The organism is Paenibacillus sp. J22P90 (genome assembly GCF_059692195.1).
On the sequence record NZ_JCAUAY010000001.1, the window covers coordinates 1,211,102 to 1,380,198 of the forward strand.

Genomic DNA, 169,097 nt, shown 5'->3' on the forward strand with positions numbered 1-169,097 from the left:
ATGAAGACGAAGACGATGATGACGATGACGACAATGAAAGTGAAGAAGAAGCGACTGTCGTTTCTACAGATGCTGAAGAAGAATCAGACGATGATGACGAAGAAGATGAAGAAGACGACGATGACGACAACGATGGCGACAACGATGAAGAAGACGACGATGATAACGATGATGAGGAAGCTTAAGGTTTAGTTAGGCTTGATTCATTTTTAGGGAAAACCTCTTACTCTTGTTAGGGCTTCTGCTAGTTTCGCAGAGGCACCATACTTGCAGAAAGAGGTTTTTCCTGCAGATCAGGAGTTAGAGGTTAACCATCTTTGTTATTCTCCTTTCTACATGGAAAATAGGCTGCCCCCAAGTAGAAATAGCTACTTGTGGGACAGCCATTTAGTCTAATTAGCAAGCTCTATGCTTTTATCGTTGTTCCCAGACGGCAAGAATTTCCTGAGCAACGCGTTCCCATGCAAAATTTTGTTCAGCCAATCGGCGCCCATTAATTCCCATTTGACGTGAATGATTCACATCAGATAACAACGAATTTAGCTTCTGTGCATACTCTCTCGGGTCTTCTGGATTATTAATGAGGACGCCGTTATTATTCTTGACGATCTCCGGATTGCCACCTCTAGCTGTTGTGAGGAATGGCAAACCAGCAGCCATAGCTTCATAGTGAACACGCGCCAAAGGCTCCTGCCAAATCGACGTACAGACAAACACATCTCCAGCACAGAACCAGCGATGCACATCTTGCGCAGGCACATAGCCAGTCGTAATGACAGGGAGCGGCGAGCGTACGGCTAAAGCTCTAACGTAGGCCACATAGTCGCTTACTGAGTTATCACTGAACCAAGCACCGCCAACAACAACGAGTACAGCGTCGGAATGGTTGATTTCAGACATAGCGCGCACTAAGACATGGGGACCTTTATTGCGAGTTAACCGACCGACAAACAGAATGACTTTTTTGTTAGAAAGATTGTGTTCAGCCCTGATGCTGTCCCTAGCGTTTCTTGCATGTTCCGACTCCATCCAAGGCGCAAAGCGGTTCAAATCAACGCCGGAGTAAACCGGTTTTATTTTAGGAGCTGCTTGCGGATAGTAATCACAGATGGCAGTTCCAATATACTGGCTGATTGTAATAATACGTTCAGTTTGTTCAACAACGGCAGTTCCCTGTATATGATCAATCTTATAGGGATTAAACATATCGTTATGCATACTTAAAATAATGCGTGAAGAAGGCGCAACCTCCCGAACTGGAAGAACCAGCAGGGGCCGATTAAATATTTGAATAATATCAAAATGTTCGGAACTGCTTTTTAGGAAATGGATGACTCCCGCCATGTAGGCTTCAAGTAAACCGTCTGAATTAACACGTACATATCGGATACCATTTACTACTTCATCGTTTGGCAGCTCAGGGTCGGTTCTTCCAAGAATCGTAATTCTGTGATGTTTACTTAGCAGCGAGGACACACCGTCAATATAGGTTTGGATAGCTCCCCCTCTAATGTTGGGGACAGGCAGCTTTTCCGTACAAATCATCAGAATGTTCACAGGTTAACAGCTTCCTTTCTCAGGCAGTCCTTTTTCTGTTTGGATTTCGCCTTTTTTTCCACGGTGGCGGTAACTTCTTATTGGCTACTGGTTGAAGTCGTTTTTTCATAGCTGGCTTCACTACACGTTTAACAGGCTTCTTCAGTCCTAGTTTGCGTTTCATTTGTTTCTTCCGAGGACGGACTAATGGCTTCACTTTTTTCTTGGAGTGCCATTTTTTGTAACCCCAAATGACTTTATAACGGGATACACGCTTCCATTTTGTGAGTCTTTTTAATTTTCTGCGTCTTAGATAACGGGTTTTCTTGATGATTCTCGTTCTTCTCAATGCGCGACGCTTCCTTGGAACTCGCAGTTTAAATCTTCTCTGACCAGGAGCTGGGAATTGAATGAGTTCAGGTATTGGAGGCACGGTAATAGCACCTGGATCTCCTACAAGAACAGGCTCTAAAACTGGTGTAGAAGGTACAGTGATGACTTCCTCCTTGGCTGCAGGCAATTCAGCAAATACAGGCGCTGTTTCAAGAGGAACTTCAACAGTAGGCATAACCGGTATAACTGGTGTAAATGGCACTTCGGTGTAAATCGGCGTAGACAATTCTCCTGGAAGTACAACAGAAGGACGCCCGGCAACTGGTTTGACGTAGTCCGACGAGTAGTCTCCCGCTGGGTAATTGGCTTTATCCTTTTCAAGCTCGGTTAAGGCTTGCCATTTACTTGTTTCTGTTGTCATGACTCTTTGAAGGACAGCTGAAAGCTCAGTATCCATAAATACTATTGGATTAAACACGATTTCTTTGACATGCTTGTAAAATTCATTCGGGAAAGCCATATCGATCCACAATATTTCGAAAGTTTCTTGATCAAGCGGATTAGCTCGATGGTAAGCTTCAATCATGCCGCGAATCCAGGTCAAGTCCCATACACCCATATCATCCATGGTGCTTGTGATCAATTTACGTAGATCGCGGATAGGCAGATCATAGGAAACGCCGTCTAAGTCGATAACCCAAATTCCGCCGGGACCCATTTGGCCGTTCGACCAACCGAAGTCCTGATGGGCAAGTCCCCAGTGGGGTTCACCTTTGGCTACCATGGCGCTGTAGGGGGAATTTTGGAAGCGAGTATACATATCGTTGGCTTGGCGCTTGAATTCATCAATGACGGCAAGTAAGCTTGCGCTTGCTGCAGTATCCGAATAGGCGAGCGCGATGTCTTGAAACCAGCCGATTTTGGCCATAATTTTTTCATAATATTTGCCCCAGCCGTAGATGCGTGAGGATTTCTCCGAACCGCTTGGAGGGACATAGCCTTTGGAGTTTTTGTGAAACTCACCTAAGCCATAGCAGAGCTGTGAAGCGCCTTCTAAGTCGACTTTCGATACGGGCACCAGAGGCTCGATCCAGTCGGTAACAATCCATAGTTTACCGCCTGCTTCAACGTAGAAATTACCTTCTTTGGTCGGAATAAATGACGGAACCCGATGACCTAAACCAGACATGTAAGCTTGAGCGCCAACACTGAAAAGACTTCTTCTAGGCCGTCTGTGCAAACATTTAATACTGAGATTGCCCTTGCTTGTGCCGATCTTCCAAATTGCTCCGCCTTTATCGGGCTTAGAGGTAATCAAGATCATATCATTGACCTGCATGTCGTAGTGTCCCATGACTTCTCGCGCCAGATTTTCTAGCGCAGGAGGTACATACATGTTAGCTACAACTCCTGGATCCAAAACATCGTTAATCCAGGGAACGATTTGATAATTTTCCACCACCATCACTCCATCACGTATTTTAAAGTGAATTGTACGTTCTAAGCACTTACGACTGCTGGGAATAACTATTGTGATCCTAATTCTATGCATATGTCATTAGGTGAGAGCTTGATATGTACAAGAGTGGAACTTCATGAAAAACGATTAGACTTTTGCATACTTTTGACAGAAAGTCGGAATTGACATGCAACCAAATGGTTGTATATAATGAAAAACGAAACCAAAAGGTTTCGTAAAATTAGATAGGCGAGAAGAGGAGATTAGACATGTTATTCGATTCAATTAACTACTGGGCCGTGTTGGTTACTGGCGTTTTATCCTTGGTTTTAGGCTTTCTATGGATGGCCGTCATATGGGCAAAGCCTTATCAGAGGGACATGTACGGCAAAAGGGACGGCGTGCAGCTTAACGTAAGTAAAGCAGATAAGATTCAATCTTTTGTCATTTATATTCTCGTATCCTTCGTTACTTCTATTGCCTTTGCGATATGTTTAGAGCTTTGGAAGGCTGGCGGGCAAGCATTTGCATATGATGGAGAACGTCTATCCAATGCCTTCTGGTTTACGATGCTGCTCGCCGCAGGTTATACACTCCCATTCACAATTGGCAAAAAGGTATGGCAGTTCAAAAGCTGGCTTGTAGTGGCAGTTGATACCTCCTATGAGATCGTTCGTTTTACAATGCTGCTGCTTGTATTCTGGTTCTGGACATAAATCATCTGAAGATACGCTAACTTCTTCTAAGCTTATGATAAGCCTTCGAAACCTACTCCGAGGTATAGTAAATGTGTAGCAAGGAATACACTTCCAGGAGGGGTCAAGATGAGTAAATTAACTAGTAAGTTAACACAAGAAGATGTGGCATTTTATAAGAAGAATGGGTACTTTCTATACGATAAGCAGTTATTCTCCGCTGAGAAGCTGGCTGAGCTAACAGAGATTTTTGAGGATCAGCTGAAGCAAAAAGGAAGCAAGCTGTCTGACGAGCTAGACACACCGCATTTTCGTGAGGATCGCTTGCTGCAATTCCTACTCTCGGATGAAGTGTTGGATCTGGTTGAGCCAATAATCGGCCCTAATATCGGACTTTGGTCCTCACACTTTATTTGCAAGGATCCGTTTGTTGGCCGAGCAACGCCGTGGCATGAGGATTCTGCTTATTGGAAAGGCCGCGTCAGCAATTTCGATAACATCATTACCGTATGGCTCGCGATCGACAACAGCACGAAGGAAAATGGCTGTATGCAAGTCATTCCAGGCACGCACAGCAACGGATTTTCTGAATACGAGAGTGTAGACGGTGCGAAGAATCTTTTCAACACGCAAATCAAAAACATCGACACCTCTACTGCCGTTCATTTTGAACTGCAAAGAGGGCAATGCTCCCTGCATGATTCGCGCATTATTCATGGTGCGGATCCGAACAAAAGCGAGTTCCGTCGCTGCGGCTATACAATGCGTTATTTCTCAACGGATACCAAAGTTTTTGCAGAGAAAAATCCAAACTTCAAAGTATGGTTGGCTCGCGGCAAAGATTTAGCTGGAAATAAATATGCAAATGTAGAGTAGCAGGAATTCAGCTTCGTTCGTGGAAATCTTAGGATAAACGAAATAAGCGGAGAGAAGGAACGCGGATGAAAAAACAGCCAGTGAGACTAACGAATGAACAATTTATTCATCCTGCTTCCTCCTTTCAAATTTACTTCCAACATATTGATACGCATCATGCGCTGCATTGGCATGAGTTCTATGAGCTTTGCTTTGTGATTCGAGGCAGGGGCATGAATATTGTGAATGGCGCTCCGCATGAGCTGAGCAAGGGAAGCTTGTTTCTGTTGACTCCTGCGGATTTTCATGAAATCTATTCGTATCCTGATGAGCAAATGGACTTGTACAATCTAGTATTTGATGAAGAACTGCTTGATCAGGAAATGCGAGAGTTCATGTTTGGGCAAGTTGCGGAATATATGGTTGATCTGAAAGAGGCTCATTATGAGGTTATTGAGTCAGAGTTTCAATTAATACGTGATGAGGTTCAATCGAAGAGGCCAGGTCATCATCTTTTGATCAAAGGGGCATTCGAGCGAATCCTGCTGATCTTATTTCGTACCTATCATGAAGATCAGCCTCAGCCGGAGTCGCATGAAGCGGCAGCACATCCCCTATCTTTGCAGAGAGCGCTCGTGTATATTCATCATCATTTCCGTGAGACGCTGCGGTTGGAGGATGCGGCCAAGCAGGCTGGGCTGGCGCCTAATTATTTTAGTCTTGTTTTCCATAAAATGACGGGCATATCGTTCCAAATCTATTTGCAAGGATTGCGTCTTCAATTTGCCAAGTCACTCCTGCAGGCTTCGGATATTCCAATTACTGAAATCTGCTTCGCTTCGGGCTTCAATACCTTAACCCATTTCGAGAGAGCGTTCAAACAGAAATTCGGCAGCTCTCCGAGAACGTTCCGTTCCTAGTTGAGGTGTGGGATTATATTTAAATGTGTATAATAGAGTTATCTGATTTACAAAAAGGGGACGACTTCTCATGATTACTTGCCAATCTTGTTCCAAACGAACAGAGCTCCAGAAGCAGCGTTGTACGCACTGCGGGGCTACGTTATCCTATACGGTAGCAGAGAAATTTGATATGATGGCCGAATTGGTGGAACAAGCGCTGAAGCAGGAGCTTGAAGCGAGAAGAAGGTTGAAGCATTAGAGGTTCGGGACAGCTCCATTCGTTCGCATGCCAGCTCAAGTTAAGGTGATCACGTCATCTTAGCTTGAGCTTTTTCTTGTTCAGAGGGGAAAAAAATTTACCGTAGATTCCAGTTTAAAGTCAAGTTTTTGATACTCAGTCCAATTCAATCGCTGAACGAAAGTCGTATACTTAGTTTGTAGGCGCTTACAGCGCTTCCAAAATAAGATGACTGGGGTGATAGTGATGTACGCAGATCGAATGAACAACAGGAGTAGGTTGACCATCATGTCTTGGATTTTACCTTTGCTGCTGCTATGGGGAACCCTCTACATGCCGCCAGCGGCAGAAGCTGCTGTGACTGGCTATGTGACACGATCAGGCAATCAGCTGCAATTAGACGGCCAGCCCTTTCGATTCAGCTCAGCGAATATTTATTGGCTAGGCTTGGATGAAAATGTGCCAACGAATGGGACGATCGACTTTCCAACGAGTTTCCGTGTGGATAATGCGTTGGCTACAGCGAAAGAAATGGGAGCAACTGTTGTTCGATCGCATTTAGTGAACTCGTTTGGCTGCACGAAATGTATTATGCCGACGCTTGGCAATTATAATGAGGAAGCTTGGCAGAAGGTGGATTATGCCATTAAAGCCGCAGGTGATCAAGGCATTCGACTGATCCTGCCGGTCATCGATATGTATAATTACTACCATGGCGGCAAGAAAACATGGACCAAATGGTACGGATACCCGGATGACGGTGTTATCTATACGGGCTATGAATTTTTTAGCGATGCCAATATTATTACGGCGTTTAAGCAGCATTTAAATGTCATGTTAAATCGCGTAAATACGTATACTGGCGTAGCCTATAAGAATGACCCGACCATTCTTGCATGGGAGACGGGGAATGAGTTGGGCTGGTACGACAATCCGACACAATTGAAAAATTGGACGCAACAAATTGCTGACTATCTGAAGCAGCAGGATACGCATCACTTGGTAGCAGATGGTAATTATGGAATTGCAGATGCTCATTTAACCATTTCGAGTATTGATATGTATTCGGACCACTTCTATACGTGGGGAAATAAAGGTTTGTCCGTTTCGGTCCTGCAGACGCAAGCCAATAAAGTGAGAAATGCTGGCAAGGTGATGTTCGTCGGCGAGTATGATTGGAAGAGCGAGCAGTTTGGTACACTGGCAGCTTTCCATACGGCCATCGAGAACGATAGTGTCATCGCAGGCGACATGTACTGGGCGTTATTTGGCCATAACGATAACTATGGGTATGTCCAGCATCCGGATGGCTACACGGTCCACTATCCCGGTGATACGACTTTCATGCGCACACAAGCACAACAAATGCGGAATCATGCTTACAAAATGAGAGGCATTACCACGCCTCCTGCGCATGGGATTCCAGGTGCGCCGTTAATTACTTCCTCCACGACATCCGGTGGTAAATATGTGCTGAGCTGGCGCGGTTCCGTGCCTTCGGATAAATACACCGTGGAACGTTCAACAGCAGGTGCTAGCGGTCCTTGGACAGTTGCATGTAATCAATGTGTGACCGATAATCAAACACCTTGGACCGATTCAGGTTCAACGGCAGGTGCTGCAACTTGGTACAGAATCAAAGGTCACAATTTGTCTGGCACAGCGGGAGCCTATTCAACGGTGTACGCGATTTCTGGCACGCAGCTGCAAGCGCCCGGCAGCTTTACCCAATCTGCTCCTGCGAGCGGAGCAACGAGTGTGAATGTGACGCCGACGTTTACTTGGGGCGCAGCCGCTAACGCAGCTTCCTACTCAATTGTCGTTGCAGACAATACGTCATTTACAAGTCCTGTCATCAATGTGAGCGGACTGACCGGCACTAGCTACACGTCTTCCAGTGTGTTAGCGAACAATAAAACGTACTATTGGCGGGTAACAGCTGTTAACAGCACGGGCTCTACGAATGCAACCAATGGAGGCATTTCTTTCACGACGGTGGCACTTGCTGCACCGACCACAACGGTTGATAATTTCGATAGCTATGCTTCGGATGCTGCTCTTCAATCCGCCTATGTGAGAAATGCTAGCGGGAACACGTTCACCATGACGCGGGAAGCGACGACGAAGGATGCTGGTGCATATGGTGCCAAAATCGTTTACTCGATTTCGTCAGCCACTACGTATGCAGGTGCGGTTCATACGCTAGGGAATGCGAATTGGACCGGCAATACAAGCCTGAATCTATGGGTGAAGCCAGATGGTTCGAATCGCACGCTAACCATTCAATTTAAAGAAACGAATGGCGAGTTATGGGAAACGTACTACACGTTGGCAGGGACTACCGCAACAACACTGTCCATTCCATTCACAAGCTTCCAGCACCCAGGTTGGTATAGTGGCGGCAACGGCGTAGTCGACTTAGGTTCAATTGCTGAGAGTAACTTGTATATTAACAAAGGTTCAGGCGCAGATGGCAGCAGCACGATCTATGTGGATTCCATCAGTCTAGGCAATGGCACGACGCCTCCGCCGCCAACAACGGTTGTTATCGATAATTTTGAAGGCTATGGCGGTTCCAACCCGAGTGTGCTTGCGGCTTATGTGCGGAACACAGACGGAAATGCGATTACACCAACACTAGACGGGACGAATAAATCACAAGGTTCGTATGGTTTGAAGCTTGCTTATACGATGGGAACGCCTACTTTTGCTGGGGTTGTGCATGCGATCAGTCAGAACTGGTCAGGTAAAACTGGCATTCAGTTGTGGCTCAAGCCAGATGGATCGAACCGCACATTAACGGTTCAGTTCAAAGAGCCAAACGGCGAACCATGGGAAGCTACCTATACGCTTTCTAGCACAACAAGCGGAACGATTCAATTGCCGTTCACTGCCTTCCAACATCCTCCATGGTACTCAGGGGGGAATGGCACGAAGGATTTGGGCTCAATCTCCGAATTTAACCTCTATGTAAATCAAGGTTCAGGCGGAACAGGCAGCAGCACGATCTATGTGGACGATATCCAAGCTTATTAAGCCTCAGCGTGTGATCACAACCGAAGCCGTCATGCGGAAAATCCGTATGATGGCTTTTACCTATATGATAGAATGAATGGGACCAGAGTTAAATTCTGGAATGCTTCTAAGGGTGGGATGACCATGATCCGCATCATTATTGTTGAAGATGAGAAGCCGATTCGAATGGGCATGGTAAGTATGATCGAAAGTATGGAACTGAATGTCAGCGTTCTTGGATCGTTCGGTAATGGGTTAGAGGCGTTGCAGTTCCTGACCAAACAAGCTGTAGATGTTATCATTACAGATATTTCCATGCCAAAAATGGATGGCTTGGAGCTTTCCGAGCATGTCCGAGCGCATTATCCGGAAACGAATATCGTCATTTTGAGCGGATACAATCAGTTTGATTACGTACGAAATGCACTGCGGTCTGGTGTTAGTGATTATTTAGTCAAACCCGTTAATAAGAAAGAGCTTCATCAGGTTATCAAGAAACTGACGGATCAAACGTTACAGGAGAGATTACGGAGGGGACAAACGACCGATCTTTTGTTGAAAAGCTATCTAGCAGGCGATCTAAAAATGGATCAGCTGGAACTGCTTTGGGACACCTTCTCCACGTATAGCGGCCGGGCAATTCCTTGTGTATTTATTGTGTGTAAAACAAGGACTATCGCTGCTGTAACAAGTTTTCCAGATAGCATAGCATGCAAACTTACACCTCATCTTGAGCTGCTGATAATTTTTGGTGTTACGAATATGAAAAGAATTGAGCAAGTTTTAGGAGGAGGCGAAGCTGCGCTGCTTGGCGTCTCCTCCGTTGTTTCTTCTATCGAGGATTGGCCGAGGGGGTTCTCTGAAGCGATTTCCGCGCTTTGTATGCATTGGCATCGTGAGGGCAAGATGGGCTTGATCACCTATGAGGAGCCCAGTTACCATCGTTCAGAAATCGCAGTCATGGTATCTCTGATTGATGCCCTGTTACAGAATTCTGCCAAGTGGATGGACCAAGCTGAGCTTTCCAAATTAAAAAGTCAGTTATACCGGCGAGCGAAGCGAATCCAGATTCACTGGGCGGATTTGTGTCGTGTGCTTGGCTATCTCTTATATCAACTGCGCATGCGTATTTCCGATGCAACCAATCGGTCACAGGGCTCTGATGCGGATTCGAACGATTTTGAGCTACAGTTATGCGAGCATGCTGCCTTGCAAGACGTGTTAGATGATATTTTTAACAGAATGGAAAGGATGCTAGCTGACATGGAGATGGAGCCCGGCGCCTACGAACGCAAGGTTGTAGGTACGGTCAAAAAGATCATCGATCAAGCTTACAGTCGCGAGATTGAATTATCAAAGTTGGCTAATCAAGTGTATTTGACAGCTAATTATGTTAGCTTTCTTTTCCGCAAGGAAACAGGGATGACCATTACCGACTACATTATTGATCTTCGTGTATCGAAAGCCAAGGAACTTCTCCTTAACCAATTAGAACTGAAAACGTATGAGGTTGGGCAAGCGGTAGGCTATCCCGATGCAGCTTACTTCAATCGCCTATTTAAAAAGGTTGTCGGCACCACGCCTCGCATGTACAGAGAACAAACGCAAATAACAATATAGCCCAATAAAATGCCAAGCCAGTACATTTCATCCGCCATTCATCCCTCCTATAATTAAAAATGATACAAAATGTAGATTACGAGGGGGCGAACGTATGCGTTTGAAAAGCATGTGTGCAAAGCTTGTAGTTGCCATGCTTGTGGTGTCATTGCTCATGGGTGGGTTTGTAAGCACGCCAAAAATGAAAGCGGAACCAATTTCGGCACTGACTTCATTTATTACCCGATCCGGTGATCAATTGATGGATGGCTCCAACGAATTTCGTTTTATTGGCGCCAATGTGCCGACACTCACCATGGTGGAAGACGGCTATTGGCAGGTTCCCACACAATGGGAGCAGCGCGATGCATTTAAAGCTTTGCAGCAAATGGGAGCAACAGCAACGAGAACCTATGTCCTTTCGGTTAAAAAGGATACCGACTACCCAGGCATGATTCGCCATGTCATGGGGCCTAATCAGTTCAATGAGCAAGCGTTTGTTGCGCTGGACCGTGCGCTGGCCCTTGCGAATGAGTACGGAATTCGTCTCATTATCCCCTTCGTGGATCAATATGAATGGTGGGGCGGCATTGGCGAGTATGCTAAGTTCCATGGAAAGAGCAAAGATGCTTTCTGGACAGACACGGAAATCAAGAATGACTTCAAAGCAACGATTAACTATGTATTGAATCGTACCAACACCATCACAAATGTGAAATACAAGGACGATCCTGCCATTCTCGCTTGGGAAACAGGGAATGAACTAACACCTCCAACCTCCGCATGGACAACAGAAATGGGTACTTATATCAAAAGCATTGATTCTAAACATCTGCTTATTGATGGCAAATACGGTATTGATGCCAGCTCGCTGGAGGCAAGTTCACCGATTGATATCGTCAGCAATCATTATTATCCCAATCATTATGCGAGTTTTGCTTCTCAAGTGAACATTGATAAGAACACAGCAAGAGGAAAGAAGCCTTTTTATGTAGGGGAATTTGGCTTTATTCCAATGACGGAATTAACACCTTTTTTAAACAATGTTGTTGAAAACGGTACCAGCGGTGCTTTGATCTGGAGCCTGCGGTATCACAGTGAGGACGGCGGCTTTTTCCGCCATACGGAAGGCACGTACGGTGGCACCTTCTACGAAGCGTACAAATGGCCAGGCTTCCCAGCCGGTGAACAAGGCTTCCAGGAATCAACGGTGCTTAGTCTCCTTCGGGATAAAGCATACGCCATTCGCGGCATTTCAAAGCCGCCATTACCTGTGCCTGAAGCGCCTGTCATGCTGCCGATTAACACCGTTTCACGCATTGGCTGGCTGGGTTCAACAGGTGCAACGTCCTATACAGTCGAACGCTCCGTGTATGCGAACGGTCCTTGGAATACGGTCGGCGCTCAAGTCTATGACGCGTACAAAACAGATTTATTCGACGATATGACCTCGGTTACGGGGGCAACGTATTTCTATCGAACGAAGGCGAGAAATACGGTCGGCGAATCGACCTATTCTCCTGTGCTAGGTCCTGTCATCGCGAAGCATGCCATTCAGGATGAGCTTATTGATTACAGCAAAATGTATCAATTCTCAACGGATTTGAAATTCACGACAGATGACTTGGATCCTGCTTTATTTGGCGGAGATCATTATCGACTTAAATTGCAGCCGAATGCAGCCAATCAATTCGTAGCTTATGCGCTCCCTTCGACGGCGACGCAACCTACTGCGCTGCGAGCATTGTCCTTACAGGTGTCTGCATTCCGTAACACGGCTCAACCCGCAAATGAATTTAAGTTCTGGATTTCTGCGGATGGGACAAATTACACGGAGCTTCAGGTGGATAAATCGTCTGCAGGCGGCGGTGAGTGGCGTAAAGTTGTGTACCATACGAGTACATTGCCTACGGATGCGAAGTACTTTAAAGTAACCTTCCCTGAAGGGGATGGCGATGCGCAATTAGGCGATATTGAGATCGAATACAATCATACAAGCGGAGAAGAGCTGATCTATAAGGAAGCTATTTCAAGCGTTGCGATCACCAATGGTGTGCTGACAGATGAAATGAATAATATGTTGAAAATGGCAGACCACACGCCTAATCTGGGATTTGAATCCGGCGGAACTTATTTTGGTGGCGATTTGAAACGGTTAGTCAGAACGGCAAACAACGCGGAATCGTTTGTATACCACACAGCGGGGGATATGAATTATTTCATCATGACGAGCTTTGCAAGGCAAGAACCTAGTAAGTACCGGCTGCCGAACTTCACTTTTTTAACATCATCTGATGGTGAACATTATACGAATGTTAGTAATAGTGAGATAAGTGAGGTGCCTGGCGAGGGGTGGTGGAGCCGGATGGTTTACACAGCCTATACCTTACCAGCTGGAACAAAATATTTAAAAATAGTTTACCCGGTTATTCCGGCGAACTACGCTTCTGAATATTGGAGTCCGCAAGTAGGGCGCATTCAAATTGGCGTAGGCTCAGAAAAGCTAGAAAAGCCTATCAACGTAAAAAGCGATGTCATTGAAAACTTCGAGAGCTATACGGGCTCAGACAGCATGTTGAAAAGTGCTTATACCGTTAATCCGGGGGGATCACCGCTTGGTTTGAATTTGGATAATGTTCATAAATCCGAAGGGAATTATAGCCTGAAATTAACCTCCTCGCTGAGTGCAGGCTGGGGCGGGATGGAAAAGCAGATTACGAATACGAATTGGTCTGGCAGCAGCGGTATTTCCTTCTGGGTTCAGCCTGCCGAAGCGTACACAGGTATTTCGATTCAATTCAATGAAGGCAGTGCAACGAAAGGTGAAGTTTGGAAAAAGGATATCCGGGTATCAGGCATTGAACCACAGTTGATACAGTTGCCTTTTAACCAGTTCTATGTGCCTGATTGGTGGAAAAACTCACATCAAGGCGTGGGCAACAATGTGGTTGATCTTTCGTCCATTACAACATTTAGCATCAATATTGATGGAGCAAGCAATGTCACTCGTTCTATTTACCTGGATGATTTTCGATTGTACAAATCACCTGTTGTAGATAATTATGAAGGCTATGGTTCGGATAATACGAAGCTGAGAGCCCAATATAAGCGCAACAGTGATGGCGATCCGATGACAGTGACATTGGATGCCGAGAATAAACAATCGGGTGCATATGGGGCTAAGCTTGACTTTGAAATGACCGCAGCCAAAGGATATGCGGGTATAACCAAATCCATCGGCGGTGCGGATTGGTCAGCCAACAATGGTATCCAGCTATGGATGAAGTCAGGGCAAGCAGGACGCGGCGTTACGGTTCAATTGAAGGACGCAACAGGCGAGTATTGGGAAACCGATGTGTTTATCAATCATACGGATGGAACCCTTATGAACATCCCTTTTGGTGCTTTCCATTTGGCGGGATGGCAATCGGTGACTGTTGATGGGAAACTCGATCTAACGTCCATTTCAGAGTTTTCGATCTATGTGAATAGAGGGTCTATTGGAAATGGTGCGGGCACGCTGTATGTCGATGATATTCAAGCGGCAGCGCTTCGTGAAATCGACAATTTCGACTTCTATTCAAATGATGCCAGGGTGCGAGCCGATTATGTGAAAGCAGCAGACGGCGATGAGATAACCGCTTTTATGGAAAATAGCATCAAGCAGGCGGGGAATCATGCGCTTAAACTGAGCTATAGCTTGACCGCAGCGAAGGGCTATGCCGGCGTCAAACGGACGCTTGGCAAGCTAAATATCGCCAAAGGCGGCAATGCCATTTCCTTCTGGCTGAAGTCGGATAGCGTCGGACACGGACTTACATTCCAATTGACAGAAAGTGACGGCGATATTTGGGAAGCGCAGACAACGATGACTTCAACAGAGGCTGAAGTTATTCAGATTCCTTTCGGTGGATTCGCACGCAATCAAACTTGGTCGAAAGGTGATGGCAAGCTGAATCGAGCTGAAATAGCATCCTATGCGATTTTCGTAAACAAAGGGAATGGGCAGGCGGGGTCGAATACCATTTATTTGGATTCTATTGCCATTGATCAAGTGCCGACCATTGATAATTTTGACTATTATGGCGGTGGCGAACTTGTAGCTGGCGGCGCGTATTCAACGAATAAAGACGGTGGCTCGGTGACATTAACACCTATGGGGGATCAGAAAGAAGCGGGACCGTTCGGAGGCAAGTATGTTTATGAGCTGCCAACGGCGTCTAAAAATTTTGCTGGTGTGAATAAAAAGCTAGATGAGTTGGACTGGAGTGACTATGAAGGCATTCGCTTCTGGCTGAAAAAGGATGCATCGAACCGTAAATTGACGATTCAGTTCCTGGAGTCGGATGGTTCGGCATGGGAAACCTATATTGAGTTAAATAATAATAAATCAGGTGTCGTCAAGCTGCCATTCACTGGGTTTACGAAGGCGCCTTGGAGTTCAGCCGGTGATCGTATCATCGATTTGGATGCCATCAAAGAGTTTTCGATTTATGTGAATCAAGGCGCAAGTGGTACGCTCGGCCAAGGAACGCTGTATTTTGATACGATTAAGGTTTATAAAGCTGGGGAGGAGCCAGATCCGGTAGTTCCAGTAGATCCTGGCACTTCTTCAACTACTATAATTCCTGCACCAACCGTAGTTGAAAAAGACAAACAAATCGAACTCACGAATGACGCGTTTAAATTTAAAACCATTACGGATGGCGATGGGAAAACTGTGCAGCAAGCCACCATCCAAGAGGACGATTTGAAGAAGGCATTGGAGCTTCTGGTGAAGAAAGAACAAGGGACGCCGATTGTATTGAGCTACAACTCATCCGACGTTGATGAAATCGTCATTCCAAGCGGTGTGCTGTCGGCAGCGCTGCAATCGAACCCTGACCTATTCGCTAAAACACTCATCACACTGAACAACGATGTAGGTTCCTACTCAATTCCGCTCAGCATCCTTAGCAACCCTACGGTGCTTAAATCGATTGGCACATTCACCGAGGACGCTTCCTTGCATATTGCCATTACGCCTATATTAATAGAGCAAGAGGAACAGATTCGCAAAGCTGCTGAAAAGCAAAGAGTGACATTACTCGGTAATCCCGTATCTTTCCGCCTGCTTGTGACAAGTGGTGGTAAGCAAACGGAGATTGACAATTTTGGCTCGCAGTTCATCACGAGAAGTATCTTCGTGAATGGTGTCAACGATCTGTCCACAGCCACAGTTGTCGTAATTGATGAAAAAACAGGCGCAATGACGTTCGTCCCTGCGACATTCATGCAGCATGAAAATGGCGTAGAAGCGGTGCTAAGCCGGAACGGGAATAGTGTGTATGCGATCGTCTCCCATCGTGCCAGATTCGATGATGTTCCATTGACACATTGGGCTGCATCTTCGATTGAAGCATTAGCTTCCAAGCTGCTGCTGAATGGCATGACGGACACGACGTTCGCACCGGATCGCGCGGTTACACGAGCAGAATTCATCACGATGCTGGTCAAAGCGCTGGGGATCGTTCCGTCAAAAAGCTCGCAAGCGATCTTCGCTGATGTAGGCTCGCAAGATTGGTATGCATCTTCCATTCATGCTGCGCATGAGCTGGGCTTGGTAGACGGCTTCGAGGACCACAGCTTCCAGCCGAATGCGACCATTACGCGGGAGCAAATGGCGGTGATGCTCAGCCGAGCCTTAGCATTCACGAAGCTGTCTCAAACCGTGAAGCCAGCTGCTGCACTCACCTTCACAGACGCTGCTCGTGTCTCATCTTGGGCAGAGGCATCGATCCGTCTAGCGACAGCCGCAGGCTTGTTAAGCGGCAATCCCGACGGATCGTATCGCCCTCAAGCCCAGGCAACACGTGCTGAAGCTGCCGTTGTCTTTTATAACCTGCTGCATAAGCTGGGCAATGTAAAGTAAGTAATTGGGGGCTTCGGCCCCCAATATATGTCCGTATTTCCACCGAAAAGTGGAAATACAGTACAAGGAAAAACAAATGCGTGCCATTTTACTGGACTCTTAGGCGTTTTATAATGAAAATGTAAGCGCTACACAAACTAGTTCATTGGGGGAAATAGGATGAAGAAGACATTAGTAGCCACAACGTCGATTTGCTTGTTAGCAACGTTACTTGCAGCGTGCGGATCGGAATCAACAAAAACAACCGCTAGCCCATCACCAGAAGCGAAGGCAACAGCAGCAGCAACTGCTGCGGCAGCGACGGAAGCTCCAAAAGCAGCGAATCCGAACGATGATATTAAAGGCAAAATCGTGTTCGCAACGAATCGTACAGACTTGATTGATACGAAGTTGAAAGAATATAAAGAAGCGTTCAAGAAAAAATACCCGAACGCTGACGTGGAATTTGAAGCGCTGAAGGATTATGAAGCCGCTATCAAATTACGATTGGCAACGGCAGAAGTGCCGGACGTTGTTTTGATTCCGAACATTCCGAATACACAGCTCCCTGATTATTTTGCTCCGCTGGATGATCTCGGTCTGAACGATAAAATCCGCTTCAAGGACTACAAAACAGCGAACGGTGGCACGTATGGTCTCGTAACAGGCGGTTCCACAACTGGTATTGTGTATAACAAGAAGGCGTTTGCAGATGCAGGCATCACAGCGCTTCCGAAAACGTTGGATGAATTCTACGCAGCATCCGAGAAGCTGAAAGCAAAGGGAATTGTGCCACTTGCAACCAACTACAAGGACAAATGGCCGCTTTATACATGGCAGCACGTAGCCGTCGCGATGTCGGGTAATCCGAACTTCTGGAATGATCGCATCAAGCAAGAGAATGCTTTTGACCCTAATGGTGCATTCGCTAAATCCCTGGGCATCCTCAAAACGATGATTAGCAAAGGCTATGCGGAGAAAGACATTAACTCCACGAACTGGGAGCAATCGAAGAAAGATGTAGCGTCTGGGAAAATGGCGATGTATCTATTGCCGAACTGGGTGATTCCACAAGTTATTGAAAATGGTACAGTAAGCGCAAACGTTGGCTTCTTCCCAATGCCTTTCGATAACTCCGGTAAGTTAACTACGCTAATGACACCTGACTATTTCTATGCGGTAAGCAAGAACAGCAAAAACCTCAAAACGGCGAAAGCTTTTGTTAAATGGCTGATTGAGGATTCCGGGTATGATGATTTCGCTGGTTTCATTCCATCCTTGAAGGATAAGAAGTCCTCCGTTACACAATTGTCTGATTTCCTAGCTACAAAAGACCTGAACTTCGTTGAAATCGCAGCTGATAACAGTGACGCAATGGCGATTCAAAACAAAGCGCAAATCGATTTGAACGATATCGCTCAAGAAGTTGCAGTGACCGACGTTGCTAAAGTATTCGATAAATATAACAAGAAATGGGTAGAAGCGAAAAAAGCGCTCGGCAAATAATAACGTACCGTAAGAGGGCTGAATGAGACCTTGAGAGCATTCAGCCTCTCTTTTCAAATTAAAGAGCAATGAGGTATGGAGATGAGCTACCAACAACAAAAAATCACTTTGATCGTATCCTTCCTAATCGTCCCCCTTGTACTGCTGCTGACGTTCACCTACTATCCGGCTATGAGGCTTATTTATTTAAGCTTCACGTCATGGGATGGACTAACACCGGTTAAAACATGGGTTGGATTTCATAATTACCGAGAAATCATGGGAAATCTAGAAGTATTCTATATCTTCCTTCATAACGTTGCCTACTTTGTAGGCGGCATTTTGCAAAATGTGGTTGCCTTTTTCTTTGCTGTCCTGTTGAACAGTAAGCTCAAGGGGCGCAACGTGTTTCGAACAGTGCTATTCTTGCCTTACATTATGAATGGGGTCGCCGTAGCGTTCATGTTTGGTTATGTTTTTGATACGAATATGGGTTCATTGAATTATTTCTTAAGTCTGTTAGGAGTAGAGCCAGTTTCGTGGTTAGGTAAGCCCGGTCTCGTTAACATCTCATTAGCTTCAATTAGCGCGTGGAAGTTTATGGGTTTCAACATGGTCGTCTACTTGGGGGCACTGCAGTCGCTGCCGGAAGATCTCTATGAAGCAGCCAAAATCGATGGAGCACGAAGATTACAAGTGCTTCGCTACATTACATTACCTGGTATGAGGAAAATTATCGAGCTTAATCTGTTTCTGACGGTAATTGGGGCTTTAGAGGTATTTGATCTCCCCTTCGTTCTAACCAAGGGTGGCCCTTTGTCGGCAAGTAAAACGTATGTTCAGCAAACAGTGGAGACCGCGTTTCAATATAATAATTTCGGACTCGCGTCAGCGATGAGCGTTCTACTCATGATCGTTGTCATTGCCGTAGTATCCGCACAACGTAGAATTGTCGGAGGAAAGGAGGAGTAACACCATGAAACCAAGACCGATCACATCGACAGTGAAATATGCGCTTTTGTCCTTCGCCAGCTTGATCATCTTCTTTCCTTTGTACATTTTATGTGTAAATGCATTTAAGGGAAGTAAGGAATACGGCACATCCAGCGCGTTTTCACTGCCGAACTCCTTTCTTAATTTTGATAACTTCCAGCTTGTATTTGAGCGTGGGAATCTGGGGCAGGCTTTTCTCAACACAACAATTGTGATTGGTTTATCCTTGCTTGGTAACATCGTCATGGGAACCATGGTGGCCTATGTACTCGGGCGGTTTAAATTCCCAGGTCGCTTCCTCATTCTCGGTCTATACACGGGTGCAGCAATCATTCCAGTGATTACGACGCAGGTGGCGATTTTCTCGATTATCAAATGGTTGGGATTGTTCAACACCCATTTCGCTCCAGTGCTCTTGTACATTGGTGCCGATGTGGTCCAGATCTACATATTGCTCCAGTTTATTCGGAACATTCCTTATGAGCTTGATGAAAATGCGATGATTGAGGGGTTATCCTTGTATGGCATTTTCTATCGCATCATTATACCGCTGCTTACACCAGCCATCTCGACAGTCATTATTTTAAAAACGATTTCCATTTATAACGATATGTACACGCCATATTTGTATATGCCTTCGCAGAAGCTAGGTGTCGTTTCGACCACATTAATGAAATTTACGGGCACAAATAGTGCCGAATGGCAGTTGATCTGTGCAGCCATTCTTATTATTTTACTGCCAACCGTCGTGCTGTACTTGTTCCTACAGCGGTATATTTTCTCCGGAATTACGAATGGTTCGGTGAAATAACATGCTAGCAGGACACCTCTAGGCTAGAGTCGAAATAGTAACCCAAGGCCCTTGTTAGGAGCCATGGGTTTTCTTGGCTTTTTTAAAAAGAAAGGGCTTACATTCCTGTGAAAGAGCTGGGGGGAACTTCTTGTGCTAAGCGATATATGGCATTGGATTGTGAGGTTGTCACTAACTAAAAAGTTGATAACGGTTTTTGTTATTTTAATCACGGTGCCGATTGTAACGATTTCAATGATTTCCTATTCGAGTTATTCCAAGTCAATAGAAAAGAACACGGCCCTCTATGTGAACCAGATTTCGCAGAAAATTTTGGAGCGGGTAGATCAGTACGTTTCGGATATTAAGCGTGTGACGGGCAGTCAAATTTATATGCAGGATATTCAGGAGTCCCTAGCTAATCCGGCGAAAACGGTGGAAGAAAATAACCGTCTCCAGAACTTTGTTAAAGGTTTGAACAGTCTGAAGAATGATACGGAGTCTGTGTACATTTTCGATAATTATGGCAATATGTACGACAGTACGAAAAATGATACGATTCGGGAGAACATCCGGCAGCAGGCCGTGGATTTACGCCAACAAGTGCGCAATGCGCAAGGTTCCTCTATTGTGATCTCCACGCAGAAAATAAGGGTAGGTCAAACGGACAAATATTACTTTTCCATTGCCCGTGAGCTGAAAAACACGAATTCGTTGGAAGGCATCGGGATGATTATATTTGATTCTCGCATTCAGGTTATCGCTGACGCAGTGCGCGAGCTTGATGAGGTAACCAAAGGCCGAACGATGGTGATCGACGATCAGAATACAGTCATTTATGATAGCGAGCAGAGATGGATTTCGACGAATGTAGCGAATAATGAGCTCGTTCAGAAAGCGGTTGGCGCGCAGGGCAGCTTTAAGGTGACGCTGGAAGGCAAATCGTATTTAACCTCTTATACGACCTCAGAAGTGACGGGCTGGAAGCAAATCGTTCTCATCCCGGTGGATCATTTAACAGAGGAAACGAGGGTGACACGGGATTTCACGATGATTCTCGTTTTACTATCGATAACAGCAGCTTTAGTCACATCCGCCATTATTGCAATTGCTCTGACAAGGCCGTTAAGGACTCTAATGAGGACGATGAAGCAGGTCAATAAGGAGAATTTGAACGTCCAAATACCGGTGAAATACTCGGACGAGTTTGGTATATTGGCGAAGCATTTTAATAATATGATTAGAAGAATTAACGAGCTGGTGGAAGAAGTCTATCAGACGCAAAATCGCAAACGAGAGGCTGAGCTCAGGTCGCTGCAGCATCAAATTAACCCTCATTTCATCTATAACACGTTGGAAGTGATTCGTATGACGGCGGAGGTCAAACGCGATTATGAGATTTCGGAAATGACCTATAATTTGGGCGAGTTGCTGAGGTATGGCATTTTGCGGGGGACGGATCAGGTGACGATTCATAAGGAATTCGATCATTTGGAGAAATATGTAGCGCTGCAAAACTTTCGATTCTCTAAAGATATTCAGCTAGTATTGAACATCAATGAGGCGCATCTGAGCTACCCTGTTATTAAACTATTATTTCAACCGATTGTGGAAAATGCGATACTGCATGGTTTTGAAATGAGAGAAGAGAATTGCCTCATCACCATCACTTCTTATGAAGAAAAGCAGGCGATCTATTTTACGGTTCAGGATAATGGGTGCGGAATGGATGAGGCGCAGTTGAAAATTATTCGAAATGCATTGCTAGGCGTACAGCAAGAGAATCGATCCAACATCGGTATTGCTAATGTGAATGAGCGCATTATTTTGCAATATGGTGCCCCATTTGGCTTGCAAGTCAGCAGTGAAGTCGAGGTCGGCACAACCGTTACGATTGTACTACCTGTTCTGGAAGCTTGGAAGGAGAGTGCCTAAGTTGCAAATGAAAATGTTAATCGTCGACGATGAACAGCGCATTCGGCTTGGTCTTCAGGCCATGGTTGAAGGGATGGATTTGCCCATTGAGATTATAGGCTTGTGTGCGAACGGCATTCAAGCGATGGATAAAATGAGCGGATGGGAAGCGGACGATTGCAAGGTGCTTCTAACCGATATCAAAATGCCAATGATGGACGGCATGAAGCTTATAGAACGAACAAGAGCGGATTATCCGGATGCTCATATTATTCTACTAAGCGGATTTAATGAATTTGAGTATGCACGTCAAGCGATTCGGTTTGGGGTAGAAGAGTATTTGTCGAAGCCAGTGAACAAGAAGGAGCTGTTCCAAGTTTTAAAGCGAGTGGCGGAGAGTTTACCGTTGTCCGATTCCTCTGAGAAGGATGCTAGTGATCCCTTGCCTATCGAGCCTAAGGAGCATAAGAGACAGATCATTGCCGACGTCATTCGCATACTGGAAGCGGATCTTAATCAGGCCTTCGATTTGAATGAGCTGTCAGCGAAAGCAGGCTTGAATCCAAGTTATTTATGTAAGTTGTTTAAAAAGGAAACGAACAAAACCATCACGGACTATGTAACGGATTTGCGGATTGAGAAGGCGAAGCATATTTTGGAAGATCATCCCGATGTGAAAATGTATGAGGTGGGCTCATTAGTAGGCTATTCGGATCCCGTTTATTTTACCAAACTATTTAAAAAGTCAGTCGGCAAGACGCCGAAGGAATATCAGGCTGGTCAGTGTGCTTTTGGCAACCATAATACCTGTTTAGACTAAAGATTTTCTCAGCATGTTGCAGTAAAGTTAAGGTATGAAACAGATCTGAGGGGGTTATCGTATGAGCCAACAAGAGATTCAAATACCTGAAGCTAATGCTTTGCTGCAAGATGTGATTACAGATGAGCAAGCGCAATTTTTCTTGGACAATGGCTTTCTCGTCATTCGAAATGTAGTCATTGGGGAGGAGCTTCGCCTTCTGCAGGAGCAAACGATGAAAGACGTAGAAATTGGAATGGCTGGAAGCGAGGATGAAGATTATAAGTATCGTGTGAGGAAGAACGGCGAACGCAAATACTGGCGGACGGAGTATATTATCGACAAGCAAGAAGCGAATAAAGTTCTGCTTGCTCATCCGTTCATCCTGCGATCTGTCGAGAAGATTCAAGGGGTTAACTTCATTCCGACGTGGGATTCCTTAGTTGTCAAAATCCCGAACCAAGCAGCCAGCGTGCCTTGGCATCGTGACGCCTTAGTGCCTGAGGGCTGTACAGATCCGCGGCCGATCTTTAATGTTGATTTTTATTTGGATGAGGCGGATCTGAAGTCATGCTTATGGGTGATTCCTGGAAGCAACCATTGGGCTGCTGAGGATGCGGAGGAGCGCTGTGCGCGACCTGGCTTCGATGTCAGCGATGCTGTGCCTGTGCCGATGAATCCCGGCGATGTGATTTTCCACAACATCCAGCTGCTTCACGGGTCTCCTGAAGGAGATGGTAATGCGCTTCGCCGTACCGTGTATTACGAGTTCCGTCCAGGTGAGATCGAAGCCGAGTTTGGCCCGCATACGTTGGAGTATCTGGCATTGAAGCAGCATATGCTTGTGGATTGTATTGAAAAACGCAGCGAAGCCGCTTATATATCTGGTGAGACGCCTTATGCGTATCAGCCGCAGGGGGCATTTGCACTTGGCCGCAAGCAGGTGCCAAAGACGTATCGTTACTCGCATGGTGAGTATTGGCGGGGTTAGGAATAGATTAAATTCGCACAAAACTGGGTTAAACTTTGCCCAGTTTTTTTCTTGAACATACGTCCGAATGTATGGACATCGGAGTAGCCCACGCGATCCGCAATTTCACTGAAGGAGAGCGAGCTGTGGATGGCCAGCTCTTTTGCTTTGTTGATGCGGATCCACGTCAAATACTGCATCGGCGACATGCCAACGTGTTGGCGGAACAGGGCCAAGATGTAGTTCTTGCTGAGGCCGGAAACGTCCTCCAGCTCTTTAATTTGAATCTCCCGGCTGTAGTGCTCGGTGAGATAGTTTTTAATGAGGACAAGCTTCGGCATGGTGAGCGCATCGGTTTTGGTGCGGGTTGTGCCGGAGTCGAGCGCTTCGGCGGCTTCCGCCAGAATGCGCATGAGCAGGCTTTGGCAATGCATCTGGTGGACAAGTCCAGGCTGGCGATAATGGGAAACCAGCTGCGAAAGCATCGTTTCGACTGGATGATCCGCAAAGTTGCCAAGGATATGCTTATGTTTAAAGATCTCCTCATACGGAAAAGAAGATGTACCAAAGTGAAAGACCAACGAAATACACACATACGGGCTGTGGTCTGCCTTAATGATCGAGTGTCGCTCGTTGGGACGATGAAACAAGAGATCACCGCGGTGCGTCTCGTACGGATTATCGCCAACGGGGTAGTGGGCAAAACCATCCACCACATATTGCAGGATATACTGTGTCATTACCCGATCGCGGATAGCCCAGCCCTGTGGAGCGTGAAACATATGCGCTAACGTAATATATGGCGGGAAATAGTAGTCCGGCAGCATGCCAATCGTTTCCGCAGGCTGCATCGTGTCCAGGTTGGGCGACATGGGATCAGCACCTTTCTATAGCTCTATTGTAGCATGAAGGTGTGAAATGTGTGGAGTGCCTTTGGCAACTGGTGAGGCTTATTGAAGTGCAAAAAAACTTCAGCCCTCACAGGGCTGAAGCTCTATCAAAATCTATTCCGTCACCTTCTGCATCTTACCTGGATTGTTGATCTTATAAGGCACCGGATGCTTGCTCAGCTTCTTGGCAACGATTTTGCACTCGAACGTGACGGTGTCGCCAACGGCGAGATCAAGTTTTTTGAGCGTGGCGCTGTGGCTCGACCACGCGGTGCCGACTTCGATGGCTGGCTCCAGAATCGAAACGGCTTCATAGATGATGACTTCATCATCTGTGTCTGAGAAGTTGTTCGGCACGGTCGTAAACTCGGTAACCGTTGCCTTCATTTTCACTTTTTCTTCAGGAAGCTCCAGCTTAGGAGCTTTCTCTTTTTTCGTTTTCTCCTTCGCGGGAGCTTTCTCTTTAGCAGGTGCTTTCTCAGCGGAAGCGACTTTTGCTTCTTTGGCCGGCTTCTCTTCTGGTTCAGCAGTCTCAGCTTCGTCTACGTTAGCAGCATCTTCAGCCAAAGCAGCGCCACGCGGGCTATAGTTCGCGGCCTGCATTTCCTTCAAATAGGAAGGATGAATGCAGTGCAGCTGCTTCGTATCCAATTCTATTACAGCCGTCATAGGATCGACTAACCCAACAATATTGCAAGCAACATTGAGGTTGTTTCCCTTATAATAGAAGGCTTTCGCTTTTACCGCTTTTTCAGAAACTAAACCCCATTCCTTACATTGCTCGATCAGCTCGGACTCTTCATCAAAACGAGTAAACGCAGCTGGTTGAATAGCGAACGCATAGTCCATATATGATCAACCTTTCTATTCGTTTTCATCCTCTTCCAAATCTTCCTTGTCCACGAGACGGAAATCATCGGTTTTTTCGCCATCTTCCCAAATTTCCACGAAGAGTGCATCACAATTTTCAAAATCAGCCGGCTTGAACGCCAACGCTTTTTCCTCGTCGGGACCGACATACACATTCTCAAGTGTTTCCCCATCAAAAGAGAGGATGACATAAATTTTCATAGTTAAAGATGCCTCCATTAAGGTGATAAGCATTATTATACCATACCGAGTGAATTGTTCGCATGAAGAGCGATTGAACTTTCATATACATCTATATAGCCTGTATGACCGGATCAAATAAGGGTTCGTCAGGATCCGCTGACAGCGGGATGTGAAGGAGGGTTCAAAAGATGGCGCTTCTAATCATATGTGTTCTCGGGTGTGTGTCTGGTTTCATCATTTTTAGGAAAAATGTGGTACCACGCAGCACGGATCAAGCTCTGACTGATGTTAAGCTGTCGATTATTATTCCGGCTAGGAATGAAGCGGACAATCTCCCTAACCTGCTGCATACGTTAAAAATTCAAACCTTAAAGCCCTATGAAATTATTGTCGTTGATGATTTTTCAGATGACCATACGCGGGAAATCGCTGAAAGCTATGGGGTAACAGTAATTTCAAATCCGAAGCTGCCGGACGGGTGGACGGGCAAAAACTGGGCCGTCTGGAATGGCTATTCCCAAGCGACAGGGGACCTCATTGCATTATTGGATGCAGATATTCGCTTTGCGCCTCGAGCATTAGAATGTTTAGTAAACGCACGGAATAAATTAGGAGGGGTGCTATCTGTTGTACCCTACCATTATACGGAGAACTTGAGAGAGAGACTGGCGCTCATCTTCAACGTGCTCGGCGTATATGCGTTTACTTCTCCTTTTGAAAATAAGAATGACCAAAAAGGACTCTACGGGTCCTGTATTTTAACGACTAGGGCAGATTACGAATCGATTAAAGGCCATGAAGGCATCAAATCGGAAATGTTGGATGACCTGAATCTCGGTGCCACATATGCAAAAGCAGGCATCCCCGTGAACAATTTTATCGGCTATGGACTGGTCTCTTTTCGAATGTATCCGGAAGGTTGGAAGAGCCAAATCCAAGGCTTCGGCAAAGGCGCCGTCCTAGGAACGTCTAAGCTCAAAGCAGGTACACTCACGCTTACCGCGATGTGGGCCATCGGGTTGATCCTCTCGTCAGCTTTCCCATTCCTCCTATATACTTCATGGGGTGTTCCTCTGCTAGTTGGCTATCTCATCTACATGGCGCAGCTCTTTTATTTTGTAAAATACGTTGGTATTTTTGGCATAGTCACGCCTGTGTTGCACATTGTGTCAACGTTATTTTTCATCATGGTCATGCTGTACTCGATGTATCAGGTCGTATTTCTAGGACATGTAGCCTGGAAAGGGCGGCAAGTCAAAGTAGGAAGCAGGCGAGAGCAATGATCATCGTTTGGACAATTTGTGCATTTGTATCGGGTGCGCTTATGTTTAGTTACTGGCTTGGCCAGCTAGCTCGGAAAAACCTGAGAAGCGTCGGTGACGGCAACCCTGGTGCCCTCAATTTGTGGAAAGCAGCGGGGTATCGGCTGGGTATTGTCGGGGTTTTGCTCGATTTTTTGAAGGGATATCTGATCATTCGGTTGGCTGCGGAGGCAGGCGGGATGTCCGGGTATGGGATGATTTCGATTGCATTGGCCCCGATATTCGGGCATGCGTTTTCGCCTTTTTTGCGTGGAAAAGGGGGCAAAGCCATCGCCGTGACCTTCGGCGTCTGGAGCGGATTGACACAGTTTGAAGTGTCACTTGCGCTGGCAGTCATTCTAGCCGTTATGCTTGGTGGCATGAAGTTGATCAACAAATGGAAGCCGATCTCGTCGGAGGCAGATGGTCAGCAGGTCGTGATCGGCATGCTGCTTTTAGGCGTTTATCTGTATGCGAGGGATGTAGCTGCCATGCTGTTCTGGGTGTGGCTGGGGAACACGCTTTTGATTATGTGGAAGCATCGAAAAGAGTTGTCTGCGTTGCTGCGTAGAAGGGATAAGCGGCAGGGGGAGTCATAGCGCTGATGATACAAGAATGAGAAGTAAGTTTATTTTGCTAGGTATCATGGAGTTTGCTATTGTAAATATATGGTTTATTTTTGCGTGAAACACACGCCGCTAGTTCCTTTTCATAGGAGCTGGCGGCGTTTTGTTTTTTTTAGGAGGCGGTAGTGGGATGTCGAGCAGGAGTATGATAGCTTTTGGAAATAGCAAGTTAAAGGACGCGAGTGGTCAGAGGTTGGAGATGCTGCGAAGGGATTTGACAGGAACGAAGAAACTGTTGGAAGTGCTGCTTCCGGTAGTTGGGTCGTTTGAGGGTTTGGTGCTTGAATTTGAGATGTTAAGTTTGTCTGGTGTAAAGATATATGGAGATGTATTTCATCCTAAGCTGCGTATTGTGTTCGAGGAGGACAGCTTTGTCACGCATGCCGAGAAGATTACGAGAGACCGATTCTCCTTCGAAAGAGCGCGTGCGCGCTCAGTTGCCATACTCGGATACACGTACTTTCCATATAGCCGGGACGAGTTGGAGAAAAAGCCGAGTTTCTGCCAAAGAAACCTGTATGAATTGATCGGCCGCATTGGGACCGTGGAGGGTGCCGGTTTGTATCAGCTGCCAGTGTTGGAGCGGGAGGTTTTGAGGTGTGCTTTGTTACGGTATGAATCTTTTCAAGTGAGTGACGTGTGCAATTGGCTTCAGCTTGGAAGGGAAAGAACTGCTTCGTCCCATTGGCGGTAGTTTAGACAGAGGTTATAAGTTCATGATTACTGAAAAGGCCGTAGCTCTTTTGCATGGTAAAAAAGTGAGCTAAGCAGGTTGGTTAGTCGGTGAAACCGACTAACTCAGGTTCTTCAGTAGCGAAAGGAGGAGAGATAGTCGTCGAAACCGACTAACTCGGGTGTGCCAGTGGCGAAATGAGAGCAGATAGTCGTCGAAACCGACTAACTAGGGCGTACCTGCGGCAAAAGGAGAGCAGATAGTCGTCGAAACCGACTAACTCGGGTGCGCCAGTGGCAAAAGGAGAGCAGATAGTCGTTGAAACCGACTAACTCGGGTGCGCCAGTGGCAAAAGGAGAGTAGATAGTCGTCGAAACTGACTAACTGGGGCGCGCCGGCGGCAAAATGAGCGTAGATAGTCGGTGAAACCGACTAACTCGGGTGTTCAAGGGCAATCCCCCCATACATATGCATCACTTCCTTGGGAAAAACTAGGATACACACGAAAGGAGTGCCTGCCCAATGGAGGATCAACTTGCACGCAAAGAAGAACGCTTAAATACCGTCAGCCATGGGATCGGCGTGTGTTTAAGCGTTTATGGGCTCGTGCTGCTGGTGCAGAGGTCAGCGCTTTTTGATGATTGGTTATACACGGTGAGCAACGTTATTTTCGGGGCTTCATTTTGCCTGCTGTATGTGTCCTCGACACTGCTGCATGGCGTGCGTTCACCGAAGTGGGCAACGCGCTTCGAAAAACTAGACCACGCTGCGATATTCATCGCGATGGCAGGCTCTTATACGCCGTTTTTACTTATAACGATTCAAAGCCGACTTGCCATCGAGCTGCTCATCCTCATTTGGGCGCTAGCCTTCGGCGGTGTGCGATATGTGCATTTTATCATTGGGCGATTTATGCCATGGGGGCTGCTGTTTTATTTGGGCATGGGCGCATTCATGATGCTCTTCATCATGCCCTTGTATGTGCGGCTTCCCCACATGGCGTTTGCTTGGCTGGGGCTCGGATTGCTGAGCTATCTCGTGGGTGTCCCTTTTTTCCTCTGGCGAAAATTACACTATCATCATACAATCTGGCATCTGTTTGTGCTGGCTGGAAGTGCCTGCCACTTTATCTCCGTGTATAGCTATGTAATGCCCGCACTTTTATAAGCTAGGTCAGATCCGATTAATACGAGAGTCCTAATGCTCATCTCTAGCAAACGAATGTGGATAATAATACCTTAATTTTGTGCTAATACGAATTAAGATTGTTTATTTAATGTCTCGAGCTTCGTTCATATAATAAAGGCATGGATCACTCATTCCTTTCATGCCAAGGAGGCAGAGACAATGCAAAGCAACGCACCTTTATTATTGAATGATGAGCAAATGAGAACGTTTATTACGAATGGCTGCCTGATTCTTAAAACAGATTTTCCACGTGAATTCCATGAAAGTTTAGTAGAGCAGTTGAATACGGTGTATACCGAAGAGGGGAACCCGGGGAACAATCTTTTACCTCGCATTCGCGAGCTGCGCAAAGTATTCGACCATCCGGTTGTGACAGGTGCGCTCACGAGTGTGCTCGGACCTAACTATATGATGCATGCGCATCGACATGGTCATTTCAATGCCTCAAGCGTAGCTGGTGGTTGGCACAAAGATAGCTACTGGGGTTATGAAAGAATGCGCAATCATCATCCACAATGGGCCATGATTATGTATTTCCCGCAGGATACGCCTGTGGAATTAGGGCCGACGGGCATTCTACCAGGAACGCAAAACTATGATACACGTACCTTTGAAGGAAATGAGCCTGCAGGCGAGGTTCTGGCGAGTGGGAGAGCGGGAACTTTCGCGTTGATTCATTACGATATTTGGCATCGTTCTACGCCGAATGTGCTTGGGCAGCCTCGTTTTATGTTGAAGTTTGAATTCATGCGTACGGAAATGCCGGAATCACCAAGCTGGAACAATCAAGAGCGGGAATGGCGCAAACCTGAAGGCCTGCAGCTGCCGATTGGTGAACATGATCGGATGTGGGAAGAGACGTGGAATTGGCTGTTTGGACAAGTGGGGAGCATCGCAAATACTGCCAAAACCGTTGCATCGAATCCGGATCGGATCAAGGAGTTGGCAGCGGAGCTCCGCAGCAGTAACGAGCCGAATGCCATTAACGCGGCTTATGAGCTTGCCGCAAGCGGGCTAGCCGGCGTAGAGGCATTATTCGAAGCACTTCGTGGAGAAAACAAAAATGTATCGCGCACGGCTACGTATGGTTTGTCTGTAGCGGGAAGGGACGCAGTCAATGGCTTGCTTGCCACTATCACAAATGAAGAGGCAGAACCGAATGCGGAAATCATTGCGCGCGCAGTGTTCGCGTTAGGTGAACTACGAGGGCTTGCCAGCGAGGCGATACCTGCGCTTGTGAATCTGATGCAGCATCCGTCGGACACGGTTCGCTGCGCTGTCGTTGATGCTCTTGGTCTGACGGAAGCCGACCAGGACCAAGTCGTCGCCTGCTTGGCAGAGGCGCTGCAGGACAAAAGCGCACAAGTACGTTTTATGTCCAGCTTGTCCTTGTCCCGATTAGGGGCAAAGGCCGAGGCAGCGATTCCGCAATTGGAAATCGCGTTGGATGATGAGAACCGCTACGTACGTGCGCATGCAGCGGAATGCTTGCACTACATCGGAACGGAGCGTGCGAAGGATACGCTGATTAAGTTCCTGCTGAACGCGCGTTGGTGTCCAACGACGACAGCGAAAAATGCGTTTTATCCGTAAATGTATTCAAGAACGAAAGAGAAAACGATCAATCCCTATGATAATGGGGATTGATCGTTTTTTGATGAATGTGAGCCAGTTTAAGTGATAGGCTAGGAACGCAAGCTACTCGCAAATTTAATAGATGCTAACCTAATCTTTTGATAAGAACAGAAGCATTTGCATTTATTTGTGTGCCACCGGCTAATGTCTGAAGAGTGATAGCAGCAGCTGAACTATGATTTCGCAGAGTTATAAAATCGCCAGCCACTAAAGCGACTATTACCTGACCATTGTTTTGCTGAGTGCCTGCTCCTGAACCATAAACGGAACCCAAAACCAAGGAGTTATTTAAAAATAGTGCGAATTGATTGGGTTCTACACCTGAGATGGAATAGTTAACCTCATAGTTACCAGGAATGGGGTTGGTAATAAAGATCTGAGTTGATCCGGAAGCATGTGTAATACCTGATGAAATAATACCATTTGTATCAAAACTTACATCAGCCTCTAGTGCAACCACTTGAGCACCCAGATTATAAATGTACCCGAACTCGGATACCGCCGCAGCTCCTGTGGCTCCTGTTGGACCGGTAGCTCCAGTAGCTCCCGTAGCGCCGGTAGCTCCTGTTTCACCTGTTGCCCCAGTCGGCCCTGTAGCGCCAGTCGGTCCCGTTGCGCCGGTAGCTCCTGTTTCACCTGTAGCGCCAGTCGGCCCTGTAGAGCCAGTAGCTCCTGTTTCACCTGTAGCGCCAGTCGGCCCTGTAGAGCCAGTAGCTCCAGTAGCTCCAGTTGGACCCGTAGCCCCAGTCTGCCCCGTCGCGCCAGTAGCGCCTGTTTCACCAGTAGCGCCAGTTGAACCTGTCGCGCCTGTAGCTCCCGTGGCCCCGGTAGCGCCAGTCGGTCCTGTAGAGCCTGTAGCTCCTGTAGCGCCTGTAGCGCCAGTTGGACCCGTAGCCCCAGTAGCTCCTATTTCACCTGTAGCCCCAGTCGAACCCGTCGCGCCTGTAGCCCCAGTCGAACCCGTCGCGCCTGTAGCTCCAGTTGGACCCGAAGCGCCAGTCGGTCCAGTAGAGCCGGTAGCTCCTGTTGCACCTGTAGCCCCAGTCGGCCCTGTAGAGCCAGTAGCTCCAGTAGCTCCAGTTGGACCCGTAGCCCCAGTCTGCCCCGTCGCGCCAGTAGCGCCTGTTTCACCAGTAGCGCCAGTTGAACCTGTCGCGCCAGTAGCTCCCGTGGCCCCGGTAGCGCCAGTCGGTCCTGTAGAGCCGGTAGCTCCTGTTGCACCTGTAGCCCCAGTCGACCCTGTAGATCCAGTAGCCCCAGTCTGCCCCGTCGCGCCAGTAGCGCCAGTTGAACCTGTCGCGCCAGTAGCTCCCGTGGCTCCGGTAGCGCCAGTCGGTCCTGTAGAGCCGGTAGCGCCTGCTTCACCAGTAGCGCCAGTTGAACCTGTCGCGCCTGTAGTTCCCGTGGCCCCGGTAGCGCCAGTCGCTCCTGTAGAGCCGGTAGCTCCTGTTGCACCTGTAGCCCCAGTCGACCCTGTAGATCCAGTAGCTCCAGTTGGACCCGTGGCCCCAGTCTGCCCCGTCGCGCCAGTAGCGCCAGTTGAACCTGTCGCGCCAGTAGCTCCCGTGGCTCCGGTAGCGCCAGTCGGTCCTGTAGAGCCGGTAGCGCCTGCTTCACCAGTAGCGCCAGTTGAACCTGTCGCGCCAGTAGCTCCCGTGGCCCCGGTAGCGCCAGTCGGTCCTGTAGAGCCGGTAGCTCCTGTTGCACCGGTAGCCCCAGTCGAACCCGTCGTGCCGGTAGCCCCTGTTGGACCCGTATCCCCAGTTTCACCAGTGGCCCCAGTCGAACCAGTAGCGCCTGTTTCACCAGTAGCGCCAGTTGAACCTGTCGCGCCTGTAACTCCCGTAGAGCCGGTAGCTCCTGTTGGACCTGTAGCCCCAGTCGCACCCGTAAAACCGGTAGCCCCTGTTACACCAGTAGCCCCAGTAGCACCGGTTTCACCTGTGGCGCCTGCCGCGCCCGCGACGCCTGTCGCGCCTGTGGCGCCCGCGACGCCTGTCGCGCCCGTCGCGCCCGCCGCGCCCGCGACGCCTGTCGCACCCGTGGCGCCTGCCGCGCCCGTAGCGCCTGCGTTGCCCGTCGCGCCTGCGCTGCCCGTTGCGCCCGCGACGCCTGTCGCACCCGTGGCGCCCGCCGCGCCCGCGACGCCCGTGGCGCCCGTTGCGCCTGCCGCGCCCGCGACGCCTGTCGCGCCCGTTGCGCCTGCCGCGCCCGCGACGCCCGTCGCACCTGTCGCGCCCGCGACGCCCGTCGCACCCGCCGCGCCCGCGCTGCCAGTAGCGCCCGTTGCACCCGTTGCGCCCGCGACGCCCGTCGCACCTGTCGCGCCCGCGACGCCAGTAGCGCCTGTGGCGCCCGTCGCACCAGTGACGCCCGTCGCACCAGTGACGCCCGTCGCACCCGTGGCGCCCGCTGCGCCCGCGACGCCTGTCGCACCCGTGGCGCCCGCCGCGCCCGCGACGCCCGTGGCGCCCGCCGCGCCTGTAGCGCCTGCCGCGCCCGTGGCACCTGTCGCGCCTGCTGCACCCGCCGCGCCCGCGACGCCCGCTGCGCCCGTAGCGCCCGCGACGCCTGTAGCGCCCGTAGCACCCGTAGCACCCGTGGCGCCCACTGCGCCTGCCGCGCCCTCTACGCCTGTCGCGCCCCTACTGCCCATCGCACCAGTAGCACCGGTAGCACCTGTTGCCCCCGTCGCACCTGTGTAGCCCGTAGCCCCAGTGTCACCAGTCGCCCCTTTGGGTACGTTAATAATAATTTCAGGGGTAGGGCACTGTAGGTGAACTTTTTTCTTTTTAATGACTACTTTACCAGTGCATTTCTTTCTTTTCTTGAGAGGGCAAACGACCAATGATTTTCTTTTGCATTTATTGCATTTGTTATTTGGCCTACATTTTGAGCAACTCAAAATAGGCACCTCCACATTTTTATTCGTATAGCTTCATACTATGTGGGTTGTCTCATATCGGTATGGACAAATAGTAACAAATACGCAAGGTATTACTAGCTTATGGTCTTTTATTTTATGGTTAGTGTATTGGTTTGCATCCATTTTTTGACTGAGCGAGCTCCTCGCATAAAAAAAGCCCTCCAGCATCCCAATAGGGAAGGCCAGAGGACCAACTCACCGCGGTCGCAACTCGCGAAAGGCCGTCGGCTTGAACCCCGTTTGTTCCTTGAACATACGGGAGAAGTAGGACAATTCCATGCCGAACGAGTCGGCAATTTGGGAAACATTCAGCTCCGTGGTCAGGAGCAAATCTTTTGCCTTTTCCGATCGGAGATGGTTCATATATTGAATCGGGGAGTAGCCCGTAAACTGTTTGAACGCATTGATAAAATAATTCGGATGATAATGAGCGAGCTGTGCCAACGTTTCAATCGAAACTTGCTCCGCCATATGCTGCTCCATGTAACGCAGAACACCGTTCATTTTCTCATGTGTCGGCGTTGTTGCTAGATTCAGTTTCACGGATGAATTGCCATCAATAAATTCGGCGATAAGTTCATGAACGATGCCAGTAACTCGGAGTTCGGCCGAGAGGGCATCACTTTTGCGATATTCGATCAATTTTTCAAACGTTCGTTGCAGTGCTGCTGGATCTTTAACGACAATCGAAGGGTTCGTATGCAAAATCTGAAAAAGATCCAAATCCCCGATTTTCGCTGTGAAATGGGACCAATACTTGCCGAAGGTATGATCACTAATCGTGCCATAAGCTTGATCGCTGCCAGCAGGAAGCAGGTAGAGCTCGCCAGGCTTGGGATAGTAGGTTTGATCACCGATTTTTACAAAGCCTTCGCCTTCCATTATAAAATACAGCCGATTTACCGGACATGCCGGGTTCTCGTCATTCCAGGCTCGCGACACTTTCGTGTACATCGCAAACTCGACATCAATTTGCGCTCTTGCAATATATTTTTTCCAGAACGTACGCTGACTATCATTCATATCAGATTTCATCGCGTGAGATACCCTTTACAAATAACCGACATATGCCTTCCGTAAATTGCTGTTTGGTGTAGCCGAGCACTTCTTTATGGTATAAATACGGCTCTGGAAAAAGTGAAATCAGAATCGTATTGACCGTTAAGGTGACATCAAATTCTTTGATCTCGCCTTGCTGGATGGACTTTTGAATCAGCGGAGCTAGAATGTTGTGGAGCCTGACAAAGAAAGGCTTTTTGTGAATACTGTAGCTGCGTTTATCCGCATGCATGGAAGATATAACGGACAAGAGCGCGACATTTTCATCAACGAAATCGATAATATCATGAATGCAGGCGGAAAGCTGCTCCAGCCCTGTACCAGTGGCATTAGCCGTTGCGTATTTCTCCTCAAGCGACTCAATAAAGCAAGTGGTCGTGGACTTGATTAAATCGCTGCACACCTCGCCAATATGCGTATAACGACGATACAAGGTGCCTTGGCCGACACCGGATTCCTTGGCAATTTGATGCATCGTAACAGATTCGATCTCATTCGTTTCCAGTAACGTGCGAGCTGCATTGAGGATGCGTCGGCGATATTCTGAATCCCGTTCACCTCTGCGGCTGTTAGGGGGAGTAGCCTCCTTCGCAGGCTCACAAAAAATAAAATTATGATCATCTGGGTGTATCATCTATTCGTCCTCCTGGTAGAGAGATCATCACAAAAAATTTATTTGACTTTGCGGACAATTGTCCGTAATATGAACTAGCGGACAATTGTCCTGTATATATTGTAACATGATGAGAGAGTGATTGTCTAAGGAGGAGTTTGCAATGAGTCAAACAGTTGTATCCGGCGGAGCAGAGCCGGAATTTAAGTTTACGAGCATTCTGGTGCCGCTAATCGCCATTATTTCAGGTATCTTCATGGTTATCCTCGACACGACAGCAATGAATGTTGCATTGTCCAAGTTGGTGGTTGACTTCAAAACAGATCTACCAACGATTCAATGGGCGGTAACTGGCTATATGCTGGCATCTGCTGCGGTAATTCCATTAGCGGGATGGTTATCTGACAGGTTTGGAGCGAAGAATGTCTTTTTAACCTCCGTATTTCTCTTTACGATTGCATCCCTTTTATGCGCGACACCGAACAGTGCTGAGATGCTGATCGTTTTCCGTGTCCTGCAAGGATTAGGCGGGGGCTTTGTGATGCCAGTCGCGATGGCTTATGTATATAGACTTAGTCCGCCAAGCAAAATCGGGCAAGTCATGGGTATGCTAGGCGTACCTATTTTGTTAGCGCCAGCTATTGGACCGATTCTATCCGGTTGGTTAGTTGAATACCATTCTTGGCATTGGATTTTTCTAATTAATTTGCCTGTCGGTATTTTTAGTTTGATTTTTGGCATTTGGAAATTACCTGTTGTCGCTCGTAAAAAAGTAGCGGGCTTTGACCTGCCAGGCATGATTCTGGGTCCAATTGCTTTCGCTTCGCTCTCCTATGGGATTTCGCAGGGGGCATCGGGTTGGACTTCGGATAAAGCGCTTGGTGGCATTATTATTGGTGCTGTTGCGCTCATTGCATTTATCATCGTTGAATTGAAAGCGAAAATTCCTTTGCTGGAGCTTCGCGTTTTCAAATCATTTGATTTTTCATTTAGTATATTCATTCAATGGGTGATCCAATTCTGTATGTTCAGCGCGATCTTCCTACTTCCACAGTTCTTGCAGCAGGCGCGTGGTTTTGGCGCTTTCGAGTCAGGGTTAACCACGTTCCCACAAGCCATTGCTTCCGGACTTATGATGCCGATCGGCGGTTATTTATTTGATAAAATCGGCGTGCGTTGGCTCGTTGTCATCGGACTTTCGCTAGTGTCAGGTGCCATTTTCCAATATTCCCACATGGATCTGGCTACACAAAGAACAGATCTTATTTTGCCGCTTGCGATGGCAGGTGCGGGTATGGGCCTCATGATGATGCCTATTAACTCCCATTTGATTCAAAAAGCTCCGCAAGATCTGGTCAGTCGCGTAACTTCGCTGACGAGTGCGATGCAACAAGTCATCTCCTCTTTCGGCGTTGCGATTGTGGTAACGATTCTTACGTCTCGTGTGACGACGTTGGTAACCGAACAGAAACTGCCAATGGGTACACCGGCAGATATGCAAAAATCCATGATATCCGTTGCACCTGATGCCTTCGGATACACTTTCAAATGCATGATGGTTATCGCGATGTGCGGTATCGTTCTCGGGTTGTTCCTGCGACGCGGCAAGCAAGCAGTGAACACGGAATCGCGTGCCGATGTAGCGTTAGAAGGAATGCATTAAGTTAAAAAGCTGCTCCCAAGATTTCTACTTGGGGCAGCTTTTTTTAGTTTAAGGTAATTTCACCGATGCACGATACAGCTTGCTGTTCCATGATACGGTGCTTTTGAGCGACTCGGCAACAAGGCGTAGCGGGACATACATCCGGCTGTCTGGCATGATTTGCAGTGGGACAGGTACAGATACAGATTTTCCATTTACTGAAGCAGTGGAGCTGCCATCTTGCAATTTCAACGTAATGCCAGCATTCGTAATTGTGGCAGTTCTTGAGGCAGCATCCCAAGAAAACTTGGCATTCATCGCGGTAATGAACGGACGAATCGGCACAACCGTCGTTTCCTTATCGATGAAGCCGCTAAAGTCCGAAATGTATTGTCCATTAATATCAATTTGCACTTTAGGCTTGTCCAGCTTGCGAACGACGAGCGCATTGCTGAGCTTACGACCTGGGTAAGTCATCATAGTGCCGTTCGCATACAGCCCTGAGCTGGAACCGCCATCCATATTCATGGCTTCTTTCAACCCCAGCGCATTCGAAATCGCAGCCAGCTCTGACAACGTTGCACTTGGCACGGTGCCCATCACAAGACGGTCAGAACTGTCGATCCCAACGAAGCTTCTAGCAGCGGAAGAATTGGTAACTTTAGGGTCCGTAAAACCATCGCGTTTCACATTGATATCCGAGGCGCCGTTTGTAACCAGCTTCGGACCTACGCCGATTGCGGAGAGCCATGTTTTGGCATCCAGATTACTGCCGCCTTCACCTTTGGCAATAATCTCCTTTGTGATTCTGTCTCCCACATCCAGGTTGGTTAATACGTTCGTCTTATTGTTAGCACTATTACCCACAAAAAGCACATATCCGCCATCCGGAACTTGCACGGAATCTTGTGTGATACGCGTGACAAGCCCATCGCTGATTACTACTTTGGTGCCATTCGGAAACCCAATCCAGCGTCCAAAATCCGGCGTATACCAGACAATCTGGTCGGTGCTCGCTGCTCCGTAATATTTGTTAATTCCCCATGGGGTGATCGTATAAGTCCCGCTGCCTTCACTCGTACGAATGGTAATGTCGAGATTGACGAACTGAATGTCCGGCACCTTATCTTTGTTCAGAAATAACGTCTGATTTTCCCCGGAATGCATAGGCTCACCCGACTTTAGCAGCGTCCCGTTCGGATAGCGAATGTAAGGATCAGACTCGTAAGCATTGAAAAAAGTTCCGTTTATCGCAGCGACGCCGTTCTCTCGCTCGACGATTGATTGCATGGCATCATCATGCCCGATTCCGCCATCGGCCAATGCAGGAACGAGCTCCAGTGTTGGGTCGGTGAGGTCAACAGACACAACGTTTACTGTGAAGTTTTTGCCTGCAGCATAAACTAATTTGGTAGAAGCATTAACGGATGATGAGTATGCAGCAGATGCTGGCGTTGGTGTACTACCTGCGAAAATAGCTGCGCTAAGAAGAAGGGAAGTCGCTGGAATTATGAGTTTCCTATGAAACATAAGTAGGGTCTCCTTTAGTAATTGGATGTCGAAAAATGATGAAATATATACAGTCTAGTATATCATTCGGAGGATATGTGATGTTTAAGACGCATGTCTTTGGTCAACATAGCAAAAAGGGCAGCCCCCACGTAGAATCCTCTACATGGAGACTGCCCTAATATTTACCAAGACTTCCGCAGCGTAAACAAATCCTGCAGCTCATCATTCGAAAGCTCCGTAATCCAGCCTTCGGAGGAGGAAATGACGTTGTCACTGAGGCTCATCTTACTCTCGAGCATCTCGTCGATCTTTTCTTCGAGCGTGCCGAGCGAAATGAACTTATGGACCTGCACGTTCCGCGTTTGGCCCATCCGATAAGCGCGGTCCGTCGCCTGGTTCTCGACCGCCGGGTTCCACCAGCGGTCGAAGTGGAACACATGGTTCGCCGCGGTCAAGTTCAATCCAACGCCGCCGGCTTTCAGCGACAGCACGAAAATATTCGGTCCATCGCCATCGGCGGCTTGGAACCGTTCAATCATGCGGTCGCGCTCTTGCTTCGGCGTGCTCCCGTTGAGGTAGAACACCGGCTCTCCGCGCTGCTTTGAGAGCACATCCGCCAGCATGCGGCCCATGCCCACATACTGCGTGAAGATCAAACACGAATCGCCCTCGTCGCGGAGCTCATCGACCATCGCAACAAGCCGCTCCAGCTTCGCGGAGCGCATCACTAAGGCTTCGCGGCCATCCTCGCTTTGCAGCATGTTCTCAGCCAGCTCCGCTTCCTTCGAGAGCAGCATCGGATGATCACACAGCTGCTTTAACTGTGTGAGAGCGCCGAGGATCGCGCCTTTGCGCTCCATGCCCTCGAGCTTCTTCATGCGCTCCATGAGATCCTTCACGGTCTGCTCATACATCGCACCTTGCTCGGCCGTCAAGTTGATATAGACCTTCATTTCCAGCTTATCTGGCAAATCGAGCTGGATGGCGGGATCTTTCTTTTTGCGGCGCAGCATGAAAGGTTTAACTAACTGCTGAAGCTGCGCTGTCCGTTCCGTATCCTGATGCTTCTCGATCGGATTTGCGAAACGAACTTGGAAGCCGCGCTGGTTTCCGAGGTAGCCGGGATTAAGGAAGTCATAGATCGACCACAGCTCTGATAAACGATTCTCAATCGGCGTACCCGTAAGGGCTATGCGATGAACAGCGTTTAACGAGCGAATCGCGGCGGATTGCTTGTTTTGGGCGTTTTTTATATTTTGCGCTTCATCCAGACAGAGGGAGCTCCACATGTACGGCTGGAGTGTTTCCTGATCCATCAGTGCTGTCGTGTAAGAAGTGAGGACAATATCCATACCTTGTAAAGCATCATCCAACGCACCGCCGCTCAAGCGACCTTTCCCATAATGCAGCATGACATTAAGCTCGGGAGCGAAGCGTGCAAGCTCCTTCTGCCAGTTGCCAAGCACGGAAGTAGGGCAAATTAATAATGCAGGCTGCTCAGAAAAGGGCTTGTGATGAAGTAAATACGTTATGAATTGGACCGTTTTTCCTAGGCCCATATCATCGGCTAAGCAAGCGCCAAGCCCGAACTTCCGTAAGTAACTCAGCCAAGTAAAGCCTTGATGCTGGTAGCTGCGAAGCTCGGCACGCAATCCTTGCGGCACGGGGATGAGTTCAAGATCGGTAGGCTGGCCCAGCTTCCGAATCATAGCCATCAGATGCTCATTCAGCTCAACTTCTAGCTGCAAGCGAGCTTCTTCTTCCGGATCGATCTCTTCCTGAGATTCGCCATCCCAGGAAGATTTGACCTTATCTCTTTCTAGCTCACTTAATAAATGAAGCTGGAAAATATCCTGCAGAGACAAGCCCTCGGCCGGATCAATGCTATCCATCAATCTCCGGATTTGATCTAAGAAAGCGGGGTCCAAATAGATCCATTGCCCACGGAAGCGAATAAGCCGTTCATTGCGGCTGAGCAGGCTGTTGAACTCTGCTTCGCTTAATTCAGAATCTCCGATAGCAATCCGCCAATCGAACCCCACGAGGGAGTTCATCCCGAATAAAGACTCGCTTTTACCACCGCCGCCAGCGCCTCCGCCAGCTTCCGCACTGACCTTGGCGCTCAGTCGAGGCTTACGTTTGGCGGCTGCTTCCCACCAGGCAGGGAGCATGACGTTCCAGCCATCCTCCAGCAAGATGCGACTGTCCTTGGTCAAGAACGTCCACGCTGAATCATCGCTCATCGGATGAGCAAGCAGCTCACCATCATCCGCCATGCGAGGTAGTGCTTCCAACAACCGCGTTACCCAACCGGGCGCGCGCTCCATGACAAAAGGGCTCCATTCTGATGCCCATGCACCCGAAGCCGTACCATCTACATGCAGGCGAATCGGCGTAAGCAGGGTGCTGTCCTGTTTATCCTGCAGAACAAGCCGCAGACGCCAATCGTCTTCGAGTTCATCAGGTTCAAGCAGCTGCAAGGCAGGGCGGAATGGGGCAAGGTCTGGGCGCCATCCCATGGCAGAGAGCCATTCATTTTCGGTAAAAGCTGCGGGAGAATCGTCCGCTGTATTCGACTTCCGAGCAGCGCTAAACAAGGCAGGGTAGTCTCGGCGCAAATCTGCCATGGCAGCCTCATCGGCATAATGGGCTTCTACAACCGCAGCTGAGAACGCAGCGCGTAATCCCTTCAAACCCTCGCCAAAAGCTTCCAAACTCTCAAGCTGGCCCCAATCTATTTCTGACAGTTCATCTGAATGACGATCCCAAGTCCAAACTAACTGACCTTGGCGGAAATCCTCGTAGCTCGGAATATACTGCCCTTTCTGCGCGGCTGCATAGAGGATCGGTGCTGTTTGGAGCATTTGTTGTGCGGATTCAGTGCCCATTTCCCAACTTACAATATCCATGAAGTTCGGTTCCGCAAAAAAGGGAAGCACTTGCTCGGCAGGGAGAATCGTTACGCCCAGTTCCCCGGCTTGTTGCGTCTCCAGCAGCGTGCCGTAGAGGGAAGGGGCATGCCAAGTGAAAAGCAGCTTACGGAAGTGGTCGCCGGAAACTTCTCTTCCATCTTTGAAGCCCCATAGCAAGGCATCCCCGTTATCTGTTAGGGACATACATAAGGATATTTCATGTAATTTCGTAGTCATTCTAACAGCTTTCCTTTCTTCAATTCTTCCTGCAAGGCGCGCAATCGGCTAAATCGACTGACGAATTGGGTGAAGAATGCTTCCCAGCGTTCGGGCTGCTTCATTTTTTTATATACTTTCTCCAAGCGTTTCAGCAGACGAACTGCTGATTTGTAGTCGTGACGGTTTTTGAGTCGCGTATAGTGTTCCACAGCCTGATGATAATAGGGGAGCAGCAGTTCTGGCGAGTCCTTCTCGATCGGCTGAAGCACGTTTACGCGGTGTGTGAAAGGGTCGTAGCCTTGGGCAATTTGCATTTCAATCCACAGCTTCCATTCGCGCCGCTCATAATACATCCCTTCGATGATGCGATAGGAAGCAGGTAGTAGTTCTTCTAAGGACGCCCACATGTGGACATCCGCGTCAGGTACATGAGCAATAGCGGCTTTCCAATAGGCAGCGTATGCTTCTAGTTCATAATGTCTTTTTCGGGTATAAAAAGATGTTAATCTTCGCAGCCAATGCACAATTTCACGCCAATCCTGCACATGTTCCAGATAGGCAAGGAGTGGAATGAACAGCAGCGATGGGGCTTCCTTGAAGGAAGCGTGTGAGGCAATCGCTTCCCAAGCTTCGCTCGACTTCGTTTGTTGAAGATAAAGATAAGCTCGTCCCGCACATAGGGAAAGAGATAATTCTGCAGCATCCATCGCTTCGAAAGCAGCTACCTCAGAAGCGATTAGACTTGCTTCTCGCGCAACCCCGAAAGCCCAAAACGTCGTAAACACCCGATAATGGTGCAAATTTTTGGGCGACTCAATCGCCATTTGGACACGAAGATAAGTCATAGTCTGTGAGAAGCGTTCCACATTCTGCTTACTATTCAACGATCCAGCCTCATCCTTCAGCCAATCATCGAGTTCATCACTCAGATTGAACACAGTTGCGGCGGTGTAGAACGTAACGCCAGCTTGTGCGTTCTGCTCAATAATTTTGCGGAGGATGAATAATCTCTGATGAAAATCGAAATAAGCTTGATCCGAGTCACTGAACGGAATTGGCGTTCGCTTGAGATTGGCGAGTTGTGTGCGCAGCAATTCTACATAGTTCCCTTGATCGTAGGATGGTTTGAGGTGATACGTATAATGCTCCATAAATTTGTGCCAGCCATCAACCGTCATCCCAGGTAACTGTTCCATGGTTGACACGTTAGAGGCCCCCGCGGCAACACGTTTCAATGCCATCTTGGCATTCATGATTTGTGATGCGGGATAGCCTTGTCGATCTGCAAGCTCCATTAAGGCTGCTGCAACATGTTTACAGCTCGTCTTAACTGGGCAGCTGCATGTGCTGGCTTTTAACTGATTAAGGTCGATTGCGACCATACATTTCTCGCCAAACTCTTCGACAACGGCGTTCACCTTCTTAATTTCGGTTGAAATGTTAAGTGACGTCACCATCTGTTGTTTATAAAAATGAAAGCCTCGGCTTAATGTAACCTCGTTATAATTTTCGGCCACATATTCGAGTAGTTTCGGCCATTGGTTATCATTCAGAACAGGTGTAGAAGACATGAGTGGACTCCTTTGGTTACGTACGATAGGAACATATGTCTCTATTATAAAATGTCGAGATCAACTTGTAAATTTTACTGGGCAATTTATATTTAAGCGAAGTGATCATCACTTGACATTAGATACTGTAATATTTATAATTACAGTATAAACATAGTGAAGGTGGCGAGGCGTATGTTGAACGTAGCAATTAGTGATTGGGTTGTCGCAACAACAAGTGAAGATGAATTGGTTCATGGGTATGTGGAAGCGATCGCTTGGCAGCACGGTATCGCCTTCGTTCATGTCATCGCTTCTGATCAAGATGAAATTATCGGACATCAGATTGAAGTGAAACTCTCTACGGTGAAACCTTTATCCATCAGCGGCTTGGACACAGAAGCTAGCATTCGGAGTTTGATCGACATCGCGTTATCGGTCAGAGACGAGAAGTGGTTCTTGGAACTTTCCACGAAATTGCTCAGCTTACAGTCGAATGGCGCTAAATCAGCCCAAGATCAAGTGATCCCTAGTATTTATCATAACCGACTAGGCGTGGATCAACTGTAATAAAAAAAGCCAATCTACACGATATCTTGCTTAGCAAGCATATTCGGTAGATTGGCTTTTCGTTTTTAGGGATACACTACTGCTACTGCGGAGTAGCCGTATTCCCTTTCGGTTTTGCCGGAGAAACACCCTTGGCCACTTCCGCGGCGAATAAGGTTTGCATTTCGGCGACTTTCTTGGCATCTGCGGTCTCGATCTTATCAGCGAAATATTTTTCCACAAACAGCTCCCAGGTTGGCACAATCTTTTGGGTCGTAATGGTTTTCACTGCTGTCTTGATCAGCCTGCGCTCTTTGGCATTCGTGTACATATCCACGTATTGCTGCTTGCGCTCGAAGTCTAGATCAGTGAAGATCGCGCGGAATACCTCGGCGGTCATTCGAGCATCGTCAAGGGCTCTATGCGCAGAGCCTTCAGCCACGATATTGAGATCTGCAAGTGCGGCTTCTACGCTGACGTCATTGGTTACCTTTTTGTAGCGAGTGAACCCCTTCAGTAAATCGAAATAGCTCACAGCCATCCAATAAGCGTCATCCAGCTTGTGCATGCGCGTATCGAATACGATGCGTTTCAAGTCTTCACCGCCCCAAGTGAGCAACAGAAGCTCATCACTTGCGCTTAACCATGCTAAGAAATCGGTAATGACCTTGCGGAAGCCCTCGGCTTCGTCGATATCTTCTTGGGGAATGCCTGTTTTTTTCTTAATAAAAGCGTTGAGCTTGGAGAAATAGACTGGCTTAATCAAAGCTGAAAATTCATCTATTTGCTTTAGAGATGCGTCTAATCGCACAGCGCCGATCTCGATAACCTCCATCGGTAAATCACTGGCAAACTTTCGGCCGTTAAATTCGATGTCTAAAATAATGTAATCCATGTTGCAGGGCCCCCGTTTCATCGCTATCCTATCATATTAGCAGAAAATGCTTAGCTTGCCAGCTTTTGTTTCCGATAACCGGCAAGCAGCACGAGGCTAAATGCAAATCCAGAGAACGACATAACCGACACCCCAAAGTAGAGTTGCTGTCCGCCAAATGTTTGATAGAACCATCCTCCCAGATAGGAAGCGACAATTCCGGATATTCCGAAGAAAATAATTGCTAGCACGGTTTGTCCCGTTGCCCGCCATTCTTCAGGGACAATTTGATATAAATATTGAATCGCTGCTGAATAGAAAATAGGGAAAGTAAAGGTTTGAAGCAGCTGGATGGCGACAAGCATATGTGGGTCCGTCACCCAAGCGGTAATAAAGAATCGAAAGAAATAGAACAAGGCAGCGATTGAAATTAGCACTAATTCCTTGCCTTTGCGCAGCCACCAGAAGCTAAGTGCAAAGACTAGAATCTCACTACCCGCAGCCAAAAACCAAGCGATGCCGACGAGATGGTTGCTGCCGCCCATTTCACGAATGTATACCCCAAGGAACGTGTCATTGATCCGTTGCGGAACCGCACAAAGAAAGATCAGCACCATAAACCAAATGGTTTTACGATTTTCTAAGAAATTTCGAAGACTCCGTAGTGAAATCGGCTTTCCGGTCACAGGCGCATCAGGCAGCGCGAGACAAATGAGTAGAGAGACGATACCGAATCCTACGAAGAGGTACGCTAAGCTATGAATCCCGAAGTATTGTGCGGAATAGCCAACCACCAAGGACATCACCGCATACCCAACTGCACCAAAGGTACGAATAGAACCATAACTAGTACCTACAGCTTCCGCAGTTTGGAAATTAAGACTCTCAGTTAATGGATCTAGCGGCATTAAGAAAAAGTAGAGCAGCATCGTAAATAGGAGGAGAACGATAAAGCTTTTGGAGTCATATAGTAAAAATCCGATGATCGTCGAGAAGAACAGCAGGACGAGCATGACTTTTTTGATCGTTTTCGTTCGATCGCTAATCATCCCCCATAAGGGTTGAGAAAAAATAGCGATAAATCCTCCGGTTCCGATAATAAGACCGATTCGGGATGTGGACAACCCTTGTGCGTCTAAATAGACGGGCAGGAATGAAACGAATAGTGCGAGTAAAGCAAAATACATAAAGTTAAATGATCGTAACAAGTTGGATGAATTCATACTGACCTAACCTTCCGTGATGAACTAGCGCGATGCTGTCGTAAATGTACATTCTATCTCATGTTGTGTAAAAGATGCAAAAAAAATTATCGAGTTCACACCTCGGACGGATTCGTTCCTGTCACTTTTTTGAACTGACGGCTAAAGAAATATATGCTGCGATAGCCCAGCGCTTCCGCAACTTCACTTACATTCATACCGAGCTTCAGCAAATAAGTGGCGCGTTCAATTCTTTTTTGAATGAGATAGGACTCAATCGTTTGTCCCATAATTTCTTTGAATTTTAAGGAGAAATAGCGTGGGGACAGATGGGCTTCCTTCGCTAAATCCTGTATACGATGCTGACGGCCTGGATCCTGACGAATGTAGGCTGCGATATCCATCATCACCCGGTTCATCGAGCGTCTGGACGGGTCGCCAAGTGATTGGTGGACGGGTGCTTGACGTTCATATAGCAAGAGAATCAGTTTCAGCAGCGCGGCTGCTTCTTCCTCATGTCCATATGCTTCTGTTAGACGCACGTGAACGAATCGATCCAGGTAGCTTTCATGAAATTCTGCGGGATCAAAGTGAACGAAGGAGGGCAGTGACATGGGAACAGTAGAATCCCCTGCTTCGCTGAAATGAATGAAAGTAACGGTGAGCGGTCGCTCGGGATTATGCTTAGCACTCGACAGATCTCCTGGACGGAATAGGAAACAATCGCCTGAGCGCACAGGGTAAACCTTGCTATTTAAGGTGACCTCACCTTCGCCATCCCATACATACCAGAGATCGTAGTCTTGGAAGGGCTCGTTCTCGCGGCTCCATTTCCAATTCACTTCGCAATGTACCTTGCCATAATAGGGGTTGAGCAGCAGCTCTTGAGTTGCGAAAGCGGACATTTAGGTTCACTACTCCTTTATGTAAAATAGTGCAAATTATACTGCGTATTAATGCATTTATTTTAAGCTTTTTCGTTTCTATAATAAAGCTATAAATAGTCAAATTATTTAAACGGAGGGGTACCGTTATGGCAAAAACAGAACCAAGCTCTCAAACGCCAGAAGAAATATCAGCACAGCTTTATCGTTACGATCGTATCGCTGACAAAATAGCGGGATTTGCGAATTGGAACGAACAGCATCTTGCAAATTATGCGCAGGACGGTTACGCAGCGGTCGAGCATATATTAAATGAAGAAGAAATTCACACTGCCATTGAAGCGCTGAACGATCTTATTTTTAAAGATCATAAAGGGGCACAAATTCAATTCACGAAACCGAAGGGTGAGTTGAAATCCAATGAAGAGATCGAGAATGCGATACGTAAGCTAAACGATTTCGTTCAAGTAGATGAGCGACTGCGGGAGATTGCGGAGCATCCAGCGATTCTAGCTATGGTGCAAGATATTTTAGGAGAGACACCGCGGCTCGTTCAGAACATGGCCTTACTCAAGCCTCCGCATGGTGGAGGGGAGAAGCCGTGGCATCAAGATATGGCTTATGGGAACTTGGCGTATGAAAAAGCCGTTGTAGGAGTATGGATCGCGTTAGATGAAGCTGCGCTGGATAATGGTTGTATGCATGTTATCCCTGGTTCTCATGCTGATGGGGCGACGCCTCACTATGCGATACGAGATTGGCAGCTCTGTGATGCGCATGTACAAGTGGAAAGGGATGTTGCGGTTCCGTTAATGCCTGGCGGTATTCTATTGTTCCACGGGTTACTCAAGCACGGCACACCGTATAATTTATCGACGAAGAAACGTCGCGCGCTGCAGTTCCATTATGTCGGAGAATCTGCAGTTAAATTGACGCCGAAAGAGTATAAACGATTTTTTACCAATGAGATGAGCGGTGCTGAATGCTAGTCGAAAGTCCTCTTTCCGAAGTTCGGGAAGGGGACTTTTTTTGCACCATATCAAATTAAAATGAATACTTATATTATGGTCATTTTAGAAGATAAAGGGGCGAGTTGAAAGGGGGAAATGGGATGTCTTCGCTTATTTCAATAGTCATGCTTTCATGGAACGGATTGAAATTTACAAAAGAGTGTGTAGAAAGCATTTTACGCCATGCGGATGATAGTATTCAGATTCAGTTTGTGTTTGTAGATAATGGCTCAACGGATGGTACCCTGGAGTATTTACGGACAGTCCCTTCCTCTAAGCTCATATGCAATCAAGAAAATAAGGGGTTTGCTGCTGGGAATAACCAAGGAATCGTAGAAGCTGATGGGGATTACATTTGCTTGCTGAACAACGATACGGTCGTTACCGAGGGTTGGTTGGTTCGTTTGTTGGGCTGCCTTCAGAGGAACCCCAACATCGCAATTGTTGGTCCTCGTTCTAATAATGTCGCGTGGTCGCAGCTCGTCTACAATGTTCCATATAAGACATCTGCGGAGATGGAGGTTTTCGCCGCACATTGGTCGCTCCAGCATAAAGATACAGGCTTCTTCCCACATAAATTAATCGGGCATTGTATGCTTTTTCATAAAGATCTCATTGCCAAAATCGGCGGGTTGGACGAAAGGTTTTTTCCAGGTAATTATGAAGATGATGATTTCTGTTTGCGAGCCCGTGTCAGCGGTCAAATTCTGTGGGTAGCGAATGACGTTTATGTTCATCATTATGGAGGAAGTACGTTCCAAACGAACAAAACCAATTATTCAGCAAGCGCTTATTCGAATGCCGATCGGTTTTCTAAGAAATGGTCGTTAGGGATATCCGGGCTCGAGCTTGATCAGTTTGGATACAACCCCTCAGAGCTTGTAGAACGGGAAAAGCCATTTCGAATCGAACGACATTATATCCCTATTAAAAAATAGTTCTCATTGGATAATTTGTAGGAGGGAAAAGGAATGAGGATTGCTCTGATAAGTCCAGATTATCTTCCCGTTCCACCCGTAAAATACGGCGGTATCGAGCGAGTTGTTCATACGTTGGCCGAGGAGCTTGTGGATCGCGGGCATGAAGTTATTTTATATGCTCCGTTTGGAAGCCAAGTGCGAGGAAAGTTGATGCCTTATTTGCATGAGGGGCATGACATGTGGAAAATTCCTGGTTTTGTTAAGCTAACTTTACCCTCAGGGGTAGATATCATCCATGACCATACGCAGCTTTCCGTCGTGGGCCAGAAGAAACTCGCAGTGCCAACCGTCTGTACGATCCATAATCCATTGACCAATCCGGTGAAACATCCCGTCTATTTGAGCAAACGACATCGAGACTTGTTTGGCAGCCCTCAGGACCGCGTTGTGTATAACGGATTAAACCCCGATGAATTTCAATTCTCTGATCAAAAGGGTGACTATCTGCTATTCATTGGAGCGATTATTCCTTACAAAGGCGTACATCATGCGATTGAAGCGGCAGAGCGTGCCAACCAAAAGTTAATTATAGCCGGACCTGTCTACGATCATAATTATTTCCATAAAGACATTCTCCCTAAGACGTTGTCGAATCCATCTATTCAATATGTCGGCGAGGTTGGGGGGCAAGCACGACAAGATTTGTTGAAGCATGCTAGGTGCATGCTATTTCCAACGCTGGTCGAGGAGCCATTCGGACTCGTCATGACGGAGGCTATGGCATGTGGAACACCTGTGTTAGCACTGCCAAATGGATCTGTTCCTGAGGTGATGAGCGGGTTTCCTCAATTGATATGCCGATCTGTTGACGAGATGACGAATAAATTGATTAACCTGACGTTGCCCGATCCTTATGAGCTTCGCGAGTACGTGTTGGAGCATTTTACGACAAGCGGGATGACAGACAAATATTTGGACATTTATCAAGCGATTTTAGATGAAGAAAGTTAATATTTACGAAAAGCAGCGGCTGCGCCTCGTATTAGGCGCAGCCGCTGTCTGCTTATTCAGTGGAATTCGTGCTAGATATTTGGAGAACGGACTCCAGGTACTTTTTATTATGGTTTATACTCTTGTCTTGAGGTCTGTAGCTGCGGGCGATTTCATTGTGCTTGTAAGCATTGGCGTGCTGACCCAGATGGTCATAACAGACACAAAGCTGTAGATGTGGCAGCCAGGTTGAAAATTTAGGGTTTGAAAATCCCCAATTGTGTGTAGCCGGTGGTAATTCTGTAGCTAATTTGTACCAAAACACGGAAGCTTCGTATTGCTTGCGGGTCATAAAATAATAGCCTAGACGACAGCAGAACTCGGCGCGTGGACGATCATATTGAAAAGCACGGAATACAGACTGTAGTTCCATTTCAGCGTTGCCTAGTTGATTATGACAGTCCGCGAGCTTACTGCATGCGGAGATTTCATCCTCTACCCAGCCATTTCCGGTGGCTAGAAACTTGTTATAGTAAATAATTGCTTTAGCGTACTTTTGATGATCGACTAATTCATTCGCGAAGTAATATAAGTCCCTAGGCGTGAACGTCTCTCCGCGCATCAGTCTGTTTTGGAAAATTTTCAGATTCCTATCGCTTCTCGTATGGATTCTGCAATGCGTGACAGTAATGTCCGAATCAAAAATATTGCCATTAACCTCCAAATACTCGTGGATTGCTCCAATCCATTTAAACTGATTCTCCCGTTTTACTAGCCGATTACGCTTAAATCTGAATGTCGGCGTGCCGAATTCATCAAAAGCATAATTATAAAACATCGTGACGGAATCAACAGATGACGCTAGATCTTCTTTTAAAGCGATGAGCTTGTTGCAATCTTCTTCCTTTAAAATGTCATCCGCATCCAACCATAAAATATACTCCTTCGTGGCTTGGCGGAAAGCATAGTTACGTGCTGCCGAGAAGTCATCTATCCATTTAAAATCGTAGATGCGATCCGTGAAGGAACTTGCTATCGATTTCGTTTGATCGGTTGATCCAGTATCTACAATAATGATCTCGTCAACCGCATTGGCAACGGAAGCTAAGCAAGCCCGAAGCGTTTTCTCCTCATTTTTAACGATCATGCAAAGACTTATCGTAATCAACTTATTCACTCGCTCTCTATATAAGGATAAAAATCCAACATGGTATTCTAGACTATTCATATTTTCAATAAGAGGGCACGGCATGTGAATGAGGTTATAGGGAACCAAAATTCCTTTGGCGGAATATGGTGATCAAAAAGGAGTTGCGACATGGAACGGTTTTTCGAAAAAATAATTAAACCCATTCTCATTAAATATGAGCCATCTCACATTGTTGAAATTGGCGTCTACTTAGCAGGTCGCACAACCATTAAATTACTTGAGTACTGTAAAATGATGAACAGCAAGCTTACTGTCATTGATCCTGCACCAAGATTTAATACTTTTGCCTATCAAGCTGTTTTTTCAGAGGAACTGGTTATTCATAACAAACATAGTTTAGAGGTATTATCGGAAATCGAAACAGCTGATGTGGTTCTCGTAGACGGAGATCATAATTGGTACACGGTGTATCATGAATTAATGGCCATTGAGCAAATAGCAGCAAAAACAGGGAAGTTTCCAATTGTCATTTTGCATGATACAGAGTGGCCATATGGAAGACGTGATTCTTATTACTTTCCGGAAACGGTTCCGACCGAATATCAAAACCCGCATGCTCAAAAAGGGATAAAAGCTGGCTCCAGTGAGCTTGTAGAATCAGGAGGCATTAATGAAGATCAGTTCAATGCGATGCATGAATATGGGGAAGGTAACGGTGTGTTGACGGCAATTGAAGATTTCTTGAAAATAACGGCGTTTTCTCTTAGCTTCCATCGCGTTTATACGAATAATGGGTTAGGTATTCTTGTACCGAGTGATAGCAGGGCAGATACGGTGATGCAATATATTATGGATACTTCTGGTTTATAAAAGAAGCGGCTGATCCCACAGATCTCTATTGGGCGCAGCCGTATTTTTGCAATTAGAATCTAGTATTCTCTTAATCTTTTGTAATTCATAACAAAAATAGACGCGAGAAGTCAGGCTCCTGTCCCGAAATTCCGAACCTAATTTCATCAATTTTTACAGAATATGTTTTTTTAAACATATGCCCTCGCCATTCGTCCATGCAATGAAAGTTTGTACACATATAATGTACGAGGAAACTAGAGTAGTTTCATTTTATAGAAAGGGAGGTTGAAGTTATTAAAAAATTGATCTCGCTTGTGTGTTAATAGGTTTACAAAATAATAGGAGGTGTATGGATTGACTAAACTCGCCCAATTAATGGAAATGATTACCATGGTAGGGATAATGAATATCAAAAAAATTGAAATTGAGTACTTTAATGATGCCGAATTCAAATTGAAATTTGATAAAGGCGATGGCCCCATTGATAGAATGTCTGAGCTTGAGGATTTTTTAGACGACATAGAGTGGTATGAGGTCGAGAAAATTGAAATCGAAATGTACAATGGCGGAGAAATGGAACTTGAATTTCCGTATGTAGGTGGACCGACGGGCGCAACAGGAGCAACAGGAGCAACAGGAGCAACAGGTGCAACAGGAGCAACAGGAGCAACAGGAGCAACAGGAGCAACAGGTGCAACAGGAGCAACAGGTGTGACAGGTGCGACAGGAGCAAATGGTGCGGCAGGTGCAACGGGTGCAACAGGTGCAACGGGAGCGACAGGTGCAACAGGAGTGGCAGGTGCAACAGGTGTGACAGGAGCAACAGGTGCAACGGGAGCGACAGGTGCAACAGGAGTGGCAGGTGCAACAGGTGCGACAGGTGCGACAGGTGCAACAGGTGCGACAGGAGCAACTGGTCCAGCCGGTGGGCCAACAGGTGAAACTGGTGCGACAGGAGCAACAGGAGCAGCAGGTGCAACAGGAGAAACAGGTGCAACAGGAGCAACAGGTGCAACAGGTGCAACAGGACCACAAGGACCACAAGGACCACAAGGACCACAAGGTGTACAAGGGGTACAAGGAGTACAAGGGGTACAAGGAGTACAAGGAGTACAAGGAGCAACAGGAGCAACAGGAGCACAAGGAGCAGCCGGAGCAGCAGGTGCAACAGGAGCAACAGGAGCAACTGGTGCAACTGGTGTAGCTGGCGCAGCAGGTGAAACAGGAGCAGCAGGTGCGACAGGAGCAACAGGAGCAACAGGAGCAGCAGGAGCAGCAGGAGCAGCAGGAGCAGCAGGGGCAACAGGAGCAACAGGAGCAGCAGGTGCAACAGGAGCAACAGGAGCAGCAGGAGCAGCAGGAGCAGCAGGAGCAACAGGAGCAACAGGAGCAGCAGGAGCAGCAGGAGCAGCAGGAGCAACAGGAGCAACAGGAGCAACAGGAGTAGCAGGAGCAGCAGGAGCAGCAGGAGCAACAGGAGCAACAGGAGCAACAGGAGTAGCAGGAGCAGCAGGAGCAGCAGGAGCAACAGGAGCAACAGGAGTAGCAGGAGCAGCTGGAGCGACAGGAGCAACTGGGGCAACGGGTGAAACAGGAGCAGCAGGAGCAGCAGGAGCAACAGGAGCAACAGGAGCAACAGGAGTAGCAGGAGCAGCAGGAGCAACAGGAGCAACAGGAGCAACAGGAGTAGCAGGAGCAGCAGGAGCAACTGGAGCGACAGGAGTAGCAGGAGCAGCTGGAGCGACAGGAGCAACAGGTGAAACAGGAGCAGCAGGAGCAGCGGGAGCAACAGGAGCAACAGGTGTAGCAGGAGCAGCAGGAGCAACCGGGGCAACAGGAGCAACAGGAGTAGCAGGAGCAACTGGAGCTACAGGTATTCCAGGAACAGGTGCATTGGTTCCATTTGCATCTGGTGGGCCAATTATTATGACTACTATTGCTGGAGGATTAGTTGGAACAGCTGGTCTTGTAGGTTTTGGAAGCTCAGCTCCAAACGTTACCGTATTACCTGGTCCAGTGATCGATTTAACGGGTACGGTTTTAGGTCCTATTCTTGACTTTGCATTCTCTGTTGCAAGACCGTCAACGATCACAGATATTTCAGCATTCTTCAGTAATACTGTAGCATTAGCACTCGTAGGAACTACAGTTACCGTAACTGCACAACTTTATAGCGCAACTTCACTTAGTAACACATTTTCACCAGTGCCAGGCGCAAGCGTAACATTAGCACCTGCAATTACAGGTGTTGTAGCTTTAGGGGCTACTTCGGCTGGTCTTACAACTGGTTTATCGATTCCAGTTTTAGCACAAACACGTCTCATGATGGTGTATACTGCGACTGCTGCAGGTGTAACGCTTCTTAATACGGTTACTGGATATGCAAGTGCAGGTGTAACACTAGTCTAATATTTTGAATCCTATTGGCGTTGATAGGAATGGAATCTAGTAAATAGAACGGGAGCTGACCTTATACAGGTTAGCTCTTTTTTTAATTTTTTACAAAAAATGTTTTTTTCCAGCTTGTGCCCTCTCTCATTCGTCCATGCACTGAACGTTTGTACACATATACTATACGAGGGACTAGAGTAGTTTCATTATATGGAAGGGGGCTGTGGCTAGTAAAATAAAACTATTTTGTTTGGTAGTTGCTTTTCAAATTATAAGGAGGTGTAAGGCTTTTGAGTAAACTTGCTCAATTGATGGAATTAATTGCAATGGTAGGCATTATGAATATCTATAAAATTGAACTTGAATATTATAATGAAGCTGAATACAAATTGAAATACCAAGTAGGTGATGGTGAAGTTCAAAGAATGTCTGAACTTGAGGCTTTTCTAGCAACCATTAATTGGAATCAAGTCGCAGAGACTAAGATTGAAATGTACAACGGTGGTGAAATGAAACTCGAATATCCTGATTATATAGGTCCAATTGGTCCGACAGGAGCAACAGGAGAAACAGGAGCAACAGGAGAAACAGGAGCAACAGGAGCAACAGGTGAGACAGGAGCTACAGGAGCGACAGGAGTAGCAGGAGCGACAGGTGAAACAGGAGCGACAGGAGTAGCAGGAGCGACAGGTGAAACAGGAGCGACAGGTGAAACAGGGGCGACAGGTGAAACAGGAGCTACAGGAGCAACAGGAGCAACTGGAGTAGCAGGAGCAACAGGAGCAACAGGAGCGACAGGAGCGACAGGAGTAGCAGGAGCGACAGGTGAAACAGGAGCAACTGGTGAAACAGGAGCAACAGGAGCGACAGGTGAAACAGGGGCAACAGGAGCAACAGGTCCAGCAGGTGGGCCAACAGGTGAAACAGGAGCAACAGGAGCAACGGGTGTGGCAGGAGCAACAGGGGAGACTGGAGCAACAGGTGAAACAGGGGCAACAGGAGAAACAGGTGCGACAGGAGCTACAGGTGAACCAGGGGCAACTGGAGCGACAGGAGTAGCAGGAGCAACAGGAGAGACGGGTGCGACAGGAGCAACAGGTGAAACGGGAGCTACAGGTGCCACAGGAGCAACTGGTCCAGCCGGTGGACCAACAGGTGAAACAGGGGCGACCGGGGCAACTGGTGCAATAGGTGAAACAGGAGCGACCGGGGCTACTGGAGCGACAGGTGAAACAGGAGCGACAGGAGCAACTGGTGTCGCAGGTGAAGCAGGAGCAGTAGGAGCAACAGGTGAAACTGGTGCAACAGGAGCAACTGGAGTAGCAGGAGCAGTAGGAGCAACTGGTGAAACTGGAGCAACGGGAGCGACAGGAGCAGCAGGAGCAGTAGGAGCAACAGGCGAAACTGGTGCCACAGGAGCGACAGGTGTTGCAGGTGAAGCAGGAGCAACAGGTGAAACTGGTGCAACGGGAGCGACAGGAGTAGCAGGAGCAGTAGGAGCCACAGGCGAAACTGGTGCCACAGGAGCGACAGGTGTTGCAGGTGAAGCAGGAGCCGTAGGAGCGACAGGTGAAACAGGAGCTTCAGGAGTAGCTGGAGAAGCAGGCGTAGCCGGAGCAACTGGTCCGACAGGTGAAACAGGAGCGACTGGAGCGACAGGAGTAGCAGGAGCAGTAGGAGCCACAGGTGAAACAGGGGCAACTGGTGCGACAGGAGTAGCAGGAGCAGTAGGGGCAACAGGTGAAACAGGGGCAACAGGCGAAACAGGAGCAACTGGTGCGACAGGAGTAGCAGGAGCAGTTGGAGCGACAGGTGAAACAGGAGCAACTGGTGCGACAGGAGTAGCAGGAGCAGTAGGGGCAACAGGTGAAACAGGGGCAACTGGTGCGACAGGAGTAGCAGGAGCAGTAGGTGCAACCGGAGCGACAGGTGTAGCCGGAGTAGCAGGACCAACAGGTGCAACCGGAGCAACTGGTGAAACAGGAGCAGTAGGAGCAACTGGTGCAACAGGTGTAGCTGGAGTAGTAGGACCAACCGGAGCAACAGGTGAAACAGGAGCAGTAGGAGCAACTGGTGCAACAGGTGTAGCCGGAGTAGTAGGACCAACCGGAGCAACAGGTGAAACAGGAGCAGTAGGAGCAACTGGTGCAACAGGTGTAGCAGGAGCAGTAGGAGCAACCGGTGCAACAGGTGAAACAGGAGCAGTAGGAGCAACCGGAGCAACAGGTGAAACAGGAGCAGTAGGAGCAACTGGTGCAACAGGTGTAGCAGGAGCAGTAGGAGCAACCGGTGCAACAGGTGTAGCAGGAGCAGTAGGACCAACCGGAGCAACTGGGATACCAGGACAAGGCGCTTTGATTCCATTTGCATCGGGTACTCCGACTGTGTTGACTACTGTTCTAGGGGGCTTATTGAATACGTCTACGCTGGTCGGATTTGGTAATAATGCTGCTGGAGTATCTGTCGCTGGCGGAACCATTGATCTCACTGGGGCTGCAGGCCTGCTCCTTAATATGTCCTTCTCCGTCGCACAGAGCAGAACGCTCACTTCATTAACGGCGTACTATAGCACGACAGCGGCTGTGTCCCTCATAGGATCAACAGTCACAATATCAGCTCAGTTATACCAATCAACAACGCCTAATAATTTATTTACTCCGATTCCTGGAGCTACGGTGACGCTAGCTCCAGCTCTAACAGGGCTAATTTCACTAGGAACGATCAGTATTGGAACGACAACAGGTTTATCAATACCTGTGAACACGGGTACGCGACTTCTGCTGGTATTTTCTGCAAGTGTAACAGCCGGTCTTGATGTCGCAACCACAGTTGCAGGTTACGCGAGTGCTGGTGTTGATTTAGTTTAATAATTCCTGACATTATAGTTAAAATTAACTCTATTTTCTCAGTTTTCATTACCCTATGATTTTGAGGGGAATGACGTCTAGGAAATAGAGTTTTTTTTGCTGCTTTAATATGATTTTCAAACATATAGTCATGTGCATATTTTGGAATGGACAACCATCTATTGCCAAAAAGTACAGACAAACCCTTGGGATAACTCGTATGATGAAGCATCACAGGAGGTGTTGTAATTGAGTCTCTTAGTTGGAAAAAAGAAAAGTATGACAACGGTGAAAAAACGTTTGATTGTTAAAACTAGTGGGGCAAAGCTTCACAAAGTAAGTGGATGCGGATGTCACAAACGTAAGAAAAAAATCAGAAAACACTGCCACAAAATTATTATCGTAAAACGGAGATGCTGTAAAAAAGGTCCAAAAGGAGATCGCGGTCCTCGTGGTTTCAGAGGCTTCAGAGGGTTTACAGGAGCAGCAGGAGCGACTGGAGCAACAGGAGCAACAGGGTTAAATGGAGCTACTGGCGCCATGGGAGCCACAGGTGCAACTGGTGCTACAGGCGCAAAAGGTGCGACTGGAGCAACAGGAGCGACAGGGCCAAAAGGTAAAAAAGGCGACGATGGTGAAAGAGGGCCAAGAGGTCACAGAGGACCAGAAGGTCCAGAAGGACCAGCAGGTCAGATGGGTCCAATGGGGCCACAGGGTAATGCAGGAGCAGATGGTCAGATGGGACCAATCGGACCAACGGGTGCTGGTTTAATGGGGCCAATGGGTCCGACAGGCCAGATGGGTCCAATGGGCCCAATGGGGCCGACGGGTGCTGGGTTCATGGGGCCAATGGGTCCAACAGGTCAGATGGGTCCAATGGGACCAACCGGACCTGGCGCAGGGGCGACAGGAGCAACGGGAGCAGCAGGAGCAGCAGGAGCAACGGGAGCAACGGGAGCAGCAGGAGCAACGGGGGCAGCAGGAGCAGCCGGAATAGCAGGAGCTACAGGAGCAACTGGATCAGCTGGTGCAGCCGGTGCAGCAGGAGCCACAGGTGCAACTGGCGCAACGGGATCAGCCGGAACTGCAGGAGCAACCGGGGCAACTGGGGCGACAGGGATACCTGGAGCAGCAGCTATCGTTCCTTTTGCATCTGGCCTGCCAGTACCATTGGTATCAGCTTTATTTGGAACTGCTGGAACACAAGGGTTAATTGGATTTGGTGACAATGGCGTAGTAGTAACAGTTCTAGGCGGACCAATCAATATCGCTGGTGGACCAGGATTGTTACAGAACTTAGCATTATCAGTTCCAAGGGCTGGTACTTTAACTTCGATTTCAGCTTACTTTAGTACTACGGTAGCTTTATCTTTATTTGGTGCAATAACAATCACGGCTAGAATTTACACTTCTCCAACACCAAATAATGTTTTCAATCAGGTAGCAAGTGTAGCCTTAACACCAAATTTAACAGGAGTTTTATCAATAGGATCGATGAGCTCTGTAACAGCAGCATTGCCGAATATTCCTGTAACTGCTGGAACGCGCGTATTAATGGTCTTTACTGCAGATTCTCCTGGACTAGACCTTGCAACAGTAGTTGCTGGTTATGCTAGCGCTGGATTATCCATTAACTAATTAACCAACTGGCTCTTCTTTACTTATCATCGTATAAGTAGGAAGAGTCTTTGCTATGTTTTGCTATGTATAGTGTTATTAAATAATGAAAAAAGACGCATCCCGGAAGGCGCGCCAATTGAAATACACTTCAGTTTGATATTATTTAAATTGCACCTGCACGAATCGAACGAATCACTTGCAGCGCTTGCTCAAAGTAAGGTTCATTCTTGTAATATTGCATATATAAGTCCTCAAATCCGTCAGTGTTCGTTTTCTTTTGGTTTCTGATGATGTCATGAAACCAAGGAAGGATCTTGTTATATAGCACTAGGTGTTTATCGATGCGAATATCTTGCTCGGTTAGCCCTTCCCCTAAAAAATGACCTAAAATCGATTGATAGCTCCGGAAGACTACATTTCCGAAATTGTATCCGCTCGGATCATTGGGTGCGAATCGATACATGCTGCGGTTCATAATGCAAAAGCGCGAGTTTTTTTGCAAGATGGCATATTGGATATACATCTGGTTAAATGATGAGTCTATGAAACGATCGGGCGTATCGACCGTCAACAAATCTTCTCTGCGTAAAACGGTGCCAGTTATAAATGTTGACATGATGGACGTTGCTGCTAGAAAGGCAGGGAGTCCTTCTCTTACATAGACTTGGCCATCATTATTGTGCACATTCACATGTACGATGCCGCAGTCACCGTTCTGCCCAAGAACGTTAAGAAGCGGAAGCAGTGTTCCTTCGACTTGAAAATCATCGTCACCTTGAAGTTTAATAAATTTCCCTGTCCCCTTGAACATGACTTTAAAAATGTTTCGATCGGCTCCGATGTTCTCCTCATTGCGGAAATACTTCAAATTCCGGTATTGCTCACGATATTTTGCAACAACTTGCGGGGTCGCATCGGTAGAAGCGTTATCTGACACAATAACCTCGACCATTTCGTTATTTCCTACCTGTGTCAAGATGCAATAAAGGCAATGGTCCAAGTTTGCTGCACGGTTGAAGGTTGGAAGACAAATTGACATAAGCGGTTGAAATTGGCGAACAGACATGATGTTCTCTGCTTCTTCTTCATCTTTTACATCTACCCAGTTCCCGCTTCCCGGTTCATAAACTTGAACGATACGTGCTGGGTTTCCAGCCACAACACAGTAATCAGGAATATCCCGATCGACATGACTGTGCGGACGGACAACGCTTCCTTTTCCGATACGAAGATTGCCCATAATCACTGCACCTGAACCTATGTGTGCTCCTTCTCCAATATAGACACGGTTGGTGTCCATTGCGTTTTGTTGGGACATTGCCGGATTGCTTACATGACGATAAAAATGGCCGGTATCCGAGATGAATACGTTCGAATCTATTTCGACATGGGCATCCAGTTCAACTAGATTTACTGCTGAAATAATTAAACCTGGATTAGCCTTACAGCCGTCTCTAATGATGATTTTAGGAGATGTCTCCTCATCTTGCTTGAAGATATTGAATAAGTAATGAGCATGAATGAATACATTACTACCTATATATATGCCTTCCGGGCAATAGATTTGTCCGCCGTCTTGGATGGTGGAGTTGTCTCCAAAAAAGTGAAACCTTGCGATAAAATCCGGATGCAGATTCGGTATTGTCATGCCTTTCTCTCCTCCTATTACGAGATTTGATCTTTTGTTTGTCCACTAGTACTCACTATATTCATGTATTAACAAAGGGTTTCATGATCCGACTCTTATAGCTCTAAGAAATCAGGCCTATTTTATTCAAAAATCTGGATATATCTAGGAGGAATTGTTAAACCCTATCAGCTTTTGCCCCATACCAACCCAACCTGAAGCTCATAGGATAGTATTAGTTGAATTTAATTGAAACGGAGGCAATTTCCGTATGCAGCATTCCAGCAGTGAGCTTCGCCAACAAATTATTGCTTTGACGAAAAGCTACTATGAAGCGAATTGGCCTATCCAGGTGTTTGAGCCGGGAGTTACCCCTGTTCCAGTAAGCGGCAAATCGTTTGACGGCGAAGAAGTGAGCCACCTTATCGACGCATCGCTAGATTTCTGGCTGACGACCGGCCGTTATGCGAGTGAATTTGAGAAAAAATTCGCTTCTTTCATCGGAACGCGTTACGCACTACTCACGAATTCAGGTTCTAGCGCGAATCTTCTCGCTTTATCCGCCTTGACCTCTCCGCTGTTGAAGGATCGTCGTTTGCAGCCAGGTGACGAAGTCATTACCGTAGCCGCAGGCTTTCCGACAACGGTCAATCCGATCATTCAGAACGGACTTATTCCGGTTTTTCTTGACGTAAAACTGCCTACTTACAATATCGATACAACGTTATTAGAATCAGCAGTCAGCCCGCGTACGAAAGCAATTATGATTGCACATACGCTAGGCAATTTGTTTGATCTGGATGAAGTGAAGCGAGTGGCTGACAAATACGGATTGTGGTTAATTGAGGATTGCTGTGACGCGGTCGGTTCTGAGTATAAGGGGTGTAAAGCCGGGACTTTCGGGGATTTGGCAACCGTCAGCTTCTACCCAGCGCACCACATTACGATGGGTGAAGGTGGCGCTGTCCTTATGAATTCTCCTTTGCTCAAAAAAATAGTCGAGTCATTCCGTGATTGGGGACGGGATTGCTGGTGCGAGCCTGGCAAAGACAATACATGCAGCCGAAGGTTCGGTTGGCAGCTGGGTGATCTGCCGTTTGGTTACGATCATAAATACACATATAGCCATATCGGCTACAATCTGAAGGTTACGGATATGCAGGCAGCAGTAGGTGTGGCACAGCTGCAGAAGCTGCCAGATTTTATCGCAAAGCGAAAGGCCAACTTCACCATGTTGAAGGAAGCCTTACAACCGCTTGAAGAGGAGCTTCTGTTGCCAGAGGCAACGCCGCACAGTGTTCCGAGCTGGTTCGGTTTCCCAATCACTGTTCGAGACGAATCGCCTGTATCGCGCGAACAACTGACAGCTGCACTTGAGCGGAATCGCATTGGAACGAGGCTGCTGTTTGCAGGTAATTTGCTGCGTCAGCCTGCCTATAAGCATATTACACACCGAGTCGTCGGGGATCTGACGAATACGGATGTCATTATGAATCGGACATTCTGGATCGGTGTCCACCCAGGACTTACACGTGAGATGCTCGATTTCACCGTGCAAACGCTAAGTGATACCTTGAAGAAAAGGGGTTAGCACATGAAAGTCGTAATACTTGCCGGTGGATTCGGCACTCGCATCAGTGAAGAAACACATGTCAAGCCGAAGCCGATGATTGAGATCGGCGACAAGCCGATTTTATGGCATATTATGAAGACTTATTCGTCTTGCGGTTTTAACGATTTTATTATTTGTTTGGGTTACAAAGGATTTCTGATTAAAGAATATTTCGCTCACTATTATTTGCATGAAGCAGATATTACGTTCGATTTTGGCAATCAGAATGAAACGATTGTACACCAACATCATGCGCCTCCTTGGAAAGTCACATTGGTGGATACAGGTAAGGATACGATGACTGGCGGCCGTGTTAAACGGATCCGGAGCTATGTGGGGAATGAGACATTTCTGCTGACGTATGGGGATGGGTTATCGGATATTGATGTAGGGAAGCTCGTTGATTTTCACAAAGCGCATGGCAAGCTAGCTACGGTGACTGCGGTTCAGCCTTCTGGGCGTTTTGGCTCTCTCCGATTGACGAATCAAGATCAAGTGCTTGGTTTTCAGGAAAAACCAGCGGGAGATGGCGGTTGGATTAATGCCGGATTTTTCGTCATGGAGCCGGAGGTTTTCGATCAGATAGACGGCGATAGTACCGTATTGGAAAAGGAGCCATTGGAACAATTATCTCAAGAAGGACAATTAATGGCGTTTAAGCACGGAGGGTTCTGGCATCCCATGGATACCTTGCGAGATAAAAATTATTTGGAAGATTTGTGGAAAACGGAAAAAGCCCCTTGGCGAAAATAAACGATGGGAGAAGGGGAGGCGTATGGTCGATTTAGCATTTTGGCGCGGGAAAAGGGTGTTCATTACTGGACATTCAGGGTTCAAAGGAGCTTGGCTATGCATGTGGCTGCAATCGCTTGGCGCCGAAGTCATCGGGTATGCACTGCAACCTCCGACGGAGCCTAATTTATTTCAGTTGAGCGGACTTGAAAAGGATATGAGGTCCATCTTTGCAGACATTCGTGATCGCGAACGATTACGGCAAGCGGTCGCTGACGCGGACCCGACGATTATTTTTCATATGGCGGCACAGCCGCTTGTGAGGCATTCCTACAAGAACCCGGTTGACACCTACGAAGTGAATGTGATGGGAACTGCAAACCTGCTGGAAGCGGTTCGTTCTGCTGCAGCGGGTGGCAATAGCGCCATTCAGGCCGTAATCAATGTAACAACGGACAAATGCTACGAAAACCGCGAATGGCCATGGGGATACCGAGAGAATGATCGGCTTGGCGGATTCGATCCTTATTCCAACAGTAAGGCTTGCTCAGAGCTCGTCACATCGGCTTATCGCAGTTCTTTTTTTCATCCGGATAAGGGGATAAGCTTGGCTACCGCGCGAGCAGGCAATGTGATTGGCGGCGGAGATTGGGCGGAAGATCGCTTAATTCCAGATAGTATTCGTGCCTATCTCTCCAAGACGGTGATGAAAATTCGCAATCCCGCCGCAATCAGACCGTGGCAGCATGTCTTGGAGCCGCTAGGCGGATATTTACTTTTAGCTGAACACATGGTGAAGGATCCGGGGAAATATGCGGATGGTTGGAATTTCGGTCCTCGTGACACGGATGTAAAGAGTGTGGAGTGGGTCGTACAGCGGCTAGGCAGCAAATGGGGTAACCACGACTTTTATGAGTTGGAAGGATCCGAGCAGAGCAAGCATCCACATGAAGCAAATTTGCTTAAGCTGGATTGTTCCAAAGCGGGCATGGCCTTGAATTGGCATCCGAAATGGTCGCTCGATACGGCACTGGATCACATTGCGGAATGGGTAAATGCTTATCAGGAACAGTTGGATACCCGCGGCATCTGTTTGAAACAGATTAAGGCGTATATGGCTTAAAGGAGGTCGTTTGGGATGCGGATTTTGGTGACGGGAGCTACCGGCTTCGTTGGGTCATGTCTGGCACGGCGGATGGTCCAAGATGGATTTGACGTCCACCTCTTTACCCGATCGACCTCCGATAAATGGCGAATTCGCGATCTTCTTCCGCATGTCGCTGAGCATGAAGTGGATTTGCGAGATGCCAACCGAATTCAGGAGCGCATATCAGCCATTCGACCAGACATCATTTTTCATGCAGCCGTGTATGGCGGGTTTTCATTTCAAAATGAGGCTGGCTCCATCTATGCCATGAATTTTCAAGGAACGGCTCAACTACTTACAGCATGTGAACGAGAGGGGTTCGAAGCTTTTATTAACTTGAGCAGCTCATCGGAATATGGAATAAAGTCAGCTCCGATGCAAGAAACCGATCTGCTTGAACCCATCGGTGATTACGCCGTCTCGAAGGCGGCCTCGACGTTATATTGCCGTTCGCGGGCGGCACAACATCAGCTTCCGATTGTCACGCTGCGGTTATTTTCTCCTTATGGACCGTGGGATGATCCCAATCGGTATATTCCTTATGTTATTCAATCGCTTCTTAGCGGGCAGCGTCCACAGTTGACGGTTCCTAGCTCTGTACGGGATTACATCTACATCGATGATGTGGTTGAAGCGTGCGTTTGCGCTATGCGTCTAACCCCGCGCACGGGAGAGATCGTCAACGTCGGTTCTGGCGGTCAAGTATCGATCGGTGACGTCGCAGGGATGCTGACGGAAATGATAGGCATGGATATCGAGCCACTCTGGGGAAGCTTCGTTCCTAAGAAGCAGGAGCCAGCTGTTTGGCGCGCTCATATTGGTAAAGCGAAACAGTTATGGAACTGGGAACCACATACACCATTGAGAGAAGGGCTGCTTCGAACGGTGGTATGGCATAAGGAACATTTGCGAGGGTATGCCGGTAATTGAGAGGGGGAAACAACGATGAAATGTTCGGATTATGTGATTGATTTTATCCAAAAGCAAGGAGCTTCGCATGTCTTTGAAATGATCGGTGGCGCGATTGCGCATTTGCTCGATTCGATTCATATGCGCGATGATGTGCACTGCGTCTCCATGCATCATGAGCAGGCGGCGGCTTTTGCCGCTGAAGGCTATGCGCGGATCAATGGCAAGATTGGCGTATCTATGGCGACGAGCGGCCCTGGCGCTTTGAACATGCTGACAGGCATCGGCAGCTGCTACTTCGATTCGGTCCCTTGCTTGTTCATCACAGGTCAAGTCAACACGTATGAATATAAATTTGATAAACCGGTCAGGCAGATCGGATTTCAGGAAACGGACATCGTCAGTGTCGTCAAGCCGCTTGTTAAATATGCGGAATTGGTGACTTCGGCAGACAAGATGCGGTATTGCCTTGAGAAAGCCGTGTATATGGCGCAATCAGGCAGACCAGGACCTGTCTTGCTAGACATTCCGATGAATATTCAAAGAGCGGATATTGATCCTGAACAGCTGGCGAGTTTTTGGGACAGCGAGGAATTTCGCAACTTGCAGGCGAAGGTAGGAACAACTAGCGAGCTAACGAAGTTGGACGAGGTGATGGAGCTGATGGCGCAGTCCACACGTCCGCTTATTCTTGCAGGCGGCGGCGTACGCGCGGGTGGTGCTGCTGAGGAATTGCTCACCTTTGTTGAGAAAACGGGCATCCCCGTCGTCCACTCTTTAATGGGACTCGATGCGCTTCCTGCTGTACATCCAGCTAGTTTTGGCCTGATTGGCTCCTATGGCAATCGTTACAGCAACCTGGCTTTGGCCAATTGCGATTTCGTGTTGATTCTTGGCTCCCGACTCGATACCCGGCAAACAGGAACTCGCCCGGATACATTCGCACGTGGCGCACGCAAGGTGCATGTGGACATCGAGGAAGTGGAGTTGAATCATAAGGTCCATGCAGATATCGCGTTATCGTGCGGAGTGAAGCCATTTTTAATAGACATGAACAAACGTTTGGAAGGCTGGGTTAAGCAAGATATCTCAGATTGGGTACACATGTTGGAGTCGTATCAGGAAAAGTACCCTACACTAAGTCCTCCTATTGAAGAAGGAGGCATTGATCCTAATTTGTTCATGGAGAGCGTGTCTGCTTTAAGCAGTGAAGGAGATATTATTTGTCTCGATGTTGGACAGCACCAAATGTGGGCGAGCCAATCGTTCCGTTTGAAAAAGGGGCAAAGGTTGCTGAACGCAGGCGGGATGGGCGCAATGGGCTTTGGCCTTCCTGTTGCGATCGGCGCAGCGATGGCTGAACCGGACAAAAGGGTGGTCGTCATTGCGGGGGACGGCGGGTTTCAAGTGAATATTCAAGAACTGGAAACCGTAGCTCATTTGAAGCTGCCGATCAAAATCATTGTAATGAACAACAACGCCCTTGGCATGGTCCGACAGTTTCAAGACGTATATTTCAATGGGCGTAGACAATCTACGGTAACGGGGTATAGCTGTCCGAACTTTGTTCGTATAGCCGAGGCATACGGTATTCCTGCTTACGTAATTGATCAAGCTGCTGGCGCGGACGAGGTCATGGCACCTATTTTGGCACAGGAAGGTCCAGTGCTTATTGAGGTGAAGCTGCATCAAGGTACGGTGGTGAACCCCAAACTAGTCGTTAACCGTCCGATTGAGGATATGTCGCCATTACTGAATCGGGAAGAACTGAAACAGATGATGGTGATCGAGTTGTTGGAAGAGAGTGAGGATGGGTTGGAGTAAGGAATGCAAAAAGGCTACCTTAACAGGTAGCCTTTTCTTTGGCGATATGTGATTTTACTCCAACTCGAGCTCTTTTATCTTATTGTAAAGCGTTCCGCGGGAGATCCCAAGCAGCTTCGCCGCTGCACTTTTGTTGCCTGCTGTTTTAGCTAAAGCTTCTTCGATTAACCTGATTTCATCCGCTTCTGTCGCTTTTTCCTTCAGTTGAAAACTAGTTGACTCGGCATCCTGAATCAGACTTGGCTGTTGCACCTGTAGTGCTGGCGGCAAATGCTCTAACGTAATCGTTTCATCTTCATTTAAAATAACGCATCGCTCGATGACATTTTTCAATTCCTGTATGTTGCCAGGCCAAGGATAGTGGGTCAGCGCCAAGATAACCTCAGGCGACAGGCTAGGTGCTGGTTTCTGGAAGTGCATTGAAAATTGCTTCAGGTACATATGAACCATCGCTGGAATATCTTCGTTCCGTTCGCGCAAAGGCGGAATTCGAATTGAAACAACGTTCAGCGCATAGTAAAGGTCAGTTCGGAATTCGTGAGAAGCAACCTTGCTAGCCAAATCCTGCGTAGTCGCAATGATAATCCGCGTGCGCACATTGATAGCTTGATTGCCGCCTGAGCGGACAAGCGTTTGCTGCGTGATGTATCGATAGAGCTTGGCTTGCAGCTCCAGAGACATTTTCTCAATTTCGTTAATAAATAGTGTACCCTCTTTGGCTAATTCTAATTTACCAGGTTGACCACTTTCACTTCCGCTAAATGCCCCGCCTTGATACCCGAATAATTCGCTCTCCAAAATGCCTGCAGGCACAATGCCGCAATGCACCGTATAAAAAGGCTGCACCCTTCGCGAGCTGGATTGATGGATAATTTGCGCGAGCTGCTCCTTCCCGACGCCCGATTCTCCGATGAGTAAGACGGGGGTGTCGGTAGCTGCGACTTTTTTGGCCCATTGGATGACCTTGCCGATAGCGGGTCCTTTTCCTTTTATGAGTGCAAAAGGGTCCTCTTGGGTCGCTTCGTTAGGAAGCCCCACGGACTCGACAGTCGTTAATTGTTCGTTCAATCGCACCAGATGGGTAATATCTTGTTCGGTCGCGATACCGCCGATGATCGTGCCTGCAGCATCTTTGATCGGTGATGCATTGATGAGAACATGCGTGTCGGGTCTTGGGCGATGATACGTATTGCGAATGAGCCGGCCTTCATCTAACATTTTCAAAACCATCAAGGTTTCCACGTCAAAATGTTCACCAATACGCTTGCCTACAATATCTGCACGCGGCAGTCCGTAGAGCTCTTCCGCGACGGGGTTCCAGCAGATTACCGCACCTTCCCGATCGACGACAGTTACGGCATCAGTCACGGTGTCCGCGAGGGAGGTAAAGTAGGCGTACCACTTCTGTCCCTCATTCATCATGTAGGCGGCATACGCACCAAGCGTGACATAGCCTAGAATGTTGTCTTGTTTATTGGTACATAGAAAGGAGCGGCTATTTACTTTCATAAGTGCTTGCATGTGCTCTTTGTCTTGAAGTTCCCTCATTGTACAAATGGGGACGTTAAAATAGTCACTGTTCACAAGGTGTACAAGCGATGTCGTCGATGCGTCAAAAGCCTGCAACAATGCTGCTTCCTCAGGTGTAAATAAAGCTGCCGCATGTTCATGACGTACGAAAACGGCTGTTCCTTTTTGAATAATTGACATGAGCTCCGTTATTGTCGTCTCTATCGGAAGTGATAGCAGGCTTGTGTTCAATGGAAAGTGTTCAGGAATGAACATGTTAACCCTCTTTTATCGGTCTTATTTGGTTTTAATTTACCATGAAAAGGGAAGACGATTCAACACATGTTGTCTCTCAGCTGAATATCGTACAGATATGGAGGAGTTATAGAGGTTTTGTACAAATCCAAAATTTATTATGAACAAATAGTGTTCAAAATTAAAATTATAGTGTACAATTAATTTATAAATTAAACACAAGTGTACAATTTCTTCTTGGAGGCAACCACAGATGGAACTCATGATGCGAAATATGTTTCAATCCCTAGGTAAAAGTCGCGCTGCTAATCGCCTAGCTAAAAAATATGGTTTACGTTTTGGTGCTGCTCGTTTTGTTGCAGGAGAGACGATCGCGCAATCAATTGCAGCGGTTCGTGGTTTGAATCAGGATGGCCGCGTAGCGACGTTGGATCATCTTGGCGAGTTTGTTTTTAGCGTGGAAGAAGCGATGGAATCGGCCGCGATGTGTATCCAAACGCTAGATGCCATCGCGGAATCAGGTGTAAAGTCCAATCTTTCCCTGAAGATGACTTCACTGGGGCTTGATATCAGCAGAGAGCTTTGCGTGAGCAGCATGAAAAGGATTCTGGATCGAGCTCGTCAGCATGGAAATTTTGTCCGCATCGATATGGAGGATTATGCCCACTGTCAGGTTTCACTTGATATTTATCGTGAGCTTCGACAAGAATACGACAATGTAGGCATCGTGATTCAGGCGTATCTGTTCCGTACGTTGAAGGATATGGATGATTTGCATGAGCTAGGCGCGAATTTGCGATTGGTGAAGGGCGCTTATAAGGAGTCTCCAGAGGTTGCTTTCCCTGAGAAAAGTGCAGTCGATGAGAATTACAAAGTGATCATTCAAAAACATTTAATGAACGGACATTATACCGCGGTTGCGAGCCATGATGAGGCGATTATCAATTTTACGAAGCAATTTGTGAATGACAATAACATCGGGAAAGATCAGTTCGAGTTTCAAATGCTGTACGGCATCTGTGAAGACTTGCAAAAGCAGCTGGTGAAAGAAGGATACCGGGTCCGTATTTATGTGCCTTATGGCGTGGATTGGTTCGGTTATTTCATGAGAAGGTTAGCTGAGCGTCCTGCAAATGTCTGGTTTGTGCTTAAGAATATGTTCAAATAAATAAGCTTTTTATTCGGAGAGGAGCCATTATACATGACTACATTAACAACGAAGGTAACACCATACGCGAATGAACCGTTTACGAATTTTGCACTAGAAGACAATGTGAAGGCGATGCAAGAGGCGATTGCGAAGGTGAAGAGTGAGCTTGGTCGTGAGTACCCGCTTTACATCGGTTCCGAAAAAGTAGTAACAGATGCGAAAATTACTTCTATCAATCCAGGGAATGTGGATGAAGTGATCGGGTACGTGAGTAAAGCGGATCAGGCTTTGGCTGAAAAAGCAATGAACGTTGCCCTCGAAACTTTCGAGTCCTGGAAAAGGGTTCCCGCTAGAGAGCGCGCGGAATATTTGTTCAAGGCGGCTAAGCTTATGCGTGAGAGAAAGCATGAGTTCTCAGCGCTGATGATTCTTGAATCCGGCAAAAACTACGTTGAAGCCGATGTCGATACGGCGGAAGCGATTGATTTCATCGAGTTTTATGCGCGTGAGATGATCCGTTTGAGTGAAATTAATGAAACACAGCCATTGGTGAGAATTCCTGGTGAGAACAATCAGATTTCATACATTCCGCTAGGTGTTGGTGTAGTGATTCCACCGTGGAACTTCCCTCTTGCAATTTGTGTGGGAATGACGGTTTCCGCTGTTGTTTCGGGGAATACTGTATTACTGAAGCCAGCATCGACAACACCTGTGATTGCTCATAAATTCGTGGCATTAATGGAGGAAGTTGGCTTGCCAGCTGGTGTGATCAACTTCATTCCAGGCAGCGGCGCTGAAGTTGGCGACTACTTGACGACGCATCCGAAAACGCGTTTTATCTCCTTCACAGGTTCGAAAGAGATCGGCTTGCGCATCAACAGACTTGCTGCTGATGTGGCCCCAGGACAAATTTGGATCAAGCGTGTTATTGCTGAAATGGGTGGAAAAGACGGAATCGTCGTCGATGAGACGGCAGATCTGGACGCAGCAGCTGCAGCGATCGTGGCTTCTGCTTTTGGCTTCCAAGGTCAGAAGTGCTCCGCTGGCTCCCGCGCGATTATCGTAGAATCCGTCTACGACGAAGTGGTGGAGAAGGTCGTTGCTTACACGAACAAATTGCAAAGCGGTTTGCCGGAATTGAACTTCGCGGCAGGTCCGGTGATTGATAAAGCATCGTATGAGCGGATTTTGGACTATATCGAAGTTGGTAAAGGCGAAGGTACGCTGCTTGCTGGGGGCGGGAAAGCAGACGGTAATGGCTACTACATTCAGCCAACAGTGTTTGGTGATGTAAGCGGCAAAGCGCGCTTGATGCAGGAGGAGATCTTTGGACCTGTACTTGCGATTGCGAAAGCGAAGGATTGGCAAGAGGCAATTGCAATGTACAACGATACGGAGTTCGGTTTGACAGGTTCTTATTTCTCCACCGACGAAGATCGTATCGCAGAAGCGTTGGAAACCGTGCATTGCGGCAACTTGTACATCAACCGCAAATGTACAGGAGCACTAGTTGGCGTGCACCCGTTCGGCGGCTTCAACATGTCGGGTACCGACTCCAAAGCAGGTGGCTACGACTACTTGATGCTGTTGACACAAGCGAAGTTGACTTCGCGTAAGGTGTAAAGATTTTGAATGAAGGCCCCACCTCGGTAGAGGTGGGGTTTTTGGTGTGGTTCGTGTATCCACCATGTCTGCTAACCCCGACGATCTCCGCTCGACCACCATTCTGAGCTAACTACAAGTCACTTGAATAAGCTAATTAGTTGGTTTCCGTCACTGCTACGTCACCGCTTCGCTAGCGCTTTGCCAACATTCCGCCGCGCTCGCTGAGATACGGAACGTGGTTCCGCTATTGGTTCATATTGTCCTATTCTAGAGAAGTTGCGGAACGAGAGGACGCTAATTAGCGGGAAATGCGGTGTTTTGGCCTGTTATTGCGGAAATAGAGGAACTACGTTCCGCAACTTTCTACTTTTGCGGTTTTGAAGCCGAATAAGGGAACCACGTTCCGTATCATTATAAATTGAGTTGATAGCTGCGCAATCTCACATTACCGCTAGCTACTTTTAAAAGTTGTTGATCCGTCAATTGGTGCAGGAGTGTTCGTGTGTGCTTGGTGCTAATTCTTATCATTGAAGTTTCCGATGGCTGGATACCAGATGGATCGAAGCAATTCCGTCTCTGCATGTCCCAATCTTCGTTCTAATCGTTCTCGTCTTCGTTTGTTGGTTTCCCCCTCAATTTGTTGTGCCAAAAACGCATCGAATGCTTGCTCAAATTTCATCTTACGAAACCTCCTTATTCATGTTCAAAAACCAAACGCCGCTCTCACCACGATTTCGATAAGGAAGAACTCCTTAGAAATCACGATGATAGCGGCGTGTGCTTCACGACCTGTTTTATTTACATTAGTATATTTGAATGCAGCAGATCGTGCCACAATCAAAAATGTTCGTCATCCGTCTGCATCTGAAACTTGGCAAGAGAAACCGTTTGATTATCCGAAACGTGAACACCCTCAGACTCCAGCAAAAACCGCTGCAGCTGCGCACCCTCATCATCTTGGATCGCGATTTCTCCACGGATGTTGAGCACTCTGTGCCAGGGGAGGCGGTGTTTTTTGCTCATTGCGTGCAAGACGCGAACGACTTGCCGCGCCGCTCGTGGACTTCCAGCCTGCTTCGCAACCTGTCCATACGTCATCACTTTTCCTTCGGGAATGGACTTGATGACATGGAGAACCCTCTCCGTAAAAGGTGTCATTGTACCTGTAGGAACTTGATGCACACGGGTTGCGAAATCTCTAGCACGCTGCCTGTTGGGACAAGCTTCCCAGTTGCTTCGTCACGAGCAAAGCTAACGATGTTGTCGGAGTCTTTGTTGGCAACAAGCACAAAACGCCCATCCGGCGACATGCCGAAATTACGTGGGTGCTTCCCAAGTGTTGGCGCATGTTCCACCACGGAGAGTTTGCCTGTTTGCTCATCAATGGCATAAACCACAATGCTATCATGACCACGATTGGAACCATAAAGGTAGCGTCCGTCAGGTGAGACATGGATGTCAGCGCAAGCATTTTCGCCTTCGTAGGAGGAAGGTAGAGTTGGAATGGATTGGATTTCTGTCAGTTGACCTTTTTCTTCATCATAGCTGAAAGCAGTTACTGTGGATCCAAGCTCATTAATTACATAACCGTATTTGTAAGATGGGTGGAAGGTAAAATGGCGCGGTCCCGAACCTGGTGCAATAGCTACTTCCCCATGGGGAACCAGGCGATTAGTAGCAAGATCAAGTTTGTATAAAATAATCTTATCAAGGCCTAAATCACAGGCACCAATATAGCGATTGTTACGATCGACGAAAACAGAATGCGCACGCGGACGATCCTGAACCGGAAGTAGACTCGAACCGTGATGTTGTTGCAAATCCGCAGATGTCCCCACATGACCATTATCGAGAATTGGGGATAACCCAACCATACCACCATGATAGCTCGTAACCATAACAACTTGGTTCGTGTTGTCTAGCTGGATATGGCATGTCGTCGCAGGTAGTGTGTTCTCTTGATTCAGCAACGTCAATTCACCTGTTTCAGGTTGGATTGTGTAAGCAAATGCTGCTCCACATTTCTGTCCCTCGGAACCGACACCTTCTCCTAAAGCGTACAGTCTGGAATTTCCTGCATCAACAGCAAGGAAGGTTGGATTTGGTAGTCCAGATACATGATGAGTAAGCGCTAGGCTTCCCGTTTGTGCATCATATTGAGCGGTATACACCCCAGGATTTTTTGCATCAGCGTAAGATCCAATAAAAGCTAAAGTTTTCGTTTGTTGCTGCTTGTCCACGGATGTCACTCCTATTCATCTAATTTCACTATGAGCATTATCTCAAATCCACCTCGAAGGGGCAACTGTTGGGTAAATGGGAGGGGGAAATGATTTAACGAGGAAATTTCTGGATGCCACCCATAATCGTTTGCGATACAATATGTGTTGGAGGTGCTTGTTCATGAAAACAATGCTGTACAAGCTCACGTTGAAGAAGCGAATGTGGGTGTCGTTCGTACTATTGATCGCTTTCTCGATCGCGGCAACGGGTGGGCTTTCTTACAATATTTCAGCGCGTGTTATCGAGCGGAATACGTTTCAGCTGAGCCAAGATAACCTGAATACATCAGCACGCGTGCTGGATGAGAAAGCGAAGCAAATTCTCGTTACAGTGCTAAACATCATGATCTCACAACCTTTTGTTCAAATGTCGAAGGATTCGGCCGCAGGCAAGAAGGATGGCTACTATGGCCACATGACGGCGATGAACTCGGCGTTCACGCAAGCGAAGCTGGCGGAGCCGTCTATCGAGTCTATTTTTATTGCGACGCCGATCGGTGAATTTTATTCAGCCAGCTACTATAGAAACCAAGGTTACTCCTTCTATGATTCACCGATGTACGAGAAGGCTTCAACAAGCAAAGATCCCTTCTGGGTCGAAGGGCATGAGGATCTTCTTTTCCAAGGCAAAGACCGAGTCATTTCATTAGTCATGAAATCGATCAGTGATATTCCGAACATGTATTTCGTTGTAAATTTGAACGAGAAAGCGATCCGAGGGATCCTATCTGACAGACTCGCCGAGCAAGAAGAACAGAATTTATTCCTTGTTAACCGGAATGCTGAAAGCGTTTTAATGAACCAGCCTGCGCTGCCAAAGAGCTACAACAAAGCTTTCCTGGAGGAGCACATTGGATCGAGTTTAAGGGGCCATTTTGAGGTGGGCATTACGGCACATCATGATTTGATCAATTACGCAACGCTGCAATTCAATCCAGATTGGTTGTTGCTCAGCGTGCAATCTCGGGCTGACCTGCTCAAGGATTTAGGCTGGATTCAGTGGGCCACTGTACTCATTATGCTGGTGTGTATCATCATGGCGGTGCTGGTGTCGAATCTACTTTCAGCCATATTGCTGAAACCGCTCAATCATCTGCAGATGCTGATGAGCAAAGTTGGGCGCAATGATCTTTCTGTCCGTTTCAAAAGCCCTTATCAAGATGAGGTCAGCATGGTTGGGCACAAATTCAACAGTATGCTGATTGAAATTACGGAGCTCATTGACGAAGTGAAGGACGCCGAACAGGAGAAACGAAAATCTGAAGCCAAGGCGCTGCAGGCGCAGATTTCCCCTCATTTTTTATATAACACGTTAAACACGATTATTTGGAAAATGGAAACCGGCGAGCTGGATAACTCCAAATCGATGGTCATCGCCCTCTCCCAGCTCTTTCAATTAGGCCTCAATCACGGGGAAGAACTGACGACAGTGGAGAAAGAAATCCTGCATGTGAGACAGTATTTGACGATTCAGCAGCTGTGTTATGAGGAGCTTTTCGATTTTGAGATTGAGTTGACCGATGACGTGATACGAACGCTGCCAATTATGAAAATCATGCTGCAGCCGCTCGTCGAAAATAGTTTGCTTCACGGGTTTAAAGACATGGAATCTGGCGGCAAGATTCGAATCAGTCTGATACTGGCCGATCGAATACTCACCATTCTCGTTGAAGATAACGGAGCGGGTATGGATGCCGATCAGCTGCAAGCTAGTCTTCACAATACAAGCGCTGGGAAAAAAGGCTATGCCTTACGAAACGTCTATAACAGGCTGCAGCTGTATTATAGCGGCGAAGCGAAAATGGCTTTATATAGTAAGCCTTTTGAGTCCACACAGGTGATCATAACGATTCCAATATAGGGGGAAATCAACATGAAGGAAGCTGATATTACGCTTGTTGTGATTGATGATATTAAAAGTGTCGTCCGAGGTATTGCCGATTTGATCCAAATCGACACACACGGGGTGAAAGTGGTGGGGACGGCGAGCAATGGAGAGGAGGGCTTGCAAATGGTGCTGGAGCTGCGACCGGATATCGTATTGACAGATATTCGGATGCCTCGCATGGACGGACTCGAGATGACCAAAGCCATCATGCCCGTTCTGCCCAACTGCAAGGTGATTATGCTGAGCGGATATACGGATTTTGAATATGCCCAGCAGGCGCTGCGATTAGGCGCGTTCGATTTTATTGCCAAGCCGTTCCTAAAAACGGCGATTGAGGCCGTAGTTGAGAAAGCGAGAGAGCAAATTGAGCAGGATCGAATTCTATTTGCCAAACAAAGCGAAATGGAGCGCCAAATCAAAGAAAGCATGCCGCTGCTGCGTCAAGAATATTTGCATCTATTGCTGCGGTACAACGCCAATGAAGCCAGGCTTAAAGAGCGTTGGGACTATTTGAAGCTCGATCTGGATCGCGAGCGTCTCATCATTATGTGTATCGAGATTGATGGCTTTGCGAAGCAAATCGATACCCATGGGATTCACGATGTGGAGCTTGCTCGTTTTGCCGTCAAAAACATTCTCGAAGAAACACTCGCTTCCGTAACGAAATCGATCGTTTTCCGGGAGCAATTGAGTGGTTATATTTGTTTGCTGAATATCCCCCAGCAGCTCGATATCGTTGCGCTTGCCGAGCGTTGTCGGGAGCACATGCAGAATTATTCTCGGTATACGATTTCCATCGGCATAGGTCTGGAGGCTAAAACGATTCATGAGCTGCCGCTTTCGTATCAGCAGGCAACTGAGGCCTTGTCCTACAACTTTTATACGGGCGGGAATAGTGTTTTCTATTTTGAGGATATCGGACATCATGCGGCAACACGTCCAAGGCATGGCGCTGAACAAGAAAAGGAGCTTTTCAACTGTCTGCGGATGGGCAATAAGGAGAAGGCACTTCCTCATCTGCAAAGCATTGTGCAGGGATATTCAGGAGTTCAGCCGAGCGATGTCATGCATGTGTGCTATGAACTGGGCCTGTTAATGTTTCGTGTTTTTGCTGAGAAAATTACGGAGCCTACTGCGATGGGCGAGCTTACCGTCAAGTTGGATGGGTTGAAAAAAGGGGAACGCTTGACACTGCGTGAGCTCAATGAGCTTCTCTATGACTTGGTCTCGGCAGGGTGCGATTTGATCCAAAAGCAACGCGAGGCGGAAGCGGATTCGGTGATTGCCCAAGCGATTCAATATATGAAGGACCATTTGGACCAGAACGTAACGGTCAATGATTTGGCCAAGCATGTGTATTTAAGCGGCAGTTATTTTGCGAATTTATTTAAAAAAGTGACGGGCACAACCCTCATCCACTATATGACGGGATTGCGTATGGAGCGGGCGAAAGAGATGCTGCTGGATGAAAAGCAGGTACAGGAAGTGGCGATTCTACTCGGTTATGAGGATCGTTCCTATTTTACGGACGTGTTTAAAAAGCATACCGGAATGACACCGACGGAGTTTAAGCAAGGCTATAAACCATAATATTTTCCTAGTTGAAAGTGGTTTTACCCTCCTCACAGCTAGCGTGAATTCGCTTACACTTTAGAAGTAAACACATGGGAAAAGAAAAGGGAGGCCAACCATTTATGCGTAAGAAACCGTTTCACCTCGCAGTATCTGCAGCTCTGTTAGTGACCTTGTCCGCTTGCGGAAGCAGCACAACGAATACCACAGCTAGCCCTGCAGCTTCAGCCGCAGCAACAGCCGCAGCGGCAAGTACGACAGCGCCAGCAGCCAACGCCGGTCCCAAAACAAAGCTTACCTACTGGACGAACGACCGTGGCGCTTCGGATCATATTAAAGCGGAAATCGCGAAGTATAACGCAGAGAACAAGGATAATATCGAAGTGGAAGTTACGATTATGGCTGACAACTATGAGCAATCCTTGGATGTTGCCTTCGCGAGCAACCAAGCGCCAGATATTATTAAAACATCAGGAAGCAACTTCGCTCCGTTCATCAAAAAAGGCTACTTGGAACCATTAGATACTTATATGTCACCTGATTTTAAAAACCGTTTCAAAAATCTCATCATCGACGACGGGAATCGTGTGGATAATAAAATCTATTCGTTGCCGAATTACGGGATCACATGGCGCCTCATTTATAACGTTGATCTCTTCCAGAAGGCAGGCATAGCGGCACCGCCGAAGACGCTGAATGAAATGGTTGAAACGGCGAAAAAGCTAACCACAGCAGGCAAGGACATTGGCGCCTATGGCTTCGCCGGGAACTTCAAAAACAATGGAGGATTTAGCCGGACGGCCAATCCTACAGTAGCCTTGAGTACCGGGATGCTAGACGGTTTTAACTTCAAGACAGGCAAGTTCGACTTCTCCAGCCAGATCCCGATGCTTGAAGCACTGCGCAAAATGAAGCAAGACGGCAGTTTAATTCCAGGTTTTGAATTGCTCGATATTGATCCGCTCCGTGCCCAATTCGCAGAAGGTAAAATCGGCATGTACATCAACCATGCGAGTGAGCCAGGCGTATTCAAGAACCAATTCCCTGCGAAAATTAAGTGGAGCGCTGCACCGATCCCAACGGTCGATGGCACGGTCAATGGCGCATCACCGTTCTCCAATGCGACGGTTTGGCTGGCAATGAGCGCAAAATCGGCGAACAAAGCGAAAGCATGGAAATTCCTTGAGAACATGTACGGTCCTGAAGTGTTGAAAACGTATCAAGAAGATAGTGTAGGGATCTCCGCTGTTCCGGATGTTCTTGCTGTAGCTAAAAAACCAGGCTTCGCGAATATGGACTTATTTTTGCCTAATAGAAATGATGCGATGTTCCCAATTGTGCCAGCCGTAACCCCAGAAGGTAAAAACCTAGGCGATGAAGCCCTGAGATATATTCTTGAGGGCGGCGATGTGAATAAAATCACGACAGATCTGTCGACACGCTATAATGCTGCGTTGGATAAAGCTAGAAAAGAAGGAACGACGAAGAATCAACCGATGCCAGACTTTGATGCGAAAAACTTGCAAGGCAGCTTAGTTAAATAAGATCACGCTAGAGAAGAGGCTATCCGCCGAAGACGGAATGTTGATGGTGGGTAGCCTTTGTTTCTAATGCAGAAAGGAGCCTTGCAATGAACAAACGAAAGCATGCGCTTGCCCCTTATATTCTCACGTTTCCAAGCTTATTTCTGACCTTGGCGCTCAGTATTTACCCGTTAGGGTGGGCCATGCGCTATATGTTCTACAGCTACCCAGGTTACGGTGCCAAAAAATTCATCGGCTTTGATAATTTCAAACGATTATTCCATGACGACGTCTATTGGCAATCGGTGCTCAACACCTTGGTGTATGCTGGAGGCAAAATCGTTCTGACACTGCCAATCGCCTTGGCGCTTGCCGTCATCTTAAACCAGGCTATACGCGGACGCCATCTTTTGCGTGCCGTCTACTTTCTGCCAACGGTCATCAGTACGGCTGTTATGTCCGTCGTTTTCTACGTCATTTTCAATTCGTACAATGGCATTCTCAATCAATTTCTAGTGAAATACGGCATTATCCATTCGAATATTGATTGGCTGGGAACGAAGTTTGCCATGCTCACGATGATCATCATCGCCGTTTGGGGTGCCATCGGGAATTACATGCTGCTATTCCTCGCCGGATTGCAAAATATACCGCAGGATGTCTACGAAAGCGCCGCCATTGATGGGGCTAATGGATGGAAAAAATTTATTTACGTAACGGTTCCCATGCTTGGGCCCGTCTTGCAAATGATTGTGCTGCTCGCCATTACGGCTGCCTTAAAAGGCTATGAAAGCATTATGGTGTTAACGGAAGGCGGTCCAATCGGTAAAACAGAGGTTATGTATCTGTATGTGTATAAGCTTTTCTTTCCAATATCTTCAGCAGGTGGCGCAGTCACACAGCAAATTGGATACGGTAGTGCGGTTGGTTTCGTATCAGCGCTCATTGTTGGGGTCGTGACGCTGGGTTATTTCTACTTATCCAAACGCTTGAATCAGATTCATGAGTAGGAGGGGCTTATATGCAGACAGCTCCATCGCAATTAACCACGAATAAAACATCATCCACACCATCCTACGTCTCACTGTTTATTGCGAAGTTGGTAGGAAGGCTTGTCCTATGGGTGTTTCTGCTTTTGATCATAGTATTCACGTTGTTTCCCGTCATCATGGCCGTTCTGGGCTCCTTCAAAACGAATGCCGAAGTCACGACAGGGGCCACGTTCTGGCCATCGGTTTGGCAGTTTTCCAATTATGTAAAGGCATGGAAGGGTGCGAATTTCGCGCATTTTACGATGAATAGCTTGTTTGTTAGTATGGCAACGACCATCGGCAGCCTTCTCGTAGCTTCCCTTGCTGCTTATGCGGTAGATCGGCGAGAGTTTGCAGGTAAAAAAGTCTACGTAGGGCTGCTCGCCTCCACGATGTTCATCTCCATCGGCGCCGTCGTGCTGCGCCCGCAATTCGAATTGATGGTGCATTTGAACCTGCACAAATCCCTATGGGGCGTCGTGATCATCCTCATCAGCGGTCATGCGGCAACGTTCTTTACGTTGATTGGCTTTTTCAAAGGGATTCCACGCGATCTAGATGAAGCCGCCATGATTGACGGTTGTAATGTGTACAGCATTTACTGGCGAATTATTTTGCCGTTACTGGCGCCAGGGCTTGGCGTGGCGGGACTCTTTGTATTCCGCAATGCATGGAACGAATACATTTTGCCGTTGGTGTTCACGATGACGAAGCCAGCGCTTCAAACGTTGACCGTTGGTCTTGCCAGCTTGCGCTATGGCACCTCGGCTGCAGCGGAAACCCACATCATGTTGGCAGGCGCATGTATGTCCATTATGCCGATACTCGTCGTCTACATGCTGGCGAATAAATCATTTATCAGCGTCACAGCAGGCTCTGTTAAAGGATAGTTCCTGAGAAAAGGAGAACAGGATGCGATTTTATTTAACCAACACGGAGCTGCTTGAGGCAGTTAAGGTGTTTAAAACTCATTTTCCAGATCGGGTAAATCAGGTCTTGGAGATTGCGAATCACTGCAGTGAGGGGAGATTTAAGCTTCCCTATACGATGGCAGTAGACGAGTGGATCGATCATGGCAGCAGGCCAGATTGGTTGTTCAATCCAACGGATGACTTGGAATACACGTGGATATTGAACCGGCATTGGCATCTGCGTGATTTGGGGATTGCTTACCTCCTGACAGGAGAGGAACGGTTTGTTGCTGCGTATCAGAGACATATCGAGAGTTGGATTGAGCAAAATCCAGCGCCAACATCGCTCAGTTATGAGCAAATGGTATATTTTCAACGTCCGGGTCCATGGCGTTTGCTCGAAGTGGGGCTGCGTGTGCAATCGTGGATTTGGGGCTATATGCTAATGAGCCATAGTGCGTCAATCGATGCTGCTTTTGATAAAAAGTGGCGGGACTGCTTGGCTGAGCAGGCCACGTTCTTGTCGAGGTTTCTCGGTGAAACCTCGATCAATCATGCCACCATGCACATGCAGGGGCTGTTTATGGTGGGGACCTTTCTTGCGGAGCATGCTGATGCGCCTTATTGGCGCCAGCTTGCGCAAGAGAGACTAACCCTGTGCATGCACGATCAAATTCGTGCCGATGGGATCCAGAATGAGCTGACACCGCATTATCATACGGGCAGCTTAGATATGTTTGGAACACCGTATTTACTGGCGATGCAGACTGGCCGTCCTTTTCCTGACAGCTATCGGGCTAAGCTGACATCGATGGTTGCTTTTAGCTTGGCAACGATTCGGCCAGATGGCAAGTCGATTGCGCTTTCCGATTCAGATAGCTCCAGTCATGTGCGAGCAAAAGTCGGCTTCATTGGCGCAATCTGCGAAGATGAGGCGATTAGCAGGCAGGGTGTAGTTAGCGAGGAGCTTCTCTGGATGCTTGGCGGAGAGAAGTTCGAGTATTGGTTGGAGCGGATGGTGGCGGCGGAGATAGAAACTCCGTCGACCGTAACCTTCCCAGATTCAGGCTACTATGTGATGCGGGATGCGAAGCAGTACGTGTTTTTCGATGCGGCGACCATGGGCGGGGCGCATGGTCATGCGGATGCGCTTCATTTTGAGTGGATGTTTGGGAAGCGATTGATGTTTGGAGATGTGGGCCGATACACATACCAAGAGGGTGACTGGCGGCGCTATTTCAAGGGAACGTCGGCGCACAACACGATCACAATTGATGGTTTTGATCAGACACCGTACGTGTCAACCCAGCATTGGGGAGAGCCTGAAGCGGCAGTTAATCTGCATCGTTGGGAGAGCGGCGAGGCGTATGATTTCATCGATGCTTCGCATAACGGATATACGCGCTTAGCGAACCCCGTTACGCATCGGAGATGGCTGCTGATGGGGAAAAAGCACCCTTTCCTCCTCATCGTTGATTGGCTAGATAGCGTGGGGATGCATCACATTGAGCAGACGTTTCATTTGTCGAGTGAAGCTAGTGTGGATATTCGGCCTGGCCGGGCGTTGGCGGAAGGGCTCATAGAGGCGGCGTGTACTTTCGAGTATGAGCTTGGCAAGGCGCTGGGAATGCGAATGATCTGGGGCGGAATGGAGCAAGAAGCAAGTCAGCTTTCGCTCAAAGAAGGCTGGAGATCGGACGATTACGGCAGGAAGGAAGAGATACCTGTTTTATCGTATCGTCAATCTTTTACGAAACGAGCAGCTATTGCAACACTTTGCTTACCTTATTCAGATGAGAAAGATTGTGAGGTGTGGCAGGTGGATCTAATAAACGTTAGCGAGCAAGATAGAAGTGTGGAAGTTCAAGTAACAAAATCTGTAAATTGTCAGCTTCTGTTGCGAGTGAACGAGTTTGGTGTTTCGATTGATGAACTTGACTAACTCGGACTTTCCGCGTCAATAAATCGTATTTAGTTGACTTGAAGGCCACATCACTACCACCGATAAGGTGCGGGTGAATGGCTTTTTCTCGTTTTCGCCCAAAAATCTGAAAATAGCGCTCAAAGAGTTACAAAGTCGAAAAGCTGAGAATAGACTAGTGTAATACAAGGCCATACGGACAGGAGGCATGTTATGAGTGACAGAACTCTTTATCTATTCGATGGCATCAATAAGACGTCAGTGAAAATGATTGTCGAGCAGATTATGAAAATTAATCAATGGGATGATGACAAAGATAAGAAGGAAAAGGACTTTAAACGCGTGCCCATCGACCTGATCATTAATAGTAACGGCGGCAGCGTGTATGATGGCTTTGGTCTTATCAATGTGATCGAGAACAGCAAAACGCCCGTTCACACCTATGTGTACGGACTTGCGGCAAGTATGAGCTTATTGATTGCGGTTAGCGGTCATAAACGGTACGCTGGTCGATTGAGCACCTTTATGTATCACTCTGTGTCTACGCATATTGATGGACATTTGGAGCATCTGAAGAATCGTGTGGATGAAACGCAGCGATTGCAAAATATATATGATGAATGCATTTTGTCCAAAACGAGTTTGCAAGCCGCTGAGCTGGATCATGTGAAGGAGCATCAACGGAACTGGTATATGAGCCCAGAAGAAGCTTTAACCTACGGTATCATTGATAGCATCGTATAGGCAAGGCGGGAGAGAAGCCATAGGGATTCTCTTTTTCTTTGTTTTTTCTTTGTTTTTTCTCAGCATTTGGTGTTTAATTGAGAGAAAGAGAGAAGGAGCGGCAGGTGCTGCCCCGAAAGAAAAGGAGAACCCTACTGTGTACAAAATTGTGTTTTTTGATATTGATGGTACATTAATTAATGAAGACAAGCAGGTGCCGGAAAGCACGATTAAGGCCGTTCACCAATTGAAAAAGAGTGGCATCGAGCCTGTAATTGCAACTGGACGAGCTCCATATTTTATTAAGCCGCTAGCTGAGCTGCTAGGCATTGATTCTTACGTCTGTTTAAATGGCGGATATGCCGTCTACAAAGGCGAGCCGCTATACCACCGCGTAATCGCAAAGAGTGCGATTGAAGCATTAGTAGAGCTGGCTGCAACACATCAGCATTCGCTTGTATTCGAAGGCGAGCACGCGTATGCGACAGATGCTGAGGATCATCCTTTTGTGAACAGCTCCGTATCCTCGTTGAAGGTTGATTTGCCTAGCTATGATCCGCATTTCTGGAAATCCAACGATATTTATCAAATTTTCCTCCACTGTGAAGCGAAGGATGAGCATTTGTATGAGGGGCTGCACGCTGACTTTAAACTCATTCGTTGGCACGAACATGCCATGGATGTGCTGCCTGCTGGCGGGTCCAAGGCTCAAGGCATCGCAGCGATGCTGGAATTGGTAGGCTTGAAGCCGGAAGTAGCGGTTGCTTTCGGGGATGGTTTGAACGATATGGAGATGCTTTCCTATGTCGGCTTCGGAATTGCGATGGGCAATTCTCACAAAGATTTATTGCCTTATGCCGATCATGTGACAACACATGTGGATGAAGAAGGCGTACGCAACGGACTGGTCACGGCAGGTCTTCTATAATACAGAACGATACTAAACAGGGTGAATAGGATGAAAATTGCATTTTTTGATTCAGGTCTAGGTGGAATCACGGTTCTGAACGAAGCCATGACGAGAATGCCTCATGAGGATTATATTTATTTTGCAGATACAGCGCATGTGCCCTATGGTGTTAAATCGAAAGATGAGGTGCTCACCTTCGTCAAACAATCGGTTGACACCATTATTCAAGATGAAATTAAGGCGCTTGTCATCGCCTGTAATACAGCAACGAGTATCGCGATTGCAGAGCTGCGCAAAACCTACAAGCTGCCCATCATTGGGATGGAGCCAGCAGTGAAGCCAGCCTTGGAGATGAATCGGTCATCAGGCAAAAGAGTACTTGTCTTCGCAACGCCGCTCACGTTGAAGCAGTCCAAATACCGGGAGCTAGTATCCCGAATCGATGATATGGGCATGGTAGATTCGGTTCCCTTACCAGAACTAGTAGAGTTTTGCGAAAATCTCGTTCTGGATGGGCCGACTGTGATCGACTATTTTAAGGCGAAATTAGCTCCTTTTGATCTGAGCGCCTACGGAACCGTCGTGCTGGGCTGCACGCATTACCCTTTTTATCAAGGGATATTAAGCGAGATACTGCCTAGCCACATTCAAATTGTGGATGGAAGTAAAGGGACCGTGAATCGCTTAATGCAGGTGCTGCAGGACGGCGACCAGCTGCTTGAGAAGGGGAATGCGCATGTGAAATGGATGTGCTCCAGCTCGGATTCTGCCTACATAGCGAAAATGGAAAAGGCGTTAGCCTTCCTCCAAGCTAGCCAATAAAAAAAGCAGTCAATAACTAGATGAACTAGTTACTGACTGCTTTTTATGTTGTATTATAACCGAATTTCGAGCAATTCGTAGCTAATTACACCCATTGGCGCGTTTACACTGATCACATCGCCAACTGATTTATTCATAAGGGAAATCCCAAGCGGGCTTTCATACGAAATTTTATTTTCGTTGACATTCGCTTCTTGCGTACCAACAATTTTGTATTCGATTTTCTCAGCAAATTCGATATCATTCAACACGACCGTAGAACCAACCTGTACTTTGGATGTGCTGGTATTCGTTACGACCTTTGCCTTCTTAAGCATCCGTTCAATCGTGAGAATACGCGTTTCCATGAAAGATTGGTCATTCTTTGCAGAATGGTATTCGCTGTTTTCTTTCAGATCGCCGTAGGAGATCGCCAATTTGATACGTTCTGCTAATTCCTTACGTTTCACTGTTTTCAAATCTTCAAGCTCTTCCTCTAAAATGCGCAAACCCTCAGGGGTTAAAATAATCTCATCATTGGACAAAAGTAAAGCACCTCGTTTCATTTCGATACTAGCTATACTACTAAAGTCCGTGAGACAAGTAAAGCAATCGGACTAAGGAATGATTGAAATTCGATAAAAGTCTTTCGTTTCACGATCTTTACCTGATCTTACCAAATCCAAGAGAATTTGAATAATAATGATAGACAACACTTTACTCAACTACTATACTAACATATCGTGAGAGCATTTAATTTGTGTTACATTTTACATATATCGAAAAAATTTTACGTTCAATTGTAATGTTCAGCATACAACAAAAGGGAAAGTGTGAAAACACGATGCGTATTAATTCTAGAGTTATTTATATCACTTTTACTATTGTTATTCTGTTATTAGTGACAAACAATACGTCGTATTATTGGTATACGAAATCACTATTAACTCAAGCACTCTCAGATCGCATGACTTCGACGGCGAACCAAATTCGAACGTCCATCGAGCAGTCGGAAACAGGCGCATTCTTCGTGGAGGATATGATTGGGGAACAATTACGTTCCGCCGCGATCATTGCCAAGAGTGCTTTGAATCCTGATATTGACAAGGTATCGAATGAACAACTCGTTTCACTTGCCGAATTAGCGGGAGTTGACGGGATATCGCTTATGAAACGAAGTGGCGTCGGCGAGGATATCATGGTTGGCAAGTCGTCGGAGCCGAATGAGCTTTTAATAACAAGCACCATTTCATTTGGGTATTGGTTTACAGCCTTTGATCAACTGCTCAAATATCAGAAAGTCACAATCCCTGAGGGGCAAAAGCTCCGCAATTTCTGGACTGGAATTTACGAAGTACCTGCAAATGGCTCCAGTAATGTTAGTAAATTTGGTTATTACTACGATGGAACGACGAACTATTTGATCTGTGTGTTTGTCAATGCTGATAAGATCAAGAAATTTAAGGATATTGTTGGTGCGGATACGATAGTGAAAAAAATAGTCGCGGCCAATCCTGATATTATGGAGATTTCAGGGCTTAACGGGAATACCTTTGGCACACAGCCCAAGGAATTTAAGGGAGCGAATGGTGAAACCTTCGTCTCCATCTATGATCGTCCGCTGCTATTTGGCACCTATACCATCATCAATGAGAACGATTTGAGTCATTACAAACAGGCTATTGAGGAGAATACACCTGTAAGTGTGGTTGAAAGCTACACTGGACATCCGATTCTAAAGACATTCGTATCCGTCCCTGTTAAAGAAAAATTGACCGAAGTTCAACGAGAAGTTCCCTATGTGATTTCAATTGTTACGGACTATCAAGCTATTGAAAATACATTAAATGGCCAACTCCTTCGTGTCCTGATTATTCTCATTCTCTTTACAGTGTTTAGTTGCATTCTTGTGTTTTTGGTATTCGGATTTATTACGAAATCAAGGGAAACGGCCGTCCAGAGCACGCAAGAGATGTATATTCAAAATGTGGATCTCATGTTTGCCACAATTCGAAGCCAGCGCCATGATTTCTTAAATCATGTGCAAACGATGTATGCCCTTCTATCCAAAGGTGACAAAGAGGAGCAAACGCGATACATGGAGGAATTGATTGAGGAAATTAATGAACTCAATGATATTATTCGTATCGGACAGCCTGCCATTGCCGCCTTGATTCAATCGAAAATCACACTTGCTATGCGAACGAAAATTGCTTTTACATATGAATTCTCGGGGCTAGATGGTTTGTCGATGGGGGTTAAATCGGTGGATCTGGTGAAGATTATCGGGAATCTGCTTGATAATGCCTTTGATGAAGCGAATAAATTTCCGATTGAAGAACGTGATGTTTCCGTTAGGGGATGGCGGGATGGGAACGATGTCAAGATTTCTGTGAAGAATCGGGTCATTCCTGAGTTTGTACTCGTGGATGATAAGACATTGTTCAGCATAGGTTATAGCACCAAGGGTGATGGTGAGCATCAAGGGCTTGGTCTACCTGTAGTCAAAGAACGTGTGGAGTACTATCGTGGAACAATTGAAGTAAAAGTGGAAGAAGGATTCATTTGCTTCCTGTTGTCGATCCCTATGCAATAAAGACAAAAATCGCGATTTGGCCAGCCAAATCAGCGATTTTTTTAGTTTGCGCAGCTTATTAAGTAAACAGATAAGGCCATACATATTTCCAGAACGGCAATGCCAGACAGACAATTAATAGAATCCAACGAAACACCGTTTCACTCGCAGAACCAGTGTCGATAGCAATCCATTTGGGGAGCAGACGGATTTTGAGCGGGATTGGCCAGAACAGCTGGACGCCGCGATCATTCAACAGATCGATGATGGGATGTGAGGCGTAGGCTAGCATGAATACCCAGAAATACAAGGGATTCAAATGTGACGAGATCACAGCGAGTAACGCCATAAACAAGAGAGAGTGCGTTAATGTTCGATGTTTGATTTTCAACACATGCAAGAGAGCAGATAAAGGGAATAGTACTTTCGCCATGGTGGAACCAGGCTTATCGACATCGGCTAAAGTGCCTGCCAAGCAGCCGAGTAAGAGAGAACCTGCGGCTTCCCACGTGAAAAAGCTGATGTCGCTTTGAATGATCACGAGCTCAGCAGCAATCATTCCAGCAACACTATGTGTTTTTTGCAGCATATGTAACGCCTTCCTATCTATGAGTTCGATATAACTTTATACTATTCGATTTAATCATGGAAATTAAGGGTATCCCAAAATAAAATGAGAAAATGTCGTATCAGCCCATACTGATTGTCACCATACACCGTAAAACGAACGCTCAGGATACTCTACAATAGGACGTAATGATGTAAAAAAGCTGCATGCACATCAACACGAAGTCCCATGTATCTAGGAGGAGAAGTCCATGAGTATCTTTCAAATTTCCGCTATGTATTGTGAATATCAAGTGAATCCAGTCGGGTTGGACAGCCGCAAGCCGCGATTTACATGGCAGCTCGAAGCTGACGCGAATGGGACGTTGCAAGCCGCGTATCAAATTCAGGTGAGCTCGCTATCCGATGACTTCGAATCTGTGAACTTGATTTGGGATACAGCCCGTATCGCTTCAGATCAATCTGTACTTATTGCATACGAGGGACCTGAGCTGCTGCCGCGAACTCGTTATTTTTATCGTGTAAAAGTATGGAGTCAGTCTGGCCTTGAATCACCTTGGAGTGAAATCGCTTACTGGGAGATGGGACAGCTTGAGGCCTCGGATTGGCAAGCAGAATGGATCACGCCTGATCCTGCGAGCATTGACCCCGATGCGGAAGAAGCCTACTATCTTCGCAAAACATTCCATGTCAGCGGCCAAGTTCGCAAAGCAACGATTTATGCGACAAGTCATGGCGTCTACGAGTTAGAGCTCAACGGATCGCGTGTGGGTGATTGGGAGCTTACACCAGGCTGGACTAGCTATAAGCATCGTTTGCAGGTGCAGAGCTACGATGTGACGGATAGGCTGAATACAGGAAGTCAGCACGCAATTGGGGCTGCACTAGCGAATGGATGGTACAAAGGTAACCTTGCTTGGAAACATCAACGGAATGTTTTCGGAGACGTAAGAGCGCTGCTCCTGCAGATGCATATCGTCTACGAGGATGGATCGGAAGAGATTGTTATCAGTGATTCCACTTGGCGAGCTTCTCTCGGACCTGTCCGGATGTCAGAGCTGTATCATGGGGAAGTCTATGACGCTGGACTTGAGCTTGCGGGTTGGAGCCTTCCGGATTATGAAGAGCTGGCATGGCTACCTGTTACGGTGTTGAATAATGGCAAGGAAACGTTGGTCATGCAGGAAAATGAGCCATCTCGCGTGACAGAGCAGTTGAAGCCTATCGCTGTTATCGAGACACCGTCAGGCGAAACTGTGCTTGATTTTGGGCAAAATATGGTAGGGAAAGTGCAGCTGAATGTCAGTCTCCCCACAGGTACACGCATTGAATTGCTGCATGCGGAAGTGCTTGACGCACAAGGTAATTTCTACATTGGGAACCTACGATCGGCCAAGCAATCGGTTACTTATGTGTGCAAGGGTCAGGGCGAAGAGTCTTATGCGCCGCATTTTTCCTTCCAAGGCTTTCGCTATGTGAAAGTACTAGGTTGGCCGCAGGATATCGCCTTTGACGCGGCATGCTTCACAGGGCTGGTTATCCATACGGATATGGTGGCGAAAGGGACGTTTGAATGTTCCCATACTCTGCTGAATCAGCTGCAAAGCAATATCGTTTGGGGGCAGCGAGGAAATTTCCTCGATGTGCCGACGGATTGCCCGCAGCGTGACGAGAGACTTGGCTGGACCGGGGATGCGCAGGTGTTTATACGCACGGCTGCTTTTAATTATGATGTTGCCCTCTTTTTCAGCAAATGGCTGCGCGATCTGAAAGCGGACCAACGCGCAGATGGCGGTGTTCCATTCGTAATCCCGAATGTGTTGTATGAGAAAGATCATTCCTCGGCAGCATGGGGAGATGCGGCGGTTATTTGCCCATGGACACTCTATCAAGTTTATGGGGATAAGCGAGTGCTGGAAGAGCAGTACGACAGCATGAAAGGCTGGGTTAACCACATCCGTCAGCAAGGTGAGAATGAGTTCTTGTGGCAAACGGGCTTCCATTTCGGTGACTGGCTGGGCTTGGATGCGAAGGAAGGCAGTTATGTCGGGGCTACGCCAAAAGACTTAATTGCCACTTGCTTCTATGCGTATTCGACGGCTTTATTTGTTAAAACAGCGGAAGTGCTGGGACGCGAAGCGGATGTAGCTGAGTACTCAGCACTGTATGAGCGCATTGTTGAAGCTTTTACAGCTGAGTTTGTGACGCCAAGCGGCAGACTTGCTGGTCACACGCAGACAGCCCATGTGCTGCCGTTGATGTTTGGTCTTGTAACGGGAAGCACACGCGAGCGCTTAGCAGCGACACTGGTGGAGTATGTGAAAGAGCAAAAATATCACCTCACGACAGGCTTCGTCGGCACACCTTATCTATGCCACGTATTAACGGAGAACGGCTATCATGATGTGGCTGTCAAGCTTGTTCAGCAGGAAGATTATCCGTCCTGGCTGTACTCCATTCATCAAGGAGCTACGACGATTTGGGAGCATTGGGATGGCATCAAACCGGACGGTTCGTTCTGGAGCGATGATATGAATTCGTATAATCATTATGCTTATGGTTCGATTGGCGATTGGCTGTATCGGAAAGTGGCAGGCTTGGATTCTGATGATCGCCAGCCAGGTTACAAACGGGTGATCTTCCGACCGCGACCAGACTCAGGACTCACTTACGCCAAAGTGTCACTCACGACGAATTATGGAGAGGTGCGCAGCGAGTGGTCGATCGACGAGGATGGCGCCGTCAGCTACACGTTCCAGCTCCCGCCGAATACTAGCGGCGAAGCGATTTTACGTGGAACGAAACTATCAGAAGTGAGCTGTAATGGTCAAAAGCTAGAAGCCATATCAGGTGTTGACGCCGTTCGCGAGTCAGACAGCCAAGTTGTGATCGAGCTTGGTTCAGGACTCTATCAAATTCGAGTCACTAGTAGTACTTCCTACGCTTTGTCATTCTAGGTTTATCGAGTATAATAGACCTAATGAATGTTCTTAGAGGGAGAGTTACAAGATGGCGGTCATCAACGCAATGGAATCCGTGGTTACACATCTGTTTGAAGAGTTTCGGAGAAACTATACATTGAAATGCAATTGTACAACGTGCCAAGAAGATATTTTGGCCATCGTACTGAATCGAGTTCCGCCACGGTATACCTCCAGTGAGAAGGGGCAGCTATTTGTAAAAGGTGAATTTACAAATCAACAGTTGCGTTCCGACGTCATGCGAGAATTGATGGAAGCATCTAGCTTTGTGGAGTGTCATAAGCATCACCGCGAATAACGCATAGGGAAACCAGCAGCCTCGATGAGGTTGCTGGTTTTTTTGTATCTTGACGCAACTCCTTTTGCCTTGTTCTGCAAGCGTAACTCGATTTTATCGACTTACGGTACTCCTATTGCCTTTCTTGTCACGCGTAACTCGATTATTTCGACTTACGGTACTCCAATTGCCATTGTCTGCATGCGTAACTCGATTTTATCGACTTACGGTACTCCTATTACCTTTCTTGTCACGCGTAACTCGATTTTATCGACTTACGGTACTCCTATTACCTTTCTTGTCACGCGTAACTCGATTATTTCGACTTACGGTATTCCAATTGCCATTGTCTGCACGCGTAACTCGATTTTATTAGACAAAACCGACTATCTCTCCATCAATAGCACCCCTGCGTCTGGAGATAGTCGATATAACCGACTAACTCTCCATCAAAAGCGGCCCTGCGTCTCGAGATAGTCGACGAAACCGACTAACTCGCCATCATAAGTGGCCCTGCGGCAGGAGATAGTCGGAAAAACCGACTATCTCTCCATCAATAGCACCCCTGCTTCAGGAGATAGTCGACAAAACCGACTACCTCCCCATCAAACGCTTCCCCTGCGTAATTCCCTCCCTTTTTTCCTTGAATGCAAATAAAATTACATAATATAGAAAAAAAACCGGTAATAGATGCAAAAATAATTGCGCTGTTTTCTTACACGCTTCAAGCTAAAATAGAAAGAGAATTTCCAAATAAATGAAAATTAGGAGGGGTTCATATGAAATCAGAGCAATTTAATGGCATTTTTGATTCCGTGTTAACAGATGTTGTACAACAATCTTATGGAAATATATGCTTGCCCTCCGACGAGCAAATCCAACAATCGATGAAAAAAATGATGATGATGCTTGAAGAGAACCCGAATTGGTTGATGTACAATGAATGATCGCGATAATTTGAAAGCTATCTCCAACGACACACTTGTTGATGCGTATATAAATGCAAGCAGGATGAAGCTGAGCAAGGAGTTTCTCATGTTTTTACTTGTGGAAATTCAAGCGAGACAGATTAGTTTATTCCATGAAAACGGCTTCGATCAATCCAGTTAACCGCCACCACGCATGCGGTGAGTTTTAAAAATGGTATGAATCCTTTACAATGTAACGGACAGGGAACTCCTGACGGTGCACGGTAGGGGATTTTTTGTTTTCAGAAAAGGGAGGCTAGGATGAAGATACTTCAGAAATTGATACCTACGCATTGGTTTCGCAATCAACGCATTCGATATAAAATTATTCTCATTTATTTTCCACTCATTTTCGTGCCCTTGTTTGTATTAGGCTTTGTCTCGAACCAAGTGTATACGAACGCCATCGTTAAGAAAACGATCAAGAACGTGTCGGACAACTCCTCCTTAATTATAACTCGCATCACAGGGATGTTAACGAACGTCGAGAGCTGCGCGAATATGCTAACGATCAATCTCAATAAGGTCATCGTAGAGGATCCGCAGTCACTAAACGAAACGAACCTACAGATGTACACCCAGATCACGAATCAGCTCAGCTTTGCTTTGCTCGTTTTTCCTGATGTGCAGTCAGCGGCATTTATTGATACGAATAATCGGATTTATGGCTCGAATCTGCTTATGGAACGAAATCGCGATTCGATCACGAGCAGCCACATGTTGAAGCAGATTGATACATCAAGCGGGAATAACATTTGGTTCCCCATGCAGCGCAGAGATTATTTAACCAATGGCTCACAAGAAACGGTGATGACGCTGGGCAAGCGAATCGTGAACATTTACACCGGGCAGAAGCTAGGTTTGCTTGTACTCAATATAAAAGAAAGCTCCTTATCGGCGATTTATCAAAAAATCGGTTCAATCCAAGATGGCAGCTACTTCATCGTAGATGATGCAGGGGTTGTTACCTCTTCCCAGCACCCAGAGGACGTGCTCCAAGAAGTGGCGATTCCCGAAGTGAAGAACTGGATCACATCCAGCAAGCATGCTTCCGCACCGGCACCGACGTCCTTCGAATACGAGAAAACGCTCGTGGTTAGCTCAGATGTGCCTAGCTTCGGTTGGAAATTAATCTCCATGGCACCGCTGGCATCGTTAACAGCAGATACGCGCAAAATTACATTGCTTATTGTCCTAATAGGCATTGTCTGTTTGTTTTTTGCCTTGCTCGGAGCGGGCATGCTGTCCCAGTTGATTGCCAAGCCCATTATGGGGCTGACGAAATATATGAAAAAGGTCAAGGAAGGCAGCTTGGATATCGAATTTCAAGTTAATTCCGAAGACGAGATCGGGATGCTATCCTCGGGCTTTAACGCCATGATTCGGCGAATTCAAGAGCTGCTCTCTAACATTAATTGGGAGCAAAAGAAGAAGCGGGAATACGAGCTGGCACTCATTCAAGCGCAGATTAAGCCGCATTTTTTATATAACACACTGGATGTCATTTATACCTTGTCGGAAATGGGGCGAACTCGCGATGTCCAGCGGACAACGAAAGCATTGGCCGATTTCTATCGCGCAGCGCTCAGTAAAGGGCGCGAAACCATTACAATCGAAGAGGAAATTCGCAATGTCAAAGACTATTTATCGATCCAACGCATTCGATATTCCGATGTATTTACGTATGAATTTGATATTCATAACGATGTGCTGAGCGGTCTAATTCCGAAACTGACCATTCAGCCGCTTGTCGAAAACGCTATCTATCACGGCCTCAAAACCAAAGGAAGCCTCGGACTTCTTAAGGTAACAGGCGAAATAGTTGATGCGAAAATAAAAATCGTTGTCGCAGATGACGGTGTGGGAATGGATGCAACGCGGTTGGAAGCGATTGTGAAAAAGACGGAATCTCCACAGGAGGCCGTAGGCTATGGCTTCAAGAATGTGAATGACCGCATCCAGCTGTATTACGGAGACGAATATGGCTTACAAATGACAAGTGAACAGGGACAAGGCACGGAAGTTACACTTTGGCTGCCTTTTAGACGGAAAGAGGAGTAATACATGCAGAAAATTTTAATCGTCGATGATGAATCGATTTTTCGGGAATATTTGCGTACGGCGCTAGATTGGGAGGCTTATGGCTTTGAATTGTGTGCAGAAGCGAAAAATGGCATCGAAGCCCTGGAGCAGGTTGAATTGCATCGCCCGGATATAGCGCTTGTCGATATTACGATGCCTTTTATGGACGGCTTGACACTGACTGAGCAATTAAAAGAACGTTACCCCGCAACAAGTGTTGTACTTATCACAGGTCATAACGAGTTCGATTATGCGCGAAAAGCGCTCAAGCTTGGCGTAGAAGATTATATCCTGAAGCCGTTCTCGAAGGATGAGTTGGTCCTTACTCTGCTTAAGCTGCAAAAGGAACATGAGAAAGCGCGTGAAGAACGCTCTACCCTCAAGGAAAATCAGCAAATGATGAAGGAAAGTTACTTGAACTATTTGCTGAGCAGCGAATATCATCAGTCCCCTGAGGAAACGACCCTGAAATTGCAGCAACTTGGGGAGTCATTTATCTCCTCATTATTCGTCATTGCGTGCATTGAAATTGATCATATGGACGTCAAATGGAACCAAGTGAGCGAACGCTTACTGTGGAAATATGCCGTGACGAACATTCTGAACGAAGCGCTGGAGGAAACAGGGCATCACCTCATTTTCAATGGGCCGGAGGGGCGAATTATATGTCTAGTCGAGCACCAAGGGGGGAAGGAGCTGGAGGTTCCGGCGTTAGAGGGGTATGAGAAGCTCATTTTCCTCATCAAAAAATATTTGAAATTCACGATCACCATTGGTGTTGGTCGCAGTCAAGCGGGGTATTCAGGCATTCGCACTTCCTATCTAGAAGCGTTAGAAGCTTTGCAGAACAAGTTCGTCTTAGGAAACGATCGCGTGATCGCCTATGGTTCAAGTGCGCTGGATTCCGGCAAGCAGGCACTCTATCCGACAGAAGTCAACGAGGAACTGCTCGTGTTGCTGCGCATGCATAATGCGGAGAAGGTAGAAGATAAGCTGGAAGAAGTTTTCCAGTCCATTCGAGAGCAAAGACTTTCGTTGGAGTATACCTATGTCATTTCCATGGGTCTCATTTCTGTGTGTCTGTCCTATGTGACCGAGATGGGGCATCCGATTGAGGACTGCTTTGGCGAAGCCTTTTACCCTTATAGTGAGATTAAGCGGCTTGGTTCTATCGAGAGTACATCGGCGTGGATTAAAGAGCTATTTACGAAAGCCATGCAGTATACCCAAAAGCATAAGAAGACGCGTTCGTCCAAAATAGCTCAGTCAGCGAAAGAGTATATCGAGGGGCACTACGGGGATTCCGAGCTCCAACTTGATCAGATCGCGCAGCAGGTGTTTATTAATTCAAGCTATTTGCGGGCTGTGTTTAAAAAGGAAATCGGCATGACGGTCACGGATTATGTGACCCATGTTCGTATGCATAAAGCGAAGGAACTACTCGGTAAGGGTAACATTCGGTTAGCAGATATCGCGGAGCAAATTGGCGTGAATGATCCTAGTTATTTTAGCAAAAGCTTTAAGAAATTTTTCGGTTATTCCCCGAGTGAGTATGAGAATAATCGCATATAACGACTGCACGAGAATGTGCGGATTTTACAAGAAGCCCTCAGTTATTCCATTATCACTGGGGTTTTTTCCTTCTATACTGAGGATGTAAAGAGGAGAAACGCACAAGAATTTCTGGGAGGTCTTCACATGAAAAAGATGGCAGTAACTCTCGTAAGCTTACTCGCGGCAACTAGCCTAGCAGCTTGCGGTTCCACAGACACACCGAAAGAAACGAGCAGCGCGGCGCCAGCGGCAACAGCTGCAGCAACGACAGCGCCTGCAAAGACGGATGCAAAACCAGTTAAACTAAGAATTTACGCACAGTACGCAGATGAAGATACGAAAACACCTTATGACTACGCAGTAGCTGAATTGAAAAAGGAAATGCCAAACGTCGAGCTGGAATTGGATATTCAAGCCCAAGATGACGGTCAAAAATTGAAAACGTATGCGGCGACAGGGAATCTTCCAGATATTTTCCAAGCAGGACTGGATATCATTGATACTTTCAAAAAGTCTAATAACATCCTCATGTTGGATGAGTATGTCACGAAATTTGGCTTCAAGGACAAAATGCAGCCAAGTGCCATGAACACGCTAGTGACGGAAGATGGCCACACGTATGCGTTCCCTTATGCAGGTAATGAAGTAGCACTCTTGTACTATAACAAAGATTTGTTCCAACAAAATGGCGTGAAAGTGCCAACAACGTATGATGAAATGATGACAGCTGTTAAAGCTTTCAACGCAAAGGGGATTACTCCGCTTTCCATTTTTGCCAAAGAGAAATGGCCTTGCGTAGCGCTGTATGACATGTTCGTTACACGTGCAGAACCAGGCGGTATCAACAAGCTGGATAAAGGCACAGCGAAAGCAGAAGATGCGGCTTACAAAACAGCAGCTGATAAGATTATTGAGCTCGTTAAAGCAGGCATGCTGCCAAAAGGTGCAACGAACTTGAACTATGACCAAGCAGCAGCGCTCTACCACGAAGGTAAAGCAGCGATGTTTATCAACGGTCAATGGGAGATTGAAGCAGCAACGAAAGCGCTAGGCGACAAAGCAGGCTACATGTACTTGCCAGCAGCGGATGCAGCAGCTTACGAAAAAGGTAAAACAGCGTTCAGCGGCAGCGGTGGTCCTGGTGGATATGCCGTATCCGCTAACACGAAAGATAAAGAGCTGGCTGCAAAAGTAGCATCTTTCATCTCCTTGAAATATGCGGAGTACAAATTCACTAACCGCAGCAATCCGATCGTAGCAACGAAAGTTGATAAGCCTGTGGTGAAGCAGTTCCCTCCGATGATGGATCAGCTTTCCAAGGATATTCCAAAAATCACAAGCACAACTGCGTTCTCATGGGGCTTGTCCAATCCGAAGTTCAAAGCAGCACTTGAAGATGCTACACAAAACCTAATGACAGGTAACTACACATCTGATCAATTCGTGAAAGATCTGAATAAGGCAGCAGTTACAGCGAAATAAATGTGATTTTATGACATGGGAGACTCACCCTGGAAAGCTCCACCCCAGAGTGAGTCTTCTACTCTACAAGGGAAGTGATGACATGCGCAAATTCATGGGAAATAAGGTCGCGATTATGCTGTTCACGCTACCGGCACTCCTTTTGTATACAGTGATCGTGTTTTATCCGATTTTGCAAACCTTTTACCGCAGTACCTTCGAATGGGATGGCTTGAGTGAAGGTACGTTTATTTTTCTAGATAACTACATCCGGTTGTTTCAAGATAGCATTTTCTATACTTCCCTCTATAACGGTCTTGTGTTTGCAGGCATTCTAGCTTTTGTGCAAATTGGGATCGGAACTGTGCTCGCTTTCGCCGTAGCAGAGGGTTTTAAAGGAAGTAAGATTCTACGCATCTCCTACTTCATTCCAGTCGTGCTTTCAATCACCGTCGTCTGTCAGCTGTGGCTGGCGATGTATAACAGTGAGTATGGCTTAATCAACAAGGTGTTTGAAGCGCTTGGCATTTCGTATCGTCAGGATTGGCTGACGAATAGTAAAACCGCTATTTTCGCCATTGCATTCGTGAATGCGTGGCAGTACATGGGCTATCAATTCGCTTTGCTTCTAGCGGCTGTGAAGTCTGTTCCTGAACAGTATTTAGAAGCTGCACGAATCGACGGCGCTTCGAAATTCAAAGCACATATGAAAATTACTATCCCGATGCTAGCTGAGACTTATAAATTTTGCCTCGTCCTCGCGATCACAGGTGGTCTGAATGCCTTCGCTAACATGTTTATCATGACTGGCGGCGGGCCAGGTAACTCCACGTACACGTTAACTTATCTCATGTACCGTTCGGCTTTCCGTGTGGGTGAGTTTGGTTATGGCAGCGCAGCAGCAGCGTTCCTCGTGATTGAATGTTTGATCGTGACGTTAGCCATTAATAAGCTGATCGCAAGGGAACGTATTACATTTTAAAGGAGGATGACCATGAACGGCCTACTCAAATTACGCAAAAAAAATCCGCTCCTTGGCATCCTTTTATGGGTGTATGCGGGGTTGTCGGTATATCCCTTATTGTGGATGATTTTCTACTCACTGAAAAATAACAATGAAATTTTCGTTACGAATCCTTTCGGTATTCCTACGCATTTTCGCTTTGAAAATTATGTGGATGCTTGGTCCAAATTTAATGTCCCGCAGTACTTTAGCAACAGTTTGCTGGTGGCCGCATGTACGGTCGTTGGCACGATTGTCCTTTCTGTGACGTTTTCCTATGCGGTTGCACGGATGCAATGGCGCTTCAAAGAAGTGGCGCGCATCTATGTGGTCATCGGAATGTTTATCCCTGTTCAAGTGATCATGATACCGCTCGCGATTCTGGTTCGTGATTTTCATTTAGCTAACACGTACGGTGCACTCATTGTTCCTTATATTGCGTTTAATATTTCGTTCTCCAGCATGGTGTTCTACGGCTTCTTTCGTTCGATCCCTGTGGAGCTTGAAGAATCGGCCTGCATGGACGGCGCGAGTATTTACCGCACATTTTATACCATTATTTTACCAATTATTAAGCCGGCAATGGCGACCATGGTCATTTTCGTATTCTTGTCCTCTTGGAATGAATTCACGATGGCACTTATTCTTATTACCAAAGAATCATTGAAAACACTTCCGCTCGGATTGCTGTTCTTCCAAGGTCAGTTTACTACGAACTGGGGCGCAATGGGGGCAGCGATGACGATTGCCAGCTTGCCAACGGTGTTGGTGTATGTCCTCTTTAGTGAACAAGTGGAGAAGGCGATGACCGTCGGTTCAGCTGTGAAAGGTTAAATATGTCAGAGATTGTTGAAATGACCCCATTTTGGGGTCATTTTTTGCATGAAAAGTGCGCAATTAACCATATATCAATTCCCCTTATAAGTCTTATAAGATGATTCTAATTGACCTATGGTGCGCACTATGATAGTTTTCAATGGAGAAGTAAAAATAGTGCGAAAAATAGCAAAGCTTATCAATACATGCTGATGAGGTGGATTTTGTTGGAACTTCAAGTCTTAAACAGTCCTTTTAACCAAGAGCAAGTTGAATTACTCAATCGCGTCCTACCAACGTTAACAGATACTCAACGTATTTGGCTGAGTGGCTATCTAACAGCGCAACAAGGCTCGTCAACTTCTGCAACAGCTCCTGTTGCTTCCGTACCAACGGCTGTGGTTAGTCAACCTGCCATCTCTAAAGAAGTGACATTGCTCTTCGGATCACAAACAGGTAATTCCCATGGATTAGCTAAAAAGTTTGCTAAAAAACTGGAAGAGCAGTCGTTCCAAGTAACGCTCTCCTCCATGAGCGACTTTAAACCGAATAATCTGAAAAAGGTTCAAAACCTGCTTATTATCGTAAGTACACATGGAGAAGGCGATGCGCCTGATAATGCGATCTCATTCTACGAATTCCTTCATAGCAAAAGAGCGCCGCAATTAGAAGAGCTTCGTTATGCGGTTCTTTCGTTGGGCGATACGTCTTATGAATTCTTCTGCCAAACGGGTAAAGATTTTGATAAGCGTTTGCAAGAGCTTGGCGCGAAGTCATTAACGGATCGTGTGGATTGCGATGTTGATTTTGATGAGCCAGCTGCGGCTTGGGTTTCCAGTGTGCTGGGTGCTCTGAACGCTTCATCAGCTAGTGCTGTTGGTGGTAGTTCAGCTGCTGCTGCGGGTACTGTGGCTTCCGCTGAGTCTGAATACTCCAGAACGAATCCGTTCCAAGCGGAAGTGTTGGAGAACTTGAATTTGAATGGCCGTGGTTCTGATCGTGAAACTCGCCATGTGGAGATCTCTTTAGAGGGCTCCAATCTGCAATATGAGCCAGGTGATAGCCTTGGCGTTTATCCAGAAAATCATCCGCGTCTTGTGAATGAATTGATTCAAGCGATGGATTGGAACGCAAGCACGCCGGTTGCTGTAAACAAAAATGGCGAAGAGCGTCCTTTGCAAGAAGCACTTCTTCGTAATTATGAAATCACTACATTGACAAAACCTTTGTTAGAACAAGTTGCAAAGCTTGCTGCTAACGATAAATTACATGCTTTAGTTGCTGCAGGAAATGAATCCGAGCTGAAATCATACATTGCAGGTCGTGACTTACTTGATTTGGTGCAAGACTTCTCCTTACAAGGTGTGTCTGCAAAAGAATTCGTAGCAGTGCTTCGCAAATTGCCTGCTCGTCTATACTCGATCGCAAGCTCCTCCAAGGCTTCACCGGATGAGGTGCATATCACAGTGCGTGCCGTTCGCTATGAGGCTAATGGACGCAACCGTTATGGTGTTTGCTCCGTTCACCTGGCTGAGCGCGCACAAACGGGCGCAGCGCTGCCTGTGTACATTCAAAGTAATCCAAACTTTAAGCTGCCTGAGAATCCAGAAACACCAATTATCATGATTGGACCTGGTACTGGTGTAGCGCCATTCCGTTCTTTCCTCGCAGAAAGAGAAGAGACCGGTGCAGATGGCAAAACATGGTTATTCTATGGAGATCAGCACTTCGCTACAGACTTCTTGTATCAAGTAGAATGGCAGCGTTGGTTGAAAGATGGCGTACTTACGAAATTAGACGTAGCTTTCTCCCGTGATACGGATCAAAAAGTATACGTACAGAACCGCATGCTAGAGAAGAGCCGCGAGGTTTATCAATGGCTGCAAGAAGGCGCTGTTGTATATATTTGCGGTGATGAGAAGAGAATGGCCCACGATGTGAACGCTGCGTTGCTCACGATTCTGGAGCAAGAAGGCGGATTAAGCAACGAAGAAGCCGTACAATATTTGGCTAACATGCAACAGCAAAAACGTTATCAACGGGATGTTTATTAAACCGGGATCCCCGCGATCGCGAGAGGAGAAAGCTCAAGATGTCAGAAAATAACTTACTATCGAAGAATAGTGCACCCCATAGCGATGTTGAACAAATTAAAATTCGCAGTAACTATCTGCGCGGCAGTCTGGAAGAAACGCTAGAAAACCGCATCACAGGTTCCATCCCTGAGGACGACAACCGTTTGATGAAATTCCATGGCAGCTACATGCAGGATGACCGTGATTTGCGTAATGAGCGTGCAAAGCAAAAGCTTGAGCCTGCCTATCAGTTCATGCTGCGCGTACGTGCTGCAGGCGGGATCGTTACACCGGAACAGTGGTTGATGATGGATCGCGTTGCACAGAAGTATGCAAATGGTACAATTCGTCTCACAACGCGTCAATCGTTCCAATTGCATGGTGTTATCAAATGGAACATGAAGAAAACGATTCAAGAAGTGAACGCATCCATGCTGAGTACGCTTGCTGCTTGTGGTGACGTGAACCGTAACGTGATGTGTAACCCGAATCCATACCAATCCGAGGTTCATGGTGAAGTGTATGAGTGGGCGAACCGCATCTCCAATCACTTGGATCCGCGTACGAGAGCGTATCACGAAATTTGGCTTGACGGTGAGAAAGTCGTGGATAGCCGTGACGGCGAAGAGCAAGAGCCGATCTACGGACCTGTGTACTTGCCGCGGAAGTTCAAAATCGGTATCGCGATTCCACCATCCAACGATGTAGACGTCTACTCGCAGGATTTGGGTTATATCGCAGTTGTTGAAAATGGTAAGTTGGTTGGCTTTAACGTATCTGTTGGCGGCGGTATGGGGATGTCCCATGGAGATGTCAAAACATATCCGCAAGTTGGTCAAGTGATCGGATTCATCAAACCAGAACAAGCTGTTGATCTAGCTGAAAAAACGGTCATGATCCAACGCGATTATGGTGACCGTTCGGTTCGTAAACATGCTCGTTTCAAATACACCATCGATGATCGCGGAATCGAGTGGTTCGTGAATGAGCTTCAAACGCGTCTTGGCTGGAACCTTGAGCCAACACGTGCGTTCCATTTCGAGTCCAATGGGGACCGTTATGGTTGGGTAAAAGGAAGTAATGGCAAATGGCATTTCACGATGTTCATTCAAAACGGTCGCGTTATGGATGACGGGGACTACCGCTTGATGACGGGTCTTCGTGAAATCGCTAAGACGCACAATGGTGATTTCCGTCTTACGTCGAATCAGAACTTGATCATCGGTAACGTGAGTGCTCAGAAGAAGAAGAAAATCGAAGAACTGATCAAGGAGCACGGCATTACGGATGGTCTTCACTACTCCGCGCTTCGCAGAAACTCTATGGCGTGTGTTGCGTTCCCGACTTGCGGACTCGCAATGGCCGAATCGGAACGTTACCTGCCTTCCTTGATTACGAAAGTCGAGGCTATCCTTGAAAGTTCAGGTCTTCGCGAGCAGGAGATTACGATTCGTATGACAGGTTGCCCAAATGGTTGCGCACGTCCTATGCTGGCTGAGCTTGCTTTTATCGGTAAAGCAGCTGGCAAGTACAACATGTACCTTGGCGGCGGATTCGCTGGAAACCGCTTGAATAAGCTGTACAAAGAAAACATTGGTGAATCCGAAATTTTGGATTCCCTGCAATCGATCATTCCGCACTATGCGAGAGAGCGTCAAGGTGAAGAGCACTTCGGTGACTTCGTCATTCGCGCTGGCTATGTGAAAGAAGTGCGTTCGGGTCAAGATTTCCACGCATAATACGGAAAAAGCAGTTAAAGTAGATGGCTACTTTAACTGCTTTTTTGTCATTTCAGGGGTGTGACTCGAATAGATGGAAAAAGTCCATTTATTTCCTCCAATTCCCCCTCGAAAAGTAAAGTAACTGGAAAAACTCCAGCTATTCTCGGAGATTTTCAGCAAAAGCAGCAGAAACCCGAAAATTAACTGGAGTTTTTCCATCTAATCCTAATTTTTAACTGAAAATCAATAAAATAACTGTATGTTTTCCAGATAAAGGTGAGCTGGGGCGGGAGCAGGGCCTTAGGCAGGTTCTTGGGCGTTCCACATAGCCAGAGTCGGAGCCTCGGTTTGTTCTGAACTTGAACCTGAACCTGAACCTGAACCCAGCCGGTACCTCCTACTGCGCGCCCTTACTCACCCAGAACGTCACGTTGTCCCCCTCGATGCCGTTCGTGCCGGCCTTCGGTTCTTGTCTGGTGACGGTTCCTTTCGGCAGCGTGCTCGTCTCGATGAAAAAGTTATAGTGAAGTCCGGCAGCTAGAGCCAGCTGCTCGGCATCCGCTTGTGTTTGGCCAACCAGATTAGGTACGACAGTTTTCTCTGTGGCTTCCTTCGTGCTCGTTAGCTTGGCTTCGGCAGAAGCGGTTGGACTAACGGTTGCGATCGGTGTGCTCGATGGCGTAGGTGAGATGATGATGACGGTCTCGACGATCTTCGGCTCAGGCCAATAATACCATACACCGACGATGCCAATTACGAGTGCCGACACAGCGCCTAGCGCAGTCAGCTTCGCTGAGCGCGTCGAGCGGGTAAAGTTTTCATCAACAGCGGGCGCTCGGTTGAACACAGGTTGGGTCTCATAGGCTGGTTCAACCGTTCCTGCTTCCACCTGCGTTGCAATCTTCGTGTTTTTGTTACCCGGAACGGAAGGCGGTAAGCTCCGCAACCCGAATACGAGTGAGGATAGCGAGGATTGCCCATGACTAATAAATTTGATGAGGCGAATGAGGGCTAGCTTTTGCTCGGTGGTCGCGCTTGGAATCAAAGCTCGCTCCAGACTCGTGTGCATAACCTCGAACGTATCGGAAATCGTCTGGTTCCCTGTAAGCAGTTGAATCATTAATCGGCAAAGCCCAACGGCTATTTGTTCCTCGGATTCGTCTTTTTCCCAGTAGTTGATGACGGAGAGCTTATTCTGCTCGGTTAACCATAAATTATCAGGGCGAACGGAAAAGCCTGTAATATTTTCCTCCAAAGCATCAAGCAAGGAAACGCCTAAATCACTGATCATCGTCACGACGGCCTGGTATGACCATTGACGCTTGTTAATGTGATTGATCAATAGCGAACCTGGCTTCGCTTGCAAAATGATGGTGACGGCATCCTCTGCGATGGACGTATCCAACATATGATGGAAGCCGTCGTGAATAAATGCCGCTTTATCCTGAAGAGTGCTTATGTATTGGGCACCTAATTGGTTACCACGAAGCGTTTTGCGATACAACATCACTTTGCGAGATAGAAATACATCATCACCATAATGGAGAGTTCCATGAGGGAAAGAGACGATTTGTGTACTTGGCACGTATCGTGTACCTATTCGATCGGGCATGGAATACCATCCTCTCTGGCGTGTAGGAGATCATTACACTTTATTATATATGATTCGAACGCGGTTAGGAATTTTGGAGTAGGTTTGTTGCAGTTGAAGTCCCCCTGCAAGGTAGAATGCCTATAAGCTTAACTGTACATCTTTTTACTGCATTTTGGAATCATCTAAAGCAAATTGAGCGAAAAGTGGGCATAGCTGCTATTTTACGACTAGATTTCTGGGACTCTATCAACCTTAATAGGAATTTCCTATGATTCAAATGTCCTAAATGATATGATAGAGGAACCAAATATTTTTACATAAAACGCCAAAACAAGGGGGTATTGTGTTGAAAAAGGTCGCAATTTTGGGCGGTGGAGTGGCAGGTTTGAGTGCTGCTCATGAATTAATTGTAAGAGGCTATGAGGTGTCTGTTTACGAGTTTAAGCATATACCTGGTGGGAAAGCCCGAAGTATGCCTTTTGTGGGCAGCGGAACTGGCGGACGGAAGGATTTGCCGGGTGAGCATGGTTTTCGGCTATTTCCGCGATTCTATCGCCATGTCATTGATACTCTGAAACGGATTCCCTATGAGAATGGCACAGTGTATGATAATTTAACGGAAGTCACGCGACTCGACATTGCGACCTATACCGCACCGATTCTACCTTTGTTAGCCAAGATTGAATTCAGTTTGGATAATTTACAAGTGCTCCTGAAAGATTTATTTGATAATCGATTAGGGCTTACGATGGATGATATGGAGCAATATGGACGGAAGCTGTGGCAAGTGATGACGAGCTGCGAGGAACGGATACGCGAGGAATATAATGAAATCGATTGGTGGGAATTTATTGAGGCGGATCAGCAATCTGCTGCTTTTCAGAAGATTTTTGCGGGATTCACGAAAACATTAGTTGCCTGCCAGTCCAAAATCGCGAATACACAAACAGTAGGGCCTGTGGCTGTTCAGATGACACTAGATATTACTACGCCAGGTACAAGTTTTGTCAGATTATTGAATGGCCCGACGAATGACAAATGGATTTACCCTTGGTTGACCTTTCTTCAGGATCAAGGTGTAAACTATCATCTAGATACGAAAGTAGAGCGTATTCATTGTGCCAACGGGGAAATAACCAGTGCGACCATTTCTCGAAATGGCGAAACATTTGAGATAGAAGCAGATTACTATATAGCCGCTTTTCCAGTCGAGGTCATGGGCAAAATGATTACGGAACCTATGCTGGAAGCAGACCCTTCCCTGCATGGTGTTCAAAAGCTCGTAGACTCCGTTGCATGGATGAACGGTATTCAGTATTACTTGAAGGAGGATGTCCCGATTACACATGGCCATGTGATCTATTTAGACGCCCCTTGGTCACTTACTTCGGTTTCGCAGAAGCAATTTTGGCCGGACGTGAATTTGAGTGAATATGGCGATGGAACGGTGAAAGGCATCTTGTCCGTGGATATTTCGGATTGGAATTCACCTGGCATCCTATTTGGTAAAACAGCAACTCATTGTACCGCTGAAGAAATTAAAGCGGAGGTCTGGGCGCAAATGAAGCTTAGCCTTAACGTTGATGGAGCCGTTATACTTGAAGATTCTGTTCTCCATTCTTGGTTCTTGGATACGGATATTCAATTCGAAAATCCTGAGCATGCCTGCACGAATATGGAGCCGTTGCTCATTAACCGTGTTGGGACCTGGGATGACCGTCCGGAAGCGTATACGGGTATCCCGAATTTATACCTGGCTTCCGACTATGTTCGTACCAATACAAACTTAGCCACTATGGAAGGTGCGAATGAGGCGGCGCGTCGAGCTGTGAATGCCATTTTAGAACGTGATGGTTCTGAAGAGGAGCCTTGTAAGATTTGGGAGATGTATACGTTTGAACTGGGGCATATCGATATATTGAAATTGTATCATATGCATGATAGGAAACGGTTGGAGAAAGGGTTACCATGGGATGGTAAGCTGCTTTAATTTGAATGACTTGCAGCAAGAATTACTAGGAGGATACGATGTTAATTTTGCCAGACTATGAAATGATCAGACAAATCTATCAGGGTGAGCGAACGGTATTGTATCGGGCCATTGATAAGCAATCCGGCGAGAAAGTGATCATTAAGACACTGCGCTCCGATTTCCCGCTTGCAGTGGATATTGCTAGATTAAAGCGTGAATATGAAATTGGTAAAATGCTGGATATACCCGGCATCGTTAAGCCGCTTACTTTGCCCAAATATCAAAACAGCGTGGCTATGGTCATGGAGGATTTTGAAGGTGAAACACTTTCCACGTATTTTCCATTATTTCGCCAATCACTAGAAGCGTTTCTCCAAGCAGCGATCCAATTAGCCAAAATCGTAGGCGAGGTGCATCAACGCTACGTCATACATAAGGATATCAAGCCAAGCAATATTATTATGAATCGGAATAAGCAGATTATGAAGCTGGGAGATTTCAGCATCTCGTCGTTTACGAAAGAGCGCCAAGAGATGCTGGATCCTTCCTTATTAGAAGGAACGCTCAGTTACATGTCTCCCGAACAGACCGGTCGTATGAACCGGATTATTGATTATCGAACGGATTACTACTCCTTAGGAGTCACTTTCTATGAAATGATTACGGGGCAGCTGCCGTTTCAAACGGAAGATCCCTTGGAGCTGTTGCATTGCCATTTTGCCGTAACGCCGAAATCGCCGCAGAGCTTGCGAATGGGTATTCCGAAGCCGCTATCCGATCTAATTATGAAGCTGCTTTCTAAGGATGCCGAGGATCGTTACCAAAGTGCCTATGGGATCATTCAAGATCTGGAGCAAGTGAAGCTGCACATGAATTCTGGAGAAGAGATGCAGGATTTTGTTGTAGGCAGTTATGATATGACCGATATGTTTCAGATTCCGCAGGGCTTATTCGGACGTACGCAAGAAATTTATCGGCTATTGAACGTGTATAACTATGCGGTGCTTGGCTCTTTGGAAGCGGTGTGGGTCACAGGGGAATCGGGATTTGGAAAGTCTTTCCTTATTGCGGAAACGATGAAGACCATCATGAAGGACAACGGCTGGTTCCTATCAGGTCGATTCGAGCCGAATCAACAGCATGTTTCCTATAATGCCATCGCGAAAGCTTTGCGAGAGTTGGTTCGACAGCTTTTAACCGAGAGGGATCAGCAGTTGGAGGAGTATCGTACCCGTTTACTTCGGATGTTGGGATCGAACGGACAGGTATTGATTGATCTCGTGCCTGAGCTAAAATTATTGATTGGTGAACAGCCAGCAGCGAAGCCGCTTCCTCCGCAAGAAACACAAAACCGTCTCCATTTCTTGCTGCAGCAATTTTTACTGCTGTTCTGTGCTAAGAATCGGCCGATCGTGCTGTTTTTGGACGATTTACAATGGGCGGATGCGGCGTCCTTGCAGATGTTGGATCTGCTTTTAAATGACTCGCAATTGAAATATTTCTTGTTTATTGGTTCCTATCGCAGTGAATATGAGAGCAATTGGCTGTCTTCAATGCATATTCAATTTTTGGATAAGCTGCCTCCACGACTTGTGAAGGAACGAATCATGCTGAAGGCGCTTGAAATTCATGATGTTAAACAGCTGATCGCGGAATCATTGAAGTCAGAACAGGATGAAGTGACGGATCTGGCTGAACTCGTCGTTCAAAAAACGGGAGGCAATCCTTTTTTCGTCAAACAATTTCTAACAGCCCTGCACGAGCAAGAGCTACTCCTATTCAATTATGATCGCAATCGTTGGTTCTGGGACATGAACGAGATTCAGAAGCTTCGGATCACAGATAACTTAATGTTCCTTCTCGCGGAAAAGCTGGAGCGCATGCCTGCGAGATCACAACGTATTATGCGATTGGCAGCCTGTTTAGGCGCTTCCTTTGACTTGGAGGCACTCGGTATCGTTATGAAATCCTCATTCACTGAGGTGCTTCAGGAGTTAGAGACGACGATACAGAGCGGTTTGATTATCCCTGTCGGTATGGATTACAAATTTTTTCATGAACTAGACACGGAGTGGGCGGCAAGAGAGATTCGATTTATGTTTGTCCACGACTCGATTCAAGAAGCAATCTATGGCTCTGTTGAAGAGTTTAAGCGCGTTGAGATGCATGCCAGTATTGCGCAACTATTGCTAGCTGCGTTGTCTGAGGCAGAGATTGAACGGCGGCTATTCGAGATTGTTTTTCATTTGAATATGGGGTCCGATTTATCGACTGACCATCCAGCGCTGATTCAGCTTCTGGAGTTTAATAGGAGTGCGGCACGCAAGGCGAAGTCATCCAATGCTTACCGATCTGCGCTTCAATATTACAACAAAGGCTTACTCGCTCTGAAAGAAATCAAAGGAATGGAATTGGATGAATTAGCTTACACCATGCGGTTGGAAAAGGCGGAGACGCTTTATCTGAACGGCCAGGCGGAGGAAGCGGAGAATGCGTATGAGCAGCTGCTTCAAGAGGCGAAATCAGATGAACAAAAGCTGGAGCTTATTAACTTACAAGTGGTTCTGTACACCAATGTAGGAAAACAGCATCAGAGCGTCAAGCTAGGTTTGAAAGCATTGGCAGAGCATGGAATTCGTATGCCGGCAGAGCCGAACAGCGCGAATATTTTACTCGCCTATTTGGATGTGAAGCGAAGAATTGGGCGAAGGGATACGGACAAGCTCTACGAGCTGCCGATCATGGAGGATGCGTATCGTTCCCAGATCATGAATCTTATGATGAGTGTTGCGATATCGGCGTATTTTGTGAATCCAAACCTTTACGTATTGTTTATGCTTAACATGACGAAGCTCGCATTGAAATATGGGAATTCACCAGCAATGGCGTATGTGTATGGGTCTTATGGCCTCATTCTAGGCTCTGGTTTCGGGGATTACCAAAGCGGCTATCGCTATGGTCAACTAAGCAGCCGAATGAATGAGCGTTTTCAATCCCATCAATATCGCAGCAAAAGTTATTTCTCCTTCGGTGTGTTTGTCACCCCTTGGGTGAAGCCGCTTCCTGAAAGTCTCGAGCTAATTAAGGAGTCGTTCCGAACCGGAATTGAAGACGGAGATTTGGTTTTTGCGGGTTATGCACTAACTTATCAGGTGTTGGTTAAGGATTTTCAAGGGATTGCGCTTGAAGAAATGAACGATGATTTAGCGATGAATTATCGGATTCTTGAACAGACCAATCATCACGACACACTTCTCATGTTGGAAATGCTTCGCATGGTCATCATGAATGTGGAAGGGAAGACGTCGAATCCTGTGCTGATCGGTGATGATGAAGCGGAAGAGGAGCAATTTGTTCGGAAGCTAGAGGCTCACTCAAATCAAGTCATTATTCACGTGTATACCGTAAAGAAAATGATGCTGCACTATTTGTTTGGACAATTCGAAGAAGCCGTGAAATTTGGAAAAGCGGCAGAAGCGCGCCAAACTGCATCCTTTGGATTGTTTCACATCCCAGAGAATTATTTCTACTTTGTTTTGTCACTTACAGCTCATTTCCAAGCTGCCTCACCCAGCGAGCAGAAATGGTACGCGAAGCAAGTGAAAAAGATGCTGGGGAAAATGGCGAAGTGGGCTGCCAATTGTCCGGAGAATTACTTGCACCTAAGTTTGTTGATGCAAGCCGAGTGGGATCGGATAGCAGGTCATACACAGAAGGCAGAGCAGGGGTATGATCATGCGATTCGGCAAGCGCGGGAGCAGGGCTTCATCCACCACGAAGCGATCGCTACGGAAATAGCTGGGAAATATTATAAATCAGCTGGCCGCGACAAAATTGCTAAGGCTTATTTCATGGATGCTTATTATGGATACGTAAGCTGGGGCGCGAAAGCCAAGGCAGATGATCTCATCTTGCGGTACCCAGGCTATTTATCCAGCCTGCATGAGACGACAGATTGGGCGACGACCAAAATTAGTGACTACTCGTTACAAGCCATCGACTTCAAAACCATTATGAATACGTCCCGATCACTATCAAGTGAAGTGAATTTGGAGCAGCTGATCAAACGGCTGATGGAAATCGTTACGTATTCATCGGGTGCGGAGAGAAGTATTCTCGTGCTCAAGGACAAGGAAAGATTGTACGTGGAAGCAGAGATGATTGCTAGCGAAGGGAAGGATTCCTGTACAGTCAGCTCGGTTTTATTGGAATCAAGGGACAATCTTCCGCAAACGGTCATCCAGTATGTGGCGCGCATGAAGGAAGGCATCATGCTCGATGATGCAGAGAAATCGGGTTTCTTCACCCATGATCCTTATATTAGACAAGCTGAAGGAAAATCCATCTTTTGTGAGCCGATTCTACATCAAGGAAATTTAGTCGGTGTGTTTTATTTGGAAAATAATTTAATTCGTAACGCCTTTACATCGGATCGCTTAGATGTGATCAAGTTGTTATCGGCACAAGCCGCGATTTCTCTTGAAAATGCGAGGCTGTATAATGATCTTGAATCCAAGGTGAAGGAAAGAACAAACGAACTAATCTTGATGGAGACTTCGCGGCGAGACCTCTTGTCGAACATTTCCCACGATCTCGGGACGCCGCTTACGTCGATCCAAGGCTACGTAGAAGCGATACTGGATGGCGTGATTCAGGGGCCAGAGGAGCAAAAGAAATATTTATCCGTCGTTCACATGCGCATTGTCGGTATCCAGCGGTTGATCACGGATTTATATCAATTGAGCCGACTTGAAACAAAGCAATTCCATTTCCAGCTTGCACCAACTTCATGTGTGGCTATGGTACGTCAGCTTTTTGCCAAGTATGAATTAGATGCTTCAAATGCAGGAATTGCGTATACCCTCCACATGGGACAGATCGATGGATCCGACATGTTAACGGTAGATACGGATCGGATTGAACAGGTGTATGCCAATCTCATCTACAACGCCATTAAGTTTTCTACAAGCGGATGCTCCATTGATGTTCGAGTTGAAATCAGAGATGAACCTTATGAGCTCGTGATTCGCGTGTCCGATACAGGTGTCGGGATCAGCGAAGAGGATCTTCCGCATATTTTCGAACGATTCTATAAAGTGTCCAAATCACGCAGCAACTCCGGTGGAAGCGGTCTGGGGCTTGCGATAGCGAAGGAAATTGTGCAATATCATGGCGGTCAAATCTGGGCGGAAAGCCGTCTGGGACATGGCTGCAGCATTTCATTCTCGCTGCCCCTTCACCGCATATAAGCGCAGCAAACCGTACATCTTACTAATAGATGTGCGGTTTTTTCTGCTATCCAAATGTTGTGTCCATACGGAGGTGTTACCAATGCTATTGAATTGGAGTTGTGATATACTACTCTTTTGTAGATATTAGTCATCGAAGGAGTTTTCACACAAATGCAATCATTTATTCAGTATAATCCAACAAAATTATGGTTTGGTGAAGGTCAGATCAAGCAATTGCAGCAAGAGCTAGGTACTACCGGAAAACGCGTGTTACTTGTTTACGGTGGGGGAAGCATACAGAGAAATGGTGTTTACGATGCTGTCATGAAGCAGCTTCAAGATATGGAAGCAACGGTTGTTGAAATGCCTGGGGTAGAGCCTAATCCAAGACTGACTACCGTCAAGAGAGGCATTGAGCTGTGTCGCAAGGAATCAATTGATCTTATCCTCGCTGTTGGCGGCGGGAGCGTGATTGACTGTGCCAAAGCCATTTCCGTCGGTGTATTTTATGAAGGCGATGTTTGGGACATCATCACGAGAAAAGCTGAGCCACAGAAGGCGCTACCGTTGGGGACGGTATTAACACTCGCCGCGACGGGTTCGGAGATGAATAACATTTCGGTTATTACGAATTGGGAAAGCAATGAGAAGCGCGGCTGGAGCAGTCCATTGGCTTACCCGGCTTTTTCTATTTTGGACCCTGCCTATACAACTTCTGTACCTTTGGATCAGACGGTATACGGAATTGTGGATATGATGTCACATGTACTCGAACAATACTTCCATCGTACCGAGCATGCCCCGATGATGGATCGTTTCATGGAGGCCGTTCTGCTGACGGTTATCGATGCGGCTCCTAAGCTATTGTCGAATCTGCAAGATGTTGAGCATCGGGCGACGATTATGTATGCAGGTACGACTGCGTTTAACGGCTTGCTCTCTTGCGGGACAGACGGCGGAGATTGGGCGTCTCATCAAATTGAGCATGGCTTATCTGCTGTGTATGATATCCCTCACGGGGGCGGACTTGCCATCGTTTTCCCGAATTGGATGGCGCATTGTGCAGAGGAAGATCCGTCGCGGATGAAGAAGTTGGCTGTGGCCGTTTTCGGGATCGAGGAAGCGGGTAAAACCGATTACGAGGTTGCCTTGGAAGGGATTCAGGCGTTGCGTCAATTCTGGGATTCACTTGGTGCACCAAGTCGACTAGGATACTATGGCATTGATGATCAGCGAATCGAGTTGCTTGTCCATAAATCATTCATGAAGCCCAGCATCGGGCAATACAAAGTGATGACAAGGGACACGGTCAGAGATATTCTGACGAGGTCTTTGGCATGAAGTATTACGTCTACGTGCTAGCTGGCGCGTGCAGCTTCGGCTTACTTTCAACCTTCGTGAAGAAAGCCTATGAGTCTGGCTTTAATGTGGGCGAAGTGGTTGGTGGTCAGATCTTTTTTGGTCTAATTATGCTCTGGATCATGGCGTTAGTGACTGCGAAATCAGCTAGACATGGTTCAGCAGAGGCTAAAACCTTCCGAGTGTCCCCTCGCCAAGCGCTCCTGCTTATGTTAGTTGGAACAAGCTCAGGCTTGACCGGAATATTTTATTATGCGGCGTTGCAATATGTTTCAGCTTCCTTTGCTATCCTTTTATTATTTCAATTTACTTGGATTGGTATCGTTCTAGAGGCAATCATCGATCGCAAGCGTCCGAGCAAGGATAAACTTATCGCACTTATTTTCTTATTTATCGGAATTATTATGGCAAGTGGTTATTTACAAGGAAGTCTTGAATCGCCGTCGTGGCTAGGAATAAGCTTAGGCTTGCTGTCGGCGTTAACGTATGCCTTATTCATTGCGGTGAGCGGAAAAGTCGCCAAGCAAGTTGCACCTATTACACGAGGTGCTGTCATGCAAACAGGCTCGTTCATCATCGTTATGGCGATATTCCCGCCGGAATTCCTTTGGAATGGTGCTTTACATGAATCTTTATTGCCGTGGGCTTTACTGCTAGCCCTGTTTGGAGTCGTCATTCCTCCGTTGTTCTTTGCAATTGGTGTGCCGCGAATCGGTGGCGGCATGGCAACCATCATGAGTGCAGCTGAGTTGCCGACGGCTGTGATCATGTCCTTTATCGTTCTGCATGAGTCCGTGAGCGGGCTGCAGTGGTTGGGTGTGTTGGTGACGATGCTAGGCATTGTGTTGCCTGAGCTATTGAACAGAAGGCAGCGCGTTCAGCGGCTCCAGACGGATTGAAATAAATAAGGTGGTTCCCCTTACGTAGGGGAGTTGCCTTATTTTTTTGCGTGTTTGTTCAATATGAAAAAGTGGGAAATTCAGCGAAATGTTGTAAATGTTCATAGTTAGTATGAATTATTCAGTGGTAAAGCTAGGGGGAGAACGATTATGTTGAATGAAGAGGAGGTGATGGCTGGAAAGAAAAATGAAAGCGTTTCATATTTCCGGTCTTGCTTGAAGTATTGGATCCAAAACACAAATCATGAGAGGAAGGGATTCATTTTATGAGAAAATCAGTAACGCGCATGTTAAGTTTCTTGCTCGCAGCTGTGTGTGGATTTGGTGTGTTCAGCGGAAGTTTAGTTAATCATGTCGCACAAGCGGCTGCTGTCACGATTCAAAACGGCATTCAATTCAAGGATACAAGCGGCAATGTGATTCATGCTCATGGCGGCGGGGTTATTAAAGTGGGCAGCTACTATTATTGGTTTGGTGAAAATCGCAATGCGGATGGTACGTTCAAAGCGGTGTCCTGTTATCGGTCCACAGATCTGAAAACATGGGAATTCCGCAACGATGTGTTAACGCTCAATTCGGCGACAGAGCTGAACGTTTCTAATATTGAAAGACCGAAAGTGATTTATAACAGCTCAACAGGCCAGTTCGTGCTTTGGATGCATTGGGAAAATGGGGTTGATTACGGGCAAGCCCGCACAGCTGTAGCTTACTCAAGTACGGTTGATGGCAACTACACGTATCAGGGAAGCTTCCGTCCGTTAGGGTATGACTCGAGAGATATGACCGTTTACAATGACAATGGCACGGCTTATTTGATCAGTGCAACGCGTGTGAATGCTGATTTGAATATTTATAAACTCTCGGCGGATTTCCGTAGCGTGGATTCGTTGGTGACTACCTTGTGGGTAGGTCAATATCGGGAGGCACCGGCCATGTTCAAAAGGAATGGCGTGTACTTCCTAGTTACATCCGGAGCGACAGGTTGGGATCCGAACCAAGGTAAATATGCAACGGCGACAAGCATTACGGGAACGTGGAGTGGCCTAACAAATTTCGGGGATGGCACGACATTTGATTCCCAAAGCGCTTATGTGTTGCCAGTGGAGGGATCTAGCTCAACGAGTTATCTGTATATGGGGGATCGCTGGGCAGGCGCATGGAGCGGCAAAGTAATGGAATCACGCTACGTGTGGCTTCCGATGACATTCCCGTCGAATACATCGTTGTCCATGAGCTGGGGCAGTAATGTGAGCATTGATGCGAGCACAGGCAGCTTGTCTGCATCTTCGCCAGCCATCGATACGAATGCGTATTATTTACTTGAGAATCGGAATGGCGGTAAAGATTTGAATGTGGTAGGCCAAGGCGTCGCGAATGGCGATAATTTGGAGCAATACATTGACAGTGGTTGGGATAGTCAACAGTGGAAATTTGTGAGCGCAGGCAGCGGCTATTACAAAATTCAGAATAAGGCAAGCGGCAAGATTATCGGGGTTGAAAGTGGCGGTACTGCTGACGGTGCGATTATTGAGCAGTGGACCGATGGCGGCTGGACGAGTCAACATTGGCAAATTATCGACAACGGAGCGGGTAATTTCAAATTGAAAAATCGCGCAACGGGCAAGCTGATCGATATATCTGGTGCTTCCAAAGCAAATGGCGGAGCGGCGATCCAATGGACTGACAATGGCGGCAAAAATCAACACTGGCGTCTATTGAAGGTTCAATAAGCACGAAAAAAAGCTGCCCGGACATGGAGTCCATGTTCGGGCAGCTTTTCTACGCAATCGCTATACGATCGCGAGCTGCTTTAATTCGAGCTTCACTGTTGTTAAGTGAGTAAGCTCTGGGAGAGAGAAGTATTGCGCTAGTCGGCGAAGTCTCATATAAATCGTGCGCAGGATAACGGAATCTAATTCTGTAATCATTGCATGGTTGGCGATGTAATCGGACATGCTCATTTTTATCAAGAAAGGGCTGTTTCTTAAATCTGTCAATTTCCTTGGTTGGAGCGGGTCGCCCGTCATCGTCACATATTTGGTTTGCTTCACTGCAGCTTGGAAACGTTCAACACAGGTTTTGGAGATTGGGATGTACCTTTTGCCCCCCTTGGCATCAGACACGGTAAGTATTTGTTTTTTTTCATCTAAGGAATTACTTTTTAAATAGACAATTTCGTGCGGAGCGATACCTTCAACAAGTAAACGAATAATGATGGCATCTTGTGGATTGATACATTGTGTCTCGATTGATTGGATTTTCTCTAGAGTAAGAATACGAAATCAACATCCCTTCAAGTTTGAACTTTGTTTTCTGCAAAAATTACATTTGGTTTTCAGAAACAAGCAACTATACATGATATGAGATGGTCGGCGTAAATATACCTGAAAATTTGGTATGAGGTAACTATAGCTGATAGCGGAAGGTGGGACAATGAGGGAAAAGCCCTAAATAATGTTAGTCGAATTTCGACAAATTCGTCGGAGTATAAGATACATTTTGTCTCAATGAAAGGAACGATTGCTAGATTTGGCTGGTTACGTAGAATATTTTTGTGGGAGGTGGAAAAGGGAGTCCTGCTTTTCGGAGAATTGAAAGGAATCAAAGGCAGGAACTGCCTTTAATTCCTAATGGGATTACTGACATTACATGGCTGCAATGATGGTTTTGAGTTCTTTGGTAAATTCTTTAGAAGATAAAGATAAGTGGCGGCCTTTCAGACGTATGGCATGGAAGGACACTCCGAAATCTACACCAGTGACTTCTAGTGCAACAATCTTCCCCGTTTCTAAATAAGGATCGAATCGCATTCCTGTCTCGGTGTAGAAACCAATCGCGATGCTTTCAGCAATGATTCGTTTTGCTGACTCTGAATTCCCTAGTTTTAATAAGATGTTAGGCTCCCCATGTTTTTTGAAAATGTTGAGTAGATAATCAGAGGAAATCAAAAGAGGTTCTGGAAGAAGCTCTTGGATGGAGATGCTTGTTCGTTGCGCTAACGGGGATTTATTACCCACATAGGCCATTATTCGGCAATCCATCAAATGTTCCGTGATCAACTGTGTATGGGGGCTTTGATAATTTCTAGAGACAGCAATGAGCCCCATATCGACTTGTCCACTTAGCACTTCTTCGATAATCTTGGGATAATTCATTTCCATCATGATAAGTTCTACATCAGCGTGCTTTTGTTTGAAGTTGGCTAACGTCGAAGGCAATACCCCTAAACATAAACTGGGGACAGCGGCGATGGAGAGTGAGCCTGACAGTTGGTTGAATTGGAAACCGGCCGTTTCGCGAAGCTCCTCAACTTTGTTCATGATCTCTTTGGCTTTGCTGATAATCAATTTGCCGTCTTCCGTAGGAACGGCTCCAGTCCGTGAACGTGAAAAAAGCTTCACGCCAAGCTCTTCCTCTAAGCTGACAATCGCTTGAGAGATGTTCGGCTGGGAGACGTGAAGCTTTTCTGCTGCTAAGGAAATGGAACCCGTTTGATTAATTTCAATAATATACATGAGTTGTTCAATTCGCATAGTTCACCTTTTCTGAATGCCAGTTATGAAGTAACTATATCTGAATTGTGAAAGATGAACAATATGTGAGTAGTACTATTTTAAGAGACTCCGTATTCGACTTGGTTAAGACTGTCTTCACGCAATTGTTCGTTATGTACGAAGCGAGATAATAAAATGCTGATTTCATAGAGAGCAAATAAAGGGATGGCTACCATCAGATGTGAGATTAAATCAGGCGGAGAGATTAAGCTAGCTGTAATAATGAGAATCAAATAAGCGTATCTGCGAACTTTGTTAAGCAATTTAGGATTAAGCAGCTTTAGCTTCGTTAGAAACATAACGACAATTGGGAGTTCGAAGGCTAAGGACAGCGGAATGATAATATTGAGCATAAAGCTAAAATATTGCGCAACCCCGTAGGTTTGTGTTAACCCAAGGTTTTCGGTAACACCCAATGTAAATTTGATACACATCGGGAACACGACGAAGTAACCGAAAGCAAGGCCGATCAAGAAACATAAGAACGTATATGGGATGTACCGCAGTGTGGCGACTTGCTCTTCTTTGGTGAGTCCTTTTTTGACGAAAGCCCATATTTGATAAAGGATAAAGGGCAGTGTGAGTGTGAGTGAAACAGCGAATGCGATGAGCATATAGATGCGAATGCCATCCATAGGTGAGAAGACATGCCATGCAATGCCCGATGCTGTTGAGCTTTGTTTGAGGTAGAGTAAGATCTGCTGAGCGAAGATGAAGCCAATGATTAGGGTGAGGATGACGGCTATGAGAACGCGAATAATGCGCGTACGTAGTTCGGATAGATGATCGACAAGTGACATCATTTCTTTGATTTGCATAGTAGCCCTCCAGTCTAATTGGTAAATGGTGCTAGGAACCGGCAAGCATTCGTCGTAATTCTACCGTATGAAAGCCATCTGTTAACTTCGAGTGAATATCTATAATGGTTTGAATATCCTCGAATGAATATTTGCGAACGCCTCCCTTGCTTCTGTCTGGAAAAATAAGCTTGCGATCCTCGTAGTATCGAATTTGCCTTTCTGTTAACCCTGTCAATTCACTTACGATGCCAATTTGAATTACTTTCTTTTTTGTCATCATCAGCCTATCCCTCCAGTTTTATGTAAGGTAATTTAACTTGAACGTGACACTTATTAATGAAACTCTACCATAATTTTGGAAAAACGATCAAATAAACGTTAGTTATCTTAGTATAACTAAAATTTATGTCACGTTGTCTTACACGAAGTGATGACTGTACATTCCCTCGCTGTTAAGTTTAAGTAGCGGATAGCTAAACTTAAACACGAGGAGATGGAAGTATGGAGAAGACACCGATCCAAGAAGATCAAATTACACGTAGACAATTTTTGACAACAGTCGGCAAATTAGGAGGGTCAGCCGCAATATTCAGTGTGATGGGTACTTTAGGACTACTCTCCCCGGAAACGATGAAAGCCGCAGATTATACACCGCCATCAGGCAGGGATCTTACATCGACGAATCGTAATGGAAAGAAAGTGATTATCTTAGGTGGTGGGATTGCCGGATTAACGGCTGCCTACGAACTTGGAAATGCGGGCTATCAATGCACCATTTTAGAAGCGAGAGCACGTTCAGGCGGACGAGCATGGACTGTGCGCAGAGGGACGACGGTTACTGAGATTGGTGGCGTGAAGCAGGTGGCTCGCTTTGATAATGGCATGTATTTCAATGCAGGGCCGATGCGGATTCCGCAATTTCATGTGACACTGGACTATGCGCGCAAATTCGGAGTTGCCATTGAGCCTTTCAATAATGTGAACGAAAGCGGCTATTACTACAATGAAAACGTAGGTGAGTTGTCAGGAAAGAAAATTCCTAAACGGCAGGCGAAAGCTGATGTTCGCGGTTATGTATCAGAAATGCTGGCGAAGGCGGTGAATCAGAATGCGTTAGATCTACCTTTGACGACCGAAGAGAAGACGAAGCTTGTTGCCTTTTTGAAAAGTGAAGGAGATTTAAATGCAGATCTGTTCTATAAAGGCTCAAGTCGAGCCGGTTATGTGGAGGAGCCAGGCGGTAAATTTGACGCAGGTGTTAAGAAGGATCCTTTTAGCTTAAAAGCGATTATTAATTCTGGTTTTGGGCAATTTCTCAGCAGTGAGTATGGCTACGACCAGCAAATGATGATGTTCCACCCTGTAGGCGGGATGGACATGATCGCAAAGGCGTTCGAAAAGCGCGTAGGGGACAAAATTCAATTCAACTCGGAAGTTCATGAGATTAAGCAGTCTTCCGATGGTGTTAAGATTTTGTATAAGGATTTGCTTAGCGGAGCCAATAAAGAGATTTCAGGTGATTTCTGTATTTGTACCATCCCGCTTCCTGTTCTCAAGAACATCAAAGCAGACTTTTCACCGGAAATGTCAACGGCTATCGCGAAGATCAGCTATGCGGCTGCAGGCAAAATCGGACTTCAATTCAAGCGTCGCTTCTGGGAAGAAGATGAGATGATTTATGGTGGAAGCTCGTTAACGAACATGGATATTGCCAATATCTATTACCCGCCAAACGATTATTTTTCCAAAAAAGGAATTTTACTAGGTTATTACTCGTTCGGAGGAAACGCGGATAAACTTGGTAATATGTCACTTGCTGCCCGTGAGGAGTATGCGTTAAGCCAAGGGGCGAAGATTCATCCGCAATACCACAAGGAGTTCGAGACCTCATTCTCCGTGGATTGGAAGAAGGTTAAATATAATCAAGGTGGCTGGGCTTCCTATACAGCTGATGATCGTAAGAATTACTATCCAACCCTATGCAAACCGGATGGCCGGATTTATTTGGCAGGGGAGCACATCAGCTATATCACCGCTTGGCAAGCCGGAGCAATTGAATCCGCTCGGAAAGTTGTTACCGAAATCCATGAGCGCGTAATGAAAGAATAGAATAGAAGAGAAGGAGTGAATCAAGATGATGATAACAAAAAAGTTGAAGACGATCGTAGCAGCTACCGTTGGTTCATGTCTGATTTGTGTGAGTGCTTATGCGGCTGGGGCTGATAAATCAAGCAAATACAATGCTGAACCGATTAATGAAGTCGAATTTTATGGCAATCCTGCTTCTTCCATTGCTGCAGGTGTGTCAGTCCCATCGGGATCCTCCTATTTGTTCACAAGCGGGACAGTACCGCCGGTTATAAACAAAGAAGGCAAAACTGTCTATGAACGCTATGGGGATACGAAAACACAGGGTATTGGCATTCTAAAAGCAATTGAAACGCAATTAAAGGAGAAGGGTCTTACTCTTGCAGATGTCGCTTATCTCCGTGTTTATGTGACACCTGATGCAGCTAAAGAAGGCAAATTCGATTATCAAGGCTGGTTTGACGCCTATGCACAATTTTTTGGTACAGAAGCGAATCCTGTGAAGCCAGCACGTTCTACGGTTGGAATAGCAAGCCTTGTTAGCTCTGATTGGCTGATTGAAATTGAAGCAGTAGCAGTGTATCCGAAGCGCCATAACCAAGACTAATGAAACGGAGATGATGTACGTATGCTGCAAAATATTGGACTCCCAGGACTCATGTTAATTTTATTAGTTGTTTTAGTTTTGTTCGGACCGTCTAAGCTGCCTGAACTCGGTCGTGCTGTAGGTCGTACGCTGCATGAATTCAAAAATTCAGCCAGGGAGCTCGTCGGTGAGGGGAAAGAAGCACCAGAGCATCTGGAAGCCCCTGAAAAACGTCCCGAGAAGGTTAACGCATAAGATGACCTGATAAACAGATCTTGTCGATTTTCTCTCAGGAGAAAATGACAGGGTCTGTTTTTGTTTTTCATTTACTGACAATACTAGCAAGTATAAAGATTAGATGGATGAGTGGTGAACCATGAAAAACATTACGTTTAAGGCATTGGCGATTACCAATGAAATTGATCTGAATAAAATTGCGATTCACTGTGGTATTCCTAAAAAATACACATGGGAACAGCCGTTAATCCTCAGGCATAAAGTGCTCCAAAAAATTTATCAAAAGGAATTAGATGAGTTGCAGCAAGTGCTGGTCTTTTCCTTTGGCAGTGTTGTCTTCGTCAATCTGACACATCAAGATGAAATCACTGCTTTATTGAAGTTTATTCAATCGTTTGAGCCCGATATTGCACTCGAAAGAGCCGATAAATTCACAGATGATTATCGACTGCATATCGAAGAAAACGAGAGTATGACATTGACGGATGAGTATGTGGTCGTGGCGGAATATGAGTTCTTTTTACCTGAAATGATTGCAACCGTTCTTGCCAAATCAGTGGCGCTCGAGAGGAGTGAGGAGCAGCTCGGGAACATTCAGGATAACCTCGAAGTCATCATCGACAGGCTGGAAAAAGGGAAGCTTCGCGTTGGCAACAAAGAATTGGCGAGAACGACCGCCAAAATTGTTCGCCACGAGTATAATACGTTAGCTTATATCATGATTTTGGATAAGCCCGAGTTGACTTGGACGCATAGCTCAGCAAGTCAATTTTACGATGAGATGATCGGTTTCTTTGAATTAAACGATCGCTATACCATTTTGAAAAGTAAAACAGATATTCTCTATCATATCTTGGAAGGGTTCTCGACGATTAGTCATTCGATTCGAGGACTTTTCGTGGAATGGATTGTCGTGATTCTGATCGTCATCGAGGTCGTGTTAACGTTATTGCAAATTATCGGTTGGCTACCCTCCTCCCATTAAGTAGACGGCACCTAAACAAAACACAGAAGTCCCTAAACTTTGTACAATTATTTGGTGTGAAATTATGATACAGTGTGCTCACGCTCGCTCAAAGTGTCCAACTATTTCCAAATTCGGGAGGGATAGCTGTTGAAACTTAGCACAAGTGTTGATGTCACCAAAGAACCCTTTCATTTGAATCACGAGAAATCAAGTCGCAAGCAGAATTGGGAGATTTATCATGCCCATTCTTGTATGGAATTCCTTTACGTCTATGAGGGGATTGGCCGTGTTGAAGTAAATAAAAGATGGTACCCCATTGAGCCAGGCAGTCTTCTCATTTTCCAACCGTTTCAATTACATCGCATACAAATCCAAGGTCCCTTTGTTCGATCTGTTCTTATGTTTGATCCTTACAGATTGGATACAGGGATTCGTGCGTTTAGCGGGATTCGAACCTGGTTTAACACCCTTTGGAAGCAATCCTTAACGACGCATGTGATACCTAGGCAACAGCATCTAGCTAAGAGTATTGAGCATTTACATAGCAAGCTTAGCCGTGTCCCAATACATAAACAGCAAGAAGAATATGTTTTATGTCTATTATCTATCCTTCAGCAGCTCGAGCCGCTTGAGAGTAACATTTGCCAGCCTCAGAAGGAGAAGCTGAAGTTGAACAGTAATCATACGGCCGGGCAGATCACGGAATGGATCGAACGCCACTATAAAGATAAATTTGATTTGCAACGAATGTCGGAGGACTTACATCTCTCTACGTTTTATTTATCGCATGTTTTCAGGCAGTCAACGGGGCGTACGATAACGGAATTTATTATTTCCCGAAGATTAAAGGAAGCGTGTCTCTTGCTTGAAACGACATCGAAATCTGCTAGCTTTATCGCGCAGGAAGTCGGCTTTCAGAATGGTTCCTACTTTTCACGTGTGTTTAAGACTGTTCTAGGAACGACACCAAAGTCATATCGCATGCAGTTATAAAAGACAGCAATACAGTGCAAGTTCTGAACAATAGCGGAAAACATGCGCACGCGTTGATCTCTTATAATTCTATTTGTAAGCGCTATCTCATAGAGGCAGAGGAGGAGAATTAATGAGTGTGATTTTCAACAAAATAAAAGGTAAAGCTGGGTGGGTAACGCTATTCTCGGCGGTTATGCTGCTTGCAATTCCAGTAACGGCAGGTGCTGCGACATCTACACTAAGTCCTTCTGATGATGCCTATGTGCATGAAGGAAATCCTACCAGCAATTATGGTGCAGCCACTTCGTTGTATGTCAAAAATGATCCAGGCGCATCTCGATATACGTATCTCAAGTACAGTGTCTCTGGCCTTTCAGGCGTAACGAGTGCCAAGCTCCGTGTATATGGCAGTGCGTCGGCGTCGACGGTGTTATCGGCGTATCAAACAACAGATAGCTGGACGCAATCGGCCATTACGTGGAACACGAAACCAACGGTTGGCAGTTCGGCAGGAAGTGTAGCCATCAACACGACAACGACGTATAACGAGATTGATGTGACAGCTTATGTAACTGCCCAAGCAGCGGGAGATGGTGTTGTTTCGTTTGTGCTGCAAGAAAGTGTGGGGAAGTATACCACTCTGAATAGTAATGAGAATGCCTCGAATAAGCCGCAGCTTGTTGTCGTTAGCGGCGGTGGAACAGGAGGAGATACGCAGGCTCCGACAGCACCTAGTGGATTGAACGGCACAGCGGCATCAAGCAGTCAAATCAATTTAAGTTGGAGTGCCTCGACAGATAACGTAGGTGTAACGGGGTATGATCTGTATCGGAATGGCTCCTTCCTCAAGACGGTAACGGGTACTTCTACGAGCGATACAGGTTTGACGGCGTCTACCTCGTATAGCTACTATGTTAAAGCGAAAGACGCGGCTGGGAATGCTTCGAGTCAAAGCAGTACGATCAATGTTACGACCTCTGCGGGCACTCCGCCTACGGGCTGTACGAATGCATTAAACACAACGGCGGCTATTCAAAATGCGATGAAAACTGCTGCGGCCGGCTCAGTCATTCTGCTTGCTCCTGGCAATTATGTGGGTGATCGGTTGACGAGCGGCGATCCAGGCGGGCAGGGATTGTTTTACTCGGATCAAAGCGGAACGGCTTCCAATCCCATTGTGTTAAAAAGCTGTGATGCGGCTAACCCAGCCGTGCTCAAGGGTGTGAATGTGAACGATGGCTCCTACGGCATTCACTTGACGGGCAACTATTGGCAAATTCGTGATATCGAGATCACGAATGCGCAAAAAGGGATTATCATCGATAACGGTAATAATAATCTGCTGAACAATGTGGAAGTTCATTATGTTGGCGATGAGGGGGTCCATTTCCGTGACGGCAGTTCCTACAATACCTTGTCGTACTCGCTAATTTACGATACGGGCTTATATCAAGCAGGGTATGGGGAGGGCGCGTATGTGGGTTCCGATTCCAGCTCGCCGTATGAGCATGTTGTAACAGGGAATGTGATTAGTCATACGAATTTCGATGGGGGTATTACGGCAGAGCACATTGATGTGAAGGAAGGCGCGAGCGGCACGATTATTGAGTACTGCACATTTAATGGTACGGGGATTAGTGGGGCGAATAGCGCAGACAGCTTCATTGACGTAAAAGGCGTGAATACCATCGTCCGCTATAATCAAGGGTACCGGAATGGCAACTCGAATGTAGTCGATGCCTTCCAAGTTCGTACGCATGGTTCGGACTATGCGACTGGCGTGAATAATTCTTTTAACAATAATACTGTGAATTTGGATAATTCAACGGGCTATGTCGTTTACGCAACAAGTGCGGCAACAGGAACTACAGCTGTGAATGACGTCCGGACAGGTGGAGGAAATCTGTATAATTCAAATGTGAACGAATAAGGTAGAAGAGGGAGCCTGTGAGGGCTCCTTTTGCCTGTGTAACCAAGCAAAATATCGACATTCGGCCGCAATTATGGGATGATGTGAAGAGATGTATGGTAACTATTACGCAGGGAGTGAAAGGCATGTCTCGCAAGTGGGAAAGAATGGTAAGTAAAAATACGAAAAAGGCAAACCTAACCCGTACCAAGCAAGGGAAAGCGCCGATTTCAACGGATCCCGATCGTCCGGTCGTATTTAAGGGGAGAAGCATCCTGTTGGCTGCGTTTTTCGTCGTGGTTTCGATCTTCTTGTTGTTTACGTTAACAAAAACCGATGGGGACAAAATGTACTGGTATACAACACTTAGTTATTTGGTCGTTGGCTTTATGATTTATTTTGTGCGGAGACCGTACTTGCGCGTGTCGAAAACGAATCTTTCGAAGAGGGGTCTAGCCAGAGAATTAGTGCTAGGTGCGGAAAATATTAAAGAGATTGTTCACGCGCCAGGTCAAATCATCATTGAGCTAACTGGGAAATCTCCTCGTTGGGTGTATAACAAGACGTTGAACCGTTTTGATATCGAAGCGATGGCGAGCAAGCTGAAGAAATTTGCTGAAAACAATAAAGTTTCCTTTGTAGATAAAACGGTATAGAGAGATAGCCTTCGATTCCACTTGTGGTGGGATCGGAGGCTTTTTTAAAACAATCCCGAGCTCTTGATAGCTGCATAAAATTGATTGAACTCCTCAATCGTGAGCTGCTGTTGGGCATCCGAGAGAGCCGTGGCAGGATTCGGGTGGACTTCGACCATAATGCCGTCGGCTCCAGCGGCCAAGGCTGCCTTAGCACACGGTGCGAAAATATCCTTCCGTCCCGTGGAATGGGTAACATCGACTAGCACCGGTAAGTGGCTCTCTTGCTTCAAAATCGGAACAGCCGAGATGTCGAGTGTATTTCGTGTCGCCCGCTCATAGGTACGGATGCCGCGTTCGATTAACATCACTTGCGTGTTGCCGCGAGATAGGATGTATTCGGCTGCATGCAAGAATTCATCGATCGTTGCGGAAAGGCCGCGCTTTAAAAGGATGGGAATACGGACCTCGCCAGCCGCCTTCAGTAACTCAAAATTGTGCATGTTTCTCGCTCCAATTTGGATCACATCAATGTACTGACCCGCGATATCAATATGTGCGGGATCCACAATTTCACTGATCGTCTGGAGTCCGAATTCATCGGCGACTGTTTTTAGGATTTTCAAGCCTTCCAAGCCTAATCCTTGAAAATCATAAGGAGAAGTCCGAGGCTTGAAGGCGCCTCCGCGCAGCACGGTTACGCCAGCGTTTTTTAACGCGGCAGCAACCGTGCGTACTTGCTCGTAGCTCTCCACGGAGCAGGGACCTGCGATCATGATCGGTGTATCCCCGCCGATGGAGGCAGGGCCAAGCTGGATGATCGTATCTTCATGCTGCCGCTTACGACTAACAAGCAGCTGCTTCTTGTGAACCGTCTGCTGTAAAGTCAGCGAAGCTTGGAATATTTGTTTGAAAAGGTGACGAATGGTATCGTCATCGAATGGGCCTGTATTTCGTGCAACCAAGGCGTCTAGCATTTTCTTCTCGCGAAGCGGGTCGAATTTCGGCACGCCTTGCTTTTCCTTTTCCAGCCCGATCTCTTGGGTAATGCGTGCTCTTTCGGAGAGCAGCTCCCGCAGACTCTCATTTATTTCATCAATTCGTTCTCTTAAGTCATCTAACCTCGTGTTCTCCATCTATATTCACCCTTTGGCTTTAACGCATATCGGCTTTACAGCTTTGACATATATCGCTTTAACCAATTTATGTTGCAAAGTAGATAATGGACAGTAGCTTTCAGTAAAAAAGTGATATAAGGCGGGGAGTAGCGTAATTCGAAAAAATCGAGTTCGGTCTCCCATTCATTTGCATCCTACACCTTATACCCAATAAGAGGGTCAAAGCGCCTGATATACCGGGCATCAGATAAGGAAGCCAGCAGCTTGTTACGGCAGTAGATCAGCAAAGGGTTCTCGAGTTGTACCATTCGTCCCATCGATCGAGACATCCGCACGATTTGGTTGGTTCGTGCCATTCGCGCTTTCTCATAGGCTGCAAGTGCTGCTGGAATATCAGGATTTTGGAGGCATCTTGCTAGGACGATAGCATCTTCAATCGCTTGCGCACCGCCCTGTCCCAAGTTGGGCAGCATCGGATGTGCGGCGTCGCCGAGGAGCGTCATCCTACCTGAGTTCCACCTTGGTAATGGTGGACGATCAACGATGTCATGAGCTAGAATGGTTGATGCCTCCGTTGCTTCAATCGCAGACACGACCGGATTGTACCAACCGTGAAATTGCCGGAGCAGCTCCGATTTTCTCTCTTCTAGCGGAGGTAGTTTTCCTTGTGGCGCATTAATTGCGGCGAACCAGAAAACACGACCATTGCCGAGACTTGAGAGGCCAAAACGTTTTCCCGGTCCAAGCGCCTCGAAGCCCCCGCCATGATTTGCGTTGCGCGTCTCCTCGTAGGAACTTACACCTCTTAAAGCGATATAGCCCGAATAACGGACAGGGCTTTTACCGAAAAGTCGCTCGCGTACGGCAGAGTAAAACCCATCGGCACCGATAATAACATCCGCATCTTCCTGCGTACCATCTTTGAAAATAGCGATAACGTCTCGATCACTTTGTTTTCCGTCAATCCATTGTTTATTCGTCTGAACAGGTGTTGTCGCCGAGACTGCTTGTATAAGAATTGCTTGCAAGTCAGCTCTATGAATGACATAGCTTTGTGTACCGTATAGTGCCGCTTGTTTGGCGGCTGGAAGACTTGTAATGATTTTGCCATCCCAGTTTCGAATGTCAGCTTGAACAACAGGCGCCCCCACGCTCCGAACTGTTTCACCAATGCCAAGCAGATCTAGTGCTTTCATCGCATTGGCTGCGAGTACGATTCCAGCGCCAGCTTCCCTCAGTGAGTTTGCCTTTTCGTATACCGAGACTAGCCATCCCTGCTGCTGAAGCGCCAATGCCGTACATAATCCACCGATTCCCGCTCCAATGACGATCGCCTTCCGTTTCGTTACAGTGCCCATGTGTGTATTCAACTTCCCTTCGTTCGATCAACGCTATACTACTTAGTCTCATCATAAACAATGAGGGCACGGATGACCACCGAAAAAGTATAATCACCAGCCCTATTAGTTGTAGTCATTTTTCTACTAGTTTCGGAATAATAGTTTAGGAGGGAGAAGAAGGGGGAGTATACTAATGCTCACATTAAAAGCATGGACAGGCTTGTTTGGGCGGGGAGCAGCGGATACGGATATTTACCAGACGATCAAAGTGAGGGCGCCTCGTGATTATTTTAACCGAGCAGATGCTTTCTTGGAGGATATTGTCTATACGTCTCAAGAGGAGTTAACCGGAATCAACAAAACGTTCCTAGTCAAACTATTATTTGATAATTTTATGGATCATGTGCGTAAGGGCAAGGATCTATATACATACATTTTGCAGCTAAGAAGTAAATTTGGAGGCGTTGTTGCCCGTGCGAACACGAATGAGCGACCAAATGGCGGAACTGTACCCGGCTTTCAATGGGGACTTTCCTTTCAGGAGGGGCAATCGGATAATGCTGCTTATTTGACCCTCAACGTCAGGTTGCACCCAGCCGAAGTCAATCGGATGCGTGTTTTTTTCGACGATATGAATTGGAAGCATCATCAACCGCTTAATATGGAGATGAATGAGCTTTTATCCCTGCTATTTATTGAGTTCATTACTGAGCTTCGGAATGGGTTGACGGAGGAGACAAAAGAAGAGATTATAGCGGCTATTGTCCATAAATGGGAAGAACAATAGCCTGCTGTGTCTACGAGCTGTGCAGCGAGACGGGTTGGGTCGACGATCGAACGATGAGTTCAGAGGGCAGCATAATTCTGCGAGATTCATCGCTAGATTCACCTTCCATGCGTTCGATGAGGAGCTGCATCCCGAGCTGGCCGAATTGATATGCTGGCTGAGCGGCGACTGTGAGGAAAGGGTTGATCTCGCCAGCAGGACCGAAATCGTCGAAACAAACGACCGAAATGTCACCCGGAACCTGTAAGCCACGCTGACGCAACGATTGAATAACGCCGACGGCCAACATATTGTTGGCTGCAAAAATAGCCGTAGGCGGCTCATCAAGCTGAAAAAGTCCGTCAAGCGCGGAGTCATCGTGGAAATCACGATACCCGAGATGGACAACAAGCTGCTCATCGAGAGCAAGGCCGTTGAGGCGATGTGCCTCGTTATAACCCGTATACCGAAGGCGGGCCGTGGACACGTCCTGTGTACCATTCACTAACGCAATGCGGTGATGACCAAGCGCGATTAAATGCTCAACGAGATTGCGGGCACCTTGCTTGCTATCTCCAAGGACAACATCCGCATTGATCCCCGGGATTTCACGGTCCAAGACGACGAAAGGAATTTGGTGCTTCTGCAGCTGTTGCAAATTGTCGTGGGAATGATCCCCGGCCGGGGCGAACAATACGCCATCCACGCGCGTGGAGAGAATCATATCGACGTAGTCCTTTTCTTTCGCATAATCCTCATCACTATTGGCAAAAAGCAGGCGATAGCCCGCCTTTTTCGCTGCATCCTCAGCGCCTCGGGCTAATGTTGTATAGAACGGATTCATAATATCCGTAATGAGCAAGGAAATGAGATTTGTCTTCTGGGAGACTAAACTGCGTGCAAGTGCATTTGGAATGTAGTGGAGCTCTTCCATCACTTTCCTTACCCGCTTACGCGTCTCTTCGCTGATGCGGCCCGTGTTATTGATCACGCGGGAAACCGTCATAGCGGACACACCGGCCTTTTCGGCGATGTCATAGATCGTTATCACGTGTTAATCTCCTTTATTAGGCGGTTTATTAACATATTGTATAGAAATAAATCATTGACAGCAAGAGATAAAATTGTTAATTTTGAGTTATCGGTAACACACATTGAAGTAGGAGATGTTAATGATGTTAAAAGGGATACCTTCAATCCTCTCGCCAGAGCTTCTGAAAGTTCTGATGGAGATGGGGCACGGGGATGAAATCATCTTGGCTGATGGGAATTTTCCTGCAGCAAGTCATGCAAACCGACTATTACGTTGTGATGGTCATGGCGTGCCGGAATTGTTGAAAGCGGTATTATCGTTGTATCCACTGGATACTTACAGTGATCAGCCTGTTGCACTTATGGCCGTCGTACCTGGTGATACGGTTGCTACTCCGATCTGGGGCGAATACGAGGAGATCATCAGTGAGCACGCAACACCAGCGATTGAGTATGTGGAACGGTTCGCTTTTTATGAGCGGGCGAAGAAAGCTTATGCCATCGTGGCGACGAGTGAAAAGGCGCTTTATGCCAATATTATTTTAAGAAAAGGTGTAGTTGTTGAGTAAAATGAATTACCGATAACTCTATTTTAAGCATACAAGTAAGAGGATAGATGAGCTTTTTACATAACGAGGAGGATGAATGTAGATGACAAACAGCGATTTCAGATGGAAGCAAGAGTTCCCGAAAATTGGTATCCGTCCAACGATTGATGGTAGAAGAAAAGGGATTCGTGAATCACTTGAAGAGCAAACGATGAACATGGCGAAGGGCGTTGCTGCTTTGCTGAGCGAAACGTTGAAATACCCGAATGGACAGCCAGTTGAATGCGTTATCGCGGACACATGTATCGGTGGCGTAGCAGAAGCTGCTGCTTGTGCAGATAAATTCACGAAATCAGGTGTTGGCGTCTCCATCACAGTGACTCCTTGTTGGTGTTATGGCACGGAAACGATGGATATGGATCCTTCAACACCGAAAGCCGTCTGGGGCTTTAATGGAACTGAGCGTCCAGGCGCTGTGTATTTGGCTGCTGTTTTATCCGGTCATGCACAAAAAGGCATCCCAGCCTTCGGTATTTACGGCAAAGACGTGCAAGATTCGGGAACGACAACGATTCCACAGGATGTTCATGAGAAGCTGATTCGTTTTGCTAAGGCAGGACTTGCAGCGGCGTATATGAAAGGGAAATCTTACCTCTCTATCGGTTCCGTTTCAATGGGAATTGCAGGTTCGATTGTGAACGAGGAGCTATTCCAAAACTACTTGGGCATGCGCAATGAGTATGTCGATATGTCCGAATTAGTGCGTCGGATTAATGAAGAAATTTTTGATCCAGAAGAATATCAGTTGGCGTTGAACTGGGTAAAAGAAAACTGCACAGAAGGTCCCGACAAGAATCCAGCCGCGATTCAAACGAGTCGTGAGAAAAAAGATCAGGATTGGGAAACCGTTGTCAAAATGACCATGATCGTTCGTGACCTGATGGTCGGCAATCCGCGATTAGCTGATATTGAGTTTGGCGAAGAGGCGTTAGGCCACAATGCAATCCTATCTGGTTTCCAAGGCCAACGTCATTGGACGGATCATTTCCCAAATGGCGACTTCATGGAAGCTATTCTGAATACTTCTTTTGACTGGAACGGTAAGCGCGCTCCTTATCTTGTTGCTACTGAGAACGATAGCTTGAATGGCGTAGTTATGTTGTTCGGTAACCTGTTGACGAATACAGCTCAAATTTTCGCTGATGTGAGAACGTACTGGAGCCCAGACTCGGTGAAACGCGTAACAGGCCACACCCTGACAGGTGCAGCTAAAGACGGTATCCTCCATTTGATTAACTCAGGACCGGCCGCTTTGGATGGAACAGGTCAGCAGTCTCGTGATGGTAAGCCGGTTATGAAGCCTTTCTGGGAAATTACAGATCGAGAAGTGACAGATTGCTTAGCAGCGACGTCTTGGCGTCCAGCATCTGTTGAATATTTCCGCGGAGGCGGCTATTCCACAGACTTCCTAACAAAAGGCGGAATGCCAGTCACGATGTCACGGATTAATTTGGTCAAAGGCTTAGGACCAGTTCTGCAAATAGCAGAAGGCTACTCCGTCGACCTGCCTGAAAATGTGCATCAGACCTTAGACGATCGTACGGATTCAACTTGGCCGACAACTTGGTTTGCGCCTATTTTGACTGGAGAAGGTTCGTTTACGGATGTGTACTCTGTAATGGATAACTGGGGATCCAACCACGGCTCGATTTCCTACGGACATATTGGGGCAGATTTGATCACGCTTGCGGCGATTTTGCGTATTCCAGTTTCCATGCATAACGTGGCAAAAGAGGATGTTTTCCGTCCGCGTGTTTGGAGCAATTTCGGTACATCAGATCCTGAGGGTGCAGACTTCAGAGCGTGCAGCAGCTTCGGTCCTCTATATAAGTAAGCAGTTGCGGAGGTGAACCCGCGTGGGTGACAACCAATTAAACATGCTGGCCGTCGATTTCGGTGCTAGTAGTGGAAGAACGATTCTTGGGCGTTGGAACGGCTCTACGCTGACGACCCAAGAAATTCATCGCTTTTCAAATGATCCGGTTGAGCTGAATGGCAGCTTGTATTGGGACTTTCTAAGGCTCTTCCATGAACTGAAAGAAGGCGTTCTGGCTTACAAGCAGTTCGCCTCCGACTCACCTGCTTCGCTTGCCGTGGATACGTGGGGTGTGGATTACGGTTTTGTAACGGGAAAAGGGAAGCTGCTTGGCAATCCTTATCACTATCGGGAAGCTCGGAATGAGCGGGCCATGACGGAGTTATTGCTTAAAATGCCAGAGCAGGAACTATACGCGCATACTGGTATCCAGCCCTTATCTTTTAATACGATTTTTCAGCTGTACGCCGAGAGCTTGGAAGATGGCTTGAATGTGCCTGAGGACGTGCGCTTACTGTTGATGCCGGACTTATTTCGCTATTATTTATCGGGTACGCGTTCAACGGAATATACGATTGCAAGCACGACGGGGCTGCTGAACCCTACAACTCGAGCATGGGACACTTCGCTTATTCAAAAATTGGGCATACCCGCTACACTGTTCACGGACATCGTCATGCCGGGCACGATAGGCGGATTGCTGCGCAAAGAAATCGCGAATGAGCTGCAGGTCGGGGCTTTCCCGATTGTTGCGACGTCTTCACATGATACAGCTTCTGCTGTGGTGTCGATCCCATCTTTAGCTGGTGATTATGCCTTCATTTCCTGCGGAACGTGGTCACTCATGGGGGTTGAACTCGAGCAACCGATTATGAACGCGGACAGCTTGCGTTTTGGGTTTACGAATGAAGGCGGGGCGGAGCAGAAGATTCGGATGCTTAAAAACATTATGGGTCTCTGGCTCCTGCAAGCCTGCAAGCGTCAATGGGAGCTGGAGGGAGAGCCTCTCAGCTTCGCTAGAATGCAAGAGATGGCCCGTAATGAGCCAGGTTTGGGAAGCTATATTGATTCCCAGGATCCTGTTTTCCTAGCACCGGGAAATATGCCAGAGCGAATCCGGCACTACTGCGTGCAGACCGGGCAAGCGGTGCCGCAAACGAAGGCGGAGCTAATCCGCTGCGTTGTCGACAGTTTAGCCATGAAATTCAAGCAAACGCTGGATGAAATCGAGGGGCTTACTGGGCGTAAGTTAACGACGGTTCACATGGTAGGCGGGGGCATTCAGAATCAATTGCTATGCCAGCTGACCGCCAATGCAACAGGAAGATCTGTCATCGCAGGTCCTATTGAAGCGACCGCGATCGGGAACATCATGATGCAGGCGAAAGCGCATGGCGAGGTGGGGTCACTCGAAGAGATACGCGAAGTCGTGATGAACAGCTTTCCGCCAGAATGCTATGAGCCGGAAGCCGCAGAGCAGTGGGCTGAGGCTTTTCACACCTACATGACAGTTATAGAGAAGAAATCAGAAAGGAGCTGAGGACAGCATGTCTGAGCAGCAAACCAGAGAAGAATTAACGAAATATGCGCGCAAAAGTGTAGCGAAGGGCCTCGTTGTAGGACCTGGAGGAAATATAAGCGCAAGATTCGAAGATACAATGTATCTGTCTCCGAGCGGCTTCGCTTTGGAAGACATCGAGCCTGAGCAATGGGTGCCCGTAGATATTCCATCGGGCAATATTTTGGATAAAACATATCGCCCATCCTCTGAGGTATTAATGCACTTGTTCTGCTACCGGGTGAATCCCGCAATGAAGGCAATCGTGCATACACACCCTGCGTATTGCATCGCATTGACGCTCGTTGACAATGAGCTGCCGATGCTGTTCCCAGACCAAGCCGCGTTGGTTGGCGACGTTGCTTTCGTTCCGTATGTCGTACCGACGACAGATAAATTAGCCAATCTCGTGGCTGAAAAAGCGGATCGCTACAGCTCGATTTTGCTCAACAATCACGGGCTTGTCACCACAGGCAAAAACTTGCGCGAAGCCTACTACCGCACGGAAGTCATGGAAGAGAGCGCGAAAATTTATTTGATCGCGAAAGCGGTCGGAACGCCACGCAGATTGACCGAGGAAGAGTACAAAGAAATTCAAGGCTTGGAAAGCGAAGCGTATCGCGTGAATTTATTGCAGCAGATGAAATAGAAGCTGCTTCATTTGGAGCACCCATTCTCAAGTGTTTACTTGAGGATGGGTGTTTGTTTTTGAACAAGATTAACTATCCAAGCTAGACTCCTCAATCCAATTGATCCGTTTCGTAACCAGTCCAGTTAACGTCGCATCTGCTGCCGAATATTCTTTCTGCAGCTGTGCAACGACAGTACGAATTTTGTTCAACGCGGAAAGCGTTTGACTTTGAGAGTTCTCGATTCGACCTTGTACAATCCAGTCGGCAATGAGTCCATCAAACCAATAGTCGGCCATTTTTAAAGTGTCGCTGATATCGATCTCAATGTGAAAACTCCGATTTAAGTCCTTTAGTTCGTCGCGAAAATTCAAAATTTGGTGATTCGCCCGATGAATGAACTGTTTGGCATCGTCAACATGACTATGCTTTGCATGCGTGCTGATCATGCCGCCGCCGCCCCATAAGTCCCATTTCCCCCAATTTTCTGCTTTCTCCAAGCTATTGGAGGCATCTGTTAAGGAGGCTAGTACACGCTTGCCAGCGTTCAATGCTTCTTGCAGCTCCTTGACCAGCAGCTTCTGATCATCGATTTCATCGTCCATCTTTTCTAACTCGCTTGAAAGTGAAGGGGAGTTTAAAAGTGCGGCTTCCTTTGTTGCCATGAGCTTTTTATAATCGTCGTCTGCACGTTGATAGTTGGCGAGATCATCACCTACTTGGATCAATGCTTGCTTCGTGACTTGCAGTTCCTGCTTAGCAGCTTCTAGTTGCAGCGCAGCCGTTAGGGCTTGTTGGCGCTCCAACTCCAGTTGCTCGGACTTACTGCGGAGAATCGTATGAAAAAGATTCGTAAGAGACAATCGCGTCAATCGCTCGACATCTGCCTGTTCGGATTCAAGTTGTAATTCGAGCTTAGGAATGAGGCGTTCCTGCTCGAACACTCTGTCCTGTAGATCTTTTCTTTTGCGTTCTGCTTTGTGGAGCTGAAACATCCGCTCTTTAGCTTCTCTCAACTGAAGGTTCAAGTTATCTGTCATCGAAATCCCTCGTTTCCCAATATTTGTTAGAGTGAATACTTTTTCAATACGATAATTTTGGGTGGAGGTTTCGGAAGTTTTTCCAGATACAAAATATGACTTCCCTATGGTATAATGCTTACTTTGTTAGTCTAGAGAGAAATAGGAGAAATCATATGCTTACAAAAACACTATCACCACTTGTTCAAACCTTGGATTTAAAGCCTCACCCTGAGGGCGGATGGTACAAGGAGCTCTGGAAAGCTTCCTTCGAAATTCCGAAAGAAGTCCTACATGAAGCGTACTCTGGTTCGCGATATGCAGCAACTTCGATCTATTTCTTACTTCATCCAGATGAATTCTCAGAATGGCACACCGTGTTGTCTGATGAATTATGGTTGTGGCATTCTGGCAGTCCTATCTTGCTTACATTAGGAGGAACGAGTGAGCAACCAAAAGCTACACAGGATATTATTCTTGGGCCTGATGTGCTAAAAGGTCAGCATCCGCAAGCTCTTGTCCCAGCTCATGTATGGCAAATGGCGCGTCCTTTAGGGGATGAACCCGTTCTGGTTTCCTGTGTAGTTGCACCGGGCTTCCATTATGATGATTTTAAATTAATTAAAAGATAATGAGCATGAAATTTGCTTTGCTAAAAGTTAAGTGATTTGGTATCTTGATGATAAAGATAAGTATTTCAATACGCGTGAAGCACACGCCGTTAGCTCCTTTTGGAGCTGGCGGCGTTTTTATTTTATAAGGAGGTAATCGCAATGTTCGAAAAGGAGTTTGAACTATTTTTGGAAGAACAAATTAGGAGTGCAAGCGGTCAGAGGCTGGAAATGCTGCAAAGGGACCTGGCAGGAACGAAGAAACTTTTGGAAGGAGTGCTGCTGCCTGTTTTGGGGACTTTAGAGGGTTTGGTGCTAGAGTATGAAATGATGAGCTTATCGGGTATGAAAATTTACGGTGATGTATTTCACCCCATGTTACGGATCGTGTTTGAGGAGGATAGCTTTGTCACTCATGCTGAGTTGATCACGAGGGACCGTTTCTCCTTCGAGAGGGCGCGTGCACGTTCAGTTGCGATACTAGGTTACACTTATTTTCCGTATAGCCGAGATGAGTTGGAGAAAAAGCCAAGTTTCTGCCAAAGGAATTTGTATGAATTAATTGGTCGAGTCGGCAGTATATCGAGTGCGGGGATACATCAGCTTCCTGTGTATGAGCGGGAGATATTGAGGTGCGCATTGCTATGGAATAAACCTTTTGAATTAAGTGACGTGTGTAATTGGATTCAACTTAAAAGAGAGGCATGTGGAAAAATTGTACGTAAGCTGGAAAGAAATGAGCTGCTTAAACCTGTAGGCGGTAGTTTAACTAGATGCTATAAATTCATGATTACTGATAAGGCTATTTCGCTTTTGCATGGTAAAAAGTGAGGATAGTAGTTTGAAACCGACTAACTCGAGCACATTAGTGGCAAAAGGAGCATAGATAGTCGACGAAACCGGTTAACTCAGGTGAACCAGCTTGAAAAGTAGCATAGATAGTCGGCGAAACCGACTAACTCGGGTGAACTAGCGGGAAAAGGAGCATAGATAGTCGTCGAAACCGACTAACTCGGGTGAACCAGCGGTAAAAGTAGCATAGATAGTCGATGAAACCGACTAACTCGGGTGAACCAGTGGCAAAAGGAGCATAGATAGTCGTCTAAACCGACTTACACTTCCCGCCCGCCGCCGCATTAGCTCCGTAACTCGAAAAAATCGAGTTACGCGTCCCACCCTCATCCACACATCCCACACAATAAACGTAATAAAACACATATTCACACTGATTGTTGTACAATAAAATGGAGTTAGGGCAAGTAAATGAACGAGGTGGCAGGATGGTCAATATTTTAGTTGTCGATGACGAGCCGATGATTTGCAAGGGTGTTGCGACGATTTTGAAGCAGTCGAAATTGGACATTAACGAGGTCTTCATCGCGTATAACGGGTTTGAGGCGCTTGATTTTATACATTTAGAGAAAATAGATCTAGTTTTCACGGACATTCAGATGGAGAAAATGAATGGCATCGAGTTGATCGAGAACATTTTCCTCGAGGACCCGTCGATACCGATTGTGATTTTGTCGGCGCATGGCGAGTTTGAGTATGCGCAGAAGGCGATCCGTTTTGGAGCGAAGGAGTACTTGGTAAAACCGATTACGCCGCCGCATCTTATTTCAGTAGTGACCAAGCTGCTGAAGGAAAAAGAAGAGAAAGGCCAACGCTTCGCAAATTGGGAAGGTTCTCGCACACTGCCGGGGCACATGTCACATGAAACAAATTATTATTTGAATGAATTGGTCACAGGGACAATCCATGAGTCCGAGGTGCCTTCCATCATAGAGAAGCTGGATCATCGCATGAATGGCACGTATTTTAGCATGCTGACCATCAAATTGGCACTTGATCGTGGCGGGATTCATGATCAGGAAATTTCGACGTTAAAAGATCGCAGTTTGTTGAAATACGCAGCTTTAAACATCATGGAGGAAACCGCGAGTCAGTGGAGCCATCTTGTTTTTAATAATCACAATTCTACTTTCACCTTGCTGCTACAAATCACGGAGGAGGAGAGCAGGGGCTCGATGCGGGTGAATCAGCTGTTGATGGTGGCGCAAATGATTCATACGAATCTTCAGAAATATTTGAATGTGAAAAGTCAGATCGGCATCAGTCGCATACGTGAAGGCATTACGCAGTGGCCGGTGATGTATAAGGAAGCCCTTGAAAGTTTAACCTGCTGTGAAACGAATAAGGGTCATTATATGTTCTACATTGAAGATAAGGACAGCCTCGCAACCAATCCGTCCCTTACCGTTAACGGGGTAGATGAGGCCAATAACCGCATCGTGTATGATACGAAAGTGTATATTGAGGGACATTTTTGCAACAAAGGGTTGAAGCTGCAGGATATTGCGGATGCGGTGCATTTGAGTCCGAATTATTTAAGTTTTTTGTTTAAAAAGGTGATGGGAACGAACATCTGGGACTACGTCACGAAGCTTCGAATGGAGGAAGGGAAGCGTCTAATTCTGACGACCGATAAGCGACGCTATGAGATTTCGGAAGAAATCGGATATGAATCTCCGGAGCATTTTAGCAAAATATTCAAAAAGCATTTCGGAATTAACATCTCCGAAGTGAAGCAATCAGGTACGTAACATACGACATACTAAGCGTAATACGACACATCGCCCTTGGAATCATCCCCACTTATAATCAAAATTGTAGCAACCACAAGTGAAGCGATTCGAAAGGGGAACCAAACATGAAAGCGAAGAAAGCGTCTACAATGAGTGCGATTGCCTTAACCGTATTAATAGCGGGCTGTAGTTCAAACGGTACAACGAGCACGTCCAGTCCTGCCCCAGCGGCCAAAGAGTCCACACCAGCTGCTGCAACGGCAACACCTGCCGCTAAGAAAGTAACGATTACGGCTCAAAGCTTTAAAGCGGATCAAAAAGAAAAGAATGATCAATTGGATCAACGTATTACTCGTTTTAAAACGAAATTTCCAACAGTTGATTTTAAAAAGGATGACTGGCAGTACAACCCGCTTGAGATCGGGATCAAAATGGCTTCAAACAGTGCGCCAACCGAATATACAACGTATGCTACGGAAGGCAAAGTGCTTGTTGATAAGAAATGGGTTGCCGATATTACCGATTCCATGAGTTCCTGGGCGCATGCTAAGGATATGAATGATCTGCTCTCCAAGCCATTTGTTGTGAACGGCAAAACCTACGGTGTCCCAATTGATGGTTACGTCATGACGATTACATTGAATAAAAAGTTGTTCAAAGATAAAGGTGTAGAGCTTCCTCCGATGGATTGGACATGGGAAGATCTGCTAGCCGCAGCTCGTAAAATCAATGATCCAGCGAAAGGGATCGTAGGCTTCATTCCGATGGGGAAAGGGCCAGAAGCAGGCTGGAACTGGACGAATTTCTTATATGCAGCCGGTGGCGATGTTCAAAAGCTGGAAAACGGCAAAGTAGTCGGCGTATTCAATTCAGAAGCTGGCTTGCAAGCGCTTGAATTTTACAAAAAGCTGAAGGATGAGAACTTGATCCCGCAAAACTGGGCGCTTGGCTATGGCGATGCGTTGAATGCCTTTGCTCAAGGACGCGGTGCGATGGTCATGTGCGGAAGCGGCAATGCAGCGGATACAGCGATCAACGAAGGCGGCATCAGTAAGGAAGATCTCGTCGTATATCCAATGCCTTCCTTTACTAAAGGCGGTAAACATACAGGCGTACTTGGCGGAAACTATCGTGTTATCAATCCGAAGAGCGATAAAGATCAACAAGAAATGGCGTTCAAATGGATTACAGATGAGTACTTCACTGACGATTTCTTGAACTCCACGAAGAAAGAAATCGAAGATCGTAAAGGCAAAAACCGCGTGTACATCCCGCAACCGATCAACTACTGGAAAGATTCCTCTGATTTCGGTAAAAAGTATACGGATCTCTTAGCGAAGTATGATAACGTGTTCAAATATGACCCGCAATTGCTAGCTCTATGGGATGGTAAGCCAGAAGCTCAGTACGAAGCTCAAAAATACTATACAGAAATGGCCAATGTCATTCAAAAAGTGTTTACGACGAAAGATGTGGATTTGAAAAAAGCGCTGTCCGAAGCCGCGACCAAGGTGCAAACGGAAACGTTTGACAAAGTGAAGGTCGAATAGGCAAGCCTAATCCCCGGATCTAAACCGCTCATGGTTTAGATCCGATTTTCTCACAAGGAGTGTTTAGGATGGATGCAGAGCTGAATGCACAACCTGTTGTCGCAAGCAGGGTATCGAAGAAACGAATGAACTGGTATTTGTGGGGAACGCTGTTTATTTTACCGGAAGTCGTGTTATTTATTATCTTTCTGTGGGTGCCGATTTTCAAAGGCATTTTCTATAGCTTCTATAATGTTGATTTTGTAGATGGCAATCATTTCACTGGCTTAGCAAATTATGTGAGTATTCTGAAGGATGATCTGCTTTGGATTTCAATTAAGAATACATTGATCTATATGGCGTTAGGTGTCATTCTTGGCTTCTGGATCCCGCCATTGGTGGCAATAGCCGTGTCAGAGCTTCGGTGGTTTCAAGGTGCAGCCCGCATTATCAGCTATTTGCCAAGTGCGGTACCAGCTATCGTTTTGTATGGCATGTGGATGTGGTTTTTTGATGCAGTAGGACCGATTAACAGTTTTTTGCAGAAGTTAGGGATGGAGCAAGTTTCTTTTTTTAGTCCAAAATTAGCAATGGCTTCCATTGTTATTTTAGAGACTTGGCAAAGCTTTGGAGCGGCTACGTTAATCTATATTGCAGCGATTGTAGGGATACCCAAGGATTTATACGAAGCCGCCGAAATCGATGGTGCCAGTGTGTGGCAGCGTGTTCGCTATATCATTTTGCCAAGTATCAAAACCCTGATGCTCCTATTGCTTGTACTCCAACTGATCACAACTTCTCAGGGGTTCCAAGCGCAGCTGTCGATGACAGACGGTGGTCCAAACAATGCTACGCTGACGTATTTGCTTTGGCTCAACCATACCGCGTTCCGCGATTTGGATTTTGGGAAAGCAAGCGCCATGGGCAGCTTGATGTTCTTCGTACTCATAGGGATGACCTTCCTATACAACGTCATGCAGCGTAAGGGGGAGAAAGCATGAAGCAAGGCGAACGCGGGTTAATCTCCCAGCATGATTTTAAAAAAGGTTCCGTCAAATTCGGTTACACCCTTATGGTGCTGCTCGTGCTGGCGATTGCAGTAACGACGATTTATCCGTTTCTGAATACGTTTTTTGGCTCACTGAAAACACGGGAAGAGTTTTTTACCTTTCCTCCAACCTTTTTCCCGAAGCATTGGATTTGGAAAAATTATGACGATGCTTTCAATAGCTTCGACCTTCCTTTATTGACTTTTTTGAAAAATACATTGGTGATTTACGTCGGAAATGTGGTCTGTTCACTTTTGTTTATCGGGCTTGCCGCCTATGCGTTATCCCATTTGAAAGTCCCGTTCAAGCGTTGGCTGACGCTTTTCTTTTTCTCGACGCTGTTGATTCCACCGGCAACGTACATCGTACCTAACTTTTTGAATTTGAAAAGCTTAGGAATGATCAACACATACTGGGCGTTCTGGCTGCCCGCGGCTGCAAATGCTTATTTTATGCTGCTACTTAAAAATTTCTTTGATGGCATTCACAAGGAAGTACTGGAAGCTGCGCGAATCGACGGGGCGAGTGAATTTGCGTCTTTTCTGCGCATTGCTGTTCCGCTTTCGACACCGATCATCGGCACTTTGCTCATGCTGTCGTTCTCGACAACGTGGAATGATTTTTACTGGCCGAACATCGTGATGAGGGATAAAAGCATGTACCCACTGGCCACAGGTATTTATCGCTACGTGGTGTATTCGAACTCAGTTATCCCATGGAGTGTACGCTTTGCGGTGTTGACCATGGCCATGCTGCCTCCAGTGCTTTTCTTCTTGATTTTCCAAAAGTTCATGATTCGTGGATTATCGGTGTCCAGCGTAAAAGGTTAGGTGGAAACGCCCGTCAGAATGCGAATTCTGAAGGCGTTTTCTTGCTGTTATAAAGGAGATTCCTGCAGGCATAGCGAACCTACTGGTAGCTATTGCGCAAAGGCGCTGTCCATGACGGCTATGGCGAAAGCTTTGGAAAGGATGATAAGCAGATATGCGCAAAATGCTGCAAAATATGAAGTTGATGAAAAAGCTGATTCTCCTTCTGATCGTTTTCGTTGTGATTCCAACGCTCGTCTTGGATTTGGTCGTTGCCAAGAAGCTGGAATCCATTACAGAGGAACAAGTAGGGACGGCGCTGCTCCAGTTAGTTCGCGGAAGCCATCTGACACTCGATCGGGAAAGCAGCGATTTTGAGGAAAAAACAGAAAAAATTATGATTTCGCAGGAAATCCAACAGTTGGTCAGCGTCCCGTCATCCTCGGAATATGAACGCTTTGAGATTTTCAAAACGTTAGATAAATATTTGAACAATTACTCCACTAATGCCGTAAGGTATTCTCTCTTTTTCTCAGATAAAGATAAACTGTACTCCTTCGTGCCCAATTCAGACCTGTTGAATAATGGCGTGTTTTATTCGACGGATATGACCGATCTTTCGTGGTATAAAGCGGTCAGCAATGCGAAGGGAAAAGGCATTATTCGCGTCATCGATAAATTCGGCTACAACCCGAATAACATGCAAACTGTCGCTTATTTGAGGCAATTAAACAGCATTTATAATGGCGAGACCGTCATCGGCTACTTGGTTGTATCGGGGATTGAGAACCCGCTGCAGTTGGATTTTGTGCCTTTTGATAAGTATAAAGATGCACAGATCCTGCTCCTTGATCCCGATAATACCGTTCTAGCAACGAATACGGAAGCCTTCGATATTGGCGCAAAGATAGGAGTACCTGAGGGGAAAGAAGAAGGGGTTTATAAACAAATCGAAAACGGAAATGAAATTATGTCCGTCATTCATACGAGTGAATATACGGGGACCAAGCTGCTTATGCGCGTTCCGGTTCAGTCGATTATTATCGATCATATTAGCGTTCAGCGCCTCGTGGATTGGATTATGGTGATCTATTTCTTGATTCTGATCTTGGCGAGCATGTATTTTATTCAGTCGATCTTGAAGCCGATCTCTCGATTAGCGCGTATTACGAATTCATATCACCCAGGCAAACCTTTAGCCATTACCATGCATGCCGAGAGTAAAAATGAGATTGTGCTGCTTAGCAACCATTTCATCCGCATGACCAATCGATTGAATCAGACGATTTATGATCAATTTGAGCTAGAGTTAAAGCACAAGGAAGTTGAATTGTCGATATTGCATACACAAATTAATCCGCATTTACTATATAACACGTTGGAGTCCGTCTATTGGCATACTTTAATGGAAGGGGCAGCGGAATCAGCGGAAATGATTAAGGATTTGTCGCTCATTATGCGAATTGGCCTTAGTAAAGGGAAGCTGCTGATTCCCGTCATGGAAGAAATCAATCATGCCGAAGCGTATGTGCGGCTCCAATTGTTCCGCTATGAGTACGCGTTTAAAGCACATTGGGACATTGAAGAAGAAGCTAAGCGCTTCCTTATGCCGAAGGTGCTCCTGCAGCCGATTATTGAGAATGCCATTCTACATGGTATCAAAAACATGAGCCATGACGGGGAATTATGGATCAAGGTGAAGCACAACGATGGAAAAGTTATCATCAGCGTGGAGGACAACGGTTATCGCCCGGCGGATATAGCGATGCTGAATGCGATTTTGCAGGGGAAAGAGAGCAACAAAGGGTTTGGGATCATAAACGTACAGAAGCGGATTCAGCTGCATTTTGGCGAAGGATATGGCTTGCAGTACGCCTTGCGGGAGGAGCAGGGGGTGCGGGCTTGGATTGAGATCCCCGCGGTGCTGGATGAGACGGATTGGAAGTAGGGGGTGGCGGCTAGGGAGCAGGGATTGAGACCCCACAACCTTGCCCCCCTAGCGGGGGCGCTGCCATTTCTTTCGGTAAACAAGCGGCGTATCGCCGGTGCGGTCCTTGAACAGATTGATGAAGTGGCTGACGTTGTCAATGCCAATTGCGGCAGCGATTTCGGAGATAGGCATATCGGAATACTTCAGGCGTTCCTTCGCATGGGTCATGCGGATGCCAATCAAGTATTCATGCGGCGAGAAGCCTGTGTATTGCTTAAAACGTTTGGCCATATGATACTTGCTGACGGCGTGATCACGCGCAAGCTGATCTAGGGAAATAGCTTCCGTGAATCTGGACTCCAACGTTTGGCAAATAGGATCGATGTAATCAGGCTTGTCCGACGGGGACGAGCCTATTTCTTGTGCGGAAAGGACGACCTCCGTTAGCAGCTCGACAAGCAGCTTTGATGTGAGCAGTTCGGTTGCAGCGCTTCTTTGTTGCTGGATGTGCAAGGCTTGACGAAGAATGGATGACGCGGAGGAATCGGTCGTTAGCTGGATGACGGGCTCGTGAGACGCTGCATACTGCTCATAGTAAGCCGCAGTAGCACTGCCGTGTAAATGGACCCAGTGCAGCTCGAGCGGCTCCTGAGGAGCGGTTGCATAGTGATGGTAGCTATCACAATGGATAAAAAATACTTGATGGGCACCTAACGGATAGCTCCGATTTTGATATATCAACTGCCCACTCCCTGCTAGAACGTAGACAATCAAATAGGAATCAAGTCCTTCACGCTCTGTGAAATAGCCAGGGAGGGTATGGAAATGACCAATTTCCTGGACGTAAAACAGATTCGTCTTGGCAAACGCAGATGGGCTCGAAATGAACCGGATAGAGGCCTCCGTCCATGCGGTTGTATAATTTTCTTTCATTTTAGAGGCGCCTCCAATGCGAGAACAAGATTCTATTATTTTTAACCAAGATACTTGGATGATATCTCAATTGTAAGCCATTACAATAGGTTTATAAAGCTATTATTTTATGAATAGGAGATGCATCTATGTCTATATATCCAGCCATTAAAGCAAGCCTTAAGCCGCGAATCGGGTTGTACTCGGTTGGTCTTCGGGCTTACTGGGAGCAGTTCCCCGGTTTAAAAGAGCGGTTAGAAGAGTACGGACGTTTTATCGAAAAACGCATGTCATCTTGGGCAGATGTGTTTTACTATGGACTTGTCGATACGGAAGGAGAGGGACGTAAGGCAGGGGAGTGGTTGAGCGAACGCAATGTTGATCTCGTATTTTGCCATGCTGCCACCTATTCAACGAGTTCGACGGTGCTGCCGGTTCATCAGATTTGTAAAGCCCCTGTTGTGTTTCTTAACTTGCAGCCAACAGCGAGATTGAATTATGAGCAATCGACGACGGGGGAATGGTTAGCGCATTGCGGCGCTTGTCCTGTGCCGGAGTTTGCCAATGTGTTCAACCGAGCGGGTATTCCCTTCCGCGTTGTGAACGGCATGCTGGGTCTGGATTATACACCCGCCATCTCCTTAACGGATGAAGTGACGCATGAGCGCCGTGAAGCGCTTCGTGCGTGGAAGGAAATCGAGGAGTGGGTTCGCGCAGCGGGTGTGCCAAGAACGCTACAGCGCAGCCGTTTCGGCTTCTTGGGCAATACATACAGCGGGATGCTTGATATGTATAGCGATTTTACGATGATTTCCTCTCAGACAGGTCTTCATGTTGAAGTGTTGGAAATGTGTGATCTGGACCGCATGCTGCGCGAAGTAACGCCGCAGGATGTGAAGCAGAAGCTGGATGAGCTGCACGACATGTTCCAAATCAGCGGCGACTCACCTTCGGATCCGATTGCGAAGAAGCCGACTGAGGAGCAACTGGAGTGGTGCTGCCGCGTAGCTGCTGCTCAGGAAAAGCTTGTGCGAGCTTATGATTTAGATGCCTTATCGTACTACTACCACGGCGCGCCAGGCGGCGAGTATGAGAAGCTGCAAGGCGGCTTCATTGTGGGCCACTCGCTGCTCACAGCGCGAGGTATTCCTTGCTCTGGCGAAGGAGACCTGAAGACGGCTGTCGCGATGAAAATCAGCGATATACTCGGTGTCGGCGGCTCCTTCTCGGAAATCGTCGTCGTGGATTACATCGACGAGACGATTTTGCTGGGCCATGACGGACCGTTCCACATCGCGATTTCCGAAGGAAAGCCGATATTGCGCGGCATGGGGCTGTATCACGGCAAGCAGGGCACAGGCGTGTCCGTCGAAGCGAAGGTGAAAACCGGAGCGATCACGACCTTGAACGTGACGCAGACCGGCGACGGCAGGCTGAAGCTCATCTCCAGCGAAGGCGAGTCCACGAATGGGCCGATCATGAAAATCGGTAACACACAGACGCCGGTGAAGTTCCGTGACCACCCAGACGCGTACATGTCGCGCTGGTTCGCCGAGGCGCCTACGCATCACTGTGCGATGTCGATTGGGCATAATGCGTCTCAGTTCCAGAAAGTCGCGGAGCTGATGAAGTTGAATCATGTGATTTTATAGTTAGGATATACTAAAAAAGCAACCGTCCATATAGGATAGTTGCTTTTTTAACATGCTATTTAGTTTTGAGGCATGGATGACGACTCTTCAGCCGTATTAAAGTTTTCGGTCACATCGATGTAATGATCGATGGAATCAAGCACCTGACTAAGCGGTGATTGTGCAAAAATAATACGATCCGCATGAATCGCGTTATAAGTGTCATCGGATTTGCTTATTTTGAAACCTCTATAATTCTCGTAAATAGTTTTCATAGTAATCGCTCCCTCGCTAGGATGTATATAATAAAATACCACCTTATGGATAAGTTTGGTAGAGGTGTAAAATAAGAGATTCTGTCAAATTATGAGTGATGAAGTAATTTTCTCATTAATTTGTATGGGATGAAGAGATAGGTGGAAAGTGAGTCGTAATTTTTGCTATTCTGTGTTTATTTATGTTACAGTTAAATAGAGGTGATGACAAGTGTTAAAATTAAGTATTTTGGATCAATCGCAAATTGGAGAAGGTCGTAATGCGGCGCAAACGTTGGCTGAGACGACCGAGCTTGCTCAAGAAGCAGATCGCATAGGTTACAGCCGCTTTTGGGTGTCGGAGCATCATGCTTCACAAGCCTTGGCGCATTCGAGTCCTGAGGTGTTGATCGCACATTTGGCTGCCAAAACAGAGCGTATTCGACTTGGCTCTGGGGGCATCATGATGCCTCATTATAGTGCATACAAAGTTGCAGAAAACTTCCGCTTGCTGGAGGCGCTGCATCCAGGACGTATAGACGTAGGCTTGGGCCGAGCACCAGGCGGCATGCCCATATCCACGCGAGCGTTACAAGAGGGAAAATACACAAGCGTTGACTCCTACCCGCAGCAAATCGCTGATTTGACGGGGTATTTATATGATTCTTTGCCGGCTAACCATCGGTTTGCCGCGTTGCATGCGTCGCCGATTATTCCGACGGCACCGGAGATTTGGCTGCTTGGATCGTCCTATGACAGTGCGCGACTTGCTGCGGAGCAAGGGACTGCATTTGGCTTCGCGCAGTTTTTTGGAAACGCGGATTGCGAGCAGGCGCTGCGCATTTACCGCGAGCATTTCACGCCGTCCAAATTGAATGAGAAGCCGCATTCGCTTGCTGCGGTGTTAGTCATCTGCGCGGACACGGAAGAAGAAGCGAATCAACTGGCGTTGAGCACGGACTTATTCTTCTTGTCATTAAGCAAGGGGATGCTGCTGCCTTCGTTCCCATCGGTGCGTACAGCGCAGAATTATCCGTATACCGAGAATGACTATGCGATGATTCGGAGCCGCCGCCATCAACGAATTGTCGGCACGCCGAATCAAGTGAAGGAACAGATCTTGAAGCTGAATGAGGCGTATCACGCCGATGAAATCATGGTGGTTTCGCCGATTCATAACATCGAGGCGCGTTTGCACTCGTATCGTTTGCTGGCGAAAGCGTTTGAGTTGTAGAATGCATTTGCGTTTTTTGGTAACTGCCATTACACTTAAACAAAAAACGGTGGAGTGGTCGTATGAGCAAGAATCGCGTATGGAACAAGGGTAAACGGAATGGTGGAGGCGGGCCTGCACCTGGCACAGGGTACAAAGAAAAGCTTGCCGCAGAGCAGGGATTGAAGCCGGAGGTTGTTGATCTCTCGAATCCGATTAATCAGGTGAAGCGCATGAGCCGTGAGAACTGGGTGGAACGCCCGACTCGAATCGTTCGTGGGCAGCAGTCGAATCAATAAGTATGTTCAAAAGCCTACTTGGTCTCCTTCATGGGGGATATGTAGGCTTTTTTTACGACTTTTTTCGCCCTCAGCCCCATATAAATGGAAAATGTGCAGTGGGCAGGAAGTTTCGACAAAGGAGGCCATTCATCATGAGATCCGTATGGAAGCTAGAAATCGAGGAAGCGAAGGTGATGATTGCTGCGGGTATTCAAGCTGCGTTGGAAGCGAAAGCGGCAGAAACAATCTGCATAGTCGACGAAGGCGGATACCTATTAGCGTTAGAGCGCATGAATGGCGCGCGCAATACGAGTCCGGAGCTGGCAATGGCGAAGGCTTTTACAGCGAGTGGACATCGACGTTCGACGCATCTGTTTAATCAGCCTGGCGGGCCGGCGACAGTCCATGGCGAAGCCTTTGGAATTCACGCGATGATGCCGGGGAAGTTTGCGATTTTCGTAGGCGGATTTCCGATTGTGGTAAATGGTCAAGTCATTGGCGGAGTAGGTGTCAGCGGTGGGGCTGGCGACGAAGATATTGCTGTTGGCGTGGCGGCACTGAAGGCGCTGCAGCAGCATCTCGGGGAGCACTACGAGGTTCTTACTGATGCGGATATTAAAAGGTGAAAAAACCCCCGACACCTCTCCATAGAGAGAAGTCGGGGTTCTTCTTTAAAGTAAGCCTCTAACGTAGGCAAACGTTTCTTCAATCGTATGATTTTCCAAACGCTCCAGGGAAATATCGACGCCTGGCTTATGCGCGTGAAGCTTCGCTAAGAAAGAGGCTGTCTCGAATATGCCTTGACCGGACGGAATTTCATTCTTTTGACCATTGTTCACGACATAATCTTTCAGATGCGTCAGCACAATGCGGCTGCCAAAAGTTGCAAAGGCATGATCCAAGAAAGCTTCTTGGTCACGCGGCTCAACCACAGTTGGCGGAATCAAATTTACCGGATCAAAAACGACACCCAGCGTGCTGGAAGGCACTTCTGAAAGAATTCGCGCCATTTTCTCTGTACTGGACAACGTATGCGTGAAAACAGGCTCTAAACCGATATGAACGCCCCAACGCTCGGCTTCTTCGGCTAATTCCTCAACCGTTTGCCTCAGGATGGACCAACCTTTGGCCTCATACCCGTTAGGGTCCTCCGCAAGATAAGTCGTCAGATCACCAGTCTCAGTAGCCACGATGGACGTACCGAAATCACGAGCATAACGCAAATGCTCTTTGAATCGATCGATTTCATAACGACGCTGCGTCGGATCAGGATGAACCGGGTTGATGTAACAACCGAGGACACCAATTCGAATGCCTGCGCGCTGAAATTGCTCGCCAATATGATTGGCAAGTGCCGGGCTTAATTTCCCTAGACTTAAATCATAATCGCTAATTGCTTTACTGAGCGCTAACTGAACGAAATCAATGCCGCGACCGCTTAGCTTCGCAGTCAGTTCCTTCAAGGGCAGGTGACCGACGGTATGAGCGAGTGTCCCGATTCCCATCTATCTAGCCATCCATCCGCCGTCCACGCAAAGCACGTGACCGTTCATGTAATCGGAAGCATTAGAGGACAAGAAGACAACAGGGCCTTTCAAATCCTCAGGTGAACCCCAACGACCTGCTGGGATACGCTCTGTGATCGAAGCTGTGCGTTTCTCATCTTTAAGAATAGGCGCCGTGTTATTTGTCGTCATATAGCCTGGAGCAATGGCGTTGATTTGGATGCCTTTTCCAGCCCACTCGTTCGCTAATGCTTTCGTCACACCTGCAATGGCGTGCTTACTAGCTGTGTAGCCAGGAACGTTAATTCCGCCTTGGTACGTTAGCATGGAAGCAATGTTTACGATTTTACCGCTGCCGCGTTCAATCATATGACGACCAACCAACTGGCAAAGGAAGAAAGCAGAGTTCAAGTTCAAGTCAATCACATCGTGCCAATCTTGACGTGCGTGATCAACGGCTGGTGTACGGCGAATAATGCCCGCATTGTTAACCAGAATATCGATGCCGCCGTAAATACCAATCGCTCTAGCAACGACATCCTCAAGAATATCTTCGTTGCTAAGGTCTGCTGCGATAAGCTCAGCTTTTCCACCTAAAGCGCGGATCGCTTCTACGGTTTGTACGCTTTCAGAGGAAGATACCGCGATCACGTTCGCGCCAGCTTCTGCAAGTCCGATTGCCATGGCTTGACCAAGGCCGCCTGAAGCACCTGTAACGAATGCTGTTTTTCCGGATAGATTAAAAAGTGTCATGACGTACTCCTTTTCAAAAAAGAAATTATATTTGCAACTTTTACTTACGGTGTTTCAATTTGAACGCCAGTTTCGCGGAACTGCGAAGCCGTTTCTTCGGACAAGCCGCTGTCGGTTAAAATCATGGCCACCTCGGACAGGGTTGCGAAGGTTCGCAACGCACATTGCCCGAATTTGAAATGATCGATAACCCCATACACGGTGGCGCTTGAACCGATCAAAGCGCGCTTATATTCAACAAGATCATTCGTATAAATCGTAAAGCCATGCTGCAAATGCACGCCAGTGGCGGAAATAAACGATTTCTGAATGTTCAAGTCTTGGACATACTTAACGGCTTCCGGGCCAGCAAGCATGTTGCGCAACCGATAGCCGCCAGGCACGACAAGCCGAATTTCATCTTTTTGGACAAGCTCGGAGATGATGTAGAGATCGTTAGTTACAACCGTAAGCGGCTGATTATCCAGCCGCCTAGCGATTTCAAGCGTCGTAGAGCCGCCATCCAGTGCGATAATATCGCGGGGCTGGATGTATCGGAGTGCGAGGGACGCAATCTCCGATTTTTTGTCTGTATGCTTGATATTCGGTTCTTTCGCAGAGAGAATGCCTAGTTGATCACTTTGAGCTAGCATCGCACCGCCATGGATGCGGATGAGCAGCCCTTTTTCCTCCAGCTTGGCTAAATCCTCGCGAATAGTTTTTCCGGTTACTTCAAGTCGTTCGCTCAGCTCATTGACGGTTACTTCTTTCTGAGCAAGAAGAACTTCCATTATAGTTTCATATCTACGTAAAGGATTCATCGGGTTTCATCCGTTCTATATAGGGGATTACCGATTATTTTAGATCTTGCATTGCTACAGCGTCCATGTCGTTGAACATTTGGTTTTCGCCAGCCATACCCCAAATGAAGGTGTAGTTGTTCGTGCCAACACCGCTGTGAATGGACCAGCTTGGTGAAATGACCGCTTGCTCATTGCGCATAACAATGTGACGCGTTTGTTGCGGCTCACCCATCATGTGGAAGACAACAGCATCTTCTGGCATGTCAAAATAGAAATAAACTTCAGCACGACGGTTGTGCGTATGTGTTGGCATTGTGTTCCACATGTTGCCTGGCTTCAATAGTGTCATCCCCATAACGAGTTGACAACTTTGAACACCATCCAAGTGGATGTATTTATAGATCGTACGCTCATTGGACGTGTTGATGCTGCCTAGGTGTGCAGGCGTTGCTTCGCTAATCGCAACTTTAACGGTTGGATACGTTTTGTGAGCTGGTGTGGAGTTGAAATAGAATTTAGCTGGGTTAGCAGCATCATCACTTGCGAAAGTGATTTCTTTGGAACCTAAACCGATGTAGATACAATCTTTGGAATCCATTGTGTAGGCTGTACCATCAACTGTGATTGTCCCTCTTGCGCCTACGTTGATGATGCCGATTTCACGACGCTCTAGGAAGTAGTCTGCTGCCATCTCTTTGCGATCAGCTTCTAATTGAAGCGTTTCTGTCGTTGGCAGTACGCCACCGATAATGAAACGGTCAACGTGTGAGTAAACTAATGTCACTTGATTTTCAGAGAATAAGGACTGTACTTGAAACTCAGCTTGCAAGCGTTCAGTGTCAAATTGTTTAACTTCGTTCGGGTGTGAGGCATAACGGATTTCCATCGTGTAATCTCTCCTTAGAGTTGGTTTATTTGTGTTGATATACGTTCATATAGGTTTAATTTACTTCATATCATCCATTTAGGCAAGGAGATCTTCGAAGCTTTTTTAGGAAATTTGGCAAGTTGTGAATAAAGTGAGTGGATTATGTACAAAACAAACAAACGAGTGCGGTTTTTGAATAAAGATGTGAAATGAGGAGGTGTATGCGCATGGATAAAAGTCACTATTTTGATCATGTATGTAATGATACAATCCCTACCCAACCGGAAGAGGAAGATACAACACCGACAGATATGCTAAGTGATGCTGTTGCAGAAATCATGGATAATTTGAGCCATCCATTTTCAGAAGATGATTATACGGATCGAGACTAAAAGATTTGCATGGCTAGTCTTACATAACACCTAATCCCGTCCACTAGGATGGGATTTTCTTTTTTAGATCATGGGAGTACAATATCCATTAAGATTGGATGGGAAGGAGCACCCGATGCCTCAAGCGACACGTCTGTTTCCTGAAATGATGATGGATTCCCCCTGCTATCCGCAGGTGGTTGCTTATTATTTTAAACAATGGCAAGGCTTTCATATGCCCTTTCACCGCCATGATGCTGCAGAGATTATGTATACGATACAAGGTTTTTGTGAGGTTGAGATCCAGCTGTCTCCTGCCCGAACCGAAAAGGTGAGATTGAAAAAAGGAGAGTTCATCCTGCTCAATGCGAATATCGCCCATCGACTCATTGTGGAGGAAGATGAGCCCTGCCGCATGCTTAATGTGGAATTCCGCTTTACTGCACATAAGGGGGCAATGCCCTCCATTCAGCAATTAGCCGCGGATGAGAAGCAATTATCATCCCTGTTGGACGTCCAGACGGGTTATTTAGTACTGCGTGATCCAGACGAAGTCTATCATGTGATGAAGAGCTTGGTGTTAGAGCTAGATAAGCCGGCTGATAAAAGTGAGACGATGATTCAATTGTTGATTGCCCAGCTGCTGATCCGAATTGCTCGTTTGCGTCGTGAAAGCGGTAGCAGCAGTTTGGTGCAAAGCGAATGGTATGTGAAACAGAGCATGGACTACATGCATCAAAATTATGATCGTGAGATCCAAGTCAAGGATATAGCTGGAGCTGTGAATTTACATCCTGGCTATTTACAGCGGATATTCAAAACGGTGACAGGGCAAACCATGATGGCCTATTTAACTGGCATAAGGATGGAGAAGGCGCAAATGTTGCTGCTCGAAACAGACATTCCGATTGCAGATATTTCGGATTATATCGGGGTTGGCAGCAGGCAGTATTTTCACATGTTATTTAAAGCTCATACGGATCTAACACCAACGGATTATCGAAAATCGATGAACACACACAAGCATATGTATCCAGAGGAAGTTAGGATTTTTGACAATTAACCAGGAATGTGGTTAGAAATTTGATAACGTTTTCTCTCATCACCTTGATACAATGTGAAGCATAGACGAAGTGATAGAGAGGGCGATAAATATGGCATTTAAGGTAGCCTTTATTGGTGCAGGAAGTATCGGATTCACACGTGGACTTCTACGAGATTTACTAGCTGTTCCTGAATTTCATAACATTCAAGTGGCTTTTACAGACATAAATCCGCACAATTTAGAAATGGTGACAGAGCTCTGCCAACGGGATATTCATGAGAATGGGTTATCGATTCAGATTCAAGCGACGACGAATCGCAGGGAAGCGCTAGCAGGTGCGAAATACGTACTTTGTACAATACGTGTTGGTGGTCTCGAAGCTTTTGCAACAGATGTGGACATTCCATTGAAATACGGCGTGGATCAATGCGTAGGCGATACCTTGTGCGCAGGCGGCATCATGTACGGACAGCGTGGCATCTCCGAAATGCTGCGCATTTGTCAGGATATTCGCGAGGTTGCTGCACCTGATGTCACGCTGTTGAATTATGCGAACCCTATGGCGATGTTGACTTGGGCTTGCAATAAGTACGGCGGCGTTCGCACGGTTGGTCTCTGTCACGGGGTTCAGCATGGCCATCATCAAATCGCAAATGTGTACGGATTGGATAAGAAAGACGTGGACATTATTTGCGCAGGCATTAATCATCAAACGTGGTATATCCAAGCTTCTCATCAGGGGAAGGATTTGACCGCAGGGCTGCTAGACGCATTTGAAAATCATGCTGAGTATGCACGAACGGAAAAGGTTCGTATTGATATGCTGCGCCGCTTTGGCTACTATAGCACGGAGTCGAATGGACATTTGAGCGAATATGTTCCGTGGTATCGGAAGCGGGCAAGTGAAATTCAGGATTGGATTGATATGGGATCCTGGATTAATGGTGAAACAGGTGGCTACCTGCGTGTATGCACGGAGGGACGTCGCTGGTTTGAAACGGATTTCCCGAACTGGATGAAGGATCCGGCTTTCGTGTATGCGAGCGAGAAACGCAGTGATGAGCATGGCTCCTACATCATTGAAAGCCTGGAAACAGGGCGCGTTTATCGTGGGCATTTTAACATGGTCAATAAAGGGGTTATATCGAATTTACCGGATGATGCTATTATCGAAGCGCCAGGCTATGTCGATCGCAACGGCATTTCGATGCCGAGAGTTGGTGATCTGCCAATTGGCCCAGCCGCGGTGTGTAATGTCAGTATTTCGGTTCAACGCTTAGCGGTAGAAGCGGCTGTACATGGGGATGACAAGCTGCTGCGTCAAGCATTTATGATGGATCCTCTCGTTGGTGCTGTCTGCAATCCGAAGGAAATTTGGCAAATGGTTGATGAAATGTTGGTTGCCCAAGAGGCTTGGCTGCCGCAATATAGTGCGGCGATTACTGAGGCCAAACAGCGTCTTGCTGCTGGAGACCTCATTCCGACGCGTAATTATGAAGGGGCTGCCCGCCTAAAAGTGAAAACGGTCGAAGATATGCAGCGGGATCGTGAATCCGCGAATAAGAATGCTGGGGAAGCTGACAAAGGCAAAGATCGCGCCTCAACTACCGTTTAAGGTTCATTTCATTTCAAGTATGTTCATTTGGGTGCTTTTCAGATATAATTACGGGGTAAGTGAAGGGCCGCTTGCGGTCCTTCTTTTTAATTCTCATGGAAGCGTTTGAATGACGAAAGGGGAAAGTCAGATGTCTAATATTGGCGTATGGGAAGGCGCGGAGCCAGGCGTGAAGCGCTGCATTTTGAAAGCTGAGGTAGGGTTGATGATGATGGAGGTTCACTTTGAACCAGGTGCCGTTGGTTATCAGCACAGCCATGTGCATGAACAAATGTCTTACTGCTTGAAGGGGAAAATCGAATTTACAATCGATGGCGTCGTTACAGTAATTGAACAAGGCCAAACGGTTTACATACCAAGTGGAGCTAAACATGGGGTAACTGCTCTGGAAGCATCCGCACTATTAGATGTATTTACGCCAATTCGTGAAGACTTGGTGAAAAGATAGCCAGTTGCTCATGCAACTGGTTTTCCTTTTCCCGAAATGAATGCGATTACATAAGCAAAGTGAGGGGGATTGATTGTGCGGAAAAGGGGCCGAAAAGCTTGGACTTGGTTTTACCGAAGTTTATTTTTACGCGATCGACCTCTAACAGTAAAACTGCTCGTGTATTCAGCCATGCTGGTTGTGATTCCGCTGTGTGTAGTTGGATTTATCTCTTATCAGAAATCGTCCGAGGTGCTGAGAGAAGAAGCAAATTTAAGCAATGAACAAATTATTGAACAGGTAAAGCTCCATATCGAATATTACATTCGCGATTTTGAAATTGACTCGATTCGGATGCAGAACCATCCAGCGATGGGGCAGTTTCTGAGAATGACGAGTGAGCAAGAAGTGAACGAATCCCGTATCCGCGAACCGTTGATGCAGTTATTTCACGATACCGCGTATTCACGCTCGGATATTTCCCGCATTATGCTTGTCATGGAGAATAAGGCTGTTTTAGATACAAGCTTTAACAAAAACGTAACACCAGCCATCGAATTAATGCAAGAGCCTTGGTTTTCCAATGTTCCTTCTAATAGTGATATTCGACTCATCATCCGTCCGCCTTCGCCTCGTTACGAGCTCGAATACGTACCTGTACTCTCCATTGTGAAAAGGTTAGTTAGTCCGAATACGTTGGAGCCTGTAGCAACCTTAATCATGGAAGTGAATTTCAAACGCATTCAAGAAATTGCTGATCGGGTTACGATTGGTCGTACTGGCTACCTCTCCATTATCGATTCAACAGGGCACTATATGTTTTCCCCAGCCTACGAGGAGATTGGGCAACTAGCTGAGCTTGAACAATTACCGATCATTCTCACACAAGAAAGCGGTTCATATCAGGCGGCGACAGGAGATAAACCGTTCTTTACGTGGAGCAAATCTTCATATCTAAATTGGCGATTGGTTACGATGATTCCTGAATCCGAATTAACCCATGGCACACAATATATCAGGCAAACCATTTGGTGGACGGTTGTCGTAACGCTTCTCATTGCTTATTTAATTGGTATTGGATTTGCGACAAGTATTGTTCGACCGATCAGATCACTTCAATATTTCATGAAGAAGGTAAAAGAAGGGGACTTCGGGTCTCGTGTAGATATTGAATCCAAGGATGAAATCGGGCAATTAACGAATGATTTTAATAAAATGGTCGAAAAGCTGCAAGTCCTCATGGATGAAATTTACTATTCGGAGCTCCGTGAGAAAGATCTACAGCTTCGACAGAAAGAAACTGAGCTGAAAGTATTGCAATCACAAGTGAATCCTCATTTTTTGATGAATGCGTTAGAGACGGTGAGAGGTATGGCGTTGGAGCGGGATATGACGGATATTTCCGTGTTGGTTGCTTCACTCGCTCGACTTTTACGCTACAATTTGAATCATGCTGGGGCTACCATTTCAGTGCAACAAGAAATTCATATTTGTGATATGTACTTACGCATCCAGCGGTATCGGTTTCCGGATAAACTCACCTACTCATTTCAAACACCAGCATGGGCGGAGACTCAGTTGATTGCCAAGTTTGCTCTCCAGCCTTTAGTTGAGAATTGTGTCATTCATGGCATGGAAACAAGTGATAAACCTGTACATATTGAGATTTCTACCAACCGTTATGATGATCATCATTTTGTTATAGAAATAAAAGATAGTGGAACAGGAATACCCGTAGATAGACTTAGATCGTTACAGCTCGATTTACGCCAAAAGGATATGGTTACTGCGGTGTCACAGATCGGCATTGTGAATGTACATCGACGCATTTCTTATTTATTTGGGGATGAGGCTGGCCTTGAACTGGAAAGCAGCGTCGGCGTTGGAACTACAGTTAGGATTAAGCTGCCGCTGAAGCTACAAGGAAGGGGAGGAGACAGTGATGTATAAAATCATTCTTGTCGATGATGAGAAATGGGTCCGCGTCGTGCTTCGCAAAGCCGTTGAACAAACGAAGCTACCCGTGGCTATTATGCAGGAATGCGGAAATGGTTTAGAAGCGTTAGATGCGCTTCAACAGCATCAAGCTGATCTAGTCATCTCGGATATCAAGATGCCGATTATGGATGGAATTGGTTTGGCGGAGCAATTGGCACTCAAGTCGGTTAACTTGATTCTGGTTAGCGGGTATGATGATTTTCAATTTGCCCAGAAAGCGATCCGGTATGGGGTAAAGGATTTTTTACTGAAGCCTGTGGAAACGGAAGCGATGGAAGATTGTTTGCGGCGATGGATTCAAGCAAAAGAGACACAGGAAGAAGCAATTCGAGCTGATGCTCCTATCATAGAAGCCGATGAACTATCTGCTATAGCACGAGTCCAGCAATTCGTCATTGCCAATGTTCACAAAGAGATTTCGTTGACCGATGCGGCGACACTGGTTCATCTCAATCCCAGTTATTTAAGTCAGCTGTTTAAGCAGCAAACCGGAGGCAAGTTCGTTGATTTTGTGATTGAGATGCGAATGGAAGAGGCAAAGAGGCTGCTTATGAAAACGTCTTTGCGTGTCTCTGAAATTGCGGAAAGACTGGGGTATACGGATATTTCTTACTTCAGTACCACGTTTAAGAAGCTAACCTCGTTTTCACCCTTAGAATATCGTAAAAGTGGCGGAACGCTAAAAGAAAAAGGACACATCTGAGGGAGAATTTCACCTCTCATGTGTCCTTTTCTGGTTACTTCTTCGCTTTCTCGATTGCTTCAAGTGTTTCTTTATATTCACTGCGATATTTCTCAATAACAGGCTTTACAGCATCCTGCCATGGCTTCAGGTCGGAAACATCCGTAATCGTAACACCCGCTGCTTTCACTTTGGCTTCAGAATCCTTCTCGAACTTCTCCCATTCTGCTTTTTGCGTTTTTACTGATTCCTGCGCAGCTTTCTTAATTAAATCTTTATCTTCTTTAGAAAGCTTATCCCACGCTACTTTGGAGATAAGTAAAACCTCTGGTACACGTTGATGCTGGTCTAGAATGAGATTTTTCGCTTGTTGAAAATGATTTGAAGAGAAATAGCTTGGGTAATTGTTCTCTGCGGCATCGATAATGCCTGTCTGCAGGGCGTTGAAGACATCGCCATATGGCATTGGTGTTGCATTTGCACCAAGAGCAGCCATTAGATCGATATTCACTTTATTTTGAATAACTCGGATTTTGAGACCTTTAAGATCAGCTAATGTTTTGATCGGCTTCTTGGAGTAGAAGTGACGTGCTCCGGAGCTGTAATAGGCGAGTCCCTTCATGCGAGAGCTTTCCAAGCTGTCCAGGAGCTTCGTGCCTTGCTCGCTCTCTAAGAATTTCCATTGATGAGCGTCATTGTCGAAAATATACGGCAAGCTGAACACTTCATATTGCTTGTTGAAGCCGCCAAGTGCTCCGGTGCTGACACGCGTGAATTCAATGGCTCCGAGCTGAACTTGCTCGATAACGGCTTTCTCTTCACCTAGCTGAGAAGCGGGGAATACATCGATTTTGATACGTCCATCCGATGCTTGGTTGACGAGCTCTGCGAATTTCTTGTCGCCAATCGTGGTTGGGTAATCAGCAGGATGTGTTTCAGCTAAACGGAAATTCAATTTAGGTCCATCGCTTTTTTTTGTTTCTGAAGTTGAACTGGTTGTCGTTGTGCTGCCGCAAGCAGTGAGTATAAGACTGGTACCGATCACAGTGCTAAGGATGGACAGATATTTTCTTTTTTTATTCATTACGGTTATCACCCTTTATCGAAAGTTTGGTTATTCCAATATCATTACTTCATAAGATTAGGCAGCCACATGACGAGGCCTGGTATATAGGTCAGAATCATGAGAACGATACACATGACGTAGAAGAATGGCATCATCGCCTTTGTGCCTTCAGAAATCGAAATGTTGCCTATCGCGGATCCTACAAAAAGTACGGTACCAACAGGCGGGGTTAGAAGTCCAATGCCTAAGTTTAACATCATAATGATGCCGAAGTGAACAGGATCCATGCCAAGAGCTGTCACAACGGGGAGCAAAATAGGTGTCATGATTAAGATAAGCGGCGCCATATCCATCGGAGCGCCAAGTACTAATAGAAGGATATTGATAATTAACAAGATGATAATTGGATTATCTGTTACACCAAGCAGCAAATCGGTTAACATGCCAGGAACCTTGAGGAAGGCAAGTACCCAGCTAAAGGTTGCAGAGGCTGCAATTAAGAATAGCACCATGGATACCGTTCGAAAGGTACGCTTAAGTATGATCCACATACGGCTTATAGGGATATCCCTATACACGAGAAACGTTAAGATGAACGCATATAAACAAGCTAGTGCACCGCTTTCCGTGGCTGTAAACCACCCTGTGAATATCCCGCCTAAAATGATAACAGCAGTCAGCAACGACAGAAGACCGTCACGGACGATTTTTGGAATATCGCGTAAAGGAACCGTTTCACTCTTGGTATAGCCGCGTTTGATCGCGATGATGTAGCTTGTCACCATAAGAGATACACAAAGTATCAGACCAGGGACAATGCCTGCCAGGAAAAGCGATGCGATGGAGATGCCGCCGCCTGCTGCTAGGGAATAAAGGACAAGATTGTGACTTGGAGGAACGACAACCCCTTGAATGGCTGCCGAAACGGTAACACCTACGGCATAGTCCGTGTCATACCCTTTCTTTTTCATCATAGGGATCATGACAGAACCAATAGAAGAAACATCGGCGATTGCGGAGCCCGAGATGTTGCCGAAAAACATACATGCGACACAGTTGACCATGGCAAGTCCTCCGCGTATGCCTCCAACGAGAACCTGTGCAAGATTGATGAGCCGAAGGGCCATCTGTCCTTCACTCATGATCTGACCAGCGAGAATGAAGAAAGGGATCGTTAACAAGGAGTAGGAGTTCATACCTTGAATCATGGTTTGACCTACAGTGGCAAGTGGAACCTTCAAGTAAACTAGGGTAAGCAGTGATGAGCCTGCCAACGCTAAGGAGATCGGGAATCGAAGGACGATCAGACCAACGAAGGTGACACATAAGATGATGATGGCAATGGTCGAGTCCATTAGTGAGTGCCTCCTTCCTGCATGTTGACATGCCGTTTCGTTTCAAAGCCAAATAATTGCAAAAGGGCATAAGCGCAAGTCATGACGCCAGTGATTGGCATAATGACATACAGGGTGCTGTTGGGCAATCCTGTTGCTGGCAGTTCGGATTCATGCATTAAGACCGTGAAATCCCATCCATATAGCAGGAGATAGATACCAAATGCGAGAATAGTAAGTTCAATTGCCTTATCCAAGACTTTGTTGATTGGGGCAGGAAGCTTATGTGTGAAGGAATCAATCCCAAGATGAAGCTTCTCGCGAAAACCAATTGCGATTCCCATGAATGAGAACCAAACGAGTAATAGCATGGTGACTTCTTCGGACCAGAAGAAAACGAAATTGAATAGCTTGCGAGTCATGACCTGAGCGGTAACGATGACGATCATACTTAGTAATCCGATAAGAGAAGCCGACTCGATGAATGAATCAATGCCAAGTGCCAATTTTCGTAACAATCGCATAGTGAAATGGACCTCCTTTCTCTTTTTGTAAGTGCTTTCAATTTGCGATGTCTTAAGTATAGCGACCCATTAGTTAAGCAGGTACGCCATAGTTTTTAGTTTTTTTTGTAGTTTTTTTAGAATTGTTAATTTTGGGAGGAGAAGATGAATTAGATGAATGAGAAAACGAGAGTTCGATTGATTGGTGATGAGACGGATGCGCCATGGCATCCATTAGCGCCTGCGAGGCAGGAGCTGGAGTCGATTCTTGGGGCTGAATTTCAGCTCGAAGCAACCGAGGATTATCAAGCCTTTGTAACGTTGGAGCAGGAAAAGTTCTCACTTTGCTTGTCCTATACGGACTGCTGGAACCGAGATCTAACGGCAGTCCAAACCGCGGGTTTGTTAAGGTTCGTTGCGGGGGGAGGCAATCTGTTAGTTATCCATAATGGCATATCCATTCAGTGCAGCTATGAGCTAAGACAGATGATGGGGGCTAAATTTACAAGCCATCCTCCCTATCAATCACTTCACTATGTGCGGACGTCACCCGAGCATCCACTTTTGGAAGGTGTTAACAACTTTCAATTGGATGAAGAGCCATATATGTTTGAATTCGACCCGTTTACACCTAGAAATGTGTTCTTAGCCTACGAGTTTGAAGGCGTGCAGTATCCCGCTGCTTGGGAACAATCTTATGGATTGGGAAGGGTTGTTTATTTACAGCCAGGCCATCATGCGCCATCTTTTCAATCTGAGGCTTATAGAAGACTTGTCTTGAATAGTGTGCGTTGGTTGACGAAGTAACCTCTAAAGATTAGCATTGACGGTATTCTAGTGACAAAGTAAAGTGAAATTAGCAAACTTATCATTTGGAAAAAAGGAAGGATAGAACCTTATGCAAAATAGCGGGAAATTTGCTTGGACATGGACGATTCGCGAGGAAGTTTTGGAAGAGTATGTTGAGATGCATTTAGCGCCTTGGCCAGAAATTATGGAAGAACATAGCAAAGCGGGCATACGGGATTACTCCATTTTTCAAAATGGTGCGCAATTCTTCTATGTGTTCTTGTGCGATGATATTGATGCTGCTTTCGCGTATCTGGCTGAGAGCGAAGCTTGTAATCGCTGGAATGCCATTACATCTAAAATGGTTGTAGGTTCGTTCGATTTCCGTGAAGCAGTACCAATTACGCCAATGCGCGAAGTGTTTTATCTCAAATAATTTGCAAAATGGCCAAAGGGTGACTAGAGCGAATCTAGCATCCTTTTTTATTTCTTGGCCAATTTCCAAAGCTGGAATATCGTGGTTCCAAGGGAATACAAACCTACTTGAAGTACTACTAGGATTGGGATAGTATGAGGTACTGAGGACTATTTTGTGAGAGGAAAGTGAGAAATGAATAACCTTAATCTATCACTATTATTGAAGGCTTCACGATTTCGGGTTATTCCAGTCATGATCATTCCCGTCCTATTAGGTGGATTGGGAGCCATTGTTTGGAACGATACATTTCATCCAATGCTATTTGTGCTGACTTTTATTGGGTCTATTGCAGCACATCTATTCTCAAATATGATTAATGACTTATGGGATTTCCGTAATGGCATTGATACAGCGGCCAAGGAGACGGCTTCTACGATATCAACGAATTCAGGATTTCTAGCCAATGGCATCATTGCAGAAAAAACGTTTAGCTTTTTAACATGGTCATTATTTGCAGTTGCCCTTATTTGTGGCGTTATTCTAAGTGTAAGCAGTGGTTGGCTCGTACTTGTGTTCGGAGGCTTGGGTGGTTTAATTGCGTATTTCTATGTCGCGCCGCCTATTAAATTTGGCTACCGCGGAAAAGGATATAGCGAGATTGCGATTTTACTGTCTTTTGGTGTGTTACCTACGCTAGGCAGCTACTATGTGCAAACAATGCATGTGGATTACCGTCCGTTATTGCTTTCTTTACCGATCGGGTTATTGACGACGTTGATTTTGTTTAATCATCATTTCCTTCATTGGCAAGCGGATCAAAGCGCTGGTAAGCGAACACTGGTTGTCGTTTGGGGCGAAAAGCGAGCGTTGGTCTTCTCCAAATTTTTATTTGTATTATCGTACGTATCTTTGATTATCTGCGTGATCAGTGGCGTGTTCCCTTATTATGCGCTACTTGCGTTAGTAACAGCCGTTCCATTTTATCGGGTCTATCGTAGTCTGAAGTCAGAGAATCCGTCCCCGGCGTATCTGCCTTTAATGGGTGCCTCTTTAAAAGCAACAATTAGATCCGGCTTGATAATGATGTTGGCCTTGGTTGTACAAGCTATCCTGCAATCCTAAAATTCACAGACAAAGCGAGGTCATATACGATGAGCAAGCAATTTACAATTGGTGATTTTCACACGATCCTGTCCGAAGGCGAAGTTTGGAAAATAGGTGGCTTCCCGATGCCAGACGGTTCTTTCTGGGAGTTCAGAGAACCGAATGCGACAATTATTGTTCGCAATGGCATTCTCTATGCACGAGCTACGCTAAGCCGCAAAAATGATTATGTTCAATTTTTAGATAACGCCAAGCATATGTATTATTCCGCCAAAGAAGTTGAGGTGCCGGAAGAAGGCGAAATTTCATTCGAGTTGCAAATCCGTGCACGTACACAGAACACCGCGGCCAATGATTTGTATGATGGTTTCGTATCGTTGAATTTGCTTGATTTTACAACAGGAGCAGCACTCGATTTCTTCGCGGGTAATGATAAATATGCGAGTGTTTACGCTGTGCTTCCATTCCCGGGTGTTCAGGTGCCTGAGACGGACAAAACGCGCTTCTTCTGTATTTTCAAAGAGGAAACGAATTTCCAGCCGCGCGAATTTAATACGTACAAAATTACGTACCACCGCGGAAATGATGAAGTCATTTTCTATGTGAATGGTGAGGAAGTTCGCCGTGAGAAAAATGTGCCGATCAAATTCAATCGTTTCACGGTTGCACTAGGCATGATGACGGAGAAAGACTTGACGCCGCAAGGAAGTGCTTCCCTGCATGGACAGACGATTATTGCCGAATGGTCGCCTGTAACGGTTTCAGTAACGGAATAAATGTATAATTCAAAGTGCCCAGACTTCCTTGTTGAAGTCGGGCTCTTTTTGCACGCTCCTGCCTATAGGTGAATACACTGGAGTACTCAGCAATTAGGCTTCTTGGGAGGTACAGCAATGCGGAAATATACAGTCAAGCAGGACCCTCGCGATTTTCGTGATTTCTCATACAGGAGTGTCAATTATATTCGGGAATCCCAATTGCCGAAGCAAGTTGATTTACGCAGTAAGCTTTCTCCTGTTGTTAACCAAGGGTCATTAGGTTCATGTACCTCGAATGCGATTGTAAGCGGGTTGCGCGAGTATTGGCTGCGATCGGAAGACGATAATACAACGCGGTTATCGCGTCTTTTCCACTATTGGCATGAACGCGAGCTGGAGAATACGGTAAACCAGGATGCTGGTGCTACCATACGCGATGGGTTTAAGGTGCTGCAGAAGACAGGTGTCTGTCCAGAACAAGTGTGGCCCTATAAGGTTGCAAATTTTCGCACGACACCGAATCATGAGGCGGAAGCTCTTGCCAGATATTATCGGATAGAGGGCTATCATCGGATTCATGATCTGGCGGGCATTAAGGCAGCGCTAGCTGATGGATTTCCTGTTACATTTGGCATATGGATCTATGATTCATTTGAAAGTAAGGTAGCATCGAAAACAGGGAAAATTCCTTATCCCAATCGGAAAAAGGAAGCTCTACTGGGCGGGCATGCATTGCTTGCTGTCGGTTACAAGGACGGAAAGGAAAAGGGACAGGGTGTCATAATTGCCCGGAATTCATGGGGAACAGCATGGGGGGACGCAGGCTACTGCTACATTCCCTACTCCTTGTTCAAAAATAGGTCGCTAACCTTTGATTACTGGACTGGCAAATAAAAATCCATCTTAAAAGGAGGCATTTCCCGATGATCAGTGTGGAAGATGCGAACAAAATCATTGCATTTCTATCCGCTGCCTATTTCGCAACCTCAGATCCCGAGGCAAGGAAGGAATTCAATCGACTGGCTAATGAAGTGCGGAAGGCATCAGGACAGCCATTAGAATAATGAGATGAACACATCCATAGGAATTTTAATGAAACGAGGGGCGGCTCTCATGCCAAAGGAAAAGCTGGCAATCCTTATTCTCATACTTTTTGTTTTGTTATTGTTGTTTATAAGTTTGTTTTTATAAAAATAGGTGAAAAACAGCCGCCAGCGATCCCGCGCAGCGGCTGTTTTGTATTTTAGAAACCTTTGTATTGTGGCTCTTCATTTTCTAATTGCTGTACGCGTGAGGCGACTTGGTCAACAATCTGCTGCGCAGATTGAGCGGCTGACTCGTATAATTGCTTGGCCTCTTGATTCTGTGTGCTAAGGGCAAAGGTTTCAAGACTGGCCTGGGCGCTTTTTAAGGATGCTAGGGTCGTTTTAACTTGTGCTGCTACTGTCAATGTGTAAACACTCCTCTCAAATTTCAACGCACAATTGCGGTTGTTAATATGCCCGTGTTCCGATGAATCATGTTAACAAATACATCCAATTAAGAGCAATAATAGTTAGGGTTCAAATGGCACATAATGTAGGTATTGCAAGCTGGAGATGGCAGGAGGGGGAATGAAGTGCCAGACTGGATACTTATTGCGATTCGAGCACTAGGTACCTTGATGTTTCTCTTTGTATTAACGCGGATTTTAGGTAAAAAACAAATATCTCAACTCACTTTTTTTGAATATGTGATCGGAATTACGCTAGGGGATCTGGCTGGGAATATATCGACCGATGTTGAGGCGAATTACGTTCATGGTGTCATTGCGATTCTGGTCTGGGTTCTCGTGCCATTGGTGTTGGAAATATTCACGCTAAAGAGCAAGACACTTCGCGGTTGGTTTGAAGGGAACGGCAGAGTACTCATTCAGGATGGCAAGATCCTCGAGGGGAATTTGCGAAAAGAACGCTACACAGGCGATGAATTGCTTGAACAGCTGCGTACAAAAGGCGTATTTCGGGTGGCTGATGTAGAGTTCGCCATGCTTGAATCAAGCGGTGACCTGAGTATTTTGCTGAAAAGTGAGAACTTACCTTTAACGCCTAAGCATTTGGGCATGAAGTTGCCCAATGAAAAGCCAACCCAAGCTGTCATGATGGATGGCGTCATTCAGAATGAGCCCTTAGCTGCTGCTGGCAAAAGCAGAGGGTGGCTGCAAGCGGAGCTGGACAAGCTGGGTGTTGCTAAGGAAAATGTGTTTCTTGGTCAGGTAGATACCAACGGGGAATTAATGGTTGATCTTTATAATGACATGTTGCAAGTGCCTATAAATGCCGAACGTCCAATGGTGCTTGCGTGTTTAAAGAAATGTGAAGCAGACCTAGAACTGTACTCACTCACGACACAAAATGCCGAAGCCAAGCAAATGTATGAGAACTGTTCCATTCAGTTAACGCAAATTATCCAGCAGGTACATACGATTCTCAGAGCTTAGGTTTTGAGGGAATAGGAGTCTGTTATGCCTAACAACAAGAAGAAAAACTTAACCATGACACAGCAGGAATACCAAAAATTAGCCAAACAGCAAGAGCCGAAAAGACCTGTTCTTAAAAATTGCCTCAGAGCCTTTGTAGCAGGTGGGACGATATGCCTAATCGGTGAATGCTTTATGCATTTGTTCATTAACTGCTTTGGATTTACGGAGAAAACAGCGGGGAATCCGACGGTTGCCGTGATGATTATCATTTCGGTTATTTTGACCAGCTTTGGGATTTACGACAAAATCGCGCAGTGGGCAGGAGGCGGAACCTCAGTCCCCGTAACAGGCTTTGCGAATTCATTATGTTCTGCAGCGATTGAGCACCGTGCGGAAGGGCTTGTGTTAGGCGTAGGCGGTAACATGTTTAAATTAGCGGGTTCTGTCATCGTTTTCGGAACAGTGGCGGCCTTTTTTGTAGGGATTGCACATTTGATCTTGACGGGGGGCTGACGAGATGCTGAAGGGACACCAGAGCTGGCTGTTTGAGAATCGACCCGTGATTCTGTCGACGGGTACTGTAGTGGGACCGGATGAAGGAAAAGGACCGCTCAATGAGGATTTTGATGTCGTTCATGGTGATTTGACACTTGGTCAGAAAACGTGGGAAAAAGCAGAAAAAGCGCTGCTCGAAGAAGCAGCGCATCGCGCGCTGGCGAAAGCCGGGTTGAACGACGGCCAGATCCAGTTCTATGTTGGTGGCGATCTGATGAATCAGATCATCTCCAACACATTCGCTGCGCGTACGCTCAATATCCCGTACCTTGGGATATTCGGCGCGTGTTCGACCTCGATGGAAGGCCTCGCGCTAGCCGCTCAGCTAGTCGATTCCGGTGCTGCCAACTATGTCATGGCCGGCACCTGCAGCCATAACTGTACGGCGGAGAAGCAATTCCGTTATCCAACGGAATATGGCTCGCAGAAGCCGCCGACGGCGCAGTACACGGTCACCGGCGCAGGGGTCGCCGTGCTAGGGAAGACCGGTGACGGTCCTGTCGTCACCGCCGCGACGATCGGCCGGATCGTGGATATGGGGATCACCGATCCGTTTAATATGGGCGCGGCGATGGCGCCAGCCGCCGTCGATACGATCCAAACGCATTGCCGCGAGTTGAATCGCGACCCGTCCTATTACGATCTCATCGTGACGGGAGATCTTGCCGCGGTGGGGATCAGCATTGCGCGTGAGCTGTTCCACAAGCATCAGTTCCCGATCGAGCAAACAACCTATGATGATTGCGGTTTAATGATCTTTGATCGTGAAACGCAAACCGTTCAGGCAGGAGGCAGCGGCTGCGGCTGCTCAGCAACGGTGACCTACGGCCACTTGCTGAAGCGTATGGCCAAAGGGGAATTGAAGCGAATCCTCGTCGTAGCTACGGGAGCCTTGCTTTCACCGCTTTCTTTCCAGCAAGGCGAAAGTATTCCTTGTATCGCACATGCGGTTTCCATAGAGTCTGGAGGGTTGTACGTATGAGCTTTTTTTGGGCTTTTGTTGTTGGAGGGGCCATTTGTGTCCTTGGACAGCTCATGATGGACGTTGGCAAATTAACGCCAGCCCACACGATGAGCACGCTTGTAGTTCTTGGTGCGATTGCCGATGGATGCAATTTATATGAACCGTTGATTGCTTTTGCTGGCGCGGGTGCAACAGTGCCCATCACGAGCTTCGGAAACGCCCTTGTACACGGCGCGTTGGAGGAGCTCCATAAGGAGGGCTACATCGGGATCATTACTGGTATTTTTAAAGTAACCAGTGCAGGTGTTTCGGCCGCGATTATATTCTCGTTTTTAGCGGCTTTGTTTGTGAAACCGAAGGGCTGAGAATGCAGAATGATGTGGGTAAAGACGCCGAAGTGGCGTCTTTTTTGTTTTGATGTATTCGTCTTTGGAGAGGATAACATTCATTCTTAACCTGCAGTCCTCCCTAAGTCGAAAAAATCGACTTACAGTGGGGAAAAGGAGTCTGCAGTCCTCCATAAGTCGAAAAAATCGACTTACAGTGGGGAGAAGGAGTCTGCAGTTCTCCGTAAGTCGAAAAAATCGACTAACAGTGGGGAAAAGGAGTCTGCAGTCCTCCGTAAGTCGAAAAAATCGACTTACAGTGGGGAAAAGGAGTCTGCAGTCCTCCCTAAGTCGAAAAAATCGACTTACAGTGGAGAAAGGAGCATGCAGTCCTCTGGAAGTCGAAAAAATCGACTTACAGTGGAGAAAGGAGCATGCAGTCCTCTGGAAGTCGACGAACCCGACTAACTCGGCCCCAGTCGGCCCTCCAGGTCTGGAGTTAGTCGACGAACCCGACTAACTCGGCCCCAGTCGGCCCTCCGGGTCTGGAGTTAGTCGACGAACCCGACTAACTCGGCCCCAGTCGGCCCTCCAGGTCTGGAGTTAGTCGACGAACCCGACTAACTCGGCCCCAGTCGGCCCTCCAGGTCTGGAGTTAGTCGACGAACCCGACTAACTCGGCCCCAGTCGGCCCTCCAGGTCTGG

At 46.7% G+C, this 169,097-nt stretch carries 141 protein-coding genes (1 of these 141 cut by a window edge); 100 read left to right on the forward strand and 41 right to left on the reverse strand.

Annotated features, from left to right (window positions below):
• Window positions 1-185, forward strand: the 3' portion of a protein-coding gene (locus AC58UX_RS04245; protein WP_497249840.1) for a hypothetical protein. 646 nt of this gene lie to the left of the window's left edge; 185 of the gene's 831 nt are visible here — the last part of the coding sequence; its start codon lies beyond the left edge, outside the window; the stop codon is at window positions 183-185.
• A gap of 229 nt (window positions 186-414) precedes the next feature.
• Here the strand turns inward: AC58UX_RS04245 and AC58UX_RS04250 are convergent, their stop codons facing one another.
• Together AC58UX_RS04250 and AC58UX_RS04255 are read right to left on the reverse strand one after the other, a co-directional pair.
• On the reverse strand, window positions 415-1,557 hold the full coding sequence (locus tag AC58UX_RS04250; protein WP_497249841.1) for a glycosyltransferase family 4 protein: 1,143 nt from the start codon (window positions 1,555-1,557) through the stop codon (window positions 415-417).
• A gap of 19 nt (window positions 1,558-1,576) precedes the next feature.
• Complete coding sequence (locus AC58UX_RS04255) at window positions 1,577-3,328, reverse strand: CotS family spore coat protein (RefSeq protein ID WP_497249842.1); 1,752 nt, start codon at window positions 3,326-3,328, stop codon at window positions 1,577-1,579.
• 269 nt (window positions 3,329-3,597) lie between these two features.
• Between AC58UX_RS04255 and AC58UX_RS04260 the strand changes: the two genes are divergently transcribed.
• From AC58UX_RS04260 to AC58UX_RS04320, 13 genes are all read left to right on the forward strand, one after another.
• The gene (locus AC58UX_RS04260) at window positions 3,598-4,044 is read left to right on the forward strand and encodes a DUF1761 domain-containing protein (RefSeq protein WP_497249843.1); all 447 of its coding nucleotides are present in this window, start codon (window positions 3,598-3,600) and stop codon (window positions 4,042-4,044) included.
• Between the two features lie 108 nt (window positions 4,045-4,152).
• Window positions 4,153-4,899 carry a phytanoyl-CoA dioxygenase family protein gene (locus AC58UX_RS04265; protein WP_497249844.1) on the forward strand — a complete coding sequence of 249 codons (747 nt, stop codon included), beginning with the start codon at window positions 4,153-4,155 and terminating at the stop codon, window positions 4,897-4,899.
• A 65-nt stretch (window positions 4,900-4,964) separates the two neighbouring features.
• Window positions 4,965-5,798 carry an AraC family transcriptional regulator gene (locus tag AC58UX_RS04270; RefSeq protein WP_497249845.1) on the forward strand — a complete coding sequence of 278 codons (834 nt, stop codon included), beginning with the start codon at window positions 4,965-4,967 and terminating at the stop codon, window positions 5,796-5,798.
• A 70-nt stretch (window positions 5,799-5,868) separates the two neighbouring features.
• Window positions 5,869-6,039, forward strand: coding sequence for a hypothetical protein (locus AC58UX_RS04275; RefSeq protein ID WP_497249846.1), 171 nt, complete (start codon window positions 5,869-5,871; stop codon window positions 6,037-6,039).
• A gap of 267 nt (window positions 6,040-6,306) precedes the next feature.
• Window positions 6,307-9,054, forward strand: coding sequence for a carbohydrate binding domain-containing protein (locus AC58UX_RS04280; RefSeq protein WP_497249847.1), 2,748 nt, complete (start codon window positions 6,307-6,309; stop codon window positions 9,052-9,054).
• 123 nt (window positions 9,055-9,177) lie between these two features.
• The gene (locus tag AC58UX_RS04285; protein ID WP_497249848.1) at window positions 9,178-10,653 is read left to right on the forward strand and encodes a response regulator; all 1,476 of its coding nucleotides are present in this window, start codon (window positions 9,178-9,180) and stop codon (window positions 10,651-10,653) included.
• A gap of 94 nt (window positions 10,654-10,747) precedes the next feature.
• On the forward strand, window positions 10,748-16,543 hold the full coding sequence (locus AC58UX_RS04290; RefSeq protein WP_497249849.1) for an S-layer homology domain-containing protein: 5,796 nt from the start codon (window positions 10,748-10,750) through the stop codon (window positions 16,541-16,543).
• 159 nt (window positions 16,544-16,702) lie between these two features.
• Window positions 16,703-18,028 (forward strand): ABC transporter substrate-binding protein, encoded by a 1,326-nt coding sequence (locus AC58UX_RS04295; RefSeq protein WP_497249850.1) that lies wholly within the window; start codon window positions 16,703-16,705, stop codon window positions 18,026-18,028.
• 81 nt (window positions 18,029-18,109) lie between these two features.
• Window positions 18,110-18,979 (forward strand): carbohydrate ABC transporter permease, encoded by an 870-nt coding sequence (locus AC58UX_RS04300; RefSeq protein WP_497249851.1) that lies wholly within the window; start codon window positions 18,110-18,112, stop codon window positions 18,977-18,979.
• Window positions 18,980-18,983: 4 nt separating this feature from the next.
• Window positions 18,984-19,811, forward strand: coding sequence for a carbohydrate ABC transporter permease (locus tag AC58UX_RS04305; RefSeq protein WP_497249852.1), 828 nt, complete (start codon window positions 18,984-18,986; stop codon window positions 19,809-19,811).
• 132 nt (window positions 19,812-19,943) lie between these two features.
• Complete coding sequence (locus AC58UX_RS04310; RefSeq protein ID WP_497249853.1) at window positions 19,944-21,725, forward strand: sensor histidine kinase; 1,782 nt, start codon at window positions 19,944-19,946, stop codon at window positions 21,723-21,725.
• 7 nt (window positions 21,726-21,732) lie between these two features.
• The gene (locus tag AC58UX_RS04315; RefSeq protein WP_497250066.1) at window positions 21,733-22,524 is read left to right on the forward strand and encodes a response regulator transcription factor; all 792 of its coding nucleotides are present in this window, start codon (window positions 21,733-21,735) and stop codon (window positions 22,522-22,524) included.
• Window positions 22,525-22,585: 61 nt separating this feature from the next.
• Window positions 22,586-23,494: a phytanoyl-CoA dioxygenase family protein gene (locus AC58UX_RS04320; RefSeq protein WP_497249854.1), complete on the forward strand. Its 909-nt coding sequence runs from the start codon at window positions 22,586-22,588 to the stop codon at window positions 23,492-23,494.
• Here the strand turns inward: AC58UX_RS04320 and AC58UX_RS04325 are convergent.
• From AC58UX_RS04325 to AC58UX_RS04335, 3 genes are all read right to left on the reverse strand, one after another.
• Window positions 23,491-24,345 carry a helix-turn-helix domain-containing protein gene (locus tag AC58UX_RS04325; protein ID WP_497249855.1) on the reverse strand — a complete coding sequence of 285 codons (855 nt, stop codon included), beginning with the start codon at window positions 24,343-24,345 and terminating at the stop codon, window positions 23,491-23,493. The genes AC58UX_RS04320 and AC58UX_RS04325 overlap by 4 nt on opposite strands.
• A 132-nt stretch (window positions 24,346-24,477) precedes the next feature.
• Entirely contained in the window at window positions 24,478-25,212 is a 735-nt protein-coding gene (locus AC58UX_RS04330; RefSeq protein ID WP_497249856.1) for a hypothetical protein, read from the reverse strand.
• A 15-nt stretch (window positions 25,213-25,227) separates the two neighbouring features.
• A complete protein-coding gene (locus tag AC58UX_RS04335) occupies window positions 25,228-25,434 on the reverse strand; it encodes a hypothetical protein (RefSeq protein WP_497249857.1) in 207 nt (68 codons plus the stop codon).
• 170 nt (window positions 25,435-25,604) lie between these two features.
• Here AC58UX_RS04335 and AC58UX_RS04340 point away from each other — a divergent pair, with 170 nt between their 5' ends.
• The 5 genes from AC58UX_RS04340 to AC58UX_RS04360 all read left to right on the forward strand — a co-directional run bounded on the left by AC58UX_RS04340 (window position 25,605) and on the right by AC58UX_RS04360 (window position 30,797).
• Window positions 25,605-26,699 carry a glycosyltransferase gene (locus AC58UX_RS04340; RefSeq protein ID WP_497249858.1) on the forward strand — a complete coding sequence of 365 codons (1,095 nt, stop codon included), beginning with the start codon at window positions 25,605-25,607 and terminating at the stop codon, window positions 26,697-26,699.
• Window positions 26,696-27,316, forward strand: coding sequence for a glycerol-3-phosphate acyltransferase (locus tag AC58UX_RS04345; protein WP_497249859.1), 621 nt, complete (start codon window positions 26,696-26,698; stop codon window positions 27,314-27,316). The genes AC58UX_RS04340 and AC58UX_RS04345 overlap by 4 nt, the downstream gene beginning before the upstream one ends.
• A gap of 157 nt (window positions 27,317-27,473) precedes the next feature.
• A complete protein-coding gene (locus AC58UX_RS04350; protein WP_497249860.1) occupies window positions 27,474-28,037 on the forward strand; it encodes a hypothetical protein in 564 nt (187 codons plus the stop codon).
• Window positions 28,038-28,538: 501 nt separating this feature from the next.
• Entirely contained in the window at window positions 28,539-29,183 is a 645-nt protein-coding gene (gene trhA, locus AC58UX_RS04355) for a PAQR family membrane homeostasis protein TrhA (RefSeq protein ID WP_497249861.1), read from the forward strand.
• 180 nt (window positions 29,184-29,363) lie between these two features.
• Window positions 29,364-30,797, forward strand: coding sequence for a HEAT repeat domain-containing protein (locus AC58UX_RS04360; RefSeq protein ID WP_497249862.1), 1,434 nt, complete (start codon window positions 29,364-29,366; stop codon window positions 30,795-30,797).
• 127 nt (window positions 30,798-30,924) lie between these two features.
• On the opposite strand, the gene AC58UX_RS04365 is transcribed toward AC58UX_RS04360, so the two are convergent.
• From AC58UX_RS04365 to AC58UX_RS04375, 3 genes are all read right to left on the reverse strand, one after another.
• Window positions 30,925-33,687, reverse strand: coding sequence for a collagen-like protein (locus tag AC58UX_RS04365; RefSeq protein WP_497249863.1), 2,763 nt, complete (start codon window positions 33,685-33,687; stop codon window positions 30,925-30,927).
• A 273-nt stretch (window positions 33,688-33,960) separates the two neighbouring features.
• Window positions 33,961-34,800 carry an AraC family transcriptional regulator gene (locus AC58UX_RS04370; protein WP_497249864.1) on the reverse strand — a complete coding sequence of 280 codons (840 nt, stop codon included), beginning with the start codon at window positions 34,798-34,800 and terminating at the stop codon, window positions 33,961-33,963.
• On the reverse strand, window positions 34,790-35,458 hold the full coding sequence (locus tag AC58UX_RS04375) for a TetR/AcrR family transcriptional regulator (RefSeq protein ID WP_497249865.1): 669 nt from the start codon (window positions 35,456-35,458) through the stop codon (window positions 34,790-34,792). Before AC58UX_RS04375 ends, AC58UX_RS04370 begins: the two co-directional genes overlap by 11 nt.
• Before the next feature lie 142 nt (window positions 35,459-35,600).
• Here AC58UX_RS04375 and AC58UX_RS04380 point away from each other — a divergent pair, with 142 nt between their 5' ends.
• Window positions 35,601-37,100, forward strand: a complete 1,500-nt coding sequence (locus AC58UX_RS04380) for a DHA2 family efflux MFS transporter permease subunit (RefSeq protein ID WP_497249866.1) — start codon at window positions 35,601-35,603, stop codon at window positions 37,098-37,100.
• A gap of 48 nt (window positions 37,101-37,148) precedes the next feature.
• On the opposite strand, the gene AC58UX_RS04385 is transcribed toward AC58UX_RS04380, so the two are convergent.
• From AC58UX_RS04385 to AC58UX_RS04395, 3 genes are all read right to left on the reverse strand, one after another.
• The gene (locus AC58UX_RS04385; RefSeq protein ID WP_497249867.1) at window positions 37,149-38,609 is read right to left on the reverse strand and encodes a stalk domain-containing protein; all 1,461 of its coding nucleotides are present in this window, start codon (window positions 38,607-38,609) and stop codon (window positions 37,149-37,151) included.
• A 164-nt stretch (window positions 38,610-38,773) separates the two neighbouring features.
• A complete protein-coding gene (locus tag AC58UX_RS04390) occupies window positions 38,774-41,740 on the reverse strand; it encodes a DEAD/DEAH box helicase (RefSeq protein WP_497249868.1) in 2,967 nt (988 codons plus the stop codon).
• Window positions 41,737-43,293 (reverse strand): hypothetical protein, encoded by a 1,557-nt coding sequence (locus AC58UX_RS04395; RefSeq protein ID WP_497249869.1) that lies wholly within the window; start codon window positions 43,291-43,293, stop codon window positions 41,737-41,739. The genes AC58UX_RS04390 and AC58UX_RS04395 overlap by 4 nt, the downstream gene beginning before the upstream one ends.
• Window positions 43,294-43,467: 174 nt before the next feature.
• Between AC58UX_RS04395 and AC58UX_RS04400 the strand changes: the two genes are divergently transcribed.
• Complete coding sequence (locus tag AC58UX_RS04400; RefSeq protein ID WP_497249870.1) at window positions 43,468-43,842, forward strand: hypothetical protein; 375 nt, start codon at window positions 43,468-43,470, stop codon at window positions 43,840-43,842.
• An 82-nt stretch (window positions 43,843-43,924) separates the two neighbouring features.
• Here the strand turns inward: AC58UX_RS04400 and AC58UX_RS04405 are convergent, their stop codons facing one another.
• The 3 genes from AC58UX_RS04405 to AC58UX_RS04415 all read right to left on the reverse strand — a co-directional run bounded on the left by AC58UX_RS04405 (window position 43,925) and on the right by AC58UX_RS04415 (window position 46,802).
• Window positions 43,925-44,716 (reverse strand): 3'-5' exonuclease, encoded by a 792-nt coding sequence (locus tag AC58UX_RS04405; RefSeq protein ID WP_497249871.1) that lies wholly within the window; start codon window positions 44,714-44,716, stop codon window positions 43,925-43,927.
• A gap of 50 nt (window positions 44,717-44,766) precedes the next feature.
• The gene (locus AC58UX_RS04410) at window positions 44,767-45,918 is read right to left on the reverse strand and encodes an MFS transporter (protein ID WP_497249872.1); all 1,152 of its coding nucleotides are present in this window, start codon (window positions 45,916-45,918) and stop codon (window positions 44,767-44,769) included.
• A gap of 95 nt (window positions 45,919-46,013) precedes the next feature.
• Window positions 46,014-46,802, reverse strand: a complete 789-nt coding sequence (locus tag AC58UX_RS04415) for an AraC family transcriptional regulator (protein WP_497249873.1) — start codon at window positions 46,800-46,802, stop codon at window positions 46,014-46,016.
• A 128-nt stretch (window positions 46,803-46,930) separates the two neighbouring features.
• Here AC58UX_RS04415 and AC58UX_RS04420 point away from each other — a divergent pair, with 128 nt between their 5' ends.
• The 3 genes from AC58UX_RS04420 (at window position 46,931) to AC58UX_RS04430 (ending at window position 49,722) form a co-directional block, all read left to right on the forward strand.
• The gene (locus AC58UX_RS04420) at window positions 46,931-47,770 is read left to right on the forward strand and encodes a phytanoyl-CoA dioxygenase family protein (RefSeq protein ID WP_497249874.1); all 840 of its coding nucleotides are present in this window, start codon (window positions 46,931-46,933) and stop codon (window positions 47,768-47,770) included.
• Window positions 47,771-47,916: 146 nt separating this feature from the next.
• Window positions 47,917-48,729, forward strand: a complete 813-nt coding sequence (locus AC58UX_RS04425) for a glycosyltransferase family 2 protein (RefSeq protein ID WP_497249875.1) — start codon at window positions 47,917-47,919, stop codon at window positions 48,727-48,729.
• A gap of 33 nt (window positions 48,730-48,762) precedes the next feature.
• A complete protein-coding gene (locus AC58UX_RS04430) occupies window positions 48,763-49,722 on the forward strand; it encodes a glycosyltransferase family 4 protein (protein ID WP_497249876.1) in 960 nt (319 codons plus the stop codon).
• 52 nt (window positions 49,723-49,774) lie between these two features.
• On the opposite strand, the gene AC58UX_RS04435 is transcribed toward AC58UX_RS04430, so the two are convergent.
• Window positions 49,775-50,848 (reverse strand): glycosyltransferase family 2 protein, encoded by a 1,074-nt coding sequence (locus AC58UX_RS04435; RefSeq protein WP_497249877.1) that lies wholly within the window; start codon window positions 50,846-50,848, stop codon window positions 49,775-49,777.
• Between the two features lie 171 nt (window positions 50,849-51,019).
• On the opposite strand from AC58UX_RS04435, the gene AC58UX_RS04440 reads away from it, so the two are divergent.
• The 4 genes from AC58UX_RS04440 to AC58UX_RS04455 all read left to right on the forward strand — a co-directional run bounded on the left by AC58UX_RS04440 (window position 51,020) and on the right by AC58UX_RS04455 (window position 58,578).
• Window positions 51,020-51,721: a class I SAM-dependent methyltransferase gene (locus AC58UX_RS04440; RefSeq protein ID WP_497249878.1), complete on the forward strand. Its 702-nt coding sequence runs from the start codon at window positions 51,020-51,022 to the stop codon at window positions 51,719-51,721.
• Window positions 51,722-52,258: 537 nt separating this feature from the next.
• Window positions 52,259-54,112 carry an exosporium glycoprotein BclB-related protein gene (locus tag AC58UX_RS04445; RefSeq protein ID WP_497250068.1) on the forward strand — a complete coding sequence of 618 codons (1,854 nt, stop codon included), beginning with the start codon at window positions 52,259-52,261 and terminating at the stop codon, window positions 54,110-54,112.
• Between the two features lie 272 nt (window positions 54,113-54,384).
• Window positions 54,385-56,961: a beta strand repeat-containing protein gene (locus AC58UX_RS04450; RefSeq protein WP_497249879.1), complete on the forward strand. Its 2,577-nt coding sequence runs from the start codon at window positions 54,385-54,387 to the stop codon at window positions 56,959-56,961.
• Window positions 56,962-57,189: 228 nt separating this feature from the next.
• Window positions 57,190-58,578 (forward strand): exosporium glycoprotein BclB-related protein, encoded by a 1,389-nt coding sequence (locus AC58UX_RS04455; RefSeq protein WP_497249880.1) that lies wholly within the window; start codon window positions 57,190-57,192, stop codon window positions 58,576-58,578.
• Window positions 58,579-58,723: 145 nt separating this feature from the next.
• Here AC58UX_RS04455 and AC58UX_RS04460 read toward each other — a convergent pair whose 3' ends face one another.
• Entirely contained in the window at window positions 58,724-60,208 is a 1,485-nt protein-coding gene (locus tag AC58UX_RS04460) for a glycosyltransferase (protein WP_497249881.1), read from the reverse strand.
• Between the two features lie 250 nt (window positions 60,209-60,458).
• On the opposite strand from AC58UX_RS04460, the gene rfbH reads away from it, so the two are divergent.
• From rfbH to AC58UX_RS04485, 5 genes are read left to right on the forward strand one after another with little or no spacing between them, the layout of a single operon-like run.
• On the forward strand, window positions 60,459-61,778 hold the full coding sequence (gene rfbH / locus AC58UX_RS04465) for a lipopolysaccharide biosynthesis protein RfbH (RefSeq protein ID WP_497249882.1): 1,320 nt from the start codon (window positions 60,459-60,461) through the stop codon (window positions 61,776-61,778).
• Window positions 61,779-61,781: 3 nt separating this feature from the next.
• Window positions 61,782-62,552, forward strand: coding sequence for a glucose-1-phosphate cytidylyltransferase (gene rfbF, locus AC58UX_RS04470; RefSeq protein WP_497249883.1), 771 nt, complete (start codon window positions 61,782-61,784; stop codon window positions 62,550-62,552).
• A 22-nt stretch (window positions 62,553-62,574) separates the two neighbouring features.
• Complete coding sequence (rfbG, locus tag AC58UX_RS04475) at window positions 62,575-63,654, forward strand: CDP-glucose 4,6-dehydratase (RefSeq protein WP_497249884.1); 1,080 nt, start codon at window positions 62,575-62,577, stop codon at window positions 63,652-63,654.
• 15 nt (window positions 63,655-63,669) lie between these two features.
• A complete protein-coding gene (locus tag AC58UX_RS04480; protein WP_497249885.1) occupies window positions 63,670-64,608 on the forward strand; it encodes an NAD-dependent epimerase/dehydratase family protein in 939 nt (312 codons plus the stop codon).
• A gap of 15 nt (window positions 64,609-64,623) precedes the next feature.
• Entirely contained in the window at window positions 64,624-66,411 is a 1,788-nt protein-coding gene (locus tag AC58UX_RS04485; RefSeq protein ID WP_497249886.1) for a thiamine pyrophosphate-binding protein, read from the forward strand.
• Window positions 66,412-66,465: 54 nt separating this feature from the next.
• Here AC58UX_RS04485 and AC58UX_RS04490 read toward each other — a convergent pair whose 3' ends face one another.
• Window positions 66,466-68,196 carry a sigma-54 interaction domain-containing protein gene (locus AC58UX_RS04490; RefSeq protein WP_497249887.1) on the reverse strand — a complete coding sequence of 577 codons (1,731 nt, stop codon included), beginning with the start codon at window positions 68,194-68,196 and terminating at the stop codon, window positions 66,466-66,468.
• A gap of 232 nt (window positions 68,197-68,428) precedes the next feature.
• Here AC58UX_RS04490 and AC58UX_RS04495 point away from each other — a divergent pair, with 232 nt between their 5' ends.
• Window positions 68,429-69,343 carry a proline dehydrogenase family protein gene (locus tag AC58UX_RS04495; protein WP_497249888.1) on the forward strand — a complete coding sequence of 305 codons (915 nt, stop codon included), beginning with the start codon at window positions 68,429-68,431 and terminating at the stop codon, window positions 69,341-69,343.
• 33 nt (window positions 69,344-69,376) lie between these two features.
• Entirely contained in the window at window positions 69,377-70,948 is a 1,572-nt protein-coding gene (gene pruA / locus AC58UX_RS04500) for an L-glutamate gamma-semialdehyde dehydrogenase (RefSeq protein WP_497249889.1), read from the forward strand.
• A gap of 496 nt (window positions 70,949-71,444) precedes the next feature.
• On the opposite strand, the gene AC58UX_RS04505 is transcribed toward pruA, so the two are convergent.
• The 3 genes from AC58UX_RS04505 to AC58UX_RS04515 all read right to left on the reverse strand — a co-directional run bounded on the left by AC58UX_RS04505 (window position 71,445) and on the right by AC58UX_RS04515 (window position 73,170).
• Entirely contained in the window at window positions 71,445-71,609 is a 165-nt protein-coding gene (locus AC58UX_RS04505) for a hypothetical protein (RefSeq protein ID WP_497249890.1), read from the reverse strand.
• Between the two features lie 158 nt (window positions 71,610-71,767).
• Window positions 71,768-72,088, reverse strand: coding sequence for an MGMT family protein (locus AC58UX_RS04510; RefSeq protein ID WP_497249891.1), 321 nt, complete (start codon window positions 72,086-72,088; stop codon window positions 71,768-71,770).
• Window positions 72,085-73,170: a lactonase family protein gene (locus tag AC58UX_RS04515; protein ID WP_497249892.1), complete on the reverse strand. Its 1,086-nt coding sequence runs from the start codon at window positions 73,168-73,170 to the stop codon at window positions 72,085-72,087. The genes AC58UX_RS04510 and AC58UX_RS04515 overlap by 4 nt, the downstream gene beginning before the upstream one ends.
• A gap of 163 nt (window positions 73,171-73,333) precedes the next feature.
• Between AC58UX_RS04515 and AC58UX_RS04520 the strand changes: the two genes are divergently transcribed.
• The 9 genes from AC58UX_RS04520 (at window position 73,334) to murI (ending at window position 84,513) form a co-directional block, all read left to right on the forward strand.
• Window positions 73,334-75,073 carry a sensor histidine kinase gene (locus AC58UX_RS04520; RefSeq protein ID WP_497249893.1) on the forward strand — a complete coding sequence of 580 codons (1,740 nt, stop codon included), beginning with the start codon at window positions 73,334-73,336 and terminating at the stop codon, window positions 75,071-75,073.
• A 12-nt stretch (window positions 75,074-75,085) separates the two neighbouring features.
• Complete coding sequence (locus AC58UX_RS04525; RefSeq protein WP_497249894.1) at window positions 75,086-76,690, forward strand: response regulator; 1,605 nt, start codon at window positions 75,086-75,088, stop codon at window positions 76,688-76,690.
• Window positions 76,691-76,794: 104 nt separating this feature from the next.
• Entirely contained in the window at window positions 76,795-78,216 is a 1,422-nt protein-coding gene (locus AC58UX_RS04530) for an ABC transporter substrate-binding protein (protein WP_497249895.1), read from the forward strand.
• Window positions 78,217-78,302: 86 nt separating this feature from the next.
• Entirely contained in the window at window positions 78,303-79,205 is a 903-nt protein-coding gene (locus AC58UX_RS04535) for a carbohydrate ABC transporter permease (RefSeq protein ID WP_497249896.1), read from the forward strand.
• An 11-nt stretch (window positions 79,206-79,216) separates the two neighbouring features.
• Complete coding sequence (locus AC58UX_RS04540; protein WP_497249897.1) at window positions 79,217-80,116, forward strand: carbohydrate ABC transporter permease; 900 nt, start codon at window positions 79,217-79,219, stop codon at window positions 80,114-80,116.
• Window positions 80,117-80,138: 22 nt separating this feature from the next.
• A complete protein-coding gene (locus AC58UX_RS04545; RefSeq protein WP_497249898.1) occupies window positions 80,139-82,079 on the forward strand; it encodes an alginate lyase family protein in 1,941 nt (646 codons plus the stop codon).
• 192 nt (window positions 82,080-82,271) lie between these two features.
• Window positions 82,272-82,802 carry an ATP-dependent Clp protease proteolytic subunit gene (locus AC58UX_RS04550; protein ID WP_497249899.1) on the forward strand — a complete coding sequence of 177 codons (531 nt, stop codon included), beginning with the start codon at window positions 82,272-82,274 and terminating at the stop codon, window positions 82,800-82,802.
• A 136-nt stretch (window positions 82,803-82,938) separates the two neighbouring features.
• The gene (locus AC58UX_RS04555; RefSeq protein ID WP_497249900.1) at window positions 82,939-83,709 is read left to right on the forward strand and encodes a Cof-type HAD-IIB family hydrolase; all 771 of its coding nucleotides are present in this window, start codon (window positions 82,939-82,941) and stop codon (window positions 83,707-83,709) included.
• A 30-nt stretch (window positions 83,710-83,739) separates the two neighbouring features.
• A complete protein-coding gene (gene murI / locus AC58UX_RS04560) occupies window positions 83,740-84,513 on the forward strand; it encodes a glutamate racemase (RefSeq protein WP_497249901.1) in 774 nt (257 codons plus the stop codon).
• A gap of 53 nt (window positions 84,514-84,566) precedes the next feature.
• Here the strand turns inward: murI and greA are convergent, their stop codons facing one another.
• On the reverse strand, window positions 84,567-85,037 hold the full coding sequence (gene greA / locus AC58UX_RS04565; protein ID WP_497249902.1) for a transcription elongation factor GreA: 471 nt from the start codon (window positions 85,035-85,037) through the stop codon (window positions 84,567-84,569).
• A gap of 299 nt (window positions 85,038-85,336) precedes the next feature.
• Here greA and AC58UX_RS04570 point away from each other — a divergent pair, with 299 nt between their 5' ends.
• A complete protein-coding gene (locus AC58UX_RS04570; protein ID WP_497249903.1) occupies window positions 85,337-87,088 on the forward strand; it encodes a sensor histidine kinase in 1,752 nt (583 codons plus the stop codon).
• A 58-nt stretch (window positions 87,089-87,146) separates the two neighbouring features.
• Here AC58UX_RS04570 and AC58UX_RS04575 read toward each other — a convergent pair whose 3' ends face one another.
• Entirely contained in the window at window positions 87,147-87,656 is a 510-nt protein-coding gene (locus AC58UX_RS04575; RefSeq protein WP_497249904.1) for a metal-dependent hydrolase, read from the reverse strand.
• Window positions 87,657-87,885: 229 nt separating this feature from the next.
• Here AC58UX_RS04575 and AC58UX_RS04580 point away from each other — a divergent pair, with 229 nt between their 5' ends.
• The 11 genes from AC58UX_RS04580 (at window position 87,886) to cysI (ending at window position 102,590) form a co-directional block, all read left to right on the forward strand.
• A complete protein-coding gene (locus tag AC58UX_RS04580) occupies window positions 87,886-90,591 on the forward strand; it encodes an alpha-L-rhamnosidase (protein WP_497249905.1) in 2,706 nt (901 codons plus the stop codon).
• A gap of 52 nt (window positions 90,592-90,643) precedes the next feature.
• Window positions 90,644-90,913: a late competence development ComFB family protein gene (locus AC58UX_RS04585; protein WP_497249906.1), complete on the forward strand. Its 270-nt coding sequence runs from the start codon at window positions 90,644-90,646 to the stop codon at window positions 90,911-90,913.
• Between the two features lie 758 nt (window positions 90,914-91,671).
• Window positions 91,672-91,839 (forward strand): hypothetical protein, encoded by a 168-nt coding sequence (locus AC58UX_RS04590; protein WP_497249907.1) that lies wholly within the window; start codon window positions 91,672-91,674, stop codon window positions 91,837-91,839.
• Window positions 91,832-92,002, forward strand: coding sequence for a sporulation histidine kinase inhibitor Sda (sda, locus tag AC58UX_RS04595; RefSeq protein WP_497249908.1), 171 nt, complete (start codon window positions 91,832-91,834; stop codon window positions 92,000-92,002). Before AC58UX_RS04590 ends, sda begins: the two co-directional genes overlap by 8 nt.
• 119 nt (window positions 92,003-92,121) lie before the next feature.
• A complete protein-coding gene (locus tag AC58UX_RS04600; RefSeq protein ID WP_497249909.1) occupies window positions 92,122-93,921 on the forward strand; it encodes a cache domain-containing sensor histidine kinase in 1,800 nt (599 codons plus the stop codon).
• Window positions 93,922-93,924: 3 nt separating this feature from the next.
• The gene (locus AC58UX_RS04605) at window positions 93,925-95,514 is read left to right on the forward strand and encodes a response regulator (RefSeq protein ID WP_497249910.1); all 1,590 of its coding nucleotides are present in this window, start codon (window positions 93,925-93,927) and stop codon (window positions 95,512-95,514) included.
• Between the two features lie 126 nt (window positions 95,515-95,640).
• Complete coding sequence (locus AC58UX_RS04610) at window positions 95,641-96,978, forward strand: ABC transporter substrate-binding protein (protein ID WP_497249911.1); 1,338 nt, start codon at window positions 95,641-95,643, stop codon at window positions 96,976-96,978.
• A gap of 82 nt (window positions 96,979-97,060) precedes the next feature.
• Window positions 97,061-97,939 carry a carbohydrate ABC transporter permease gene (locus AC58UX_RS04615; RefSeq protein WP_497249912.1) on the forward strand — a complete coding sequence of 293 codons (879 nt, stop codon included), beginning with the start codon at window positions 97,061-97,063 and terminating at the stop codon, window positions 97,937-97,939.
• Window positions 97,940-97,951: 12 nt separating this feature from the next.
• Window positions 97,952-98,794 (forward strand): carbohydrate ABC transporter permease, encoded by an 843-nt coding sequence (locus tag AC58UX_RS04620; RefSeq protein WP_082595236.1) that lies wholly within the window; start codon window positions 97,952-97,954, stop codon window positions 98,792-98,794.
• A gap of 209 nt (window positions 98,795-99,003) precedes the next feature.
• The gene (locus AC58UX_RS04625; RefSeq protein WP_497249913.1) at window positions 99,004-100,830 is read left to right on the forward strand and encodes an assimilatory sulfite reductase (NADPH) flavoprotein subunit; all 1,827 of its coding nucleotides are present in this window, start codon (window positions 99,004-99,006) and stop codon (window positions 100,828-100,830) included.
• A gap of 38 nt (window positions 100,831-100,868) precedes the next feature.
• A complete protein-coding gene (gene cysI, locus AC58UX_RS04630; protein WP_497249914.1) occupies window positions 100,869-102,590 on the forward strand; it encodes an assimilatory sulfite reductase (NADPH) hemoprotein subunit in 1,722 nt (573 codons plus the stop codon).
• 379 nt (window positions 102,591-102,969) lie between these two features.
• Here the strand turns inward: cysI and AC58UX_RS04635 are convergent, their stop codons facing one another.
• Window positions 102,970-104,184, reverse strand: coding sequence for a PASTA domain-containing protein (locus AC58UX_RS04635; RefSeq protein ID WP_497249915.1), 1,215 nt, complete (start codon window positions 104,182-104,184; stop codon window positions 102,970-102,972).
• A gap of 325 nt (window positions 104,185-104,509) precedes the next feature.
• Between AC58UX_RS04635 and AC58UX_RS04640 the strand changes: the two genes are divergently transcribed.
• From AC58UX_RS04640 to AC58UX_RS04660, 5 genes are all read left to right on the forward strand, one after another.
• On the forward strand, window positions 104,510-106,156 hold the full coding sequence (locus AC58UX_RS04640; protein ID WP_497249916.1) for a hydroxysqualene dehydroxylase: 1,647 nt from the start codon (window positions 104,510-104,512) through the stop codon (window positions 106,154-106,156).
• Window positions 106,157-106,194: 38 nt separating this feature from the next.
• The gene (locus tag AC58UX_RS04645) at window positions 106,195-111,387 is read left to right on the forward strand and encodes an AAA family ATPase (RefSeq protein WP_497249917.1); all 5,193 of its coding nucleotides are present in this window, start codon (window positions 106,195-106,197) and stop codon (window positions 111,385-111,387) included.
• 153 nt (window positions 111,388-111,540) lie between these two features.
• Window positions 111,541-112,710 carry an iron-containing alcohol dehydrogenase gene (locus AC58UX_RS04650; RefSeq protein ID WP_497249918.1) on the forward strand — a complete coding sequence of 390 codons (1,170 nt, stop codon included), beginning with the start codon at window positions 111,541-111,543 and terminating at the stop codon, window positions 112,708-112,710.
• The gene (locus AC58UX_RS04655; protein ID WP_497249919.1) at window positions 112,707-113,627 is read left to right on the forward strand and encodes an EamA family transporter; all 921 of its coding nucleotides are present in this window, start codon (window positions 112,707-112,709) and stop codon (window positions 113,625-113,627) included. The genes AC58UX_RS04650 and AC58UX_RS04655 overlap by 4 nt, the downstream gene beginning before the upstream one ends.
• Window positions 113,628-113,893: 266 nt before the next feature.
• Entirely contained in the window at window positions 113,894-115,357 is a 1,464-nt protein-coding gene (locus AC58UX_RS04660; RefSeq protein WP_497249920.1) for an RICIN domain-containing protein, read from the forward strand.
• Between the two features lie 60 nt (window positions 115,358-115,417).
• On the opposite strand, the gene AC58UX_RS04665 is transcribed toward AC58UX_RS04660, so the two are convergent.
• From AC58UX_RS04665 to AC58UX_RS04680, 4 genes are all read right to left on the reverse strand, one after another.
• Window positions 115,418-115,903: a phage lytic cycle repressor MrpR family protein gene (locus AC58UX_RS04665; RefSeq protein ID WP_497250070.1), complete on the reverse strand. Its 486-nt coding sequence runs from the start codon at window positions 115,901-115,903 to the stop codon at window positions 115,418-115,420.
• A 369-nt stretch (window positions 115,904-116,272) separates the two neighbouring features.
• On the reverse strand, window positions 116,273-117,142 hold the full coding sequence (locus AC58UX_RS04670) for a LysR family transcriptional regulator (RefSeq protein ID WP_497249921.1): 870 nt from the start codon (window positions 117,140-117,142) through the stop codon (window positions 116,273-116,275).
• A 98-nt stretch (window positions 117,143-117,240) separates the two neighbouring features.
• Window positions 117,241-117,999, reverse strand: coding sequence for a twin-arginine translocase subunit TatC (gene tatC, locus AC58UX_RS04675; protein ID WP_497249922.1), 759 nt, complete (start codon window positions 117,997-117,999; stop codon window positions 117,241-117,243).
• 31 nt (window positions 118,000-118,030) lie between these two features.
• The gene (locus AC58UX_RS04680) at window positions 118,031-118,261 is read right to left on the reverse strand and encodes a MerR family transcriptional regulator (protein WP_497249923.1); all 231 of its coding nucleotides are present in this window, start codon (window positions 118,259-118,261) and stop codon (window positions 118,031-118,033) included.
• A gap of 221 nt (window positions 118,262-118,482) precedes the next feature.
• On the opposite strand from AC58UX_RS04680, the gene AC58UX_RS04685 reads away from it, so the two are divergent.
• From AC58UX_RS04685 to AC58UX_RS04715, 7 genes are all read left to right on the forward strand, one after another.
• A complete protein-coding gene (locus AC58UX_RS04685; protein WP_497249924.1) occupies window positions 118,483-120,090 on the forward strand; it encodes a flavin monoamine oxidase family protein in 1,608 nt (535 codons plus the stop codon).
• Window positions 120,091-120,115: 25 nt separating this feature from the next.
• Window positions 120,116-120,676, forward strand: coding sequence for a RidA family protein (locus tag AC58UX_RS04690; protein ID WP_497249925.1), 561 nt, complete (start codon window positions 120,116-120,118; stop codon window positions 120,674-120,676).
• A gap of 21 nt (window positions 120,677-120,697) precedes the next feature.
• Window positions 120,698-120,910 carry a twin-arginine translocase TatA/TatE family subunit gene (gene tatA / locus AC58UX_RS04695; protein WP_497249926.1) on the forward strand — a complete coding sequence of 71 codons (213 nt, stop codon included), beginning with the start codon at window positions 120,698-120,700 and terminating at the stop codon, window positions 120,908-120,910.
• A gap of 121 nt (window positions 120,911-121,031) precedes the next feature.
• Window positions 121,032-121,877, forward strand: a complete 846-nt coding sequence (locus AC58UX_RS04700) for an RMD1 family protein (protein ID WP_497249927.1) — start codon at window positions 121,032-121,034, stop codon at window positions 121,875-121,877.
• A 129-nt stretch (window positions 121,878-122,006) separates the two neighbouring features.
• A complete protein-coding gene (locus AC58UX_RS04705) occupies window positions 122,007-122,852 on the forward strand; it encodes a helix-turn-helix domain-containing protein (protein WP_497249928.1) in 846 nt (281 codons plus the stop codon).
• A 112-nt stretch (window positions 122,853-122,964) separates the two neighbouring features.
• Window positions 122,965-124,764, forward strand: coding sequence for a CBM96 family carbohydrate-binding protein (locus tag AC58UX_RS04710; RefSeq protein WP_497249929.1), 1,800 nt, complete (start codon window positions 122,965-122,967; stop codon window positions 124,762-124,764).
• 125 nt (window positions 124,765-124,889) lie between these two features.
• Window positions 124,890-125,399, forward strand: a complete 510-nt coding sequence (locus AC58UX_RS04715) for a hypothetical protein (RefSeq protein ID WP_497249930.1) — start codon at window positions 124,890-124,892, stop codon at window positions 125,397-125,399.
• Between the two features lie 44 nt (window positions 125,400-125,443).
• Here the strand turns inward: AC58UX_RS04715 and AC58UX_RS04720 are convergent, their stop codons facing one another.
• Together AC58UX_RS04720 and AC58UX_RS04725 are read right to left on the reverse strand one after the other, a co-directional pair.
• A complete protein-coding gene (locus tag AC58UX_RS04720) occupies window positions 125,444-126,514 on the reverse strand; it encodes a bifunctional 3-deoxy-7-phosphoheptulonate synthase/chorismate mutase (protein ID WP_497249931.1) in 1,071 nt (356 codons plus the stop codon).
• A gap of 176 nt (window positions 126,515-126,690) precedes the next feature.
• Window positions 126,691-127,854: an FAD-dependent monooxygenase gene (locus tag AC58UX_RS04725; RefSeq protein ID WP_497249932.1), complete on the reverse strand. Its 1,164-nt coding sequence runs from the start codon at window positions 127,852-127,854 to the stop codon at window positions 126,691-126,693.
• A gap of 175 nt (window positions 127,855-128,029) precedes the next feature.
• Between AC58UX_RS04725 and AC58UX_RS04730 the strand changes: the two genes are divergently transcribed.
• Complete coding sequence (locus AC58UX_RS04730; RefSeq protein ID WP_497249933.1) at window positions 128,030-128,623, forward strand: hypothetical protein; 594 nt, start codon at window positions 128,030-128,032, stop codon at window positions 128,621-128,623.
• Between the two features lie 10 nt (window positions 128,624-128,633).
• Here AC58UX_RS04730 and AC58UX_RS04735 read toward each other — a convergent pair whose 3' ends face one another.
• Complete coding sequence (locus AC58UX_RS04735) at window positions 128,634-129,653, reverse strand: LacI family DNA-binding transcriptional regulator (protein WP_497249934.1); 1,020 nt, start codon at window positions 129,651-129,653, stop codon at window positions 128,634-128,636.
• A 124-nt stretch (window positions 129,654-129,777) separates the two neighbouring features.
• Here AC58UX_RS04735 and fucU point away from each other — a divergent pair, with 124 nt between their 5' ends.
• From fucU to AC58UX_RS04755, 4 genes are all read left to right on the forward strand, one after another.
• Window positions 129,778-130,203, forward strand: a complete 426-nt coding sequence (gene fucU, locus AC58UX_RS04740) for an L-fucose mutarotase (RefSeq protein WP_497249935.1) — start codon at window positions 129,778-129,780, stop codon at window positions 130,201-130,203.
• 82 nt (window positions 130,204-130,285) lie between these two features.
• The gene (locus AC58UX_RS04745) at window positions 130,286-132,076 is read left to right on the forward strand and encodes an L-fucose isomerase (protein WP_497249936.1); all 1,791 of its coding nucleotides are present in this window, start codon (window positions 130,286-130,288) and stop codon (window positions 132,074-132,076) included.
• Between the two features lie 22 nt (window positions 132,077-132,098).
• A complete protein-coding gene (locus AC58UX_RS04750) occupies window positions 132,099-133,598 on the forward strand; it encodes a rhamnulokinase (protein ID WP_497249937.1) in 1,500 nt (499 codons plus the stop codon).
• Window positions 133,599-133,605: 7 nt separating this feature from the next.
• A complete protein-coding gene (locus tag AC58UX_RS04755) occupies window positions 133,606-134,265 on the forward strand; it encodes a class II aldolase/adducin family protein (protein ID WP_497249938.1) in 660 nt (219 codons plus the stop codon).
• Between the two features lie 69 nt (window positions 134,266-134,334).
• Here AC58UX_RS04755 and AC58UX_RS04760 read toward each other — a convergent pair whose 3' ends face one another.
• Window positions 134,335-135,285 (reverse strand): hypothetical protein, encoded by a 951-nt coding sequence (locus AC58UX_RS04760; protein WP_497249939.1) that lies wholly within the window; start codon window positions 135,283-135,285, stop codon window positions 134,335-134,337.
• 155 nt (window positions 135,286-135,440) lie between these two features.
• Here AC58UX_RS04760 and AC58UX_RS04765 point away from each other — a divergent pair, with 155 nt between their 5' ends.
• The 7 genes from AC58UX_RS04765 (at window position 135,441) to AC58UX_RS04795 (ending at window position 143,795) form a co-directional block, all read left to right on the forward strand.
• Entirely contained in the window at window positions 135,441-135,896 is a 456-nt protein-coding gene (locus AC58UX_RS04765; protein ID WP_497249940.1) for a cupin domain-containing protein, read from the forward strand.
• A 168-nt stretch (window positions 135,897-136,064) separates the two neighbouring features.
• A complete protein-coding gene (locus AC58UX_RS04770; protein ID WP_497249941.1) occupies window positions 136,065-136,706 on the forward strand; it encodes a hypothetical protein in 642 nt (213 codons plus the stop codon).
• Between the two features lie 449 nt (window positions 136,707-137,155).
• On the forward strand, window positions 137,156-138,478 hold the full coding sequence (locus AC58UX_RS04775; protein ID WP_497249942.1) for a response regulator: 1,323 nt from the start codon (window positions 137,156-137,158) through the stop codon (window positions 138,476-138,478).
• 107 nt (window positions 138,479-138,585) lie between these two features.
• Entirely contained in the window at window positions 138,586-140,010 is a 1,425-nt protein-coding gene (locus tag AC58UX_RS04780; RefSeq protein ID WP_497249943.1) for an extracellular solute-binding protein, read from the forward strand.
• 68 nt (window positions 140,011-140,078) lie between these two features.
• The gene (locus AC58UX_RS04785; RefSeq protein WP_497249944.1) at window positions 140,079-140,990 is read left to right on the forward strand and encodes a carbohydrate ABC transporter permease; all 912 of its coding nucleotides are present in this window, start codon (window positions 140,079-140,081) and stop codon (window positions 140,988-140,990) included.
• A complete protein-coding gene (locus AC58UX_RS04790) occupies window positions 140,987-141,868 on the forward strand; it encodes a carbohydrate ABC transporter permease (RefSeq protein ID WP_497249945.1) in 882 nt (293 codons plus the stop codon). Before AC58UX_RS04785 ends, AC58UX_RS04790 begins: the two co-directional genes overlap by 4 nt.
• Before the next feature lie 154 nt (window positions 141,869-142,022).
• Window positions 142,023-143,795 (forward strand): cache domain-containing sensor histidine kinase, encoded by a 1,773-nt coding sequence (locus tag AC58UX_RS04795; RefSeq protein WP_497249946.1) that lies wholly within the window; start codon window positions 142,023-142,025, stop codon window positions 143,793-143,795.
• A gap of 48 nt (window positions 143,796-143,843) precedes the next feature.
• Here AC58UX_RS04795 and AC58UX_RS04800 read toward each other — a convergent pair whose 3' ends face one another.
• Complete coding sequence (locus tag AC58UX_RS04800) at window positions 143,844-144,710, reverse strand: helix-turn-helix domain-containing protein (RefSeq protein WP_497249947.1); 867 nt, start codon at window positions 144,708-144,710, stop codon at window positions 143,844-143,846.
• A gap of 128 nt (window positions 144,711-144,838) precedes the next feature.
• Between AC58UX_RS04800 and AC58UX_RS04805 the strand changes: the two genes are divergently transcribed.
• Window positions 144,839-146,341: an L-fucose/L-arabinose isomerase family protein gene (locus AC58UX_RS04805; protein ID WP_497249948.1), complete on the forward strand. Its 1,503-nt coding sequence runs from the start codon at window positions 144,839-144,841 to the stop codon at window positions 146,339-146,341.
• A gap of 59 nt (window positions 146,342-146,400) precedes the next feature.
• Here the strand turns inward: AC58UX_RS04805 and AC58UX_RS04810 are convergent, their stop codons facing one another.
• Window positions 146,401-146,595 (reverse strand): hypothetical protein, encoded by a 195-nt coding sequence (locus AC58UX_RS04810; RefSeq protein ID WP_497249949.1) that lies wholly within the window; start codon window positions 146,593-146,595, stop codon window positions 146,401-146,403.
• Between the two features lie 211 nt (window positions 146,596-146,806).
• Here AC58UX_RS04810 and AC58UX_RS04815 point away from each other — a divergent pair, with 211 nt between their 5' ends.
• From AC58UX_RS04815 to AC58UX_RS04825, 3 genes are all read left to right on the forward strand, one after another.
• The gene (locus tag AC58UX_RS04815) at window positions 146,807-147,808 is read left to right on the forward strand and encodes an LLM class flavin-dependent oxidoreductase (protein ID WP_497249950.1); all 1,002 of its coding nucleotides are present in this window, start codon (window positions 146,807-146,809) and stop codon (window positions 147,806-147,808) included.
• 62 nt (window positions 147,809-147,870) lie between these two features.
• On the forward strand, window positions 147,871-148,086 hold the full coding sequence (locus tag AC58UX_RS04820; protein ID WP_497249951.1) for a hypothetical protein: 216 nt from the start codon (window positions 147,871-147,873) through the stop codon (window positions 148,084-148,086).
• Between the two features lie 134 nt (window positions 148,087-148,220).
• Window positions 148,221-148,694, forward strand: coding sequence for a GlcG/HbpS family heme-binding protein (locus tag AC58UX_RS04825; protein ID WP_497249952.1), 474 nt, complete (start codon window positions 148,221-148,223; stop codon window positions 148,692-148,694).
• Between the two features lie 45 nt (window positions 148,695-148,739).
• Here AC58UX_RS04825 and AC58UX_RS04830 read toward each other — a convergent pair whose 3' ends face one another.
• From AC58UX_RS04830 to kduI, 4 genes are read right to left on the reverse strand one after another with little or no spacing between them, the layout of a single operon-like run.
• Window positions 148,740-149,573 carry a sugar phosphate isomerase/epimerase family protein gene (locus tag AC58UX_RS04830; protein WP_497249953.1) on the reverse strand — a complete coding sequence of 278 codons (834 nt, stop codon included), beginning with the start codon at window positions 149,571-149,573 and terminating at the stop codon, window positions 148,740-148,742.
• Window positions 149,574-150,326: a 2-dehydro-3-deoxy-D-gluconate 5-dehydrogenase KduD gene (gene kduD, locus AC58UX_RS04835; protein ID WP_497249954.1), complete on the reverse strand. Its 753-nt coding sequence runs from the start codon at window positions 150,324-150,326 to the stop codon at window positions 149,574-149,576.
• Between the two features lie 44 nt (window positions 150,327-150,370).
• Window positions 150,371-151,126 carry a DeoR/GlpR family DNA-binding transcription regulator gene (locus tag AC58UX_RS04840; protein ID WP_497249955.1) on the reverse strand — a complete coding sequence of 252 codons (756 nt, stop codon included), beginning with the start codon at window positions 151,124-151,126 and terminating at the stop codon, window positions 150,371-150,373.
• A gap of 34 nt (window positions 151,127-151,160) precedes the next feature.
• A complete protein-coding gene (gene kduI / locus AC58UX_RS04845; protein ID WP_497249956.1) occupies window positions 151,161-151,994 on the reverse strand; it encodes a 5-dehydro-4-deoxy-D-glucuronate isomerase in 834 nt (277 codons plus the stop codon).
• Between the two features lie 209 nt (window positions 151,995-152,203).
• On the opposite strand from kduI, the gene AC58UX_RS04850 reads away from it, so the two are divergent.
• The 6 genes from AC58UX_RS04850 to AC58UX_RS04875 all read left to right on the forward strand — a co-directional run bounded on the left by AC58UX_RS04850 (window position 152,204) and on the right by AC58UX_RS04875 (window position 158,135).
• Window positions 152,204-152,368: a hypothetical protein gene (locus AC58UX_RS04850; protein WP_497249958.1), complete on the forward strand. Its 165-nt coding sequence runs from the start codon at window positions 152,204-152,206 to the stop codon at window positions 152,366-152,368.
• 70 nt (window positions 152,369-152,438) lie between these two features.
• Window positions 152,439-153,410, forward strand: coding sequence for an AraC family transcriptional regulator (locus AC58UX_RS04855; protein ID WP_497249960.1), 972 nt, complete (start codon window positions 152,439-152,441; stop codon window positions 153,408-153,410).
• Window positions 153,411-153,501: 91 nt separating this feature from the next.
• A complete protein-coding gene (locus tag AC58UX_RS04860) occupies window positions 153,502-155,007 on the forward strand; it encodes an alpha-glucosidase/alpha-galactosidase (RefSeq protein WP_497249962.1) in 1,506 nt (501 codons plus the stop codon).
• Between the two features lie 130 nt (window positions 155,008-155,137).
• Complete coding sequence (locus AC58UX_RS04865) at window positions 155,138-155,455, forward strand: cupin domain-containing protein (protein ID WP_497250072.1); 318 nt, start codon at window positions 155,138-155,140, stop codon at window positions 155,453-155,455.
• Between the two features lie 75 nt (window positions 155,456-155,530).
• On the forward strand, window positions 155,531-157,384 hold the full coding sequence (locus AC58UX_RS04870; protein WP_497249964.1) for a sensor histidine kinase: 1,854 nt from the start codon (window positions 155,531-155,533) through the stop codon (window positions 157,382-157,384).
• Window positions 157,377-158,135 carry a response regulator transcription factor gene (locus tag AC58UX_RS04875; RefSeq protein ID WP_497249966.1) on the forward strand — a complete coding sequence of 253 codons (759 nt, stop codon included), beginning with the start codon at window positions 157,377-157,379 and terminating at the stop codon, window positions 158,133-158,135. The genes AC58UX_RS04870 and AC58UX_RS04875 overlap by 8 nt, the downstream gene beginning before the upstream one ends.
• 34 nt (window positions 158,136-158,169) lie before the next feature.
• Here AC58UX_RS04875 and AC58UX_RS04880 read toward each other — a convergent pair whose 3' ends face one another.
• The 3 genes from AC58UX_RS04880 to AC58UX_RS04890 are packed head-to-tail and all read right to left on the reverse strand — an operon-like array spanning window position 158,170 to window position 161,038.
• Window positions 158,170-159,198 (reverse strand): TRAP transporter substrate-binding protein, encoded by a 1,029-nt coding sequence (locus tag AC58UX_RS04880; RefSeq protein WP_497249968.1) that lies wholly within the window; start codon window positions 159,196-159,198, stop codon window positions 158,170-158,172.
• A gap of 44 nt (window positions 159,199-159,242) precedes the next feature.
• On the reverse strand, window positions 159,243-160,535 hold the full coding sequence (locus tag AC58UX_RS04885) for a TRAP transporter large permease (RefSeq protein WP_497249970.1): 1,293 nt from the start codon (window positions 160,533-160,535) through the stop codon (window positions 159,243-159,245).
• Window positions 160,535-161,038 carry a TRAP transporter small permease gene (locus AC58UX_RS04890; RefSeq protein ID WP_497249972.1) on the reverse strand — a complete coding sequence of 168 codons (504 nt, stop codon included), beginning with the start codon at window positions 161,036-161,038 and terminating at the stop codon, window positions 160,535-160,537. Before AC58UX_RS04890 ends, AC58UX_RS04885 begins: the two co-directional genes overlap by 1 nt.
• 153 nt (window positions 161,039-161,191) lie before the next feature.
• Between AC58UX_RS04890 and AC58UX_RS04895 the strand changes: the two genes are divergently transcribed.
• From AC58UX_RS04895 to AC58UX_RS04920, 6 genes are all read left to right on the forward strand, one after another.
• Window positions 161,192-161,824 carry a ThuA domain-containing protein gene (locus AC58UX_RS04895; RefSeq protein ID WP_497249974.1) on the forward strand — a complete coding sequence of 211 codons (633 nt, stop codon included), beginning with the start codon at window positions 161,192-161,194 and terminating at the stop codon, window positions 161,822-161,824.
• A 91-nt stretch (window positions 161,825-161,915) separates the two neighbouring features.
• Window positions 161,916-162,242 (forward strand): L-rhamnose mutarotase, encoded by a 327-nt coding sequence (locus AC58UX_RS04900; protein WP_497249976.1) that lies wholly within the window; start codon window positions 161,916-161,918, stop codon window positions 162,240-162,242.
• A gap of 174 nt (window positions 162,243-162,416) precedes the next feature.
• Window positions 162,417-163,346, forward strand: coding sequence for a prenyltransferase (locus AC58UX_RS04905; RefSeq protein WP_497249978.1), 930 nt, complete (start codon window positions 162,417-162,419; stop codon window positions 163,344-163,346).
• Between the two features lie 29 nt (window positions 163,347-163,375).
• Window positions 163,376-164,104, forward strand: a complete 729-nt coding sequence (locus AC58UX_RS04910; RefSeq protein ID WP_497249980.1) for a DUF6081 family protein — start codon at window positions 163,376-163,378, stop codon at window positions 164,102-164,104.
• 117 nt (window positions 164,105-164,221) lie between these two features.
• Window positions 164,222-164,980: a C1 family peptidase gene (locus AC58UX_RS04915; protein WP_497249982.1), complete on the forward strand. Its 759-nt coding sequence runs from the start codon at window positions 164,222-164,224 to the stop codon at window positions 164,978-164,980.
• A 29-nt stretch (window positions 164,981-165,009) separates the two neighbouring features.
• A complete protein-coding gene (locus tag AC58UX_RS04920; protein ID WP_497249984.1) occupies window positions 165,010-165,150 on the forward strand; it encodes an N-acetylmuramoyl-L-alanine amidase in 141 nt (46 codons plus the stop codon).
• Window positions 165,151-165,329: 179 nt separating this feature from the next.
• On the opposite strand, the gene AC58UX_RS04925 is transcribed toward AC58UX_RS04920, so the two are convergent.
• The gene (locus AC58UX_RS04925; protein ID WP_497249986.1) at window positions 165,330-165,536 is read right to left on the reverse strand and encodes a DUF1657 domain-containing protein; all 207 of its coding nucleotides are present in this window, start codon (window positions 165,534-165,536) and stop codon (window positions 165,330-165,332) included.
• A gap of 168 nt (window positions 165,537-165,704) precedes the next feature.
• On the opposite strand from AC58UX_RS04925, the gene AC58UX_RS04930 reads away from it, so the two are divergent.
• From AC58UX_RS04930 to spoVAE, 4 genes are read left to right on the forward strand one after another with little or no spacing between them, the layout of a single operon-like run.
• The gene (locus AC58UX_RS04930; RefSeq protein WP_497249988.1) at window positions 165,705-166,565 is read left to right on the forward strand and encodes a DUF421 domain-containing protein; all 861 of its coding nucleotides are present in this window, start codon (window positions 165,705-165,707) and stop codon (window positions 166,563-166,565) included.
• Between the two features lie 24 nt (window positions 166,566-166,589).
• Window positions 166,590-167,060, forward strand: a complete 471-nt coding sequence (spoVAC, locus tag AC58UX_RS04935) for a stage V sporulation protein AC (protein ID WP_497249990.1) — start codon at window positions 166,590-166,592, stop codon at window positions 167,058-167,060.
• Between the two features lie 4 nt (window positions 167,061-167,064).
• Complete coding sequence (gene spoVAD / locus AC58UX_RS04940; RefSeq protein WP_497249992.1) at window positions 167,065-168,084, forward strand: stage V sporulation protein AD; 1,020 nt, start codon at window positions 167,065-167,067, stop codon at window positions 168,082-168,084.
• On the forward strand, window positions 168,081-168,431 hold the full coding sequence (gene spoVAE, locus AC58UX_RS04945; RefSeq protein ID WP_497249994.1) for a stage V sporulation protein AE: 351 nt from the start codon (window positions 168,081-168,083) through the stop codon (window positions 168,429-168,431). The genes spoVAD and spoVAE overlap by 4 nt, the downstream gene beginning before the upstream one ends.
• Window positions 168,432-169,097 lie beyond the last annotated feature (666 nt).

Bases quoted from the DNA above. Each gene is read 5' to 3' on its own strand.
- tatA (WP_497249926.1), top strand. From the start codon at position 120,698: ATGCTGCAAAATATTGGACTCCCAGGACTCATGTTAATTTTATTAGTT.
- cysI (WP_497249914.1), top strand. From the start codon at position 100,869: ATGTCAGAAAATAACTTACTATCGAAGAATAGTGCACCCCATAGCGAT.
- spoVAC (WP_497249990.1), top strand. From the start codon at position 166,590: ATGCCTAACAACAAGAAGAAAAACTTAACCATGACACAGCAGGAATAC.
- rfbH (WP_497249882.1), top strand. From the start codon at position 60,459: ATGCAGCATTCCAGCAGTGAGCTTCGCCAACAAATTATTGCTTTGACG.
- AC58UX_RS04800 (WP_497249947.1), bottom strand. From the start codon at position 144,710: ATGAAAGAAAATTATACAACCGCATGGACGGAGGCCTCTATCCGGTTC.
- AC58UX_RS04690 (WP_497249925.1), top strand. From the start codon at position 120,116: ATGATGATAACAAAAAAGTTGAAGACGATCGTAGCAGCTACCGTTGGT.
- AC58UX_RS04580 (WP_497249905.1), top strand. From the start codon at position 87,886: ATGAGTATCTTTCAAATTTCCGCTATGTATTGTGAATATCAAGTGAAT.
- AC58UX_RS04710 (WP_497249929.1), top strand. From the start codon at position 122,965: ATGAGTGTGATTTTCAACAAAATAAAAGGTAAAGCTGGGTGGGTAACG.
- AC58UX_RS04385 (WP_497249867.1), bottom strand. From the start codon at position 38,609: ATGTTTCATAGGAAACTCATAATTCCAGCGACTTCCCTTCTTCTTAGC.
- AC58UX_RS04760 (WP_497249939.1), bottom strand. From the start codon at position 135,285: ATGACAGATAACTTGAACCTTCAGTTGAGAGAAGCTAAAGAGCGGATG.
- AC58UX_RS04820 (WP_497249951.1), top strand. From the start codon at position 147,871: ATGAGCAAGAATCGCGTATGGAACAAGGGTAAACGGAATGGTGGAGGC.
- AC58UX_RS04290 (WP_497249849.1), top strand. From the start codon at position 10,748: ATGCGTTTGAAAAGCATGTGTGCAAAGCTTGTAGTTGCCATGCTTGTG.
- AC58UX_RS04445 (WP_497250068.1), top strand. From the start codon at position 52,259: ATGTACAATGGCGGAGAAATGGAACTTGAATTTCCGTATGTAGGTGGA.
- AC58UX_RS04270 (WP_497249845.1), top strand. From the start codon at position 4,965: ATGAAAAAACAGCCAGTGAGACTAACGAATGAACAATTTATTCATCCT.
- AC58UX_RS04715 (WP_497249930.1), top strand. From the start codon at position 124,890: ATGTCTCGCAAGTGGGAAAGAATGGTAAGTAAAAATACGAAAAAGGCA.
- AC58UX_RS04905 (WP_497249978.1), top strand. From the start codon at position 162,417: ATGAATAACCTTAATCTATCACTATTATTGAAGGCTTCACGATTTCGG.
- AC58UX_RS04325 (WP_497249855.1), bottom strand. From the start codon at position 24,345: ATGTCGCCCAACCTGGACACGATGCAGCCTGCGGAAACGATTGGCATG.
- AC58UX_RS04295 (WP_497249850.1), top strand. From the start codon at position 16,703: ATGAAGAAGACATTAGTAGCCACAACGTCGATTTGCTTGTTAGCAACG.
- AC58UX_RS04405 (WP_497249871.1), bottom strand. From the start codon at position 44,716: ATGGATTACATTATTTTAGACATCGAATTTAACGGCCGAAAGTTTGCC.
- AC58UX_RS04895 (WP_497249974.1), top strand. From the start codon at position 161,192: ATGAATGAGAAAACGAGAGTTCGATTGATTGGTGATGAGACGGATGCG.
- AC58UX_RS04540 (WP_497249897.1), top strand. From the start codon at position 79,217: ATGCAGACAGCTCCATCGCAATTAACCACGAATAAAACATCATCCACA.
- AC58UX_RS04435 (WP_497249877.1), bottom strand. From the start codon at position 50,848: ATGATCGTTAAAAATGAGGAGAAAACGCTTCGGGCTTGCTTAGCTTCC.
- AC58UX_RS04600 (WP_497249909.1), top strand. From the start codon at position 92,122: ATGAAGATACTTCAGAAATTGATACCTACGCATTGGTTTCGCAATCAA.
- AC58UX_RS04315 (WP_497250066.1), top strand. From the start codon at position 21,733: ATGAAAATGTTAATCGTCGACGATGAACAGCGCATTCGGCTTGGTCTT.
- AC58UX_RS04780 (WP_497249943.1), top strand. From the start codon at position 138,586: ATGAAAGCGAAGAAAGCGTCTACAATGAGTGCGATTGCCTTAACCGTA.
- AC58UX_RS04755 (WP_497249938.1), top strand. From the start codon at position 133,606: ATGTCTGAGCAGCAAACCAGAGAAGAATTAACGAAATATGCGCGCAAA.
- AC58UX_RS04590 (WP_497249907.1), top strand. From the start codon at position 91,672: ATGAAATCAGAGCAATTTAATGGCATTTTTGATTCCGTGTTAACAGAT.
- AC58UX_RS04915 (WP_497249982.1), top strand. From the start codon at position 164,222: ATGCGGAAATATACAGTCAAGCAGGACCCTCGCGATTTTCGTGATTTC.
- AC58UX_RS04280 (WP_497249847.1), top strand. From the start codon at position 6,307: ATGTCTTGGATTTTACCTTTGCTGCTGCTATGGGGAACCCTCTACATG.
- AC58UX_RS04850 (WP_497249958.1), top strand. From the start codon at position 152,204: ATGGATAAAAGTCACTATTTTGATCATGTATGTAATGATACAATCCCT.
- AC58UX_RS04855 (WP_497249960.1), top strand. From the start codon at position 152,439: ATGGGAGTACAATATCCATTAAGATTGGATGGGAAGGAGCACCCGATG.
- AC58UX_RS04685 (WP_497249924.1), top strand. From the start codon at position 118,483: ATGGAGAAGACACCGATCCAAGAAGATCAAATTACACGTAGACAATTT.
- kduI (WP_497249956.1), bottom strand. From the start codon at position 151,994: ATGGAAATCCGTTATGCCTCACACCCGAACGAAGTTAAACAATTTGAC.
- AC58UX_RS04335 (WP_497249857.1), bottom strand. From the start codon at position 25,434: ATGAAAATTTATGTCATCCTCTCTTTTGATGGGGAAACACTTGAGAAT.
- AC58UX_RS04805 (WP_497249948.1), top strand. From the start codon at position 144,839: ATGTCTATATATCCAGCCATTAAAGCAAGCCTTAAGCCGCGAATCGGG.
- AC58UX_RS04305 (WP_497249852.1), top strand. From the start codon at position 18,984: ATGAAACCAAGACCGATCACATCGACAGTGAAATATGCGCTTTTGTCC.
- AC58UX_RS04700 (WP_497249927.1), top strand. From the start codon at position 121,032: ATGAAAAACATTACGTTTAAGGCATTGGCGATTACCAATGAAATTGAT.
- AC58UX_RS04360 (WP_497249862.1), top strand. From the start codon at position 29,364: ATGCAAAGCAACGCACCTTTATTATTGAATGATGAGCAAATGAGAACG.
- AC58UX_RS04425 (WP_497249875.1), top strand. From the start codon at position 47,917: ATGCTTTCATGGAACGGATTGAAATTTACAAAAGAGTGTGTAGAAAGC.
- AC58UX_RS04615 (WP_497249912.1), top strand. From the start codon at position 97,061: ATGCGCAAATTCATGGGAAATAAGGTCGCGATTATGCTGTTCACGCTA.
- AC58UX_RS04490 (WP_497249887.1), bottom strand. From the start codon at position 68,196: ATGTTCATTCCTGAACACTTTCCATTGAACACAAGCCTGCTATCACTT.
- AC58UX_RS04485 (WP_497249886.1), top strand. From the start codon at position 64,624: ATGAAATGTTCGGATTATGTGATTGATTTTATCCAAAAGCAAGGAGCT.
- AC58UX_RS04550 (WP_497249899.1), top strand. From the start codon at position 82,272: ATGAGTGACAGAACTCTTTATCTATTCGATGGCATCAATAAGACGTCA.
- AC58UX_RS04410 (WP_497249872.1), bottom strand. From the start codon at position 45,918: ATGAATTCATCCAACTTGTTACGATCATTTAACTTTATGTATTTTGCT.
- AC58UX_RS04605 (WP_497249910.1), top strand. From the start codon at position 93,925: ATGCAGAAAATTTTAATCGTCGATGATGAATCGATTTTTCGGGAATAT.
- pruA (WP_497249889.1), top strand. From the start codon at position 69,377: ATGACTACATTAACAACGAAGGTAACACCATACGCGAATGAACCGTTT.
- AC58UX_RS04785 (WP_497249944.1), top strand. From the start codon at position 140,079: ATGGATGCAGAGCTGAATGCACAACCTGTTGTCGCAAGCAGGGTATCG.
- AC58UX_RS04545 (WP_497249898.1), top strand. From the start codon at position 80,139: ATGCGATTTTATTTAACCAACACGGAGCTGCTTGAGGCAGTTAAGGTG.
- AC58UX_RS04350 (WP_497249860.1), top strand. From the start codon at position 27,474: ATGTCGAGCAGGAGTATGATAGCTTTTGGAAATAGCAAGTTAAAGGAC.
- AC58UX_RS04660 (WP_497249920.1), top strand. From the start codon at position 113,894: ATGAGAAAATCAGTAACGCGCATGTTAAGTTTCTTGCTCGCAGCTGTG.
- AC58UX_RS04880 (WP_497249968.1), bottom strand. From the start codon at position 159,198: ATGAATAAAAAAAGAAAATATCTGTCCATCCTTAGCACTGTGATCGGT.
- AC58UX_RS04775 (WP_497249942.1), top strand. From the start codon at position 137,156: ATGGTCAATATTTTAGTTGTCGATGACGAGCCGATGATTTGCAAGGGT.
- AC58UX_RS04440 (WP_497249878.1), top strand. From the start codon at position 51,020: ATGGAACGGTTTTTCGAAAAAATAATTAAACCCATTCTCATTAAATAT.
- AC58UX_RS04575 (WP_497249904.1), bottom strand. From the start codon at position 87,656: ATGCTGCAAAAAACACATAGTGTTGCTGGAATGATTGCTGCTGAGCTC.
- AC58UX_RS04795 (WP_497249946.1), top strand. From the start codon at position 142,023: ATGCGCAAAATGCTGCAAAATATGAAGTTGATGAAAAAGCTGATTCTC.
- AC58UX_RS04380 (WP_497249866.1), top strand. From the start codon at position 35,601: ATGAGTCAAACAGTTGTATCCGGCGGAGCAGAGCCGGAATTTAAGTTT.
- AC58UX_RS04840 (WP_497249955.1), bottom strand. From the start codon at position 151,126: ATGAATCCTTTACGTAGATATGAAACTATAATGGAAGTTCTTCTTGCT.
- AC58UX_RS04570 (WP_497249903.1), top strand. From the start codon at position 85,337: ATGCGTATTAATTCTAGAGTTATTTATATCACTTTTACTATTGTTATT.
- AC58UX_RS04265 (WP_497249844.1), top strand. From the start codon at position 4,153: ATGAGTAAATTAACTAGTAAGTTAACACAAGAAGATGTGGCATTTTAT.
- AC58UX_RS04885 (WP_497249970.1), bottom strand. From the start codon at position 160,535: ATGGACTCGACCATTGCCATCATCATCTTATGTGTCACCTTCGTTGGT.
- AC58UX_RS04825 (WP_497249952.1), top strand. From the start codon at position 148,221: ATGAGATCCGTATGGAAGCTAGAAATCGAGGAAGCGAAGGTGATGATT.
- AC58UX_RS04480 (WP_497249885.1), top strand. From the start codon at position 63,670: ATGCGGATTTTGGTGACGGGAGCTACCGGCTTCGTTGGGTCATGTCTG.
- AC58UX_RS04320 (WP_497249854.1), top strand. From the start codon at position 22,586: ATGAGCCAACAAGAGATTCAAATACCTGAAGCTAATGCTTTGCTGCAA.
- AC58UX_RS04655 (WP_497249919.1), top strand. From the start codon at position 112,707: ATGAAGTATTACGTCTACGTGCTAGCTGGCGCGTGCAGCTTCGGCTTA.
- AC58UX_RS04495 (WP_497249888.1), top strand. From the start codon at position 68,429: ATGGAACTCATGATGCGAAATATGTTTCAATCCCTAGGTAAAAGTCGC.
- AC58UX_RS04645 (WP_497249917.1), top strand. From the start codon at position 106,195: ATGTTAATTTTGCCAGACTATGAAATGATCAGACAAATCTATCAGGGT.
- AC58UX_RS04510 (WP_497249891.1), bottom strand. From the start codon at position 72,088: ATGACACCTTTTACGGAGAGGGTTCTCCATGTCATCAAGTCCATTCCC.
- AC58UX_RS04875 (WP_497249966.1), top strand. From the start codon at position 157,377: ATGTATAAAATCATTCTTGTCGATGATGAGAAATGGGTCCGCGTCGTG.
- AC58UX_RS04745 (WP_497249936.1), top strand. From the start codon at position 130,286: ATGACAAACAGCGATTTCAGATGGAAGCAAGAGTTCCCGAAAATTGGT.
- sda (WP_497249908.1), top strand. From the start codon at position 91,832: ATGAATGATCGCGATAATTTGAAAGCTATCTCCAACGACACACTTGTT.
- AC58UX_RS04790 (WP_497249945.1), top strand. From the start codon at position 140,987: ATGAAGCAAGGCGAACGCGGGTTAATCTCCCAGCATGATTTTAAAAAA.
- AC58UX_RS04400 (WP_497249870.1), top strand. From the start codon at position 43,468: ATGTTGAACGTAGCAATTAGTGATTGGGTTGTCGCAACAACAAGTGAA.
- AC58UX_RS04650 (WP_497249918.1), top strand. From the start codon at position 111,541: ATGCAATCATTTATTCAGTATAATCCAACAAAATTATGGTTTGGTGAA.
- AC58UX_RS04610 (WP_497249911.1), top strand. From the start codon at position 95,641: ATGAAAAAGATGGCAGTAACTCTCGTAAGCTTACTCGCGGCAACTAGC.
- rfbG (WP_497249884.1), top strand. From the start codon at position 62,575: ATGGTCGATTTAGCATTTTGGCGCGGGAAAAGGGTGTTCATTACTGGA.
- AC58UX_RS04900 (WP_497249976.1), top strand. From the start codon at position 161,916: ATGCAAAATAGCGGGAAATTTGCTTGGACATGGACGATTCGCGAGGAA.
- spoVAE (WP_497249994.1), top strand. From the start codon at position 168,081: ATGAGCTTTTTTTGGGCTTTTGTTGTTGGAGGGGCCATTTGTGTCCTT.
- AC58UX_RS04330 (WP_497249856.1), bottom strand. From the start codon at position 25,212: ATGGACTATGCGTTCGCTATTCAACCAGCTGCGTTTACTCGTTTTGAT.
- AC58UX_RS04860 (WP_497249962.1), top strand. From the start codon at position 153,502: ATGGCATTTAAGGTAGCCTTTATTGGTGCAGGAAGTATCGGATTCACA.
- AC58UX_RS04415 (WP_497249873.1), bottom strand. From the start codon at position 46,802: ATGTCCGCTTTCGCAACTCAAGAGCTGCTGCTCAACCCCTATTATGGC.
- AC58UX_RS04720 (WP_497249931.1), bottom strand. From the start codon at position 126,514: ATGGAGAACACGAGGTTAGATGACTTAAGAGAACGAATTGATGAAATA.
- spoVAD (WP_497249992.1), top strand. From the start codon at position 167,065: ATGCTGAAGGGACACCAGAGCTGGCTGTTTGAGAATCGACCCGTGATT.
- AC58UX_RS04910 (WP_497249980.1), top strand. From the start codon at position 163,376: ATGAGCAAGCAATTTACAATTGGTGATTTTCACACGATCCTGTCCGAA.
- kduD (WP_497249954.1), bottom strand. From the start codon at position 150,326: ATGACACTTTTTAATCTATCCGGAAAAACAGCATTCGTTACAGGTGCT.
- AC58UX_RS04830 (WP_497249953.1), bottom strand. From the start codon at position 149,573: ATGGGAATCGGGACACTCGCTCATACCGTCGGTCACCTGCCCTTGAAG.
- rfbF (WP_497249883.1), top strand. From the start codon at position 61,782: ATGAAAGTCGTAATACTTGCCGGTGGATTCGGCACTCGCATCAGTGAA.
- AC58UX_RS04520 (WP_497249893.1), top strand. From the start codon at position 73,334: ATGAAAACAATGCTGTACAAGCTCACGTTGAAGAAGCGAATGTGGGTG.
- AC58UX_RS04460 (WP_497249881.1), bottom strand. From the start codon at position 60,208: ATGACAATACCGAATCTGCATCCGGATTTTATCGCAAGGTTTCACTTT.
- fucU (WP_497249935.1), top strand. From the start codon at position 129,778: ATGTTAAAAGGGATACCTTCAATCCTCTCGCCAGAGCTTCTGAAAGTT.
- AC58UX_RS04275 (WP_497249846.1), top strand. From the start codon at position 5,869: ATGATTACTTGCCAATCTTGTTCCAAACGAACAGAGCTCCAGAAGCAG.
- murI (WP_497249901.1), top strand. From the start codon at position 83,740: ATGAAAATTGCATTTTTTGATTCAGGTCTAGGTGGAATCACGGTTCTG.
- AC58UX_RS04865 (WP_497250072.1), top strand. From the start codon at position 155,138: ATGTCTAATATTGGCGTATGGGAAGGCGCGGAGCCAGGCGTGAAGCGC.
- AC58UX_RS04285 (WP_497249848.1), top strand. From the start codon at position 9,178: ATGATCCGCATCATTATTGTTGAAGATGAGAAGCCGATTCGAATGGGC.
- AC58UX_RS04765 (WP_497249940.1), top strand. From the start codon at position 135,441: ATGCTTACAAAAACACTATCACCACTTGTTCAAACCTTGGATTTAAAG.
- AC58UX_RS04680 (WP_497249923.1), bottom strand. From the start codon at position 118,261: ATGATGACAAAAAAGAAAGTAATTCAAATTGGCATCGTAAGTGAATTG.
- AC58UX_RS04635 (WP_497249915.1), bottom strand. From the start codon at position 104,184: ATGCCCGATCGAATAGGTACACGATACGTGCCAAGTACACAAATCGTC.
- AC58UX_RS04525 (WP_497249894.1), top strand. From the start codon at position 75,086: ATGAAGGAAGCTGATATTACGCTTGTTGTGATTGATGATATTAAAAGT.
- AC58UX_RS04670 (WP_497249921.1), bottom strand. From the start codon at position 117,142: ATGTATATTATTGAAATTAATCAAACGGGTTCCATTTCCTTAGCAGCA.
- AC58UX_RS04620 (WP_082595236.1), top strand. From the start codon at position 97,952: ATGAACGGCCTACTCAAATTACGCAAAAAAAATCCGCTCCTTGGCATC.
- trhA (WP_497249861.1), top strand. From the start codon at position 28,539: ATGGAGGATCAACTTGCACGCAAAGAAGAACGCTTAAATACCGTCAGC.
- AC58UX_RS04340 (WP_497249858.1), top strand. From the start codon at position 25,605: ATGGCGCTTCTAATCATATGTGTTCTCGGGTGTGTGTCTGGTTTCATC.
- AC58UX_RS04430 (WP_497249876.1), top strand. From the start codon at position 48,763: ATGAGGATTGCTCTGATAAGTCCAGATTATCTTCCCGTTCCACCCGTA.
- AC58UX_RS04345 (WP_497249859.1), top strand. From the start codon at position 26,696: ATGATCATCGTTTGGACAATTTGTGCATTTGTATCGGGTGCGCTTATG.
- AC58UX_RS04530 (WP_497249895.1), top strand. From the start codon at position 76,795: ATGCGTAAGAAACCGTTTCACCTCGCAGTATCTGCAGCTCTGTTAGTG.
- AC58UX_RS04920 (WP_497249984.1), top strand. From the start codon at position 165,010: ATGATCAGTGTGGAAGATGCGAACAAAATCATTGCATTTCTATCCGCT.
- AC58UX_RS04505 (WP_497249890.1), bottom strand. From the start codon at position 71,609: ATGAAATTTGAGCAAGCATTCGATGCGTTTTTGGCACAACAAATTGAG.
- tatC (WP_497249922.1), bottom strand. From the start codon at position 117,999: ATGCAAATCAAAGAAATGATGTCACTTGTCGATCATCTATCCGAACTA.
- AC58UX_RS04890 (WP_497249972.1), bottom strand. From the start codon at position 161,038: ATGCGATTGTTACGAAAATTGGCACTTGGCATTGATTCATTCATCGAG.
- AC58UX_RS04375 (WP_497249865.1), bottom strand. From the start codon at position 35,458: ATGATACACCCAGATGATCATAATTTTATTTTTTGTGAGCCTGCGAAG.
- AC58UX_RS04260 (WP_497249843.1), top strand. From the start codon at position 3,598: ATGTTATTCGATTCAATTAACTACTGGGCCGTGTTGGTTACTGGCGTT.
- AC58UX_RS04725 (WP_497249932.1), bottom strand. From the start codon at position 127,854: ATGGGCACTGTAACGAAACGGAAGGCGATCGTCATTGGAGCGGGAATC.
- AC58UX_RS04535 (WP_497249896.1), top strand. From the start codon at position 78,303: ATGAACAAACGAAAGCATGCGCTTGCCCCTTATATTCTCACGTTTCCA.
- AC58UX_RS04420 (WP_497249874.1), top strand. From the start codon at position 46,931: ATGGCAAAAACAGAACCAAGCTCTCAAACGCCAGAAGAAATATCAGCA.
- AC58UX_RS04730 (WP_497249933.1), top strand. From the start codon at position 128,030: ATGCTCACATTAAAAGCATGGACAGGCTTGTTTGGGCGGGGAGCAGCG.
- AC58UX_RS04395 (WP_497249869.1), bottom strand. From the start codon at position 43,293: ATGTCTTCTACACCTGTTCTGAATGATAACCAATGGCCGAAACTACTC.
- AC58UX_RS04300 (WP_497249851.1), top strand. From the start codon at position 18,110: ATGAGCTACCAACAACAAAAAATCACTTTGATCGTATCCTTCCTAATC.
- AC58UX_RS04585 (WP_497249906.1), top strand. From the start codon at position 90,644: ATGGCGGTCATCAACGCAATGGAATCCGTGGTTACACATCTGTTTGAA.
- AC58UX_RS04810 (WP_497249949.1), bottom strand. From the start codon at position 146,595: ATGAAAACTATTTACGAGAATTATAGAGGTTTCAAAATAAGCAAATCC.
- AC58UX_RS04390 (WP_497249868.1), bottom strand. From the start codon at position 41,740: ATGACTACGAAATTACATGAAATATCCTTATGTATGTCCCTAACAGAT.
- AC58UX_RS04370 (WP_497249864.1), bottom strand. From the start codon at position 34,800: ATGAAATCTGATATGAATGATAGTCAGCGTACGTTCTGGAAAAAATAT.